Source organism: Sphingomonas sp. Leaf34, assembly GCF_001421805.1.
In the GTDB taxonomy this organism is placed as follows: Bacteria; Pseudomonadota; Alphaproteobacteria; order Sphingomonadales; family Sphingomonadaceae; genus Sphingomonas.
On record NZ_LMLC01000004.1, the window covers coordinates 1 to 230,686 of the forward strand.

Annotated in this window: 201 protein-coding genes and 5 tRNA genes (1 of these 206 cut by a window edge); 109 read left to right on the forward strand and 97 right to left on the reverse strand. The window is 66.4% G+C overall.

Translation table 11 applies throughout. The features are described from left to right. The first annotated feature begins 21 nt into the window (after positions 1–21). A tRNA-Met gene (locus ASF00_RS11515) sits at positions 22–98 on the forward strand. Positions 99–209: 111 nt separating this feature from the next. Here ASF00_RS11515 and ASF00_RS11520 read toward each other — a convergent pair. The 9 genes from ASF00_RS11520 to ASF00_RS11560 form a co-directional block, all read right to left on the reverse strand. Beyond that, positions 210–1,337 (reverse strand): LuxR C-terminal-related transcriptional regulator, encoded by a 1,128-nt coding sequence (locus tag ASF00_RS11520; RefSeq protein WP_082463401.1) that lies wholly within the window; start codon positions 1,335–1,337, stop codon positions 210–212. Positions 1,338–2,240: 903 nt separating this feature from the next. Beyond that, positions 2,241–3,374 carry an acyltransferase family protein gene (locus tag ASF00_RS11525; protein WP_055878943.1) on the reverse strand — a complete coding sequence of 378 codons (1,134 nt, stop codon included), beginning with the start codon at positions 3,372–3,374 and terminating at the stop codon, positions 2,241–2,243. Then, on the reverse strand, positions 3,371–5,647 hold the full coding sequence (locus tag ASF00_RS11530; RefSeq protein WP_082463402.1) for an alpha-N-acetylglucosaminidase: 2,277 nt from the start codon (positions 5,645–5,647) through the stop codon (positions 3,371–3,373). The genes ASF00_RS11525 and ASF00_RS11530 overlap by 4 nt, the downstream gene beginning before the upstream one ends. Positions 5,648–5,680: 33 nt before the next feature. Further along, complete coding sequence (locus ASF00_RS11535) at positions 5,681–8,443, reverse strand: TonB-dependent receptor (protein WP_055878946.1); 2,763 nt, start codon at positions 8,441–8,443, stop codon at positions 5,681–5,683. Positions 8,444–9,232: 789 nt separating this feature from the next. Beyond that, positions 9,233–12,124 (reverse strand): beta-galactosidase GalA, encoded by a 2,892-nt coding sequence (gene galA, locus ASF00_RS11540; protein ID WP_055878950.1) that lies wholly within the window; start codon positions 12,122–12,124, stop codon positions 9,233–9,235. A 307-nt stretch (positions 12,125–12,431) separates the two neighbouring features. Further along, positions 12,432–15,230 (reverse strand): TonB-dependent receptor, encoded by a 2,799-nt coding sequence (locus ASF00_RS11545; protein WP_162233583.1) that lies wholly within the window; start codon positions 15,228–15,230, stop codon positions 12,432–12,434. A 78-nt stretch (positions 15,231–15,308) separates the two neighbouring features. Continuing rightward, positions 15,309–18,104, reverse strand: a complete 2,796-nt coding sequence (locus ASF00_RS11550) for a cellulosome protein (protein ID WP_200910534.1) — start codon at positions 18,102–18,104, stop codon at positions 15,309–15,311. A gap of 41 nt (positions 18,105–18,145) precedes the next feature. Continuing rightward, positions 18,146–19,528, reverse strand: coding sequence for an MFS transporter (locus ASF00_RS11555; RefSeq protein WP_235525782.1), 1,383 nt, complete (start codon positions 19,526–19,528; stop codon positions 18,146–18,148). A 78-nt stretch (positions 19,529–19,606) separates the two neighbouring features. Beyond that, a complete protein-coding gene (locus ASF00_RS11560; RefSeq protein WP_055878961.1) occupies positions 19,607–21,658 on the reverse strand; it encodes a glycoside hydrolase family 31 protein in 2,052 nt (683 codons plus the stop codon). 141 nt (positions 21,659–21,799) lie between these two features. On the opposite strand from ASF00_RS11560, the gene ASF00_RS11565 reads away from it, so the two are divergent. After that, positions 21,800–22,831, forward strand: a complete 1,032-nt coding sequence (locus ASF00_RS11565) for a LacI family DNA-binding transcriptional regulator (protein ID WP_055878964.1) — start codon at positions 21,800–21,802, stop codon at positions 22,829–22,831. Positions 22,832–23,012: 181 nt separating this feature from the next. Here the strand turns inward: ASF00_RS11565 and dcd are convergent, their stop codons facing one another. Next, on the reverse strand, positions 23,013–23,567 hold the full coding sequence (dcd, locus tag ASF00_RS11570; RefSeq protein ID WP_055878967.1) for a dCTP deaminase: 555 nt from the start codon (positions 23,565–23,567) through the stop codon (positions 23,013–23,015). Between the two features lie 244 nt (positions 23,568–23,811). Here dcd and ASF00_RS18540 point away from each other — a divergent pair, with 244 nt between their 5' ends. Then, positions 23,812–23,976, forward strand: coding sequence for a hypothetical protein (locus tag ASF00_RS18540; RefSeq protein WP_156348325.1), 165 nt, complete (start codon positions 23,812–23,814; stop codon positions 23,974–23,976). A gap of 12 nt (positions 23,977–23,988) precedes the next feature. Here ASF00_RS18540 and cdd read toward each other — a convergent pair whose 3' ends face one another. The 3 genes from cdd to ASF00_RS11585 are packed head-to-tail and all read right to left on the reverse strand — an operon-like array spanning position 23,989 to position 25,602. After that, complete coding sequence (cdd, locus tag ASF00_RS11575; protein WP_055878971.1) at positions 23,989–24,438, reverse strand: cytidine deaminase; 450 nt, start codon at positions 24,436–24,438, stop codon at positions 23,989–23,991. Next, the gene (locus tag ASF00_RS11580) at positions 24,435–25,112 is read right to left on the reverse strand and encodes a glycoside hydrolase family 25 protein (RefSeq protein ID WP_055878974.1); all 678 of its coding nucleotides are present in this window, start codon (positions 25,110–25,112) and stop codon (positions 24,435–24,437) included. Before ASF00_RS11580 ends, cdd begins: the two co-directional genes overlap by 4 nt. A 7-nt stretch (positions 25,113–25,119) precedes the next feature. After that, entirely contained in the window at positions 25,120–25,602 is a 483-nt protein-coding gene (locus tag ASF00_RS11585; protein ID WP_055878978.1) for a UPF0262 family protein, read from the reverse strand. Positions 25,603–25,701: 99 nt separating this feature from the next. On the opposite strand from ASF00_RS11585, the gene ASF00_RS11590 reads away from it, so the two are divergent. Then, a complete protein-coding gene (locus ASF00_RS11590) occupies positions 25,702–27,192 on the forward strand; it encodes a replicative DNA helicase (protein WP_055878981.1) in 1,491 nt (496 codons plus the stop codon). 165 nt (positions 27,193–27,357) lie between these two features. Here ASF00_RS11590 and ASF00_RS11595 read toward each other — a convergent pair whose 3' ends face one another. The 7 genes from ASF00_RS11595 to ASF00_RS11625 form a co-directional block, all read right to left on the reverse strand. Next, complete coding sequence (locus ASF00_RS11595; RefSeq protein WP_055878985.1) at positions 27,358–28,110, reverse strand: phosphoadenylyl-sulfate reductase; 753 nt, start codon at positions 28,108–28,110, stop codon at positions 27,358–27,360. Beyond that, positions 28,103–28,543 carry a DUF934 domain-containing protein gene (locus ASF00_RS11600; RefSeq protein ID WP_055878986.1) on the reverse strand — a complete coding sequence of 147 codons (441 nt, stop codon included), beginning with the start codon at positions 28,541–28,543 and terminating at the stop codon, positions 28,103–28,105. The genes ASF00_RS11595 and ASF00_RS11600 overlap by 8 nt, the downstream gene beginning before the upstream one ends. Further along, on the reverse strand, positions 28,536–30,167 hold the full coding sequence (locus ASF00_RS11605; RefSeq protein ID WP_055878989.1) for a nitrite/sulfite reductase: 1,632 nt from the start codon (positions 30,165–30,167) through the stop codon (positions 28,536–28,538). The genes ASF00_RS11600 and ASF00_RS11605 overlap by 8 nt, the downstream gene beginning before the upstream one ends. A gap of 1 nt (position 30,168) precedes the next feature. Next, entirely contained in the window at positions 30,169–30,465 is a 297-nt protein-coding gene (locus ASF00_RS11610) for a DUF2849 domain-containing protein (RefSeq protein ID WP_055878990.1), read from the reverse strand. Next, positions 30,462–31,250: a uroporphyrinogen-III C-methyltransferase gene (gene cobA / locus ASF00_RS11615; protein WP_055878993.1), complete on the reverse strand. Its 789-nt coding sequence runs from the start codon at positions 31,248–31,250 to the stop codon at positions 30,462–30,464. The genes ASF00_RS11610 and cobA overlap by 4 nt, the downstream gene beginning before the upstream one ends. Positions 31,251–31,497: 247 nt before the next feature. Beyond that, on the reverse strand, positions 31,498–32,910 hold the full coding sequence (astD, locus tag ASF00_RS11620) for a succinylglutamate-semialdehyde dehydrogenase (RefSeq protein WP_055878996.1): 1,413 nt from the start codon (positions 32,908–32,910) through the stop codon (positions 31,498–31,500). A gap of 35 nt (positions 32,911–32,945) precedes the next feature. Further along, positions 32,946–34,322 (reverse strand): protein adenylyltransferase SelO family protein, encoded by a 1,377-nt coding sequence (locus ASF00_RS11625; RefSeq protein WP_055878999.1) that lies wholly within the window; start codon positions 34,320–34,322, stop codon positions 32,946–32,948. Between the two features lie 37 nt (positions 34,323–34,359). On the opposite strand from ASF00_RS11625, the gene ASF00_RS11630 reads away from it, so the two are divergent. From ASF00_RS11630 to ASF00_RS11640, 3 genes are all read left to right on the forward strand, one after another. Continuing rightward, a complete protein-coding gene (locus ASF00_RS11630; RefSeq protein WP_055880404.1) occupies positions 34,360–35,241 on the forward strand; it encodes an alpha/beta fold hydrolase in 882 nt (293 codons plus the stop codon). A 44-nt stretch (positions 35,242–35,285) separates the two neighbouring features. After that, positions 35,286–36,044, forward strand: coding sequence for an SDR family oxidoreductase (locus ASF00_RS11635; RefSeq protein WP_055879002.1), 759 nt, complete (start codon positions 35,286–35,288; stop codon positions 36,042–36,044). Between the two features lie 131 nt (positions 36,045–36,175). Further along, entirely contained in the window at positions 36,176–37,282 is a 1,107-nt protein-coding gene (locus tag ASF00_RS11640) for a glycosidase (protein WP_055879005.1), read from the forward strand. A 30-nt stretch (positions 37,283–37,312) separates the two neighbouring features. On the opposite strand, the gene ASF00_RS11645 is transcribed toward ASF00_RS11640, so the two are convergent. Beyond that, the gene (locus ASF00_RS11645; protein ID WP_156348326.1) at positions 37,313–38,215 is read right to left on the reverse strand and encodes a hypothetical protein; all 903 of its coding nucleotides are present in this window, start codon (positions 38,213–38,215) and stop codon (positions 37,313–37,315) included. A 200-nt stretch (positions 38,216–38,415) separates the two neighbouring features. Between ASF00_RS11645 and ASF00_RS11650 the strand changes: the two genes are divergently transcribed. The 4 genes from ASF00_RS11650 (at position 38,416) to ASF00_RS11665 (ending at position 42,164) form a co-directional block, all read left to right on the forward strand. Next, complete coding sequence (locus ASF00_RS11650) at positions 38,416–39,552, forward strand: glycosyltransferase (RefSeq protein ID WP_055879011.1); 1,137 nt, start codon at positions 38,416–38,418, stop codon at positions 39,550–39,552. Between the two features lie 68 nt (positions 39,553–39,620). Further along, positions 39,621–41,024 carry an NAD(P)H-dependent flavin oxidoreductase gene (locus ASF00_RS11655; protein ID WP_055879014.1) on the forward strand — a complete coding sequence of 468 codons (1,404 nt, stop codon included), beginning with the start codon at positions 39,621–39,623 and terminating at the stop codon, positions 41,022–41,024. Between the two features lie 92 nt (positions 41,025–41,116). Continuing rightward, the gene (locus ASF00_RS11660) at positions 41,117–41,755 is read left to right on the forward strand and encodes a LysE family translocator (RefSeq protein WP_055879017.1); all 639 of its coding nucleotides are present in this window, start codon (positions 41,117–41,119) and stop codon (positions 41,753–41,755) included. Between the two features lie 115 nt (positions 41,756–41,870). Continuing rightward, the gene (locus ASF00_RS11665; RefSeq protein ID WP_156348327.1) at positions 41,871–42,164 is read left to right on the forward strand and encodes a hypothetical protein; all 294 of its coding nucleotides are present in this window, start codon (positions 41,871–41,873) and stop codon (positions 42,162–42,164) included. An 81-nt stretch (positions 42,165–42,245) separates the two neighbouring features. Here the strand turns inward: ASF00_RS11665 and ASF00_RS11670 are convergent, their stop codons facing one another. After that, entirely contained in the window at positions 42,246–42,437 is a 192-nt protein-coding gene (locus ASF00_RS11670; protein ID WP_055879018.1) for a hypothetical protein, read from the reverse strand. A gap of 80 nt (positions 42,438–42,517) precedes the next feature. Beyond that, the gene (locus ASF00_RS11675) at positions 42,518–43,516 is read right to left on the reverse strand and encodes a 2-hydroxyacid dehydrogenase (RefSeq protein ID WP_055879021.1); all 999 of its coding nucleotides are present in this window, start codon (positions 43,514–43,516) and stop codon (positions 42,518–42,520) included. Between the two features lie 110 nt (positions 43,517–43,626). Here ASF00_RS11675 and ASF00_RS11680 point away from each other — a divergent pair, with 110 nt between their 5' ends. Next, the gene (locus tag ASF00_RS11680) at positions 43,627–44,121 is read left to right on the forward strand and encodes an SH3 domain-containing protein (protein ID WP_235525784.1); all 495 of its coding nucleotides are present in this window, start codon (positions 43,627–43,629) and stop codon (positions 44,119–44,121) included. An 87-nt stretch (positions 44,122–44,208) separates the two neighbouring features. Here the strand turns inward: ASF00_RS11680 and ASF00_RS11685 are convergent, their stop codons facing one another. From ASF00_RS11685 to ASF00_RS11710, 6 genes are all read right to left on the reverse strand, one after another. Next, positions 44,209–45,684, reverse strand: coding sequence for a flavin-containing monooxygenase (locus ASF00_RS11685; RefSeq protein ID WP_055879027.1), 1,476 nt, complete (start codon positions 45,682–45,684; stop codon positions 44,209–44,211). A gap of 69 nt (positions 45,685–45,753) precedes the next feature. Continuing rightward, positions 45,754–49,986 (reverse strand): translocation/assembly module TamB domain-containing protein, encoded by a 4,233-nt coding sequence (locus ASF00_RS11690; protein ID WP_055879031.1) that lies wholly within the window; start codon positions 49,984–49,986, stop codon positions 45,754–45,756. Beyond that, positions 49,986–52,085 (reverse strand): autotransporter assembly complex protein TamA, encoded by a 2,100-nt coding sequence (locus tag ASF00_RS11695; protein ID WP_235525785.1) that lies wholly within the window; start codon positions 52,083–52,085, stop codon positions 49,986–49,988. The genes ASF00_RS11690 and ASF00_RS11695 overlap by 1 nt, the downstream gene beginning before the upstream one ends. A gap of 181 nt (positions 52,086–52,266) precedes the next feature. After that, entirely contained in the window at positions 52,267–52,686 is a 420-nt protein-coding gene (locus tag ASF00_RS11700; RefSeq protein ID WP_055879038.1) for a hypothetical protein, read from the reverse strand. After that, entirely contained in the window at positions 52,683–53,402 is a 720-nt protein-coding gene (locus ASF00_RS11705; RefSeq protein ID WP_055880411.1) for a prepilin peptidase, read from the reverse strand. The genes ASF00_RS11700 and ASF00_RS11705 overlap by 4 nt, the downstream gene beginning before the upstream one ends. Before the next feature lie 28 nt (positions 53,403–53,430). Then, entirely contained in the window at positions 53,431–53,682 is a 252-nt protein-coding gene (locus ASF00_RS11710; protein WP_055879041.1) for a hypothetical protein, read from the reverse strand. Positions 53,683–53,769: 87 nt separating this feature from the next. Here ASF00_RS11710 and ASF00_RS11715 point away from each other — a divergent pair, with 87 nt between their 5' ends. From ASF00_RS11715 to ASF00_RS11730, 4 genes are all read left to right on the forward strand, one after another. Continuing rightward, the gene (locus tag ASF00_RS11715) at positions 53,770–54,963 is read left to right on the forward strand and encodes an acetyl-CoA C-acyltransferase (protein ID WP_268795098.1); all 1,194 of its coding nucleotides are present in this window, start codon (positions 53,770–53,772) and stop codon (positions 54,961–54,963) included. A 642-nt stretch (positions 54,964–55,605) separates the two neighbouring features. After that, the gene (locus ASF00_RS11720; RefSeq protein ID WP_082463404.1) at positions 55,606–56,964 is read left to right on the forward strand and encodes an EAL domain-containing protein; all 1,359 of its coding nucleotides are present in this window, start codon (positions 55,606–55,608) and stop codon (positions 56,962–56,964) included. A 41-nt stretch (positions 56,965–57,005) separates the two neighbouring features. Beyond that, positions 57,006–59,444 (forward strand): sensor histidine kinase, encoded by a 2,439-nt coding sequence (locus tag ASF00_RS11725; RefSeq protein WP_162233584.1) that lies wholly within the window; start codon positions 57,006–57,008, stop codon positions 59,442–59,444. Between the two features lie 64 nt (positions 59,445–59,508). Then, the gene (locus tag ASF00_RS11730; protein WP_055880418.1) at positions 59,509–59,901 is read left to right on the forward strand and encodes a response regulator; all 393 of its coding nucleotides are present in this window, start codon (positions 59,509–59,511) and stop codon (positions 59,899–59,901) included. A gap of 26 nt (positions 59,902–59,927) precedes the next feature. Here the strand turns inward: ASF00_RS11730 and ASF00_RS11735 are convergent, their stop codons facing one another. Next, the gene (locus ASF00_RS11735) at positions 59,928–60,779 is read right to left on the reverse strand and encodes a class I SAM-dependent methyltransferase (RefSeq protein ID WP_055879046.1); all 852 of its coding nucleotides are present in this window, start codon (positions 60,777–60,779) and stop codon (positions 59,928–59,930) included. A gap of 72 nt (positions 60,780–60,851) precedes the next feature. Between ASF00_RS11735 and ASF00_RS11740 the strand changes: the two genes are divergently transcribed. The 4 genes from ASF00_RS11740 to ASF00_RS11755 are packed head-to-tail and all read left to right on the forward strand — an operon-like array spanning position 60,852 to position 63,119. Next, positions 60,852–61,577 carry a ComF family protein gene (locus tag ASF00_RS11740; RefSeq protein WP_055880421.1) on the forward strand — a complete coding sequence of 242 codons (726 nt, stop codon included), beginning with the start codon at positions 60,852–60,854 and terminating at the stop codon, positions 61,575–61,577. A 32-nt stretch (positions 61,578–61,609) separates the two neighbouring features. After that, positions 61,610–61,864 (forward strand): glutaredoxin 3, encoded by a 255-nt coding sequence (grxC, locus tag ASF00_RS11745; RefSeq protein ID WP_055879050.1) that lies wholly within the window; start codon positions 61,610–61,612, stop codon positions 61,862–61,864. Continuing rightward, on the forward strand, positions 61,864–62,691 hold the full coding sequence (locus tag ASF00_RS11750) for a carbon-nitrogen hydrolase family protein (RefSeq protein ID WP_055879053.1): 828 nt from the start codon (positions 61,864–61,866) through the stop codon (positions 62,689–62,691). The genes grxC and ASF00_RS11750 overlap by 1 nt, the downstream gene beginning before the upstream one ends. Further along, the gene (locus ASF00_RS11755; protein ID WP_055879056.1) at positions 62,688–63,119 is read left to right on the forward strand and encodes a DUF1178 family protein; all 432 of its coding nucleotides are present in this window, start codon (positions 62,688–62,690) and stop codon (positions 63,117–63,119) included. The genes ASF00_RS11750 and ASF00_RS11755 overlap by 4 nt, the downstream gene beginning before the upstream one ends. Before the next feature lie 46 nt (positions 63,120–63,165). Here the strand turns inward: ASF00_RS11755 and ASF00_RS11760 are convergent. The 3 genes from ASF00_RS11760 to ASF00_RS11770 form a co-directional block, all read right to left on the reverse strand. Further along, positions 63,166–63,242: transfer RNA gene (locus tag ASF00_RS11760), tRNA-Arg, on the reverse strand. Between the two features lie 164 nt (positions 63,243–63,406). Continuing rightward, a complete protein-coding gene (locus tag ASF00_RS11765) occupies positions 63,407–63,667 on the reverse strand; it encodes an SWIB/MDM2 domain-containing protein (RefSeq protein ID WP_031394799.1) in 261 nt (86 codons plus the stop codon). A gap of 47 nt (positions 63,668–63,714) precedes the next feature. Next, complete coding sequence (locus ASF00_RS11770; protein WP_055879060.1) at positions 63,715–63,918, reverse strand: DUF2945 domain-containing protein; 204 nt, start codon at positions 63,916–63,918, stop codon at positions 63,715–63,717. A gap of 119 nt (positions 63,919–64,037) precedes the next feature. On the opposite strand from ASF00_RS11770, the gene ASF00_RS11775 reads away from it, so the two are divergent. The 3 genes from ASF00_RS11775 to fghA are packed head-to-tail and all read left to right on the forward strand — an operon-like array spanning position 64,038 to position 66,382. After that, complete coding sequence (locus ASF00_RS11775) at positions 64,038–65,144, forward strand: S-(hydroxymethyl)glutathione dehydrogenase/class III alcohol dehydrogenase (RefSeq protein ID WP_055879063.1); 1,107 nt, start codon at positions 64,038–64,040, stop codon at positions 65,142–65,144. 9 nt (positions 65,145–65,153) lie between these two features. Further along, positions 65,154–65,537, forward strand: coding sequence for a VOC family protein (locus ASF00_RS11780; RefSeq protein WP_055879066.1), 384 nt, complete (start codon positions 65,154–65,156; stop codon positions 65,535–65,537). After that, positions 65,537–66,382 (forward strand): S-formylglutathione hydrolase, encoded by an 846-nt coding sequence (gene fghA / locus ASF00_RS11785; protein ID WP_055879069.1) that lies wholly within the window; start codon positions 65,537–65,539, stop codon positions 66,380–66,382. The genes ASF00_RS11780 and fghA overlap by 1 nt, the downstream gene beginning before the upstream one ends. Positions 66,383–66,686: 304 nt before the next feature. Here fghA and ASF00_RS11790 read toward each other — a convergent pair whose 3' ends face one another. Further along, the gene (locus ASF00_RS11790) at positions 66,687–69,677 is read right to left on the reverse strand and encodes a TonB-dependent receptor (RefSeq protein WP_055879075.1); all 2,991 of its coding nucleotides are present in this window, start codon (positions 69,675–69,677) and stop codon (positions 66,687–66,689) included. 203 nt (positions 69,678–69,880) lie between these two features. Here ASF00_RS11790 and folE point away from each other — a divergent pair, with 203 nt between their 5' ends. From folE to ASF00_RS11810, 4 genes are all read left to right on the forward strand, one after another. Further along, entirely contained in the window at positions 69,881–70,519 is a 639-nt protein-coding gene (gene folE / locus ASF00_RS11795) for a GTP cyclohydrolase I FolE (RefSeq protein WP_055880423.1), read from the forward strand. Further along, entirely contained in the window at positions 70,516–71,277 is a 762-nt protein-coding gene (locus ASF00_RS11800; protein ID WP_055879080.1) for an SDR family NAD(P)-dependent oxidoreductase, read from the forward strand. Before folE ends, ASF00_RS11800 begins: the two co-directional genes overlap by 4 nt. Next, a complete protein-coding gene (locus tag ASF00_RS11805; protein ID WP_055879083.1) occupies positions 71,270–71,626 on the forward strand; it encodes a dihydroneopterin aldolase in 357 nt (118 codons plus the stop codon). The genes ASF00_RS11800 and ASF00_RS11805 overlap by 8 nt, the downstream gene beginning before the upstream one ends. Positions 71,627–71,730: 104 nt before the next feature. Further along, entirely contained in the window at positions 71,731–72,408 is a 678-nt protein-coding gene (locus ASF00_RS11810; protein WP_055880426.1) for a type 1 glutamine amidotransferase domain-containing protein, read from the forward strand. 42 nt (positions 72,409–72,450) lie between these two features. Here ASF00_RS11810 and leuA read toward each other — a convergent pair whose 3' ends face one another. Further along, positions 72,451–74,109, reverse strand: a complete 1,659-nt coding sequence (gene leuA / locus ASF00_RS11815) for a 2-isopropylmalate synthase (protein ID WP_055879088.1) — start codon at positions 74,107–74,109, stop codon at positions 72,451–72,453. A gap of 262 nt (positions 74,110–74,371) precedes the next feature. Here leuA and ASF00_RS11820 point away from each other — a divergent pair, with 262 nt between their 5' ends. Then, on the forward strand, positions 74,372–74,704 hold the full coding sequence (locus tag ASF00_RS11820; RefSeq protein ID WP_055879092.1) for a hypothetical protein: 333 nt from the start codon (positions 74,372–74,374) through the stop codon (positions 74,702–74,704). Positions 74,705–74,716: 12 nt separating this feature from the next. Here the strand turns inward: ASF00_RS11820 and ASF00_RS11825 are convergent, their stop codons facing one another. From ASF00_RS11825 to ASF00_RS11845, 5 genes are all read right to left on the reverse strand, one after another. Beyond that, complete coding sequence (locus ASF00_RS11825) at positions 74,717–75,337, reverse strand: YceI family protein (RefSeq protein WP_055879095.1); 621 nt, start codon at positions 75,335–75,337, stop codon at positions 74,717–74,719. Positions 75,338–75,475: 138 nt separating this feature from the next. Then, positions 75,476–75,551: transfer RNA gene (locus ASF00_RS11830), tRNA-Thr, on the reverse strand. Between the two features lie 32 nt (positions 75,552–75,583). Further along, a complete protein-coding gene (locus ASF00_RS11835; protein WP_055879098.1) occupies positions 75,584–76,459 on the reverse strand; it encodes a hypothetical protein in 876 nt (291 codons plus the stop codon). Then, positions 76,443–76,784, reverse strand: a complete 342-nt coding sequence (locus ASF00_RS11840; RefSeq protein ID WP_055879101.1) for an MmcQ/YjbR family DNA-binding protein — start codon at positions 76,782–76,784, stop codon at positions 76,443–76,445. The genes ASF00_RS11835 and ASF00_RS11840 overlap by 17 nt, the downstream gene beginning before the upstream one ends. After that, positions 76,781–78,100, reverse strand: coding sequence for a replication-associated recombination protein A (locus ASF00_RS11845; protein ID WP_055879106.1), 1,320 nt, complete (start codon positions 78,098–78,100; stop codon positions 76,781–76,783). The genes ASF00_RS11840 and ASF00_RS11845 overlap by 4 nt, the downstream gene beginning before the upstream one ends. 250 nt (positions 78,101–78,350) lie before the next feature. On the opposite strand from ASF00_RS11845, the gene ASF00_RS11850 reads away from it, so the two are divergent. Then, positions 78,351–78,947: a PadR family transcriptional regulator gene (locus tag ASF00_RS11850; protein ID WP_055879110.1), complete on the forward strand. Its 597-nt coding sequence runs from the start codon at positions 78,351–78,353 to the stop codon at positions 78,945–78,947. Next, a complete protein-coding gene (locus ASF00_RS11855; protein ID WP_055879113.1) occupies positions 78,944–79,246 on the forward strand; it encodes a DUF2218 domain-containing protein in 303 nt (100 codons plus the stop codon). Before ASF00_RS11850 ends, ASF00_RS11855 begins: the two co-directional genes overlap by 4 nt. A 116-nt stretch (positions 79,247–79,362) precedes the next feature. Here the strand turns inward: ASF00_RS11855 and ASF00_RS11860 are convergent, their stop codons facing one another. Next, entirely contained in the window at positions 79,363–80,514 is a 1,152-nt protein-coding gene (locus tag ASF00_RS11860) for a glycosyltransferase family 4 protein (RefSeq protein ID WP_055880428.1), read from the reverse strand. A gap of 103 nt (positions 80,515–80,617) precedes the next feature. Here ASF00_RS11860 and radA point away from each other — a divergent pair, with 103 nt between their 5' ends. The 7 genes from radA to ASF00_RS11895 all read left to right on the forward strand — a co-directional run bounded on the left by radA (position 80,618) and on the right by ASF00_RS11895 (position 86,295). Beyond that, a complete protein-coding gene (gene radA / locus ASF00_RS11865) occupies positions 80,618–81,988 on the forward strand; it encodes a DNA repair protein RadA (RefSeq protein ID WP_055879116.1) in 1,371 nt (456 codons plus the stop codon). Between the two features lie 195 nt (positions 81,989–82,183). Beyond that, positions 82,184–82,504, forward strand: a complete 321-nt coding sequence (locus tag ASF00_RS11870; protein WP_055879119.1) for a hypothetical protein — start codon at positions 82,184–82,186, stop codon at positions 82,502–82,504. Positions 82,505–82,558: 54 nt separating this feature from the next. Beyond that, positions 82,559–83,122, forward strand: a complete 564-nt coding sequence (locus tag ASF00_RS11875; protein ID WP_055880431.1) for a YkgJ family cysteine cluster protein — start codon at positions 82,559–82,561, stop codon at positions 83,120–83,122. A 95-nt stretch (positions 83,123–83,217) separates the two neighbouring features. After that, positions 83,218–83,784, forward strand: coding sequence for a CvpA family protein (locus ASF00_RS11880; protein WP_055879123.1), 567 nt, complete (start codon positions 83,218–83,220; stop codon positions 83,782–83,784). Further along, positions 83,781–84,212 (forward strand): iron-sulfur cluster assembly scaffold protein, encoded by a 432-nt coding sequence (locus ASF00_RS11885; RefSeq protein WP_055879126.1) that lies wholly within the window; start codon positions 83,781–83,783, stop codon positions 84,210–84,212. The genes ASF00_RS11880 and ASF00_RS11885 overlap by 4 nt, the downstream gene beginning before the upstream one ends. After that, positions 84,212–85,972: a cation:proton antiporter domain-containing protein gene (locus tag ASF00_RS11890; RefSeq protein WP_055879129.1), complete on the forward strand. Its 1,761-nt coding sequence runs from the start codon at positions 84,212–84,214 to the stop codon at positions 85,970–85,972. Before ASF00_RS11885 ends, ASF00_RS11890 begins: the two co-directional genes overlap by 1 nt. Beyond that, entirely contained in the window at positions 85,969–86,295 is a 327-nt protein-coding gene (locus tag ASF00_RS11895) for a DUF423 domain-containing protein (protein WP_055879133.1), read from the forward strand. The genes ASF00_RS11890 and ASF00_RS11895 overlap by 4 nt, the downstream gene beginning before the upstream one ends. 15 nt (positions 86,296–86,310) lie before the next feature. On the opposite strand, the gene ASF00_RS11900 is transcribed toward ASF00_RS11895, so the two are convergent. Both ASF00_RS11900 and ASF00_RS11905 read right to left on the reverse strand, forming a co-directional pair. Next, entirely contained in the window at positions 86,311–87,222 is a 912-nt protein-coding gene (locus tag ASF00_RS11900; RefSeq protein ID WP_162233404.1) for a helix-turn-helix domain-containing protein, read from the reverse strand. Between the two features lie 92 nt (positions 87,223–87,314). Continuing rightward, positions 87,315–88,577, reverse strand: a complete 1,263-nt coding sequence (locus ASF00_RS11905) for an MFS transporter (protein ID WP_268795099.1) — start codon at positions 88,575–88,577, stop codon at positions 87,315–87,317. A gap of 439 nt (positions 88,578–89,016) precedes the next feature. Between ASF00_RS11905 and ASF00_RS11910 the strand changes: the two genes are divergently transcribed. The 3 genes from ASF00_RS11910 (at position 89,017) to ASF00_RS11920 (ending at position 93,736) form a co-directional block, all read left to right on the forward strand. After that, positions 89,017–90,129, forward strand: coding sequence for a lactonase family protein (locus ASF00_RS11910; RefSeq protein WP_055879142.1), 1,113 nt, complete (start codon positions 89,017–89,019; stop codon positions 90,127–90,129). A gap of 114 nt (positions 90,130–90,243) precedes the next feature. Then, on the forward strand, positions 90,244–91,755 hold the full coding sequence (locus ASF00_RS11915) for an ATPase domain-containing protein (protein ID WP_055879144.1): 1,512 nt from the start codon (positions 90,244–90,246) through the stop codon (positions 91,753–91,755). Position 91,756: 1 nt separating this feature from the next. Next, positions 91,757–93,736, forward strand: a complete 1,980-nt coding sequence (locus ASF00_RS11920) for a hybrid sensor histidine kinase/response regulator (protein ID WP_055879147.1) — start codon at positions 91,757–91,759, stop codon at positions 93,734–93,736. A gap of 3 nt (positions 93,737–93,739) precedes the next feature. Here the strand turns inward: ASF00_RS11920 and ASF00_RS11925 are convergent, their stop codons facing one another. From ASF00_RS11925 to ASF00_RS11950, 6 genes are read right to left on the reverse strand one after another with little or no spacing between them, the layout of a single operon-like run. Then, a complete protein-coding gene (locus tag ASF00_RS11925) occupies positions 93,740–95,146 on the reverse strand; it encodes a coniferyl aldehyde dehydrogenase (protein ID WP_443024415.1) in 1,407 nt (468 codons plus the stop codon). Positions 95,147–95,165: 19 nt separating this feature from the next. Beyond that, complete coding sequence (locus ASF00_RS11930) at positions 95,166–96,134, reverse strand: NADPH:quinone oxidoreductase family protein (protein ID WP_055879155.1); 969 nt, start codon at positions 96,132–96,134, stop codon at positions 95,166–95,168. After that, positions 96,131–97,336: an acyl-CoA dehydrogenase family protein gene (locus ASF00_RS11935; protein ID WP_055879159.1), complete on the reverse strand. Its 1,206-nt coding sequence runs from the start codon at positions 97,334–97,336 to the stop codon at positions 96,131–96,133. The genes ASF00_RS11930 and ASF00_RS11935 overlap by 4 nt, the downstream gene beginning before the upstream one ends. 12 nt (positions 97,337–97,348) lie before the next feature. Next, positions 97,349–98,446, reverse strand: a complete 1,098-nt coding sequence (locus ASF00_RS11940; RefSeq protein ID WP_055879164.1) for an acyl-CoA dehydrogenase family protein — start codon at positions 98,444–98,446, stop codon at positions 97,349–97,351. Beyond that, on the reverse strand, positions 98,443–99,981 hold the full coding sequence (locus ASF00_RS11945; RefSeq protein ID WP_055879168.1) for an acyl-CoA synthetase: 1,539 nt from the start codon (positions 99,979–99,981) through the stop codon (positions 98,443–98,445). Before ASF00_RS11945 ends, ASF00_RS11940 begins: the two co-directional genes overlap by 4 nt. Then, positions 99,981–101,234: an acetyl-CoA C-acetyltransferase gene (locus ASF00_RS11950; protein WP_055879170.1), complete on the reverse strand. Its 1,254-nt coding sequence runs from the start codon at positions 101,232–101,234 to the stop codon at positions 99,981–99,983. Before ASF00_RS11950 ends, ASF00_RS11945 begins: the two co-directional genes overlap by 1 nt. A gap of 101 nt (positions 101,235–101,335) precedes the next feature. Here ASF00_RS11950 and ASF00_RS11955 point away from each other — a divergent pair, with 101 nt between their 5' ends. Next, positions 101,336–101,908 carry a TetR/AcrR family transcriptional regulator gene (locus ASF00_RS11955; protein ID WP_162233403.1) on the forward strand — a complete coding sequence of 191 codons (573 nt, stop codon included), beginning with the start codon at positions 101,336–101,338 and terminating at the stop codon, positions 101,906–101,908. A gap of 57 nt (positions 101,909–101,965) precedes the next feature. Further along, the gene (locus ASF00_RS11960) at positions 101,966–103,585 is read left to right on the forward strand and encodes a choline dehydrogenase (protein WP_055879176.1); all 1,620 of its coding nucleotides are present in this window, start codon (positions 101,966–101,968) and stop codon (positions 103,583–103,585) included. A gap of 289 nt (positions 103,586–103,874) precedes the next feature. Here the strand turns inward: ASF00_RS11960 and ASF00_RS11965 are convergent, their stop codons facing one another. Beyond that, on the reverse strand, positions 103,875–104,654 hold the full coding sequence (locus ASF00_RS11965) for an SDR family NAD(P)-dependent oxidoreductase (protein WP_055879179.1): 780 nt from the start codon (positions 104,652–104,654) through the stop codon (positions 103,875–103,877). A 104-nt stretch (positions 104,655–104,758) separates the two neighbouring features. On the opposite strand from ASF00_RS11965, the gene ASF00_RS11970 reads away from it, so the two are divergent. The 4 genes from ASF00_RS11970 to ASF00_RS11985 are packed head-to-tail and all read left to right on the forward strand — an operon-like array spanning position 104,759 to position 110,707. Beyond that, complete coding sequence (locus ASF00_RS11970) at positions 104,759–106,129, forward strand: cytochrome P450 (RefSeq protein WP_055879183.1); 1,371 nt, start codon at positions 104,759–104,761, stop codon at positions 106,127–106,129. A 42-nt stretch (positions 106,130–106,171) separates the two neighbouring features. After that, positions 106,172–108,241 carry an alpha/beta hydrolase family protein gene (locus tag ASF00_RS11975; RefSeq protein WP_055879186.1) on the forward strand — a complete coding sequence of 690 codons (2,070 nt, stop codon included), beginning with the start codon at positions 106,172–106,174 and terminating at the stop codon, positions 108,239–108,241. Then, positions 108,238–110,346, forward strand: a complete 2,109-nt coding sequence (locus ASF00_RS11980; protein ID WP_200910536.1) for a S9 family peptidase — start codon at positions 108,238–108,240, stop codon at positions 110,344–110,346. The genes ASF00_RS11975 and ASF00_RS11980 overlap by 4 nt, the downstream gene beginning before the upstream one ends. 46 nt (positions 110,347–110,392) lie before the next feature. Beyond that, positions 110,393–110,707 carry a hypothetical protein gene (locus ASF00_RS11985; RefSeq protein ID WP_055879189.1) on the forward strand — a complete coding sequence of 105 codons (315 nt, stop codon included), beginning with the start codon at positions 110,393–110,395 and terminating at the stop codon, positions 110,705–110,707. 145 nt (positions 110,708–110,852) lie between these two features. Here ASF00_RS11985 and ASF00_RS11990 read toward each other — a convergent pair whose 3' ends face one another. From ASF00_RS11990 to ASF00_RS12000, 3 genes are read right to left on the reverse strand one after another with little or no spacing between them, the layout of a single operon-like run. Then, complete coding sequence (locus ASF00_RS11990; RefSeq protein ID WP_055879192.1) at positions 110,853–111,800, reverse strand: aldo/keto reductase; 948 nt, start codon at positions 111,798–111,800, stop codon at positions 110,853–110,855. Beyond that, positions 111,797–112,117, reverse strand: a complete 321-nt coding sequence (locus ASF00_RS19040) for a hypothetical protein (RefSeq protein WP_235525788.1) — start codon at positions 112,115–112,117, stop codon at positions 111,797–111,799. The genes ASF00_RS11990 and ASF00_RS19040 overlap by 4 nt, the downstream gene beginning before the upstream one ends. Positions 112,118–112,124: 7 nt before the next feature. Continuing rightward, complete coding sequence (locus ASF00_RS12000) at positions 112,125–112,496, reverse strand: hypothetical protein (protein ID WP_055879195.1); 372 nt, start codon at positions 112,494–112,496, stop codon at positions 112,125–112,127. A gap of 207 nt (positions 112,497–112,703) precedes the next feature. On the opposite strand from ASF00_RS12000, the gene ASF00_RS12005 reads away from it, so the two are divergent. The 5 genes from ASF00_RS12005 (at position 112,704) to ASF00_RS12025 (ending at position 120,391) form a co-directional block, all read left to right on the forward strand. Further along, positions 112,704–113,657 (forward strand): ArsR/SmtB family transcription factor, encoded by a 954-nt coding sequence (locus ASF00_RS12005; RefSeq protein WP_055879198.1) that lies wholly within the window; start codon positions 112,704–112,706, stop codon positions 113,655–113,657. After that, positions 113,654–114,598: a methylenetetrahydrofolate reductase gene (gene metF / locus ASF00_RS12010; RefSeq protein WP_055879202.1), complete on the forward strand. Its 945-nt coding sequence runs from the start codon at positions 113,654–113,656 to the stop codon at positions 114,596–114,598. Before ASF00_RS12005 ends, metF begins: the two co-directional genes overlap by 4 nt. A gap of 64 nt (positions 114,599–114,662) precedes the next feature. After that, positions 114,663–115,721, forward strand: coding sequence for a homocysteine S-methyltransferase family protein (locus ASF00_RS12015; RefSeq protein WP_055879207.1), 1,059 nt, complete (start codon positions 114,663–114,665; stop codon positions 115,719–115,721). A gap of 116 nt (positions 115,722–115,837) precedes the next feature. After that, complete coding sequence (gene metH, locus ASF00_RS12020) at positions 115,838–118,546, forward strand: methionine synthase (protein WP_055879210.1); 2,709 nt, start codon at positions 115,838–115,840, stop codon at positions 118,544–118,546. Positions 118,547–118,615: 69 nt separating this feature from the next. Next, the gene (locus tag ASF00_RS12025) at positions 118,616–120,391 is read left to right on the forward strand and encodes an SLC13 family permease (RefSeq protein ID WP_055879213.1); all 1,776 of its coding nucleotides are present in this window, start codon (positions 118,616–118,618) and stop codon (positions 120,389–120,391) included. Between the two features lie 145 nt (positions 120,392–120,536). Here the strand turns inward: ASF00_RS12025 and ASF00_RS12030 are convergent, their stop codons facing one another. After that, on the reverse strand, positions 120,537–121,997 hold the full coding sequence (locus ASF00_RS12030) for an aldehyde dehydrogenase family protein (RefSeq protein WP_055879215.1): 1,461 nt from the start codon (positions 121,995–121,997) through the stop codon (positions 120,537–120,539). A gap of 106 nt (positions 121,998–122,103) precedes the next feature. Between ASF00_RS12030 and ASF00_RS12035 the strand changes: the two genes are divergently transcribed. The 5 genes from ASF00_RS12035 to ASF00_RS12055 all read left to right on the forward strand — a co-directional run bounded on the left by ASF00_RS12035 (position 122,104) and on the right by ASF00_RS12055 (position 127,079). After that, positions 122,104–123,078, forward strand: a complete 975-nt coding sequence (locus ASF00_RS12035; protein WP_055879219.1) for a quinone oxidoreductase family protein — start codon at positions 122,104–122,106, stop codon at positions 123,076–123,078. A 90-nt stretch (positions 123,079–123,168) separates the two neighbouring features. Then, entirely contained in the window at positions 123,169–123,489 is a 321-nt protein-coding gene (locus tag ASF00_RS12040; RefSeq protein ID WP_055879222.1) for a hypothetical protein, read from the forward strand. Further along, positions 123,486–125,015: a methyl-accepting chemotaxis protein gene (locus ASF00_RS12045; protein ID WP_055879225.1), complete on the forward strand. Its 1,530-nt coding sequence runs from the start codon at positions 123,486–123,488 to the stop codon at positions 125,013–125,015. Before ASF00_RS12040 ends, ASF00_RS12045 begins: the two co-directional genes overlap by 4 nt. A 64-nt stretch (positions 125,016–125,079) precedes the next feature. After that, entirely contained in the window at positions 125,080–125,760 is a 681-nt protein-coding gene (locus ASF00_RS12050; RefSeq protein ID WP_200910178.1) for a response regulator transcription factor, read from the forward strand. Beyond that, positions 125,760–127,079, forward strand: coding sequence for a sensor histidine kinase (locus ASF00_RS12055; RefSeq protein WP_055879228.1), 1,320 nt, complete (start codon positions 125,760–125,762; stop codon positions 127,077–127,079). The genes ASF00_RS12050 and ASF00_RS12055 overlap by 1 nt, the downstream gene beginning before the upstream one ends. A gap of 80 nt (positions 127,080–127,159) precedes the next feature. Here the strand turns inward: ASF00_RS12055 and ASF00_RS12060 are convergent, their stop codons facing one another. Together ASF00_RS12060 and ASF00_RS12065 are read right to left on the reverse strand one after the other, a co-directional pair. Then, entirely contained in the window at positions 127,160–129,703 is a 2,544-nt protein-coding gene (locus ASF00_RS12060; protein WP_055879232.1) for a TonB-dependent receptor, read from the reverse strand. 137 nt (positions 129,704–129,840) lie between these two features. Next, entirely contained in the window at positions 129,841–131,700 is a 1,860-nt protein-coding gene (locus ASF00_RS12065; RefSeq protein WP_235525789.1) for a diguanylate cyclase, read from the reverse strand. 125 nt (positions 131,701–131,825) lie between these two features. Between ASF00_RS12065 and ASF00_RS12070 the strand changes: the two genes are divergently transcribed. Beyond that, entirely contained in the window at positions 131,826–132,497 is a 672-nt protein-coding gene (locus ASF00_RS12070; protein WP_156348330.1) for a hypothetical protein, read from the forward strand. Positions 132,498–132,522: 25 nt separating this feature from the next. Here ASF00_RS12070 and ASF00_RS12075 read toward each other — a convergent pair whose 3' ends face one another. Beyond that, positions 132,523–133,311 (reverse strand): PAS domain-containing protein, encoded by a 789-nt coding sequence (locus ASF00_RS12075; protein ID WP_055879240.1) that lies wholly within the window; start codon positions 133,309–133,311, stop codon positions 132,523–132,525. Positions 133,312–133,689: 378 nt separating this feature from the next. Here ASF00_RS12075 and ASF00_RS12080 point away from each other — a divergent pair, with 378 nt between their 5' ends. From ASF00_RS12080 to ASF00_RS12090, 3 genes are read left to right on the forward strand one after another with little or no spacing between them, the layout of a single operon-like run. Next, positions 133,690–134,142: a TadE/TadG family type IV pilus assembly protein gene (locus tag ASF00_RS12080; protein WP_055879243.1), complete on the forward strand. Its 453-nt coding sequence runs from the start codon at positions 133,690–133,692 to the stop codon at positions 134,140–134,142. A gap of 13 nt (positions 134,143–134,155) precedes the next feature. Next, entirely contained in the window at positions 134,156–135,835 is a 1,680-nt protein-coding gene (locus tag ASF00_RS12085; protein ID WP_055879247.1) for a pilus assembly protein TadG-related protein, read from the forward strand. Positions 135,836–135,864: 29 nt separating this feature from the next. Continuing rightward, positions 135,865–136,209 (forward strand): PilZ domain-containing protein, encoded by a 345-nt coding sequence (locus ASF00_RS12090; protein ID WP_056476902.1) that lies wholly within the window; start codon positions 135,865–135,867, stop codon positions 136,207–136,209. Positions 136,210–136,222: 13 nt separating this feature from the next. Here the strand turns inward: ASF00_RS12090 and ASF00_RS12095 are convergent. Continuing rightward, positions 136,223–136,296, reverse strand: a tRNA-Gly gene (locus tag ASF00_RS12095). Between the two features lie 138 nt (positions 136,297–136,434). On the opposite strand from ASF00_RS12095, the gene ASF00_RS12100 reads away from it, so the two are divergent. The 3 genes from ASF00_RS12100 to ASF00_RS12110 are packed head-to-tail and all read left to right on the forward strand — an operon-like array spanning position 136,435 to position 137,821. Further along, positions 136,435–136,968 (forward strand): TspO/MBR family protein, encoded by a 534-nt coding sequence (locus tag ASF00_RS12100; RefSeq protein ID WP_055879254.1) that lies wholly within the window; start codon positions 136,435–136,437, stop codon positions 136,966–136,968. Continuing rightward, complete coding sequence (locus ASF00_RS12105) at positions 136,965–137,330, forward strand: thiol-disulfide oxidoreductase DCC family protein (protein WP_055879256.1); 366 nt, start codon at positions 136,965–136,967, stop codon at positions 137,328–137,330. Before ASF00_RS12100 ends, ASF00_RS12105 begins: the two co-directional genes overlap by 4 nt. A 2-nt stretch (positions 137,331–137,332) precedes the next feature. Then, on the forward strand, positions 137,333–137,821 hold the full coding sequence (locus ASF00_RS12110) for a DUF427 domain-containing protein (protein WP_443024416.1): 489 nt from the start codon (positions 137,333–137,335) through the stop codon (positions 137,819–137,821). 3 nt (positions 137,822–137,824) lie between these two features. Here ASF00_RS12110 and ASF00_RS12115 read toward each other — a convergent pair whose 3' ends face one another. The 3 genes from ASF00_RS12115 to ASF00_RS12125 form a co-directional block, all read right to left on the reverse strand. Beyond that, positions 137,825–138,682, reverse strand: coding sequence for an NAD(P)-dependent oxidoreductase (locus tag ASF00_RS12115; RefSeq protein WP_055879261.1), 858 nt, complete (start codon positions 138,680–138,682; stop codon positions 137,825–137,827). Between the two features lie 57 nt (positions 138,683–138,739). After that, the gene (locus ASF00_RS12120) at positions 138,740–140,158 is read right to left on the reverse strand and encodes a sensor histidine kinase (RefSeq protein WP_235525791.1); all 1,419 of its coding nucleotides are present in this window, start codon (positions 140,156–140,158) and stop codon (positions 138,740–138,742) included. 184 nt (positions 140,159–140,342) lie between these two features. After that, on the reverse strand, positions 140,343–141,008 hold the full coding sequence (locus tag ASF00_RS12125) for a response regulator transcription factor (protein WP_055879268.1): 666 nt from the start codon (positions 141,006–141,008) through the stop codon (positions 140,343–140,345). 112 nt (positions 141,009–141,120) lie between these two features. Between ASF00_RS12125 and ASF00_RS12130 the strand changes: the two genes are divergently transcribed. Next, entirely contained in the window at positions 141,121–141,768 is a 648-nt protein-coding gene (locus ASF00_RS12130) for a hypothetical protein (protein ID WP_055879272.1), read from the forward strand. A gap of 140 nt (positions 141,769–141,908) precedes the next feature. On the opposite strand, the gene ASF00_RS12135 is transcribed toward ASF00_RS12130, so the two are convergent. The 4 genes from ASF00_RS12135 to ASF00_RS12150 form a co-directional block, all read right to left on the reverse strand. Then, complete coding sequence (locus ASF00_RS12135; protein WP_055879275.1) at positions 141,909–142,133, reverse strand: hypothetical protein; 225 nt, start codon at positions 142,131–142,133, stop codon at positions 141,909–141,911. Continuing rightward, a complete protein-coding gene (locus tag ASF00_RS12140) occupies positions 142,130–143,263 on the reverse strand; it encodes a PepSY-associated TM helix domain-containing protein (protein WP_055879280.1) in 1,134 nt (377 codons plus the stop codon). The genes ASF00_RS12135 and ASF00_RS12140 overlap by 4 nt, the downstream gene beginning before the upstream one ends. A gap of 249 nt (positions 143,264–143,512) precedes the next feature. Next, positions 143,513–145,147: an OFA family MFS transporter gene (locus tag ASF00_RS12145; RefSeq protein WP_055879282.1), complete on the reverse strand. Its 1,635-nt coding sequence runs from the start codon at positions 145,145–145,147 to the stop codon at positions 143,513–143,515. A gap of 44 nt (positions 145,148–145,191) precedes the next feature. Then, the gene (locus tag ASF00_RS12150) at positions 145,192–145,866 is read right to left on the reverse strand and encodes a fumarylacetoacetate hydrolase family protein (RefSeq protein ID WP_055879285.1); all 675 of its coding nucleotides are present in this window, start codon (positions 145,864–145,866) and stop codon (positions 145,192–145,194) included. Positions 145,867–145,973: 107 nt separating this feature from the next. On the opposite strand from ASF00_RS12150, the gene ASF00_RS12155 reads away from it, so the two are divergent. Both ASF00_RS12155 and ASF00_RS12160 read left to right on the forward strand, forming a co-directional pair. After that, a complete protein-coding gene (locus tag ASF00_RS12155; protein WP_156348331.1) occupies positions 145,974–147,068 on the forward strand; it encodes a catalase family protein in 1,095 nt (364 codons plus the stop codon). After that, positions 147,061–147,855 carry a metallophosphoesterase family protein gene (locus tag ASF00_RS12160; protein ID WP_235525793.1) on the forward strand — a complete coding sequence of 265 codons (795 nt, stop codon included), beginning with the start codon at positions 147,061–147,063 and terminating at the stop codon, positions 147,853–147,855. The genes ASF00_RS12155 and ASF00_RS12160 overlap by 8 nt, the downstream gene beginning before the upstream one ends. Positions 147,856–147,867: 12 nt before the next feature. On the opposite strand, the gene ASF00_RS12165 is transcribed toward ASF00_RS12160, so the two are convergent. From ASF00_RS12165 to rpoB, 4 genes are all read right to left on the reverse strand, one after another. Continuing rightward, positions 147,868–148,656, reverse strand: a complete 789-nt coding sequence (locus ASF00_RS12165) for a hypothetical protein (RefSeq protein ID WP_055879288.1) — start codon at positions 148,654–148,656, stop codon at positions 147,868–147,870. Positions 148,657–148,746: 90 nt separating this feature from the next. Further along, a complete protein-coding gene (locus ASF00_RS12170) occupies positions 148,747–150,030 on the reverse strand; it encodes a glycosyltransferase (protein WP_055879291.1) in 1,284 nt (427 codons plus the stop codon). Positions 150,031–150,237: 207 nt separating this feature from the next. Further along, positions 150,238–154,524, reverse strand: coding sequence for a DNA-directed RNA polymerase subunit beta' (gene rpoC, locus ASF00_RS12175; RefSeq protein ID WP_055879295.1), 4,287 nt, complete (start codon positions 154,522–154,524; stop codon positions 150,238–150,240). Positions 154,525–154,655: 131 nt separating this feature from the next. Continuing rightward, positions 154,656–158,837 carry a DNA-directed RNA polymerase subunit beta gene (gene rpoB / locus ASF00_RS12180; RefSeq protein ID WP_055879298.1) on the reverse strand — a complete coding sequence of 1,394 codons (4,182 nt, stop codon included), beginning with the start codon at positions 158,835–158,837 and terminating at the stop codon, positions 154,656–154,658. Between the two features lie 403 nt (positions 158,838–159,240). Here rpoB and ASF00_RS12185 point away from each other — a divergent pair, with 403 nt between their 5' ends. Next, on the forward strand, positions 159,241–159,726 hold the full coding sequence (locus ASF00_RS12185; RefSeq protein ID WP_156356965.1) for a hypothetical protein: 486 nt from the start codon (positions 159,241–159,243) through the stop codon (positions 159,724–159,726). An 18-nt stretch (positions 159,727–159,744) separates the two neighbouring features. On the opposite strand, the gene ASF00_RS12190 is transcribed toward ASF00_RS12185, so the two are convergent. Continuing rightward, positions 159,745–160,494: a M15 family metallopeptidase gene (locus tag ASF00_RS12190; RefSeq protein ID WP_055879305.1), complete on the reverse strand. Its 750-nt coding sequence runs from the start codon at positions 160,492–160,494 to the stop codon at positions 159,745–159,747. Positions 160,495–160,542: 48 nt separating this feature from the next. Between ASF00_RS12190 and ASF00_RS12195 the strand changes: the two genes are divergently transcribed. The 4 genes from ASF00_RS12195 to ASF00_RS12210 all read left to right on the forward strand — a co-directional run bounded on the left by ASF00_RS12195 (position 160,543) and on the right by ASF00_RS12210 (position 163,601). Further along, a complete protein-coding gene (locus ASF00_RS12195) occupies positions 160,543–161,262 on the forward strand; it encodes an RluA family pseudouridine synthase (RefSeq protein ID WP_055879308.1) in 720 nt (239 codons plus the stop codon). A gap of 21 nt (positions 161,263–161,283) precedes the next feature. Then, entirely contained in the window at positions 161,284–161,709 is a 426-nt protein-coding gene (gene arfB, locus ASF00_RS12200; RefSeq protein WP_055879311.1) for an alternative ribosome rescue aminoacyl-tRNA hydrolase ArfB, read from the forward strand. A gap of 167 nt (positions 161,710–161,876) precedes the next feature. Then, on the forward strand, positions 161,877–162,362 hold the full coding sequence (locus ASF00_RS12205) for a GAF domain-containing protein (protein ID WP_055879313.1): 486 nt from the start codon (positions 161,877–161,879) through the stop codon (positions 162,360–162,362). Positions 162,363–162,473: 111 nt separating this feature from the next. Further along, the gene (locus tag ASF00_RS12210; RefSeq protein ID WP_055879316.1) at positions 162,474–163,601 is read left to right on the forward strand and encodes an RcnB family protein; all 1,128 of its coding nucleotides are present in this window, start codon (positions 162,474–162,476) and stop codon (positions 163,599–163,601) included. 618 nt (positions 163,602–164,219) lie between these two features. Here ASF00_RS12210 and ASF00_RS12215 read toward each other — a convergent pair. Both ASF00_RS12215 and ASF00_RS12220 read right to left on the reverse strand, forming a co-directional pair. Further along, complete coding sequence (locus ASF00_RS12215; protein ID WP_055879319.1) at positions 164,220–165,395, reverse strand: M24 family metallopeptidase; 1,176 nt, start codon at positions 165,393–165,395, stop codon at positions 164,220–164,222. After that, positions 165,392–166,639, reverse strand: a complete 1,248-nt coding sequence (locus ASF00_RS12220) for an NAD(P)/FAD-dependent oxidoreductase (protein WP_055879322.1) — start codon at positions 166,637–166,639, stop codon at positions 165,392–165,394. Before ASF00_RS12220 ends, ASF00_RS12215 begins: the two co-directional genes overlap by 4 nt. A 74-nt stretch (positions 166,640–166,713) precedes the next feature. Here ASF00_RS12220 and ASF00_RS12225 point away from each other — a divergent pair, with 74 nt between their 5' ends. The 3 genes from ASF00_RS12225 to ASF00_RS12235 are packed head-to-tail and all read left to right on the forward strand — an operon-like array spanning position 166,714 to position 169,317. Continuing rightward, a complete protein-coding gene (locus ASF00_RS12225) occupies positions 166,714–167,616 on the forward strand; it encodes a dihydrodipicolinate synthase family protein (RefSeq protein ID WP_055879325.1) in 903 nt (300 codons plus the stop codon). After that, a complete protein-coding gene (locus ASF00_RS12230; protein ID WP_055879328.1) occupies positions 167,616–168,614 on the forward strand; it encodes a 4-hydroxyproline epimerase in 999 nt (332 codons plus the stop codon). The genes ASF00_RS12225 and ASF00_RS12230 overlap by 1 nt, the downstream gene beginning before the upstream one ends. Positions 168,615–168,663: 49 nt before the next feature. Next, positions 168,664–169,317, forward strand: coding sequence for a GntR family transcriptional regulator (locus tag ASF00_RS12235; protein WP_055879331.1), 654 nt, complete (start codon positions 168,664–168,666; stop codon positions 169,315–169,317). 239 nt (positions 169,318–169,556) lie between these two features. Here ASF00_RS12235 and ASF00_RS18045 read toward each other — a convergent pair whose 3' ends face one another. The 3 genes from ASF00_RS18045 to ASF00_RS12245 are packed head-to-tail and all read right to left on the reverse strand — an operon-like array spanning position 169,557 to position 171,369. Then, positions 169,557–169,697: a DUF2256 domain-containing protein gene (locus tag ASF00_RS18045; protein ID WP_082444318.1), complete on the reverse strand. Its 141-nt coding sequence runs from the start codon at positions 169,695–169,697 to the stop codon at positions 169,557–169,559. Then, on the reverse strand, positions 169,697–170,797 hold the full coding sequence (gene aroB, locus ASF00_RS12240) for a 3-dehydroquinate synthase (protein ID WP_055879334.1): 1,101 nt from the start codon (positions 170,795–170,797) through the stop codon (positions 169,697–169,699). Before aroB ends, ASF00_RS18045 begins: the two co-directional genes overlap by 1 nt. Then, positions 170,794–171,369: a shikimate kinase gene (locus ASF00_RS12245; RefSeq protein WP_082463410.1), complete on the reverse strand. Its 576-nt coding sequence runs from the start codon at positions 171,367–171,369 to the stop codon at positions 170,794–170,796. The genes aroB and ASF00_RS12245 overlap by 4 nt, the downstream gene beginning before the upstream one ends. Before the next feature lie 79 nt (positions 171,370–171,448). On the opposite strand from ASF00_RS12245, the gene ASF00_RS19175 reads away from it, so the two are divergent. From ASF00_RS19175 to ASF00_RS12260, 4 genes are read left to right on the forward strand one after another with little or no spacing between them, the layout of a single operon-like run. After that, positions 171,449–171,583, forward strand: a complete 135-nt coding sequence (locus ASF00_RS19175; protein ID WP_267904487.1) for a hypothetical protein — start codon at positions 171,449–171,451, stop codon at positions 171,581–171,583. Further along, the gene (locus ASF00_RS12250; RefSeq protein ID WP_055879337.1) at positions 171,567–173,420 is read left to right on the forward strand and encodes a hypothetical protein; all 1,854 of its coding nucleotides are present in this window, start codon (positions 171,567–171,569) and stop codon (positions 173,418–173,420) included. The genes ASF00_RS19175 and ASF00_RS12250 overlap by 17 nt, the downstream gene beginning before the upstream one ends. 19 nt (positions 173,421–173,439) lie before the next feature. Next, complete coding sequence (locus ASF00_RS12255) at positions 173,440–174,339, forward strand: tyrosine-type recombinase/integrase (RefSeq protein ID WP_443024407.1); 900 nt, start codon at positions 173,440–173,442, stop codon at positions 174,337–174,339. A 31-nt stretch (positions 174,340–174,370) separates the two neighbouring features. After that, positions 174,371–175,318, forward strand: coding sequence for an acetyl-CoA carboxylase carboxyltransferase subunit alpha (locus tag ASF00_RS12260; protein ID WP_055879340.1), 948 nt, complete (start codon positions 174,371–174,373; stop codon positions 175,316–175,318). Positions 175,319–175,440: 122 nt separating this feature from the next. Here the strand turns inward: ASF00_RS12260 and ASF00_RS12265 are convergent, their stop codons facing one another. Continuing rightward, positions 175,441–175,614 (reverse strand): Flp family type IVb pilin, encoded by a 174-nt coding sequence (locus ASF00_RS12265; RefSeq protein WP_055879343.1) that lies wholly within the window; start codon positions 175,612–175,614, stop codon positions 175,441–175,443. A gap of 148 nt (positions 175,615–175,762) precedes the next feature. After that, positions 175,763–175,966 (reverse strand): Flp family type IVb pilin, encoded by a 204-nt coding sequence (locus tag ASF00_RS12270; RefSeq protein ID WP_055880452.1) that lies wholly within the window; start codon positions 175,964–175,966, stop codon positions 175,763–175,765. Positions 175,967–175,998: 32 nt separating this feature from the next. On the opposite strand from ASF00_RS12270, the gene ASF00_RS12275 reads away from it, so the two are divergent. Continuing rightward, positions 175,999–176,427, forward strand: coding sequence for a (deoxy)nucleoside triphosphate pyrophosphohydrolase (locus tag ASF00_RS12275; RefSeq protein WP_055879345.1), 429 nt, complete (start codon positions 175,999–176,001; stop codon positions 176,425–176,427). A 1,179-nt stretch (positions 176,428–177,606) separates the two neighbouring features. Here ASF00_RS12275 and ASF00_RS12280 read toward each other — a convergent pair. Then, positions 177,607–177,680: transfer RNA gene (locus ASF00_RS12280), tRNA-Cys, on the reverse strand. Positions 177,681–178,088: 408 nt separating this feature from the next. On the opposite strand from ASF00_RS12280, the gene ASF00_RS12285 reads away from it, so the two are divergent. The 6 genes from ASF00_RS12285 to ASF00_RS12310 all read left to right on the forward strand — a co-directional run bounded on the left by ASF00_RS12285 (position 178,089) and on the right by ASF00_RS12310 (position 187,542). Beyond that, entirely contained in the window at positions 178,089–178,769 is a 681-nt protein-coding gene (locus ASF00_RS12285) for a protein-L-isoaspartate O-methyltransferase family protein (protein WP_055879348.1), read from the forward strand. Positions 178,770–178,774: 5 nt separating this feature from the next. Continuing rightward, positions 178,775–180,307 (forward strand): TolC family outer membrane protein, encoded by a 1,533-nt coding sequence (locus tag ASF00_RS12290; RefSeq protein ID WP_055879351.1) that lies wholly within the window; start codon positions 178,775–178,777, stop codon positions 180,305–180,307. Positions 180,308–180,343: 36 nt separating this feature from the next. Next, positions 180,344–180,940 carry a DUF2497 domain-containing protein gene (locus tag ASF00_RS12295; RefSeq protein ID WP_082463454.1) on the forward strand — a complete coding sequence of 199 codons (597 nt, stop codon included), beginning with the start codon at positions 180,344–180,346 and terminating at the stop codon, positions 180,938–180,940. A gap of 53 nt (positions 180,941–180,993) precedes the next feature. Further along, positions 180,994–182,619, forward strand: a complete 1,626-nt coding sequence (locus ASF00_RS12300) for a histidine kinase famiy protein (protein WP_082463412.1) — start codon at positions 180,994–180,996, stop codon at positions 182,617–182,619. Between the two features lie 39 nt (positions 182,620–182,658). Then, positions 182,659–185,610, forward strand: a complete 2,952-nt coding sequence (locus ASF00_RS12305; protein ID WP_055879353.1) for a valine--tRNA ligase — start codon at positions 182,659–182,661, stop codon at positions 185,608–185,610. Positions 185,611–186,039: 429 nt separating this feature from the next. Continuing rightward, the gene (locus ASF00_RS12310; RefSeq protein WP_200910537.1) at positions 186,040–187,542 is read left to right on the forward strand and encodes an MATE family efflux transporter; all 1,503 of its coding nucleotides are present in this window, start codon (positions 186,040–186,042) and stop codon (positions 187,540–187,542) included. 149 nt (positions 187,543–187,691) lie between these two features. Here the strand turns inward: ASF00_RS12310 and ASF00_RS12315 are convergent, their stop codons facing one another. The 4 genes from ASF00_RS12315 to ASF00_RS12330 all read right to left on the reverse strand — a co-directional run bounded on the left by ASF00_RS12315 (position 187,692) and on the right by ASF00_RS12330 (position 191,676). Beyond that, positions 187,692–188,456: an NYN domain-containing protein gene (locus tag ASF00_RS12315; protein WP_055879356.1), complete on the reverse strand. Its 765-nt coding sequence runs from the start codon at positions 188,454–188,456 to the stop codon at positions 187,692–187,694. A gap of 10 nt (positions 188,457–188,466) precedes the next feature. Further along, positions 188,467–188,847: a DoxX family protein gene (locus ASF00_RS12320; RefSeq protein WP_055879359.1), complete on the reverse strand. Its 381-nt coding sequence runs from the start codon at positions 188,845–188,847 to the stop codon at positions 188,467–188,469. Between the two features lie 224 nt (positions 188,848–189,071). Then, positions 189,072–189,548, reverse strand: a complete 477-nt coding sequence (gene greB, locus ASF00_RS12325) for a transcription elongation factor GreB (protein WP_055880463.1) — start codon at positions 189,546–189,548, stop codon at positions 189,072–189,074. A 118-nt stretch (positions 189,549–189,666) separates the two neighbouring features. Further along, positions 189,667–191,676: a lytic transglycosylase domain-containing protein gene (locus ASF00_RS12330; RefSeq protein WP_055879362.1), complete on the reverse strand. Its 2,010-nt coding sequence runs from the start codon at positions 191,674–191,676 to the stop codon at positions 189,667–189,669. Between the two features lie 112 nt (positions 191,677–191,788). On the opposite strand from ASF00_RS12330, the gene dapA reads away from it, so the two are divergent. After that, positions 191,789–192,673 carry a 4-hydroxy-tetrahydrodipicolinate synthase gene (gene dapA / locus ASF00_RS12335; RefSeq protein WP_055879365.1) on the forward strand — a complete coding sequence of 295 codons (885 nt, stop codon included), beginning with the start codon at positions 191,789–191,791 and terminating at the stop codon, positions 192,671–192,673. A 9-nt stretch (positions 192,674–192,682) separates the two neighbouring features. Here the strand turns inward: dapA and ASF00_RS12340 are convergent, their stop codons facing one another. After that, the gene (locus tag ASF00_RS12340) at positions 192,683–193,333 is read right to left on the reverse strand and encodes a hypothetical protein (protein WP_055879368.1); all 651 of its coding nucleotides are present in this window, start codon (positions 193,331–193,333) and stop codon (positions 192,683–192,685) included. A 147-nt stretch (positions 193,334–193,480) separates the two neighbouring features. Between ASF00_RS12340 and smpB the strand changes: the two genes are divergently transcribed. The 11 genes from smpB (at position 193,481) to ASF00_RS12395 (ending at position 207,304) form a co-directional block, all read left to right on the forward strand. Next, entirely contained in the window at positions 193,481–193,963 is a 483-nt protein-coding gene (gene smpB, locus ASF00_RS12345; RefSeq protein WP_055879372.1) for an SsrA-binding protein SmpB, read from the forward strand. A gap of 3 nt (positions 193,964–193,966) precedes the next feature. Further along, the gene (locus tag ASF00_RS12350) at positions 193,967–194,536 is read left to right on the forward strand and encodes a DUF2062 domain-containing protein (protein ID WP_235525794.1); all 570 of its coding nucleotides are present in this window, start codon (positions 193,967–193,969) and stop codon (positions 194,534–194,536) included. 84 nt (positions 194,537–194,620) lie between these two features. Further along, a complete protein-coding gene (locus tag ASF00_RS12355; protein WP_055879376.1) occupies positions 194,621–196,696 on the forward strand; it encodes a M13 family metallopeptidase in 2,076 nt (691 codons plus the stop codon). Between the two features lie 178 nt (positions 196,697–196,874). Next, positions 196,875–198,926 carry a M13 family metallopeptidase gene (locus ASF00_RS12360; protein WP_055879379.1) on the forward strand — a complete coding sequence of 684 codons (2,052 nt, stop codon included), beginning with the start codon at positions 196,875–196,877 and terminating at the stop codon, positions 198,924–198,926. Positions 198,927–199,193: 267 nt separating this feature from the next. Then, positions 199,194–201,596 (forward strand): hybrid sensor histidine kinase/response regulator, encoded by a 2,403-nt coding sequence (locus ASF00_RS12365; protein ID WP_055879382.1) that lies wholly within the window; start codon positions 199,194–199,196, stop codon positions 201,594–201,596. A gap of 21 nt (positions 201,597–201,617) precedes the next feature. Then, positions 201,618–201,968, forward strand: coding sequence for a response regulator (locus ASF00_RS12370; RefSeq protein ID WP_055879385.1), 351 nt, complete (start codon positions 201,618–201,620; stop codon positions 201,966–201,968). A gap of 194 nt (positions 201,969–202,162) precedes the next feature. Then, entirely contained in the window at positions 202,163–202,396 is a 234-nt protein-coding gene (locus ASF00_RS12375) for a hypothetical protein (RefSeq protein ID WP_055879388.1), read from the forward strand. Between the two features lie 82 nt (positions 202,397–202,478). Beyond that, positions 202,479–204,200: a dihydroxy-acid dehydratase gene (gene ilvD / locus ASF00_RS12380; protein ID WP_055879391.1), complete on the forward strand. Its 1,722-nt coding sequence runs from the start codon at positions 202,479–202,481 to the stop codon at positions 204,198–204,200. Beyond that, the gene (locus tag ASF00_RS12385; protein ID WP_055879393.1) at positions 204,181–204,585 is read left to right on the forward strand and encodes a hypothetical protein; all 405 of its coding nucleotides are present in this window, start codon (positions 204,181–204,183) and stop codon (positions 204,583–204,585) included. The genes ilvD and ASF00_RS12385 overlap by 20 nt, the downstream gene beginning before the upstream one ends. After that, positions 204,582–206,090, forward strand: a complete 1,509-nt coding sequence (locus tag ASF00_RS12390; RefSeq protein WP_055879396.1) for a bifunctional ADP-dependent NAD(P)H-hydrate dehydratase/NAD(P)H-hydrate epimerase — start codon at positions 204,582–204,584, stop codon at positions 206,088–206,090. The genes ASF00_RS12385 and ASF00_RS12390 overlap by 4 nt, the downstream gene beginning before the upstream one ends. Then, positions 206,087–207,304: a class I SAM-dependent RNA methyltransferase gene (locus ASF00_RS12395; protein WP_055880469.1), complete on the forward strand. Its 1,218-nt coding sequence runs from the start codon at positions 206,087–206,089 to the stop codon at positions 207,302–207,304. Before ASF00_RS12390 ends, ASF00_RS12395 begins: the two co-directional genes overlap by 4 nt. A gap of 55 nt (positions 207,305–207,359) precedes the next feature. Here ASF00_RS12395 and truA read toward each other — a convergent pair whose 3' ends face one another. Both truA and fmt read right to left on the reverse strand, forming a co-directional pair. Then, complete coding sequence (truA, locus tag ASF00_RS12400; RefSeq protein ID WP_055879399.1) at positions 207,360–208,118, reverse strand: tRNA pseudouridine(38-40) synthase TruA; 759 nt, start codon at positions 208,116–208,118, stop codon at positions 207,360–207,362. Then, positions 208,115–209,041 (reverse strand): methionyl-tRNA formyltransferase, encoded by a 927-nt coding sequence (gene fmt / locus ASF00_RS12405; protein ID WP_055879404.1) that lies wholly within the window; start codon positions 209,039–209,041, stop codon positions 208,115–208,117. The genes truA and fmt overlap by 4 nt, the downstream gene beginning before the upstream one ends. 53 nt (positions 209,042–209,094) lie before the next feature. Here fmt and recR point away from each other — a divergent pair, with 53 nt between their 5' ends. The 3 genes from recR (at position 209,095) to rmuC (ending at position 212,195) form a co-directional block, all read left to right on the forward strand. After that, on the forward strand, positions 209,095–209,691 hold the full coding sequence (recR, locus tag ASF00_RS12410) for a recombination mediator RecR (protein WP_055879407.1): 597 nt from the start codon (positions 209,095–209,097) through the stop codon (positions 209,689–209,691). 58 nt (positions 209,692–209,749) lie between these two features. Further along, entirely contained in the window at positions 209,750–210,274 is a 525-nt protein-coding gene (def, locus tag ASF00_RS12415; RefSeq protein WP_055879411.1) for a peptide deformylase, read from the forward strand. A gap of 469 nt (positions 210,275–210,743) precedes the next feature. Next, positions 210,744–212,195 carry a DNA recombination protein RmuC gene (rmuC, locus tag ASF00_RS12420; protein ID WP_055879415.1) on the forward strand — a complete coding sequence of 484 codons (1,452 nt, stop codon included), beginning with the start codon at positions 210,744–210,746 and terminating at the stop codon, positions 212,193–212,195. Positions 212,196–212,593: 398 nt separating this feature from the next. Here the strand turns inward: rmuC and rplI are convergent, their stop codons facing one another. The 4 genes from rplI to ASF00_RS12440 form a co-directional block, all read right to left on the reverse strand. Continuing rightward, entirely contained in the window at positions 212,594–213,190 is a 597-nt protein-coding gene (gene rplI, locus ASF00_RS12425; RefSeq protein ID WP_055879418.1) for a 50S ribosomal protein L9, read from the reverse strand. A gap of 11 nt (positions 213,191–213,201) precedes the next feature. Continuing rightward, positions 213,202–213,426, reverse strand: coding sequence for a 30S ribosomal protein S18 (rpsR, locus tag ASF00_RS12430; protein ID WP_031393978.1), 225 nt, complete (start codon positions 213,424–213,426; stop codon positions 213,202–213,204). Positions 213,427–213,428: 2 nt separating this feature from the next. Continuing rightward, complete coding sequence (gene rpsF / locus ASF00_RS12435; protein WP_055879421.1) at positions 213,429–213,863, reverse strand: 30S ribosomal protein S6; 435 nt, start codon at positions 213,861–213,863, stop codon at positions 213,429–213,431. A gap of 154 nt (positions 213,864–214,017) precedes the next feature. Continuing rightward, the gene (locus ASF00_RS12440; protein ID WP_055879429.1) at positions 214,018–214,377 is read right to left on the reverse strand and encodes an RcnB family protein; all 360 of its coding nucleotides are present in this window, start codon (positions 214,375–214,377) and stop codon (positions 214,018–214,020) included. Positions 214,378–214,571: 194 nt separating this feature from the next. Between ASF00_RS12440 and fabD the strand changes: the two genes are divergently transcribed. The 6 genes from fabD to mltG all read left to right on the forward strand — a co-directional run bounded on the left by fabD (position 214,572) and on the right by mltG (position 219,512). Then, on the forward strand, positions 214,572–215,531 hold the full coding sequence (gene fabD / locus ASF00_RS12445) for an ACP S-malonyltransferase (protein WP_055879433.1): 960 nt from the start codon (positions 214,572–214,574) through the stop codon (positions 215,529–215,531). A 33-nt stretch (positions 215,532–215,564) separates the two neighbouring features. Beyond that, positions 215,565–215,987 carry a GxxExxY protein gene (locus ASF00_RS12450; RefSeq protein WP_055879436.1) on the forward strand — a complete coding sequence of 141 codons (423 nt, stop codon included), beginning with the start codon at positions 215,565–215,567 and terminating at the stop codon, positions 215,985–215,987. A gap of 14 nt (positions 215,988–216,001) precedes the next feature. Continuing rightward, entirely contained in the window at positions 216,002–216,739 is a 738-nt protein-coding gene (gene fabG, locus ASF00_RS12455) for a 3-oxoacyl-[acyl-carrier-protein] reductase (protein WP_055879439.1), read from the forward strand. Positions 216,740–216,816: 77 nt separating this feature from the next. After that, positions 216,817–217,053: an acyl carrier protein gene (locus ASF00_RS12460; protein WP_031393971.1), complete on the forward strand. Its 237-nt coding sequence runs from the start codon at positions 216,817–216,819 to the stop codon at positions 217,051–217,053. A gap of 121 nt (positions 217,054–217,174) precedes the next feature. Beyond that, positions 217,175–218,437: a beta-ketoacyl-ACP synthase II gene (gene fabF / locus ASF00_RS12465; RefSeq protein WP_055879441.1), complete on the forward strand. Its 1,263-nt coding sequence runs from the start codon at positions 217,175–217,177 to the stop codon at positions 218,435–218,437. A 106-nt stretch (positions 218,438–218,543) separates the two neighbouring features. Further along, complete coding sequence (gene mltG, locus ASF00_RS12470; RefSeq protein ID WP_055879444.1) at positions 218,544–219,512, forward strand: endolytic transglycosylase MltG; 969 nt, start codon at positions 218,544–218,546, stop codon at positions 219,510–219,512. Positions 219,513–219,672: 160 nt separating this feature from the next. Here the strand turns inward: mltG and eda are convergent, their stop codons facing one another. From eda to ASF00_RS12510, 8 genes are all read right to left on the reverse strand, one after another. Next, a complete protein-coding gene (eda, locus tag ASF00_RS12475; RefSeq protein ID WP_055879448.1) occupies positions 219,673–220,281 on the reverse strand; it encodes a bifunctional 4-hydroxy-2-oxoglutarate aldolase/2-dehydro-3-deoxy-phosphogluconate aldolase in 609 nt (202 codons plus the stop codon). Next, positions 220,278–221,246: a glucokinase gene (gene glk / locus ASF00_RS12480; protein WP_055879451.1), complete on the reverse strand. Its 969-nt coding sequence runs from the start codon at positions 221,244–221,246 to the stop codon at positions 220,278–220,280. Before glk ends, eda begins: the two co-directional genes overlap by 4 nt. A 146-nt stretch (positions 221,247–221,392) precedes the next feature. Beyond that, entirely contained in the window at positions 221,393–223,207 is a 1,815-nt protein-coding gene (gene edd / locus ASF00_RS12485) for a phosphogluconate dehydratase (protein ID WP_055879455.1), read from the reverse strand. Between the two features lies 1 nt (position 223,208). Further along, the gene (pgl, locus tag ASF00_RS12490) at positions 223,209–223,913 is read right to left on the reverse strand and encodes a 6-phosphogluconolactonase (protein WP_055879459.1); all 705 of its coding nucleotides are present in this window, start codon (positions 223,911–223,913) and stop codon (positions 223,209–223,211) included. Between the two features lie 120 nt (positions 223,914–224,033). Then, on the reverse strand, positions 224,034–225,497 hold the full coding sequence (gene zwf / locus ASF00_RS12495) for a glucose-6-phosphate dehydrogenase (protein WP_055879464.1): 1,464 nt from the start codon (positions 225,495–225,497) through the stop codon (positions 224,034–224,036). Between the two features lie 36 nt (positions 225,498–225,533). Further along, positions 225,534–226,457: an N-acetyl-gamma-glutamyl-phosphate reductase gene (gene argC, locus ASF00_RS12500; protein ID WP_055879467.1), complete on the reverse strand. Its 924-nt coding sequence runs from the start codon at positions 226,455–226,457 to the stop codon at positions 225,534–225,536. Further along, positions 226,454–226,876: an SH3 domain-containing protein gene (locus ASF00_RS19045; protein ID WP_235525795.1), complete on the reverse strand. Its 423-nt coding sequence runs from the start codon at positions 226,874–226,876 to the stop codon at positions 226,454–226,456. The genes argC and ASF00_RS19045 overlap by 4 nt, the downstream gene beginning before the upstream one ends. After that, a complete protein-coding gene (locus ASF00_RS12510; protein WP_443024409.1) occupies positions 226,800–227,159 on the reverse strand; it encodes a MarR family transcriptional regulator in 360 nt (119 codons plus the stop codon). Before ASF00_RS12510 ends, ASF00_RS19045 begins: the two co-directional genes overlap by 77 nt. Before the next feature lie 208 nt (positions 227,160–227,367). Between ASF00_RS12510 and secG the strand changes: the two genes are divergently transcribed. The 3 genes from secG to ASF00_RS12525 form a co-directional block, all read left to right on the forward strand. Next, the gene (gene secG, locus ASF00_RS12515) at positions 227,368–227,763 is read left to right on the forward strand and encodes a preprotein translocase subunit SecG (RefSeq protein WP_055879468.1); all 396 of its coding nucleotides are present in this window, start codon (positions 227,368–227,370) and stop codon (positions 227,761–227,763) included. An 85-nt stretch (positions 227,764–227,848) separates the two neighbouring features. Then, a complete protein-coding gene (locus tag ASF00_RS12520; RefSeq protein ID WP_055879471.1) occupies positions 227,849–229,483 on the forward strand; it encodes a CTP synthase in 1,635 nt (544 codons plus the stop codon). A 257-nt stretch (positions 229,484–229,740) separates the two neighbouring features. Then, positions 229,741–230,686: the beginning of a TonB-dependent receptor gene (locus tag ASF00_RS12525; protein ID WP_055879475.1), read on the forward strand. Its footprint extends 1,514 nt past the window's final position; only the first 946 of its 2,460 coding nucleotides appear in the window; it begins with the start codon at positions 229,741–229,743; the stop codon falls past the right edge of the window.

The following is a 230,686-nucleotide window of genomic DNA, read 5'->3' on the forward strand; positions in this document are numbered from 1 at the left end:
ACGTCCGCACATACGGACCGTCGCGGGGTGGAGCAGCCCGGTAGCTCGTCAGGCTCATAACCTGAAGGTCACAGGTTCAAATCCTGTCCCCGCAACCACTATACCAAATAGCCCCAGTCCAGCCGGACAGGGGCTTTTTTGCGTTCTGAACCCCCACTGCGTTCGACAACTGCAGTATCCGGTCCAGGTCGCAAACTACCGCAACGGGTCTAGCTCTCAGCCGATCCCATGTCAGACGCCAACACCAGTGCTGTGCGATCCGCGCCACGATCAAACCCCCGTGCGCGGCCCCATGCGGCAGCCGCCACTCTCCGATTGACGCCGATCTTGCTGTAAACACGAGCAACGTGATTACGCACGGTATTGCCGCTGACATTCAGCGTGCGGGCCATCGTCTTGTCGTCCATGCCCTCGCAGATCAATGTCAGCACTTCGCGCTCTCGGGGCGAGAGATCGTTCAACCCCGATGGAACGGTGCCACGCGATGGTCCGGTTCGAAGTGTCAGATTGTCCAATATCGCATGGCTAAGCCACCTGGATTCGCAAACCGCAGCCTGAATCGCCGCCGCCAGATTACGCTCGTCTAACCGTCGTTGGGTGACGTCCTGAAACGTCCAGAGGGCATAGCTGTCATCGGCGACCATGACGTTGGCCTGTGAGACATGGCATTCGAGCCGCTGTCCACACTTGGCGCGGACGAAGCCGGATGCAATCCCCGAGGGCCAGATCTCGGTATCGTCGAGCGAACGACCAGCGAGCTCGCTGGGCGAATACCCAATCAGAGCGCAGAAACTCTCGTTTGCCATGCTCACTACGTTGGTGGCAGCATCGACTATGATCATGCACGCCGACGAAGTCGCGAACGCCGCTTCGACGCTCGTTCGATATTGGTCATGGCATCGTTCCGTCTCATGCCACGCCGCGACATCGGTAAGCGTGAACAGCATGCAGGGTTGTCCGGCGACGGTTACGGGCTGGCCTGTCACGATCACGCGCCGGCTGGTCCCGTCGGGCATCGCGATCTTGGCCTGGGTCTGCGGTATCGCTTGTGCGCCGATGAGTGCGCGCTTTACGAGGTCATAGTTTTCTACGCCCTCGAGAATGTTGCGCTCGTACATCGATCGGCGCAGCCAATCGCCGTCAGAGCTGTCCGTGAACGCAAGAAATGCCTGATTGACCATGATGTAGCGAAGGTCGCGCAGTCTGCAGACGATCGCCGGGGCGGGGTTTGACTCGATGGAGCAGTCGTATCGCGCATAACGATCGGGCGTATTCCAAACGGTGTCCGCCGGGGCGGGGTGGGGGCGTGTGAAAATATCCATGCACTCGTTCGTCATCGTCGTATCCTTCGTCCGGCGAAGATACGTCTCGGATTACGCAACTGCGAAGTGAATAGTATGTCATAATACGAATGTATCATTCTGATACTACCGAATTCGTATAGGAAGCCGCACAATCTGGGTGATGATTGGCGATTTGGGCTACGAGTGGAGATGCATAAGATCGTTCGGGTATTGCGCGTAATTGTAAGCCAAAACGGTTTTATTGGCTTTTCTGCGGGCCATTAAATAAATTAGCCGGGGAATTATTAGAATATAGTTCTGATAGGACGGCCTCCTGATAGTCTACTGGCAAGGCAGTGCAAGCGTCGGCGATTATCAGGTCGATTGGGCCAATGGCTAGGTCGATGTCCACACGAACGCCAGGTTGAACGACACCGACAGCGAAGCCGACGCTATCACGAAGATGCGTGGCGGTCCGCGGATGAGGCGGTCGATGATACGTCCCGACGCGATCACTCCGCCGCCCAGGCCGATCACGATCGCGACCGCGTGCTAATCACCATCCGAGGTAGCGTCAGCTTGCTTTCGCGGATCGGGCCCATCGCCACGATTTCACCGAGGCCAGTAGGTCGCGCGCTGCGGCGCGCCGCTGCCAGACGCGGCGAGCGTCTTCGCGCACGAGGGCCTCGCCCCGCTGGTTATGCCCGCGCGCCGGCGCCGGGATGGCGATGAGGCCTCGCGTGGTGAACGTGCCGCGCCGGCCCCCGCGGCCGCGATCGATGCTCTGTCCTGTGCGTTCCAGCGCGCGCCCTTCCCGGACTGGGTGTCGTATGTCACGCCGGAGCCTCGTCATCGCGCGTCATTTAACGGCGGTTGGGCGTGAAGGGCGTCGCGCTGGTTGCTCAGAGGTGGCACGGAGGCCGCCGTCCAGCGCTGGAGCCCGCACAAATCGCCGCGTCATGCCTTGAGGATCAGACCCTTGCGGTCCATCCACCAGCCGACCGCCCAGCACAGCATCGTGTAGGCGAGTGCACAGAGCAGCGATCCGAACGCGCCGGGTGCGATGCGCTGAAAGATCTCGATACCGACCCAGCCGTACAGCCCGCCATCTTCACCGACGGGGATCAGGTTGATCGCGGTCACGAACAGCTCGGAGAACAGATAGACGGCGAGCGGATTGCGACCGAGGATCGTGAAGAAACGCGTGCCGCGCTTCACCCCGGCGATCTCGACCAGCGCGATGATCCCCGCCAGCACGATGCAGTCGATGCCGATCGTCAGCAGCACGTAGGAGCTGGTCCAGAGCTTCTTGGCGAGCGGGAACCACGGCGACCAGGCCAGCCCGGCAAGGACGAACGCGACCCCGTACAGCGCCATCATGCGCACCGTCCGCGTCAGACTGGCACCGCGCTGCACCGCCAGCCCAACGAGATAGCCCGCCAGCACGTTGACGATCGCGGGGAGCGTCCCGAGCAGCCCTTCGGGATCGAAGCCGCCATCCTTCTTGTACAGATGCCCAGGGCCCAGCAGCCACAGGTCGAGCTGCGTGCCGATCGTGCCGAACTTGTCGTACGCCATACCCGGCGCGGACAGGACCAGCAGGATCGCCCAATAGCCGAACAGCAGCACGATGCCGGCAATCACGATCGCGCGCACGTCGAGCCAGCGCACCAGCAGCCCCGCGGCGACATAGCATAAGGCGAGGCGCTGCAGGACGCCGGGCACGCGGGTCAGCGCGAACGGGATCGGCGCCAAGCCGTCGTCGGTGCGCATGACAAACGGGAACCAGTACATCAGGAACCCGAGCGCGAAGATGATCGCGCCACGTTTGAACAGTCGGGTGAGATACGGCGCGGTGTCGATCCGGGTGCGCGTGGCGAAGCTCATCGCGTTGCCCATCGCGAACAGGAAGCTCGGGAAGATCGCGTCGGCGAGCGTGAAGCCCAACCATTTTGCATGGACGAGCGTGGCGTAGGCGGGGGCGCCCGGCCCGGCGGTGTTGACCAGGATCATCAGGAAGACGGTCAGTCCGCGAAATACGTCGAGCGCGGTGAAGCGGCGTGGGTTGGCGGGAGCGAGTGTGTCGGTCATGGCTGTCCTGCGTCGTCGAGCAACTGGCGCACGCCTGCGATCGGATCGGCAGGGCGGTGGCGCGACCAGGTGCGGCCGTCCTTCAGCCAAGCCTGCTCCCATGCGGTAATCTTTGCGGCGGTCGCGGTGGTATCGAGCGGCTGATGCGACAGCGCGGCGGCGCGCTGCGCGGCGAGGAAGAGTTGCCAGCGCGGCAGATAATAGCCGGCGTAGAGCCCCTGCCACGCGCGCGAGGCGTAATCGGAAAGGTGACCCGCGCCGCCCCAGACGGTGACGATCGCTTTGGCCTGCTCCTCGAACGCATCCTTCTCCGCGGGCGTGTCGCCATACGCGCGGGCATCCGCGATCCAGCTGCCGAGCGTTTCCTGCTGGTTGCCGATCAGCGCGTCTATCTGCTGCGCGAGGCGTGCTGCGGTGGCGGCATCGCGGTCGCCGGTGGGGATATGGCCGGCGGCGTAGGCGGCAACCGCGCTGCGCAGCTTCGCGTCGAGCCGCAGGGTTGCGTATTGGCGCGTGAAATCGACGAGGTCATAGGTCAGCAGCGGCGCGGGCTGGCGTGGGGCCGCCGCCAGTATCCCGCCGATACCGTTACGCAGTGCCGCTTCGTCGCCGGGGGACGCCGGATAATCCGCGGCGATCAGCGCGGGGCGTTTGAACAGCAGATGCGCGCCCGCCATCTCGCGCCACCAGCGCGGCGTCCAGTAGCGCGTGGCATAGGTGCCGGAAATCACCTTGCCCCAGCCGGCGACGAGCGCGGGCGACGCCGCGCCGTAACGCGCGCGCACATAGTCGGCGATCCAGTTCGTCACCGGGCGCTTCGCATCCTCCCCCCAGGCCAGATCATAGGCATAGGCATAGACGACCGAGTTGCTGTGCAACCCTTCCGGGAACATGCCGAAGCCGGTCAGGTTGCCTCGCGTCGGGCTGGTCGGCAGGCTTGCGAGATCGCGGCGGTAGAAGTCCAGGTCGCCATAGACCGGGTTGCTGCCGCCGTAATTGTGGACATAGCCATAGACCCAGCTCTTGCCGTCGAACGCGCCGCTGGTCTTCCAGATACCGGGGTACCGATCGTTGCCGATGTCGAGCACCAGCATGCGCTGGTTCGGCACGCGGCTGAGAAACGCGCGGATCGCGTCGGGCGTCCAGAATGCCTTGTCCGCGCCGAACAGCCAGCCCTGCATCACCCAGGTCGCGTTCGGCGCGGCGGCGGTGACGGACTGGAACAGCTTCTCGCCATAGGCAGCCAACCGCGCGTCGCGCACCGCGACGGGTAGCGCGGCGGCACGCGTCGCGGCGGTGTTGGCGATCCCGTCGCCATAGTGCGCAGCGCTCGCATCGCTGCCGTCCTCGGCGATCGGCGGCACCATTTCGTTGAAGGCGTCGGCCAGGTAATAGTCGCCGGCGCCGTAGGTCTGCGTGTACAGTTGCGTGAAGCGCCGTGCGAGGACCGCGAACAGCGGATCGGACGGATCGAGCCAGTAGGTGCCGGGGAACCCCTCCCACGCGCGCATCCGGTAGATCCGCGCCTTGGGATGCCGGTCGGCGAACGCCTTTGGCAAATAGCCCGAGAACGCCGGCAGGATCGGCTTCATGCCGAGCGCGCGCATCCGGCCGAGGATGCGGCGTTGCAGCTGATGCTTCTTCTCGATCCACCCCGCCGACAGCGGCGCGCGGTAGCCCGCGATGTTGCCCATCCGCTGCCACGGCAGGAACGGTGCGGCGGACAGGCCGCTGGCGATGGCGGCATCATTGAGTCCCTGATCGCGCCACAAGGCGCGCCAGACATATTCCTGCCCCTCCATCGCGAGCGGCGTGTCGATGCCGCGTGCCGCCATCCAGTCGATCTCGTCCGACCAGCGACCCCAAGCCCACCACGGCGTGGTGTATCCGAACGTGCAGGTGTTGAGGTAGGTGCGCAGCGCGAAGGCGGAGGCGACCGGCCCGGTGTCGCCGGTGGGAAGACCGGTGAGCGGTGCGATGCGGCGCCCCTCCCAGCTCAGCGACACGCGGCCTTGCTGCTGGAGATACTGCGTCGCGCCGTGCACGAGCGCGATCGCGGAGGACCCCTCGACCGCCATGCGCCCGTTGCGGACGCGCACCCGGTAATAGGGCTTGGCGGCGGGGCGGATCGTCAGCGCGATGCCGGGGGCGGCGATACCGAGCCGGCTGAGTGCGGCGCGCGCCGGATCGGTGTCGCGCGGCTGCCCCTGAGCGGCGCCGGCCGCCGTCAGCAGCAAGAGACCCTGGATGGCGAGGATGGCTGGTCTCTTCACGGCTGGCGGCGCCTCGTTTCGTTGCGGGTTAGATCAGAACCGTGCGGTCGCGGACAGATAGAATGTCCGGCCGGTACGGCTGGCGAGCTGGAACGTGTCCGCGTTGGTCTGATACGCGTCTTCGTGCGTGTTGTTCAGATTGATGATGCCGCCGGTGAAGCTCAGGAACGTGGTCGGGGTGAAGCCCAGCGCCAGATCCATCTGCGTGCGCGGGCGCACCGTGTGGATCTGGCCGCCATCGACGAAGAAGCTGGTCGACGCATCCTGCTTGTACGCACTGCGATGGTTCACCGAGAGACGGACGCTGAACATCTCGTTTTCCCAGTAGGGCGTCACGTTCCAGGTGAGCTTCGAAAGGTCGCGCAGGTTGAAACCCGTCCCGAGCGCGGGGGAGTCGGCGTCGACCACGGTGACGTTGCCGGTCGCACCAAAGCCCTTCAGCGGCAGGAATTCGTCGAAGCTCTCCGAGGCGGCGAATTCGACGCCCTTGACGTGGATGACGCTGTTGTCGTTCAGCTTGCGGCTGAAATTATAGTCGGTCGCGCCATCCGCAGACGCGCAACCGCCGACCTGGCCGTTCAGCGTCACGCCGTTGAACGACGTCGGGCAGTAGAATTGCGTGAACGTTCCGTTCTTCACCGCCTTGTAGAAGCCGGCGATGCTGATCGAATTGCCGCGGCCGTGATAAAATTCGAGGCTGAGGTCGGCCTGATTTGCGGTCAGCGGCTTCAGGCGCGATTCGCCGTTCGACACGGACACGCTCGGACGGATCCCGGTGTTGTCGGTGAAAAAGGTGTCGGCCATCTGGGTCTGGCTGTTGAGCAGCGGACGCACCAGCACCTTGGCAACCGCGAGACGTGCCACGAGCCGGTTGGTCAGATCGAGCGCGAAGGACGCGCTCGGCAGGACGTTGCCATAATCCTGAAGCACGTTCTGCGTGCGGAGCAGTGGGGAGCCGCTGTCGGTACCCGCGGTGACGTTGGACGTGACGTTCTGGTGGGTGTGTTCGTAGCGGACGCCGACGTTGCCGCGGATCGACTTGCCGAACAGCATCGAGTCGAGATTGGCCATCGCATAGACGGCGGGAATGTAGCGGTCGACTTGATAGCTGTTCGCCCAGTCGCGGACGTCTGGAACGGTGATACCCTGCCCCGCGAGGATCGACTGCCACAGCGGTGCATTGGTCTCGAGGAACGAGGTGGGGATACCGATCTTGCCGTCCAGGAAGTTCGTGACGCGAATGCCGGTCGTGCTGAGGTTCGGGATGACCGCATATTCAGGATACAGATCCGGCCGCGTCACGTCGGCGTCGCGGTCATGGCGAAAGGCGTCGGTCTGGAAGCTCTCGTGGTGATATTTCACGCCGAACACGAAGGACTTGACGCCGAACGACCCGATATCCTTGGTGACGTCGAACTGGCCCGATACGTCCTTGGCCATCTGAATGTGCGTGGCACCATCGACGAACGCGAAATAGGTGCGGTTTGCCGGGTTGAACAGCGTGCCGTCCCATACGCCGGGGTCGGTCGTGAATTTGACGTTGTTCGGGTTGGAGATGTCGAGGCTACCGCCCGCGGCCACGTTTGCGCCGTCGATCGAGGCGAATTCGCGCAGATCAGCATCGCCTCTGGTGTAGTGCGCGACGGCGTGGACGTTCCACGTTTCGCCCGGCTGCCAGTTGACCGTGCCGGTATAGGCCTGCGTCTTGAGGTCGCGCGTTTCGGGCTGGTCGTTATTGCCGACGCCGAAGTTGCTGATGGTGATCTTGTCGGCAACGCCGTTCGCGGTGCTGACGACCGTGATCTTGCTGGGGTTCGTGGAATCCGTGGGGTTCCAGCGGCCGAATACCAGCTGTTGCGTATCGTAACGCGTGTCGTCCTTCGAATATTCGCCCTGCAGGAGCACTTCGACGTTCGATCGCGGCTTCCACTGGATCGCGCCGCTGGCCATCAGCTGCTTGCTGTCGCGATCGATGCGGCGCAGGCGGAAATTGCCGGGCACATAGTTGGTCGGATCGACGACGCCGGGATTGTACCAGTTTTTGACAAAGGCATAATCGCCGCGATCCGTCAGCTCTTGGTAGCTGACGTTCGCCATCACGCCCAGCGTACCGTCGAAGAAGCTGTCGATATAGGCGCCGCTGACCTTCGGCGTGATCTTCTTGCTGCGATATTCCGAATTATAGCCCTTCACACCGACGATGAAGCGCGGCCCCTTGTAGCCGAGCGGCTTCACCGTATCGATGTTGACCGTGCCGGACAGGCCGCCCGTGTCCATGTCGGCGGTCGGCGATTTCACGACCTGGATCGCGCTGGCGAGATCCGTCTGGATGATGTCGTAGCGGAAGCCGTCCTTGAAATCGGCGCTGGCGAAGGTCTGGCCGTTGATCGTCGTGCGGGCATATTGCGCGCCGAGCCCGCGAATACTGATCGTCGACCCGCGACCATTGATGTTCGACATCTGCACACCGGCGATGCGCTGGATTGCTTCGGTGACGTTCTGCGCCGGGAACTTGCCGATATCCTCGGCGGTGATGCCGTCGGAGATGCGGATATCGTTGCGCTTCGCCTGGGCGGCCGAGGCGAGGCTCCGACGAAAGCCGGTCACGGTGATCTCTGCGGTGTCGCGACCATCGCTCTGGCCACCGGTCGCGGACGGCGTGGTCGGTGTCGGATCGCCAACGGGTGCGGTCTGTGCGCCGGCGGGCGTGATAAAGGCGAGGGCTGCGAAGCAACTCGTCGCGAGCAGGCAAACTTTGGCAGAACCCTGTTCAAACGTGCGCTTACGGTACGTCATGAAAACCCCCTTAAAAAAAGCGATTAAGCGTGGCGCACGGGATTATTTGTCCGTTGTCGCTGCCGAAAACCCTGCGTTTGTAACGGGAGTGTCACGGATGTTGAAGGCCACTGTCAAGCGGCAAGAGAGACATAATCATAACATAGTGCGATAAGATGTTATTGATTGGTACGGTCTAGTAAAAAAGCGTGACTGATCAATCGGATGCTCTTCACAGGGCGATTTCTGACGATGAACGGATCGTCATAATAGGACAAAGATCGAAGCGTGATAGACCCTGCCATCGACAGCATCGCACCGAATCGTGGCGTGCCGGCTATCGGCGAGATCCACTGTGATCGTGACGATCGGCGCTTGCTGATGGGTAGGGGGCGCGCGCAATCAAGCGTTAGCAGTCACGCGGCCAACGCCGCAGGACATACATATTAGATACCAGTGATACTATCAACGAGACCTCCCTTATTGGGTGTTTGCCCAAAGGCTCATTTGAAGCAGCGGGCGTGTGGCCGCGGATGCTGTATTCCACCCCGGGTCGGTACCGGCAGGGGAGATTCCGGCGATCATGGCAGTGATAGGCCAGCGAACGCCAACATGGTGCCGGTGAATGTACTGGCGGGTCCGATATGTCAGCGTGTCATTCCGCAAGCGCGCAAAAATTAGTCAGACCCGCATGCACTGGCGACTGGATCTCTTCGCTGCGGGACTGCGGCGCGGCGCGTGTTGACGCATCCGCACCGTCTTGGAGGGTGACGCGCCGCGCCGGATCACACTGCGCAGATTCCGTGCGGCTCACCAGACCGCGACGCCGCGACTGAGACCGGTCGCCTCGCCGGCATCGGCCTGGAGCAGCAGCGTGACTACGCGCTCCTGCTCGCCGGCCGGCAGGGTGGCGACCATCGTCGCCTCTGCCGGATCGCTCTTCGTGGCGAGGTGCTGGCCGTCGACCCATAGTTCGGCGCGACCGATCACGCCTGCGAAATGCAGCGTGCCACCGCGTGCCGTGACATGCCGGCGAGGCACGAAGCGCCCCTGGATCACCGTGTAGGCGCGCCCGGTCTGCGCCTCCTCGAGCCGGCCGGTGCGGACATAGCTCAAGCCGCGCCATTGTTGCGTCGGGTAGATCGTCCGCGCGTCGGGCGCCTGAGCAACGAACGGCGTGCGCCGCCATTCGCCGAGATGATGGACGGAGGGCGTCACCGCGACGGCGCGACTCTGCGCAGCGACCAGCGGAAATGCCACGCGGGCAGCGGGCAGCCCGGCGACGCGCGCGGTCAGGACCAGGTGCTTCGCGCCCGCCGCGGATCTTACCAGCACCTGCGCGAAACCGTTGAACAGCTTGCGGGCGTTGCCCTGCTCCGGCGCGTGATCGTTGGGATCGCCATTGCCGACGCCGATGATCTCGCCGCCCTCGACTGCGAAGGTGACGGTGTCGTTCGCGGTCGGCACGTGGACGCCGCGTCCATCGATCAGGTCGACGCTGATCGGCTGCACGTCGGCCCCGTCGCCCAGCATCATCGGGCGATCGGGCGTCAGCCGCAACGTGGCAGGCCGGCCTGCGGTCGTGACGCTGGCGCGGACGACTTCGCGGCCGGCGCGATACCCGATCGCTTCGAGCGTGCCCGGCGCGAACGGCACCTGCCATTCGAGCGTCTCGAACGGCTTGCACAGCTGGCGGCCGATCGGCTGCCCGTTGAGCGACAGCGCCACCGCCTCGACATTGGTCGGGACCATGACCTTGATCGGCTGGCCCTCGCGCCCGGCCCAGTTCCAGTGCGGGCCGATCGCGAGCACGGGCTCTGCGGTGATCCACTGCGCGCGCCGCAGATGATAGGCCATCTTGGCGAAGCCGCACAGGTCGAGGATCCCGAACGAGCTCGATGCCGCCGGCCATGGCAGCGGCGTCGGTTCGCCGTGATAGTCGAACCCGGTCCAGACGAAGGTTGCGGCGATGTACGGCCGGCTGCCGATCATCCGCCAGCTTTCGTGATGCGTCAGGCCCCATTCGGGCGCTTCGGTATCGTAGGAGGTCAGCACGTTGCGTGCGGTGTCGCTTGCCCATTCGCCGCGCGTCATCACCGCGCTGGTATCCTCGGTGCTGAGCAGCGGGCGGTCGGGGTGGCGCGTGTGGTAGCGATCATACCAGCCGTGCTTGTAGTTGAAGCCGACCACGTCGACCGCATCGGCGCCGTTGCGCGGCGTGAACATGCCGTCGTTCATCGCGGCGGTGACAGGGCGGGTATCGTCGAGCGCCTTTACGGCAGCAGCGAGACGGCGGACCATCTCATAGCCCTGTTCGCTGCCCTGCATCGGCTCTTCGTTCAGGACCGACCACAGGATGATGCTGGGCCGGTTGCGGTCGCGGCGCACCATCCATTCGAGGTGCGCCAGATACTCGGGGCTGGGATCGAAATGGCGGTTCTCCGCCATCACCAGCATGCCGAGCCGGTCGCATGCGTCGAGCATCCCGGCGTCGGCGGTACCGTGCGTGAAGCGGATCGCGTTAGCGCCGATCTGTTTTAGGCGGCGCACGCGCCACTCCATCAGCGCGATCGGCACCGCGACGCCGACGCCGGCATGGTCCTGATGGATGCAGACGCCCTTTATCTTGAGCGGCGCCCCGTTGAGGTGGAAACCGGTCGCCGGATCGAACGCGGCGGTGCGGAAACCGATTCCGGTCCGGCGGCTGTCGATCGTCTTGCCGCCCTGCACCAGCCGCGTGTGCAGCGTGTAGAGCGTCGGCGTGTCGGGGGACCACAGGCTGGGCAGGGCGACCGGCAGCAGCATCGTCGCGGTTGCGGTCGCGAGCGGCGCCGCGGTGGCGGCGGCGCTCGACTGCGCCACCGTGCGGCCGTTCGCGTCCTGCAGGACCGCTTCGAGCGTCGCCTGACCCTGCTCGGCGCCGGCATTGGCGAGCGTTACCGTGACCGGCACGTGCCAGCCGCCGCCCGTCTGCGCGCGCGGCGTGGCGTGCACGCCGTCGGTGGCGATGTGCAGCGCGGGTCGCACCGCCAGCCAGCAATCGCGGTAGAGGCCGGCGCCTTCATACCACCAGCCTTCCATGACATCGCCGTCGACGCGGATCGCGATGGTGTTGGGCTCGTCGCCAAAGCGGGCATAGGGCGTGAGATCGACGGTCTGCTGGACATACCCCGACAGGCTGTGCGCGACCGGCACGCCGTTGAACCAGACGGTGGCGTTGTTCGCCATGCCGCCGAGCTGCAGTTCGAGATACTGGCCGTGCCATGCCGTCGGCAGGACGACGTAGCGACGATACCAGCCAATGCCGCGACGGCGATAGCCGAATGCATCGTTCTGGTCGGATTCGACCGGGTGCGCGATCGCCCAGTCGTGCGGCAATTGCACGGCGCTCCAGTCCGAATCGTCATAGTCCAGACCGGCCGCGCCCTGCGCGTTGCCCGCCTTGGTCGCGGCATAGGTCTGATCGTTGCCGCGTACGGCGGGGGCGGGGATGTCGCCTTCATGGAACAGCCAGCCATGATTGAGCGCAATCAGGCTCGGGTCGGCGGCGGCGTGCGGCGGCGGCAGGTGGCCGAGCGGGATCGGCATGTCGGGCGAGGCGAGTGTGGTGACGTTCGGGCTACCGCGTTCTGCCAGCGCCGGTTTGGCCAGCGAGGCGGCAAGCGCCGATGACGAGACGACGAACGTGCGGCGGTCTAGCATCGGGCCTCCAGGAATACATCTGTAATGCCAAAACAATACATCAACGCATCGGCCGCTCAACCCCACATTTCGCGCGATATCTGAGCATAGCAAGGGGAGGGATTAGGCTTAAGACGGCCGTGTCAGATCTTTGCCCGGCTGAAAAACTTGGACAGTCTAAAAGGAACACGGGGACTGCTGACACTGGTCTCAATTCGGTATCTGAATCGTGCTGCCAGGCCAACCGTCCAATGACTTACAGGGGCCAGTAAACGGCGCGCATCGTATCGGGACCGGCGATGCGATGCGCGCTGTCGATGCCTTATCGTCAGTATTTCAGGCGTGCACCGATCGAGAAGATACGCGCCTCGTATCGGACGTCGCGCGGGTAGGCGGGCGCCTCGACATAGCTTTTGTAAGGCTGTTTCAGGAGGTTCGTCGCATCGATGGTGATCGTTGCGTTCGGCATGACGTCATAGCTGGCGGACAGGTCGAGACGGCCGACCGGTGCCGAATACGCCGTCGCGAACACACCGGGCGCGGTATAGGAATCGACGTTGGCGCTGCGGTGGTTGTACGCGAGCCGGACCGACGCTGGCCCAGCCTCGTATAGGCCAATGACGTTGTAGCTCCACTTCGAGACGCCCGGCAGCGATCCCGTCGTTCGGGTCAGCCCCGGAACCGGCGGGAGGCTCTGCGAGCCATCGATATAGGTGCCGTTCGCCTGAATACCGAACCCGCGCATAAAACCCGGCAGGAAGTCGAAGAAGGTGGTGAACGCGGCCTCGACCCCCTTGATCTGGCCCGAGCCTGCATTCTGCGGGCGATAGACGAGGATCGGGCCAAAGGTGGGATTGATCTCCTGTGTGCCAAAACTGCTGATGAAGCCGTCGATCTTGCGATAGAAGCCGGCGACCGACATCGATCCGGTGCGCGAGAAATAATATTCCAGCGACGCATCGTAATTGTCCGAGCGGATCGGCTGCAGGTTCGGATTGCCGCCGGAGCCGGTGTACGAGATGATCCCGCCGATCGTCCCCTGCTGGATCGTCAATGCCGGATTGATCTGGTTGAATCCCGGCCGGCTTAGTGCTTCGGTTCGTGTCGCGCGGAATTGCAGCTTGTCGGTCAGGTGGAACGTCAGGTTGATATTCGGCAGTATGTCGACATAGCGATTATTGGCCCGCACAGGAACGAACACCGTGCTCGGAACGCCGTTCGTCGAGACGTTTTGCGCCGAGGTGCCGTCGAGAATATTGTCGGTGATGACGATCCGCGTGCCGATCACGCCATCGACCTTGATCCCCAGCGCCTCGCCCGCAAACTTCAACTGCGTGTAGCCGGCGTAGGTGACTTCGTTTGCGGAAAAGGCGTTGACCGCGTTGTAGCCGGGTATGGCCGGCGCCCATGTCGCGATCGTGCCTGCGTCGGAGCCCGATCGCACCAGCCCACCCCGCACAAAGTCACGGATCCCCGTGATGTTGTCGAGCACGCCGTTGGCGGAGATGCTGTAATAGCTGCGGAATTTCTGCGTATCGGATCCGCGGAAGCCGGCGTCTATGACGCCGCCCGCATTGACCCCGGGCACCTGCGCGATCAGAATGCCGAGTTGCGGGAACGCGGCGTAGCGATCGCCCGACTGCGCGCTGGCATCGCGATTGGCGTAGCGCAGGCCGATCTGAAACTCCGGAAAGAGCTCCGACCCGGTGTCGAGCACCATGTTCCCCTGCCACTGGATCTGCTTGCCCGTGGCGCGGTTGCGCTGGTCGTAGAAGCCGCGGAAATTGTAGCTGGCGGGATCATTGAAATCGAGCCCGGTCGGCGTGAAGTCGACGCTGCCTTCGACGTTCAGTCCAACCTGAACCGCGATCGGCCGGACGAGTTGCGTATCGAACGAGTAATACACATTGTCGACGATCGATTTGGTGTAGGCGAGGTCGGTCGTGAACACCGCGTTGCCCGACGTATACTTGGCACCGATCGCGCCCTGATAGGTGTCGGTCTTCTCGACGCCGACCTGTTTCGACGGTCCGTTGACGATCCCGAGCTGCGCATTGAAGCTGGCAGGCGTCTTGCCGTCCGCCGTCAGGACGAGGTCGCGCAGCGTTGGTGATCCCGCCTGGATGGGAATGCCGAAGAAGTCGTCGCCGCGGGTATTGCGGTACGCTTGCCACAACCCGTCGACATAGACCTCCAGATTGTCGTTCGGTCGCCATTGCAGCGAGCCGTTGAGCGACGGGCGCTTGCGGATGCCACGGGCGTAGAACAGCCCGATGTCCTGCGGATACGTGAACTGCCGATTGACCGACGCCGGCAACACCTGCTGGTCGGGCAACAGATAGTCCTGGAAGCCCTGATAGCGGATCGAGTTGAGATACTGCGACTGGGTGTAGCTGAAGTTGAGCAATGCACCGATCTCGCCGATCCCGGTGTCCCAGCGATCCGATACGAGCACGCTGCCGATCGGATCATATTTGCGCGATTCGTCGTTATAGGTGCCACGGATTGCCCCCGCGAGTTCGAACCCCTTAAAATCGAACGGACGACGCAGCCCGATATTAACGAGCCCCGCGATCCCGCCCTCGATGTTCGTGGCCGTCGTGGCCTTGAACACTTCGACCTTGGACAGCGCTTGAGCGGGAAAATCCTGCAGGGCCACCGCGCGACCATCGGCGGTGAAGATATCGCGATTCTGGAGCGTCGTTTGTACGTTCGGCAGGCCACGGATCAGCACGCCGCTGGCCTCGTCGCGATAACGGCCGACCTGGACGCCGGTCACGCGTGCGAGCGCCTCGGAGGCGTTGTTGTCGGGAAACTTGCCAATATCCTCGGCAACGAGCGCATCGACGATCGCGACGTTGTCGCGTTTGAGAGTCTGCGCGCTCTGCAGGCTGGCGCGGATGCCGGTGACGACGATGTCCTCGCTGGATGCGTCCGCCGCGGTGCCGACTGTCCTTGTCGCATCATCCTGCGCGTCGGGGTCGGTCGTCGCAGCCGGGGCGTCCGTCGTCCCGGCGATGACGCTCTGCCCGGTCGACCCGGTCTGCGCCAAAGCTGCGGTGGTCCCGCCGGTTGCCGCCAGGACCAGCCCGGACGTGGTCACGAGTAGCGTCGAAAGAGTCCGCATCGTCATCCTCTCAAGTTTTATCGTTGGTGTCGATCGGGCGCGCGCGCGCCATCGTCAGCGTCAGCGTCAGCGTCAGCGTCAGCGTCGGCGTCGGCGTGAAGCTGCGTCGCGGTCGCTCAGCGGCGCGACCGTGATCCGGTCGATGTCGGGCGCGAAACGTGACCGCAGCAACACGCCCGGCCAGGTTTTCGACGCGTAGCTGCGTCCGTCGAAGTTCGGCTGCTCTTCGCCGGCAAAGCGCACGCTGTTGCGCCCTGCGTGGAGCGTGACGGGGACCGTCAGCGTCCACCAGTTGTTGCGATGGAAGCTGTTGGGAAACGTTACGGGTATCGGTGCGTCACCGTTCACCGAGATCAGCGCGCGGCGGGCGAGCGGATCGGGATTATAGTGCGTCGCCTGCGACTGTTCGTCGTTGGAATAGCGGATGGTGAGCGCATAGCGACCGGCCCGGCTGACGGTGACGTCGTCGAAGGTGAGGGTGTTGCCATTGCCCGGATCACCGCCGATCCCGGTCACCGCCCGCGCGCCGCTTGCGCGCGAGGCAGCGGCGATGCTGGCGGTTCCGGCAATGGTCGCGGCTTCAGCTTCGTGGCTGCTGGCGTTGCCAAGAGCCGGCGTGCCGACGCGGATACGGTCCAGCAGCGTCGCCGCCGAAGCCCCGGTCACCACGATCTTGTTGATGCCGCCCATCAGGAACGCCGTCGATCCGGGTGGCACTGGCGCGCCGTTGACCGTCACGGTGACCGCATGCGATCCCAGCGTGTCGATAGCGACCGGCGCAAGGCCCTCGCTGGCGGCATAGACCCAGAACGTCGCCCGCGCTCCGCGGGGTAACGCGACCACGCCGGGGCCCGATCGGGCGGCGGCGCCATAGGACGGGGTGGTCCCGGCAAGCGACGCGTATTCCGCTTCGTAGATCGCCTCTCCCGCCTTCGGATCGGGCAGCGTCAGCGTGATACGGTCCACCAGTGCGTTGCCGATCGTCCGGCGCTTGCCGTCGAGGCTGCGCGTGGCGAGCGTCACGACATGGCGCCCCTTGGTCAGCTTGACGGTCGTGTCGGCGTGATCCCAGACCGAGGGTTTGTAGCCGAGCGGCAGCAGCATCTCGCGTTCGCTTGCCGCGATGCCGTCGATACGGACGAAGACATTCGTTGCCCCCTGTTGCGCGACGGCAGCGTCCTTGTTGAAGCTGTTGGCGATAACCCGCAGGTCGTAGGTCCCGTCGCGCGGAACCTGGACGGGGAATGCCAGCCGGGTGTCGGTCCCGGTCGCCAGTCCCGCCACCGAATAGCCCCCCGAAGTATAGAAGCGGTCGACCGCTTTCGGCGATCCCTCGGGGCCCTTGATCGTCAGTCCGGTGCCTTGGCGCTCGGCCTTCTCCGCCTCGTAATCCTGCTGCCAGAGGATCGGGTCGCGTGTCGTGGCGCCGCCGCCTGCGGGTGACACGATCATCTCGTAGGCGGACTCCTCGCGGAGCGCCGGCAACGCGCCGCGACCGAAGGCGAGATCCAGCGTCCCGGCAACGATCGGCAGCGTCAGGTCCGCGATCGCGCGCGGTGGAGGCGCATCGCCGAGTTGACCGCTCCAGCCGATCTCGCGCACCAGGACGCGGACGTTCCTGCCGAACAGCGCCGCCGGGATGTTGGCGAGCGACACGGTGTTCGCCCCGCTGCCGCCCCCGAGGATCACGCGCGCCTGTTTCTTGGCCGGGTCGAGCGTTGCCACGCCTTGCAAGGTGTAGCTCTCGCCCGGCTGTGGCGGCGTCACGGCCAGCGTATGGCCGCTCATCCCGGCATACGCGTGCAGCAGCCACCACTGGCCATTGCCGCGATTGGCCTGCACCGCGGAATCGCTGAGATTGCCGTCGATGTTCCAATAGGCGATGTCGGCATCGACCTTCGCGTCCTCGATCGCAGCGATCCACTGGATCATCTGGCCCGGCACCGAGGTGTGATAATTATAGGCGTATTCGTTGATGTTGATCGGCAGATGTCGGCCATCGTGCCGCGTCCCGGCGAAGACCTGATCTTCCCATTTGCGATAGCGGGCAACGCTGGCGCGGACCGTGGCCGGGTCGCTGAGCTCGTGCCAGGTCATGACGTCGGGCACCGTGTCGACCGCGACCACGTGGCGCATGAAGCCGAGATTCTCGTCGTATAGCCGGCTGGTGTTCGGGCCGGCGATGCGCGCCCCCGGCAATGTCGCTCGGATCATCCGGACCGCCCGGTCCCAGGCGTCGAAGAATATCTTCGGGTTCTTTTGCCAGCCGATGCCGTCGCAGCTTTCCGGCCCGTCACCGAACATGTTTCCCTCGGGCTCGTTATACGGCACGAAGACGATGCGGGAGCGGTACTTGGCGGGCAGCGTCTTGGCCTGCTCGACCTGCGCACGCAGCTTCTCGATATAGCTTGCGACCGACGCGGCACAGCCACCGGTCTTCCACCGATACGGGAAGTGCCGGGTGATATCGGTCATGTAGATATAGGTGTCGCCGTTCGACGCATCCGCCAGCAGCCGCGCAACCTCGAGCGCATCCGCACCCGGGTGCTGGGGCCCGTCCTGTGCCTTGGTCGATACGGTCCGCAGGCCGATGCCCTCGATCAGATTGGGGAAGGGCAGGCGGGCATCGTAAAGACCGTACAGCGTACCCGACGCGCCGCCGTGATACGCGCCGGTGTCGCTCGACACGTCGATCGTCAGGCGGCGGGGTTGGGCCGGAATCGCGGCCGGCTTGCTAGTGTCTTGGCGGGGGGTCTCTTGCGCCACGGCGTCCTGGGCAGGGAAGGCGTAGCCGGCGAGCGTCGTCGCGGCGAGCATTGCCACGATCAGGGTGCTGCGACCGCGCCTGCGACTGAAACGATGCGTTGGGATCATGGCGATGCGCTTTCGATTGAGCGGGTGGGGGACGCGCGCGATCATGCCGGTCGTGCTGCGGTCATGGCGGCGATCGTCTCGCGGTTCAGGATCAGGCGGCTTGCGGTCAGCGCCAGCAGCAGGTGGAGGATGCCGGGCACGATCGTTGACAGCATGGTGATGCCCGAGAGCGACATCGGCGTCTGGTTGCCCGCTCCCGCGCGGTACGACACGGCGACGAGAACCGTGCTGATCAGGACGCCGGCCAGTGCCCAGGCCAGTTTCACGAAAAACTGGTTGAAGGCGAAGCTCATCCCCGACGAGCGCATGCCGGTCTTCCATTCACCATATTGGTCGGCGAGCTGGATCAGCGTGAAGTGCAGCGGCAGCGTGCAGCCCAGTACGATGCAGCACAGCGCCACCAGCACCAGCCACAGGTTTGGGAGGTCGCCCGGAACGAAGAACGCCGCGAAATGACCGGCGACGAGGATCAGGTTCACCCAGACATAGACGTCGCGGACCGCGAAGCGGCGCGTGAACAGCTGGACGACGATCGACCCGATGAATCCGCCGATCGTCGCCGTACCGAAGAACAGCGCCTGGTAGGTCGCGTCGCCGTTCAGGACATAGGTGATGAAATACAGCGCCGCGCCGCCCTTCGTATTGAAGATGCCGATCAGCAACAGGGTCATGACGAAGGTCAGTCGCAGCTGGCTGTTCTTCAGCGTGTTGGCGACCGCGGTGCGGAGCGGCACGTCATCGGACGCGGCGGCAACCGTCGTCCTTTCACGCACGAATACAAAGCATAGCAGGAACAGCACGACCGCGACGGCGCTGAGGATCGCGACGCCATCGCGGTAGCCGCGCGCGATATCCGCGCCACCGAGATAGCGCACCATGATCGGCAGGCCGACCGACACCGTGAACGACGCAACCGCCACCAGCGCGAACCGTACCGACTGGCAGGACACGCCTTCCTCCGCGCTGTCGGTCATGCGGGTGATGAGCGCGCAATAGGGGACGTTGTTCAGCGAATAGAACAGCGCGAGCAGGAAATACGTCGCCGCGGCGTAGGCGACCTTGCCGTCGTAGCCCAGATCGGGCGACTGGAAGGTCAGGAAGCAACTGATCCCGACCGGCAGCGCGGTCCACAAAAGATACGGACGAAACTTACCCCAGCGGGTCTGCGTGCGGTCGGCCATGATGCCGATCAACGGGTCGGAGATCGCATCGAAGATACGCAGCGAAACGAAGATGATCCCGACCACCGCCGGCGCCAGGCCGAAGACGTCGGTATAATAGAATGTCAGGAAATTCGCGATCAGACCGGTGATGATCGTGCCGCCGGCGTCGCCCAGACCATAACAGATCTTCTCGAAGAACGGCACGCGCGCGCCGCGCCGGGGATCGTCCGCGACAAGGCTGCCGTCCGCTGTCTGTATCACCGCTGTTCCGCTCATCATGCCCTCCGCTGGACCGCCGCTGTCATGCGCGCCGTATCCGGTTGCCGCCGTTCAATTCATTCAGTCGTCCGCGTCCTCCGCTAACGCCGCGATTACTGCGGCGTCGGCGCGAACGAACACCGGTATCCGGTCGAGCGCCGCGTCGCGTTCGATGGCGGTGCCGCCCTCCAGGCGATCGCCCGTCCACGGGTCGATCCAGCCGCCGGCGGGCAGGTACACCGTGCGCGCGGACGCGCCGGCGGCCAGGATCGGCGCGACGAGGATGTCGGGTCCGAACATATATTGGTCGTCGATCGTCCAGCAGTGCGGATCGGCCGGATATTGATAGAACATCGTCCGCATCAGCGGATCACCCTGTTCGTGCGCGACGCGCATCAGATCGCCGACATAGGGCCGCAGCCGCTCGCGCAGCGCCGCATACCGGCGCAGGATCGCGTAGACGTCGCCGCCGAAGCTCCACAATTCGTTGCCCGCCCCCGTGTCGCACTGCGCGATGCCGTCGCGGAACGGGACTTCGGGCGGGGTGATCGGATCGCGGTGCCCGTGCATGCGCAGGATGGGGGAAAAGACCGCCCATTGGAACCACCGCACCAGCAGCTCGTGGAAGGCGGGATCGTCGACATGGCCGCCGTGGAACCCGCCAATGTCGGTCGTCCACCACGGGATACCGGCCAGTCCCATGTTCAGCCCGGCGCTGAGCTGGTTGCGCATCGAATCGAACGAGCTCTGGATGTCGCCGGACCAGACCAGTGCCCCATAACGCTGGCTGCCGGCCCAGGCGCAGCGAACCAGGCTGACGATCTCGGTCTCGCCATCGGCTTTCAAGCCGTCATGGAATGCCTGCGTATAGTGCAGCGGATAGGCGTTGCCGACTTCGCGGACGTCACCCGCATGATAGCGATAGAGATCGAAATCATATGCGCTGTATTCCGGTTCGGCCTCGTCCAGCCAGAACAGCTTGACACCCAGATCCCGGTAATTGCGTTTCGCGACGTCCCAGATGAAGGCGCGGGCGCCGGGATGCGTGGCGTCGATGAAGCGTGTGTTGCCCAGAAAATCCTGGTGAATGTTGATGCCGCGGTTGGCGTTGACCAGATAGCCGCGCTCGGCCATCGTCGCATAATTGTCCGAGCGCGGATCGACGGTCGGCCAGACCGATACCATGAGCGCGACACCCATAGCCTCAAGTTCCGCAGTCATCGCGGCGGGGTCTGGCCATTCGCGCGGGTCGAACCGCCAATCCCCCTGCACCGGCCAATGAAAGAAGTCGGCGACGATCACCGACAGCGGAATGCCCCGTCGCGCATAGTCGCGCGCGACGTCGAGCAGTTCGTCTTGGGTCCGATAGCGCAGCTTGCACTGCCAGAGCCCGGTCGCGAACGCGGGCATCATCGGGACCGTGCCGGTGACGGACGCATAACTGCGTACGATATCCGCCGGGGTGTCGCCCGCGGTGATCCAATAGTCGATCGCGCGCGCGGCGTCCGACGTCCAGCGCATGCCGTTTGCGGCGAAACAGGCCTCACCGACCGCCGGGGAGTTCCACAGCAACCCATAGCCATGGCTCGATACGACGAACGGGACGCTGGCCTGCGAATTTCGTTGGGCGAGTTCGAGCGAGCATCCTGCAAGATCCAGATTGGGCTGCTGATACTGGCCCATGCCGAACAGCCGCTCGTCCTGTTTCGCTTCGAACCGAACGGTGATCTTGGACACCCCGCCGTGGAGCGGTTTGAACTCGCGGCCGGAAAGGGCGAGGGCGCTGATCTTGCGCGTTTCCGGTTCGCCGACGGTCCAGTATTGCGTGACGGTATCGCGCTGCCGCCATTTCTCCTCGAGCAGCAGCCGTCCTTGGCTGTTCAGGAAACGGACGCGCCCCTGCAGGTCGATTTCCGCCACGATGCCGCCATTGGCGATGCGGGCGATGTTGCCATCGCGCGTGACGTGCGCGCTGTGGCCCGGCGATGGCAGCAGCGCGCCCGGCGGTACGTCGCGTTCCGGATAGGGCGACGCCCGCAGCCGAAGTCCATCGTGGCCATGGGCCTCGATGCGCAGCCACTCGCCGTTATACGACCAGCAGACGGCGTCCGGTTGCAGTGTCAGCGTGTCCATTCGCGCGTCATCCTCGATCCTGTCGCCGTCTGTCGCGGCAATCCGTAAACGTTTTCCGTAAACGTTTACGGTAGATCACTTATGCGGCTCGCGCTGTCAACACGTACTTGCGTCCGGCGGATAGAATGGCGACGGAGTGGCATGGATATCCGCACGCTTGCCCATCATCTCGGCCTTTCGATCGGGACGGTGTCGCGCGCGCTGAACGGCAAGAAGGACGTCAACCCGGAGACGCGTCGCCGCGTCATCGAGGCCGCTACCGTCCATGGCTATACGGCCAACCAATCGGGTCGGTCGCTGCGGCGGGGACGGACCGGCTCGGTCGGTTTCATGCTGACCCTGGAACATGACAGCGCGGCGCATGGCGATCCGTTTTTCATGGCGCTGTTCGAGGGGGTCCAGGCGGGCCTTGCCGAGGAAGATGTCGACCTGATCGTGCTGCTGGCGCGGGAAGGCGAAGACCAGCTCGATTTCCTGCGCCGCAACGTGTCGCGCGGTATCGCCGACGCCTGGCTGTTGTCGGCGACGCAGCGCGAGGATCCCCGCATCCCGTTCCTGCTTGCCAAGAACATTCCGTTCGTCACCCTCGGGCGCAGCGCTTCGGGAGGCCCGCAGCCATGGATCGACCTGAATTTTGAGGATCTGGTGCAGACCGCGATCACCCGCTTTCTGGCGCAGGGCCACGACCGGATCGGGCTGGTCGCGCCGCCATCGACGGTCAACAACAGCTTCGTCGTGATCGACGCGTATCGCGAGACGTTGCGTGCCGCCGACATCGCCGTCGACGAGCGTCTGATCCAGCAAGGCGGCGGTGACGAGATCGCCGGAAGTCTCGCGGTCGAGGCGTTGATGTGCCTTGATGAACCGCCCTCCGCAATCCTCGTCATGGGAGAAACGGCGCCCGTCGGGGTGTACACCGGGCTTCGGAAATTGGGGCTGGTACCAGGTTCGGACATCTCGGTGATCGGCGCGCGTGCCAACCCATCGACGTCCGCCTTGCAGCCGGCATTGACGTGTTTTCGACTGGAACTGCGCGATCTCGGACTGGGGCTCGCGCGCGCGCTGCTGCCGAGGCTACGCGATGCCGCGGCGCCGCCGACCTCGGCGACCCACACGCTGTGGCCGTTGGTCCTGAGCGTCGGCAACAGCGAAGTCCGCCGGCAGATACCGTAGGGCATCCAGCGGTCGGCTGACGGTCTCATCCGCCCATGCGCGGTAGAGGCCGGCTGTGGCGGACCGCATCGCGCGTTGGAGATCGCGCTGTGGCGTGATGGCCCCAGCATAGGTCGCCGACCAAGACCGGTCGGCCAATGCGCCGCAGTGAAAGCTCCAGGTCCGACGTACCGGGATGCGGCTAGAGGCGCGGCAGCGTCACGCCGCGCTGGCCCATATATTTGCCTGCGCGGTCGGCATAGCTGACCTCGCACGGCTCATTGCCCTTGAGGAACAGGAACTGGCAGGCGCCCTCGTTCGCGTAGATCTTCGCGGGTAGGGGGGTCGTGTTGGAGAACTCCAGCGTCACATGGCCCTCCCATTCGGGCTCGAGCGGGGTCACATTGACGATGATCCCACAGCGCGCATAGGTCGACTTGCCCAGGCAGATGACGAGGACGTCGCGCGGCACGCGGAAATATTCCACCGTGCGGGCGAGCGCAAAGCTGTTGGGCGGGATGATGCATACGTCGGTCTTGCGATCAACGAAGCTGTTCGCCGCGAAATCCTTCGGGTCGACGATCGCGCTGTCGACGTTGGTGAAGATCTTGAACTCGTCGGCAACGCGCGCGTCGTACCCGTAGGACGACAGTCCGTAGGAAATGCAGCCGTCTCGGCGCTGCGCTTCATGGAACGGCTCGATCATCGCGTCGCCGAGCGCGCGCTCGCGGATCCAGCGGTCGGACATCACGGACATGGTAGCTCCTCTTCGGCGTGCGCTTTCGCGCGGATGATCCTGAACGGCAAGGGGGGCAGGCTCCGTATCGTGCAGTCGGGCACGAACGAACGCGCGATCGCGTTGCGTGGATGGCGTGCCGCCTGCACAGTTCTAAGCGCGCGATGCGGATGTAGGGATCGGGATGCGCTCGGCGTGCACGCCGCCGCGCCGCGTGCATCCCGGGCAGGCGACCGTCTGTAATCCGTGATTAGGCTTTGCGCCGATGCCGCCGCGGGATTCTGCGGCAACGCTGCTGACCGGCGCGGATCGCGCGCTGATCGACCTCGGCGAGGTGCTCGACGCCGGTCGGGAGCATCTTGACGGACTGGTTTGCGGCGTGGCGTATCATGCGATCCGCCGCCGGATACGGACGGAGAATGTCGCATGACAATATTTCGGGTCAGCCGATCCCGAGATCCGCCGGCCCGAAGGCATCGGGGAGCAGTTCCGACAAGGCATAGGTTCGGATCGCGTCGCCTTCCGCCGCGCCGCAGTAGACGGGAAGATCGCGCCCCCCCATTTGCGCGGCTTCGTTGATGACCTGGCGGCAGCGGCCGCAGGGGCTAACGGGCGAAGTCCCCGTCGCGCGGCCCTCGGCGTCCATCGCACCGCCGATCACGCCGATCGCGACGATGTCGCGGAGGCGACCCGCGGCGCTCGCCGTTGCGATCGCGACCGTCTCGGCGCAGAGCGACAGGCCGTAGCTGGCGTTCTCGACATTGGCGCCGGTGATGACGCTGCCGTCGTCGAGCAGCACGGCCGCGCCGACCGCGAACCGCGAATAGGGCGCATGCGCGTTGCGCGCGGCCTCGCGGGCTGCGGCGACGAGCCGCGTTGCGTGTTCACTCATGATGCCACCACGTCCCAATTCACCGGTCCCTCGATCCCGTCGATGCGGCGGAAATCGCTCGCGCGCCACATCCGCCACGGCCGGGCGGTGTAGTCGGGTTTGAGCACATTCTCCACCGCCCATAGCGGCCGCGGCACCGCGTCCGACAGGCTGTATTGCGTGTCGACCGCCTTGCTGATCCGCAGCATCACGGGCTGGCGGGTATGCGTCTCGACCATCGTCACGAACTGCGCGACGTCGGCGATCAGCGTGGCGCGGGTCGGGCGCGCGGTGCAGTCGTCGTGGAAGGCGATGTCGACCGCGGTCGGCAACGCATCAGAGGTGCGTGGCACGAAGGTGTTGAACGCATTGGCCTGTTCGTCCGCACGCTGGCACAGCGAATAGATATGCACCGCGCCGCGCCGGAGGCCGGCCTCGGGGAGGGCGGCCCAGTTCGCCTCGAACCCTGGATCGCGGCGATCGGTGCCCGACGTCGCGACGAGATAGGCGAAGTCGGCGCCGCGTGCGCGCACCGTGCCCCATTCGACGGGCCCGGGATTCTCGGCGAGGTCGATGCCCTGCAACGGATACTGCTTCACGTCGGGGTGCCAGCCGGTGGCGGCGGTCCAGCCGCAGATGCCGACAAAGCCGGTCGCGGCCAGCGCGGCCGCGAATTTCAAAAGTCCGTAAGCCATGGGTCTTCTAATTGCGGATGTGGAGGACGCAGATCAGCGTGAACAGCCGTCGCGCGGTGTCGAAATCGACCTCGATCTTGCCATCGAGGCGTTCCTTCAACAGCTCTGCGGCCTCGTTGTGGATGCCGCGGCGCGCCATGTCTACCGTCTCGATCTGCGCGGGGGTCGATTGCCGGATCGCCTGATAATAGCTGTCGCAGATCGCGAAGTAATCCTTGATCGGCCGGCGAAACCGCCCGAGCGCGAGCACCAGAGTCTCGAGATGCGTGTCGTCCTCGCGGTGGATATGGATGCCGAGGCGCCCTTCCTCCGACTGGAGCTTGATCTTGAAGGGGCCGGCATAGCCGTCGGGATAGGCGCGCTGCGGCGCGAAATGATTGCCCTCGATCAAGTCGAAGATCGCGATCCGGCGCTCCTGCTCGACGTCGGGCGAACGCCAGCCGAGACTGGTCTCGTCGAGCTCAACATCGATGATCCGCGGGTCGGCCATCCGGGTTCGATAGCGGGGCGCGTTCGGCCTGTCACTTATCCCCAGCATTCCGGCGCGAGCAGCTTGGACGAGGGCCCGTCCATCGCGTAGGTGCGGGGGATGGCAACTCTCGCATTCCCCGTACCCGCCGTGGCCGAGCCGCAGCAGCTTCCCCGCAACGTCGAAGCCGAGGCGGCGATGCTCGGCGCGATGATGATCGACAACCGGCTCGCCGACGATCTGGTCGACAAGCTCGAACCCGGGCATTTCTTCGAACCCGTCCACGGGCGAATCTTCGCGGCGATCAAGACGCTGCGCGGCAACGACATGCTGGTGACGCCGGTCACGTTGCGGCCGATGTTCGACGCGGACGAGGGCATGCGCGAGCTTGGCGGGCCGGCGTATCTCGCTGGGCTGACCGGCAGTGGCGCCGGGCTGATCGGTGCGCGCCAGTTCGCGCAACAGATTTATGACCTCGCGATGCTGCGCGCGCTCGTGTCGGTCGGGCGGACGCTCGTCGACCGCGCGATGGACACCTCCGAAGAGGTCAATCCGCGCGCGCAGATCGAGCTGGCCGAGGAGGAGCTGTTCAAGGTCGCGGCGGATGGCGGCTCGGAGAATACGGTGAAGTCGTTCGCGCAGGCGACGACCGCAGCGGTCAAGATGGCCGAGCGTGCGCTGAACTCCGGCGGCAACCTGTCGGGCGTCACGACGGGCATCGATTCGATCAACGCGAAGATCGGCGGCATGCATCACAGCGATCTGATGATCCTCGCCGGCCGTCCGGGGATGGGCAAGACGTCGCTCGCCACCAACATCGCGTTCAATGCCGCGCGGCGCTGGATGCGCGACATGGCGGATGGCATCGCGCCCAAGGACTCGGTAGGCGCGAAGGTCGCCTTCTTCTCGCTGGAAATGTCTGCGGATCAGCTGGCGACGCGTATTCTCGCCGAGCAGTCGCAGATCAGTTCCGAATCGCTCCGCATGGGTAAGATCAGCCGCACCGAATTCGCGCAGCTCGCGGCCGCGGCGGCCGAGCTGGAGAACCTGCCGCTGTTCATCGACGATACCGGCGGTCTGTCGATCGGCGCGCTGCACACGCGCGTCCGCCGGTTGCAGCGTCGCCACAACAACGAGATCGGGCTGGTGGTGGTCGACTATCTCCAGCTGCTGTCGGGTTCGGGCAAGAGCAAGGACGGCAACCGAGTCCAGGAAATCTCGGAGATTTCGCGTGGGCTCAAGACGCTGGCAAAGGATCTGAACGTGCCGGTGCTGGCGCTCTCGCAGCTGTCGCGTGCGGTGGAATCGCGCGAAGACAAGACGCCGATGCTGTCGGATCTTCGCGAATCGGGGTCGATCGAGCAGGACGCCGACATGGTCTGGTTTGTGTACCGCGAAGATTATTACGTCGCGTCGAAGGAGCCCAAGCGCCCGGCCGAAGGCGACAGCGCGAAGATCTTCGAGGATCACGCGTCCTGGGCGGCGGAAATGGAGCGGGTGTACGGCCTTGCCGAGCTGATCATCGCGAAACAGCGCCACGGCGCGACCGGCAAGGTGCGGATGAAGTTCGATCCGACGATCACGAAGTTCTCGGATCTGGCGGAATATTGAGGCTCTTAGGTCCCTCTCCCCGCCGGGGAGAGGGAAGGGGTCCGCGGCTTCTTGGCCGTGGGAAGGGTGAGGGGGAGTGAGGCTCGGGACGGTTGGTCACAATTCCCCCTCACCCTTCCGTCGCCTACGGCTCCTCCCTCCCCCCGGAGGGGAGAGGGACGTGGGTCAGATCATCGGGTCGTAATCGGTGGGGGCGTGGATGCCGCATTCGACCTTGTCGAAGCTGCGCCACCGGCCGGCGCGGGGATCTTCGCCAGGCGCCACCTTCGTCGTGCAGGGCGCGCAGCCGATCGAGAGATAGCCCTGCGCCTCCAGCGGATGCCGCGGCAGCTCATGCTCGGCGAAATAGGCGTCGAGCTTGGCCTTGTCCCAATCCGCCAGCGGGTTGATCTTCAGCCGACCCTCATCCTCCTCGAACCGCGGCAGCGCGGTGCGCGTGCCCGACTGGAACCCCTTGCGCCCCGAGATCCACGAATCGAACGGCGCGAGCGCGCGCCGCAGCGGCTCGACCTTGCGCAGGTCGCAGCAGCCGTCGGGATCGTAGGACCAACGAAGCCCGGTCTTGTCCTTGATCGCGAGCAACCGCGGATCGGGCCGGAACACGCGCAGGTCGGTAAAGCCTAGCTTCTCCGCCAGCTCGTCGCGGTACGCCAGCGTCTCGCCGAACATCTTCTGCGTGTTGGTGAAGACCACCGGCACATCGACATCGACCTGCGCGACCATGTGTAGCAGCACCGCCGATTCGGCGCCGAACGACGACACCGCCGCGATCCGCCCGCGCAACTCGCCCGCGAGCAGTTCGCGCAGCATGTCCTGCGCGGACACGCCCTCGAACCGCATTTGCATCGCCTGCGCGTCCGCGCGGGTGAAGGCGGGCGTGACGTCGATCATGTCGAGTATGCGGGCGGGTTCACCCATGGCGCAGCTTCCAGATCGGTACCGCGCCGTCCGCGGCCTTCTGATAGGGCGAATCATAGCGTTCGAGGCTGGCGCGCAGCACGTCGATGTCGATCGGCGCTTGCGGCGCGAAGCTGTCGAACCCGCAACGCCGCATCAGCGGGATCTGGTCGACCAGCACGTCGCCCTGCGCGCGCAATTCGCCGGTATAGCCCGCCTCGCGCAGAATACGCGCGGACGAATAGCCGCGGCCGTCGCGATAGCCGGGAAAGCTCACCTCGATCAGCGCCAGCTGGTCGATCTGCGGCAACAGGGCGCGTGCGTCATCGCCCGCCTCGAGCCGCACAGCGGCCGCGTTGCTCTGGCCGATGAACGAATCGAGCGTCACTGCAGGCTCGTCATGCGGCTCGTCGTCGCGGAAGCGCAGCAGCGTCTGGTCCGGATACTCAACCATAGATCGCCTCCTTGAACGTCTCGAAGCCGACGCGGCGGTAGGTTTCGAGGAACCGCTCGCCGGGATCGCGCACCTGGAGATAGCGGTCGGTGACGCGTTCGATCGCGTCGACCACGCCGTCCTCGGAGAAGCCGGGACCGGTGATCTTGGCGAGGCTCACATCCTCCGCGCCCGAACCGCCGAGCGAGAGCTGGTAATTCTCGGTGCCCTTCTTGTCGACGCCGAGGATGCCGATGTGCCCGGCATGATGATGCCCGCACGCGTTGATGCAGCCGCTGATCTTGAGCTTCAATTCGCCCAGATCGCGCTGGCGATCAAGGCTGCCGAAGCGCGTCGCGATCTTCTGCGCGAGCGGGATCGAGCGCGCATTGGCGAGGCTGCAATAATCGAGACCGGGGCAGGCGATGATGTCGCTGATCAGGTCGAGATTGGCCTCGGCCAGACCCGCCTCGTTGAGCGTCGACCACACCGCGTGCAGATCGGCCATGCGGACGTGCGGCAGGACGATGTTCTGCGCATGCGTGACGCGCAGCTCGTCGAAGCTGTAGCGCGTGCCGAGATCGGCCATCACGTCGATCTGGTCCGCCGACGCGTCGCCGGGGATGCCGCCGACGGGCTTCAGGCTGATGTTGACGATCGCATAGCCCGGCTGCTTGTGCGCCTTCACGTTCTGGTCGAGCCAGACCGCGAAGTCGGGATCGCTGCGATCGATCTCGGCGGATGCGTTTTCCTCGAACGCGGGCGCGCCGAAATGGCTCGTGATCCGCTCGAGCTCGGCGCGTGGCGGATCGAGGCCGAGGCCCTTCACCGCGGCGAATTCCTCCTCGACCTGACGACGATATTCGTCGGGGCCGATCTCGTGCAGCAGGATCTTGATCCGCGCCTTGTAGATGTTGTCGCGGCGACCGTAGCGATTGTAGACGCGCAGGCACGCCTCGAGATAGCTCATCAGGTCGTCGGCGGGGACGAAATCGCGGATCTCGTGGCTGATCATCGGCGTGCGGCCCATGCCGCCGCCGACATAGATCTTCGCGCCGAGTTCACCGTCGCGGACGTGCAGCCCGATGCCGATATCGTGCAGCCGCATCGCCGCGCGATCCTCGTCCGCCGCGATCACGCAGATCTTGAATTTCCGCGGCAGGTAGGTGAATTCGGGGTGGAAGGTGCTCCACTGACGGATCAGCTCGGCCCAGGGGCGCGGGTCGGCGACCTCGTCCGCAGCGGCGCCGGCGAACTGGTCCGAACTGATGTTGCGGATGCAGTTGCCCGACGTCTGGATGGCATGCATCTCGACCGTCGACAGCTCCTGGAGGATGTCCGGGGTCTGGTCGAGCTGGATCCAGTTGAACTGGATGTTCTGCCGCGTCGTGAAATGCCCATAGCCGCGATCGTACTTGCGCGCGATGTGACCGAGCATCCGCATCTGCCGGCCGTCGAGCGTGCCGTACGGCACCGCGACGCGCAGCATGTACGCGTGCAGCTGGAGATACAGGCCGTTCATCAGCCGCAACGGCTTGAACTGGTCCTCGGTCAGCTCGCCCGACAGGCGGCGGCGGACCTGATCGCGGAACTCGTCGACGCGCTGGTCGACGATCGCCTGGTCATATTCGTCATATTTATACATGTCAGATTACCCAGCTGCCGGCGTTAGGATCGGCGGGTTTGAGTGTCAGGTCAGGCCGCATCGTCGGGCCAAGTGCGCGGATACGGTCCTTGATGTGGGCGGGCCGGGGCCCGTCGTCGGTCTGCGTCGCCTCGATCAGATAGGGGACGTTGACGCGGCGCGCGCCTTCCTCCGCCTGGAGGATCGATTCGTCCGCGACGCCGACGTCGACCGCATCCTCGATATGGCGCGACCAGCCTTCGCCGGTCCACCAGATCACGTCGCCGGTGGGAAGGTCGTTTCCGGTCAACAGCTTCATGCGGCAGCCTCTGCAATGCGTGCCCAGCGGGCGAGTTTGTCTTGCGCGTCGGACAGTTCGACGACTTCGCCGACGACGATGATCGCGGGGCTCTTCACGGCTTCGCGCGTCACCATCGCGCCGAGATCGGCCAGCAAGGTGCGGATCGCGCGGCTGCCCGACAGCGTGCCGCGTTCGAGCACCGCGACGGGCATGTCGGGTGCCACACCATCGGCCATCAGCTTGTCGGCGATGTCGGTCGCGGTCGCGATGCCCATGTAGATTACCAGCGTGCGCCCCTGGCCGGCAAGCCCCGCCCAATTCTGCTCGGCAAGCCCCTTGCACTGGCCCGCGACGAAGCTCACCGCGCTCGAATGATCGCGGTGGGTAAGCGGCAGCATGGCCTCGGCAGCGCAACCGAGCGCAGCCGAGACGCCGGGGATCACCTCGACCGGCAGCCCCGCCGCGCGCACGGCTTCGACTTCCTCGCCGCCGCGGCCGAACACGAACGGATCGCCGCCCTTCAACCGGATCACGATCGCGCCGGTCTTCACATGCGCAATGATCAGCGCATTGATCGCCTCCTGCGGCAGCGTATGCCGCGCGCGCTGCTTGGCGACCGAGATGCGCTGTGCCCCCGGCGGTGCGATGTCGAGCACACGCGGATCGATCAGGCCGTCATGCACGACGACGTCGGCGGTCTTGAGCGCTTCGACCGCGCGAACGGTGAGCAGACCGGGATCGCCCGGCCCCGCCCCGACGAGGATGACGCGCCCGCGGGCGGTAGGGTCTAGGAGACTTGCCATGGTATCGGAGATGGGCGGCAACGCGCTGCGCTGCAACCGAATGATGCTTTGGGGGGGGGTAGGAGAGCTTTTGCCGACCGGTTCGATCGGCCTGTCCGGAGCAACGGGCCTAACGATCCTCCCCCGCCAGGGGGAGGTGGCGCGAAGCGACGGAGGGGGCGGACATGGAGCAGCGGTCATCGCTTACCTCCCCCTCCGTCTGGCAAGAGCCAGCCACCTCCCCCTGGCGGGGGAGGATCGGCGGCGGTCACCCGTCCGCCAGGCCGATGCCGATGCTGGCGCGCGCGCTTTCGGATTCGCTGCTGACGACCGGATAGGCGCAGTAGTCCGCCGCGTAATAGGCGCTCGGCCGGTGGTTGCCCGACCAGCCGATGCCGCCGAACGGCGCACCCGAGGAGGCGCCGTTGGTCGGCTTGTTCCAGTTGACGATGCCCGAGCGGATATTGGCCCAGAACCGGTCGTAGAGCGCGGGCGTCTGACTAATCAGCGAGGCGGACAAGCCGTAGCGCGTGGCGTTGGCCTCGGCGATCGCGGCGTCGAAATCGTCGACGCGCACGACCTGCAGGATCGGCCCGAACAGTTCGACATCGGGCCGGTCGGCGACATCGGTGACGTCGATCAGCGCGGGCTTGAGGAACGGCCGGGCCTCAACCGGGCGTTCGAGATGGCGGATCGGGCGTCCGCCGCGCATCAGCAGCGCAAGAAAGCTCTCGGTCAGCTGGTCGGCCACGTCATTGTCGATCACCGGGCCCATGAACGGCGCCGGGTTGGCGTGCGGTTCGCCGACGATGATCCGGCCGACCATCTTGTCGAGCGTCGCGATGAGCGGCTCGTATAATCTGGTATCGACGATCAGCCGTCGGGCGGCGGTGCAGCGCTGGCCTGCGGTGGTGAACGCCGACTGGATGATCAGGATCGCGGCGGTGTGGAGGTCGGGCGTGTCCCACACGACGATCGGGTTGTTGCCGCCCATCTCCAGCGCGAGGATCTTCTCGGGCTTGTCCGCGAACGCGCGGTTGAGCGCGAGGCCGGTATGCGCCGAGCCGGTGAACAGCAGGCCGTCGATATCGGGGTGGGCGGCGAGCGCCTTGCCTTCGTTCGGGCCGCCGATGACGAGCCGGATGCACTCTGCCGGCACGCCCGCGGCGCGGAAGCATTCGACCAGGAACGCGCCGACCGCGGGGGTCTTCTCGGATGGCTTGAAGACGACCGCGTTTCCGGCGATGAGTGCTGGCACGATGTGGCCGTTGGGCAGATGCGCGGGAAAATTATAGGGCCCGAGAACGGCCAGCACGCCGTGCGGCTTGTGGCGAACGGCGATGCGCGAGCCCATCGTCGCCTCGAGCCGTCGCTGTGCGGTGCGATCGGCATAGGCGCTGACCGAGATGTCGACCTTGGCGATGACGGTCTCGACTTCGCCGCGGGCTTCCCAGATCGGCTTGCCCGTCTCGCGCGCGATCAGATCGGTAAACGCGTCGTTGCGCTGGCGGACGATGTTGGCGAAGCGCCGCATCGTCTCGATCCGGAAGGCGAGCGGCTTGGACGCCCAGCTCGACCATCCGGCCCGCGCGCAGGCCACTTCAGCATCGACGTCGCCGATCGGATGGCGCCAGAGAATCGCGCCGGTTGCCGGTTCGTAAGAGATGATCTCGTCGGACATGCGCTGCTCTTGCCTCAAATCAGACGTGATTCCAATTATTCGGCGAGCGCTTCGCCCATGGCGCGGATCGCGGCGACTTTTGCGTTCAACAGCGTCCAGTCGTCGCGCTCGGCGATCGGGGCCCAGATCGCCTCGACCTCGTCGATAAGCATGCTGCACGGTTCGCCCGACCAATAGGCGTGCGATCGATCCTTGCGCGGTTCATAGGACGCCAGCGCCGTGCGGACGTCGGCCCAGGGTTCTCCATAGGTCTCGGGCAGGTCGCCGCCGAACGCGTCGAAGAAGAAGCGGTCGATGCCGACGCCCGAGGTGCGCAGCGCGCGTTCCGTGGCCTGTACGAGGTCGCGGTCGGTGTCTGGGTCGCGCGGGCGGACGCCGAGCCGCCAGAGGATCGCCTGCGTGACTTCGGGTTGGTAGCGCGGGCCGAACTGGTCGAGCGCGGTCACCAAGGGCTCGCTCTCGGCGATCTGGCGGAGCGCGATCGCGAGCTGCATCACGTCCCAGTGGATCGCCTCGGGCTGACGGCCGAATGCATAAAGCCCCTGATGATCGAAATAGGCCGCGGTGAAGGCGGGATCCCAGGTCGGGGCGAAGCGCCACGGGCCGTAATCGAAGCTCTCGCCGGTGACATTGATGTTGTCCGAATTGAGCACGCCGTGGACGAATCCCGCCGCCATGTAGCGTGCGGCGAGACGCGCGGTGCGGCCTACGACGAGGTCGAGCAGGCGTACGGGGTCGTCGCTATCCTCGTCGTACAGGTTGCGCAGCGTGTAGCCGACGAGCGTGCGCAGGCCGGCCTCGTCGCGCTCATAGGCGAGGCGCTGGAAACTGCCGATGCGGACATGGCTGTGATTGAGGCGGACGAGCACCGCGGAGCGCGTCGGACTGGGTTCGTCGCCGCGCTGTAGCTCTTCGCCTGTCTCGATCAGCGACAGCGTGCGCGAGGTCGGCACGTTGAGCGCTTCGAGCATCTCGGTCGCGAGAATCTCGCGCACGCCGCCCTTCAGCGTCAGGCGACCATCGCCGAACCGGCTCCACGGCGTCTGCCCCGATCCCTTGGTGCCGAGATCCATCAGCCGGTCGCGATCGTCGCGCATCTGCGCAAAGGTGAAGCCGCGCCCGTCGCCGATCTCGGGATTGTACTGGCGGAACTGATGGCCGTGATAGCGCAGCGCGAGCGGCTGCGGGAGCGTGCGGGGCAACGGCACGAACCGGCCAAAATGGCTGGTCCACGCCTCGTCGCCCAAGGCTTCGAGCCCGATCTGCCGGGCGGCGCGATCGTTGCGGAAGCGGAGCCGCGTCTCGGGAAAGTCGGCGGGGACGACCGGATCGAAAAACCCCTCTCCCAGCGTCATAAGGCGAGTCTCCGGGCGATAGCGGGCGGAGCGGAAGGCTTGCGGGTCGATGGGCATGCGGCGATATGGTGGCCGCTACCCGAAGGACGCAACCATGGCCGCTTACGAAAACCTCTATTGGTGGTCCAATGACGGGCTGAGATTGCACGCGCGGGACTATCCGGGTGGCGAACAAGGCCAGCCGCCGATCCTGTGCATGGCCGGGCTGACGCGGAACGCGCGCGATTTCGATGCGCTGGCGGCGCGGCTGGCGGGGCGGTGGCGGCTGATCGCGGTCGATTTCCGCGGCCGCGGCGAAAGCGCCTATGCGAAGGATCCGATGTCCTATGTCCCGCTGACCTATGTCCAGGACGTCGAGGCGCTGCTGACCGAGCAGAGGGTGGATCGCTATGTTGCGTTCGGCACGTCGCTCGGCGGGATCGTCGCGATGCTGATGGCGGGGCCGTCGCGCGGGCGGATGGTGGCGGCGCTGCTCAACGATGTCGGGCCGGAGGTCGACGCGCAGGGCCTGTCGCGGATCCGGGGGTATGTCGGCAAGGCGAGCGTCTTCCCGACCTGGATGCACGCCGCACGCTGCGTCGCGGAGAATAACGGCGACGTCTATCCCGACTGGCAGATCGAGGACTGGCTGGCGATGGCCAAGCGTCTGTACCGGCTGAACAGTTCGGGGCGGATCGTGCTCGATTACGACCTGAAGATCGCCGAGCCGTTCCGCGTGCCGGGCAACGAAGCGGGGCCGGACATGTGGCAGGCGCTCGCGTCGCTGCGGGACGTACCGACGCTGATCGTGCGCGGCGGGCGATCGGACCTGTTGTCGGCGGCGACGGCGGAGCGGATGGTGGCATCGCTCGACCGGGCGGAACTGGTGACGGTGCCGGGCGTCGGCCATGCCCCCATGCTGACCGAGACGATCGTGCAGGCTCCGATCGACCGGTTGCTGGTGCGCACGCTTGAGGGGGCGCCGCTCCGCGCCTAAGCCCGCCGGATGCGACGCACTCCGCTGATGCACCGGGATATTTAATGACCGACCAAGCCGATCTTCATACCAATGCCCGTCCCCTGAAGGGTCGCCGGGCGATCATCACCGGGGGGACGACCGGGATCGGGCGGGCGATCGCGGTGATGCTCGCGGGGCAGGGGGTCAGCGTCTATATCTGCGGCCACGATGTGGGCCATCTGGAGGACGCGCTGGCGCAGATCCGGGCGGTCGGCACGGGCGACGGCATGGTCACCGAACTGGGCGACCCCGACAAGGTGCGCGCCTTCTTCGATGCGGGCGAGGCCTATCTTGGCGGGTTCGACATCACCGTGATCAATGCGGCGGTGGCCGCGGGCGGGCTGACGCAGATGGACGAGGACGCGCTGCGGTATGCGATCGCGGTCAATTTCACCGCCTATCTGCTCAGCGCACACCACGCCGCGCACCGGATGACGCCGATCGGCGACATGGTCCTGATCGGCTCGCTCAGCGCGCACATCCTCGGGCCGAGCTCGACCGTCTATGCCGGCATCAAGTCGGGCATCGCCGGCTTTTCGGAGGCGTTGCGACGCGAGCTGGGGCCCAAGGGCATCCGCGTGTCGCTGGTCGAGCCGGGCAAGGTCGGCTCGAACATGCAATATCCGGACGTGCCCGACGAGAAGCAGCGCGCGATGATCGCGGCGGAGCAGATGCTGCGCGGCGAGGATATCGCCGCGGGCGTCGAGTTCCTGCTGACGCAGCCGACCCGGAGTGTGATCCAGCAGATCGTCATCGTCCCGCGGGCGTTGGAGGGGGAATAACGCCTTCGTTCACCCCCTCCCGTTCGTGCTGAGCGAAGTCGAAGCACCATCGTTTGGGGCACACCCTTCGACTTCGCTCAGGGCGAACGGACGGGGCGGGACGTGCTGGCAAGATACATTAGGAGAATAGCATGTTCGATCAGCTCGTCTTCACCCCCGCGGACATCGACCTCTCGCGCTCGCCGCTGGCGGGCAAGGTCGGTGCCGAGACCTATGTGCTTGGCGCGTTCAATCCGGGGATGACGCGGCTGGCGAACGGCAACCTGCTGCTCATGGTGCGCGTGGCCGAGGCGCTGCGCGAGCCGATCAAGGGCGGCAAGGTCCACGCGATCCGCTGGCAGGATGGCGCGTATCTGCGCGATGCATGGCCGTTGCAGATGGTCGACACCAAGGATCCGCGCAAATTCCTCATCCCCGGCGGCGGCTGGAAGGTGATGGCGCTGACCTCGCTGTCATGGCTGCTGCCGGTCGAACTCGACGCGGAAGGCCGCTCGGTGGTCGCGGTGCATTACGAGAAGGCGATCGCGCCGCGCGCCTCGTACCAGTGCTACGGCGTCGAGGATGCGCGTATCTCGAAGGTCGGCGACCGCTATTTGATGACGACCTGTTCGGTCAGCCCGGAGCGGCATTCGACGACGCTGTATTCGTCCGCCGATGCGCTCGACTGGCAGCTCGAGGGGATCGTGCTCGATCACCAGAACAAGGACATGCTGATCTTCGAGGGGCTGATCGACGGGCAATATTGGGCGCAGACGCGGCCGCTCGGCGACTTGTATTTCGCCTATCCGCCGGGCAGCGAATGGCGCGCGGGACCGTCGATCAACCTGTCGCGCTCGCCCGATGCGCTGCACTGGAAGCCGCATGACAAGCCCGGCATCCGGCCGCACGCCGCCACCGTCTCGACCGCGCGGATGGGCGGCGGTGCGCCGCCGATCCTGACCGATCGCGGCTGGCTGACCTTGTGGCACGGCGTCGAGCCGTCGGGCGTGGTGGGAATCTACCGCACCTATTGGTCGATCCTCGACAGGCAAGATCCGTCGATCACCGTCGCGACGGAGCACGCGCCGCTGCTCGAGCCGAACCCCGCGCTGACCGAACCGCTGAAGGACAGCCTTTATCTCGACAATGTCGTCTTCACGACCGGCATCGCCGACGCGGGCGATTTCTATGTCGTGGCAAGCGGCGAGGCGGACCTGGCCTGCCGGATCACGCATATCACGAAGGACGTGTTTACTTGAAACGCAGACCGCACGCCCAAGCCACGTCGGTCAAGGGGTCGGCTTTTTCATCATGAGCTTGATCCACTCCGTGATTTTTTCCGGCGGGATCAGCGCGTTGGCCGATACTCGGGCAAACAGCTGTCCGTTATTGAGGTAAAAGCTCGCGTCGGAGATCGACGGCTTCATGACGAGGAATTCTTCGGGTATTGTCTTGATGAGATCGTTCGGCGCGATGGCCTTGCTCATTGCCTTCCGCGCCTCCTCGTTCACGTCGATGTTCGCAATGCTCAAAATCCCTTTGGTAACGAAGACATATTGTCCCGTGAGCGAGACATTGGGCGTGCCCATGACAATCCCGAGCGACGTGTCGTTGATCCGTCGAAAATAGACCGGCAGCGTTGCGTTGAAAGATTGCGAAGCGGCGCGGGTCTTGAACGGATCTCCTGGGGAGGTTTCAATGACAGGAAGCTTCGTGCAGATGCCCAAAACGCATTTCATTTTCCAACTCAGCTTGGTCTTCGGAACCGGATTTTCGAAACAGCTCCAGACCTCCACTCTGCCTGCGATTGCCATCGTCGCGTGATCGTTTTCGGCGCGTAATTCGCGAGCTGGCAAACTGGCGACGAGATTGTTCGGTTTATAGCTCGCGCAATTGTCGCTCGGCAACGGTATCGCCCCAAGGATTGACGGAAATTTCTGCTGCAAATCGGACAGATCTATCTCCATGCGCGATGCGAGATGAAGCCCATCGGACTGTCCGAGCACCTGGAAGTAGTTGTTCGCCACGATCCTGACAGGCGTGCCGTTGACGTCCTGAAGGAGCTCGACGGGGCCAACCACGAACTCGTTGGCAGGTGTCGCCGGCGCGGTCGCGTCTCGCGCCGGCTGTTGGGCAGCGACAGGGCCCGCAACGCACCACAAAGCCCAGGCCAACAATATGAAACGAGGCATGATCCCCCCTTATCGCTCCGAGAAAGACCGGGCTTCATCGCCGAGCGCAGTTCATCGGAACGCGATCGTGAGCCTATCATTGCGGGAGCGTTAGCGTGTTTGGACCTGCTCCGAATCGGAGCAATGGCTGGCGATGGACATGCTGTTGGGTGATAAATCTTGATCATGACGAACGCGGCACAGGCGGTTAATGAGGCGACATGGCCGCACCCGTGAACATCCTGCATCTCCACTCCTCGTTCAGCCTGGGCGGCAAGGAGGCGCGGGCGGTCCGGTTGATGAATGCGTTCGGCGACCGGGCGAAACACACGATCGTCTCGGGCGTGCCCGATGCGCTGGATGCGCGCGATTCGATCGCCAAGGGCATCCGCTACGAGATCGCGCAAAACCCGCCGCCGCTGACCGGCAAGCCCTCGGTCAAGCGCTACGAGGCGATCGCGCAGTACATGCGCCGGTTCGACCTCGTGCTCACCTATAATTGGGGCGCGATCGACGGGGCGATGGCGCGCCGCGCGTTCAGCAAGGGGGCGCCGCCGCTCGTCCATCATGAGGACGGGTTCAACGCGGACGAGGCGGGCGGGCTCAAGATCGAGCGCAACATCTATCGGCGGCTCGCGCTGGGCGCCGCGCATGCGCTGGCGGTGCCGTCGGAGGCGCTCGAGGCCATCGCGCTGCACACCTGGAAGCAGCCGCGCGCGCGCGTCCACCGGATCATCAACGGGATCGGCACCGCCTATTACGCGCAGAAGCCCGAGCCCAAGGCGATCCCCGGCTTCGTGCCGAACGCCAAGGAGGTCGTGATCGGTGCGCTGGCGGGCCTGCGCGAGGTCAAGGACCTCACCGCGCTGGTGCGTGCGGTGGGTGGCGTCTCGGGGCGGGTGCGGTTGGTGATCGTCGGCGAGGGGCCCGAACGCGCCAACATCCTGCAGGCGGCGGCGGCGATGGGGATGGCGGACAAGCTGGTGGTGCCCGGATTCCTCGATCGGCCCTATCGCTATATCGGCCATTTCGACATGCTCGCGGTGTCGTCGCGCAGCGAGCAGTTTCCGATCTCGGTGGTCGAGGCGATGGCCGCGGGCCTGCCGATCGCGAGCTATCCGGTCGGCGACATAAAGCGGATGGTTTCGCCCGAGAATCTGCCGTTCGTGACCGATATCGCCAACGAGGTGCGGCTGCGCGACGCGCTGCAGGCGCTGGTGGCGGATCCGGCGCTGCGCGCCTCGGTCGGGCTTGCGAACCAAGCCAAGGCATGCGCGGAATTCGACGAAGCAACGATGATCGCGCGCTATCGCAGCCTGTATGAGAGCGCACTCGGACGAGCCGGGGCGCTGACCTAGGTCTTAATTTGCTCGCGCCCTGCGTCCTTGCGATATAGGGGGCCGTATTTTCCGGGAGAGGTGACGTCGTGTTCAAGGGCCTGAAGCCTATCGTCTATAACGGTCGGGAAGTCTGGCCTCTGGTTGAGGGCGGCAAGGGTGTCGCTGCGACCAACCACGCGTCGGCCGGCGCCTGGGCTGCGGCCGGCGGCATCGGCACGGTGTCGGCGGTCAACGCCGACAGCTATGATCCCGAAGGCAAGATCATCCCGCAGGTCTATGCTGCGCTCACGCGGCGCGACCGGCACGAGGAACTCGTCCAGTACGCGATCGAGGGCGCGGTCCAGCAGGTCGAGCGCGCGTACGAGATCGCCGACGGCAAGGGCGCGATCAACATCAACGTGCTGTGGGAAATGGGCGGCGCGCAGCGAATCCTGCACGGTGTGCTGGAACGCACGCGCGGCAAGGTGGCCGGCGTCACCTGCGGCGCGGGCATGCCCTACAAGCTGAGCGAGATCACCGCGTCCTACGGCGTCAGCTATTTGCCGATCGTCAGTTCGGGCCGGGCGTTCCGCGCGCTGTGGAAGCGCGCCTATTCGAAGGCGGCCGAGTGGCTGGCCGCGGTGGTGTACGAGGATCCGTGGCTCGCGGGCGGGCATAACGGTCTGTCGAACGCCGAGGACCCCTTGAAGCCGCAAGATCCCTATCCGCGCGTCAAGGAACTGCGCGACGTGATGCGCGAAGGCGGCATCAGCGACGACGTGCCGATCGTGATGGCGGGCGGCGTCTGGTATCTGCGCGACTGGAACGACTGGATCGACAATCCCGAGCTCGGCACGATCGCGTTCCAGTTCGGCACGCGGCCCTTGCTGACTCGCGAAAGCCCGATCCCCGCGGACTGGAAGAACGCGCTGACGCAGATCGAGGAAGGCGACGTGCTGCTGCACAAATTCTCGCCGACCGGCTTCTATTCGTCCGCGGTGCGCAACCCGTTCCTGCGCAGCCTCGAGGCGCGCTCGGAACGCCAGATCGCCTTCTCGACGCAGGAGGCGGGCGACCATATCTTCCAGCTCGACGTGGGCGTGAAGGGCAAGAATTTCTGGGTCACGCGCAACGACCTGCTGCGCGCGCGCCAGTGGTTCGGCGAGGGCTTTACCGATGCGCTCAAGACGCCCGACAACACGTTGGTGTTCGTCAGCCCGAACGAGAAGGGCATGATCCGCAAGGACCAGGCCGATTGCATGGGCTGCCTGTCGCAATGCTCGTTCTCAAGCTGGGCGGATACCGAGACCAACTCGACCGGACGTCTGGCGGACCCGCGCAGCTTCTGCATCCAGAAGACGCTGCAGGACATCGCGCATGGCGGCGATATCGACCAGAACCTGATGTTCGCCGGCCATGCGGCGTATAACTTCAAGAAGGATCCGTTCTATTCGAACGGGTTCGTGCCTAGCGTCGGACAGCTCGTGGACCGGATCCTCACGGGCGACTGACGCGGCGGACAAGGTGACCCCGGCGCCCGCCGGGGTCGCCGCGTCAGTTTCGCGGTCTGCGCGATCACGCGTTCGAGGGGCCGGGGGCAAGGATGACTTTACACGCCTGGTGGCTGTTCCTGGGTGCGGTGTTCCTGCTATGTGGGACGCCGGGGCCCAACATGCTGCACGTCATGACGCGCAGCATCACGTTCGGCGCGCGACGCAGCATTGCCGCGATGGCTGGCTGCCTGACCGCGCTGGTGCTCGTGCTGGCGGCGTCGGCGGCGGGCGTGTCGGCGTTGCTCGCGGCCTGGCCGCGCGTGTTCGACGCGTTGCGCTATGCGGGTGTCGCCTATCTGATCTTCCTCGGGATCAAGGCCTGGCGGGGGGCGGGATCGCCGATCGACGTGGGGGACGATACGTCGCCGGTCACGCGCATGCCGGCCGCGTCGGCGGCGCGGCTGTATCGCGGCGGGTTCGTCATCGGGGTCAGCAACCCCAAGCTGTTGCTGTTCGCGGCGGCGTTTCTCCCGCAATTCGTCGATCGGGCCGCACCGCAGGGACCGCAGTTCGCAATCCTAGTCGCCACTTTCGCCGTGGTCGAAAGCTTCTGGTACGGCGTGTATGCGGCGGGTGGGCGGACGCTCGCGCGGTATCTGACTCGCCCGGCGATGCGGCGTGCGTTCGATCGGCTGACGGGGGCGATCTTCGTCGGTTTCGGCCTCGCGTTGTTGCGGGTGCGAACGTAACGCGCCGGCTGCCATTGCCGATCGCGGCGATAGCGCGCATACCCGGCGCATCGCGGCGCTTCATACGGGCAGGCTGTGACTGAGAGATGCTTTGCGCTCCCGCTCCGAGCCGGGAATGCCGCATGACGATTTCTTCTTCCATCATGACCTCGGGACGCATTTCGTGACGACCGAGGTGGATACGGTCGTACCGATCTCACGTGCGGTGAACGTCAGCGTCGAACAACCGCAGGTCGTGGCGATGTGCAAGAAGCATAATGCGATCATCAGCGCGATCGAGAGCCTGCCGTCAGGGGGCACACGTGTCGTGCTGATGAACAGCGCCGACGCCGCCAGGATCATCAAGGCGTTCGGGTCGAAGGTGCTGACGGGGAACGTCGCACGGACGCACTGGATGCGGGCAGTGTGAGACGGCCGGGACAATTCTTCCCCTTGCGGGGGAGGATAGACCCCGGGCGCGTTCGACACGCTGCCCGGGGTCTGGGTCAGGTCAGTCGGCCACGGTGCCGACAACGGCTCCCCCTGCGCCGCCAACGGCTGCGCCCTTCTCGACACTGCCGCCCGTTGCGGCAGCGACACCTGCGCCACCCGCTGCGCCGATGCCTGCGCCCTTGAGTGTCGAACATGCACTCATCGAGACGGCGGACGCGAGCAGCAGGGCGGAAACGGCAAACTTCTTCATCTTGGATACTCCTGTCTTTCCGGGGGTATCCAACAAATGCTGCATCGCGGTAACGGTTCCGACATCGTGCTGCGGATCGCTCAGATCCAGCCGTCGAGTACCTGATCCGGCGGGCGATGGCCGTCCGCCCACATGCGGATGTTCTGGATGACCCGCTCGCCCGACGCCATCCGGCCTTCGAGCGTGGCGGAACCCATGTGCGGCAGCATCACGACGTTGGGGAGCGCGAGCAGGCGCGGGTCGATCGCCGGTTCATGTGCCCATACGTCGAGCCCGGCGCCCGCGAGTTGGCCGGCCTCCAGCGCCTCGACCAGCGCCGCCTCGTCGACGATCCCGCCGCGCGCCGCGTTGATGAGATAGACGTGCGGCCGCATCAGCGCGATCCGGCGCGCGTCGATCAGGTTGCGGCTGTCGGGATTGAGCGGGGTGTGGATCGTCACGATGTCGACCGCGGCGAGCATTGCGTCGAGCGAGTCGTGGAACGTCGCGGCCAGCTGTGCCTCGCGCACCGCGGGAAGCCGCTGGCGGTTATGGTAATGGATGGTGAGCCCGAACGCGCGCGCCCGGAGCGCGACCGCCTGGCCGATCCGTCCCATCCCGACGATTCCGAGCGCCTTGCCGCCGATCCGGTGGCCGAGCATGCCGCCCGGGCTCCAGCCCTTCCACTGGCCCGAGCGCACCAGCTTCTCGCCCTCCGCGAGCCGCCGCGGGACCGAGAGGATCAGCGCCATCGTCATGTCCGCGGTGTCTTCGGTGAGGACGCCCGGCGTGTTGGTGACGATGATCCCGCGCGCCCGTGCCGCCTTCAGGTCGATATGGTTCACGCCCGCGCCGTAGTTGGCGATCAGCTTGAGCCGGTTGCCCGCGCCCGCGATCAGCTCTGCGTCGATGTCGTCGGTGACGGTGGGGACGAGCACGTCGCAGTCGGCCATCGCGGCCGCGAGATCTGCCCGGCTGAGCTTCGCGTCGGCGCGGTTGTTGCGCGTATCGAACAGCGCCTCCATCCGGTCCATCAGCGTATCCGCGAGCTCGCGCGTGACGACGACCTTCGGGTTCGTACAGCGGCGTGTGTCGGTCATGATGACGGCTTGGCGAAGGCCCGTGCGGTCGTCAACATCGAGACTCCAACTTCGGTTGAGGAAAGCGATTCATCGCGATAGGACGGCGGCTCGCCAGTTAGGACATGACCATGCGCATTCTCGCCGCAACGCTTTCCGCCGTTGTCTTCACCGCGCTGGTGTCCGAGCCGGCGGCTGCCGCCGACGCGACGAAGCGGGCCGTCCCCTATTACGCCTCTATTACGGCGTCGCGCGCGCGGATGCGTACGGGGCCGGCGCGGACCTATCCGGCGAGCTGGCTGTATCAGCGACAGGACCTGCCGATCAAGGTCGTCGCGATCTTCAAGGAATGGCGCAAGGTCGCCGATCCCGACGGGACCGAGGGCTGGATGCAGGCCAATCTACTGAGCGGCACGCGCACCGCGATCGTCCGTCGGGCCACCCCGGTCGAACTGCGCGACAAGCCCGCCACGTCGGGCCGCGTGCTGTACCGCGCGGCGCCCGGCGTGGTCGGGCGGCTGGCGCAGTGCGGCAATGGCTGGTGCCGGTTCGACGTGAAGGGGCAGGCGGGCTTTGTCGACATCGGCGCGCTGTGGGGCGTCGAGGCGGGCGAGACGCTGCCCTGACCGCCTAGGCGGGCCGTCGTACCCTGCTCGCCTAGGCTGGCAATCGCACCGCTGCTCGCTTAGGCGGGCAATCGCACCCCTGCTCGCTTAGGCGGGCAATCGCACCTTCGCCGGGGCCGGGTTCGAGAAGCGCATCGCGTCGTCGACCGAGCCGAACTTCAACGCCATCAGGTCCAGCGCGTAATTCTGGTTGAGCTTCCACGGCTTGCGTTCGCCCTGCGCGGGGAGCGCGGCGGCGGCGCGCTGGACATAGCCCGACGAGAAATCGAGGAACGCCTCGCTCTTCATCGTCGGATCGTCGTTGTGCGGGGTCGCCTGGCGAAGCCCGCGCTTCGTCATCGTGTTGAGCAGGCGGCAGACATAGACCGCGGTCAGGTCCGCCTTCAGCGTCCATGACGCGTTGGTGTAGCCGAAGGTCGAGGACAGGTTCGGGATGCCGTCGAACATCATCCCCTTATATTGGAGCCGCCCGGCGAGCTCGATCGGTTGCCCGTCGAGGCTGAACGCGACGCCGCTCATCAATTGCAGTTCGAGCCCGGTGGCGGTGACGATGACGTCGGCGGGCAGGTCGTTGCCTGAATCGAGGTGGATGCCGTTGGGCGTGATCCGCGCGATCGTGTCGGTGACGATCGAGGCCTTGCCCGCGTTGATCGCGGTGAACAGGTCGCCGTCGGGCACGAGGCAGACGCGCTGGTCCCACGGATTGTAGCGCGGCGTGAAATGCGTCGCGACGTCATAGTCTGGGCCGAGATGATCGCGGACCATGCCGATCATCCGCTCCTTCACCTTGGCGGGGCGTTTGCGCGCGAGGCGGAAGAAGAACATCCCCATCAGCACGTTCTTCCACCGCGTGATGCCATACGCCGCCTTGGCCGGCAGCTTGCCGCGCAGCCAGTTCGCCACGCCATCCTCGCCGGGGCGCGCGACGATGTAGGTGGGCGAGCGCTGGAGCATCGTTACGTGCTCCGCGGTCTGCGCCATCGTCGGCACCAAGGTCACCGCGGTCGCGCCGCTGCCGATCACGACGACTCGCTTGCCGCTGTAATCGAGATCCTCGGGCCAGAATTGCGGGTGGACGATCTGCCCGGCGAAGCTCTCCGCCCCCTCGAACTCGGGCGAATAGGCCTTGGCGTAATTATAATAGCCCGCGCACATCGACAGGAAATTGCAGGTGAGCGTCACCGGCGCGCCATCGGGGCCCGTCGCCTCGACCGTCCACCGCGCATCCTCGGTCGACCACGCCGCCGACTTGACGTGATGGCCATAGCGGATCTTGCGGTCGATCCCGTATTCCCGGGCAGTTTCCTCCACATAGGAACGGATCGAGGGGCCGTCGGCGATCGACTTGGCCGCGGTCCAGGGGTGGAAGGCGAAGCCCAGCGTGTGCATGTCCGAGTCGGAGCGGATGCCGGGGTAGCGGAACAGGTCCCACGTCCCGCCCATCGCCGCGCGCCTCTCGAGGATCATGTAGCTGCGGTCGGGACAGCGGGTCTGGAGATGGTAGCCCGTCCCGATCCCGGAAATCCCGGCGCCCACAACGATCACGTCGACATGCTCGGTCATGCTGCATCCTCTCGCCCCGGCGTTACGCCTTAGGTTTCATAACCGAACCTATCCTGTTGTGATCTTTACTCAATAGTCCTTCGTATATTTGACGCTGGCGCTTTGCCCGCCGCTCGATCCCGCCGCCGATAACAGGCTGAGCGCCTTGGTCAGCGCGATCTCGAGCTGGGTCGACGTATAGCCCTTCGCGTCGGTCACGATCTCCACATAGATGTTCTTCGTGATGTACTTGCCCGCCGCGAGGCTGGTGCCACGCCCGGTCGCCTCGTCGGCGCCGAGGACGCGGAGGCGATCGAACCCGGTTGCCGAGCGCAGCTTGCCGAGCGGGTTGAGACCACCGCCGCCCGACCCGCGCAGCGAGTTCAGCGCGGAGGCAAGCTGGATCGCCTCGGTCGCCGACAAATTGGCCGGACTCGAGCCGAACAACAGGCGGCTGAGCACCTCGTCCTGCGGCAGCGTCGGTGTCGAGGTGAACGCGATCTGCGGACGCTGGCCAGTGCCCGTAACGTTGATCGTCACGGTGATGTCGCTGGTCGTCGTGCTCGCCACGATGTTGATGTCCGGATCGGTCAGCGCACCGCCGCGGAAGCGGATCTGGCCCTTGGTGACCTCGAACCGCTTGCCCGAGAAGGAATAGGTACCGCGCACGATATCCATCCCGCCGGTGATGATCGGCGCGGCGGACGTGCCGCCGATCCGCATGTCCATCTCCCATTCGGATTCGAGCCCCATGCCCGACACGAATAGCTGGTTCGGCGCGCGCACGCGCAGGTCGAGCTTGAACTTGCCGACCGCAGGCACCTGCGACCGGTCGGTCGAGAGCGGCGTGCGGATGTCGCTCTTGCGGCGGACACCGGTCAGTTCGGGCACTTCGGCCTGGCCTTGGCGGATGATCTGGTAGCGCGCCTCGGGGATCTGGAGATCGCCCTGGATGAGGCCGCCGTCACGCCCGTTGGTCAGGTGGATCGTGCCCGTCGTGGTGGCGCTGATCGCATCGCTCTTGGCGAGCTGCGCGTTGTTCAGCGTCGCGCGGAGATCGATCGGGAAGCCGCTGTCGGCCGCGAACCCGATCGAGCCCTGCGCCTGCACCGTGCCGTCGCCGGCCTTCGCGCTGAGCTGGGTCAGTTGCAGGTCGGTGTTCGAGAACCGGCCGGCGATCCGCATCTGCGACAGGCGCGTGCCATAGGTCTCGTTGTCGTAGGTCAGATTGTCGGCACGGACGACGCCGTTGAGCTGCGGTGCCTGCAGACGCCCGGAGAAATCGGCGGCAACCGCGATCGGTCCCGACAATTGCTGGTTCGGGATCGCGGCGAAGCTGAACAGCACCGCGGACGGGCCGTTATAGCGGATCCCGCCCGACAGCGGCGCGGCCATCAGGCGCGTGCTCCACGAGCCGGTGCCCGCGGGCAGCGGGCGCAGGTTCGCGACCATCCGGCCGATCACCGACGTACCACGACGGACCAGCGCACGGCCGGTGCCGCCTTCGCCGCCGAGCGTGCCTGCGAACACGATGTCGACGGGATCGGAGACCGCGGCGAGGCCCGAGCGGGTGAAGTTGGTGACGGTCATGCGCGCGTCGGCGTTGGGCAACGCGGCCGAATTCGCCTGCGTGAAGTCGAGGCTGCCGGTGGCCTTGCCGCCGATCCCCAGATTGGGGACCAGCGCGGACAGCGTCGACAGGTCGAGGCGATCGAGCCGGACCTGCGCGGTCGTGCCGCGGCCGTAGGTGCCCGCGAGACGCGCCGAGCCGCCGCCTGCACCACCGAAGTCGATCCGGGTCGGCGACAGGCGGTATTCGCCCTTCACTGCCTGGATGCGCGCCGGGTTGACGGTGCGGAAGTCGATGCCGTTGGCCTGGCCCTGCGCCGCGATGAGGTAATTGTTCGGGCTGAGCTTGGCGTTGACCGCGAGACGGAAGGGGACACCGTTCGAGCCGGTCAACAGCGCCTGCGCGGTGCCGTTGCCGCCGACATAGTTCACCTTGGCGCGGCCTGCGGACAGGACGATCGCGCCATAGCGCATGTCCGCGACCTGCGCGTCGGCGACGATCTGCGGCGTCGGCGTCAGGACCGCGGTCGCATTGATGATCGCGCGGCCGATCGTGAAATCGACCATTCCTGGGATCCGGGCGCCATTGGCACGCGCGGCGACGTCGGCGCGCTGATAGCCGCGCTGGTTGGCGAGACGGACGTTGCCCGACAGGCCCTGGCCCGCGAACTGGAGCGCGCCCGCGAACGGACCTGCGGCGGTCTGGACGATCCGCCCGCTGCCGACGATCCCGGCGAACACCACGCGGCGCACGTCGACCGCGAGCTGCGTGCCCGGCGTGACGAGCACGTCGGCGGTGAACGGGCCGTAATTGGTACCGCCGCTCGCGGTGACGGCATAGGCACCGCCGCGACCGACGATACGCGCGTTGAGGTTCACGAGCCCGACGCCGACGCCCGGCCGCGGTGCGCGCAGCACGACGACGGGGGCGGTCGCGCTGCCCGTCACGCGTGCGGACAGCGGGCCGTAGACGGTGGAATACGCATCAGCGTTGACCAGCACCGCGCCGGTCGCCGGATCGAACCGGCCTTCGCCGCGCGTGACGCGGAATTGGGGCGCGTTCATCCGCAGGTTGCGGAAGGTGACGATGCCTTCGGGGCTGTAGCCGATGTCCGACCGGACGATCGCGTTGCCGCCGAGGAAGCTGCGCGCGCTTTCGTTGAAGATCTGCGCGGTCTGCGCGACGACCCGGCCGGTGATCCCAAAGCCGCCGTTCGGCCCCGGCACCAGCTTGGCGTCGGTCGTCAGGTTGACGATGCCGATCCCGTCGACGCGGTAATTGTTGATCCGCCCCTTGAGTGCGCCGGTGTAGCGCCCGGTTGCCATGTTCGCGACGACGACCGCGGTCGCGTCGATCTTGTCCGAGCGGATCTTGAGATTGTCGGACAGGACGTTGACGCCCGAAATCGCGAAGTCGCCGTCGATCGCGACGTTGGTGGCGAGGCCACCGACCGCCGCGTTCAGCCCGGTCACGCGACGTGCGCGCGCCTTGACCGGCACCAGAATGCGGTCCGAGTTCACCCGGGCGAGACCCTCGGCATAGAGATTCTCGACGCCCATGTCGCCGAACGCGATCGTCGCGGCGCGGACCTTGTAGTCGACCGTCGGCGTCGCGAACGCACCGTCGAGAACGACGCGCGCCGTGACGTCACGACCGCGCAGGTTGGGGAAGATCGCGCCGGGGGTGAGCAGCTTGGCGTTCACCGCGAAATTGCCGAACCGGCTGTTGGCGAGATCGATCAGGCCGCCGGCGTCGACCGCGAGCGCGTCCGACTTCAGCGTCATCCGCGTGTCGGCCTTGCGATCGTTGAGCGTCGTGTCGATCGCGACGTCGAGCTGTGGCGCGGTCAGCCGCTCGACCGGTCCCTCGAGATACAGGCCGGGACGCGTCGAACCGCGGACTTCGATATGGCCGTTCTTCGCGGTGAGCGCGAGATTGGCAAGCTGTCCGCCGCCGAGCGTTGCGACCGCACGGCCCTGCCATGCAGCCCAGCTGCCGCGGCCATCGACGGTCGCGGTCAGCGGTGCCTTGAACGATCCCATCGTCGCGACCACCCCGCCGACCGGTGCGGTCAGCTTCACGTTCACGTCGAACTTGTTCCGGTCGGGCACCGCGTCGAGCTTGAGCACGAGGCGGTCGCCGCCGGCGATCCCGGGACCGGTGAGCGCGGCGGCGTTGGTGGTGAGCTGCGCGCGGCGGTCGGCGATATGCACCGCGCCGTCGATCTTCACGATGTGCGTCTGGCCCGTCACGGGCTTGGCAATCACGAAGCGGTCGATCACCAGACGGTTCACGTCGATATCGAGATCGGGGAGCAGCGGCGCGTTCGGATCGGTCGGCGTCGCGTTGAGCACCGGGCGGCGCTGCAACGTGACGAGCGGAGTCGTCAGCGAGCGCACGTCGACATGGTTCTTGGCGAAGGCGAACGGGCGCCAGTCGACCGCGAGCTTCGGGCTGGTCAGGAACACGCCCTTGGGATCCGAGACGCGGACGTCGCTCAGGGTCATCGCGCCGTAGATCGAGCCGTCGATCCGGCCGACCTTGATGTTCAGCCCCGAGGCGGTGGTGTAGCCGCCGATCTGGTCCGCGACGAGCCGCCGGCCGGGATCGGTGTTGATGCCGAACAGGACGATCAGGACGAGCGCGACCAGGCCGAGGACCAGGATAGCCAGCCATTTCAGGACACGCTGCCACAACGGGCGACGCTCGACAGTGACGGTCTGCTCGACCGCAGGGGTGCCGTTTTCGGCCATTAGAATGCCTGCCCGATCGAGATGTAGAGCGCGATCTTGCCGTCGCCCTTGCGTGGGTTCAGCGGCGTCGCGACATCGAAGCGCATCGGGCCGAAGCTGGTATAGAAGCGCCCGCCGATACCCGCGCCATAGCGCAGGGACGACAGGTTCGGTGTGCTGCTCTCATAGCTGTTACCCGCATCGATGAACGGCACGATGCCGAAATCGCCGAACCGGTAGCGCGCTTCGAGCGCGAATTCGTTGAGCGACCGCCCGCCGACCGGGTTGCCGTTGGGGTCGAACGGCCCGAGCCGCTGATAGCCGTATCCGCGCACCGATCCGCCGCCGCCGCCGTAATAGCGCCGCGACGGTGCCAGGTCGTCGCGGTCGACTCCCTGGATCGAGCCGGCCTTGGCGCGCCCGGCGATGACGATGCTGCTGGAGACGGGATAGTAGAACGTCCCCTCGATCATCGTCCGGATGTACGGCTTTACCGACCCCTGCACCGATGTTTCGGGGCTGAGGTTCAGCGTCAGGCGATAGCCCTTGGTCGGATTGAGCAGGCTGTCCGAGCGATCGAACCGTACCTGGCCCGGCAGTGCGACGATGCCGTAGGTCCGGCGAACGTCCTTGCCTTGCGTGAAGTCGTAGACGCTTTCGTTCGTGCCGACGAGTTCGCCGCCGTAATAATAGGTGAGCGGCTTCTGCCAAATCGGCGTCGAATCGTAGCTCCAGCGAACGCCGACGCTGGTCGTGAACGCGTCATAGGCGTCGTAATTCGAATGGTTCGCGCCCGCGGTCAGGCTGAACGTGCGGTCGCGGCGGCCAGCGTTGGCGCGGCGGAACGTGCCCGACAGCCCCTGTTCCTGCGTGCCGGCGATCACCGATCCGATCAGCGCGCCCTCGTAGGGGAACAAGTTGCGGTGCTGCCACGTGCCCTCGGCGCGGAACCCCTGGCCGGTCGAATAGCCGACATTGCCGCCGAGCGAGCGGGGCTTGCCCGCGCTCTGGCGGACCAGCAGGTCGACCTGCTCGGTACCGTCGGGGTTGACCGTGCCGGTGCGGACCGGCTCGACCGATACGGTCGAGAATTGCGACGTCGCGACCAGCGCGTCGCGCAGGTCGTCGGTCATCCGGTTGTCGTAGAGTCCGCCCGACTTGAACCGCGGGAAGAGGCCGAGATGCTCCAGGTTGAACACCGGATCGCCTTCGGTGCGAAGCTGACCGAACGACGCGCGGGGCCCCGTATCGACCGGCAGCGTGTATGCCCCCGTCGGAGTCTGGTCGTCGAGCAGGATGTCGCGCTCGCCGACCTTGACGAAGGGATAGCCCTGTTGTGGCAGCGTCAGGCTGACATTCGCCTCCGCACCCTGGATCCGCGCGGCCTCGATCGGATCGCCGACCTTGAGCGGCAATTGCTGGCGGACCAGATCGGGGGGCGTCGTCGCGTTCGCCTGCACGGTGATCGACGACAGCGAATAGAGCCGCCCGGGCTGCGCGCTGACGGTCGCCTTGAGCCGCGCGGGCTTGATCTTGTCGGCGTCGGGGATCGTCTCGATGGTCGAGATCGCGGTGGCGTCATAATAGCCGAGCGACTTCAGCAAGCGCACCGCCAGCGCCTCGTCCTCACGGCCGCGCGCTGCGACCTGCGTGGCGTTCGCCGCCTTGCCCTTGCCCTCGGCAAGCGCGGACAGCGCCTTGTATTCGGCCTCAAGCCCGGAGCCTGCCGTGTCGAGCCCCTTGGTCGCGGTCTCGTACCGGATCTCGGGCGCGTCCTTGTCCTTGATGTCCGCCGCGGTCTGGAGCGGGGTCGTGTCGAAGCTCGACAGCGGGATCAGCGATTGCGCGAGTTGTGGGTCGGCGGGGCCGGTCGGTGGCAGGACGTCGCCCGACACCGTGGTTGCAGACGTCGTCGCGGTCGCGGGGGTTGCGACGACGGGGGGGGCTGCGGACATCGGTTCGAGCGGCGCGTTCAGGTCGCTGCTCAGCGGCGGCAGTGCGCTGTCGAACTCGGCGTCGGGGACGATCGGCGCGTCGGACCGCGGATCGGCCGATTGCGGTTGATCGCTGGGCTTCGGCGCATCCGGACCCTTTGCAGGGGCGGTGCCGGGCTTTGCCAATTGCGCGGAACAAACGCCCGCGAAACCCGTATTAGCCGCTACCAACGCAAGAGCGAGCCAATGATGGCGGCTGTTCGAAGCTGTCACACGATTCCCTTTTAAAGGCAGCGATCGTGTACGATTCACCCCCATCTTCGTCCACGTAACGCACGGAGGACGGCTTGGTTTCACGAAAATTGAGTCAGACGCAGCCGACCAGGCCACCGACCGGCATGACGACGGTGTCGCGTCCCGGGCGATCGATCCGTAACGTCGCGGACGTCACGGTCGCGCCTGCCGAGATATCCGCGCGCACCGAAACCGCCATGTCGAGCGTCGCGGTGACGTCGCCGCCGCGATATTGGGTGACGCCGCCGAAGCCGAAACCGATGGCGGGCGATTGCGTAGCCATCGCGTAGTCGGTGGTCTTGCCGTCGATCGCCAGACGGATCTGCGCGGGGTCGGCGGTGGCCATCGCGACGAGCTGGCGCGCGGCGTCCATGCTCCACAGATAGGCAGCGCACCCCTTTGCGGGGAGCTGCTGCTTGCCGATCGCGCCGAGCGGGCCGGGACCTGGATTGGCCGCAGCCTGTAGCGCGAGGAGAAGGGCGAGCGATATCATGGCGTCAGGCCTATCATGAAGAGCCATGCGGGATAAGCCGCCAATGCCAGCAACGCGCCGAACGGAAGCGCGGTGTCCGCCGCCATGCTGCGTCCCTTGAGGTGTGCCGCGAGCACGACGCCGAGCCCGATCATGCTGGCGATCAGCAGGACCGCTGGCAACATCGCCCAACCGAGCCACAGCCCGATCGCTCCGAACAGCTTGGGATCGCCGCCGCCCATCCCGTCGCGCCCGCGCAGACGCCGATAGCCGAACGCGACGAGCCACAGCGTGCCGAACCCGGCGATGCCGCCGATCGCCCGCGCGACGATCGGTGGATCGATCCCGACCGCCCCGCTCAGAACGCCGGTGCCGGCGAGCAGGAGGGTCAGCCGGTCGGGCAGCCAGAACGCGACGAGATCGAGGCTCGCCAGCGCCAGCAACAGCCAGCCGAACACCGCGCCGGCCACGCCGACCAGCCCGGGCGCGACGAGTCCCGCGGCCACGCCGATCGCGACTCCGGCCAGCTCGATCCGCCAGTGCACCGGGCTGATGGCGCCGCCGCAGCCGCGGCACCGTCCGCGAAGGACAAGCGCACTCAGCAGCGGCACAAGTTCGATCGCGCGGAGCGTCCGCCCGCAGCCATCGCACGCCGAACGGCCGGCCATCACCGATCGCCCGTCCGACCAGCGCGTCACCAGCGCAGCGACGAAGCTGCCGAGGATCGCGCCGAGCATGCCCAGCAGTAGCGGCCAGATTGGGGTCTCATACACCCGTCTTGCGCACCAGATAGCGATACACGCCGAGGAGGTTGATTCCGAACAACACGATATTCTGCGTGCCGAGCGCCCAGTCGCCGGTCAAGGCCGCACCGCTCAGCCAGGCGATCGACGAGCCGACGAACAGCACGAACCCCCACCCGGTCACGCGGCGCCCGAAATCGAGCGATACCATGAACGCGGCGATCACCCCCGACGCTGCGGCACACCATTTGAGCGTCGTGATGAGTGTTTCCATGCCGGCGGGTCTAGGCGCATCCCGCGCCGCTTTGTATTGCCGCGGATCAACCCCAGATATGGGGCATAAGATTAAGTGGAGAGCAAAGTGGTCGTCGATCGAGATCCTGTCGTCATCCTGTCCTACGCGCGTACGCCGATGGGATCGTTCCAGGGGGCGCTCGCGGGCGCGACCGCGACGCAGCTTGGCGCCGATGCGGTCCGCGGTGCGGTCGGTCGGTCGGGCGTGTCGGCGGCGGGCATCGAGCGGATCTACATGGGCTGCGTGCTGCCCGCCGGGCTCGGCCAGGCGCCCGCGCGGCAGGCGGCGATCAACGCCGGGCTCGGCGACCATGTCGAGGCGACGACGGTCAACAAGATGTGCGGATCGGGGATGCAGGCCGCGATCCTGGCGGCCGATGCGCTGGCGGCGGGGTCGGTCGACCTGCTCGTCGCGGGCGGCATGGAGAGCATGACCAACGCGCCGTATCTGTCGAAGAGCCACCGCGGCGGCGCGCGGATCGGCCATGACCGGATGTATGATCACATGTATCTCGACGGGCTCGAGGATGCGTACGAACCCGGCAAGCTGATGGGCAATTTCGCCGAGGATACCGCGCACGAGTATCAATTCACGCGCGCGCAGATGGATGATTACGCGATCGAATCGCTGCACCGGGCTCAGCGCGCGCAGACATCGGGCGCATTCGATCGCGAGATCGTCCCGGTGGAGATTGCCGGCCGCAAGGGGATAACGACGGTCGCGCTCGACGAACAGCCGGCGAAGGGCGACGTCGCCAAGATCCCGACGCTCAAGCCTGCCTTTTCGAAGGACGGCACGATCACTGCCGCCAATGCGTCGTCGATCTCCGACGGCGCGGCCGCGCTGGTGATGACGCGCGCGAGCGTCGCCGAGCGGCTGGGCATCACGCCGATCGCGCGGGTCGTGGCGCACGCCGCGCATGCCCATGCGCCGGCACTGTTCACGACCGCGCCGGTGTTCGCGATGCGAAAGGCGATGGAGAAGGCTGGCTGGTCCGCGGCGGATGTCGATCTGTTCGAGGTCAACGAGGCGTTTGCGGTGGTTGCGATGATCGCGATGCGTGACCTTGGCCTGCCGCACGACAAGGTGAACATCCACGGCGGGGCGTGCGCGCTGGGCCATCCGATCGGTGCGAGCGGCGCGCGGATCCTCGCGACGCTGCTGTCGGCATTGGAGACGACCGGCCAGACGCGCGGGCTGGCCTCGCTGTGCATCGGCGGTGGCGAGGCGACCGCGATGGCGGTGGAGCTGATGCGCTAAGCGTTACCCTCATCTGACAGAGGGCAGGGGTCTGACATCGTGTGGACCCCGCCTGAAATCCGTCTCGCGCACTGAGCGAGTGAGGCGTATTTCTTGTGCATTGCGGTTCGGCTACCGGTGAGACGCTACTCGAGATTGACGCGACCGACGCATCCGGGCGCCACGCGTGCCGCGCACTCCGATTTTACATTGAAACCGTCAAAAAACGCCTGATCAGCGCCTAGACTGGCTGCGCCATGAGCGTTGGGCTCGGCGACACGCGCTCCAGAATCAACATTACAATGACGTTACAGAATTGCCGCAGTGCCGAGCGCCAACTGTTGGGAACTGCGCGCCATTATCGATTCCCTAGTGAGCGAATCGAAGTGTCGGCCCGACCAACATGCCCGCCCGTTGGTGGCCAAGCAGTGTCGATCGAGCCGACGTCGTCATTCACCAGGGGCGAATGGGCGTGTAGATCAACGCGAGGATCAGCTTCAGCATGTTTATGCTCCCTTATTGACACCCTAGCGGGTGCAAGGTCGGCATAGTGTATAACAAAACGTTAAACAATAATTTTTGTAAATTGTTAACCATGTTCTGCAACGAGTCGTCGCCGCTGTACTTAAGACTATGTTTATGCGTTGCAGATATCCCGGACCCATGAGAGAGTTCTCGCACTCGCACAGCAGCCGCAGCGTCTCCCAGGTTGCTGCCAAACCAGCCGTTTCCGCCGTCCAGGCCGATCTGGTCCGGGTCGGCCCACATCTGCGGTGCGCGATCGGTTGGCAGTTCCTGATCCTCGCGGAGATCGAAAATTTTAGTGTCCTGCGGCGGCATCTGGGTCGGTGTCGCGCGGACATGCTGATCATCGATGTCGCGGCGCGCGTCAGTGCCGTGCTGCCCGATGCACGGGTCATCGTCGCCGGGCGAGACGTGGTCGAGATCGCCTTCGAAAGCGAGGCGCGGCTGGCGCTCGACGTTGCGATCACTGCGCTGGAAGCGGCGTTCGATCTGCCGTTCGATATCGATGGCGAGTGGCACGGGATCCACGTCCAGTTCGGCGCTGCCGCGGCGGGAGCGATCGGCGAGCGCGACGAAGTGCATCTGATCGAGGAAGCCGAGCGCGCGCTGATCGATGCTCGGAGCGAACGTGTCGCGGTCGCGCGTGACGTCGTCCTCGGCGCAGCATCGGTCGATCGCGCGCAACTGGCGCGCGACTTGACGATCGCGATCGAGACCGAGGAGTTGTTCCTTCAATACCAGCCGAAGGTCCATCTCCGGCGGCAGGAGATTACCAGCGTCGAGGCGCTGGTCCGTTGGAAGCATGGGACGCGCGGTCTGGTCCTGCCCAGCGATTTCATCCCGATCGCGGAGGAATCGCGCGATATCGTCGCGCTGACCCTATGGACGATCGAGCGATCGATTCGCGACCAGAAGACTCTTCTCGAGCATGGTCATGACCTGAGGATCTTCATCAATATCGCCGGGGTCTTGCTTGCCGACACGCGGTTCGTTCGGAAAGTCTGCGCGCTGGTGCAGACGAGTGGCGCGCGTCTGGGGTTCGAAATTACCGAGACGTCGGTGATCCGTGATCCGGAAAGCGCGATCGCGAACCTGAATGTCTTCGCGGACATCGGCATCGTCATTGCGATCGACGATTATGGTGCCGGCCTGTCCTCGCTCGCCTATCTGAAGCAGTTGCCCGCGCGTGAACTGAAGATCGACAAGCTGTTCGTCACGCAACTCACGAGCTCGAACCGCGACCCGCTCATCGTGCGCTCGACGATCGATCTGGCGCATGCGCTCGAGATGGAGGTGGTTGCCGAAGGCGTCGAGACGCAGGCGGCGATGGCCTTGTTGTCGGTGATGGGGTGCGACATGATCCAGGGCTTCCTGATCAGCCGGCCGATCAACCTCGATGCACTGATCCACTTCTTGGCGGACGAGAAGCACCTTGCGATCGCAGCCGATGTCCGGGCGCCGTTCAACCGGCTTGCGACGGTATGGAAACGCGGTTGATCTACGCGGTCGCGCGCATGCGCGTGGTGATCGCTTGTGCCATGCTCATCGGACTTGGCTGGGCCCAGTCATGCCCAGCCCAGCGTCCCGTGGCGCCGACCATCAGCGGGTTCGATCAGACGATTGGCGATGCCAAGGCGACGATGCTGATCGACCCCGTTTCGGCGCGTGCCAAGGCGGTCGGCGCAGAGCAGGTGGCAAGGTCGATCGCTGATCCCGCGGTGCGGGGGATATCGATCGCCACGGCGCAATGGTTACAGGGCGAGGCGTATGTGCGCACCGGCAATCCCCAAAAGGCCAGCGTCCTGATCGGCACCGCGCTGCGTGCGGTGGTAATGCTTGCGCCACACTCGAAACTGCACGCCGACATCTTGTTGTCGCGCGGAGGGGCAGATAGCGGTCAGGGCCGCGCCGGCGCAGCATTGGCCGATTATCAATCAGCATTCATCCGATATCGCCGGATCGGCGACCGCCGCGGACAGGCGATGGCGCTGATCTTCATAGCGTGGTTGTATACAGAGGCGATGGATCAAACCACCGCGTTGAAATATTATGATCAGGCAATCGATATATATGGTACCGAGCCAAGTCTTTCGATATCGATCCATAACAATCGGGCAACCGCGTTCAGCGAGTTGAAAAACTACAAGCAGGCGCTCGTCGAGTTCAACACGGCGTTGCTGCTGGCGAAAAGCCTCAAAAGCGCGCCTTTGATGGCGCAGGTCTACGCCAATATCGCGCTGCTGCAGCTACTGGCTGGGAATCTGTCCGACGCTGACCGCGCCATCCAGGCTGGCATGTGGCTGACCGCCGACCGTGAAACATCGGGGTCGAAGGCCGGGATCATCGCAATATCGGCACAGTTGGCGTTGCAGCGAGGGCAGGTATCGCGCGCTGTAGCGCTGATCACGACCGCACTGGCCGAACTCGGGCCGAAGGGCACGAGCATCTCGCAGCGGGACATCCACCAGACCGCCTATGATGTCTTTCGTGCCGCGAACGATCCGAAATCCGCGCTGGTGCATCTTCAGGCGCTGAAGCGGATCGATGACGATGCGACCAAGCTGGCGACGAGCACCAAGACGGCGCTGATGGCGGCGCGGTTCAATTTCGCGAACCAGGAATTGAAGATCAGCCAACTCAAGGCCGACGAACTGCGGCGCAGTATCGCGTTCGAGCGGGCACGCGCACTGACCCAGCGCTATGTCTTCCTCGGGGTCGCCGGCGCGGTCGCGATCGTCATCGCGTTGCTCGGGATCGGGCTGGTCACGATCCGCCGCAGCCGCGATCAGGTGCGCGCGGCCAACGACGACCTCGCCCTCACCAACAGCGCGCTCGGCAAGGCGCTGGCGGCGAAGACCGAATTCCTGGCGACCACCAGTCATGAGATCCGTACGCCGCTCAACGGCATCCTCGGCATGACCCAGGTGATGCTGGCCGATACGCACCTCGCGCCGCTGCTGCGCGACCGGGTCGGCGTCGTCCATGGTGCGGGGCTGACGATGCGCGCGCTGGTCGACGACATTCTCGACGTAGCAAAGATGGAAACCGGCAATCTGACGATCGAGGCGGTTCCGTTCGATCTCTGCGCGACGGTGAGGGATGCGACCCGGTTGTGGGAGGAGCAGGCACGCGACAAGGGGCTGACGTTCGGCGTCGATCTGACCGGCTGCCCCGCGATGATCGTCGGCGACGCGGCGCGGATCCGCCAGATCGTGTTCAACCTGCTGGCCAACGCACTGAAGTTCACCAAGCAGGGCCGGGTCACGCTCGCGATCGACGTCGGCGATGACGAACGGCTTCGGGTCGCGGTGACCGATTCCGGAATCGGCATCGCCGCCGACAAGTTCGAACAGATCTTCGAATCCTTCGCGCAGGCGGATGCCGGCACGACGCGTCAATTCGGCGGGACCGGGCTGGGGTTGGCGATCTGCCGCAATCTGGCGCGGGCAATGGGCGGCGATGTCACCGTTGCCAGCGTCGAAGGACAGGGGGCGACCTTCACGCTTACTCTGCCGTTCGTCCGCGCCACGCCGCTCATCGTCACCGCACATCCGCCAGGCACGGCGAGCGCGATCACGCTGGTTGTCGATCGCAATCCGATCACGCGGAGCATGTTCAAAGCCTTGCTAGCGCCACATGCCGGCACGGTCGCGTTTGCCGGCTCGGTCGACGAGGCAATCCTGTTGCTGCGTGAGGGCAACGTCGCGCAGGTCCTGATCGACGACGCGACGATCCGTGTCGACGGGGATGCGCATGCCGGCCTAGTCCGCATCGTCGACGCGGCGGGGATCGCCCGTACCGAAACGACCCTGTTGTGGCCGGTAGCGGCAGTGCAGGAACGCGACGAATTGCTCGCCACCGGCATCACCCGCGTGGTGGCGAAACCGGTCAGTGGCGCAGCGCTGATCCAGGCGATCTACGGCGAACCGATGCCGCGAAACGCGCCGCATCCCGTCCTTGTGTCGGACGCGGCATAGCGCGTAGGTGTAGGATCATGTCGGCAGCATTTCTCGCATATGTCCCTCTATCGATGGGGCGGTGGTGAAGGTCCTCTTTATCGAGGACGATCGGATGAATCGACGCGTCGTCAAGGATATGCTCGACGTCGCCGGCGTCACGATGATCGAGGCTGAAAGCGCCGAGCGGGGTCTGGGCATCATCGAGGAGCAGGACTTCGCGATGATCCTGGTCGATCTGCGGATGCCCGGCATGGACGGCGTGACCGCGATCGAACATATCCGCGCGCGCCGCGATGCGAAGGGACGCGTGCCGATCATCGTCGTTACCGCGGATATCGCCCCCGATCTGCGCGAACGCTGCCTGGCCGCAGGCGCCGACGACGTCATCTTCAAGCCGGTGGCGATGGATGCGCTGTTCGACGCGATGGGCCGTATCCTCGCCCGCGATGCCGCGGGCGAAGGGATGATCGGCTAGGCTGGTCTGGCGTTGACCAAGCGGTCCTACCGCTTGAGCGCGTCGGTCAGCGAGGCGGTTGCGCTGCCGCGGCGCGCCGGCTTGGGCTGCGACGGATCGGGCGACCAGCCGGTCAGGAACACGATCTGGAATTTCTCGTGCGTGCGCCCGCGATCGTCAGCGGCATCCGCGAATGCTGCCAGCGTTCGCCCGAAGACCGCGCGCGTCATCGACTGGCGTTGCTTGAGCGCATTGGTCGCCGCCATCCCGCGCAGATCGCCGAGCAGTCGACCAAGGTCACGGTAGCCGACATCGAGCGTCTCGACGTCGGCGACCGGCAGCGCAAATCCTGCCCGCATCAACAGGTCGCCGGCGGAGCGGACGTCGATCTGCGGATGGAGCCGCGCGGCGGGCCGGTCGGCTTCGGCAACGCGGAGCGCGGCACGGAGCGCGGGCAGGCTGCCTGCGCCGACGAACGCGCCGAGGAACAGTCCGTCGGGCCGCAGCACGCGCCGGATCAGCGACAACGCACCCGGTAGATCGTCGACCTGATCGAGCACGCCGGCACTCACCACCAGATCGAAACTGCCGTCGGCGAACGGCAGCCGGTCCTCGTCGGCCTGCACACCACCAGCGGCGGCGGAAAAGGCAAATCCCGAATCGCAACGGGCGACGCGCGCGCCGGCCGGGGCCGGGAAGGCCGCGTCGAAACAGCCGAGATCGAGGACGTCGGTAAACGACCGCGTCACCGCGTCGAGCCGCTCGGCAATCCCGTCGAGCATCGTCCCGCGCAGAAAATCATGCTCGCGATACAGCGGCGCGGCGCGATCACGGCGGCAGCGGCGCGCCCCGCGGTCGAAAATTTCCGGGGCGAAGATTTCGGGGGCTTGGTCGGACACCCGACGCTTGTGCCGCGCAGCGTCCTCCCCGACAAGTGTCACCTCACCCGCAGCGGCGAAAAGAGGTCCGATGTGAGACTCCCTACCGCACTCCGTCACGCCGTCGACTTCGCGCTGCCGGCGCGCTGTGCAGGCTGCGGCATGCCGGTCGCCGAGGATCACAGGTTTTGTGCGACATGCTGGAGCAGCCTGCGGTTTCTCGGGCCACCATGGTGTGAGGGATGCAATGTGCCGTTCGCGTTTGATCGCGGCGAGGGCGCGCGGTGTGCGGCCTGTCTACGCGATCCGCCGCGGCATGCGGGCGTTCGTGCCGCGGTCGCCTACGGTCCGGTCGCGCGCGGACTGGCGCTGCGCCTCAAATATGGTGGGCGGATCGCTTTTGCCGAGACGATGGCGCTGCGGATGCGCCGCTTGCTCCCGCTGGCGACCGACCTGCTGGTACCCGTGCCGTTGCATCGCTGGCGGATCTGGTCGCGCGGGTTCAACCAGGCGGCGCTGATCGGCGACGCGCTCGCCAAGCTATCGGGTACGCCGCACGACCGAACGGTCCTGATACGACGGCGCCAGACGGCCGTGTTGCGCGGTCTCGGCGGGCGCGAGCGCGCACAAGCGGTCGCCGGCGCCTTTGCGATCGCCGCGCCCAGCCGGATTGCGGGCAAGGCGGTCGTGCTCGTCGACGACGTCTATACCAGTGGGGCGACGGCCGAAGCGTGCACGCGAGCCCTGATGCGCGCAGGCGCCCGATCTGTAACAATTTTGTGTTGGGCCCGTGTGCTGTCCGAAACCCGCGACGATTGACAATCGGGGGGTGAGACCACACCTCCGGAGGCATGGCTAAAGTCGAAATCTACATCAAGCAATTCTGCCCCTATTGCTCGCGGGCATTGAAACTCCTTGCCAGCAAGGGGGTCGAACCGGAGACGTTCGACGTCACCATGGGCGGCCCGAAAAAGGCCGAGATGGTCGACCGGTCGGGTGGCCGCATGACGATGCCACAGGTCTTTATCGACGATCGGCATATCGGCGGATCCGACGATCTGGCGGCGCTCGACGCAAAGGGCGGTCTCGACCCCTTGCTCGGCTGATGCCGAGGATCGCGCTCCTCCAGATGACGAGCGGGATTGATCCTGCCGCCAATGCGCAGACCATCGTCGAAGCGATCCACGCCGCACGCGACGGCGGTGCGGAGATGGTCTTTACGCCAGAGATGGCAGGATTGATCGATCGCGACCGCACGCGTGGCGCCGCGTCGATCGTCCTCGAGGACGACGATCCAGTGCTGGCCGCAGTCTGCAGCGCGGCGGCGAAGACCGGACTATGGGTGCATCTTGGTTCGCTCGCGGTGCGCCGTTCCGACGGGAAGTTCGCCAATCGGGGCTTCGTGATCGACGGAACGGGGGCAATTCGCGCGCGCTACGACAAGCTGCATCTGTTCGATGTGGACCTACCGACCGGCGAAAGCTGGCGTGAATCCGCGGCGTATGTCGCTGGCGATACGGCAAGTGTGGTCGATACCCCCGTCGGCAGGCTGGGTGCCTCGATCTGCTATGATCTGCGCTTTGCCGATCTGTACCGCGCGCTGAGCGATGCGGGCGCGACGCTCCTCTCGGTGCCGGCGGCGTTCACGCGGCCGACCGGCGCCGCACACTGGCACATCCTGTTGCGTGCGCGTGCGATCGAGGCCGGCGCTTATGTCGTCGCGGCGGCACAGACCGGCGTCCATGCCGACGGTCGCGCGACCTATGGCCATTCGCTGGTGATCGATCCCTGGGGCGAGGTGGTCCTTGACATGGGCGAGCCGGCCGGGCTGGCATTCGCAGAGATCGACCCGGCGCGCGTCGCGGCGGTCCGGTCGCGTATGCCGGTACTCCAGCATCGCCGCGCGATCCCACCCGTTACGATCGTCCGATGATCGTCTTCGACCTTAAATGCGGCGGCGGTCATGTGTTCGAGGCACGGTTCGCGTCGAGCGGCGCCTATGAGGATCAGCGCCGGGCGGGGCAGGTTCGATGCCCAGTGTGCGACGATTGCGAAATCGGCAAGGCGGTGATGGCGCCCGCCATTGCCGGCAAGGGCAACCGCAAGCCCGATGCACCGACGCCGGATGCGATCAAGTCGCTGATGACCGAACTTGCGCATCAGCAGGCCGAGGCGTTGAAAGTGTCCGAGTGGGTCGGCACCGCATTCGCCGATCGCGCCCGTGCGATGCATCTCGGCGAGGAGCGACATGCCACCATTCACGGCCAGACCAGTCTTGCGGAGGCCAAGGCGCTGGTCGCAGAGGGCGTACCCGTCGCACCGCTCCTGATGCCCATGACACCGCCCGAAAAGCTGAACTGAGATATCGCACCGTAGCGCGAGGCATCCGCGACTGCGCGGTAGAAGCTGGTGCCCCCGGCGAGATTTGAACACGCGGCCTACGGTTTAGGAAACCGTCGCTCTATCCGGCTGAGCTACGGGGGCATCGGGTCGCGCAATACCGCGGTCGTTGACGACGATCAAGCGCGCGGCGTTCGCGCAGACGTCCGGCCGGATATGATCTGCTCAACAGGGCCGGATGGACCTAGTATCAAGGGCGGCGGGTATCGCGTGAATCCCCGCCGCCGCTTGTCGTGCAGTGCTAGCTGTTAGGCCTTGACGTGCTGCGAGATGTACTTGTTCATCTCGAACATCGTGCACTTGTCACGCCCGAAGACCTTCTTCAGCTTCTCGTCCGCGAGGATCTCGCGCTTGTTCTCAGGGTTCTGGAGGTTGTGCGCCTTGATGTAGACCCACACCTTGCTGATCACTTCGCTGCGCGGCAGCTTGTCGTTGCCGACGATCTCGCCGAGCTCGGGAGAGGGCTGAACGGGGGCGTGGATGCCGCCGGTCTTGGGAGCTGTAGCCATAAGCATTCCTTCCTGTTGCGCGCGTGCGTTTGGCACTGCGCGCGTGGTCACGCCTTGGTGAGCGCGTCCGCCTTGTGCGCTGCCTTGCCGCCCTTGTCACTCTTTACGATGAACTGCGGGTCCTCCTTGGAGGCCCTGACGGTGTGGCCCTTGATCTTCGTGTCGCTGGTCTGTTTCTTTTCGACGGTGCCGTGCGCCTCGCCGCCGTGCGATTTCCAGGTGACCTCGTCGCCCTTCTTTGGATCCTTCATCGTCGCATCTCCTTGATTTGCAACGATCAAGCGCCGGAAGGCGGGTTTGGTTGCATGTCGCGCGGGTTGCAGACGGGCGGCCCGCGAGGCATCAGGGCGGCAATCAAGGAGACCGACCGATGAAGACCCGCGCCGCCGTAGCGTTCGAGGCAAAAAAACCGCTCGAGATCGTCGAACTCGACCTCGAGGGACCGAAATCCGGCGAAGTGCTCGTCGAAATCATGGCGACGGGCATCTGCCACACCGACGCGTACACGCTCGACGGGCTTGATTCGGAAGGGTTGTTTCCGAGCGTGCTGGGTCATGAAGGCGCCGGCATCGTTCGCGAGATCGGCGCGGGCGTGACCAGCGTCGCGGTCGGCGATCACGTGATCCCGCTCTACACGCCCGAATGCCGCCAGTGTAAGTCGTGCCTTAGCGGCAAGACCAACCTGTGCACCGCGATCCGCGCGACGCAGGGCAAGGGGCTGATGCCCGACGGGACGACGCGGTTCAGCTACAAGGGCCAGCCGATCTTCCATTACATGGGCTGCTCGACCTTCTCGAACTTCACCGTATTGCCCGAGATCGCGGTCGCCAAGATCCGTGAGGACGCGCCGTTCGACACCAGCTGCTATATCGGGTGCGGCGTGACGACGGGGGTTGGCGCGGTCGTGCACACCGCCAAGGTCCAGCCGGGCGACACCGTCGTCGTGTTCGGGCTCGGCGGGATCGGGCTGAACGTGATCCAGGGCGCCAAGCTCGCAGGCGCCGGCATGATCGTCGGCGTCGACATCAACCCCGACCGCGAGGAATGGGGCCGTCGCTTCGGCATGACGCATTTCGCCAACCCCAAGGATGTGGGCGACATCGTGCCGCATATCGTCGCGCTCACCGACGGCGGCGCGGACTTCACCTTCGATGCGACCGGCAACACCACCGTGATGCGCCAGGCGCTCGAGGCGTGCCACCGCGGCTGGGGCACGTCGATCGTGATCGGCGTGGCCGAGGCGGGCAAGGAAATCTCGACACGGCCGTTCCAGCTCGTCACCGGGCGCAACTGGCGCGGGACCGCGTTCGGCGGCGCGCGCGGGCGGACCGATACGCCCAAGATCGTCGACTGGTACATGAACGGCATGATCGAGATCGACCCGATGATCACGCACCGGCTGACGCTCGACGAGATCAACAAGGGCTTCGACCTGATGCACGCCGGCGAGAGCATCCGCTCCGTCGTGATCTACTGAGGAGCGGCCATGTTCACGCACATCATGCTCGGCGCCGACGATATCGCGGCATCGAAGGCGTTCTACGACGCGGCGCTGGGCGCGCTGGGCGTGCCCGAGGGCGTCGTCGATGACTGGGGCCGGGTGGTCTACGCGCATGCCGGTGGCCGCTTCCTGCTGACCAAGCCGATCGACGGGCAGCCGGCCAGCCACGGCAATGGCAGCACGATGGGGTTCGCCGCGGCCTCGACCGATGCGGCGGATGCGTGGCACGCGGCCGGCCTCGCGCATGGCGGCACGGCCTGCGAGGATCCGCCGGGCGTGCGCGATGCGACCGGCGGGCGGAAACTGTATCTGGCGTATCTGCGCGATCCGTCGGGCAACAAGATCTGCGCGCTGCACCGGGTCGCGTGATGGAGACTGTCTCCACCAGCAAGGCCTATGGCGGCACCCAGGGCGTGTACCGCCACGCCTCGACCGCGACCGGCACCGACATGAGCTTCGCCGTCTACGTCCCGCCGCATGACGAGGGCGCGCGGTTGCCGGTGCTGTGGTTCCTGTCTGGGCTGACGTGCACGCATGCCAACGTCATGGACAAGGGCGAGTATCGCCGCGCCTGCGCCGAGCTCGGCGTGATCCTGGTCGCGCCCGATACCTCGCCGCGCGGCGACGACGTGCCCGACGACGACGCGTATGATTTCGGCAAGGGTGCGGGCTTCTACGTCGATGCGACGCAGGAGCCCTGGGCGGCCAATTTTCGGATGCGGTCCTATGTCGAGGACGAACTGCCTGCGCTGATCGCGGCGCAGTTTCCGATGGCGGATATGAGCCGGCAGGGGATCATGGGGCATTCGATGGGCGGGCACGGCGCGCTGACGATCGCGCTGCGCAATCCGGATCGGTTCAGGAGCGTCTCGGCGTTCGCGCCGATCGTGGCGCCGTTGCAGTGCGCCTGGGGCGAGAAGGCGCTTGGCGGGTATCTCGGGCCCGATCGGATGGCGTGGCGATCGTACGACGCGTGTGCGCTGATCGCGGATGGAGCGCGGGTGGCGGAGATCCTCGTCGATCAGGGCGATGCGGATGGGTTCCTTGCCGAGCAGCTGAAGCCGGAATTGCTCGCGGAGGCGTGCGCGGCGGGGATCGGGCTGACGCTTCGAATGCAGCCGGGGTATGATCACAGCTACAACTTCATCTCGACGTTCATGGGCGAGCATGTCGCCTGGCATGCCGAGCGGCTGGCGTACCGTCGGGTCGGGTAAGGAGCTTGGGGTAGCCGTTGGCTTGTTTACGGTTACCCCCCCTTCCGTCATCCTGCCGAACGTCAGGACCCAGGGTTACGGACGTGACGCTGCTTGGCACTGGGTCCTGACTTTCGTCAGGATGACGAAGGGGGCGGCTGCCGCGTAAATCCTCCCCCGCCGGGGGGAGGTGGCTGGCGCTTGCCGAACGGAGGGGGAGGGCAGGGAAACCTGCGTTGCGTGTCCTCCCCCTCCGTCGCTTCGCGCCACCTCCCCCTGGCGGGGGAGGATCGTTAGCGGGGCAGCATGCATACTTTGCGCAACCTCAGAACTTGAACCCCGCCGCTACGCCATACCGTCGCGGTTCGATCGTGAAGATGTTGGTGAACAGCCCGGCCGACTGATCGGTGACATATTGCCCGGTGATCGCGTTGTTGTTGGCCAGGTTCTGCACGAAGCCGCGGACGTAGAACCGGTCTTCGCGCGCGTTGAGCTGGACCTGCATGTTGACCACCGCATAGCCCGGGATGCGGTCGACGGTGGTGTTGAAGATGCTGGCCGCGAACCCGCCGGTGTAGTTGAGATCCGCGCGCGGGACGAGGTTCATGCCGTTGGCAAAGTCGATCGTGTACTGCGCGCCGACCGACCATTTGTACGTCGGCGCCTGCGGCAGACGGTTGCCGCGGATGTTGGTCGTCACGCCGTCGAGCACCGATACGCCGCTCGCCGCCGCATTCGCGCCCAGTGCCGAGCAGATACCGAATGCGCCGGTCGCCGCGACCGTCGGGATTGCGGTGGGGCCGCGTAGGCCGACCGCGCGATTGACCACCGTGACATAGCCGTTCGACAGCGCGGCATTGCCCGCCGCGTTGGGCACGACGACGCAGTTTGATGCGTTGGTGATGTCCTTGATGATCACCGCGTCGGCCCGCCCGCCCGACACGTCGCGCGGATTGACCAGGAACTTGTCGCTCGACACCTTCGAATGCAAATAGCTCGCATTCATGTTGACGACGAACGCTGGGATCGGGCTCATGATCGCCTCGGCCTCCACGCCATAGATATCGGCGTTGACGTTGTCGTTGACCGAGGTGCGCGCGACGATCCGGCTCAGCTGCAGGTTCTTGTACTGGTAATAGAAGCCGGTGAGGTTCAGCCTGAACTGGCCGCCGCCAAAGGTGTTTTTCGAGCCGATCTCGTATGCGTTGACCTGTTCCGGCTCGAACGTGCTGCTGACGTTGAACAGCGGCAGCAGCGGCGGGTTGATCCCGCCCGACTTATACCCGCGCGAATAGGAAGCGTAGAGCAGGTTGTTCTCGGTGATCCGGTAGTCGAGCACCGCGCGCCCGGTAAGCCGCGAGAAGCTGACCTGCGCATTGGCGAATTCCTGCCGGCCGGGTAGATTGGGGTCGAAATCGACCGTGCCATAGTTCAGCCCCTGCTCGATGCCCGTCGCGCCGATCGGAGTCAGCACATTGAGCGCGAGGTTGCGCGCCTGGTCGGTCTTCTTGTCGCGATTGTAGCGCAGGCCGACAGTTAGCTTGAGCGCGTCGGTGAACTTGAAATAGGTCTCGCCGAAGATGCCGTAGGATTTTAGGCGGAACTCGGTGTCGCTGTTGCGATAGAAGGGCGTCGCCAGGAAATAGCCGTTGCCCGCGGGCAGCCCGAGCCCCGCCGCGTTCGCCGAGCCGAGGATACCCGAGGCGTAATCGAGCCCGAACGCGTTGACGAAATAATCGGTGTTGGTGGATTTGCTGTCGACATAGATGCCGCCGAGCAGGAAGTTGAACATTCCGTCGAAATTGCTGTCGAGATGCGCCTCGGCCGAATATTGGCGATTCTTCTGGCGCGAGCGGTCGAAGTCGAGGCTCTGCGGATAACAGCCGATCGAATTGCCGCCATAGATGCCGACATTGTTCGGATCGGCTGCCGACTGGCATGCACCCCCGGCCGGGCCGTTGGGGATCAGCGTCTGCCGCACGCCGTTGAGGAAGGCGAACGGCGATCCGGTGCGCGCCAGCGCGTTAAGCGTGGCGAGCCCGGCGTTGTTGGTCAGCGAGTTTTCGACCGCGAGGTTGTAGTCGGTGCCGCTGTCGACGACGTTGCGCGTATAGCCGCCGGTGAAGTTCAGGCTGACGGGGCCAAAATCATGGAAGATCTTCGCGGTATATTGTTCCTCCTTGGCGAAATAGGTCGGGCTATAGTCGAGCGATACGGTGCGGACATCACGCGGATTGACGACGCCGGCATAGCTGTCCTGCCCGTACAGGCTCTGCAGACCGAACCGCGCCAGCGCGGGGTTGTTGACCGCGAAGAACTCGTTCGAGCTGAGTACCGCGGCAAGCGTCGAATTGCCGTTCGCGGTTTCGTTGGCGAGCCGGTCGGGCAGGCACCCGAGCACGCCCGTCGGGTCACGGTGGCACAGCTGTTTCTGCAGTCGCGAGCGATCGTCCTTCTCGCGGAAATAATAGCCGATCAGGTCGATCCGCGTGGCACTGGTCGGCTCCCACGACAGCGTGCCGCGAACCGAATAGAGATCGCGCCCGTCGATCTTGCGACCGTCATAGAGGTTCTTGGTATAGCCGTCGCGGTTGAGATAGGTTCCGGCCACGCGGATGCCGAGCGTGTCGGTGAAGGGCAGGTTGAACATCGCCTTCACGCGCTTCGAGTCGTAGTTGCCGTATTCGAACTCGGCGGCGGAATGGATCGCGGACAGATCGGGCTTGGCGGAGATGAAGTTGACCACGCCCGAGGTCGCATTACGGCCGAACAAAGTACCCTGCGGTCCGCGCAGGACCTCGATCCGCTCGAGATCGAAGAACTCGCTCTCGAACAGGCGGGTCGTGACCAGCGGCATGTCGTTGACGTGGATCGCGGTCGCCGTGTCGCAAGTCGCGCCGGTGCACAGATCGCCGATCCCGCGGATCGTGAAGCTCGACGTGGTGAAGTTGGTCTTGGTGAAGGTGACGTTGGGCAGCGTTTGCTGGAGCGCGCTCGGGTTGACGATCTGCTGCTTGGCGATGTTGTCCGCGGTAAAGGCACTCACAGCAATCGGAACGTCCTGCAAACGCTGCGATTGGCGTTGCGCGGTAATCACGATATCCTGCGATGCGTAGGCGCTCGATGACGTGTCTGCCGGAGCGGTCTGCGTCGACGTCGTTTGCGTCGACGTCGTTGGCGTTGACGGGGCTTCCTGCCCCGGACCGTTGGTGGGTGCGGTATTTTCAGCGGACGTTGTGGTCGCGGTCTGCGCCATTGCCGGCGCAATCGACAGGAGTATCATCGCCGATGCGGCGAGCAATTCGAACTTTGCCATTGCAGTCCTCTCCCCGATCGTGCCGGTCTATGCCGATTCACGATTTCGTTTTTCAGGTATGGCGAAGTAACGACCAAAAAAATTAGCCGTCAACGCTTTTTCTTCCCCGGAAAACCGGGATTTACTGCGCGTGGCCGAAATGAAACAGTTGCAAAAAAGGACCCATATTCCGATGTTTGGGTATGCTGACAAAGGGTGTTGCGATGCGGGATGAACTGGGCGAGCCCAAGGGGCGGTCGGTTGCGGAGGATGTGCTGGGTCCGGATGGCAAGGTGATTGTGCCCGATGACGTAGCGTCGGCGATCCGCACCCTGATCCGCTGGGCTGGCGACGATCCGACGCGCGAGGGGCTGCTCGATACGCCGCGTCGTGTTGCACGTGCGTGGAAGGAATATTGCGCGGGCTATGGCGATGATCCGGCCAAGCACCTCGAACGCGTGTTCGAGGAAGTGGGCGGTTATGACGAGATCGTGCTGCTCAAGGACATCCCGTTCCAGTCGCACTGCGAGCATCACATGGCGCCGATCATCGGCAAGGCGCATATCGCGTACCTGCCGCGCAACCATGTCGTCGGCATTTCGAAGCTCGCGCGCGTGCTGCACGGCTTCGCGCGGCGGTTGCAGGTGCAGGAGCGGCTGACCGCGGAGGTGGCCGATTGCATCTGGGACAACCTCAAGCCGCAAGGTGTCGCGGTGGTGATCGAGGCGAGCCATGCCTGCATGACCGCGCGCGGCGTGCGGACGCCGGGGGTGACGATGGTCACCAGCCGGATGATGGGGGTGTTCCGCGACGACGAGCGCAGCCGCAAGGAAGTGCTGTCGTTGATGGGCGCGCGCGCATGAGCCGAACCGTCCTGGTGACGGGCGGTGCGAAGCGGCTGGGCGCGGCGATCGTCTGGCGGCTGGCGGCGGACGGGCATGCGGTGGTCGTCCACCAGGGGCACTCGCCCGCGGAGGCGGCGGCACTGGTCGACGAGATCGCCGCGACGGGCGGGCGGGCAGCGGCGGTCGGGGGGGATCTGAGCGATCTCGGCGCGATCGGCAAACTGTTTTCGGCCGCGCGGGCCGCAATCGGCGGGCCGATCGACGGGCTAGTGAACTGCGCCTCGCGGTTCGAGTTCGACCGGCCGCCGGGCGTCGATCCGGTGCTGTTCGCCGAGCTTGGCGCGATCAATTGCGGGGCGCCGGTGTTGCTGGCCTCCGCGCTGGCATCGCAGGACGATGTGACGGACGGTGCCGTCGTCAACGTGCTCGACCAGAAGGTGGCCAATCTCAACCCGGACTTCTTCTCCTATAGCTGCGGAAAGATCGCGCTCGAGGGGGCAACGACGATGCTCGCGCAGGCGCTGGGCCCGCGGGTCGTGGTGAACGCGGTGTCGCCCGGTTTGACGCTGCCGAGCGGCGACCAGAGCGAAGAAGAGTTTGCGGCGGTCGCGAGCGACAATCTGCTCAAGCGGCCGGTCGGCGCGGAGGCGGTCGCGGACGCGGTCGCGTGGTTGCTCACTGCGCAGGGCCTGACGGGGCAGAACCTGTTCGTCGATTGCGGGCAGCGTTTTCTGGCGCGCGATGGCGACGTTATGTTCGAGGGGCGCAATGGCTGAGTTCACGACGATCCTCGATGGGCTCGAGGTCATGATGCGGCTCGGGATCCACCCGCACGAGGTGGCGCCGCAACGCGTGGTCGTCTCGGTCGAGATGACGGTCGTGTATCCCGGGCCGCTCGGCGAGGATGCGATCGGCGAGGTGCTCGATTATGATTTCGTCCGCGCGGGGATTCTGGCGATGGCGGCGGAGCGCCCGTTCGCGTTGCAAGAGACGCTGTGCGAGGCCATCGCCGCGCTTTGTCTGAGTGACGAGCGGGTGAGGCGGGTCGAGGTCGAGACGATGAAGACCGACGTCTACCCCGACGCCGCGATCGGGTGCCGGATCGTCCGGGACCGCGCGATCTAGTGGAGGCGATAGTTTCACGACCGGGCGCGTTTGCTTCCCGGGATCGGCGCCGATCCTGGAGCCGGTTCGTTCCCTCCCCATAACCCCCAATCCGGAGACTTATGGTGAACATTCTCGTCGTCCTCACCTCGCATGCCGATCTCGGCGATACCGGCCGCAAGACCGGCTTCTGGCTCGAGGAACTTGCCGCGCCCTATTACGTGTTCAAGGATGCTGGCGCGTCCATCACGCTCGCCTCGCCGGCGGGGGGGCAGCCGCCGCTCGATCCGAGCAGCGCGAAGCCCGACGCGCAGACCGACGCGACCCGCCGGTTCGAGGCGGATGCAGAGGCCAGTGCGGCGCTCGCCGATACGCGGAAACTGTCCGAGATGAAGATCGCCGATTTCGACGCGGTGTTCTATCCGGGTGGACACGGCCCGCTTTGGGATCTCGCCAACGACACGACATCGATCGCGCTGATCGAGACGACCATCGCCGCGGGCAAGCCCGTCGCGCTGGTCTGTCATGCGCCTGGCGTGCTGCGCGACGTGAAGGCCGCCGATGGCTCGCCGCTCGTCAAGGGGAAGGCGGTCACCGGCTTCACCAATGGCGAAGAGGCGGCGGTCGGGCTCAGCGATATCGTGCCGTTCCTCGTCGAGGACATGCTCTCGCAGCAAGGTGGCGATTATTCGAAGACCGCCGACTGGGGTGTGCATGTCGTCGAGGACGGCTTGCTGATCACCGGGCAGAACCCGGCCTCGTCGGAAAAGGCAGCACAGACGCTACTGGCGAAGCTCGCCTGAGAGAACGGCCACCGGCTTGACCGGTGGCCGCCTTTAGAGTGGTCAAGCGCGGTTGGCGGCGCTGAGGACGGCGCGGACCGAGGCGGTCGCGATGTCGGTGTCCATGCCGACGCCGAACACCGTCTTGCCCGCCGCGGTCCGGCATTCGACATAGGCGGCGGCCTGCGCATCCGCGCCGTGGCCGATAGCGTGCTCGTTATAGTCGACGACGTCGAGCGTCGGGCCGGTCGACTCCGCAATCGCTGCGATCACGCCCGAGATCAGCCCGTTGCCGCGGCCTGAGATCGACCGCTCCTCGCCATCGATCGCGACGCGGCCGATGAAAACGCGTTGGCCCGCCGTGCCGCTTTCCTCATAGTCGCGCAGTTCGACGCGGTCGTCCGCCTGCGGCATGTAGGTCCGCTCAAACAGGCTCCAGATATCTGCGGCGTTCAATTCACGGCTGGTCTCGTCGGCATAGGCCTGGACGTGGCGGCTGAAATCGGCCTGGAGACGCTTGGGGAGCTTGAGCCCCTTGTCCTGCTCGATCACCCATGCGACGCCGCCCTTGCCCGACTGCGAATTGACGCGGATCACTGCCTCGTAGCTGCGGCCGAGATCGGCGGGGTCGATCGGCAGATAGGGGACTTCCCACAGCGTGTCGTTCTTTGCCTCCTGCGCGGCAAATCCCTTCTTGATCGCGTCCTGATGCGACCCCGAAAACGCGGTGAAGACGAGGTCGCCCGCGTAGGGCATGCGCGGGTGGACGGGAATATTGGTGCAGTAATTGACCGTGTTCACGACGCCGTCAATGTCCGACAGGTCGAGCTTCGGATCGACGCCTTGCGTGTACATGTTGAGCGCGACGGTCACGAGATCGCAATTGCCGGTGCGCTCGCCATTACCGAGCAGGCAGCCCTCGACCCGGTCCGCGCCCGCCATCATGCCGAGCTCGGCCGCGGCGACGCCGGTGCCGCGGTCGTTGTGCGTGTGCAGCGAGATCGCCACCGAGTCACGGTTGCGGATGTGGCGGCCGAACCATTCGATCTGGTCGGCATAGATGTTCGGTGTCGCGCACTCGACGGTGGCGGGCAGGTTGAAGATGATCGGATTGTCGGGCGTCGGCATCAAGACGTCCATCACCGCCTCGCAGACCTCGAGGCTGAAATCGAGCTCGGCGGTCGAGAAGGTCTCTGGGCTGTATTCGAACTGCCAGCGAACATTGGGCTGTTTTGCGGCCTCGTCGCGCAGCACCTTGGCGCCGTCGATCGCGATCTGCTTCACCTGTGCGCGGTCCATCCCGAACACGATCTTGCGCCATGCCGGGCTGACCGCGTTGTAGAGGTGGACGATCGCGGTCTTCGCGCCGACGAGGCTGGCGAAACTCGTCTCGATGAGGTCGCGGCGCGACTGGGTCAGCACCTGGATCGCGACGTCGTCGGGAATGCGGCCGGTCTTCACCAGGCCGGAAATGAAGTCGAACTCGGTGGCGCCGGCGCTCGGGAAGCCGACCTCGATCTCCTTCAGCCCGACCTTGCAGAGCAGGTCGAAGAAGCGGGTCTTCTTCTCGGCATCCATCGGGTCGATCAGCGCCTGGTTGCCGTCGCGCAGATCGGTCGACAGCCAGCGCGGTGGCTTGACGATCGTCTTCGACGGCCATTGGCGGTCGGGCAGGTCTATTTGCGGGAAGGGTCGGTACTTGGTCGATGGGTCGCGCAGCATGGCTCGTGTCTCTCGTGATCGGGAGCGTTCGGGTCAGCCCTTAGGCGCGAGGCGCGGGGGCTGGCCACCACGCAAACGATCGGCGCGCCTAAGGGCGCGTAAGTCGAAGCAGCGAAAGGCGAAGGACCAGCGTCATTGCGCTCACGCTATCGCCGACCGGCGCCGATTGTCCAGTCAAAATGGATTAGCCTGGAGCGTACGCCGGATCCTATGGCTGATAGCCTGTCAGTGGCCACGTGATCGGCCGGTTTGGAGAAAAGCCATGACCAAGACGATCTACAGCATCGGATGTGTCCACGTCGAAACCGGAAAGAGCCTCCCGCCAACACTGACGATCACCGCCGATGGCATCGTCGAAAGCGGCGGGTGGACGAACCCGACCTTGTCGAAACATATCTATATCACGCCCCCCGAAGATGGTGTGCAGGGATATGATTTCGTCGCCGATGAGCCCGACGGCATGGTGATCCAAGTCCTCACACCGGTGAAGACGACCTATACCGATCGTCAGGAGGACTGGGTGACCGCGGTCGCGATCCATTCCGCTACGAACACGGTCACGGTCACCCTGGCGGTATCCGTGACCGTGCCCTAGCGACAGGCGCGATCAGTTGGCCGCGAACGCAGCGTTGATCGTCAGGTCCACCTTGTCCGACACGACGGGGGCATAGGCACCGAGGTTGAAGTCGCTGCGCTTGATCGAGGTCGTCGCACGGAAGCCGAAGTTGAGCTTCTTGTTCATCGGGTTCGCGCCCGCGCCGACGAAGGTCGCCTGCAGCACGACCGGCTTGGTGACGCCCTTGAGCGTGAGGTCGCCAGTGATCGTCGCCTTGTCGCCGGTTGCGACGACCTTGGTCGAGACGAACTTCGCGGTCGGGTAGGTCGCGGCGTCGAAGAAGTCCTTCGACTTCAGATGGCCCGCGAACGGCGCCGCGGTGACCGAGAGCTGGTCGATCGCGAAGTCGACCGCGACCTTGGTCGCGTTGGGTTTGGCGGGATCGATCGTGATGCTGCCACCCGATGCGCCGAACTGCCCTTCGAGCATCGAGAAGCCCATATGGTTCACCTGCCACGTGACCTGCGTGTGGTTCGGATCGACCGCGTAAGTGCCGGCGGCGACTCGTGCCTTGACGGGGGCGCCGGGAACGCCAGCGGTCTGCGCGAGCACGCTTTGCGTGATGAGCGGGGCGGCGGTCAGGGCAAGGACGGTGGCAAGGGCGAGGCGCATGGAAAGTCTCCTGTTGATCGCGCGATGCTGGCCGAGGGGAGGATCCGCGTCAAACGACGTTATGCCAACGCTGTGTTTCGAAATGGCGTCGTCGGTGCGTGAGCCGCAGGCGCGCGCCTGTCGCATAACGGCCTGAGGTGGTGCCGGTTGCAGGAATCGAACCCGCGACATCCAGTTTACAAAACTGGCGCTCTACCAACTGAGCTAAACCGGCCCGGTGCGCGTCAGGCGTAATCGCCCCATGCTTCAAGACACGCCGAAGGTCCAGCCCTCGGTTTGTGCGATATGCGGTGTCATCGCGGTCGGGCTCCACAATTCGGGGCGATAGGCGTTGCTGCGTAGCCATGCGGCGGTCAGGATCGCGTCGGTGGCGTGATCGTCGTAGCGGGCAAGAGGAACATGCGGCGCGCTGCCGAGTGCCGCCAGCGCTGTATCGAGCGACGCGCCGTCGCGGATCTTGCTGAGCCCCTTGCGCATACCGGCGGCGCGCGCCGCGATCGTGGTGTATATCTCGACGATTGTCGGGCCGTGCGGCGGGAGCGGGTCGAACGGCCAGACGGGTATGCGATCGGCGAGGCGGTGCAGCACGCGCATTCCGGTCAGACTCGATTTGCCGACCTGCGCCGCGCCGACGAGGTTCAGGTTGCTGGTCGGGCTCAACCCTTGGCGTCGCTGTGCCTCCTCGGTCACGCGGAGCCGGCCGCGGCCGTCAAAGAATTCGCCCTTGCGACCACCGTGGCGCCGCAGATGCCGTGCGACCTCGTCGTGATCGACGAAGCTGCTTGCGCCGAGGTGCGGATCGTCGGCACAGATCCGCTCGACGAGCGCCCAGAGCGATCGCGCATCCGCCGGGCTGTCCGACCAGCCGGGGAAGAACGCACCGCGATCAACGAAGGGGAGCGATGGCCCGAGATCGAGCCCGACCAGCGTATCCCGCGGCATCGTGTCCGCGAGCCAGTCGCGCGCGGCGGCGCGCGACCACCCGCCCTCGACCGTGATCAGCGTCGGCGCTGCGGATCCCTGCGTGCAGATCGCGACGGCAATCCCCGACTGGCGAGGACCCACCGCGCCAGACCAGTCGATCGCGGCGAAATGGCCGAAGCGGTCAGGGGCGATCGCCATAAGCCTTGCGCTGCCTAGTCGATGCCTGATCCCACCATGCACGGGCGATCACGCAGGCGACCCGCGTTGTATCGCTCGCACCATACCGAACCAGCAATCCGGGCCATGTCTCGTAATGCGGTGTTTGCCAGAAAATGTCGGGATTGGTCGCGATCAAGACGGCCTTTTCCTCGTGCGGGCTGCGGACGTGGAAGCTGCCGTCGACGTGCCCGGCGCTGACGAACATTTTGCCGCGCGTCTTGATCGCGGGCTGGCCGTAGGAGGTCGATGGTTCGGTATCGGGGAGCGACAGCGCGTAGCTGGCGACGGCCTCCCAATCGTTCATGATCGTTTCGTCGCGCGCAAGCCGTCCCAATACGCCAGGCGTTCCGACAGGCGCTTCTCGAAGCCGCGTTCGGTCGGCGTATAGAATGTCTGCGGTCCCATCTCGTCAGGCCAGTAATCCGAGCCCGAGAACGCATCCTCCGCATCATGGTCGTACGCGTAGCCCTTGCCGTACCCGATATCGCGCATGAGCTTGGTCGGGGCGTTGCGGATCGCCGCGGGGGGCATCAGCGAACCGGTTTCGCGCGCCGATTTCCACGCCGCCTTCTGCGCCTTGTAGACTGCGTTCGATTTGGGCGCGGTGGCGAGGTAGACGCAGGCCTGCGCGATCGCGAGCTCGCCCTCGGGGCTGCCGAGAAAGTCGTAGGTGTCCTTGGCGGCGATGCACTGGACCAGCGCCTGCGGGTCGGCGAGACCGATATCCTCGACCGCGGCACGGGTCAGGCGACGGAGCAGGAACAGCGGCTCCTCGCCGGCGGTGAGCATCCGCGCCAGATAATAAAGGGCAGCCTGCGGGTCTGAGCCACGGATCGATTTGTGGAGCGCGGAGATGAGGTTGTAATGCCCCTCGCGATCCTTGTCGTACACCGCGACGCGGCGTTGCAGGAAATTCGACAGCCCGGCGGGATCGAGCGGTTCAGGCAGGTCTACCGAGAACAACGTCTCCGCCTGATTGAGCAGGAAGCGGCCATCGCCATCGGCGCTGGCGATCAGGGCGTCCATGGCGGGCGGGGTCAGGGGAAGGGGGCGCTCCATCTCCGCTTCTGCGCGCTCGAGAAGTTGTTCCAGCGCGCCACGGCCGAGCCGTTCGAGGATTAGCACCTGCGCCCGGCTGAGCAACGCGGCATTGAGTTCGAACGAGGGGTTCTCGGTCGTGGCGCCGACCAGCGTTACCGTGCCGTCCTCCACATACGGCAGGAAGCCGTCCTGCTGCGCGCGGTTGAAGCGGTGGATCTCGTCCACGAACAACAAGGTACGTTTGCCGATCTTGGCATGCTCTCGCGCCTCGGCGAAGGATTTCTTGAGATCCGCGACGCCGGAGAACACCGCCGAGATCGCGACGAACCGCAGGTCGACGGCGTCCGCGAGCAACCGCGCGATCGTCGTCTTGCCGGTGCCGGGCGGGCCCCACAGGATGATCGACGACAGTCGTCCCGCCGACACCATCCGGCCGATCGCGCCTTCGGCACCGGTGATGTGATCCTGCCCGACCACTTGGGCGAGCGTGCGCGGGCGCAGGCGATCGGCGAGCGGCGCGTTCTCGGGATGCAGTTCGGTAGGAGCGGCGGGTTCGAAGCCCGCAAAGAGGTCGGCCATGAGCGGAAGATAGGGGCGTGGGGCTGGTTTGCCCATCCAGCACCGCTTGTCAGACGCACGCCGTCCGCGCGGAGGTGGGGATCGATACCGGCTGGTGGCCCTGCGTGGTCGCGCTGTCCAAGGGGCTGGGGTCCTGCCTCCCAGGAGTGACGGACGAGAAACGCAGAACTTTCTCAAGCCTCCCCTTGAACCAGGAAAAGTTCGAGATATATCTTACCTCACAATCTAAGATATATCGGAGAACAGTCAAATGCGGTTTGGTATGGGATATGGAGCATGGACGGGTGGTCCGCGAGCCGGCGACCACGGCCACGGTCATGGCCCTCGCGATCACGGCGACGAGCATATGACGTGGAAGCGCGGCGGCGGTCCGCGCGGTCGGGGTCGGCGACTGTTCGACGGCGGCGAGATGAAGCTTGTCCTGCTCAAGCTGATCGCTGACTCACCGCGTCATGGCTACGACCTGATCCGCGAAGTTGAGGGACTGTCTGGCGGCGCCTATGCGCCTAGTCCGGGGGTCGTATACCCGACGCTGAGCACGCTCGACGACATGGGTCTTATCGAGGAGCAGAAATCGGAAGGCGCGAAGAAGCGCTTTGCGGTGACCGCAGAGGGGCAGGCGATCCTGACGGAAAACATGGCCGTCGTGGATGGCCTGTTCGCGCGGCTCGCAGCCGTGGGTGCGGAGTCGGAGCGGACCGATGGCGCGCCGATCCGGCGGGCGATGGGCAATCTGCGCCAGGTGCTCCAGCACAGGCTGATGCGCGAGGACGTCAACGAGGACACGCTGCACGAGGTCGCGGCATTGCTCGACGAGGCGGCGCAGAAGATCGAGCGCTTGAAGTGAGCGCCGCGCCAAAGGTCTCGGTCGCGCGGGTAGCGACCCATTCGGCCAGCAAGTACCTCCAGCAGTTGGCCAAGCATTGGAGTCACAAGATGGAGGTCAGCTTTTCCGAGGAGGAGGGCCGCATCGCCTTTCCGAACGGCGCGCTGCTGGAGATGCGTGCGGACAGCGGAACGCTCGACGTCGCGCTGACCGTGCCGGAAGGCGAGGACGTCGAGCGGATGCGCGGGGTCGTGTCGAGCCACCTCGACCGGTTCGCCTTTCGCGAGGCGTCGCTGACGTTCGATTGGTCGACTGTCTGAGAGCGTCTCGTCGCGACTTCGTCATCCGACGAAAGCCGGGACCCGGCGTTACGGGCGCCGGCGTCCGTCGCGCCGTCATGCTGGACCGAGCCATGGAGGACGACGCGCAGCCCGTACTAGCTGCCCCGCCGTGCCATCACCTCGAGATATGTGTCCAGCACCGTCTGGTTGATCGTGTCCCAAAGATACCCGGCGGCCTTGTCGTGTCCGGCCCAACCCATCGTCTCGCGTAGGCCTGGCTCCGATACGATCCGCCCGATCGCATCCGCATAACCCGAGATATCCGTGGGCGGCACCAGGAACCCCGTCACGCCGTCATCGATCAACCCGACCGCGCCCGACGCGCGCGCAGCTACGACGGGAACACCCGCTGCCATCGCTTCGAGCGTCACATTGCCGAACGTCTCGGTCACGCTCGGGTTGAAGAACACGTCCATCGACGCGACCGCACGGCCGAGATCGTCACCCGACTGGAACCCCGCGAACACCGCCTCCGGCACGCGCTCGGCGAACCAGTCGCGCGCCGGACCCTCGCCGATCACCAGCACCTTGTGCGGCACGCCGCGCTGCTCCAGCGACCGGATCACGTCGGCGAAGACGTCGAGCCCCTTTTCCTTTACCAACCGCCCGAGAAACCCGACCGCGACCTCGCCGTCGGCGATGCCGCGCGCGCGCCGCCACGCCAGGTCACGACGCGTCGGCGTGAAGCGATCGTGGTTCACGCCGCGAGACCAGATCGCGGTCGGCGTCGTCACGCCCCAATCGCGGACGATCTCGGCCATGCCGCGCCCCGGCACCAGCACTTCGTCGACGCGGTTGTAGAAGCGCGTCAGGATCTTCACCATGACGGGCTCGAAGAACGCCATCTTGTAATAGCGGAAATACGTCTCGAACCGGGTGTGCAGCGACGCGACTGTCGCGATGCCGCCGCGGCGACCATAGCTGATCGCGCGATGGCCGAGGAAATCGGGTGCCGAGACATGGATGATGTTCGGCGCGAACGCCTCGAGATCACGGCGGATCGCCGCGGGCAGCCCGCGCGCCATCTTGTATTCGCCACGTCCTGCGGGAAGCGGTAGCGACGGCACCGCGACCAGATCACCCGTCGGCGGAAACGCCGGCTTGGCGTTGGTCGGGGAATAGACACGCACTGTCACGCCCTTCGACAACAGATGGCCGACGAGCAAATTCAACGCCTGGTTCGCGCCGTCGCGAACGTAATTATAGTTGCCGCTGAACAGGGCGATGCGCAGGTCGGTGGCGTGCATCATCGCGCGGATAACGCCGTGCGCGGTCAAGCGCCACTAAATCCGCAACTTGCCGCGCGCGCCGCCCATTGATGTTCCCGTATCGTTCTCGTACATCGGTTGCATGGCGAAACCCCAGAAGCGTTACGTGTGTCAGGCCTGCGGATCGGTGTCGCACCGCTGGGCGGGGCAATGCGCCGATTGCAACGAATGGAACACGTTGGTCGAGGAGGCGAACACCGCTGCCACGCCGTTCCATTCCAAGCACAATCTTCAGACCGGCGGCCGCGCGATCCAGCTCGTCGGGCTCGATGCCGAGATCAAGCTGCCCGACCGGATGGCGACCGGGATCGCCGAACTCGACCGCGCGCTGGGCGGCGGTTTCGTCGAGGGGTCGGCGACGCTGATCGGCGGCGATCCCGGCATCGGCAAGTCGACGCTGCTGTTGCAGGCGGCGGCCAAGATGGCGCTGGCGGGGCAGTCGGTCGCGTATGTGTCGGGCGAAGAGGCGGCCGACCAGGTCCGTCTGCGCGCGCGACGGCTCGGGCTCGGCAATGCACCGGTACAGCTGGCGGCGGCGACGTCGACGCGTGACATCCTGACGACGTTGCAGACGCGGCCGCCCGCCATGCTCGTGATCGATTCGATCCAGACGATGCACTCCGATCTGATCGAGGGGGCGCCGGGCACCGTCAGCCAGGTCCGTGCGTCTGCGCAGGAGCTGATCCGGTTCGCCAAGGAGCGTGGGACGGCGGTGGTGCTGGTCGGGCATGTGACGAAGGACGGCTCAATCGCAGGGCCCCGCGTGTTGGAGCACATGGTCGACACGGTGCTGTCATTCGAAGGCGAGCGTAGCCACCAATACCGCATCCTGCGCGCGATCAAGAACCGCTTTGGCGGGACCGACGAGATCGGTGTCTTTTCGATGCAGACCGAGGGGTTGGCGGAGGTCGGCAATCCGTCGTCGCTGTTCCTGACGCACCGCGACGACGCTATGACCGGCGCGACGGTGTTCCCGGCGCTCGAGGGGACAAGGCCGGTGCTCGTTGAGATCCAGGCGCTTACCGTGCGGCTGGCATCGGGGGCGACGCCGCGGCGTGCAGTCGTCGGCTGGGATTCAGGCCGTCTCGCGATGATCCTCGCGGTGCTGGAAGCGCGCTGCGGTCTGAGTTTCTCCAACGCCGAGGTCTATCTCAACATCGCCGGCGGCTACCGCGTGCAGGATCCGGCGGCAGACCTCGCAGTGGCGGCCGCGCTCATATCGGCGATGTCGGAACGCCCGGTCCCGGTCGACGCGGTGGCGTTCGGCGAGGTCGCGCTGTCGGGTGAGATCCGCCCGGTCGCGCATGGTCCGTTGCGGCTGAAGGAGGCGAGCAAGCTCGGCTTCGAGCGCGCGCTTGTACCGGCTTCGATGACGGGCGAGAAAAGTGGGATGAACCTCTCGGGCTTCAAGACGCTTGCAGCGTTCGTCGATCACATGATGGGGCGGGGATAGGCGCCGTTCCAAGGCGACGTACCGCGCCATCGCGAAATGGTCGTTCCCATACCCGGAAACGGACTGCTCCGTGACGTTCTCCGGTCGAACACGCGTCGATCGAACCGTGCACAACGGCATCGTGGCGTGCACGTCCGGCCAAGCGTCGCGCGCCCAATGCATGGTCTCTCGCGCCAGCTATGCTATGGCGCCGGCATGGCGAACACGCGAAGCAATACCGGTACCGTCGAGGTCGACGGTACCAGATACGACTGGCACCTGCAGCGCGAGCCGCAGTGTACGGATACCGATGGTTGGAAGGGCATGACGATCTCGCTGTTGCAGGACGATGCCAAACGCGAAGCCCTACTCGAGTTCCCCGCGCCCAAGCGGCTCTTGAAAGGGTTGCCGCGCGGGCGGCTGCAGATCGACGATGCGACGATCTCGCGCGGCGTACGAGCTGCATTGCTCGCGGGATGGGAGCCGATGTCGCGCGGCAAGCCGATGGTCTTCACGGTGGACGCCGAGGGCAATTGAGCCGTGGATCGGCGTGAGACCGCGACACCGACCCCGGCAGAGGCGCGGCGTCTGCTGAGACAGACCGATCCCGATCTTGAAACGGCGCTGCTGGGGCCGCTCGTGGCCGATCGCGCGTGTGGCGATTGCACCGCGTGCTGCACCGAATTGACGGTGGACACACCAGAGTTCGCCAAGCCCGCGGGAACGCCGTGCATCCACCTCTGTGATCGGGGGTGCGGTATCCACGCGGTCCGCCCGCGCATCTGCCGGACGTGGTTTTGCGCGTGGCGAAGGATTGCGCGCCTTCCGGACGACGCCCGACCCGATCGGTCCGGCTTGCTCGTGTCGCTAAATTTCGTCAGCGCACCGCAGAATTGCCTCGAAGCCGTCTCGATCCATGTTCGCATGCTCGCCGGCAGCGACGCGATCGCGAATGGCATGGCGGCGGCCGTATTGGACAGCGTGTGCGACCAGCTGGTCCCGGTCTGGTTCAGCGACGGGGCGCAGAAAATGCTGATGCATCCCGACAACGACGTCGCCCGCTTCGTTCTGTCGGGAGAGACGCCGCCCGCGTCCTTGCAAGACGAGGTCGCGGCGTGGCGCGAACGCTACGCCGCGTTCGGTTCGCGCCGATAGGGTCTGGTGTGCGCGGTCGGCGGAACGCCGGGTCTGCGGGGGTAGCGTGCAGCGCACACTAGCGGTTCGCGCCGCGCGTCCCTATTCCAGAGGCCATGAACCTTACCGCCCTAGACATCGTCGTCCTGCTCGCCGTCGCCGGCTCCGCGGTGCTAGGGTTGATCCGCGGGTTCGTCACCGAAGTGCTGTCGATGTTCGCGTGGGTGGCGATGGTCGCGATGCTGAAGCTGTTCCACATCCCGCTCGCCGCCGCGCTGTCGCCGATGATCGGCACGGTCGGTGGCGCCGCGGTGCTCGCGTTCGCGATCATCACCGGCGTGACTTATATCGGCGGGCGGCTTGTCGCGAAGGCGATCGGCGCGCGAACGCGGACGTCGATCCTCGGCCCCGTCGACCGCGCGCTCGGCTTCGGGTTCGGTGCGCTCAAAGGCCTGATTCTCGCCAGCCTTGTCTTCCTGCTCGCGACGCTCGTCATCGATACGATGAGCGGCGGCCCTTCGCGGCGGCCCGAATGGATGACGCGGTCGCGCACCTATCCGCTGCTCAACGCAACCAGCGCGGGGATCGCCGATTTCGTCGACCGCCGCCGCCGCGGTCAGCCGGTCTTCGGCGCACGGAAGCCGCCCTCTCACTCCGACAACGCAAGCGAACCCAAGTCATGAGCGCGCCACTCTACAATGCCGAGATCCTTCGCCTTGCCGCGACGATCCCGCATCACGAACGCCTTCCCGAGCCTATGGCGACCGTCGAAAAACGCTCGCCGATCTGTGGTAGTCGCGTGACGATCGACGTAACGGTCGACGGCGAAGGCAAAGTCAGCGCGGTCGGTCTGTTGGTTCGCGCCTGCGCACTGGGGCAGGCGTCGTCCTCCCTGCTCGCCGCCAATATTCTCGGGCGCACGCCGGCCGAACTCGCCGCCGCGCGCGACGCGGTGACGGCATGGCTTGCGCGCGAGGGCGATGCGCCCGGTTGGCCGGGTATGGATATCTTCAGCCCCGCGCTCGACTATACCGCGCGCCACGCTTCGATCCGGCTCGCGTTCGAAGCCGCGGCCGAGGCTGCCGACACCGCTGTAAAGGCGAAGGTCTGATGGCCGAGGCTTCGCCGTCGCTGCTGCGGGACGGCGTCGTGCTGCTCGGGTTCGGGCTGATGTTCGTGCTGTTGTTCCGGCGGCTTGGGCTCGGCGCGACGCTGGGCTATCTGGTTGCGGGCGCGGTCGTCGGACCGCATGTGCTCGGGCTGGTCGGCGATGCGGAATCGAAGCTTGGGTTCGCCGAACTCGGTATCACGTTGCTGCTGTTCATCGTCGGGCTCGAGCTCAATCCGACACGATTGTGGCGGATGAAGGAGGAAATCTTCGGGCTCGGCCTGTTGCAGGTGGCGATCTGTGGGCTTGCGATCACGGCGATCGTCTGGATCGGTGCAAAGTTCTCGCTGCCCGCGGCGCTCGCGCTCGGCCTCCCGCTCGCGCTGTCGTCGACCGCGCAGGTGTTGCCGATGCTCCGCTCGTCGGGCCGGATGCGCACCCCGTTCGGTGAGCGCGCGTTCTCGATCCTGCTGTTCCAGGACCTTTCGATCGTGCCGCTCATCACGATCGTTGCGGCGATGAGCCGGAACCCGGCCGATGCCAACGCGCCGCCGGGCTGGCTGCTCGCGGTCTATACCGTGCTGGCGGTGGTCGGACTGGTTATTGCCGGACGGTTCCTGTTGCGCCCGTTCTTCCGCCTGATCGGCAATCTCGGCGAGCGCGAGATGTTCGTGTTCGCGGGCCTGTTCACGGTCATCGCCAGCGCGGCGATCATGGAATGGCTCGGCCTGTCGACGGCGCTCGGCGCGTTCATCGCCGGCGTGATGCTCGCGGACAGCCCGTATCGGCATGAGCTTGAGGCCGATGTCGAGCCGTTCCGCTCGATCCTGCTCGGCCTGTTCTTCCTCGCCGTCGGCATGGTGCTGGATTTGAATGCGATCGCCGAGCGACCACTGTTCGTGCTGGCGATGGCGGCGGCGCTGATCGCGACCAAGACCAGCGTCATCATGCTGATCGGCATGGCGTTCAAGATGACGTGGCGACAGGCGTTCGCGCTCGGCCTGCTGCTCAGCCAGGGCGGCGAGTTCGGGTTCGTGCTGTTCGCGCAGGCGCAGGCCGGGCTGCTGATCGAGCCGCAGGCGGCGAGCCTGTTCGGTGCGATCATCACGCTGTCGATGGCGACCACGCCGTTCCTGATGGGGATCACGCGGCGCTTCCGGACCGAGCCCGTTGCCAAGGACCAGGAGCGCGATGGGCCAAAGACCGACGGCGCCAATGCGATCATCGTTGGCTATGGGCGGTTCGGCCAGACGGTCGGCCAGATGCTGCTTGCGCAGGACATCCCGGTGACGCTGATCGACACCGACATCGAGATGATCGACATCGCCGGCGAATTCGGCGCGAAGGTCTATTATGGCGACGGCACCCGGCTCGACCTGCTGCGCCAGGCAGGCGCGGCGGAAGCGGAGATCATCTGCTTCTGCATCGACGGCGACCAGCTCGAACCCGCGACGATCGAGGGTGTGCATGAGGCGTTCCCCGACGCCGCGATCTATGTCCGCGCCTATGATCGCCGCGCGCTGGTCAAGCTGAAGAACAGCTCGGCGAATGCGGTCGTCCGCGAAGTGCTCGAATCCGCGGTGAAGATGGCGCGGCTGGCGATGCGCGGGCTCGATATCGCGCCCGCCGACATCGACCGTGCCGAGGAGAAATACCGGTCGCGCGATAAGGAGCGATTGCAGCTTCAGATCGACTCGGGCGATATGCGCGCGGCGCGCGCCGAAACCGCCAGACGTTTTCCCTGGGGGACAGACGGCCAATGATCATCGCCATTCTTGCGGCGTTTTCCGGCGCGATCGCGGTCGCGGCGGGGGCGTTCGGCGCGCACGGCGCAAGCGGCGCCGCGGCCGAATGGCTCAAGACCGGCGCACAGTATCAGCTGGTGCACGTGGTCGCGGCGCTGGTCGCGATCCGGATGGAGGCGCGGGGGCCCGCATGGCTGTTCGTGGTCGGCGCTGCGATCTTTGCGCTGACGCTGTACGCGATGGCGTTGGGGGCGCCGCGCTGGTTCGGCGCGATTACGCCGATCGGCGGGGCGCTGTTGATCGCCGGCTGGTTGTGGCTGGCATGGAGCGCGCGCAGCTAATCCCGCGCGAGCCGCTCAGCGCAGTTCCTGTTGCCAGAGCCGGATCTGTTCGATCGGATCGACCTCTGCGACGGCGGTCGCGACCGCTGCACGATAGCCGCCGGGACGCAGGCCATAGCGCGCCAGGAACGCGCGGCTCGCATGGCTTTCGGTGAGAAACCCGGCATCGATCGCGATTTCCGCGAATGGCCGCTGTTCCGCCGGATTGGACAGCGCCCGCCGGATCTGTTCGAGCCGTCGCGTCTGGATGAAGGCGGCAAGCCCCTGGTGCGGCCGCAACAGACGGTAGAGCGTCGCACGCGACACGCCGCTTTCTGCGATCGCCGTTTCGGCATCGAAACCGGGGTCCCCCAGCCGACCGTCGACGAGTATGCGGAACTGGCCCAGCCGCCTGCCGTCGCGGCTTGCGTCGACGACCGGATCGCGCAGGCCATGCGACTCCAGCGCGACCTTGAGCAGCGTGCACAGCGCCGATGTCGCCCCGGGCAATGACGACGTCTTCATCGTCGGCAGGTTGGTCAGTAGCGACCGGACGAAATCGGCATAGAGCCGGCAATCGTCGGCATCGAGCACCAGGCCGTGGAATCCCGAGAGCGGCCCGATGGTCTCTTCGATCCGGTCCTGCGCGATTGCCAGCGTCGCGATGTGGGCGTCGCGCATCATGTTGCGCCCCGTGCGGGAGACATCCACCAGGATGATCTCGCCAGGCTTCAGGTCGCGTATGCCGTCGCCGAGATCGACCTGAAGCAAGCCGTCGATCAGCAACGTCACCGTCCAGTGCGTAAAGCCGTCACGGCCAGCGCGCAGTTCGCCGCGACCGTGACCGATGTCGTTGAGGTGCCGATCGTAGAGCAATGCCCGATCCAGTCGCCAGGCTTCGAACGTCGCGCGCGGGAATGGTCCGATCTGCGTGATGTCGGCGCCCATCGCGTACAGCGCCCTGTAGCGCTCGATGCGCGCGTCCGGGGGTATCGCCTCGCTGTCGAAACTGACTCGTTCTGGTGATTCCGTGCCTGACATCAGCGCAGGGCAAGCCGATAGCGGCGATCCACGCCGCCGACCGCGATCGCGCAGAGCCCGCATGCGATCGCGGCGGTGAGGAACAGGGCGACGCCGAGCGATGTGTCTTCGATCGCGCCGGCATGTGATGTCGCCAGCACGCCGGTCAGCAAGGGCCCAACGCCGACGCCGATGAGCGTGACGAGTGCGAGGAACACGGCATTGACGGTGACACGATGAGATTGAGGAGTGAGCATCTGAACACCAAACAATCCAGCGAACGAGGCGATCCCTAGCGAGATATTGGCAATCGCGACGCCGGCGATCGCGCCTCCCAGTCCCGGTGCCCAGATTACTGCGGCGAGCGGCAGCAACGTCGCGGCGAGCCCAGCCAACACGATCACCGGGATGCGATCGTGCCACGCGGTGTACCGTGTCATCAGCCAGCCACCGGTGATCTGCCCGGCCGGTGCGGCAACCAGCGTGACCGCGCCGAGCAGCATCGCCGCATGCGCGGGGGTGAGTCCGCGATCGCGGACGAAGAGGCTCGGCAGCCACCCGCCTATCGCCTGGATCACCAGGACAGGCATGATCGCAACTGCAAAGAAGAGCGCGAGCGTGACCCAGTCGATTTGTACCGCCTCCGAGCAAGGCGGCATGTCGGAGATCGTCCCGGTCGCGCTTTCCGATCGGGGGGGGCGGAGTCCGACCCGCACGAGAAACGGCAGGGTGAGCAAATTCGGCAACGCGGTGATCGCGTACAGCCATCGCCAATCCGTGCTGCCGTTGCCCGATGCACCGTCACCGCCGCGTGCGACCATGGCAAGGACGGATAGCAGTGCACCGACCGTCAATAACGCAACGCTCCGCCCGATTGTCGATCCGCTGGTGAACAACGAGAGCGCGCGTGCGCGATCCTTTGGGCTCGTATCGTCGATGAGCCAGGAAATCGCGACCGGAACGAACATCGCCTGGCCCACGCCAAGCGCCGCGCGCGCCAGCGTCAATGCACCGATGCTGTGCGCCGTCCCGGTCGCGAGGCTTGCCGCGGTCCACAGGACGAGCCCGGCGACCAGCCACCAGAGCGACGCCCGCCGCCCGCGCAGTATCGCCGCCAGCGCAAGCGCAGTCACACCGTACGGGAGCGCGAAGGCGGTACCGATGATCCATCCGGCCTGCGCATCGCTCATCGCGATGTTCAGGCGCATCAACGGCAATGCGCCACCGATCATTGTTCGGTCGATGAATGCCAGACAATGGAGGACAGCAAGAACGACGATCACAGGCCTGATGACACTCGCCTCCAGGCGTACGAAAGTTCCAATATCCTAGTCGATGTGGCTTCGAAGGTTGCGATGGTCAACCGGTGGCACGAAGACACGTGGTCGCGTTGACGGGGAAATTCGCATCGTCCGGCAATTATAATTGGCATCACGCCGGCCGGATCGGGGGATCCCGCAGGGTGTGGGATAAGAGAAATCGACGAGGCTTGATCCGCAAACGATCTGTTGCGGAGAATAACGTCGGGTTTCGATCAATCTGAGGCGTGGCGGTGGCGAATGCGGGGGTAGTTCTGCCGCTGCCTTGGACACGTCCTCCTTCGACAGGGGGGCAGCGTGGTGCGCCGGGGCCTGCGAAAGCTGTTTCGTCGCAAAATGCCGTGATCCTTTCCTCTACCGGCGCCGTGCCGCATGAGGGGGCCGGATAGGTGAGGGAACGAGCATGAACGACGGAACGACGCGACGCGGAGTGCTGGGCGCGATGGGGGCGGTAGGCGCGACGCTCGCCCTGCCTGCTGCGGGCGCTGCGAGCCGTTCGGGCGTGCGTCTGGTCGCGGGTACGTACGCGCGCGAAGGCGGCAAGGGCATGTATCCGATCGCCTATGATGGATCGCGCTGGCGGGTCGGGACGCCGATCACCGGCATCGAAGATGCGTCGTTCGGGATCGGCGGTGGCCCCAGCGGTACATGCTATCTGGTCCGCGAACGGACGCAGGGCGATGTCGCTGTCTATGCCCCCGGCTTGGCTCAGCGTGGGGCGGTGTCGACGGGGGGCGCCGATCCCTGCCATCTCGCGCTCGATCGGGCGTCCGCCTGCCTGGTCGCGGCAAACTATTCGAGTGGCAGCATCGCATTCTACCGGCTCGATCCGCGTACCGGCCTGCCCGGCGCGCCGACGCTGTTCCGTCACAGCGGGAGCGGTCCCGACCACAGCCGGCAGGAGGCGCCGCATGCGCACTGGGTCGGGTTCAGTCCCGATCGACGCTGGCTCCATGCGGTCGATCTCGGGGCCGACGCGATCTTCGCCTATCGCTTCGATCCGCGCGCGCGAACGTTGCAGTCCCCGACAGTCGCTTGGCAGGCCCCCGCAGGTGCCGGTCCGCGCCATATCGTGCGGCATCCACGGCTGCCGATCGCCTATGTCGTCTGCGAACTCGCCAATGCGGTGATGGCGCTCGACGCGCGCGCAGACGGCGGTTTCGACACGCGTCACGCCGTCTCGACCTTGCCCGCCGGGCACACCGGCGCGTCGCAGGCTGCGCATATCGCGATCGATCGCGCCGGGCGGCGGCTCTACGTATCCAATCGCGGCGACGACAGCATCGCGGTCTTCGCGCTCGACGCTGCCGGCGCGCCGACCCTGCTCCAGCATGTTGCGACTGGCGGGCATTGGCCGCGGATGTTCCTGTTGCTCGACGCTGACCAGCGGCTGGTGGTCGGCAACGAGCGGTCGGGGACGCTGACGGTGTTCCGCGTCGCGACCGACGGTCGTCTGACCGCGACGGGCGAGGTGCTCGGGGTACCTGGAATCGTGTTCCTGGGGCAGTTCGGCTGACCGGGCACGTTCCCCGCGTGAGCCGCCCGTTTTGCGGTTTGTGTCGTAATATCCTATATTCGTCATAGCTTGGCACGCGACGCTGCAGATGCCGGCCTTGGGGAAGGATACCCGTTGCCACACGACGAACAGTTACCGGCGCTTGCCCGGACGGGCATCGCAGGGCTCGACGACATTCTCAACGGCGGGCTGACCCCCGACCGGATGTATCTGGTGGAGGGCACGCCGGGCACCGGCAAGACTACGTTGGGGCTGGGGTTCCTGCTCGCGGGTGCCGCGGTCGGCGAGGTCGGTTTGTATATCACCCTGGCCGAGACCGAGGTCGAATTGCGCGCCGTCGCGCGAACGCACGGCTGGTCGCTCGATCCGCTGACGTTGTTCGAGATGGTGCCCGCCGATGGTCTGGGCGAGGATCACGAGCAGACGTTGCTGCATCCGAGCGAAGTCGAACTCGGCGAGACGATTCGCGACGTGATGGCGAAAGTCGACGAGATCCACCCGGCGCGCGTCGTGATCGACAGTCTGTCCGAACTCCGCCTGCTCGCACAGAGCCCGGTGCGGTATCGCCGCCAGATTCTCGCGCTCAAGCATTTCTTCTCGACGCGTGCGTGCACCGTCCTGTTCCTCGATGACAAGAGCGGCAGCGGCGGCGACCTGCAACTCCATAGCATTGCGCACGGCGTGATCTCGCTCGAACAGACGCTGTCGGGGTTCGGCGCGCAACGCCGTCGGCTGCACGTCGTCAAGATGCGCGGTGTCCGCTACCGCGGTGGCTATCACGACTTCGAGATCGAGCGCGGGGGACTTTGCGTCTACCCGCGTCTGGTCGCGTCCGAACACGGCGAACCCTATTCGGATGAGGCGATGTCGACCGGGTCGAGCGAACTCGATGCGTTGCTGGGTGGCGGACTTATTCCCGGCACCGCGACGTTACTGACCGGGCCCGCGGGCGTCGGCAAGACCACGGCTTCGGTCCAGAGCATGATCGCCGCGCTCAAACGGGGCGACCGCGCTGCGTATTTCCTGTTCGACGAACGGCTGCCGACCTTGCTCAAGCGGAGCGCTGCGCTGGGCATGGATCTGGCGCCGTTCGTCGACAGCGGTCAGCTCGAACTGCGTGCGATCGATCCTGCCGAGATGTCGCCTGGCGAATTTTCGGGGGCGGTGCGTGCGGCCGTCGAGGTTCATCGTGCCAAGGTGGTCGTGATCGACAGCTTGAACGCGTATCTCCAGGCGATGCCGAACGAGCAGTTCCTTATTCTGCAGATGCACGAAATGCTGACCTATCTAGGCCAGAAGGGGATCGTCAGCCTGCTGATCCTCGGATTGCACGGCATCACCGGCGACATTCGTTCGGATGTCGACCTAAGCTATCTGTCCGATACGATCGTCCAGCTGCGGTATTTCGAGGCACAGGGGGAGGTCCGTCAGGCGATTTCCGTGATCAAGACCCGGACCGCACGGCACGAACGGACGATCCGGGAGTTTCAGATCGGTAGCAGCGGGCTTCACGTCGGCGAACCCCTGCGACATTTCCAGGGCGTATTGACCGGCGTCCCGACCTATTCCGGTGAAGGGGAGACGCTTATGGGAAGTCGGATCGGACTCGCGGACACGCAGCGCTAGCATGGAAAACCGCGTCCTCATCCTGGCACCGCGCGGACGGGACGCCGTGATCGCAGCGGATCTGCTCGCTCGCGACGGCATCGTCGCGACGATCTGCGATGATCAGGCGGCGTTGCTTGCGGCGCTTGACGATGCGGCGGGCGTGGTATTGCTGACCGAGGAAGCGCTGACGACCGGCGATCCCGCGCGGCTGGCGGAGTGGGTCGCGGCGCAACCGAAATGGGCGGACATCCCGTTCGTCGTACTTGCCAACGGGACCAAGACACCGCGGACGTTGCGCGCGACCGAGCGGCTGCGCGAGCTCGGCAACGTCGTGCTGCTCGAACGGCCGCTGCATGCCGAAGCGATGCTCGGCGCAATCCGTTCCGCGCTGACCGCGCGCGGCCGGCAATATGAACTGCGCGACGTCGCGGTGACGCTCGAGCGCGCGGTCGAGGATCGTACCGCCGAACTGCGATCGGCGCGCGAAAGTCTCGAGATCGCGCTCGAGGCGGCCGGGATGGGCAGCTGGGATATAGACCTGCTGACCGGAGAAGCGCGCCGGACGCAGCGGCATGACGAGATCTTCGGCTATCCGGCAGGCCTTGCCCATTGGAACGTCGACACCTTCCTCAAACATGTCGATCCCAAGCAGCGGTCCGCGGTGAAGCAGGCGTTCGACGATGCGTTGCGCTCGGGAACGCTCGATCTGGAATGCAGCATCGATGCGGCGGACGGGGTGCAGCGCTGGATCGTCGCCAAGGGCCGCGTGCGCTACGACGATGCCGGTAATGCGGTGCGGATGACCGGCGTGGTTTCCGACGTCACCGATCGCAAGGAAGCCGATGCGCAGCTCGCGCAGGCGCAGAAGATGGATGCGATCGGCCAGCTGACCGGTGGCGTCGCGCATGACTTCAACAATCTGCTGACCCCGATCGTCGGCAGCCTCGATCTGATGCGGCGGCGGCACAAGGACGACGAGCGGACGCAGCGGATGATCGGCGGCGCGCTCCAGGCGGCCGAACGCGCGGCGACGCTGACGCAGCGCCTGCTGGCGTTCGCGCGGCGGCAGGCGCTGCAGCCGCGCGCGGTCGATATCGGTGCGTTGATCGACGGGCTGGTCGACCTGATCCGCCGTTCGCTCGGGCCGTCGATCACCGTCGTGCTCGAAGTGCCGCGGCACCTGTCGTCGGCGCGCGTCGATCCCAACCAGCTCGAACTTGCGCTGCTCAATCTTGCGATCAACGCGCGCGATGCGATGCCGGGGGGCGGGCGGCTAACGCTGTCGGTCAGCGAAACCGTGGTCGACGACCGCAACACCGTGGGGCTTGCGGCGGGCAGCTATGTTCGGCTGACCTCGGCCGATACCGGGATCGGCATGGACCGCGCGACGCTCGCACGCGCGACCGAGCCGTTCTTCTCGACCAAGGGCGTCGGCAAGGGCACTGGGCTGGGCCTGTCGATGGTCCACGGGCTGGCCGCGCAGTCGGGCGGCACGCTTCGCCTGACGAGTGAGCCGGGGGCGGGGACCGCGGTCGAGCTCTGGCTTCCCGCGACCGCAGAAGCGCCTGTCGACACGGTCGAGACCGCATCGGAACCGGTCCAGGCGCGGCGCGGCGCGAAAGTGTTGCTGGTCGACGACGAGGATCTGGTACGCGCCGCGACCGCCGACATGCTGCGCGACATCGGTTATGTCGTGGTCGAGATGGCATCGGCGAGCCAGGCGCTGTCGGCGATCCGATCGGGCGTCGATGCCGATATCCTGGTCAGCGACTATCTGATGCCCGGCATGACCGGGGGGCAATTGATCAGCGAATTGCGATCGTCTGGCAACCGGATGCCGGCGTTGCTCGTCACCGGCTACGCGGCGGCGGGCGAGGACGTCCCCGACGACATCACCCGCCTCGCCAAGCCGTTCCGCCAGATCGATCTGGCCGCGCGCGTCGACGAACTGCTGCGGCAATCGCCCGCGGGCCGGCCGAAACTACGCGCGGTCGACTAGGCCTCAGCGCATCATCCGCGCGATCGTCTTCGCCGCGGCCGCGCCATAGGGCGGCTTGAGCCCGGCGAGCTTAGCGACGTCGAGCCGCGATTGCTTGAAGACCGCGCGTGCGTGGCTGAAGGTTCGGAAGCCGTCGATGCCGTGATAGGCGCCCATCCCCGACGGGCCGCTGCCGCCGAAGGGAAGGTCTTCCATCGAGACGTGGAAGACCACGTCGTCGAGCGTCACCCCGCCCGAGATCGTCCGATCGAGCACGCGGCGGCGTTCGCCCTCGTCGCTGCCGAAATAATACAGGCCGAGCGGCCGGTCGCGGCGGTTCACCTGTGCGATCGCGTCGTCGATCCCATCATAGCGACGGATCGGCAGGACGGGGCCGAAGATCTCCTCCTGCATCACGATCATGTCGTCGGTCGCGTCAAGGACGATGTGCAGCGGCATCTTCCGCGAGTTCGCGCTGGCGAAATCCTCGTTCGCCGGGTTCACCACCTCGACCGTCGCGCCCTTCGCACGCGCGTCTGCGATCCAGTCGGTGAGGCGCTGGTGGTGGCGATCGTTCACGACCGAGGTGTAGTCGGCATTGGCAAGCAACGTCGGATACATCGCGCTGGCCGCCGCCTTTATGCTGTCGACTACCTTCGCCTCGTCCGCCGCGGGGACGAGCATGTAATCGGGCGCGAGGCAGATCTGCCCGGCGTTCATCATCTTGCCGAGCGTTACGCGTTCGGTCGCGCGCGCGATATCCGCCGATGCGCCGAGGATGACGGGCGACTTGCCGCCGAGTTCGAGCGTGACGGGCGTCAGATTGTCGGCGGCGGCGTGGAGGATGTGGCGGCCGATCGCGGTCGCGCCGGTGAAGATGAGATGATCGAACGGCAGCGCGGAGAACGCCTTGCCGACGTCCGGCCCGCCCGAGACGATCGCGACTTCCTCCGGCGCGAAATAGCGGCCGACGATCTCTTCGAAAAGCGCGGCGGTGGTGGGCGTGTATTCGCTCGTCTTGGCCATCGCGCGATTGCCCGCGGCGAGCACGCCTGCGAGCGGCGCCATCAGCAGGTTCACGGGGAAATTCCACGGCGCGATGATGCCGACCACGCCCTTGGGCTGATATTCGACCCACGCCTTCGCGCCGAGCAGCCCGAGCGGGAACTGCACCGGTCGGCGGTCGCGCTGCATCCAGCGGTCGAGATGCTTGGCGGCGTGCGCGATCGGCGCGAGCGATGCGCCGATATCGGTCATCATCGTCTGTTCGCGACTGCGATGCCCGAAATCCTCCGACACCGCGTCGCAGAACCGCGCGGCATTGTCCTTCACCATCGCCGCCGCGCGCTTCAGCCGATCGAGGCGGACGGCGCGGGTGACGGGCATCTCGGCCATGAACGCGTCACGCTGGGCGGCGAGGATGGTGTGCATATCGGTCATTGGAGGTCCTTCAAGGCACGAGCACGATCTTGCCGACATGCGTGGCGGCGGCCATCGCGGCGAATGCGTCCCGCCATTCGGCAAGGCGGTATATGGCATGGACGCGGGGCCGAAGGCGACCTTCTCCCGCCATCGCCCATACCGAATCGAGGTTTTCCGCACCCAGCCGGGGAAAGCGGCGTGCATATTCCCCGGCACGGACGCCAATCATGGAGAAGCCCTTGATCAGCGCGATGTTGGTCGGCAGCGTCGCGATCCGGCCCGACGCGAAGCCGACGACCAGCAGTCTTCCCCCGAACGCGGTGCAGCGGGTCGATTCGTCGAAGACGTCGCCGCCGACGGGATCGACCACGATGTCCGCGCCCCCGCCGGTGAGATCACGTACCGCAGCGCGAAAGCCGGGTGCCGGCAGGGTCGCGGCGGGCGAATAGGCGTCCGCGACGATCTGCAACTTCTCCGGCGAGCGCGACGTGGCGATCACGCGCGCGCCGAGCGACTGCGCCAGATCGACCGCCGCGAGGCCGACCCCGCCCGTCGCGCCGTGAACCAGCACCCAGTCGTCGGTCGCCAGCGCGCCGAGCCGGACGAGCCCGACATAGGCGGTGAGGTAGGCGACGCCGATCGACGCGGCCTGCGCATAGTCGAGACGGGCGGGGATGGCACGTGCAGCGCTCGCATCGCAGGCTAGGATCTCCGCGAACGCGTCGAGGCGGGTTCCGCAAACGACCCGGTCGCCGGAGGCGAAGCCGCTTGTCGGATCCGCCTCGATCACCTCACCCGCGGCCTCCATCCCGGGCACGAACGGCAGCGGCGGTTTGAGCTGATACTCGCCTCGCGTCATCAGCAGATCGGGATAGTTGAGCGACGCCGCGCGCATCCGCACCAGCAACTGTCCGGGCGACCGCGTCGGCTCGGCGATGTCGTCGAGCGCCACCCCCGACAGGTCAGACGACAGCGCCGAGACGCGAACCGCTTTCACGCGCCGACCGGCAGATCCCGGAACGCCTGATCCTTGTCGACGCGGATTTCGCCGGGGAGGCCGAGGACGCGTTCGGCGATGATGTTCTTGAGGATCTCGTCGGTGCCGCCGGCGATGCGCAGGCCGGGCGCCCACATCGTCGCGGCGTGGAACGCGCCCTTCAGCGGGGTCAGCGCGGGGTCGGCGATGATGCCGTATTGATCGCCCGCCTCGACCGCGGTGTTGCCGATCGCCTGCAGCTGGTTGGCCGCGACGATCTTGCCGATCGAGCTTTCGGGGCCGGGCACCTGGCCCTTCGACAGAGCGGTGATCGTCCGCATCCGCGTGTTGCGCAGGCCCTCGGACTGGACCCACCAGTCGGCGAGCTGCTGGCGGAACGCGGCGTCCTTGAGCAGCGGGCCGTCCGCGCCGCTCGCCTGGGCGGCAAAGGCGAGGATGTCTTCGGGGCCGACGCCGCCGCCCGTTCCGATCGCCAGACGCTCGTTCATCAGCGTGAACAGCGCGACCTTCCAGCCGCCGTCGATCGGGCCCAGCCGCTGCGCGTCGGGGATGCGGACGCCGGTGAACCAGACCTCGTTGAAGTTCGAGCCGCCCGACATCTGGTGGATCGGCCGGATCTCGATTCCGGGTGCCTTCAGGTCGAGCCAGAACATCGTCAGGCCCTGATGCTTGGGTACGTCCGGGTTGGTGCGGACCAGGACGATCCCGTAATCGCTGTAATGCGCGCCCGAGGTCCACACCTTCTGGCCGTTGACCACCCAGTCGTCGCCGTCACGCACCGCGCGCGTGCGGATCGCAGCGACGTCGGAGCCGCCGGCGGGTTCGGAGAAGAGCTGCGACCAAATCTCGTCGCCGCGGACCGCGGGGCCGACGAACCGCGTCTTGGTCGCATCGTCGGCATAGGCCATCACGGTCGGCACGCACATGCCAAGCCCGATCGTGAAATAGCTGCCGTCGACCGCGTGGCGCGCCTCTTCCTGCCCGAAGATGACGCTCTCGATCGGCGTGCCGCCGCCGCCGCCCCATTCGCGCGGCCAGGTGATGCACGCATAGCCGCCCGCCGCTTTGCGCGCCTGCCAAGCCTTCGCCTTGGCCATGGCGTCGGGATAGTGGCCGGCATCATGCTCGGCGATATTTTCGCCGAGCCAGTGCCGCGCGGCGGCGCGATAGGTGGCTTCGTCGTCGCTGTCCTTGAAGTCCATGTGCTGCTCCGATCAGGCCGCGTTGCGCATTTCGAGTTGGCCGACGAGTCGTTCGCGCCAGGCCGCTGGGGCGCCCGCGACGAGCGCGAGCTGGCGCGAGCGGCGGTAATAGAGGTGGCAGTCGGACTCCCAAGTGAAGCCCATCCCGCCATGCGTCTGGATATTCTCCTTCGACGCGAACCAATAGGCGTCGGACGCAGCGACGCGCGCGGTCGCGGCGGCGAGCGGCAGTTCGGCGGCGCCTGCGTTCAGCGCCCAGGCACCGTAATAGGCGTTGGACCGCGCGATCTCGGTCTTCACATACATGTCGGCGAGCTTGTGCTTGATCGCCTGATAGCCGCCAATCTGTCGCCCGAACGCGTAGCGATCGAGCGCATAGCCCTTCGCCATTTCGAGACAGCGATCCGCGCCGCCGAGCTGTTCGAACGCGAGCAGCACCGCCGCGCGGTCGAACACCGCCTGCATCGCAGTGACGCCGTCGTCAGTGCCCAGCCGTTCGCAGGGGGCGTCGGTGAAGGTGAGGCGCGCGGCGCTGCGCGTCGGGTCGAGCGTTTCGAGGACTTCCGCTGTGACGCCCGCGCCTTTCTCGACGAGGTAGAGGCCGTCGCGCGCGACTACGACGATTATGTCGGCGACGTCGCCGTCGGTGACGGGGATCTTCTCGCCCGTGAGCGTACCGCCGGAAACGGTGGTGCGGATCGATCGCGCGGTGACGGGGCCTGCGCCTTCGGACGTCGCGAACGCGCCGATGACGTCGCCCGCCGCGATCCGGGGCAGCCACTTCACCTTCTGCGTGTCGCTGCCGTAGAGCATCAGCGCCTCGGCGACGAAATACACGGTCGAGGCGAACGGGATCGGCGCGCAGGCCCGACCGAGCTCCTCGGCGATCGCGCAGAGTTCGATATGGCCGAGCCCGAGCCCGCCAAATTCCTCGGGGATCGCCGCGCCGAGCCAGCCCTGTGCGCCGACCGCCTTCCACAATGCCGAGTCATAGGCGGTGCCGGGATCGTCGAGCACCGCGCGGACGCGGTCGCTGCCGCACTGCGCGGCGAGGAACTTGCGCGCCTCGTCCTTCAGGAATTTCTGGTCGTCGGAATAATCGAAGTTCATGCAGGGTCCTTCGCATGCGCCCAATATTCGTCGCGGAGCAGGCGCTTGTAGAGCTTGCCCGTCTCGTGCCGCGGCAACGCGTCGCGGAAGTCGATGCGGCGCGGCGCCTTGACGTGGCTGAGGTTGGCGCGCGCAAACGCGCTGAGTTCGGCGGCGAGCTGCTCGCGGTCTTCGGACGGATCGGCGGGACAGACGATCGCCACCACCTGTTCGCCCATCTCGTCGTCGGGCGCGCCGATCACTGCGACGTCGGCGACCTTGGGATGCGTGACGAGCAGATTCTCGATCTCAGCCGGATAGATGTTCACGCCGCCCGAGATGATCATGAAGCTCTTGCGGTCGGTGAGGTAGAGATAGCCCTCCTCGTCGAGCCAGCCGACATCGCCAAGCGTCGTCCAGCCCTGCGCGTTGGCGGCCTCCGCGGTCCTTTCGGGATCCTTGTGATATTCGAACGCGCCGCCGCCCGCGAAATACACGTCGCCTTCGGTGCGCGGCGGCAGCGCGGTGCCGTCCTCGTCGCAGATCATCGTCTGCGCGGTCAGGTTGCGGCCGACCGAGCCCTTGTGCGTCAGCCATTCCGCGCTGGAGATCGCGCAGAAGCCGTTGCCTTCGGTGCCCGCATAATATTCGCCGATGATCGGGCCCCACCAGTCGATCATCGCCTGCTTGACCGGGATCGGGCAGGGGGCCGCGGCGTGCCAGACCGCCTTCAGCGACGACACATCGCAGCGCGCGCGGACGTCGGGCGGGAGTTTGAGTAACCGGATGAAATGCGTCGGCACCCACTGCGCGTGCGTGACGTGGAATCGCTCGATCGCGGCGAGTGAAGCTTCGGGATCGAAATGCTCCATCACGACGACGGTGCCGCCGACCTGATGCACCGCCATCGACCAGCGCAGCGGCGCGGCATGATAGAGTGGCGCGGGCGAGAGATAGACCATCTCGGGGCTGAAGCCGTACAGGCCCTTGCCGAGCATCACGAGCGGCGAGACATTGGTCCCGAACGGCTCCTCGGACAACGCGTGCTTGACGCCCTTCGGCTTGCCCGTGGTGCCCGACGAATAGAGCAGGATGCCGCCGGGGGATGGATCGGCGATCGACGTCGCGGGCATCGCGTCGCGCGCGGACTCGTACGCGTCATAGCCGTCGATCGCACCGTCGACCATGTAGCGCCGGACGTCGGGCAGCAGGGCAACGAGCCCTGCCGCAACCCCGGCGCACCCCTTGCTCGCGACCAGCACGCGGCAATCGCCGTCGTCGATGATGTACGCAGCCTCGCCCGCGGTCAGCTTCGACGACAGGCACGTGCAATAGACGCCGGTGCGCTCGGCGGCCCACATAACCTCGAGATAGCGCGGCGAATTGTCCATCAGCACCGCGATGCCGTCGCCGCGTTTCAGCCCGAGCGACCGGAGCAGATGCGCGCCCTGGTTCGCGCGCGCGTCGAGGTCGCGATACGACACCGTCTCGCCCGTCGCCGCCATGATATAGGCGGGTTTGTCGGGCGTCGTCAGCGCATGCGCGACGGGGTGCATCAGACGCGCTCGATGATGATCGCCGGCGCCATCCCGCCGCCCGCGCACATCGTCACGAGCCCACGCTTCAGGTCGCGGCGTTCGAGTTCGTCGAGGATCGTCCCGATCAGGATCGCGCCGGTCGCGCCGATCGGATGGCCGAGCGCGATCGAGCCGCCATTGACGTTCACCTTGTCACGATCGAGCTTCAGGTCGCGGATGAACTTCTCGGCGACCACCGCGAACGCCTCGTTGATCTCCCACAGGTCGATATCGTCGACAGTCAGCCCGGCCTTCGCCAGCACTTTCCGCGCCGCAGGGACGGGAGCGTTGAGCATCAGCGTCGGGTCGTCGCCCATGTTCGCCATCGCGACGATCCGCGCGCGCGGTTTGAGGCCGTGCTTGGCGGCATAGTCGGCGCTGGCGAGCAGCACGGCGGCCGCGCCGTCGACCACACCGGAGGAATTGCCGGCATGATGAACGTGCGCGATTTCGAGATCGGGATAGCGGCGGTTGATCTGTTTACGGAAGGTCGTGCCCTTGTCGTCGAGCGGTATGTCGGCGATCCCCGCGAATGACGGACGCAGCGCGGCGAGGCCCTCGGCGGTTGTGTCGGGGCGGGGATATTCGTCCTTCTCCAGCACCAGCGCGCCGGTGGCGTCGGTGACGGGGACGAGGCTGCGATCGAACCGCCCTTCGGCGATCGCCACCGCGGCGCGACGCTGGCTCTCCAGCCCGAGCGCTTCGAGCGTTGCGCGGTCGATCCCCTCGATGCTCGCGATCGCATCGGCGCAGATGCCCTGGTTGGATTGCGGATGCGCCGCGTCGAGCCGCGCGTTGCCCGAGCCGATCCCGAGCGGCCGTTTGCCCGCCGCCATGTCATCCTGCATCATCGTCGTGGTCAGCGACATCATCTCGGTGCCACCGGCGATGACGAGGTCTTCCATCCCGCTCATGATCTGCGCCGCGGCGAAGTTCACCGCGGTGATCCCGCCGCCGCAGAACCGGTCGAGCGTCGTCCCGCTCGCCTTGACGTCATAGCCCGCGTCGAGCGCCGCCATCCGCCCCAGATCGCCGCTCTGTTCGCCGCGCTGAGTCGAGGTCGACCAGATGATGTCGTCGATGTCGCCGGTGTCGAGATGGTTGCGCTCGGCGATAGCCTTCAGGACGGTTGCCGCGAGATGCTGCGGGTGCATATGGGCCAGCGCGCCCTTGCCGGTCTTGCCGATCCCGCGCGGGGTACGGACGGCGTCGATGATCAGTGCCTCGGCCACATCGCTCTCCTGTTGCACCCGCCGGTCTGCTCCGATCGTAGTGCCTGTTGCCGGATTGCGTCCGGCTTCGTTACGACGTAACATTCGTTATGGGGATTGGCTTGTCAAGCACGGTATTGGTGGAAGAGATGGCGCCGCCGCGTGGCGATCTGGCGCCGCGCGACTGGCTGGAGATTGGGCTGTCGTCGCTCAAGACCGGCGGGCTGCGCGCGCTGAAACTGCGCAGCCTGGCGCTGGCGCTGGGTGCGTCGACCGGAAGCTTCTACCATCATTTCAAGGATTTCGACGGCTATCATGCGGCGCTCGCTGGGTATTTCGTCGAGGCGCATATCGATCCACTGGTGGCCACGCTTACCGCGTCGGACTTGCCGCCGGTCGAACGGATCCGCGCGTTCGCCGATCATGTCCGCGATCACGACATGGCGCACCTCGCGCTCGCGATGCGCGCCTGGGCGAGAAGCGACGCGCGCGCGGCGGCAGCGATCCGCGAGCATGACGACAAGGTGATGGCGTTTCTCGTCGAGCAGTTGACCGCGCACGGGTTCGATTCGGTCGAAGCCGGGGTTCGTGCCTATGCGCTGCTCGCGATCGGTCTCAGCGAAGTGCATCCGGACGAGGCGATCGACCGCGACGTGCTCCGCCGCGGGTTGCTAACGCTGCTATGCGAGCGCTAGCCTGATGCCAAACCGCGACTCCGTAAAAAAGTGGAGCGCGAACAGGAGGATGCGGGCATGCAGACGTATGACTATGTGATTATCGGCGCCGGTTCGGCCGGCTGCGTGCTCGCCGCGCGATTGACCGAAGACCCCCATGTGACGGTGCTGCTGCTCGAGGCGGGCGGGCGCAACGATGGCGTGCTGGTGCGGATGCCCGCGGGGGTCGGCGAACTTATCAAGAGCAAGAATGCGAGCAACTGGGGCTTTTCAACCGAACCCGAGCCGCATCTCGACAACCGCCGGCTGTGGTGGCCGCGCGGCAAGGGGTTGGGCGGCAGCTCGTCGATCAACGGCATGATCTACACGCGGGGTCATCCGCAGGATTATGACGAGTGGCGGCAGATGGGGTTGCCGGGCTGGTCGTTCGACGACGTGCTGCCCTATTTCAAGCGGCTCGAAGGGCATCATCGCGGGGATTGCGACCTGCACGGTGGCGGCGGGCCGCTGACGATCTCAAGCGGCGAGTCCGACAGCCCATTCTACGACGCGCTCGTCGAAGCGGGGCGGCAGGCGGGCTATCCCGTCACCGAGGATTTCAATGGCGCGAGCCAGGAGGGGTTCGGGCGCTACGATCTAACCGTTGCGGACGGTAAGCGGTGGAGCACGGCCGCGGCGTATCTGCGGCCGGTGTTGTCGCGGCGCAACCTAACCTGCGTGACGGGCGCGCGGACGACTCGGATACGGATCGACAAGGGACGCGCGGTCGGTGTCGACTACGTGCTCGACAAGGGCGGGCGGACGGAGAGCGTTACAGCTGCGCGCGAGGTGCTATTGTGTGCGGGCGCGGTGCAGTCGCCGCACATCCTCCAGCTGTCGGGGATCGGCGATCCCGACCGGCTGACCGCGGCGGGGATCGGTGTGGTCCACGCGCTGCCCGGTGTGGGCGAGAATCTGCAGGATCATCTCGACGTCGTGATGAACTGGACGTCGCGCGGGCTGCGCACCGGCTATGCGATCACCAAGGGTATCTCGATGCTCGGCGTGGGGCTCAACTACATGCTCCGCGGCAAGGGGGCAGGGCGGCAGCAATTCCTCGAGGCGGGCGCGTTCGTGTCGTCGCGCGAGGGGCTGTCGCGCCCCGACGTGCAGATTCACGCGGTGCTCGCGATCATGCAGGATCACGGCAAGGTCAAGGCGACCGCAGACGGCTTCACGCTGCATCTCTGCCAGTTGCGCCCTGAAAGCCGAGGGCGGATCGGTGTCGCCTCGGCGGATCCGTTCGCCGATCCGGTGATCGCCGCCAACTATCTGGCGACCGCGGAGGATCGCCGGGTGATGCGCGCCTGTATCGGCATCGGTCGCGATGTCGCACGGCAGGCGGCGCTCGATCCGTACCGTGTCGCAGAAGTGTCCCCAGGCGAGGACGTGCGGACCGACGACGAGATCGACGCCTGGGTGCGCCGGACCGCGGAGACGATCTACCACCCGGTGGGGACGTGCAAGATGGGGACGGCGGACGACGCGCTGGCAGTGGTCGATGCGACGTTAGCGGTGCGCGGGCTGCGAGGACTCCGGGTCGTGGATGCATCGGTGATGCCGACGCTGATCGGATCGAACACCAACGCGCCGACGATCATGATCGCCGAGAAGGCCGCGGACATGATACGCGGGCGGCACCTGGCTAGGGCGGCCTGAGGGCGCGGCCGCTTAACCACCGAGATGCCCCTCCCCGGCGGAGGCCGGGGCCCAGTTTGGGAACGTTGTTAACGAAGAACCGCGCTTCGTTTACGCCGACCTTTCCAACTGGGCTCCGGCCTTCGCCGGAGTGGTGGGGGCGCCGCGCGATGGGGACCTCCGCCAGCCCCTATTTCCCGTCATCCTGACGAAAGTCAGGATCCAGGATCACAAGCGACGGCGTTCGTGGCACTGGATCCTGACTTTCGTCAGGATGACGGTGGAACGAGGATGGGCGGCTCGGCCCGCTTTACCGCGGCGCCATCCGGATCGCGCCGTCCAGCCGCACGTCCTCGCCGTTGAAATACCCGCACTCGATCATCGTCAGCGCCAGCGCCGCGAACTCCTCCGGCCGCCCCAACCGCTTCGGAAACGGCACCGACGCCGCCAGCGCATCGCGCACCGGCTGCGGTGCTGCGGCCAACAACGGCGTGTCGAAGATCCCCGGCAGGATCGTGTTCACCCGGATCCCCTCGCTCATCAGGTCGCGCGCGATCGGCAAGGTCATGCCGACCACTCCCGCCTTCGACGCGGAATAGGCGGCTTGCCCCATCTGGCCATCCTCCGCCGCCGCACTCGCCGTATTGACGATCGCGCCGCGCTCGCCGTCCGTGCCGGGATCCAGCGTCAGCATCCCCGCCGCCGACTTGGCGATGCAGCGGAACGTGCCGACCAGGTTGATCTGGATGATCCGGTCGAACGCATCGAGTGGGAAATGCTTGATCGAGCCGTCCTGCTTCGATCGCCCTGCGGTCTTCGCGGCATTCCCAGTGCCCGCGCAATTGACGAGGATCCGCTCCTGCCCATGCGCCGCGCGTGCTGCCGCGAACCCCGCATCGACGCTGTCATCCGACGTCACGTCGACCTTGCAGAAGACGCCGCCAATCTCGTCGGCCAGCGCCTCGCCCTTGTCCACCTGGAGATCGAAGATCGCCACCTTCACGCCCTTGGCGGCCAGCGCGCGCGCGGTGGCGGCGCCCAGGCCCGACGCGCCGCCGGTCACGACGGCAGCACAATTTGCGAGGTCCATGCATCTCTCCTGTCAAAGCCCCAAGATCCGCGTCCCGGTTGCAGAACAATAGTTATGCTCGTATTCGAGGCTTGCCAAGCCGGCATGTCGCTGAGGATCCGACGATGAGCCACGCCATGTTGCAGAATGCCAGCCCGCACTGGCTCCCGCGCCAGCGTAAAGGCGCACTCGATCACATCCCGGGTGACGACGGCCTCCCGCTGTTCGGGAACACGTTCAAATTGCTGGCCGATCCGATCGGATTTCCGCGCAGCATGGTCGCGCGATTCGGGCCGGTCTATCGCAACACCGCGCTCGGCGGGACGGGGCTGATGCTGCTCGGGCCCGACGCGAACGAGCTGATCCTGTTCGATCGCGACAAAATATTTTCGTCCGAGCAGGGCTGGGGCCCGCTCCTCAACCTGCTGTTCCCGCGCGGGCTGATGCTGATGGATTTCGAGAAGCACCGCACCGACCGGAAAACGCTGTCGGTCGCGTTCAAGCCCGAGCCGATGCGGCATTATGCTACCGAACTCGATACCGGGATCGCGGCCGCGATCGGCGGCTGGGCCGGCCGCACGGTACGCTTCTACGACGTCGTAAAGAAACTCACGCTCGATCTCGCCGCGACCAGCTTCCTCGGCGTGCCGCTGGGGGCGGAGGCGGACCGGATCAACCAGGCGTTCGTCGACGAGGTGCAGGCGAGCGTCTCGCCGATCCGCAAACCCTGGCCGGGCACGCAGATGCGCAAGGGCGTGAAGGCGCGCGCCTATCTCGTCGACTTTTTCGAGCGCGAGATCCCCGCGCGACGCAGCGGCGACGGGCAGGATTTCTTCTCGCAATTCTGTCGTGCGACCGATGACGACGGCGCGCCGCTGACCGCACTCGCCATCGCCGATCACATGAACTTCCTGATGATGGCCGCGCACGACACGATCACCTCGTCCGCGACGAGCCTCGTCATGCTGCTCGCGCGCAACCCGGAGTGGCAGGAGCGGTTGCGCGCCGAGGTCGCCGCGCTGGATACGGCGCTACCGCTGACCGAGCAGCTCGATCGCCTCGTCCTTACCGAATATGCGTTCAAGGAATCGCTGCGGATGATGCCGCCGGTCCCGTCGATCCCGCGCCGCGCGCTCAAGCCGTTCCGCTTCGGCGGGTTCGATATCCCGGCGGGGACGAGCGTCGGCGTCGGCATCACCTATACGCACCACATGGCGGAATTCTGGCCCGATCCCGATCGGTTCGATCCGCTGCGCTTTACGCCCGAGGCGTCGAAGGGGCGGCACCGGTTCGCGTGGGTGCCGTTCGGCGGCGGCGCGCACATGTGCATCGGGCTGCACTTCGCGACGATGCAGATGCGGCTGCTGATCGCGCATCTGCTGACGCGCTACCGGATTGAGGCGGCGGCGGGGAGCGGCGATGCGTGGCAGGTCTTCCCGATTCCGCGCCCGAAGGACGGACTGCCGGTGACGTTCGTACCGCTTGCCACCACGTAATATTATGTCATCTTCGCGCGGTTCATTCGAAGGAGCCGCCCGTTGCGCTTGACCCTTGCCTTTCTCCTGCTAGCGGCGACGCCGGCGTTCGCGCAACACCAGCCGACCGCACCGCTATCCGAAGGTCCGACGCGCAGCTTAACCGGCAGCGACCTGTTTGGTCTGACGATCGCGGCGGACCCGCAGATCAGCCCGGACGGCAAGACGATCGTCTATGTCCGCCGCACCGGCGACGTGATGACCGACAAGATGCAGTCCTCGCTCTGGCTGATCGACGTCGCGAGCGGCCGGCAGACGCCGTTCGCCACCGACGGCAGCAGCCCGCGCTGGTCGCCCGATGGATCGCGCATCGCCTATGCCGCGCGCGATGGCGAGGGATCGCAGCTGTTCGTGCGCGGGATCCGTGCGGCGCAGAGCGCGCGGATCACGAGCTTCCCCGGCGATCCGCAGGCGCTCGCCTGGTCGCCCGAAGGGACAAGGCTCGCCTATATCGCGACGGTGGCGGGCGAGGGCACCAAGCTCGGCGCCGCCCCGCCCAAGCCCGAGGGTGCGAAATGGGCCGAACCGCTGACGATCATCGACCGCGTCAACTATCGCAACGACGGGCCGGGCTATGTGAAGCCGGGCTACGACCATCTGTTCGTGGTCGGCGCGGACGGGGGCGCGGCGCGGCAACTGACCTATGGCAAGTTCGACGATGGCGGCCCGCTGTCGTGGACGCCCGATGGCCGCAGCATCGTTTTCGCTGCGATCCGTGGGCCCGCGGCGGATCGCCAGGTGATGAATTCCGACGTGATCGCGGTCGATGCGGCGAGCGGCACGATGCGGACGCTGACGACGCGCGACGGCCCCGACGCCCAGCCTCGCGTCTCGCCCGACGGTGCGAAGATCGCGTGGCTCGGCTTCGACGACAAGCGCCGCAGCTATGAGAACACGCAACTCTACGTCGGCGACCGTGATGCGGCATCGCCGCGCTCGCTGACCGCCACGCTCGACCGCGGAATCGAGGACGCGGTGTGGGCCGCCGACGGCCGCAGCCTGTATGCGAGCTATGACGATCACGGCCAGCGCAAGGTCGCACGCATCGGCGTGGACGGTCGCGTCTCGCCGCTGGTCGACAACGTCGCGGGCGGCGGGCTCGACCGGCCCTATACCGGCGGCGACTTCTCCGTCTCGAAGGGCGGCACGATCGCCTATACCGGCGGCGACGCAAGCGCGCCCGCCGATGTCTGGGTGCTGGCGGGTGGCAAACCGCGCCGCCTGACGATGCTCAACGCGGTGCTGACCGGATCGAAGGCGCTCGCCTCGGTACGGAAGATCGCGGTGACTGCACCCGATGGCCGGCCGATCGACGCCTGGCTCGCCACCCCGCCGGGCCGTGTCGCAGGCCAGCGCATGCCGCTGATCCTCGAGATCCACGGCGGGCCGAACGCTGCCTATGGCCCCGGCTTCGCGACCGACATGCAGCTCTATGCCGCGGCCGGCTATGCGGTGCTGTGGACCAACCCGCGTGGATCGACCTCCTACGGCGCCGACTTCGCCAATCTGATCGACAAGACCTATCCCGCCGCCGATTATGACGACCTGATCGCCTCGGTCGACGCGGCGATCGCCGACGGCACCGCCGATCCGGACAATCTGTTCGTGACCGGCGGATCGGGCGGCGGGCTGCTGACCGCGTGGATCGTCGGCAAGACCGACCGGTTCAAGGCCGCTGCGACGCAGAAGCCGGTGATCAACTGGATCAGCGAGGCGCTGACGATGGACAACACGCTGTTCACCTCGCGCTACTGGTTCACCAAGCTGCCGTGGGAGGATCCGATGAGCTATTGGAACCGCTCGCCGCTCAGCATCGTCGGCAACGTCAAGACGCCGACGCTGGTGGTGGTCGGTGGCGACGATTACCGGACGCCGGTCAGCGAATCCGAGCAATATTACGCCGCGCTGCAGATCCGCGGCGTGCCGACCGCGCTGGTCAAGGTGCCGGGCGCGAGCCATGGTGGCCTCGCGGCACGCCCGTCGCAATCCGCGGCGAAGGCGTCGGCGATCATCGCCTGGTTCGATCGATACCGGAAGCCGGCAGCAGCACCGGCACAGGGGGCAGCACAATGACGATACGCTATATGATGCTGGCGGGGGTGGCGTTGGTGTCCACCGCCGCCGTCGCGCAGGTCCAGCCGCCGCGCGTCGCCAAGAAGCCGTTCCAGGTGACGTCGCCCAACGGCGCGCGCGAGGACGATTATTATTGGCTGCGCGACGACACGCGCAAGAACCCGGAGATGCTCGCCTATCTCGCCGCGGAGAACGCCTATACCGATGCGCAGCTCGCGTCGCTGAAACCGCTCGAGGCCAAGCTCTACGAAGACACCGTCGCGCATATCAAGCAGGACGACAGCTCGGTGCCGTACGCGAAGAACGGCTATTATTACGGTTCGCGGTTCCAGACGGGCGCGGATTATCCGCTCCTGGAACGCCGCAAGGGCAGCCGCACCGCACCCGCCGAAACGCTGTTCGACCAGCCGGCGATGGCCAAGGGCCACAGCTTCTTCGCGCTGAGCGACTGGGCGGTGAGCCCCGACAACCGCCGCGTCGCCTGGGCCGAGGATACGGTGGGTCGCCGCCAATATGTGCTGAAGGTCAAGGATCTCGCGACCGGCGCGCTCCTCGCCGACACCGTCTCGAACATCGAGCCCAATGTCGTCTGGGCGGACGACAACAAGACCATCCTGTACGTCGAGAAGGACCCGGTGACGCTGCGCGGTTACCGCGTGAAGGCGCATGTCCTCGGCACCCCCGTCACCAGCGATCGGTTGCTGTACGAGGAGAAGGACGACACCTATTCGATGGAGGTCTCGCGCACCGCCGACGACAGGTTCATCTGCATCGGTGTCGGCAGCACGGTGAGCGACGAGCAACGCTGCGCCCCCGCCGCTGCGCCGAGCCGCTTCACGATCGTCGCACCGCGGGCGCGCGAGTTCCGCTATGGCGCGGATCATATCGGCAATCGCTGGATCATCCGCACCAACCGGGCTGCGAAGAACTACAAGCTCGTCACCGTCGCCGATGCGGACCTGGCCAAGGGTACGGCGGCCTGGCGCGACCTGACGCCCGCCAGCGACACCGTCTTCATCGAAGGCTTCAAGCCGTTCGACGGCTTCGTCGCGATCGACCAGCGCGAAGGCGGCAACCGCATGATCCGCGTGCTGAACGACGCGGGCAAGTCGACCCCCGTGACGGCAGACGAACCCGCCTATCGGATGTCGCTCGACGTCAACGAGGAAACGTCGACGCCGTGGGTGCGCTACACCTATGGCTCGCTCGTGACCCCGACGACGACCTACGAGGTCAACGCGCAGACCGGCGAGCGGCGCGTGCTGAAGGTCGCTCCGGTGCCGGGCTATGATCCCGCGAAGTACGTCACCGAACGCGTCTGGGCACCCGCGCGCGACGGTACACGCGTGCCGGTCTCGCTGGTCTATGCCAAGGGTGTGAAGCGCGACGGCACCGCGCCGCTCTTCCAATATGCCTATGGCAGCTACGGCATTTCGAGCGATCCGGCCGTCGATCCGGGCCGGATCGGCCTGCTCGACCGCGGCGTCGTCTACGCGATCGCGCATATCCGCGGCGGGCAGGAGATGGGGCGCGGCTGGTATGACGACGGGCATCTGCTCAACAAGAAGAACAGCTTCACCGACTTCATCGACGTCACCCGCTATCTCGTTGCGCAGAAATACGCCGCCAAGGACCGGGTGGCCGCGATGGGCGGCAGCGCGGGCGGGCTGCTGATGGGCGGCATCGCGAACATGGCGCCCGCGGACTATAAGCTGATCATCGCGCAGGTGCCGTTCGTCGATGTCGTCACGACGATGCTCGACGCGTCGATCCCGCTGACGACGTTCGAGTACGACGAGTGGGGGAACCCCGCGCAGAAGGCGTCCTACGATTACATGCTGAGCTATTCGCCCTACGACAACGTCGAGGCGAAGGCGTATCCGGCGCTCTATGTCGGAACGGGGCTATGGGACAGCCAGGTGCAATATTACGAGCCGGCCAAATGGGTCGCCAAGCTGCGCGAGAGGAAGACCGATACGAACCCGCTGCTGTTCCGTGTCAACATGGAGGCGGGGCATGGCGGAAAGTCGGGCCGGTTCGAGCGGTATCGCCAGAATGCCGAGTGGCAGGCCTTCATGCTGCAACAGCTAGGGCTGGCGAAGTAGCGCACCGCGCGGTGGGCGAAGACTGAAACGATAAAGAGGTTCGCGAATGCTGGTTCGGATTTTCATGGGCGCGAATTGGGTCGGCGCCGATCGGCAGGAGGATTACGAATTCGACGCGCTGCCGGCGGTCGGCCACAAGCTCGCGATTGCGTCTGAGGATGACTGGGAGGTCGCGACGGTGCGCGACATCGTCCATCGGCTGACCGACCCGGAGACGGCGGCGGATATTGCGATTCTCGTATCGGTGCCGGTGCAGAGCGGAGAGGCCTCGGACGCGTTGCCGCTCGCCGGACTTGACGGCGTATCTGCCAAGCCATCGGGCGTATCGGTCCCCAAAACGACTGGCCCCTGGGGGGCGTAAACGAAGCGGAACGCCGACCAATTCACCCCCGCGGGGGGAGGTGTCATCGAAGATGACGGAGGGAGAGGACACGGAACGGGCGCGGGTCTTGCCGCCCCCTCCGTCGCCTCGCGTCACCTCCCGCTTACGGGGGAGGATCAAGCGATCAGACGCCGGCGTCGGTGAGGGTTCCCAGCTGATCCTCGGTCAGTTCGAGCGTCATCGCGGGGATCAGGTCTTCGATCTGCCTCACGCTGGTGGCGCTGGCGATCGGCGCAGTGACGCCGGGCTGCGCGATCAGCCATGCGAGCGCCACCTGCGCATGCGTGGCGCCGGTCGCCTCGACCACCGAGTCCATCGCGTCGAGCACGGCCTTGCCCTTGCCGTCGAGCAATTCGCCCATCCGCCCACCGCGGACGCTCTGACCGAGATCGTCCTTGGTGCGGTATTTGCCGGTCAGGAAGCCCGAGGCGAGGCCATAATAGGGCAGCACGCCGATATTTTCGGTGACGCAGTAATCCTGCAACTCGCCCTCGAACTTGGTCCGGCTGACCAGATTATATTCGGGCTGCAGCACGTGATAGCGCGGCAGGTCCGCCGCCTTGGCCGCGTCGACCGCGGACTTCAGGCGAGCGGCGTGGAAATTGGACGCGCCGATGACGCGCACCTTGCCGGCATCGACGAGCCTGCCGAACGCTTCGAGGACGTCCTCCTGCGCGACATCCTCATCGTCCTGATGCGCGTAATAGAGATCGATCCGATCGGTGCCGAGGCGCTTGAGCGAGGCTTCGGCTGCTGCGGCGATGCGCGCCGGCGCGAGCTTCTCGCCGCCGTCGCCGGGCAGCATGCCGACCTTGGTCGCGATCAGCACGTCGTCGCGCTTGCCGCTGGCCTTCAGCCATTCGCCGATCATGCTCTCGGATTCGCCGCCCTTGTGGCCGTCGACCCAGGCTGAATAGATGTCGGCGGTATCGATCATCGTGCCGCCGCCCGCGACGAATGCGTCGAGCACCGCAAAGCTGGCGGCGCGGTCAGCCGTCCACCCGAAGACGTTGCCACCGAGGACGAGGGGGGCGATCTTGAGATCGGTCGAACCGAGGCGGCGCAGCGTCATCGCGTCTGATCACTTTGATTTGAGGGTATGTCTGTATCGGGCGCCGTTTCGTCAGGAGCGGCGACGACCGCGTTGAGAGCGACGCTGTTCGCATCGAGCATCGCGGCCGCCTCGTTCAACTGATGCGCCTCGTCGGCGGTAACGGCCCCGGGTTCGCTGGCGGGCGAGCAGGCTGCCAGCGCCACGGGTAGAAGGACCGCCGCGCCCCATCCGTCATACCAGCGAACGCTGGTATCTTTCCGCGTGGGTCGAGGAGACCCGAACCAAGAGATCCCGGCGGTCGGCGGGATGACGAGGGGAGGCAGGCGGCGATCCATTCAGGGCTTAGTCCTTGATCGCATTGCCGGCGCGGGTCAGCGCGTTGCCCGTGGCATCGGCAGCGCGGTCGGCACCGTTGCTGATCGAGGCGCCTGCGCGGTCTGCACCGGCTTCGATACGGTCACCGGCGCGGTCGGCCTTCACGTCGAGATTGTCGGTGGCGTTGTCCAGGCGCGCACCGGCATTGTCGAGCGAACGCTCGGCCGAACCCAGCGCACGATCGCTGGCGGCGCTGACGTCGTCGACCGCGTTGGCGGTGGTCGCGCTGGCATCGGCGGCGATTGCGTTGGCGGCCTGTGCCGTCTGGTCCTGCGCGTTGTTGCTGCAGGCTGCGAGACCGGCCGTCAGGGCCAGCGCGGGGATCAGAAACTTCTTCATATAAACTACTCCCGTTGACGATCTGGCGTCCCTCCCTCGGGTATCCCCGGGGACGTGGCCCTATGTGGACCAGCAAATGCCGGGTCCATAGCGCAATCGAACGCGGATGAAGCCTTTCCGATCCGTCACGAACGGACGCGATGCGATAAGTCGCAGAGGCTTACGGCTGCGTTGACCTCATATAAAGAAATCTTTATATGACCTGGCATGACGATGGCGCTCGAAATCTTCCGTGCATTGGCGGACGCAACGCGGTTGCGGATCCTTGCACTGTTGCGGCGCATGGAGCTGTCGGTCGGCGAGCTCGCACAGGTGCTCGGGCAGAGCCAGCCGCGCGTCTCGCGGCATGTGAAGATCCTGTGCGACGCCGGGCTTGCCGAGCGGCGCAAGGAGGGCAGCTGGGTCTTCGTCGCGCTGGGCACGCCAAGCGCGGTCGAGCCGATCGCGGCGGCGCTCGATGCGTGGGCCAAGGCAGAGCCCGATCACTGGGCGGTCGCGGATGCGGCGCGGCTGGCGGCGGTGCGCGCGGACCGCGCGGCGAGTGCGGCGGCGTGGTTCGAGGGGCATGCCGACGAATGGGATGCGATCCGCTCGCTCCACGTCGCCGAAAGCGAGATCGAGGCGGCGATGGCAGCGGTGCTCGGCGCGGCGCCGATGGAGACGCTGATCGATATCGGCACCGGCACTGGTCGGATGCTCGAGCTGTTCGGCGGGCGTGCCAAGGTCGCGCTCGGGATCGATCGGAGCTCGGAGATGCTGCGGCTCGCGCGTGCCAAGCTGCACGACATGGCGCATGCCGAACTTCGCCAGGCAGACCTGTACGCGTTGCCGCTCGAAGATGCCGCGGCCGATGTCGCGATCTTGCACCATGTCCTGCATTTCGCACAGCAGCCCGGCGCCGCGGTCAGCGAGGCGGCGCGCGTGCTTGCGCCCGGCGGGCGGTTGCTGATCGCTGATTTTGCAAGCCACGACCGCGAGGAATTACGACTGCGCGACGCGCATACCCGGCTCGGGTTCGCGGACGAACAGATGGCGGCGTGGTTTGACGCGGCGGGCTTGCAGACGGCGCGCGTCGAGACGCTCGAGGGCGGCGAGTTGACGGTGAAATTATGGCTCGGTCGCAAGATCGGCGCGAGCCTGCGTGAGGTGAAGGCGGCATGACGAACATTTCGATTCCCCAATTGGCGGAAGCGCGACGCGCACTCGAGGAACCGTTGTTCGCAGATCTGGCGGGCGACGTCGGCATCAGCTTCGAATTCTTCCCGCCCAAGACCGAGAAGATGGACACGCAGCTCTGGGAGGCGATCCGCACGCTGGAGCCGCTCGCGCCCGATTTCGTGTCGGTCACCTACGGTGCGGGCGGATCGACGCGCGAGCGGACGCACGCCACCGTCGCGCGGATCCAGCGCGAGACGTCGATGAACGCGGCGGCGCATCTTACTTGCGTCGAAGCGACCAAGGCCGAAATCGACCAGGTCGCCGAGGAATATTGGGCGGCGGGCGTGCGCCATATCGTCGCGTTGCGCGGCGACATGCCGACGCTCGGCCAGCCGTACCAGGCGCATCCGGGCGGGTATGAGAATGCGGCGGCGCTGGTCGCGGGGTTGCGCAAGCTGCACCCGTTCGAAATCTCGGTCGCGGCCTATCCCGAATGCCATCCGGAATCGGGTGATCCCAATGCGGATATCGACAATCTGAAGCGCAAGCTCGATGCGGGCGCGAGCCGTGCGATCACGCAGTTCTTCTTCTCGCCGGAAGCCTATTTCCGGTTTCGCGACCGGGTTGCCGCGGCGGGGATCACCGCGCAGATCCTGCCGGGCATCCTGCCGGTGTCGAACGTCGCGCAGACGCGCAAGTTCGCGGGGCTTTGCGGCGCGGAGATCCCGGCCTGGATGGACCGGCTGTTCGAAGGGCTCGACGATCATCCCGCCGCGCGACAGCTCGTCGCGGCGACGATCGCGGCCGAGATGTGCCGGCGGCTTTATGCGGGCGGCGTGAAGGATTTCCACTTCTACACGCTCAACCGCGCCGAACTCGCCTATGCTATCTGTCATATGCTCGGCGTGCGCGCGAAGAGCGATGTGACGGTGGCTGCGGCGTAACTCCCCTTCCGCTTGCGGGAGGGGTTGGGGGCCCTCCCGCAAGCGGGAGGGGAGGAGACTGACGATGACACCACGTGAACGTTTCAACGCGGAAGCCGCCAAGCGCATCCTGATCACCGACGGCGCGTTCGGGACCGAGATCCAGAACTGGAAGCTCGACGAGGCCGCCTATGCGGGCGACCTGAATCTCAGCCACGACCAGAAGGGCAACAACGACATCCTGGCGATCACCAAGCCGGAAGTGCCCGAGACGATCACGCGCGAATATCTGGAGGCGGGGTCGGACATTGTGTCGACCAACACGTTCAGCGCGAACGTCATTTCACAGGCGGATTACGGCGCCGAGCATCTGGTCCGCGCGATCAACGTCGAAAGCGCGAAGATCGCCCGCCGGCTCGCGACAGAATATGAAGCGAAGGACGGACGGCCGCGCTTCGTGGCGGGCGCGATCGGGCCGACCAACAAGACGCTGTCGCTGTCGCCCGACGTCAACGATCCGGGCTATCGCGAGATCGACTTCGATTATCTGAAGGGCGTTTACCGCGAGCAGATCGACGCGCTGCTCGAAGGCGGCGAGGGGGTGGGCGTCGACTTCATCCTGATCGAGACCGTGTTCGATACGCTCAACGCCAAGGCCGGGATCATGGCCGCGATCGAGGCGGGCGACGACCTCGGGCGCGACGTGCCGATCATGCTGTCGATGACGTTGACCGATCTGTCGGGCCGCAACCTGTCGGGGCACACGGTCGAGGCGTTCTGGCACGCGGTGCGGCATGCGCGGCCGGTGACGATCGGGCTGAACTGCTCGTTCGGCGCGGAGCAGCTGCGGCCGCATGTGAAGACGCTGTCGGGGATCGCCGACACGCTGATCATGATCTACCCGAATGCGGGGCTGCCCAACGAACTCGGTGAGTATGACGAGATGCCCGCGACGACCGCTGGGCTGGTCGGCGAGTGGGCGGTGGCCAAGCAGGTCAACGTTCTCGGCGGGTGCTGCGGGTCGACGCCGGCGCATATCAAGGCGATGGCCGACGGCGTGCGCGGGCTGGAACCGCGCGCGGTCGCGAGCCCGGAGGTGCGGACCAAACTCGCCGGCCTCGAACCGTTCACGATGGCGGCATAGTTCCCCTTCCGCTTGCGGGAGGGGTTAGGGGAGGGGCTGGCCCAACCCGACCAACTCGCTTGCGGCACGTCCCTCCCCCGACCCCTCCCGCAAGCGGGAGGGGAGGAAAGCAGATCATGACCACTTCCTCCTCCACCAGTTTCGTCAACATCGGCGAGCGCACCAACGTCACCGGTTCGGCGCGGTTCAAGAAGCTGATCATGGCGGGCGATTACCCCGCCGCGGTCGAGGTCGCGCGCCAGCAGGTCGAGAGCGGCGCGCAGGTGCTCGACGTCAACATGGACGAGGGGTTGCTCGACGCGCACCACGCGATGACGACGTTCCTCAAGCTGATCGCCGCGGAACCCGACATCGCGCGCATCCCGTTCATGGTCGACAGCTCGAAATGGAGCGTGATCGAGGCGGGGCTGAAGTGCGTCAGCGGCAAGCCGATCGTCAACTCGATCAGCATGAAGGAGGGCGAGGAGCAGTTCCTTGCCCAAGCCAAGAAGTGCATGGCCTACGGCGCCGCGGTGGTGGTGATGGCGTTCGACGAGGTCGGGCAGGCCGACACCAAGGACCGGAAGGTCGAGATCTGCGAGCGCGCGTACAAGCTTCTCGTCGGGATCGGCTTTCCCCCTGAGGACATCATCTTCGATCCCAACGTCTTCGCGGTCGCGACGGGGATCGAGGAGCACGACAATTACGGCGTCGACTTCATCGAGGCGTGCCGCGAGATCAAGGCGCGCTGCCCGCACGTCCATATCTCGGGCGGATTGTCGAACTTCAGCTTCTCGTTCCGCGGCAACGAGCCCGTGCGTCGCGCGATGCACAGCGTGTTCCTGTATTATGCGATCCCCGCGGGCATGGACATGGCGATCGTCAACGCCGGCCAGCTCGACATCTACGACGATATCGACCCCGAACTGCGCAAGGCGGTCGAGGACGTCGTGCTCAACACCGATCCCGAGGCGGGTGAGCGGCTCGTCCAGCTCGCCGAACGCTATCGCGGCACCGACGTGATCGCGGAGAAGGCGGCAGCCGAATGGCGCTCGCTGTCGGTCAACAAGCGGCTCGAATATGCGCTGGTCAAGGGCATCGACCTGCATGTCGTCGAGGATACCGAGGAAGCGCGCCTGATCATCGCCAATGACGGCGGACGGCCGATCGAGGTGATCGAAGGCCCTTTGATGGACGGGATGAACGTCGTTGGCGACCTGTTCGGATCGGGCAAGATGTTCCTGCCGCAGGTGGTGAAGTCGGCGCGCGTGATGAAGAAGGCGGTCGCGCACCTGCTGCCATATATCGAGGCGATGAAGGAGCCCGGCGCGCGCGGCAAGGGCAAGATCATCATGGCGACCGTCAAGGGCGACGTGCACGATATCGGCAAGAACATCGTCGGCGTGGTGCTGCAGTGCAACGGCTTCGACGTGGTCGATCTGGGCGTGATGGTGCCATGGTCGAAGATCCTCGAGGCCGCGAACGAGAACGACGCCGACATGATCGGGCTGTCGGGCCTCATCACGCCGAGCCTCGACGAGATGGTGACGGTCGCCGAGGAGATGAAGCGCGCGGGCATGACGATGCCGCTGCTGATCGGCGGCGCGACGACGTCGAAGGTCCATACCGCGCTCAGGATCGCGCCCGCTTATGACGGGCCCGTGGTGCATGTGCTCGACGCGAGCCGCGCGGTGGGCGTGGCGTCGACCTTGGTCAGCGACACGATCCGCGACGACTTCGTGACCAAGACCGCGGACGAATATGAGGCGGTACGGATCTCGCGCGCGAACAAGGGGCAGAGCGAGCTGATCCCGATCGAGACGGCGCGCGAGCGCAAGTTCGTCGCGGACTTTTCGCTGAAGCCGGGCGCGCCCGCGAAGCCCGGTGTGCACGTCTTCGCGGATTGGGACCTGTCTGATCTGCGCGACTATATCGACTGGACGCCGTTCTTCCGTGCGTGGGAGCTGGCGGGCAATTTCCCCGCGATCCTGACCGACGAGGTCGTCGGCGAGAGCGCGTCGTCGCTATATGCGGACGCGCAGGCGATGCTTGATACGATCGTCGCGGAGAAGTGGCTGACGCCGCGTGGTGTTGCGGGGCTCTGGCCGGCGCGGCGCGAGGGGGATGATGTGGTGGTCACTGCTCCTTCTCCCCTGCGGGGAGAGGGCTGGGGTGAGGGGCAGCCAAGCAATGCTGCGCCCGGAACAGCCCCTCACCCCGACCCTCTCCCCGCAGGGGAGAGGGAGCAGAAGGAGGTGCGCCTCCCGATGCTGCGCCAGCAGATCGCCAAGCGCGAGGGCCGCGCGAACATGTGCCTTGCCGATTTCGTCGACACGCAGGACGATTGGTTCGGCGGGTTCGCGGTCGGCATCCACGGGATCGACGACCATATCGCGCGCTTCAAGGCCGGGCATGACGACTATAACGACATCCTGCTGAAGGCGCTCGCCGACCGGTTCGCCGAAGCCTTTGCCGAGCGGCTGCACAAGCATGTCCGCCAGGAACTCTGGGGCTATGCGCCGGAGGAACAGCTCACCAACGACGCGCTGATCAAGGAACAGTATCGCGGCATCCGCCCGGCGCCGGGCTATCCCGCATGCCCCGATCACAGTCTCAAGCCGATCCTGTTCGACCTGCTCGACGCCGAGACCGCGACCGGGCTCGAACTCACCGAGAGCTTTGCGATGTTCCCGACCGCCGCCGTATCGGGCTTCTATTTCGGCCACCCGCAGGCCGAATATTTCGGCGTCGCGCGCGTCGGCCGCGACCAGCTCGAGGATTATGCGGCACGGCGTGGCGCGGACCTCAAGACCGCCGAGCGCTGGCTTCGTCCTAACCTCGACTAAGGTCCGGGCTCGCGCGCGGAACAACCGCCGCGAGCCCGCGCTTACTAGGGGTCGACACGCGGAGACCCGATGACCCTACCCCAGTATCTCTCGATCGCCACGCTGATCGGCATGATGGCGCTCTTCATCTGGGGCCGGTTTCGCTACGACGTCACCGCGATCCTCGCGCTGCTCGCGAGCATCGCGCTTGGCATCGTCAGCCCGAAGGACGCGTTCAAGGGCTTCTCCGACGATATCGTCATCATCGTCGGTTCGGCGCTGGTGATCTCGGCGGCGGTCCAGCGGTCGGGCATCATCGAAGTCGCGCTCGCCAAGTTCGCCAAGCGCGTGACGCGAGTCCGCTCGCAGTTGTTGCTGCTGACCGCGTCGGTCGGGTTCGCCTCCGCGCTGGTCAAGAACATCGGCGCGCTCGCGATGCTGATGCCCGCCGCGTTCCAGATGGCGAAGAAGAACGACACGTCGCCCTCGGTCTTCCTGATGCCGATGGCGTCCGCATCGCTGCTCGGCGGGCTGATCACGCTGGTCGGCACGTCGCCCAACATCATCGTGAGCCGCGTGCGCGAACAGATGACCGGACACCCGTTCGGGATGTTCGATTACGCCCCGGTCGGGCTCGGGCTGACACTGATGGGGCTGATCTACCTTCGCTTCGCCTACCGGCTGTTGCCACGCGATCGGCGGGCGGCACCGACGATGGGCGAGGCACTCGATATCAAGGGCTATGTTACCGAGGCGATGATCTCAGAAGGCTCGCCCGCAGTCGACGAGACGGTCGACGCGTTCCTCGACCGTCACGATCGCGAGGTGACAATCACGCGCATCCTGCGCGCCGGGATGCGCAGCGCGCCCCACGACCACACGCATCTGCGCGCGGGCGACACACTGATCCTTGGCGGTGACCCCGATGCGCTCGAACGCGTCATCGCGCGCGACCGTCTGAAACTCGAAGGCGAGGATCGCGAAAAGGCCGACGAGGACGACGACGACGAGGTCGGCGTGATCGAGGCAGTGATCGGGCTCGGCTCGGCGCTAGCCGGCAAGACCGCGGCGCGGCTCGCGTTGCAGGCGCGCTATGGCGTCAATCTGATCGCGATCTCGCGGCAGGGCGAGCATCTGTCGCGGCGCCTCGCCAATACCGAATTGCGCGCGGGCGACGTGCTGGTGTTGCAGGGCCCGCTCGAGCAGCTGCCGGGCAAGCTGCGTGATCTCGGATGCCTGCCGCTCGCGCAGCGCGAGTTGCGGCTTGGCGTGTCGAAGCGGAGCTGGTTGCCGATCGCCATCCTTGCGGTGGCGATGAGTGCGACCGCGCTGGGGTTCGTGCCGGTGGCGGTCGCGTTCTTTGCGGCGGCGGGGCTGATCATGGCGACCGGCGTGCTGCCCGTGCGCGAGGCGTATGATCATGTCGAATGGCCCATCCTGATCATGCTCGGTGCGCTGATCCCGGTCAGTGATTCGCTGCGCACGACCGGCGCGTCGGAGGTCATCGCGACCTGGCTGTCGTCGACCGCGGCGACCTTGCCGCCCTGGGGGGCGGTCGCGTTGATCCTGGCGGCGGCGATGGCGGTGACGCCGTTCCTCAACAACGCGGCAACCGTGCTGGTGATGGCGCCGATCGCCGCGACGTTTGCCGGCGATCTCGGGTTCCGGCCCGAAGCGTTCCTGATGGCGACCGCGGTCGGGGCAGGGTGCGATTTCCTGACCCCGATCGGCCACCAGTGCAACACGCTGGTGATGGGGCCGGGGGGGTATAAGTTCAGCGATTACGCAAGACTGGGCGCACCGCTGTCGTTGCTGGTTCTGCTGGTGGGGACACCGCTGATCGTCGCGGTGTGGCCGGTGCACTGACGACCCAACGATCCTCCCCCGCAAGGGGGAGGTGGCTGGCCCTTGCCAGACGGAGGGGGAGGAAAGCAAAACGCCTGCTCCGTATCCTCCCCCTCCGTCGCCTTCGGCGCCACCTCCCCCTGGCGGGGGGAGGATTGAGAGGGGATTACGCGCCTGCCTCAGCCGGCTTGCCCTCGCGCACGTCGCCCGGCAGGCCGGTGATCGTCTTCACTTCCATGAAGTCGGTCAGGCCATAGCGGCCGTTCTCGCGGCCGTTGCCCGACTGTTTGTACCCGCCGAACGGGGCGCCGATGTCGGGGCTCCACGAATTGATCGTCACCAGCCCCGCGCGCAACCGGCCTGCGACCTTCGCCGCCGCCGCTGGGTCGCCGGAGATCGTCGCCGACAGCCCGTATTCGGTGGCGTTGGCGATGCGAATACCTTCGTCCTGGTCGGCATAGGCGGTAATCGTAGCCACCGGCCCGAACGTCTCTTCCTGCGCGATCCGCATGTCGGGGCGCACGTCGGTGAACAGCGTCGGCTGGATGTAATAGCCCGCATTGCGCCCGTCCGGACGACCCACGCCGCCCGTCACCAGCGTCGCGCCTTCGTCGATCGCGGACTGGATCAGCCCCTGGATCTTGTCGAACTGCGCCTTGTTGACGACCGGGCCGATATGCTGGCCCATCTCGGCGGGATCGCCGACCTTGGTCTGCTCCATCATCGACTTCACGATCGCGGTCGCCTCCGCGACCTGGCTCGCATGGACGAGCAGGCGCGTCGGCGCGATGCAGCTCTGCCCCGAATTGGCGAGCACGCCGGCCACCGTCGGCGGCAGCACCGCCGCCAGATCGGACCCCTCGAGCACGAGGTTCGCCGCCTTGCCGCCGAGTTCCTGATGCACGCGCTTGACCGTCGGTGCGGCCGCCAGCGCGACCGCGATGCCCGCGCGCGTCGATCCGGTGAAGCTCACCATGTCGACGTCGCGGTGCGCGCACAGCGCCGCGCCGACCCCCGGACCGTCGCCGTTGACGAGGTTGAACACCCCCGCGGGCACGCCCGCCGCGTCCATGATCTCCGCGAGGATCACCGCGCACGACGGCGCCTCCTCGGAGGGCTTCAGGATCATCGTGTCGCCCGCGGCCAGCGCCGGGGCGACCTTCGCGCAGATCTGGTTGAGCGGCCAGTTCCACGGCGTGATCATCGCGACAACGCCGAGCGGCTCGTGCACGACGGTCGCCTTGCCGATGACTTCCGAGAATTCGAACGCCGCCAGCGCCTTGGCGGTCGCCGAGAAATGCGCGAGTCCCGTGGGTGCCTGCGCCATCGACGCGAGCGCCATCGGTGCGCCCATCTCCTGCGACATCGCCTTCGCCAGATCGGGCATCCGCGCCTTGTACTCGGTCACGATTCGGCCGAGCACATCGAGGCGTTCCTGCACGCTCGTCTGGCTCCAGCTCTCGAACGCCGCGCGCGCCGCAGCAACCGCCTTGTCGACGTCGGCGGCGGTGCCAAGCGTGATTTCGGTGCACGGCTGCTCGGTCGACGGGTCGATCACCTGATAGACGGTGCCGCCCTCGCTCTCGACCCACGCGCCATCGATATATTGCTTTAAATAGCTTTTCATCGTGCCTCTCCGCATCTTGTCTTGCCAAGGAATGGGCTCGCCGGAGATCGGTTGCAACCCGAAACGCGTCAGGTAGGTTGCCGCCGAAATTCATCAGGAGTCGGGCATGGCGAGAGTGGCATTCATCGAGCAGACCGGCGGCCCGGAGGTCATCCAGTGGCGCGACGTACAGCTGCCGCTGCCGGGCAAGGGCGAGGTCTGGATGCGCAACACCGCGGTCGGGCTGAACTATATCGACACCTATCACCGCAGCGGTGTCTACCCGGTCGACCTGCCATCGGGACTCGGCAGCGAGGCCGCGGGCGTGGTGATGGCGGTCGGCGAGGGCGTCACCGGGTTCGCGCCCGGCGACCGGGTCGGCACGTTCGGCCCGTCGCGCGGCGCCTATGCGACCGAGCGCAACGTGCCCGCGACCCAGCTGTTCAAGTTGCCCGACACGCTCGACGACCGCACCGCTGCGGCAATCCTGCTCAAGGGCACCACCGCCGAGTTCCTGGTCGAGCGCTGCGCCAAGGTGCAGGCGGGCCAGACCGTGCTCGTTCATGCGGCGGCAGGCGGAGTCGGCCACATCCTGGTCGGCTGGCTGAAGGCGATCGGCGCGACCGTCATCGCCAGCGTCGGCAGCGAGGACAAGGCGGCGCGCACGGGCAAGGCCGGCGCCGATCACGTCATCAACCACAAGTCCGAAGACATCTCCGCGCGCGTCCGCGAGATCACCGACGGAAAGGGTGTGCCGATCGTGCTGGACGGCGTGGGCGGCGCGACCTGGGACGCCTCCCTCGACAGCACGGCCAGGCGTGGTCTGATCGTCAGCTACGGGAATGCGGGCGGCGTGGTCGACCGAGTCAATATCGGCGTTCTCGCGCGCAAAGGCTCGCTGTTCGTCACGCGGCCGACGCTGTTCGATTATTATGTCACGTCGGAGGAAAGGCAGGCCGGTATCGCACGCCTGTTCGCGATGCTCGACAGCGGCGCGATCACCCCCGAAATCGGTCAGACTTTCGCGCTGGAGGATGCGGCCGACGCGCACCGTGCGGTCGAGAGTGGTGAGACGTGGGGGAGCACGCTGCTGCTGCCCTGAACCGCTGTGATCGATTGACTGATTGAGCGACCGCGAAACGGTGACCTATACATTAACTACCGCCTAACGCATTGTATGTACGTCGAACCTATGGTTCGTTCTTACAATTTCGCAGCGGCGATGTGTATTGTCGCGCAGGGTATCGCGGTCTGCATCGGGTCTGCGGTGCTGATCGCTTGGCCGCCGCGGCACGGCGAATATCTGCTCGTGCCGGTCGGCGCGAATGCGGTCGCAAACTTGCTGCCCATGGCTTTCGCCGGCCATGCCTTGTTGATTGGCGCGGGACCGTTGCCGCACAGTTACGTGGTCAGGGGCGATCGTGCGCAATTGGCCGGGGTCATGATGGCGCACGGCGTCGTGATGGTTGCGGCATCGGCCGTAGCCTGCGGCGAGACGGCGGTGGCGGCATGAACCCGACCGACCTCGAGGTTTTTCGTACCCGCGGAATCGCCATCGTCGCGATCACCGGTTGGGTCTGCACGCTTTGGCTCGGTCTGATGGGGCTGTGGCTCGATGCGGACGGGCTCGTCCCGGTGCTGGTCGTCGCGGTGCTCGTCAATCTCGCGCCCACGCTGATGGCGATGCGGCGGCGTCACGATCCGGTGGCGCGGCTGGTGTCGGGCACACCGGCCGCGGTGTATCCCGCGCTCGGCGTCTATCTGTTGCAAGGACATGCCTGGCAGATGGACGCGCACATGTATTTCTTCGTCGCGCTCGCCGCGCTGGTGGTGCTGTGCGACTGGCGGCCGGTCGCACTCGCCGCTGGCCTGATCGCGATCCATCATCTGGTGCTGGAGATGGCGGCGCCGGGTTGGGTATTCACGGGGTCTGGCAATATCGGCCGAGTCGTCATCCATGCCGCCGCCGTCGGACTGCAACTCGCGGTACTAGGCTACGTTACCGCCCGGTTGCGCAGCCTGATGATCCGCCAGGAAACGGCGCGCTGCGAGAGCGAGGCGCTGGCGAGCGAAGCGATCGACAGCCGCAACCGGATGGAGCAGGCGATCACCGCGATGCGGGCTGCCGAGGCGCGCGAAGGCCGCGAGCGCCAGCATCGGCTGGAGATCGAACGCGAACTGGCCGCGCGTCGCGCTGCCGAGATGATGGCGCTGGCAGAGGCGTTCCAGGCGTCGGTCGCGGATATCGTCGACACGGTCGGCTCGGCCTCCACCCGGCTTGATGGATCGGCGCGCGCGTTGAACGAACTCGCGCAGGTGGCTACCCGCCAGACCGAAGCGAGCGCCGCCGCCGCGACGCAGTCGTCGGAGAGCGCGGGGCGGTTGTCGGCGCAGATCCACGCGCTGACCCGGTCGGTGACGTCGATCGCGACCGTCGCCGAGCAGCAGGTCCAGCTCGGTACGGAGGCGCGGACGGCATCGACGCTCAGCCACGCGGCGATGCTCGCGCTGGTGGAACGGACGCAGACGATCGGCAGCTTCGCCAATTCGATCCAGCAGATCGCCGCCAAGACCAACCTGCTCGCGCTGAACGCGACGATCGAGGCGGCGCGCGCGGGCGACGCCGGCAATGGGTTCAAGGTGGTGGCGAGCGAGGTCAAACAGCTTGCCGGACAGGCGACCGGTGCCTCGAGCGAGATCCGCGCGCTGGCCGGGTCGGCGGAGCAGGGGGCGGGGGTCGCCAACGATGCGCTCGGCCGGATCGCGACGACGATCGGCCACCTTGCAACCGCCGCCGACACCATTCAGGCAGAGGTGCGGCATCATCACCAGACCGCTGCCTCGATCGAGCGCACCGCGGACAGCACCGCGGCGGGGATCGACAGCATGGCCGACGAGATGCTCGGCGTCGCGCGGGTCGCCGGCGAGACGGCGGGGCTGTCGGACATGGTCGCCCGCGCTGCGACTAGTCTGCTGGATACGGCCCGCCAGCTCCGCGCCGCGACCGATCGCTTCGTGGCGCAACTCAAGGCGGCGTAGCGCGGACCGGTTTGCGCGACGCCGAAACCGCGGTAGGGCGGGGGCCCCTTTCGGCGAGACGACGATGAGCCTGAACCTGTTGCTGGTCGAGGACGATGCGATGTTCGCGCAGGCGATGGCGGAGGAGCTGCGCGGGCTCGATCACCGTGTCACGGTCGCCATCGATGGCCGCGAGGCACTGGCGGCGGTCGACAGCGCACCGTTCGATGCAGTGGTGCTCGACCGGATGCTGCCAAAGATCGACGGCATGTCGGTGCTGACGCGGCTTCGCGATGGCAACATGACGGTGCCGGTGATCATGCTCACCGCGCTTGGCCGGTCGGTCGAGAAGGTCGAGGGTCTTGAGGCGGGCGCCGACGATTACGTCGTCAAGCCGGTCGCCGCCGCCGAACTCAGCGCGCGGCTGGCGGCGATCGTCCGCGGACGTGGCTGGACCGGGAGCAGCGCCGACACGATCCGTGCCAGTGACATCGTCGTTAGCCCGACCCGTTTCCGTGCCTGGCGCGACGGCACCGCGATCGACCTCGGCAAGCTGGAGTTCAAGCTGCTCGCGGAATTCGTCGCCAATGCCGATACGGTGATGACGCGCGCGATGCTTGTCGAGCGCGTCTGGGGCTACGATTTTGCGCCGACCACCAACATCGTCGATGTCTATGTCCGCCACCTGCGCGTCAAGTTGACGGCGGCGGGGGGCGAGGACCCGATCGTGACGGTGCGCGGCGTCGGTTACATGTTGCGCGGCTGATGCGGTTCCGGTCGCTTCGGACGCTGACCGGGGCGTTCCTGTTGGCGTTCCTCGTCGCGACGCTGGGCACGGGGTTTGCTATCTACGCGGTAACGTTGCGGACAATCGAGCGGCTGGTCGACCGGCGCCTGGAGAATGTAAACGACAGCGTGGCGGGTATTCCCGGGGATCGCCGCGCTGCTGATATCTTCCGCCGCGTCGATGCCGCGACGCACGAGCGCGACACCGGCGATATCGGATTCGTGTTGCTCGACGCGGAGGGGCACAGGCTGGGTGGCAACATTGGCCTGTCGCGGCCGTTGCCAATGGGGTTCTCCACGCTCGCCGGCGATCGGTTGATCCCCGGCCTGTCCGCGGGCCGCGCTTTGGTGCGCGACGTCGGCGGCGGCATGACGCTGACCACGATCGCCGAAACCGAGCCGTTCGACGACTATAACGGCGCGCGCGTCCGCATCTATCTGATCGGGTTCGGGTCGATCCTGTTCGTCGTGCTTGGTGGGCTGATCGTCTTCGTCGTGACGATCGGCCGGCGGATCGGTGAGACCCGCCACACGGTCGAGGCGATCATCGACGGCGACATGACGCGGCGCGTGCCGGTCGACCGATCGGGGGGCGAGTTCGCGCAACAGGCGATGGCGTTCAACCGGATGCTCGACCGGATTTCGGATCTGATGGCAAGCATCAGCAACGTCTCCAACGACATTGCGCACGACCTGCGCACGCCGCTCGCTCGGTTGCGGAGCCAACTCGCGCTGTCATTGCGCCGCGCGGAGTCGCCGGTGCAGCGCGACGATCTCGAAGCCGCCATCGCGATGAGCGACGACCTTCTTGCGATGTTCGCGGCGATGCTGCGGATCGCCGAGATCGAGGGCGGCGATCGTCGCGCGGGGTTCGCGCGGCTCGATCTGGCGGCGCTGGCGGACGAGATCGGCGTGATGATGCAGCCGGTCGTAGCCGATAGCGGACGGATGCTGGCTCTTGCAACGGCGTCACCGCTGCCGATCGTCGGCGACGGGCAGTTGCTCGGTCAGCTGATCGTCAATCTGATCGAGAATACGGTGCGTCATACGCCGGTTGGTACGCGGATTTGTATCGCGGTCACCGACACGCTCACCATAACCGACGATGGCCCCGGTATCCCGGCCGACCAACGCGCGCTGGCAATGCGGCGGTTCGGGCGTCTCGACACCAGTCGTCACGATGGCGGCCATGGGCTTGGCCTGCCGCTGGTCGAGGCGATCGTTCGCCTGCACCGCGGCACGATCGCGTTGGAAGACGCGGCGCCCGGACTGCGCGTCGTCATCGCTGTGCCTGCCTGAAAAGCGAGGCCCCCTTTTGACGACGACACCCGGACACGCTCGACGCCTGCCCGGGTTGGTCGGTCAAAGGGCGGTGTCGATCAGAACTTGACCGACGCCTCCACGCCGTAGGTCCGCGGCGCGTTGAAATTGCCGTAATCGCCGAGGATGTTGTTGATGCTGCCCGACGCCGTGTTCGTGGTCGGCGAGCCCGGCAGGCTGTTCGATGGATCCCGACGGAATACATACTGCTTGTTGAACAGGTTGCGCGTCCAGGCCGAGATCGTCAGCGCATTGTTGTTACCGACGATGATGTTCGCCAGCGCGATGCGTGCGTTGGCGATGAACGCGGCATCGTTCTTGGTCGCATATTGATCGAAGGTCTGCGTCGCCTGCGAGTAGTTGCCGTCGACGTGGAACTTCAGATCCAGCGCGCCGATCGGCGTCGTGTAGTCGATCGAGCCATTGGCCGCATTGCGCGGGGTGAACACGATGTAGAAGTTCTGATACACGCCGGTCGACGTGATCAGCACCGGCGGGATCTTGGTGTAGGTATAGGCATAGCCCGCGGTCAGCGTCAGGCCATCGACCGGCTGGACCGTCAGGTCGGCTTCGATCCCGCGGATCTTGGTGATCCCCGGTGCATTGATCGTGACCAGATTGTTGAAGCTGCCGGTCGAGGTCGTCTGGATCGAGCTGATGTCGATCTGGCTGTTCTTGCGGTCCATGATGTAGCCGGCAAGGTTCAGGCGCGCGCGGTGGTTCCAGAAATCGGTCTTGGCGCCGATCTCGTACGATTTCACATCCTCCGGGTTGAACGTCTGGTAGTTCGACGTGCGCGAGCTTGCCCCACCGGCGCGGTAGCCGGTCGCGTATTTGGCATAGAGATGCAGCGTGTCGGTAGCGTCATAGGCCAGTGTGGCCATCGGATTGAAGCGATCCCAGCTGGCATCGAGCGGCTTGTAGCCCGCGGCGGTCAACTGTGCCGTGGTCGCGGTGTCGTAGTTCAGGTTGCGCGAATAATGCAGCACGCCCTGCTTCTCGTCGTGCGTGTAGCGGCCGCCTGCGGTCAGATGAATGCGATCGGTCGCGTTCCACGTGACCTGGCCATAGCCGGCATAGCTCTTGGAATGCACTTCTGACGCGCGATCGATCGAGCGGCACCCGGGTTGCGAACCGAACCCGCCCGAACCGGTGCAGGGATCGAGGATCGTCACGCCGGTGATCGCGGTGCCCGCAGTGGTTGCGGTCGCATTCGTGGTGAATGCGTTCGAGTTCGGGGTGGCGGCGTCGTCGCTGATATGCTCGTTGAAGTAATAGAGCCCGGCGACGTAATCGAGCTGGCCTACGCTGCCGACAGCCTGGAATTCCTGGCTGAACTGGTTCTGCCTTAGGTCGGCGAGGCTGTACCGGCTGAAATTGCAGCCGGTGCCGGTGCAGTTGGCGGCCACGACCGGCACGCGGTGCGCGCCGCCGCTATTGTCCCACTGCGTCGAGGTGACGCCGCGCCATGCGGTGATCGACCGGAGTTCGATCTCGGGGGCGACGTTCCAGTGGATGTTCGACGTATAGCCGTGCGTCTTGTCGATGCTCGGCTGCTGCGGCACGCCGATATCGGCGACCTTCATCCGGCTGGTGCCGTTGACGACGACCTGGCTGGGCACCGGCTTCACCGTGCCGGTCAGCGTGGCATAGTTGGTGCCGGGTAGCGTGCACGCGGCCGCTGCCGCCTGGCTGCCGGCGACGCACCCATTGGGGTTCGCGTTGAGCAGCTGGCTGTAGAACGGGCTGTTTGCGTCATAGCCATTGTCGTAGCTGAAATCGGCGGTCATGCCTTCGACGGGCTTGATCCGTGCGGTCGCCTTGAAGCCGCGGCGATCGTAGTAATTCCAGCCGGTCTGGCCGGCGAGCGGGTTCCGGGTGGTCGCGCCCTGATATTGGACGACTCCGTCGAGCTTCAGCGACACGCCATAGGTCTCGGGAAGATCGAGCCGGAACGCGCCGTTATAGCCGCCGTAATTGGCGATGCCGCCGGTTGCGCTGCCGCCCCATTTGCCGGTCGGCGCCTTGGTGACGATGCTCAGCGCGCCGCCTTCGGTGTTGCGGCCGAACAGCGTGCCTTGCGGCCCCTTGAGCACTTCGATCCGCTCGACGTCGAACAGCGCGGCATTCAGCCCGTGCTGGCGACCAAGATAGACGCCGTCGATATAGATGCCGACGCCCTGCTCGCGCGCGGGCTGGTTGGCGTCGAGCGGAACGATGCCGCGAATACCGACGGTCAGCGCGGACTGGCGCGCCTCGAACGTCGCGACACGCAACGATGGCACCGCGCCGTCGGCGAGATCGTACAGGCTCTGGACGTGGCGGTCCTGCAGGTTCTGCGCCGTCATCACGCTGATTGCGATCGGCGTCTTCTGCAGGTTGGTCTCGCGCTTGGTCGCGGTGACGACGACGTCGCCGAGACCGGACTGGTCGGGTTCGGCGGCAGGCGTGACCGCATTGGCGGGCTCCGGTGCGACCGTCGAATCCTTCGCGGCGGTCGGCTCGGCGGTCGGTGCGGGGGCAGCGAACGCTGGCGACGCGCTAGCGATCGTCAGGGCGGCGCCGGCCAGCAGCCGCAAGCGCAGGCTTGCTGAATTCAACATCGAAAAGTTCCCTTTTAGGCAGTGTTTGCCTTGAAGGGCGCGATAGGCTGCGGTCGTGGCACGTCCGTTACGGATATAAGAATCGGGTGTCCGACGGTTTTAATGCTCGTTTAATGGTTGCGGCGCGGCCGATCCGGTTATTCGGCCGCGATCGACAGCGCCGGCACCTCGTCGGCGATCATCACTTGATCGCGGCCGGCGCGCTTGGCGCGATACAGCGCGTTGTCGGCGCGCTGGATCAGCGTCGATCCATCGCGATCCATCTCGGGATACCACATTGCGATTCCGAACGACATTCGGATCGCGCCGAGCGCGCGGTCGCCGTGGCGTACCGATGTCTCGGCGATGGCGATCCGCAGTCGCTCGACGCGTCCAAGCAGCACGGGCAACATCGCGCCGGGCGCGATGATCGTGAACTCCTCGCCCCCATAGCGGCACACGACGTCGCCATCGCGGAAATGGCGCGTCATTTCGGTCGCTACCGCGCGCAGGACGATATCGCCGGCATCATGTCCGAATTCGTCGTTGAATCGCTTGAAATGATCGACGTCGCACATGACCAGCCCGAGCGGTGTCCCCGCGGGTGCGGCCCGCGCGATCTCGATCGCCAGCGCCTCTTCCATATAACGGCGATTGAACAACGCGGTCAGCGGATCGCGGATGGTCTGTTCGCGCAGCCCCCGCTGCAGCTGGTGGTTGAGCAACGCGGAGGCGATGTTCTCGGTCAATACCGCCAGCCGAAAGCGGCTCTCCGCCTCGACCACGCCCTCCAGATACAACAGCCCGATCACCTCGCCCCCCGCCAGCAACGGTTCGCAGTGATACACCGCGCCCGGATCGCCGACATGCGCGCAGATCACGTCGGTGCCTGGTTCGACGATGTAATGCCCCTGGCCACGTCGTAATCCCCAGCATTGCTCGGGCGGGAACGCCTCCCGCGCGCGGCTTAGATCGCCCCAGCTCGCCAGCCGGATCAACAGGTTGCGCGAATGATTATGCGCATAGAGCGCGCCGGGTACCGATGGCAGCACGCGGGGCACGAAGCACGCGATCACCGCGGCGAGCTCGGCATCGGTCCGCGCGGTCTGCATCCGGTGCGACATCCCGCCGAGCAGTTCGATCATCTCGCTGCGCGCCTGCAACGTATCAGCGTTGCAGCGCAATTCGGCATTGGCGCGCTGGAGGTCCGCGTCGCTGGCCGCTTGCAGCGATCCGGCTGCCGCAAGCCGGTCTGCCATCGCGTTATATGCCTCGGCGAGCGCGCGGAACTCCGCGGTGCCGATCGCATCGGTGACGCGCGCGTCGCGGTCCCCCTCGCCAAAAGCACGCATCGATCGCAGCATCGATCGGATCGGCCGTCGCACGCCGCGGATGATCAGCACGACTGCAACCGCGAACAGCGCGATGATCGTCGGGCCGCCGACGAGCGGCAGATGCCGGTTCCAGGCGGATTGTTGTTCCGCCGCATATAACCGCACCGCCAGCAGGTCGCGTTCCTCGTCCCGCAACTGGCCGGCGCGCCGGGCGACCTCGTCCATCAGATTGCGGCCATGCCCGTTCGCGACGATCGCGATCGCCTCCGCGAAATGCCCGCTTTGCCCGAGCGCCAGCGGCATCCGCAGCGAGGCAATCTTCTGCGCGACGATCCGCTGCAACGCGACGGCGCGGTCATGCTGCTCGGGATTGTCGCGCGTCAACGCCGCAAGCGCGACGGTGTCGTTTGTCGCCTCGATCGTGCGATAGTCGAAATTGCGTGCGTAGCTACGGTCGTGGGTCAGCAGGAAGCCACGCTGGCCCGATTCCGCTTCGCGCAGGTCGGCCATCGTCTCGTCGATCTTGTGGATCAGCTGTTCAGTTCGACTGACCCAGTCGAGCGAGGCTTTCATCCGGACGCTCGCATCGACCAGCAGCAGCGCCAGTGCGAGCATGGCGAGCGACACGCAGGCGCCGAGCCAGCCGATGCGGGCGGATAGCGAAGACAGAGAAAACGCTGACATGCCAGAGCGATGCACGCAAACCGGTAAAGATTTGGCTTCCGGATACGCATCTCGCTGCACGGGCAGTTCGAGGGATATTAACGGCGGCACGGCAGTCTTGCTGCGGTCGGAGCGAGGGACAAACGATGAGCGCCAGATCGGATCACGCGGACGCGTATGACGCCCCTGGCAGGCTCGTGATGAGCGTCGCTGCGGTCGAACTGATCGGAGGGGCGATCCTCATGACGATCCTGCCCCGGTGGAGCGTGGTGCTGTCGTTCGTCTGGCTGGCGATCCTGCTCGGGACGATCATCGCCTCGTGTGCAGTCGCGATGCCGCGACCTGTGCGGATCGTGGTGATCGCTGGCTTGACGGCTATGTTCGTGCTGACCGGCGCGCGGCTCGATTGGCTTGGAACGCTCGCGACCGATGCCGACGCGCATCAGGCGCGCGCCGATGGCGTGGTACCGATCGTCACGCGGACGTTTCATGGACCCGTTGCGGGCGCGCTTTCGGGGCCAGCCGTCGCGCCCGGGGAGGGCCAGGACAGCTGGAGGGCGGATATCGATGCGCTGCTGTCAGGCCTGTCGAGCGCGCAGGGGGGCCGGGTGATCGTCCGTACGCTGACCGTCGACCGCACGGTCGAGCCCAACCGCGTGGCTATCGACTGGTCGATCGCGACCGGCGATGCGAATAAATCCTGCGGCTCGATCACCATCGCCGCCACCGATCGGCAGGTCGCGCTCGATCAGGTCGGTATCACGCTGCGGATGGCCGTCGAGCGAACGCGCGCTTCGGGCACGCCGCTATGCTATTGAGCGCCGCGGCTCCATCGCCGGCCGATCAGGACGCGCCTGTCGTGATCAGCACCATCGCGCCACCGATCGCGAACCCTTCGGCGACCGGCGCGAGTGACATCGTCACGCGTCGCTGGTCACCGCTATTCGTCAGGATCATGCTGTCGAACGCCACCGTGGGGGCCGCACCAGACAGCACTGTCTCGACCGCGTCGCGCGCTTCGGCCCGCGCCGAGAGCGCGAGCAGGTCGACCATCCGTGCCTGCAGGATGCGCTCGCGGGGCAGACCGAGAAAGTCCGCCGTGCGATCGTCGATACTCGTGACCGTCCCGCGGACGCTGATCCGCATCACCAGAACGCCGCGATGGGCCGCGCGGGCCTGCTCCAACGCGCGCTGGTCGGCCAGCCAGCGGTCCTCCTGCGCCTCGTGATAGCGGTGCAGCGTCAGCGCGATACCGTCGACCCAGGGTGAGGCGTGCCCCCGGACGCGTTGCGCGTCACCGGTGGCCATGGGGAGGGGCAAAGGCAGGTCGAACCACGCGTCCTCCCCCGTTTCCAGGACCCGGCGCAGCTCGACCAGAGCGATACCGATGCCGATCCGATCGAGTAGCATATCAATCGCTGCGCCGCGGATCGTCTCGATCGATTGGCCGATCAGCAGTGCGGCGGCGGTCGACGTCTCGCGGACGTGCAAGCTGTCGTCGAGGATCAGGAAGCCACCCGGCACGCGCTCGATCAGTGCCGCGAATTCAGCCTCGCGACAGCCGGTGGGCGCGTCGGGCAGGGGCGGTGCAGTCGTCTTCTGGTCCGCCTTGCACCATGCGTCGAATGCCATGAGGACGTAGCGTGGTCGTCCGCGATTGGTGACCACAACCGGGGCATGCGACGCCCGATCCTGCCATAATCCGAAGTTCCGGACGATCTCAGCCGAACTTACCGTTGCGGTTCTATCCAAGATGCGTCCTGTCTCGCACGGGGCGTGCGCTTGAATACCGCGCACGACCTTTTCAGTGCGGCAGTAGATGGCGATCCACTTTAGCTTATCGATATCTGTCTCTTATCAATAATATACCCAAACTGGTATATGAATCCAAGTCAATATAGCCAATCAAAATGGTTCTTTCGACACCCATACTGGTTATATGCAAATTACGATGCAACGCGACAACGCCACCTAACCCAGCGTTTACGCTACGGTCCGCAATGTCAGGTGATGATACGTCGATCTCTCCCTGCGCGACGCCATATCGACCATACCGGGTTTCGATCGCTGCTGTCTGATCGCCGCGGTGTTGCGCTGATCGAGATGGCGATAACCTTGCCGGTGCTGTTGACACTGTTGTTCGGGATCATGGCCTATGGCCAATGGTTCTTCGTGTCGCACACCGTTCAGCAAACCGCTAACGATGCCGCGCGCGCCGCCATTTCCGGGCTGACCAAAAACGAGCGCTATGCGACCGCGCTGAAGACCGTGAACGTCAATTTCGTGCGCGGCGGGATGCTCGATGCGTCGAAGCTGACGGTCGTCGTCGAGGATGACGGGACGATGATCGTCGTGCGGCTGTCCTACGATGCAGCGCAGGATCCGGTGCTGTCGACCGGGCTGGTGCCGGTGCCGAGTACGACGATACGACGCAGCGCCGCGGTATTGTTGGGTGGCGTCTGAGGTGACGGGGGCGATGACGCACCGCATTCTCGGCTCGACGCGACGGCTCGTCCGCGATGGTCGCGGCTATGTGACGATCCTCACGGCGGGGGCGATGACGATGCTGATGGGCGCCGCCGCGCTCGGCGTCGATGTCGGATCGCTTTACGTCGCCAAGCGCCAGTTGCAAGGCGTCGCCGATGCCGCCGCGCTGGCCGCGGCCGCAACCAGCGCCGATCCCTTGGTGGCGGCCCGCGGTGCGGTGAGGGTCAACGCAGTTCCCGGCACCTCGGTCGCCAGTCTCGTCCGCGGCCGCTACACGCGCGATCCGAGCCTCGACGCGGGCGCGCGGTTCATACCCGATGCCGCCGGTGGCGTGGCGGGGGGGGCGAGCACGGCCAATGCGTCGCAGGTCGTGGTGGCGCAGACCGTGCCGTTGTTTTTCGGCCGATTGATCACCGGGCGACCGACCATGCGGGTGACCGCAACGGCGCTGGCAGCGCGGATCGACATGGCGGCGTTCTCGCTCGGCACGCGGCTGGCGGCATTGCAGGGCGGGCTTCCCAACGCGCTGCTGTCGGGGCTGGCAGGGACAAACCTCAATGTGTCGGTAATGGATTATACTGCACTCGCCGGCGCCGATGTCGACGCGCTCGCCTTTGCCAGTGCGTTGCGGACAACGCTCGATCTTGACGCCGCAACCTTCGGGGAGACTCTCAACACCACCACGACTCTGCCCAAAGCGGTCGAGGCGCTGGCGGCAGCGACCACCGACCAGACCGCGGCGTCGGCATTGCGCGCGATCGCTCTGAAGCTACCGCCGACCAGTATCCAGCTATCGAAGCTGATCGATCTCGGCCCACTGGCGGGGCAGCGCGCGGTGGATCCTGCAAACGTGTTCGAATTCGACAGCTATGCCGGGCTGCGCGAGATCCTCCAGCTCGCCAACGGTCAGCGCACAATCGCGCTCGGAACGGGGGTATCGGTACCGGGGCTTGTCTCGACGCAGCTGAGCCTGGCGAGCGGCCAGCGGACCGTGCAATCGCCGTGGCTCGCGGTCGCCAAGGACAATGCGGTCGTCGTCCGGACCGCGCAAACGCGGCTTTACGTCGACACGCAGATCGGCGGGCTGGCGACGTTCGGGCTGGCGTCGCTGCGCTTGCCGATCTTCGTCGAACTGGCCTCGGCCAGCGCGTCGCTCAGCCGGATCGCGTGCACGCGCAGCCCAGCGACGGGCACGGTGTCGCTCGATGTCACGCCGAGCGTCGGCAACGTCACCATCGCCGATGTCGCGACCGCGCGGCTGAACGACTTCACGACGCCGATCACAACACAGCGCGCGACGATTGCACATGCGCTGCTCGTCGACGTCTCGGGCTATGCCGACGTAAAGCTCGGGGGGGTCGCGGCGCAGCCGCTGACCTTCTCTGCCGACGACATCGCGCAGAACCGCGTCCGTTCGGTCTCGACCAACGATCTCGCGCAGGGACTGGCCTCGTCGCTGATCCGATCGATGGACCTCCGTATCGGCGTGCTCGGGCTTGGGCTCAATGTGTCGGCGATCACCGCCGCGGTCGGCAGCGCGCTGTCGGTCGCCGCGCCCGCGCTCGACGGTCTGCTCGATCAGGTTACCGGGCTGTTGGGGGTGCGCGTCGGGCAGGCGGATGTCCAGGTCAACGGCCTGCGCTGTGGTCGCGCCGTACTGGTCGCCTGATCCTTTCCTCGCTTTTCTTTCTTTCAACGATGGACTGTTCCGTGCGCCAGCTTGCCAAGATCCCCACCGACCGCCGTTCGCTCAATCGCTATCCGGTGGCGATGCGCGTGACGCTCAGAGAGGGGCGCGCCTGCGTCTTCGACGTGACGATCCACGATCTGTCATGCCATGGCTGTCGCGTCGCGCTCGGCTATCAGGCCGCGCCAGGGCAGGACGTCGTCGTCCGCTTCGCCGGACTGCAACCGGTCCGCGCGACGATCATGTGGGCGGCCGGCGGCGAGGCCGGCGTCAGGTTCGCGCAGCCCTTCCACTATGCTGTGCTGCGACACCTGATCACGACGACCGGCGGCCCGAGCGCGAGCGAGATGGACTAGGACAATATGAGGTTGGAGCGGGTGAAGGGAATCGAACCCTCGTCACTTGCTTGGGAAGCAAAAGCTCTACCATTGAGCTACACCCGCAGACGCGCCGCTGTTCGCGGCGGTTGGGCGTCCGTACCCGGCACGATCGCGAAGTTCAAGCGTCAAGCGCAGGCGGAACGTCTGCGGTCGTGCAACGCTGTAGCCTTGCGGGCATGGCGCTCGACAAGGACGCACGGCATGACGATCGCTACCCCTTCCCGAGACGGCCTGTCGCGACCCCTCGCGGTGCTGGTCGTGGCCGGCGTGCTTGGGGCCAGCGCGGTGCTCGGGCGCCGCAATGCGCCCGATCCTTCGCACCCCAGGACGCGGCGCTGGTACAAGCGGCTCGACAAGCCCGGATTCACGCCGCCCGACGCGGTGTTCGGTGCGGTCTGGCCCGTGCTCGAGACAGGGCTGGCAGTTGGCGGCTATCGGCTGATGCGCGCGCCGCAATCGCAGCGACGTGATGCAGCGGTCGGCTTGTGGTTGCTCAACAGCGCGATGGTCGGTGGCTGGACCGAATTGTTCTTTCGTAAACGTGCACTGGAGACAAGCGCGGTCGCGGCAGGCGCAATGGTCGTCACCGGCGCGGCGTATGTCGCCACAGCCGCCAAGATCGATCGCCCGGCGGCGGGGCTGGGGGTACCGTTCGTGGCCTGGCTTGGCTTCGCGACGCTGCTCGCGACCCGGATCAGCCAGCGCAATGCCGAGTCGACCGAGACGCGACGATGAGCCGGGTTACGGTGTGGCATGATGGCGACTGTCCGCTATGCCGGCGCGAGATCGCGATAATGCGGCGGCTTGATCGGCGCGGTGCGATCGAGTTTATCGACGCAACCGAGGGCGACGCATCCTGTCCGATCGACCGCGGTGAACTCCTCGCGCGATTTCACGCACGCGAGGAGGGGCATTTGCTATCCGGTGCTGCGGCATTCGCGGCGATGTGGCGGGCGATCCCGATCCTGCGCCCGTTGGGCCTCGCCGCGCGGCAGCCACGCGTGCTGAGCCTGCTCGAGCGTGTCTATACCGGCTTCCTGCGCGTCCGGCCGAGATTGCAACGCGCGGTGCGACGGCGCGAGGCGGTGAAGCCGTGACGGTGGCGCGCGACGCTGTATCGCCCGGTCAGACCAGCGTCTGGGACTTTCCGCGTCCCGCGATCGCCGAGCGATGCCCGCGACACATCCGCATCGTCCATCGTGGCCAGATCGTCGCGAACACGTGCGCGAGCGTGCGAACGCTCGAAACCAGTCATCCGCCAAGCTATTACATCCCGCCCGACGACGTCGCGATGGTACTGTTGCGGCGTTCGACGCATCGCTCGTTCTGCGAATGGAAGGGCGACGCGGTCTATTACGATCTCGTGCTCGATGGCGAGACGATTCGGGACGTCGCCTGGAGCTATCCCGCGCCGACCCGCGTATTTGCCGCGTTGCGCGACCATCTCGCCTTCTACGCGGCCCCGTTCGATACGTGCACCGTCGACGACGAGAGGGTCGTGCCACAGCCAGGGGGCTTTTATGGTGGCTGGATCACCGCGGATCTTGCCGGGCCGTTCAAGGGCGTACCCGGCAGCCGCTATTGGTAGACCTTATTCGAGTCCGGCGGCGCGGCGCACCGCGAGCCCAGCGCCGGCCCAATCGACGTCTTCGCCCTCCAGCGCGATCGCAGTGCGCAAATGGTCGCGAACGATCCCGAGCAGCGGCATCGGCGTGCGAGAGCGGCCTGCGGCGGCGTCGACGAGGTTCATGTCCTTCAGCCCGAGCGGCGCGGCGAACCCGGCAGGCTTGAACGCATCGGCCACCAGCATGTCGCCATAGGTCTTGTAGACCGGCGCCGAGAACAACGTCCCGGTCAGCACCTCGAGGAGAGTCGCACGATCGACGCCGCCCTTTTCCGACAGCGTCATGGCCTCGGCCATCGCCTCGACCGCGGCCATGATCATGAAATTGCCGCTGAGCTTGACCAGATTGGCCGCCGATGGCGTGGTGCCGACGCGAAAGACGCGCTGGCCGATCGCCTCGAACAGCGGTTCGCATCGATCGATGAGATCGTCCGCGCCCGCCGCGACGATGAACAGCGTGCCGGCTTCGGCGGCGGGCGGGCGACCGAATACGGGGGCCGAGATGTAGCGGTCGGCGTCGCGCGCGAGGCGGTCGGCGAGCGCGACGCCGATCGTGCTGTGCGAAACGTGCAGCGCGGGCGCGGTCAGGATCCCGTCGTCTCCGTAGACCACGGCGTCGAGCGCGGTGTCGTCGGCCAGCATCGTCATCACCACGTCGCCCTGGGCCGCGGCGGCGGGCGTCTCGGCGAGCTGCGCGCCGGCCGCAACCAGCGCCGCCGCCTTGTCGGGCGAGCGGTTCCACACCATCACCTCGTGCCCTGCCTTGACGAGGTTGGTGGCCATCGCGCTGCCCATCTGGCCGAGACCGATGAATCCGACTTTCATGCTCTATCCTTCAGAATGTCTGTAGCGGGCCAACGCACGCTGGGGCGGATCGCTGCGTCAGGCGCGCAGCGGCAGGCTGAGACGGGCGAGCAGTCCGCCGGTCGGCGATCGGCCCAATGCGAGGCTGCCGCCGTTCAGCTCGGCAAGTTCGCGCGTGATCGACAGGCCAAAGCCGTGGCCATCGCCGCGTTCGTCGAGGCGGCGGCCGGGCAGCATCGCTTCCGCCATCGCGGTGTCGTCGAGGCCATCGCCATCGTCGGCGATTTCCAGCGTCGCCATGCCATCGGTCGCCCTGGCCTCGATCGTCAGCGCCGACCGCGCATGCCGCCAGCCATTGTCGAGTAGGTTGCCGATCATCTCGTCGAGATCCTGCGCGTCGATCGCGACTGCAAGATCGGCGGGGATGTCGCGTTCGATCGCAATCGGCCGCTCGGCATGGATCCGCCGCAACACCGCGAGCAGGTCGTCGACCGCCGGCGCGATCGGCGTCCGAGCCCGCGCGCCGCCGGTCGCATCGGCGCGCGCGCGGCCGAGATGATGGCGGACCCGGCGGTCGATCTGCTCGACCATGTCGCGCACGTCGTCGTCGGCGCCGGTCTCCGCCAGCTTGAGCGACAATGCGGCGAGCGGCGTCTTGAGGCCGTGCGCAAGGTTGGCGACATGCTGGCGGGCGTGCGCGAGCCCCGCGGCGTTCTGGTCGATCAGCGCGTTCAACTCGGTCACGAGCGGCTGCAGTTCGCCCGGCTGATCGTCGGGGATGTGCCGCTCGGTGCCGGCACGGACCGCGGCGAGCGCGGTCCGGAGGTCGCGTAACGGACGCAGCCCGAACCGGAGTTGCAGGATCGTCGCCGCCGCAAGCCCTGCGCCGAGCAAGGCAAGCGAACCGAGCAACGGGATCATCGCCTCGCGTAACGGCTCCTCGACGATCCGGCGCGGGCCGATCGCGGTGATCGTGACGGGACCGCGCGGAGTCGGCACATCGAGCGTGCGCGAATGGAGCCGGTCGCCGCTGCGATCGCGCGTGTCGCCGGCGCGAAGTTGATGCGCGTCGGGACCACCGGGGCCGGGACGATCCCGGACATCCTGCGGCGGGGCGGGCGGCAGGGGTAGCGGCACTGTGACGGGGGCGGGGGCGGCGGGCGCGGGCGGGGTAGCGGGCTGGGGCAGGGGAGCAGCCGTGCCGCTGTCGACACGACCGGCAGGGCCGTCGATATGCCAGGACCAGTCCGATCCGGCGACGCCGAACTCGGGCATGTCGATCGCGCGCGTCCGGTCGAGCGTCCCATCAGGGCGCACCGCCCGCGCGAGCACCGCGACCTGCGCATCGAGCCGCTCGTCGAGGCCCCGCGTGACGAACCGTTCGAGGACATGACCAATCGTCACGCCCGCGAAAAGCAACGCCAGCCCGGTCGACAGCGCGGCGATGACGAGCATCCGCCCGAAAAGTGACCGCGGGACGAGGCGCATCCGGGGCATTACCATCCGCCCGCCAGGCTTGCTGGTCCACCCTGCAAACGCGCCCCCGGCGCAGGCAGGGCACAGATTGGAGAAGGTTCGGCGGCGCGGATCGGTCCTGAGTCCCGAACGGTCCTCGACTGGGTCAACGCCGTCGCGGGGGTGGTGGCAACAAGGTCGCCATTTATCTGTCGCGCGATGTGCGTCACGGCTCGCCCGCCGTCAGCCGATAGCCGCGGCCGCGCACCGTTTCGATCATCTGCGCGCCGATCTTGCGGCGCAACCGGCCGATGATGACCTCGATCGAGTTCGAATCGACATCTGCATCGCCCTCGTACACGCGCTCGATCAGGTCGGCGCGTTCGATCACGACCTCGCGGCGAAGCATCAGCGCGGACAGCACGCGCCATTCGAATGCGGTCAACTTGAGCGGCAGGCCGTCGAGTTCGAACGTCCCGAGTTGCGCGTCGAAGACCAGCGGTCCACACGCGACGCGCGCCGCGGCATGACCGGCGGCGCGGCGGACCAGCGCGCGCAACCGCATCACGACCTCCTCGACGCGGAACGGCTTGACCACATAATCGTCCGCGCCCGCCTTGAAGCCCTCGACCTTCTCCGACCAGCCGTCGCGTGCGGTCAGGATCAGCACCGGCAGGTCGCGTCCCGCCGCCCGCCAGTCGCGCAGCACGGACAGCCCGTCACGCTTGGGCAGGCCCAGATCGACCACGGCGGCATCGTAGAGTTCGGTCGCGCCGAGATGACCGCCATCCTCGCCGTTGCGGGCCACGTCGACCGCGAAATGCTCGGCGCGCAACGCCCGCGCCAGCCCGTCTGCGATCGTCGCATCGTCTTCGATCAATAATACCCGCATGCCTGTGTCCCTATGCCCGATGCCTCAACGGAATCTGAACGGCTTGGTTCAGCGGGCGTCGGCAGCGTGCGCCTAAAGAGTGATTCGTCAACCAATGAGAGGAACGACGCAAATGACCGAACATTCCCACATCGCGCCCGGCAAGCGCTTCAATCTGCGCCGCAATCGTCTGGCGCTCGCCGCCGCCGGTCTGCTGGTGGTCGGTGGAGCGGCTGGTGCCGTCACCGTCGCGGCAACGCGCCCCAGCGTGACGATGGCGCCCGCCACCCCGGTCGCGATCCGCTCGCTCCAGTCGGATGGGATCGTCACGATCCGCGGTACCGTGGCCGAGCAATACGGCAACAAGTTCGTGATGGCCGACCGCACCGGTCGTGCGCTAGTCGATCTCGGCCGGGGCGGAGAGGGTAGCAATCTGGTCGCGACCGGTCAGCCGGTGACGATCCAGGGCCGCTTCGAGGATGGCTTCGTCCACGCCTCGTTCCTGGTTGCACCGGGGGGCAAGGTTACCGCGCTCGGCCCGGTCGGTGGCCCGCCGCATGGTCCGCATGGCCCCGGGCCCGAAGGTCCCGGTCGCGATGGTCCGGGCGGTCCCGGCGGCGCGGGTGCTCCGCCGCCGCCGCCGCCGCCAGCGGGCGTCGCACCGCCCCCGCCAGCGGGCATGGCACCGCCGCCAGTGGCTCCAGGTGCAGCCCGCGCGCCAGTCGGGGCGCTCCCCGCACCGGCCGCGGCACCTGCCCCGCAGGTCGCGCCAGCAAACTGAAGAAAGTGGAGCCGGGTAACACCGGCTCCATTGTTCTGCCAGCGTGCCAATAGCCTCTTCGGCACGCTGGACGTGGTTACGCTGCTAAAGCTTTTCCCCCGGCAGGGGAGGTAGCTGAGGGGGCAAGTATGGGAACCGCCTTAGCGGGCGATGGACGCCAGTCTTGGCGCTTCGGTTCGGCGCTGTTTTGCGGCCGGCACACGGACCCAGTAGCGGCCGGTCACGATCAACGGCAGCGCAAGCAGGCATCCGGCGCCGGCATCCCACATGCCGTCGCCGATCAGCCCCACGCCGAGCCCCGCCACCGTCGAAACCCCAAGCAGCGCCGGCAGTGCAAAGATCTGGCGGTTGGTCTTGTGGCTCATGCGATCTCTCCTGCCATCACGACTTCGCGGACCCGCTGCTCGCTCGGACCGCCCCGGCGACGCAGCCACAGATACAGCCCACTGCCGAGCACCACGATCGTCAGCACGTCGAACACCGCCCAGATGATCTTCATCACCAGCCCGCCATAATCGCCGAAGTGGAGCGGCTGCGCGAGCAGGAGTGCCTGCATGTACCACGGCATCGGCGTCACCGCGTCGAGCCGTCCGGTCGCGGCATCGACGAACCCCGGCAGCAGGAGCTTCGACGTCATCGGCGTCGTGCCCTTCATGAACACCGCATAATGATGCTTGCTGCTGAAGACGACGCCGGGAAAGGCGATGAACTGCGGCTCCATGTCGGGCGCCTTGCGCCGCACCGCATCGAGCGCCGCCTGCACCGAGGCACGCTCCACCCCAAGCGGCGTGCGCGTCTCGCTGGCGGTGATCGCCGCGAGGCCGTTCGCCTTCCAGATGGCGGTGATCGGCACGACAAAGGTGTTGATCGTCCCCGTCACGCCGACGACGCTCGCCCAGACGAGCGTGACGATGCCGAGCAGATTGTGCCGATCGAGCCAGCCGAGACGCTTGCTGCGCCCGCGCCGCAGCGTGCCGAAGTCGAGCTTGGCCATGAACGGCGCATAGAGAACGACGCCCGAGACGATCGCCGCGAAGAACAGCAGGCCCATCACGCCCAGGAATATCTCCGCCCAGAAGCCGAGCAGCATGTCGGTGTGGAGCTTGAGGATGAACGCCATCACGCCGGGGACATAGGGCGGCATGGTCGCGCCGGTGCGCGCATCGAAGGCAAGGAAGTGCATCGCCGCGGGGGCGGCATCGGCCGTCGCGCCGGTTGTCACATAGACGATGGGTCGTTCGTCGTCGAAGCTGATATAAAGCGGGATATTGCCCGGCGCGGTCGCGGCGGCACGCTTCAGGATCGCGTCGAGCGAGAGCGACGGCGTGCCCGCGGGCAGCGCCGCCATTGGCGCGGGCGGGTTGAGCCAGCCATCGATCTCGTCTTGGAAGATCAGCGGCAGCCCGGTGACGCACAGCATCAGCAAGAACGCGGTACAGATCAGGCTCGTCCATTTGTGGACGAGGTACCAGGTCTTGATCGTGCCGCGGGTCATGCGCGCGATACGCCGTCATGGAACGATAGGGGCTGGCAAATGCTCACCGGCACACAAGTACAGAGTTGATAACGATGTGCAATAGCGATGTGAGTCAGAGAGCCCTCTTCCAATCCTCCCCCGCGAGGGGGAGGTGGCTGGCGTCAGCCAGACGGAGGGGGAGGTAAGGGTGACCGCCGTTTCCGGTCCGCCCCCTCCGACACCTTGGGTGCCACCTCCCCCATCCGGTGGAGGGATGCAGTATGTGCCCTACTTGAGCAGGATCAGTGCCTTCGACAGCGTCATGTAGATCCCCCAGAGGATCGGCAACCCGACCGCGAGCCATGCGAAGACGACGATAGGCGAGGTGCTGGTCTCCGCCGCCACGGTGCCGCCAGCAACCGTCTCGACCGCCCGTGGCGCATTATCCGCGGGCATGTGGAACTTCGCGTCGACCGGCCGGACGAACAGGTTCGCGACGAACCCGGCGACCAGCATCGCCGCCAGCACCCAGAAGATCGGCGGGTAGATAACGCCGCGCGGCACGTCCGCGGCGATCGCCCGGTCGCGCATGTTCGCGACGAGCAGCGGCCCGACCACGCCCGCGGTCGACCAGGCGGTTAGCAACCGGCCATGGATCGCGCCGACATATTTCGTCCCGAACAGGTCAGCCAGATAGGCCGGCACGGTCGCGAACCCGCCGCCGTACATCGACGCGAGGATACAGAAGACGAGGATGAACAGCCCGAGCGTCGTGCCCGCAAGCGCGGGTGCGGCAAGTCCGTAGAGCAGCGCGCCTGCGACGAGGATGGTCGCGAACAGCGGCTTGCGTCCGATCCGGTCGGACAGCCACGCCCAGAAGAACCGGCCGCCGATGTTGAACAGGCTGATCGCGCCGACAAAGCCTGCGCCGACCGCCGCCGCCGCCTTTTTCTGATCCTCGTCGAATGCGGTGAACAGCACGCCGGGCGCGTCAATCAGCCGACCGCCAAACAGCTCCTGCAACATCGGCGATGCGATGCCGATGATCCCGATCGAGGCGGAGACGTTGAAGAACAGCACCAGCCACACCAGCCAGAACTGCGGCGTGCGGTGCGCGTCCGACAGCGCGACGTTGAAGCGGCTGATCGATGCCTTGGCGCTGGTGGGCGCGGTCCAGCCTGCAGGCGCCCAGCCCTCGGCGGGCACGCGGTAGCCGATCGCGCCGGCCATCATGAACACGAAATACACCGCCGCGAGCACCAGGAACGTCTGCCACACGCCGACGCCGGTCGGGCTGGCGAAGTGCTTCATCAGCAGATCGGCGAGCGGTCCGCCGATCATTGCGCCGCCGCCAAAGCCCATGATCGCCATTCCGGTCGCCATGCCGCGCCGGTCGGGAAACCATTTGATCAGCGTCGAGACGGGCGAGATGTAGCCGAGCCCAAGCCCGATCCCGCCGATCACGCCCGATCCGATCCAGATCAGCCACAACTGATGCATCGCCACGCCGATCGCCGCGATGCCCATGCCGCCGCACCAGCAGAAGGCGGCGACGACGCCGGCCTTGCGCGGCCCCGCGCGTTCCAGCCAGCCGCCCCAGATCGCGGCGGCGGCGCCGAGCACCACGAAGAACAGCGTGTACGTCCAGACGAGATCGCTCACGCGCCAGTCGCAGTTGGTCGTGGTCAGGGCGCCGAGCAGCGAGAGGTTGGGGCAGGCGACGGGGTCGGTGATCCCGATCGCGCGCGACAGCGGCAGCCAGAAGACGCTGAAGCCGTACGCCATGCCGATGCACAGATGGATCGCGAGTGCACAGGGCGGCACCAGCCACCGGTTGAACCCCGGTGCGGCAACGGTGCGCGCGCGGCTGAGAAAGCCGTGTCCGCCCGCGCTGCCGACCCCCGTGTCGATCGTATCCGTCATCCAACCCCCCGATTATATTTGGTTATCTTCGGGAGCGTGGCCGATCAGGCGGCTAATGTCACCCGCAGCGTTTCGAAACCGTCTATCGTCGCGCTGACGCTTTGCCCCGGGCGGATCGGGCCGACGCCCGCCGGGGTGCCGGTGAAGATCAGGTCACCCGGCGCCAGCTCGACGAAGGTAGACAGCGTCGCGATGATCTCCGGCACGCTCCAGATCATCATCGACAGGTCGCCCGACTGGCGGGTCTCGCCGTCGATCGCGAGCGCGATGCCGCCGCTGGCTGCGGGCATGCCCGGCGTGATCGCGCCGATCGGGGCGGAGCGATCGAAGCCCTTCGCCATGTCCCATGGCCGGCCGATCGCCTTGGCCGCCGCCTGCAGATCGCGCCGCGTCAGGTCGATGCCGACTGCGGCGCCGAAGATCGTCGCGGCGGCATCAGGCACCGCGATATCCTTGCCGCCTGCGCCCAGTGCGATCACCAGTTCGACCTCGTGATGCAGGTCCTGCGTCTGCGGCGGGAAGGGGAGCGTGCTGCCATTCGCAACGACGGCGTCGGCGGGCTTGGAGAAGAAGAACGGCTCCTGCCGGTCGGGATCGGAGCCCATCTCGCGCGCGTGATCGGCATAGTTCTGGCCGACGCAGAAAATCCGGCGAACGGGAAAGCGGTCGGACGTACCGGCGATGGCGACGCTCGGCGCGGTGATCGTGGGAATGTGCATGATGGCTCCTTTGGCGGCCTACATCACGTGTCCGGGCATGGTTTGCAACGCACGCGGAACGTCCTTCGGCACGATGGGTTGGGCCTGTCTACGCAGTGGAGATATCGATGCCCAGCACCCAGCCCGTCCGGTTCGACCCGTCGGTCGAGACGATCGCTCCCGACGAAGCGGAGACGTTGCAGGGGCTTAAGGCGTCGTTCCAGGAGATATTGGAGACCACGTCGCAGGATTATGGCCACGCCGTCCGCGCGGTCCATGCCAAGGCGCACGGCATCGCGCGCGGGTCGATCACGATATCCGAGGGCCTTCCGCCGCTCCTCGCGCAGGGGGCCTTCGCTAAGCCTGGACGTCACGAGGCGGTGATCCGCATCTCGACCAATGCGGGCGACATCCTCGACGACAGCGTCAGCCTGCCGCGCGGTCTGGCGCTCAAGATTCTCGACGTCGCGGGGGATCGGTTGCCCGGGTCGGAAGGCGACACGACGCAGGACTTCATCATGGTCAATGCGCCGGCCTTTTCCGCGAGCGATCCCAAGGCGTTCGGCAAGAATCTCAAGCTGCTGACCAAGACGACGGATCGGTTCGAGGGCGTGAAGAAGGCGATGTCGGCAACGTTCCGCGTCGTCGAATCCGCGCTGGAAGCGGTCGGGACGCAGTCCGCGACATTGCAGACGCTCGGCGGGGCCAAGCCCGTGCATCCGCTCGGCGAGACCTATTATTCGCAGACCGCATTCCGCTACGGCGACGCGATCGCGAAATTCGCGCTGGTTCCGGTCTCACCCGAGCTGGTCGCGCTGACCGGCACCCTCGTCGATATCACCGCGCGCCCGGACGCACTGCGCGAGGTCGTTCGCGATGCACTGGCCGCGCATGGCGGGACATGGGAGCTGCGTGTCCAGATCAACACCGATCTCGAGGCCATGCCGATCGAGGACGCATCGGTGGTGTGGGACGAGGCGATCAGCCCGTTTACGACGATCGCAAAGCTGGAGATCCCGGCGCAGGCGTCGTGGGAACAGGGCCGCAGCGACCGCACCGACGATGCGCTGGTCTACAGCGTGTGGAACGGAATCGCGGCGCACCAGCCGCTCGGCGGGATCAATCGTGTCCGCAAGGAAACCTATCGGCTCTCGTCCGAGTTTCGCGGCCAGTTCAACGGATGCCCGGTGCACCAGCCAGTGAAGTTGTCCGACCTTGCGTGACGTTGCAGGCAAGGAGGGCTCGTCGTTGAAGCTGTTCCACGTGAGCGACGTGCATTTCGGTGCCGAGGATCCGGCAGCGATCGCCTGGTTTTCCGAGCGGGTCGCAGACGAGAAGCCCGACGCGGTCATCATGACCGGCGACCTGACGATGCGCGCCACCAAGGACGAGTTCCAGCGCGGCGGCGACTGGCTGCGTTCGCTTGGCGTGCCGGTGACGCTGGAGGTCGGCAACCACGACATCCCCTATTACTGGGATCCGTTCCGGCGGTTCTTCGCGCCCTATCAGCGCTATGCGGCGGTCGAGCAGATGATCGAGCAGCCGCTTGAGCTCCCTGGCGTCACGGTCGTGCCCCTGAAGACGACCGCACGTGCGCAGTGGCGCTGGAACTGGTCGAAGGGACGGGTCAGTTCAGGGTCGCTGAAGCGCGCGCTGGCGATGATCCAGGACGTACCGAAGGGCAATCTGATCTTCATCGGCGCACATCATCCGCTGATCGAGGGCGGGACGACCGGCACTGCCAAAACGCGCAACGGCGACGAGGCGCTGACCGCGCTGGCGGAGGCCGGTGCGCATGCGGTGCTGTCGGGGCACGTCCATGATCCGTTCGACGTGCCGGTCGAGCGCGAGGGGCAGACGATCCGGATGATCGGCGCGGGAACGCTTTCAAAACGGACTCGCGGCAGTCCGCCGGCGTTCAACGAGATCAGGGTCGATGGCGGACGTTTCGAGACACTGGCGCGGACGTTGTCGGACGAAGCCAAATACTCGATCACGAGTGGAGTATGACGAGCGTCGCGCCTAGTCCGGCGCCTTCCCGGAATTGAACTCGATATCGATCTCGACCCAGCCGCCGAGGATCTGCTTGCCGCCGACGCGCGGCGGGCGGACCCGAAACTGCCACGCGGCCTGGCGCATCGCGCGCGCAAGGCCCGAACCGACCGGCGACTCGCTGAGTGCGCGGCAATTCTCGACCTGGTAATTCTCGATCATCCGGCACGCGATCCGGGCCCAGCTGTTCGGCGGCGGCGGGCTCTTCAGATAGCCGTTGAGCTCGGCATCGGTCGGGCGGCGATACCATTCGACCTTGTACAGCCGCTCGCCACCCGGGCCTTCGCCGGGACCATAGGTCGAACCGCTGTCCTTGCCCTTGCCTGACCCGCTGCCGCCGTCGCCGCCGGCAAGCTGGTCGTTGGGGTGCGACGGCATCTTCGAGATATCGGCAGCGTCGAACATTTCCATCCCGCCGAGCATCTTGATCGGCAGCGGGGGTGGCGCCTTCGGGGGGGCAGGGGGGGCCTGCGCGGCTTCGACGCGGGGGGCAGTGCGTTGCGGCGACCCCCCGCTGGCGCGCTTCTGCTTGGTCGGCGACGGCGTGCGCTTTTCCGGCGTCGGCGTGGGCTGGTCCGGCGCGATCTGGAACGTGACCGGATCGCGCCGCTCCGCCGGCTTGACGACCGACGGAGGCGCCAGCCGCAGCAATAGGAGGATGATCAGGACATGCGCGATCACGGTCAGCACGAACGCGGCGCCGCGCCGTCGCGTAGAACCGCGCGTCTCGCTCGACGAAGGATGGTACGCCGACCGCATCGGCAGTCCGCCTAGACCTGCAACGCGTCAACGGCAACGTCCGGAGCCGACGATCTTTTTGCGCTATTCACCAGCGCAGCGGCTGCCGGGTCAGCCGCGCGCGATCAGCAGCGTTGCGATCCGCGCCGCGGCGGCGTCCGCGCCGTTTTCCCGCGAAACCTCCGCGCCGATCCGCGCTGCCTCCGACCTCATGTCCGGGGTCAGGATGGCCGCGACCGCAGCCCGCGCGCGCGCCGTCGTGAACCGGCGCGACGACAGCGTTCGACCGACGCCCATTCTCTCGATTCGGCGCCCATTGTCGTGCTGGTCACCCATGTGCGGCACGACGAGCTGTGGTTTGCCCGCGCGCAGTGCCTGGCCGGTCGAGCCCGCGCCGCCGTGATGGATGATCGCGCATGCTCGCGGAAACAGCAGCGAGTGCGGCGCATAGCGGCAGACATGAACCTGCTCGGTCGATACCGCGTGCGCGTCGGTGCCGGTGAGCAGGACCGCGCGCAGGCCGAGCGCTCGGGCCGCCGCTGCTGCGGTCGTGTAGAAATCGCCTGGCGCAAAGGTGGCGAACGATCCCAGCGTAAACACCAGGGGCGCCGGTCCATCGGCGAGGAAGGCATCGAGCGCTGGATCGAGCATTTCGGGCGCGCCGGTATCGCTGTCGAACACGGCAAAGCCGGTGACGTAAGTCGTGGCGGGAAGATCGGGCTGTGGTGGCGCGATACGCGGCGAATAGCAGCAGAGCGTCAGCGCGGTTGCAGCGGGAGTCTCCAGCAGAAGGGCCTGGGTGGATGGCGGCAATCCGTGCGCGGCGCGAACCGCGTTCACGGGTCGCGCGTGACGGTGACGCAGGACGCCGCGCATGACGCGGTACACCGCCCTGTTCCAGGCTCTACCGATCGGGCCAGTCGGGACGTGGGCCATCATCCGGAAATCGGGTGTGCTGGGCGGAGAGTACGCGGAGAAGGTCGCCATCGGCTGAAGCAGCACGTTGACGAGCGGCACGCCTCGCCGCTCCGCGACGATCGGCGCGGCGAACACGAACAGCGATGCGACCAGCGCGACGGCGCCGTCCATCGCCTCGTCCAGCGCGGTCGTACTCCCGGCGAGCCACGGCATCAGTATCCGGTCCATCAGATAGGTCTGATCCGCCATGATCCGCCGCGCCGCCTGGTCGGGCGGCAGGCCAAGCGTCTCGGCCAGCGTATCGAACCCGCCGACGATCGCGACGCCGGTCAATCCCGCCAATTCGACCTTCGCGACGTGATCCGCGGGCACGGCCAGCACGACCGCGAACCCGCGTGCCTTGAGTGCGAGACCGATGGCGATGAAGGGATGCAGGTCGCCGAGCAAGCCGATCGTGGCGAGGACGATCTTCCGCATCGGCGCTTTGGTCCTTTTCGGCCGCGTGAACAGGGGCCGTCATCAGCAGCCTAGAGGCGGTCGGTACTACCCATTCATTGCGGGAACATTTCAGTCACACGGCCACCAGCCTGGGTCTGGCCGGTCGCCCAAACGAAAAAGGCCGCCGCCCGGTGTCCCGGACGGCGGCCTTTTTTCAGTCGGCGTCGAGGTGTCCGACGAAACCGATTACTCGGCTTCGTTCAGATACTCGCCGGCATCCGCATCGGTGCCGGTGCCCGACGTCACGACCTTGGCGAGCGGGTCTTCACCTACGCCACCCTCGTCGCGCGGCGAGCGCGCGAGTTCGGCGGCATGCTCGTCCGCCGCCGACATCGGTGCGACGATCGAGGCTTCGGCCATCTTGCGCTGGGCGACGCGCATCGACGCATCGCGGCTGTTCGCCACGACCCGCAGGCGGTTGAGGCCTGCGCCGGTGCCTGCCGGGATGAGCCGGCCGACGATGACGTTTTCCTTCAGGCCCATCAGCATGTCCTGCTTACCCTGGACAGCCGCTTCGGTGAGGACGCGCGTGGTCTCCTGGAACGATGCCGCCGAGATGAAGCTGCGGGTCTGCAGCGACGCCTTGGTGATACCGAGCAGAATCGGCTTGCCCTGTGCGCGGGCCTGCTTCTTCTCCAGCTTCTCGTTGGTCGCGTCCATTTCCTCGCGATCGACCTGCTCGCCCTTGAGCAGCGTGGTGTCGCCGCCGTCGGTGATCTCGACCTTCTGCAGCATCTGACGAACGATCGTCTCGATGTGCTTGTCGTTGATCTTCACGCCCTGGAGTCGATAGACCTCCTGGATTTCCGACACGAGATACTCGGCGAGAGGCTCGATACCCATCGTCTCGAGGATGTCGTGCGGATCGGGCGAGCCGCCGATCAGGTTGTCGCCGCGCTTGACGTAATCGCCTTCCTGGACGTCGATGACCTTCGACTTCGGCACCAGATACTCGACGACGTCGCCGCCATCCTCGGGCTGGATGCCGATCTTGCGCTTCGCCTTGTAATCCTTGCCGAACACGACGCGGCCCGAGATCTTGGCGATGATCGCCGAGTCCTTGGGAATACGCGCCTCGAACAGCTCGGCGACGCGCGGCAGACCACCGGTGATGTCGCGCGTCTTGGCGCTCTCGCGGCTGACGCGGGCCACGACGTCGCCGCCGAACACCTGTGCGCCATCCTCGACCGACAGGGTCGCACCGATCGCCAGCATGTAGCGGCCGGTCTCGCCCGACGTCTCGTCGAGCAGGGTCATGCGCGGACGCAGATCCTCCTTCGACTTGGTCGCCGCACGATATTCGATCACGACGCGCTGGGCGATGCCCGTGGCTTCATCGGTCTGCTCGGTGAGCGTCTTGCCCTCGATCAGGTCGACATACTTGATCGTGCCCGGGTTCTCCGTGATCACCGGCATGGTGAACGGATCCCACTCGGCCATCCGGTCGCCGCGCGACACGATGTGGCCATCGTCGAACAGCACATATGCGCCGTACGGGATACGATCGACCGAGAGCTCACGGCCGTCCATGTCGACGATCGCGATTTCGCCCGAGCGGCTGAGCACCACGCGACGGCCACGCTGGTCGACGATGATACGCAGATCGCGGAACTGCACCGTACCGTCGGCATGCGCCTCGAGGTTCGACGTCTCGTTGAGCTGCGCTGCACCACCGATGTGGAACGTACGCATCGTCAGCTGCGTGCCGGGTTCACCGATCGACTGCGCGGCGATGACGCCGACAGCTTCACCGATGTTCACCGGCGTACCGCGGGCGAGATCGCGCCCGTAGCACTTGCCGCAGACACCGATCTTGGACTCGCAGACCAGCGGGCTGCGGATCTTGCACGACTGCGTACCGAGGCCCTCGATCGTCGTGATCATCGGCTCGTCGAGCAGCGTGCCCGACGGGATGATGACCTTGCCGGTCTTCGGATCGACGATGTCCTCCGCGGTCGTACGACCGAGGATGCGCTCGCCGAGCGATGCAATGGTGGAACCACCCTGAAGAATGGCCTTCATCTCCAGAGCGCGGGTCGTGCCGCAATCGGGTTCGATGATGACGCAATCCTGCGACACGTCGACCAGACGACGCGTGAGGTACCCCGAGTTCGCCGTCTTCAACGCCGTATCCGCGAGGCCCTTGCGAGCGCCGTGGGTCGAGTTGAAGTATTCAAGGACGGTCAGGCCTTCCTTGAAGTTCGAGATGATCGGCGTCTCGATGATTTCGCCCGACGGCTTGGCCATCAGGCCGCGCATACCGGCGAGCTGCTTGATCTGCGCCTGCGAACCGCGGGCACCAGAGTGGGCCATCATGTAGATCGAGTTGATCGGCTTTTCACGGCCGGTGTCCTCGTCGATCTTCACCGAGCGGATCTCGTCCATCATGGCGTTCGCGACCTGATCGCCGCAACGGCTCCAGGCGTCGATCACCTTGTTGTACTTCTCCTGCTGCGTGATCAGACCGTCCTGATACTGCTGCTCGAAGTCCTTCACGAGCGCCTTGGTGTCGTCGACCAGACCAACCTTGGCGTCCGGAATGATCATGTCGTCCTTGCCGAACGAGATGCCGGCGCGGAACGCGTGGCGGAAGCCGAGCGACATGATCGCGTCGGCGAACAGCACGGTCTCCTTCTGGCCGGTGTGACGATAGACCTCGTCGATCACGTCGCCCACGTCCTTCTTGGTAAGCAGGCGGTTGACGGTGTCGAACGGCACCTTGTGGCTATGCGGCAGGCACTCGCCCAGCAGCATGCGGCCCGGGGTCGTCTCGTACCGCTTGAGGTACTGCTTGCCCTTCTCGTCGGTCTGCGGAACGCGGCTGATGACCTTGGTGTGCAGCGTGACAGCCTGAGCGTTCAGCGCCTGATGCACTTCGGCCATGTCGCCGAGCAGCATCCCCTGGCCCGGCTCGTTCTCCTTCATCATCGACAGATAATAGAGACCGAGGACCATGTCCTGCGACGGGACGATGATCGGCTTGCCGTTGGCGGGCGACAGGATGTTGTTCGTCGACATCATCAGGACGCGCGCTTCGAGCTGGGCCTCGAGGCTCAGCGGGACGTGCACGGCCATCTGGTCGCCGTCGAAATCGGCGTTGAACGCGGAGCAGACCAGCGGGTGAAGCTGGATCGCCTTGCCCTCGATCAGTACCGGCTCGAACGCCTGGATGCCAAGACGGTGAAGCGTCGGCGCACGGTTGAGCATGACCGGATGCTCGCGGATCACCTCGTCCAGGATATCCCAGACTTCCTTGCGCTCCTTCTCGACCCACTTCTTCGCCTGCTTCAGGGTCATCGACAGACCCTTCGCATCGAGACGCGCGTAGATGAACGGCTTGAACAGTTCGAGCGCCATCTTCTTCGGCAGGCCGCACTGGTGCAGCTTCAACTCAGGACCGGTTACGATGACCGAACGACCCGAGTAGTCGACGCGCTTGCCCAGAAGATTCTGGCGGAAGCGGCCCTGCTTGCCCTTGAGCATGTCGGACAGCGACTTGAGCGGACGCTTGTTGGCGCCCGTGATCGTGCGACCGCGGCGACCATTGTCGAACAATGCGTCGACGGCCTCCTGCAGCATGCGCTTCTCGTTGCGGACGATGATGTCCGGCGCGCGGAGCTCCATCAAACGCTTCAAACGATTATTGCGGTTGATCACGCGGCGATACAGATCGTTCAGATCCGACGTCGCGAAACGACCACCGTCCAGCGGCACCAGCGGGCGCAGCTCGGGCGGGATGACCGGCACGACCTCGAGGATCATCCACTCGGGGCGATTGCCCGAATCGATGAAGCTCTCGACGACCTTCAAGCGCTTGATGATCTTCTTGGGCTTCAGCTCGGACTTGGTGACCGCGAGCTCTTCGAGCAGCGTGGTACGCTCACCCTCGAGATCAAGCGACTCGAGCATGATGCGGACCGCTTCGGCACCGATACCGGCCGAGAACGCGTCCTCGCCATACTGGTCCTGCGCGTCGAGGAGTTCGTCCTCGGTCATCAGCTGGTACTTTTCGAGCGGGGTCAGGCCTGGCTCGATCACGATGTACGCCTCGAAGTACAGCACGCGCTCGAGCTGCTTCAACTGCATGTCGAGCAGCAGGCCGATGCGCGACGGCAGCGACTTCAGGAACCAGATGTGCGCGACGGGAGCCGCGAGCTCGATATGGCCCATCCGCTCGCGGCGGACCTTCGAGACGGTAACCTCGACGCCGCACTTCTCGCAGACGATGCCCTTGTACTTCATGCGCTTGTACTTGCCGCACAGGCACTCGTAATCCTTGATCGGACCGAAGATGCGCGCGCAGAACAGGCCGTCACGCTCGGGCTTGAACGTGCGGTAGTTGATGGTCTCGGGCTTCTTGATCTCGCCGAACGACCACGAACGGATCTTGTCCGGGGACGCGATGCCGATCTGGATCTGGTCGAACGTCTCGGTCTTGGCGACCGGATTGGCGAAGGGGGTCATCTCGTTCATTTTATTCTCCATTCCCCTTCCGCGTCGCGGGAGGGGCTAGGGGAGGGGATGTCGTAGCCTCTCGGGGTGGCGCCTGTGGTCAGGCCCTCCCCCGACCCCTCCCGCAAGGCGGGAGGGGAGGAAGTAGAGGCTTACTCCGCCGCGATCTGGATGCCGTCGCTGTCGAAGCCGGGCTCCGACTGCTTCAGGTCCACATTCAGGCCGAGCGAGCGCATTTCCTTGACGAGCACGTTGAAGCTCTCCGGGATGCCGGCCTCGAACGTGTCGTCGCCCTTGACGATCGCCTCGTAGACCTTGGTGCGGCCGACCACGTCGTCCGACTTCACCGTCAGCATTTCCTGCAAGGTGTACGCCGCGCCGTAGGCCTGGAGGGCCCAGACCTCCATCTCGCCGAAGCGCTGGCCACCGAACTGCGCCTTACCACCCAGCGGCTGCTGCGTGACCAACGAGTACGGCCCGATCGAGCGTGCGTGGATCTTGTCGTCGACCAGATGGTGGAGCTTAAGCATGTAGATATACCCAACCGTCACCTTGCGATCGAACTTGTCGCCGGTCCGTCCGTCGAACAGGTCCGACTGACCCGACGGATCGAGACCCGCCAGTTCCAGCATCGCCGACACATCCGCCTCGCGCGCGCCGTCGAACACCGGCGTCGCCATCGGCACGCCGCCCTTCAGGTTCTTGGCCAGCTCGACGATCTCGTCACCCGAACGGGCGTCGATCTCGGCGTGATACTGCTCGCCGTAAACGGTCTTGAGGCGATCGCGGACCGCTTCCGGCATCGCGCCGGCCTTGGCCTCGGGATTCTCCTCGCGCCACGTCTCGAGCGCCGCAGTGATCGACTGACCCAGACCGCGTGCGGCCCAGCCCAGATGCGTCTCGAAGATCTGCCCGACGTTCATGCGGCTCGGCACGCCCAGCGGGTTGAGCACGATATCGACCGGCGTGCCGTCGGCGAGGAACGGCATGTCCTCCGCCGGCAGGATGCGGCTAATGACGCCCTTGTTCCCGTGACGGCCGGCCATCTTGTCGCCCGGCTGCAGCTTGCGCTTCACCGCGACGAACACCTTGACCATCTTCAGCACGCCCGGCGACAGCTCGTCACCACGCTCCAGCTTCTCGCGACGATCGTGGAACTTGTCCGTGATCAGCTTGGCCGCATCGTCATACTGGATCTTGACCGCTTCCAGATCGCTCTGGATCTTGTCGTCGGCGACCGCGAACTTCCACCACTCGTGGCGGTCGACGCTGTCGAGCAGATCCATGTCGATCACGACGCCCTTCTTGACGCCCTTGGGCGCCGAGGTGGCCGTCTGGTCGAGCAGCATCTCGCGGAGACGCGACCAGGTCGCACGGTTCAGGATCGAACGCTCGTCGTCCGAATCCTTCTTCAAGCGCTCGATCTCCTCGCGCTCGATCGCCATCGCGCGCTCGTCCTTGTCGATGCCGTGACGGTTGAAGACACGAACGTCGACGACCGTACCCGACACGCCCGGCGGCAGGCGAAGCGACGTATCGCGCACGTCGCTGGCCTTCTCACCGAAGATCGCACGGAGAAGCTTCTCCTCCGGCGTCATCGGCGATTCACCCTTCGGCGTGATCTTGCCCGCGAGGATATCGCCTGGCTCGACCTCTGCACCGATGTAGACGATGCCCGCTTCGTCGAGGTTGCGCAGCGCTTCCTCGCCGACGTTCGGGATGTCGCGCGTGATGTCCTCAGGCCCGAGCTTCGTGTCGCGAGCCATCACCTCGAACTCGTCGATATGGATCGACGTGAACACGTCGTCCTTCACGATCCGCTCGCTGATGAGGATCGAATCCTCGTAGTTGTAGCCGTTCCACGGCATGAACGCGACGAGGCTGTTGCGACCCAGCGCCAGTTCGCCGAACTCGGTCGACGGACCGTCGGCGAGCACGTCGCCGGCACGGACCACGTCGCCCACCTTCACCAACGGACGCTGGTTGATGCAGGTCGACTGGTTCGAGCGCTGGAACTTCATCAGCGTGTAGATGTCGACGCCCGACTTGCCGGCATCGATCTCGCCGGTGGCCCGGATCACGATACGCGCCGCGTCGACCTGGTCGACGATGCCCGCACGCTTGGCCGAGATCGCAGCACCCGAATCGCGTGCCACGGTCTCTTCCATGCCGGTGCCGACGAACGGCGCCTCGGCCTGGACGAGCGGCACGGCCTGACGCTGCATGTTCGAGCCCATCAGCGCGCGGTTGGCGTCATCGTTTTCCAGGAACGGAATGAGCGATGCGGCGACCGAAACGAGCTGCTTGGGGCTGACGTCCATCAGCGTGATGTTGTCGGGCAGCGCCATCAGGAATTCGCCCGCCTGACGCGACGACACGAGCTCCTCGACGAAGCCGTTCGACGAATCGAGCTCGGCGTTGGCCTGCGCGATCGTGTGCTTGGCCTCTTCCATCGCCGACAGGTACACGACGTCGTCGGTCACCTTGTGGTCGACGACCTTGCGGTACGGAGTCTCGATGAAGCCGTACTTGTTGACGCGCGAGAACGACGCCAGCGAGTTGATCAGACCAATGTTCGGGCCTTCCGGCGTCTCGATCGGGCAGATGCGGCCATAGTGCGTCGGGTGAACGTCGCGGACTTCGAAGCCGGCGCGCTCGCGCGTCAGACCACCTGGTCCAAGTGCCGACACGCGACGCTTGTGGGTGACTTCGGACAGCGGGTTGGTCTGATCCATGAACTGCGACAGCTGCGACGAGCCGAAGAATTCGCGGACCGCGGCAACCGCAGGCTTCGCGTTGATCAGGTCGTTCGGCATGACGGTCGAGACGTCGACCGACGACATGCGCTCCTTCACGGCGCGCTCCATGCGGAGCAGGCCGACACGGTACTGGTTCTCGAGCAGCTCGCCGACCGAGCGGACACGACGGTTACCGAGGTTGTCGATATCGTCGATCTCGCCCTTGCCGTCCTTGAGGTTCACGAGCGTCTTGATGACCTCGAGAATGTCCTCGGTACGCAGCGTCGTGACCGTGTCCTCGACGTCGAGGTCGAGACGCATGTTCAGCTTCACGCGGCCGACGGCCGACAGGTCGTAGCGATCCGGATCGAAGAACAGACCCGAGAACAGCGCCTCGGCGGTCTCCAGCGTCGGCGGCTCACCAGGACGCATCACGCGATAGATATCGCTGAGGGCCTGCTCGCGCTCTTCGGCCTTGTCGACCTTGAGCGTGTTACGGATCCACGGACCCGTCGCGACGTGATCGATGTCGAGCAGGTCGAGACGCTCGATGCCTGCCTGGTCGAGCAGTTCAAGGTTCTCGGCCGAAACCTCGTCACCGGCTTCGATGTAGATGCGGCCGGTCGACTCGTCGATCAGATCGTAGGCCGAATAGCGGCCGAAGATTTCCTCGGTCGGGATCAGCAGGTCGGTGAGGCCGTCCTTGAACGCCTTGTTCGCAGCGCGCGGGCTGATCTTCTGGCCGTTCGGGAACACGACTTCGCCGGTCTTCGCATCGACGATGTCGAACATCGGCTTCTGGCCGCGCCAGTTCTCGGCCTGGAACGGAACGATCCAGCCACCCTGGCCGCGGACGAACGTCACGCGGTTGTAGAAATAGTTGAGGATTTCTTCCGACGTCATGCCAAGCGCGTAGAGCAGCGCCGTCACGGGCAGCTTGCGCTTGCGATCGATGCGGACGTTGACGATGTCCTTGGCGTCGAATTCGAAATCGAGCCACGAACCACGATACGGAATGACGCGCGCGGCGAACAGATACTTGCCCGATGCGTGCGTCTTGCCGCGATCGTGATCGAACAGGACGCCCGGCGAACGGTGCATCTGGCTGACGATGACGCGCTCGGTGCCGTTGATGAAGAACGTGCCGTTCTCGGTCATGAGCGGCATGTCGCCCATGTACACGTCCTGCTCCTTGATATCGATGACCGACTTGGCCTCGGTATCGGGATCGACCTCGAACGCGGTCAGGCGCAGCGTGACGCGCATCGGCGCGGCATAGGTGATCCCGCGCTGGCGGCATTCCTCGACGTCGAACTTCGGCGGCTCAAGGACGTAATCGTCGAAATCGAGATAGGCGGTGCCCGCGAAATCCTGGATCGGGAACACGCTGCGCAGCGTCTTCTCGAGGCCGGAGACGTGGCCGATCGACTTGTCGGAGCGCAGGAACTGCTCATAGCTCTCGCGCTGGACTTCGATCAGGTTCGGCATCTGCACAACTTCGTGGATGTTCCCGAAAACCTTGCGGATACGGCGCTTTGCAGTGCCGTGTTCGCCACGCTGCTTGGCAGCGCCCTCATTGATCGCCTTGGATGCCATAGGTTTTGTTTCGCCCTATAAAAACTGACGGATCAGTCGTAATTTCGTGCTTGGGAACCCCCAAGCGAGACGCACGTTCACGCAAAAAGGCCGCGCGCATCAGGTGCGGCGGCTCTCAGCGTATGAAACCTCGGTATCCAATACGATCGACACGCTGCGCGACGGCATGTCATTTCCCGGATGCTGTGGTGAGCAGCGTATATAGGCGTGGCCGCGCGGCGTGTCAAAGGGCGGATGTCCGCCGACTCGTGTACCAGATAAATTCAGGTGCTTTTGGCGCGTCAATGACGCCGAAAAGACTATAGATTATGGGTGGCCTGCGCCGTTAGGCGCATCCGGGGTAGGGTGGCGATCGTATACGTAGAGGGATAGCGGCAGGGATGGCGGCAGGATGAGCGAAAAAGTGATACGGGAACGCGCGGCAGTCCAGGCCGCCTCGGACGAGGACCGCGCGAACTGGGCACGGCTGATCGACGATCACACGCAGATCGCCGCGCAATGCATCGAGATCGCCGAACTATCGCAAGGTCCGCGCGAGCAGAGCGGGCTGGCCTCGCGCAAGCTGATAGAACTCGCGATCGCCGTGGCGAAACATCTCGACGTCGAGGACGAGGTGATCGACCGCACGGTCATCGCCATGGAGCCCCGGTTTTCGCCTGACACCATCGCGATGATGGAGGAGGATCTCGAGATCCTCCGGTCGGACTGGAAGGTTTTTATCGGTCGATGGCTGCCGGTCATCTCGCAGAGCGAATGGGACAAGTTCGGCGTCCAGGCCAAGTCGATGCTCGATCGTCTCTCGGGCCAGGTGACGCTCGAGACCGAAATCCTCTACGACCATGCGTTGCGCGACGGCGTGGTCCGGGCCGGCGGCGCGGTGCTGCACTAGATCGAATCGGCGCGCGCGTCAGCGGCGTTTCTTCTTCGACGATGGTTGTGCCGGCGCGATCGGCAGCGGCACGGGTGGCGACGTCGTAAACCGCACGACGATCGGCAACACCGCGGGATTGGCCGGATATTGCCGCCGCGCGCGGGCAAACAGAAAACGCGCCTTGGCCGCGCCCGGCGTGCTCTCGCTGGTGCCGACCCAGCGCCAGTGCCAGGGCTCCCACTTGACGTTCTGCTTGTTGCCGCCGGGAAAGCTCTGTTCGAACCCGAACCGCGGTGCATTGGCCCTTAGCCAGCGCGCGGCCGGGGTGGCGGCCATACAGGCCTCCGCGTCCGGACACCCGTTGGCGGGGCGCACCGCGAAATCGAGCGCATAGCCGGTCGAGTGCTCGCTATAGCCTGGGGGGGCGACCGAGATCGCTCGGTCGGCCGCGCTGCTCGATTCGCCGCGGCAGAAGACGCCGCGCTGGCGCGCGATCGAACGCTGGCACGACAGCGCGCGAAGCTGACCCATCACCGCCGGATCGCCCTGCGCCGCGGCGAACAGTCGCAGCAGGTCGGGCAGGATGTCGGCGCGCACCACGCACGGATTGCCCACGGAATAGTCCGACGGCAGCGTGACGAGCTCGGTCTCGGGCGCGTCGCCGTAAGGCAGATGCCCGAAGGCGCGGCCGTCGGGCGCGATCGCCGCGCTCTGCCCCTCGCAGAGTTGCGCGTCCGCGATGGTCGGGGCGAAGAGGAGCGCGAGGGCCAGTGTGCGGTGCAACATCGACGCGGGCTCTGGCACGCAGGCGCTAATGATGGCAAGGGCGGCGCCATGCATGGTGAACGCGTACTCTTCCTCGACGGCGAGGCCCTGGTGATCGACAAGCCCGCAGGGCTGCCGGTCGATCCGCCCCGCGATGGCTCGTTGAGCCTCGAAAATCATCTCGAAAGCCTGAAGTTCGGCTTCCAGCGCTGGCCCAAGGCCGTCCACCGGCTCGACCGCGACACGAGCGGCTGTCTGCTCCTGTCGCGCAATCCCAAGGCGCATGCCCGCCTGCAGCAGGCGTTCGAGCAGGGCCTTGTGTCGAAGCGCTACGTCGCGCTGCTCGACGGCGTGGTCGAGGGCACGTCGGGCCTCATCGAGATGGCGTTGGGCAAGGTCAGCACCGCCGAGACCGGCTGGCGGATGGTCGAGGATCCCAACGGCAAGAAATCGCGCACCAAGTGGCGCGTCCTCGAGATCAAGGACGGCCGCTCGCTGGTCGAGTTCCTGCCCGAGACCGGCCGCACGCACCAGATCCGCGTCCACGCGGCCAGCGGCCTCGGCGCACCGGTGGTCGGCGACGGCGTGTACGGCAAGGCGGATGGCCTCGGCATGATGCTTCACGCGCAGCGGCTGATCGTGCCGCGCCCTGGCAAGCCCGACGTGCTCGCCGAAGCCCCCTTGCCGGAGCGGTTCGCCAAGGCCGGGTTCGCCGACGAGGTCGCGCCTGCGCCCGCGGCGGCTGCGGATGCGGCCGACATCGCGACGCCTGCACCCACTGACGATTGAGCGGCCTGAGGGAAGGGGCTGATGGTCGCGATCCCGATAACCCGGTCCATCGCGATCGATGACAGCGAACTGATCGAGAGCACGACTCGGTCGGGCGGTCCCGGTGGGCAGCACGTCAACACCACCGACAGCGCGGTGATCCTGCGGTTCGATGTCGGCCTGTCGCCGGGATTGCCGTTGGCGGTGAAGAACCGGATCGCGGTGCTCGCCGGATCGCGGCTCACGCGCGACGGCGTGCTGGTGCTGCGGAGCGAAGGATCGCGGTCGCAATTGCTCAACCGGCAGGAGGTCCGCGAGCGGCTCGTCGCGCTGATCAAGGAAGCCACGATCGTCCCCAAGGCGCGACGCGCGACCAAGCCGTCCAAGGCGGCAAGGGCACGCCGGGTCGATACCAAGAAGGTACGCAGTGGCGTGAAGGCGGGACGGGGCAAGGTCCGCGACGATTAAGCGACAAGGCAGTGCCTCAGCCTCCCCCGAAACTCGTCACCCCGGCGAAAGCTGGGGTATCCTTGAGGAATGCGACACGCGCGCCGACATGGAGACTCCAGCGTTCGCTGGGGTGACGGACATTTGAGCGTGCCGGCTTCAAGACGCCGCCGACCAAGGAAGAAGACATGTACCAGTTCGATATTGCCGCCGGCAGCAAGGCCGATCTCTACCGCGACCTGCTTGCCGCGCTCGACGCGCTGACCGCGGACGAGCGCGATCCGATCGCCAACATGGCCAACGCCGCCGCGCTGGTGTGGGAATATCTGCCCGACCTGAACTGGGCCGGCTTCTATCGGCTTGTCGAAGGCGAGCTCGTGCTCGGGCCGTTCCAGGGCAAGGTCGCGTGCATCCGCATCCCGGTCGGCAAGGGGGTCTGCGGTGCCGCTGCGGCAACACTGACGACGCAGCGGGTCGACGACGTGCATGCCTTCCCCGGCCATATCGCCTGCGACGCCGCGAGCCGCTCCGAGCTCGTGGTGCCGGTGTCGAAGGACGGCGTGCTGATCGCCGTGCTCGATCTCGACAGCCCCGAACCCGCGCGGTTCGATGCCGAGGATGCCGCCGGATGCGAAGCGCTGGCGGCCTTGCTCGGCGAGCGGCTGGCGATCTGATCCGTTTCGGGACGGTACGTCCGCTGGCGAGTCGCTCCCGGTTTTGGTAAGCAACCCGTTAAGACATCCGGCGTTTGCGCGGGATAGGGTGGCAGAACCTGGGAGACGGACATGCGGAGCCTTTTGATCGCAAGCGCAGGGCTTGCCATCGCCAGTGGCGGCACGGCGGAGGCGCAGCACCGCCCCGGCGCGAGCTACGGCGTTCCTGGTGTCGTGATGCAGGCGCCGATGGCCACGCCGCACCGCCCCGGTCCGATCGCAGCGCGTCCTCCCGTCGTGCAGTCGTCGTCACAGGTCGTCGGGCATCGGGCTCCACGCTGGGGCAGCAAGATCGGTGGGCGCTGGTGGGGCGGCGCGAACGCCCCCGGCGGTTGGGCCGCCTATCGCCGTCCGGACCGAGGTTGGACGGTGCCAGGCTATTGGAATGCCCCGCGCTTCTACGTCAATGATTGGTCGACTTATGGTCTGCCACGGCCGCCACAGGGATATTACTGGACGCGCTATTATGACGATGCGGTGCTCATCGACCCGCGAGGTTCGGTTTACGACACGGTAAGCGGCACCGATTGGGATCGCTATGATTCCGGGGGGTTCACCGCCGCCGTGCCGCAGGACTACGCCCAGACTGAAACAGTCTATGCCGACCCGGCCTATGCCGACCCGATCTATACCGACCCGGTCGATCGCCGGTACACCGCGCCCTATCAGGATCGCGCACCGCGCCGCGATACGGGTCTTGGCGGCGCAGCGGTCGGCGCGGTTGCAGGCGGTGTCGCGGGCAACCTGATCGCGGGGCGCGGCAATCGGCTGGGCGGTACGCTGATCGGGGCGGGAGTCGGTGCGGCGGCCGGCTATGCGATCGATAAGGGCGAAGACCGCAGCCGCGAGGTACCACCACCCCGCCGCGAATATGGCGCGCGCTATGCGCCCCCCCCACCGGTCTACGCCCCGGCCTATGCGACCGACCCGGCGCCGCCGGTGTCGTATGGCGCAGGTTATCCGCAACCACGCTACGCGGCGGCCGGACGGGGTGGAACATGGGTTTCGCCGGACGGACTGACGACGGTGACCACGACGAACGGCAGCGTCTATGCAACGGGCGCGTCCACGGTGGTGGTCCAGTCCGCGCCGATGGTGACGACAACGACCACGACGGACTATTACGATACCGTTTCGTACGCACCGCGGAAAGCCTGGCACAAGCGCGTCCGTGCGCGCCCGCGCTGCAATTGCCGGTGATCGCCGCTGCTCGCCCTTGAGCCGGCCCGCGAGACCTAACTCCAGTGCACGGTTCGATGGGCGTGCGGAATTTGCGTCTCGATCTGGCGGCGGCCGTCCCGGCATCGCTCTGGTCGACACCTACGCCCTGCCGTCGCGGCCATTCTGGTGACGGGGCGAGCCGAAGCCGCACGAGAGCGCGCCGGGCCGCGCGGTCCAGATGCCGCTCGCCGCGTGTTCCGACGCGATAGGTCTCCGTCTGTCGATGGCGAGGGTTGGGCGCTCCGTTGCGAGACGCGCGGCGCGGCGGGTGGTCGATACCGCCATAAATGGCAACGGCTGGACCCGATCGCAGGCGCAGGCCCCGGTCGCGCCGAAGTTCACCGTCCGCGCGTCTCACGACGCGATGCTGGCGATGAAAACGGTTTCCGTCCCGGTGATCGAGGCGCGCACCGACGCGCCGATCGCAGCAGGCGGGAGGCCCATTCCGACGAGCCGTGACGGGGCCGCAAGCGATCCGCCGGCGCCAGGGGGGCAGAAGGTGACGGAGGGGGCGAACACGCGCCCTGCGGTTCGCTTACCGCCCCCCCGTCCGGCAAGCGCGTGCCACCTTCCCCTCACGGGGGAGGATTTTGGGGATCAACCGAACGGGCGGTTGATCGCAGGTTGCGGTTCGGTGAACCAGGCCGCGCCGGTATCGGTGACGTGGAAATGATCTTCGAGCCGGATGCCGAAGCGGTCGGGCACGACGATCATCGGCTCGTTCGAGAAGCACATGCCGGGCGCCAGTGGCGTGCGGTCGCCGCGGACCAGATAGGCGGGTTCGTGGATAGACAGGCCGATGCCGTGGCCCGTGCGATGCGGGAGTCCCGGGAGGCGGTAATCGGGCCCGAGCCCGGCCTTTTCGAGCACGACGCGGGCGGCGGCGTCGATCGCTTCGCAGGGGACGCCGGGCCGTACTGCATCGAACGCCGCGGCCTGCGCCTCGTGTTCGATATCCCAGATCGCGCGCGCCTCGTCGCCGACCTCGCCGAACGCATAGGTCCGCGTGATGTCCGAATGATAGCCCTCCACTTGGCAGCCGGTGTCGATCAGCACGAGCTGGTCCTCCTCGAGCCGCTGGTCGCCGGGCAGGCCGTGCGGGAACGCGGTCGCTTGGCCGAACTGGACCGCGCAGAAATACGAGCCCGACGACCCGATTGCGCGGTGCGCGTCGTCGATGAAGCGGATCACGGCGCTGGCGGCGATGCCGGGGTGGAGGATGCGCGCGGCGCGGCGCTGGACGTCGAGCGTCATCGCCTTGGCCTGGCGCAGCACGGCGAGCTCGGCGGGGCTCTTGATCATCCGGCAGGCGTCGATCACCGCCGCACCGTGGGCGACGTCGAGCCGGGTGGCGGCCAGCGCGCTTGCCATGCCGTAGGGGAGCTGCGGGTCGAGCAGCAGCCGGCCCGCGACCGCGTCGGCCACCAGCGCGTAGGGGCTCTCATCCTCTTCCCAGAGCCGCAGATCGGCCGCGATCTCGACCGCGGCCTCGAGCGACCCCTGTTCGAAGCGCGGGCAGATCAGGATCGGCTGGCCCTTCACGGGCAGCAGCAGCGCGACGAGGCGCTCAGTCGCGCCCCACGGGATGCCCGCGAAATAGCGCAGGCTCGCCCCGGCGCCGATCAGCAGCGCGTCGGCACCCGCCGCCTCGGTCAGCGCGCGCGCCTTGTCCAACCGCGCGGTGCGCTCGGCCACTGCGATCCGCGGCGCAGGCGTCGCCCAGGGGACGATCGTCGCGAGTTCGCCCGCTATCGAGGATCCGCCGATGGTCATGCACGAGGTCCTTTTCTAGCGAAGCGGTCGAGGTCGAACGGCGCGAGCGGCACCGCCGGGGTATCCCCCGCCAGCATCGCCGCGACGAGCATCGCGGTCACCGGCGCAAGCGTGAGCCCGAGATGGTGATGCCCGAACGCATAAGCGAGGTTGGCGTGGCGCGTCGACCGGCCGATCGCGGGGAGATAGTCGGGCAGCGTCGGCCTTGCTCCCATCCAGCGGTCGAACGGTCCTTCGATCGGCAGGCCGAGCGATCGGACGTGATGCTCCAGCCGGTCCCATTTGCGCGGATCGGGCGCGCCGTCGGGATCGCCGAATTCGACGAAACTCGCCGCCTGCACGCACCCGGCATAGCGCGTGACGATCATCGAGCGATCCTCGAACACGACCGGCGGCAGGTCGGCAGGCCAGCCATCGGCGCGGGCGCGGATGTGATAGCCGCGCTCGGCGATCATCGGGACGCGGTAGCCGAGCGGTTCGAGCAGCGCGCGCGACCGGACGCCTGCGGTCACCAATACCCGATCGAAGGCGTGTCCGACGACGGCGATCCGACCGGCGTCTTGCGTCAATCGCGCCGCCTCGCGGACGATCCGGCCGCCGCGTGCCGCGACCGCGGCTTCGAGTGCCATGGCGAGCGTGCGGAGATCGGCAATCTGGCCGCTGCCGATGAAGCGGATCGCGCCGCCGACCGGATCGGCGAGGAAACCGAGCCGGTGCAGCAGGTCGGGGCCGGCGTCCGCGATCCGCGCCGTCCCGATCGCGGTGCGCGCCCAGCGGTCGCGGCCGGCGCGCGCGCTGACGGGCGTGTCCCAGACGACGATATGGCCGGTCTGGCGGAGCAGATCGGGGGTGCCGAGCATGCCGACCAGATCGCGCCACGCGGGCATCGCGCCGGCGAGCAGCGGCGTCAGCGCGGCCGTCCCCGCGGCGAATTTTGCCGGTGTCGAGGCAGCGACCATCCGCGCGGCGAACGGCAGCCAGTACGCCGCCATTGACGGCGGCAGCGCCAGCGCCCCCCCCGCGCCGAACAGCCGCTTGGGCACCGAGCATATTGCGGCCGGGGAAGCGAGCGGCTCTACCTGCTCGACCGCGATGTGTCCGGCATTGCCCCAGGATGCGGCATTGTAATCGGTGCCGCGTTCGAACACACTTACGCTATACCCGCGATCGAGCAGCGCGATGGCGCAGCACAGTCCGACCACGCCGCCGCCCACTATGGCAATTTCCGGACCGATCGTTTGCAATCCGTTTCTCCCATTGCTTCACGCCGACGATTTCGTATACGATATATAGCGAAACGATGGAAGGTCGATACCGAATGTCTGTCGAATGGAGGGGCGTGTTTCCGGCCGTGACGACGCAGATCCGCGAGGACATGCGCGTTGATCTCGCCGACACGCAGCGCGTCGTCGACGACCTGATCCGCGACGGCGTGAACGGGGTGATCGCGCTCGGCACGGTCGGCGAGAATAACTCGTTCGACTATGATGAAAAGGTCTCGGTGCTGACCGCGATCGTCGAGGCGGTCGCGGGGCGCGTCCCCGTCATCACCGGCGTCTCCGAATATGATACGCGCCGCGCGGTGCGCTATGCGCAGGCGGCGGAGAAGGCTGGCGCGGACGGTCTGATGCTGTTGCCGCCGATGGTCTATGTGCCCAAGCCGCATGAGCTGGTGGCGCATTTCAAGGGGGTCGCGGAGCAGGTCGGCCTGCCGATCATGCTCTACAACAATCCGCCCGCCTATCGCACGCTGATCGACAACGACGTGCTGGCGGCACTGGTCGACGTCGCGAACATCGTCGCCGTCAAGGAATCGGCGCCCGACACGCGGCGTTTCACCGACGTGAAGACCGCGTTCGGCGACCGCTACGTGCTGTTCGCGGGGCTCGACGACGTCGCGCTCGAGGGGTTGTATCTGGGCGCGCAGGGGTGGGTCTCGGGGCTTACCAACGCATTCCCGCGCGAGTCGGTCGCGCTCGTCGACGCGTTCGTGCGCGGCGATCATGCCAAGGCGATGGAGATTTATCGCTGGTTCATGCCGCTACTCCACCTCGATGCCGAGCATGATCTGGTCCAGTCGATCAAGCTGGCCGAGCAGGTCATGGGTCGTGGGTCCGAACGCGTCCTGCCGCCGCGTTATCCGCTGATCGGCGCCCGCCGTGCCGAGGTGATCGCGATGGTCGAGCACGCAGCGGCGACGCGCCCGACGCTCTCGAACTGATGCGCCACACCTTTTTCTGCATCGATGGTCACACCGCAGGCAATCCGGTCCGCCTCGTCGCGGGCGGGGCGCCGTTGCTGAAAGGTGCGTCGATGTCGGAGCGGCGGCAGGATTTCCTGAACCGGTTCGACTGGATCCGCACCGGGCTCTGCTTCGAACCGCGCGGGCACGACATGATGTCGGGCGGGTTCCTCTACCCGCCGACGCGCGACGATACCGATATCGGGATCCTGTTCATCGAGACGAGCGGGTGCCTGCCGATGTGCGGCCACGGCACGATCGGCATGGTGACGTTCGGGCTCGAGCACGGGCTGATCCAGCCCGCCGTGCCGGGCCGGTTGCGGATCGAGGTACCCGCGGGCGTGATCGACGTCGCCTATGAGACCGAGGGCGCGAAGGTGACGGCGGTCCGCATCACCAACGTTCCCGCCTATGTCGCCGCGCGCGATATCCGCGTGGACGTCGCGGGGATCGGGCCGCTCAGCATCGACGTCGCCTATGGCGGCAATTACTACGCGATCGTCGAGCCGCAGGGGCGGTACACCGGGCTCGACGACCTCGGCGCAGCGGAGATCATCGCGCTTAGCGGCCGCGTCCGCGCGGCGGTGCGCGCGCAGTTCGAGCCTGTCCACCCGCTCGACCCGACGATCCGCGGCGTCAGCCACGTGCTGTGGGGCGATGTCGCGCAAAGTGACGGTGCCGACGGCCGCAACGCAGTCTTCTACGGCGACAAGGCGATCGACCGTAGCCCGTGCGGCACCGGCACGTCGGCGCGGCTCGCGCATCTGGTCGACCAGGGCCGCTTGTCGGTCGGCGACCGGTTCGTCCATGAAAGCTATATCGGCAGCCGGTTCATCGGCCGCGTCGAGGCTGAAACCGCGCTGGGCGATACGCCCGCGATCATCCCGTCGATCGAGGGATCGGCGATCGCGACCGGGTTCAACACCATCTGGATCGATCGCGACGATCGTTTCTGGAACGGTTTCCAAGTTTCATGACATTTCGGCTATGCTGGACCGATATTCCCGTTTTCGGAGCCGTCCCGCCATGAGCATCGTCGTCCGCACCCTGTCCGAGCAGGTGTTCGAGATCGTCCGCGAACAGATCGTCACGGGCAAGCTCGTGGGACATGCCGCGATCCGCCAGGACGCGCTGGCGACCGAACTCGGCGTCAGCAAGATCCCGCTGCGCGAGGCTTTGGCGCGACTCGAGCAGGAGGGCCTGCTGACCAGCCACGCGAACCGCGGCTATTCGGTCCAGCCGATGTCCGCGGACGAGGCCGACGACATCTTTGCATTGCGGCTGGCGATCGAGCCGCAGGCCGCCGCCTACGCCGCGACCGTCGCCAACGACGAGGATCGCGCGACCGCGATCCTCGCCTTCGAGGAACTCGACAACGCCGCGAGCGAGCGCCTCGCCGAGGTCGCGATCCGCAACCGCGTGTTCCACACCGCGCTGGTCCGGCCGGGCCGGCGCCTGCTGACGACGCAGATGGTCGAGCGGCTGGCGATCCTCGCCGAGCGCTACGTCGTCGCGCATCTGCGGCCGGCGGGGCGCGAGAGTCGCGCGCATCTGGAGCATCGCCAGCTGCTCGACGCGTGGCTCGCGCGCGACGACGATCGCATGCTGACGCTGCTCACCAGCCATATTCAATCGACGCTGACCGATCTGCGCATGCAGTTCGATACGGGCCGAGACTAGGATCACCATCGGGGAGGGGCATGTCCGGGCCGCGTAAACCGTCCGGATCGTCTGTGCATGGCCGCGACCCCAGCCGCACCACGACGCTGACCTGGACGCAGCTGATCGCGCCGCCCTGGTCGATGCGCGCGGCCGCTCCATGGTCTGGAACCCCGCCGGGCTGGCGCTCTGCTGCGGCTATGGCCGGCGCTAGAGCGACGTCGGCAACCCGGTGCTCCGCGTCGCGCGATCCGTGCGCGTCACCGTTTCTTGCGGCACGCGTCCGAGCAATAGATCACGCTGTCCCAGTCGCGCGCCCATTTCTTGCGCCACGTAAACGGGCGCTCGCATGCCGGGCACACCTTGGTCGGCAGGTTCTGCTTGGCGACACCGTTGGGCATCAGCGGGCCTGCGCGTCGAGGAACGCCGCGACATCGGTGAGGTCGACGGTCTTGTCGAGATAGGTCCCGCCGATCCCGCGCGCGAGCAGGAACGGCAGCGTCCCCGCCGCCATCTTCTTGTCGTGCCGCATATGATCGACGAGCCGCGCCCCGCTCGCGCCGACCCCCGCGGCTGCCAGCCCATCGGGCAGCCCCGCATCGCGCCAATGTGCCGCAACGCGCTGCGCGTCTGCTTCCGAACACAGACCCTGCGCCGCCGAAAAACCGAACGCCAGCGAACAGCCCGCCGCCACGCCCTCACCATGGATCAGCGCCTGCGAGAACCCGGTCTCCGCCTCGAGCGCATGGCCGAACGTGTGGCCGAGGTTGAGCAGGGCCCGCGTCCCATTGGTCTCGTGCTCGTCCGCCGCGACGATCTGCGCCTTGGCCGACACGCTGTGCGCGATCGCATATTCGCGCAAACCCAAATCGCCCGCGAGCAACGCCGCGCCATTGGCCTCGCACCATTCGAAGAAGGCGAGATCGTCGATCAGCCCGTATTTCACGACCTCGGCATAGCCCGCGCGCAACTCGCGGATCGGCAGCGTCTCGAGCACCTTCGGGTCGATCAGCACCATCGCCGGCTGATGGAACGCGCCGATCAGGTTCTTGCCCGCGCGCGTGTTGATCGCCGTCTTGCCGCCGACCGAGCTGTCCACCTGCGCGAGCAGGCTCGTCGGGATCTGCACGAACTGGCACCCGCGCTTGAGGATCGCGCAGGCGAACCCGACGAGATCGCCGATCACGCCGCCGCCCAGCGCGACGACATGATCGCCACGCTCGATCCCGAGTTCGAGCAGCCGGTCGCACAGCATCTCGAGCGTCGCCCAGCTCTTGCTGCCCTCGCCGGGCGCCAGCACGATCGCCTCGGAGCCGAGCCCCGCCGCAGCCAGCGAAGCCTGGAGCGTCGCCTGATGCGTTGCCAGATTCGCATCGGTGACGATCGCGACGCGCCGGCCCTTTGCCAGCGGCGCCACGAATTCGCTCGCGCGGCCAAGGATGCCCGCTTCGATATGGATCGGGTAGGTCCGGGCGCCCAGTTCGACGGTAATGGTCTTCATCGGCCTAACGCTCTCAGGATTGCAGCGACGGTCGCTTCGTGCGGCGTCTTGTTGCTGACGATATGGATGTGCGCCTGCGCGTAGATCGGGTTGCGGACGCGCGCCAGTTCGGCGAGCACCTTGCCCGGATCGCGGTTGCGCAGCAGCGGGCGGGTATCGCGCCGCCCGACGCGCTCGACGAGAATGTCGGGATGCGCGCTGAGCCACACCGATGTCGCGTCGCGCAGGATCAGCGCGCGCGTGTCGTCGTTGATGAACGCGCCGCCGCCCGTGGCGATGATCTTGGGCGTGCCGTCGATCAGCCTCGCGATCACGCGGCGTTCGCCGTCGCGGAAATACGCCTCGCCATATTTGGCGAAGATCTCGGCGACGGTCATCCCCGACGCCGCCTCGATCTCGTGATCGGCATCGACGAACGGCAGGTTCATGCGCAGCGCGAGGCGGCGGCCGACGGTGGTCTTGCCGACGCCCATCAGCCCGACGAGCACGATCGGGCGATCGATCGGGGCAGCGCGGCGACTGCCGGCAGGGCCGCTTGGAGGCCCACCTGAAGGGTTGTGGCTTTGCAACATCGTGAGCCGCGCTATACAGCGGCACCGCGCAAGGGCAAAAGCTCTTGGCGCCTGTTTGTCCACTACAAGGTTACGTCGCATGTCCCGTTTCATCGTCTCGGTCGTCGTCGTTCTTGTGGTCGTGGTCGGCGGCCTGTTCCTGCTGGCCGGCCGCGCGACCGAGCGTCCGCAGAGCCGCGTCGAGAAGGCCGTGACGCTTGCGAACCTCTCTTAAGGCGACACTGGCGGCGGCGGTTGCCGCCGGGGCACTCGTCGCGCTGGCACCGGCGATCGGACAGGATCGCCCCGAATCGATCCTGCCGCCGGGGTTTGGCGATCCGACCCCGACGCCCGCGCCGCGGCCCGCGCCGCCTGCGGGCACGTCCGCGCGGCCGTCCGGCACGCCGCAGCCGACCGCGCCGCAGCCGACCGCATCCCAGCCGGCGCCCGCCGCGTCGTCGTCCGGCGCGATGATCCAGCCGCTGCCACCGACGACGCCGACCGGCATCGCCCCGGTCGTGCCCGCCACGACGCCCGCGCCGGTCGACCCTGCGGTGCTCGCGCAGTACGAGATGCCCGAATCGGCGCGGCGCTCGCTGACGACAGTCGGGCCGGTGGCCGCGCGTGAGGGTGGGCTGGAGACCGACGCGTTCGGTGATGCCGACGGTCGCTATGTCGAGACGCTGATGCGCCGGCTGACCGCGCCGCTGCCGTCGCGCTGGATGTCGATCCTGCTGCGCCGCGCGCTGGTTTCGCGCGTCGATACGCCCGCGCGCATCAACGGTGCGGACTTCGCGGCGGAGCGCGCCTGGCTGTTGCTGCGGATGGGCGAATCGGTCGCCGCGCGCGCGGTCACGCAGAGCGTCGACACCGACAACTACACGCCCAAGCTGTATCAGGTCGCGATGAACACGGCGCTGGCGACGGGCGATCCCGCGGGCTTCTGCCCGCTGGTCCCCGGCGCGATGCGTCTTGGCCCGGCACGCGGCTGGACGATGGCGCAGGCGATGTGCGCGGGCCTCTCGGGCAACCCAGCGCAGGCGACCCCGCTGATCGCGACCGCCAAGCGCCGCAACGTCGCGAGCGGTGTCGACATGCTGCTCGCGCAGAAAGTCGTAGGGGCCGGCGCGCAAGGCCGTCAGGCGGTCACGATCGAATGGGACGGCGTCGACCAGCTGACCGCGTGGCGGTTCGGGCTGGCGATGGCGACCGGCGTCGCGGTGCCCGACGCGCTCTATGCCAGCGCAGGGCCGCAGGTGCGCTACTGGCAGGCGCTGTCCCCGTCGGTGCCGCTGGCGGCCCGGCTCGCGCCCGCCGAATCGGCGGCGGGGCAGGGGGTGCTCTCCAGCGCCGCACTAGTCGATCTCTATGCCGCCGCCGCGACCGACGACGATACGCAGGGCGTCGCGTCGGCGGCGGCGGATGATCTGCGAACCGCCTATGCCGATCGCAATCCCGAGACGCGGCTGACGGCCCTGCGCGCGCTCTGGGGCGGTGCGAAGGCGCGGCCGGCCTATGCGCGGCTGGTCTTGACCGCACGCGCGGCGGCACGGATGAACCCGGCGCTGGCCAAGGCCGAGGCGGATCATCTGGTCGCGTCGATGCTGTCCGCCGGGCTCGACCGCACCGCCGCGCGCTGGCTCGGCAGCGTCCCCGCGGGCGGCGACGCCTGGGCGATGATCATGCTGAGCGATCCCGACGCGTATCGCCGGCTCAGCTATGCCGACCTTGCCTCCTATTCGGGCGGCGAAGGTGATTCCGCGCTCAAGCAGCGCATGCTGTTTGCGGGGCTTGCCGGGATGGGGCGGCTCAATACGGGCGATATCGAGCGCGCCGCGCAGTCGCTGGGCGTACGGATCGGTGCCGACAATGCGTGGACGCGCGCGCTCGATCGTGCCGCGCGCTCCGGTCAGTCGGGCACGGTCGTGGTCCTTGCGGCGATTGGCATGCAGGCGGCCGGGTGGAAGGATATCCCGCCCGAGGCGCTGTACCGGATCGTCGGCGCACTGCGCGCCGTCGGGCTCGACGGCGAGGCACGGATGATCGCCGCCGAGGCGATCGCACGGGCGTGATCCACGCCGCCGCTCGATCGTGACCCACGCTACCGACCGTGCGCTGATCGACCGGTTCCTGGAGATGATGGCGGCGGAGGCGGGGGCGGCGGCGAACACGCTCGCCGCCTATCGCAGCGACCTGATGCTGGCGTCGCAGGCGCTCGAAGGCGGCTTGGTCGACGCGGACGCCGCCGCGCTCGCGACCGTGTCGGGCGGGTGGTCCGCGCTGTCGCGTGCGACCGTCGGCCGAAAGTCCGCCTCGCTCCGCCGCTTCTTCGCGTTCCTTGCCGAGGAGGGCCACCGCGCCGACGACCCCGGCAAGGCGCTGCCAAGGCCGGGCCCCGCCCGCGCGCTCCCCAAGGTGCTGAGCCACGCCGATATCGATCGCTTGTTCGCCGCGATCGCCGAGCGTGCCGCGCGCGACCCGCTCGACCCCAACGACCTGCGGCTCTCCGCGCTGTTCGAACTCCTCTACGGCTCGGGGCTGCGCGCGACCGAGCTCGTCAGCCTGCCGCGCAACGCGGTCCATCCCGATCGCCCGTTCCTGATCCTGCGCGGCAAGGGCGGACGCGAGCGGATGGTGCCGATCTCCGACCGTGCGCGCGCCGCGGTGGCGCTCTGGCGCATGCATGTCGCCGCGGACCGTCTCTGGCTGTTCCCCTCGGGCAAGGGCCATCTCTCGCGCATCCGCCTGTACCAGATCGTCAAGGCGCTCGCCGCCGAGGCGGGGATCCCGCCCGACAGGATCAGCCCGCACGTCCTGCGCCATGCGTTCGCAACGCATCTGCTTGCGGGGGGCGCGGATCTGCGCGCGCTGCAATCGATGCTCGGCCACGCCGATATCGCCACCACCGAGATCTACACCCACGTCGATTCGAGCCGGCTGGTCGAGTTGGTCAACACGCGTCACCCGCTGGCGGACATGTCGCCGCGTTGACGCGGACGGCGCCGCACCGTAACCGCCGCGGATGCCAAGCTTCCTCGACTTCGAGAAACCGATCGCCGAGCTCCAGGGCCGGATTGACGAACTCCGCGACACCGCTGCCGAAGGCAGCGTCGACCTGGCCGCGGATATCGCGCGTCTCCAGGCCAAATCCGACAAGCTGCTGAAGGATACCTTCGCGCGGCTGACGCCGTGGCAGAAGGCGCAGGTCGCGCGCCATCCCGAGCGTCCGCACTTCAAGGACTATGTCGCCGCGCTGTTCGACGAGTTCGTGCCGCTCGCCGGCGACCGCGCGTTCGGCGACGACCAGGCGATTCTGGGCGGCTTCGCGACGTTCCGCGGGCGCAAGGTCATGGTGCTTGGCCATGAGAAGGGTGACGATACCGCGAGCCGCCTCCGCCACAATTTCGGCATGGGCAAGCCCGAGGGCTATCGCAAGGCGATCCGCCTCGTCGAACTCGCCAACCGATTCGGCCTGCCGATCGTGACCCTGGTCGACACCTCGGGCGCGTTCCCCGGTATCCAGGCCGAAGAGCGCGGCCAGGCCGAGGCGATCGCGCGGTCGACCGAGGCCTGCCTCAACGCGGGCGTCCCGATCGTCGCGGCGATCGTCGGCGAGGGCGGCTCGGGCGGCGCGGTCGCGCTCGCCGCGGGGAACCGCGTGCTGATGTTCGAACACGCGATCTATTCGGTGATCAGCCCCGAAGGCTGCGCCTCGATCCTGTGGCGCACGGCCGACAAGGCTCCCGAGGCTGCCGAAGCGATGCGGATCACCGCGCAGGACCTGAAAGCGTTCGGCGTCATCGACGATATCGTCGCCGAACCGCTCGGCGGCGCGCACCGCGACCGAGCGACGGCGATCGAGTCGCTCGGCGACGGGCTGGCGGCGGCGCTCGCCGACCTCGCCACGGTCGCGCCTGCCGATCTGCGCAAGGATCGCCAGGCCAAGTTCCTGAAGATGGGCCGGCTCTAACCGCGCATCGACCCGCGTCGCAACACACGAAAAGGGCGGCGGAACCGGAGTTCCGCCGCCCTTTTCGTCGCACATCGTGCAGGCGGGAAATTCGTCGCCGAATTGCCCGCCTGCGTCGTTGATTACGTGGTCGAGGTGTTGAGCTTGGTCGAGACGTTGTTGAACGTCTTGTTCAGGCTGTTGCCCAGGCCCTGCATCGCGGCGATCGCAGCGACGGCGATCAGCGCGGCGATCAGGCCGTACTCGATGGCGGTTGCGCCCTTGGAATTCTTGAAAAACTTGCGGATCGTCTTCATTCCGGTCTCCATCGTTGGATTGCTTCAGTGTCACCCGGCTGGACCGGACGGGCCGGATCAGCATCATGACCAATAGGTTCGGTGAGTTGAGAAAGGTTTAAGGCTCTAATTTTTCTGGTTAGAGCGGCCGAAGCCGCGCGGTGCCGCCTCAGCGCGCGGTCGAGACCTTGGCGTCGACCCGTCCCCACATGCCGGTGGTGGAGTTGGCGAGTGCGGTCAGCCCGACGACCATGGCGATCACGATCAGCGCGAGGATCAGGCCATATTCGATCGCGGTCGCGCCGCGTGTGGTACGCAACGCGCGCAGGAGCGTTCGACCGACGATTGCGGTCATGGAGGCGACAGGCTTCATGACCATCATCATAGCCTGAAGGGACTTAAGGAATGACCAACGACATACCTGATCGGGCTGCGCACCTGCTCTTGCCAGTGGTCGCAGCCGCGCTGGTCGATCTGGAGGGGCGGGTGCTTCTCCAGCAGCGGCCGCCGGGCAGGTCCTTGGCAGGGCTGTGGGAATTTCCCGGCGGCAAGGTCGAACCCGGCGAGACGCCCGAGGCCGCGCTGATCCGCGAACTCGAGGAGGAACTCGCGATCGTCGTGCCGCAGGCGTGCCTGGCGCCCGCCGCCTTCGCCAGCGCGGGGCTCGGCGATCGCCACCTGCTGCTGCTGCTCTACATCACGCGGAAATGGACCGGCGTGCCGCGTGCGCTCGAGGCGACCGCGTTGCGCTGGGTCCGTCCCGCGGAGATGCACGCGTTGCCGATGCCACCCGCGGATCGACCGCTGATCGGCTTGCTCGATGCGTTGATCTGACCGGCGCGGGGCGCTTTGCCCGGCGTCGGTGTCGCGGGTCGACCGGTGCTCCGAAACGGGACGGTCCAGCGCCAGCAGCGTCCCATACTCCGCCTTCAAAAAATGACACTTGATCTGGTTGTGATGATGCCGCAAGGCGGGTCTACCAGCGTACGTCCCCAAGACCGTACGTCGGTGTTGGACCGCGGCTCGCGCGAGTTATTCCCTTTTCTCGAGCGAGCCGCATCCGGCCACGCGCGCGCCCTTGCGCGCCGCTCGATGCAGCCGAACCGAAACGGCGCCGAATCCGATCATAGGATCCACGACGGACCGCAGTGGCGTACGCCGCGGTTGACGGGGACGTCTGACCGGATATCGATGAATGTCCATGACAGGATTGCCCGGACGGTGGGGGTCAGGTGTGGCCGAGCGCGAGCCCGTCTGTCCGAACCCGCTGCTCGGCCGATGATCCAGCGCAACCGGGCCCGTCATCGTGCCTCCCCGCCGGGATAGACCGACAACGGGGTGCCAGCGCGGACCTGCTAGCGTGGACGGCGGCTAGCTTCCAACGCTGCGGCGCCATCGACGGTCATCGCGCTCCACTCGGCCTTGGTGTGACAGACCCGTTTCGGAAAGCGCGAGCCCGTGGGCGTTTCGGATCGGCAGATCGGTTTCTCGGTCTGCGGACGCTGACCATCGGCGGCGGCTGCAGCAGGAGGGGCGGGGGGGGACTGGTGCGCAGCCGCGGCGGACGCCAGGAAGAGGACGCCTGCCACGGGCAGAGCCTTGAACTTGCGCATCGCCGTTTTCTCCGTTCGTATGGGTGGCCAACCTATTTGATCGACACCCGGAGGCAAGCGCATAATCGCCCCGACCGTCCCGCGATCGGCGCGACACCATGCGGACCCTGCCGTGAAACGCGGGGGGCTGGGTGAGGCGATGATCCGGCACGTGGCCGCGCTTCAACACGGCAACACCCCGTAAAGTCGCGCTCGGATCATACCGGCCGGACCATACCGGCGAGGCCGAAAGAGCCTGCTGAACGCGGACAATCGATCGATCGCAGATGGCCGGCGATGCGGCTAGGACGATTGCGGGGTGGGAAAGGGCGCGCTCGCGGCGCCGTCCATGGACCATCGACGATCGGCTGATCGGCGATCGTGCCCAATCGCTTGGAAAGGCTCGATAGAATATCAACGCTGGAGGCCCGACCGGGAATCGAACCCGGGTGCGAGGATTTGCAGTCCTCTACGTCACCACTCCGCCATCGGGCCCCGATGCGGACGGCGCCAATGCTTGGTTTTGCCAGCGCGGTCAACCGCGACGTGCGGCGGGCGATAAAATATCGCGTCTTCGCCGGTCTCGGACGCTTATGCGAGGGCGGGCAACGCCTTTGCGATGGTTCGATGCCGAAATGCGTGGCATTTTCAGCGACGTTGCCGGCTTTCGCTGCTAAAGAGCACCGCAGAGGTAGTGCCGTGGTCTTCCGCATGCGCCCTCGACGTCCCGCCCGCGACATCTTCGGTGTCACACGGGCGGGCGGGGCGTCTACACCCCAGATTCGGCCGATCTCGACCCGTGCGCGCATATCTCCCGCTTGGCGCAATCGCCGGGCCGCGATACATGTCGGCGCGACAACTAGTGTATTGCGCAGCTAAAACAGTTGTGCGACAGGATGGGTTATGACGACGATGAGCCTCGATACCGCGACCGCTGCTTCGGCCTACGACACCATGCGGCATGCGATGGTCGCGAGCCAGCTCCGCACCAACGCGGTCAACGACCAGCGGGTGGTTGCGGCGATGGCGCGGGTGCCGCGCGAGCAGTTCCTGCCCGACAACGTCCGCTCTATCGCCTATCGCGACACCGCGATCGCATTGGGTGGAGGACGATACGCCAATCTGCCGATGGCGACCGGCCGGTTGCTGACCGAAGCGTATCTGACCGCTACCGACCGCGTGTTGCTGATCGGTGCCGCGACCGGCTACACCGCCGCGGTGCTCAGCGAGATCGTCGGATCGGTGGTCGCGGTCGAGAGCGACCCGGCGCTCCTGGCGATCGCGCGCGCCGCGCTGGCCGGGGTCGGCAACGTCGAACTCGTCGAGGCGCCGATGCACGAGGGTCATGCCAACGGCGCCCCCTATGACGTGCTGATCGTCGATGGCGCGATCGAGGCGATGCCCGATATGCTCGTCGCCCAGCTGCGTTCGGGAGGCCGAGTCGCGTCGGGCATCGCCGAGCGCGGGGTCACGCGGCTGGCGTCGGGACGCAAGACCGATGGCGGGTTCGCGCTCGCGGCCTTTGTCGATGTCGAATGTGTCGCGCTCCCCGGGTTCGACATCCCCAAACCCTTCAGGTTCTGAGCCTTATGATCACGCGCACCGCTCGTTTCCGCTGCTTGCTTACAAGTGTTGCGCTGATCTATAACGCTGCACCAGTGGGTGCGGACACGCTGCGCGAGGCGCTGGTCAAGGCGTACACCACCAACCCGATCCTCACCGGCCAGCGCGCGACGTTGCGCGCGACTGACGAGAATGTCCCGATCGCGCGCGCCTCGGGTCTGCCCTCGGCCAACGTGACGGGCGATTATACCGAATTCGTCGTGACCGCGGCGAACAGCTTCATCGCCCTGCCGCGCCAGGCGGTGGCGCGCGCCAACGTCTCGGTGCCGCTCTATCAGGGCGGCCAGGTTCGCAATTCGGTCGCCGCGGCCAAGACCCGGGTCGAGGCGGGCCGCGCGACGCTGCGCGGGACCGAGGCGGATTTGTTCACCAACGTCGTCGCCGCCTATATGGACGTGATCCGCGACGAGGCGATCGTCGGCCTGAACACGCAGAATGTCCGCGTGCTCGACGTCAATCTGCAGGCGAGCCGCGACCGGTTCCAGGTCGGCGATCTGACCCGCACCGACGTCGCCCAGTCGGAGGCGCGCCTCGCGCTCGCGCGGGCGCAGCTACAGTCGGCCGAGGCGCAGCTGATCTCGAGCCGGGAAAACTATATCCGCTATGTCGGCACGCCCGCCGGCACGCTTGAAACGCCCCCGACGCTCCCGCATCTTCCCGACAGCCCGGCCTCGGCGGTGACCGTCGCGATCGACAATAATCCGGTGCTGATCGCCGCAGCCAAGGAGCGCGATGCGACTCGCTACGATGTCGGGGTCGCCCGCGCGAGTCGCCTGCCGCAGATCAGCGCGACCGGTTCGGCCAGCTATACCAACTATCTCGGATCGGCCTCGACCACCAACGGCAGCGTCAATACCTTCCCCAACGCCAACAAGACCGTCCAGGGGGGCCTCTCCCTGACGCTGCCGCTGTTCCAGGGCGGTCGCCCCGCCGCGCAGGTCCGCCAGGCCGAAGCGTTTCAGAGCCGCGCGATCGAGAACGTCACCGCGACCGAACGCAACGTGATCTCGCAAGCGCGCTCCGCGTTCGCCGTCTGGCAGTCGTCGGAGCAGGTGATCCAGTCGTCCGAAACCGCGGTCAATGCCAACAAGCTGAGCCTTGAGGGTGTCCGCGCCGAGAACAGCGTGGGCACGCGCACGATCCTCGACATCCTCAATGCCGAGCAGGAACTGCTCAACAGCCAGGTGACGCTCGTTACCGCGCGGCGCGATGCGTATGTCGCCGGTTTCGCGTTGCTCGCGGCGATGGGGCAGGCCGAGGCGCGCGACCTGGGGCTCGATGGCGGCGTGCTCTACGATCCGGTCGCCAATTATCGGCGTGTCCGCCACAAGATCTGGGATTTCGGTGGCGATGGCGAGCCGGTGCCGGTCGCCACGCGGACCGCCCAATCGCCCGCGCAGGATGCGCATGTCCAGCCGCAACGCGATCCGTTGCTCGATACGCCGGTTGACAGGAACCCCGCCTTAACCACAGGTAAGGACGCGCCGAGCCGCCAATAGGGGTGTTGCGCGGCTACGGGGTTTGGGATGGTCCGGATGGGGGACGTGAACGGCGAGCCGTCGATGGAGGAAATTCTCTCGTCGATCAAACGCATCATCGCCGAGGAGGGTGATACGCCCGGCCGGTCGCGCCGTCCCGCGCGGACGAACGCGGCGCCGGCCGATCGCGACTCGGCCTATCACGAGCCCGTATATCGTGACGCCGCCTATCTCGACGACGAGATCGACGACGAAGAAATTCTCGAATTGAGCGATCCGATGCCGATGGTCGACCGTACGCCCCGCACGCCGAAGTCCCCGGTCCTGACCTCGGTCGATGCCACGCCCGAACCGCGCCCGGCAGCGACCAAGCCGCAGCCCCACTCGCACTCGCAGCACCCGCCGCAACCTGCGCCGGAGCCCATAGCCGAATCGATCGTCTCGCGGGAAACCGCCGCGGCAACGCGCGCGCCGCTCGAGGCGTTGACCCGGATGATGGTCAAGCCCGACACCAACAGTGACGGCACGCTCGAAGGGCTCGTACGCGAGATGCTGCGGCCGATGCTGCGCGAGTGGATCGATGCGAACCTGCCAAACATGGTCGAGGACATGGTCGCCCGCGAGATCGCCAAGATTATGAACCAGCAGCCTTAATTCCCGCGCACCCCGCGCGGAACCAGCACGGTTCCGCCGGGGTTACGCTTAGCATGTCTGATCCGTGCGCGCAGGAACCAGTGGCCGGGATGGATCCGGCGGAAGCCCCCACACAAGGCGGGGAATGGCGCGGCTCTAACGAAGCCATCGTTCCGGCGAAGGCGGGCAGCGATATCTTCTTCGCCGCGGTGAAGACGACGCGGATGCCGATGGTCGTCACCGACCCGCATCGGCCCGACAACCCGATCATCTTCTGCAACGAGGCATTCTCGTTCATGACGGGCTATTCGCAGGATGAGATCCTCGGCTATAACTGCCGTTTCCTGCAAGGCCCCGAAACCGACCAGGCCGCGATCGACGAGGTTCGCGCCGCGATCGCCAAGCGCGAGGAAGTCGCGGTCGAGGTCCTCAACTATCGCAAGAACGGCTCGACCTTCTGGAACGCGCTGTTCGTGTCGCCGGTGTTCGGCGACGATGGCGAACTCCGCTATTTCTTCGCCAGCCAGCTCGATATTTCCCGTCGCCGTGAGGCCGAAGAAGCGCTGCACGAGGCGCAGCGCATGGAAGCGGTCGGCAAGCTGACCGGCGGGATCGCGCATGATTTCAACAATCTGTTGCAGGTCATCCAGGGCTATGCCGATATCCTCGACGCCCGGATCGGCCCCGACGACCGGTCGGCGCGACGCGCGGTCGATGCCATCTCCACCTCCGCGGCGCGCGCGGCGACTCTGACGCAGCAATTGCTCGCGTTTGCGCGCAAGCAGGAACTGCGCGATCGGCTGATGAACCTGAACCAGCTGATCGGCGATTTCCGGCCGATCCTCGAACGCAGCGTCGGCGCCGGGATCACGCTGAAACGCGACCTCGCATCCGATCTGTGGAATTGCCGCGTCGACCCCGTCCAGACCGAGATGGCGCTGCTCAACATCATCGCCAACGCGCGCGATGCGACCGGCGGTGCGGGCACCGTGACGATCACCACGCGCAACGCGGTGCTGCCCGAGGACGCCAGCGTCGCCAAGCTCGAACCCGGCGAATATGTCGTCGCCACGGTGCGCGACGACGGCCCCGGAATCGATCCGACGGTCGCCGAGAAGATTTTCGAACCCTTTTACACGACCAAGGAGATGGGGAAGGGCGCCGGGCTCGGCCTCGCCATGGTCTATGGCTTCATGCGCCAGTCGGGCGGGATCGCCGCCGTCCGGAATATCGAGGGCGGCGGCGCGGAATTCGCGCTGTATTTCCCCCGCGCCAGCGGCGCGGTCGAGCGCAAGCCCGCAGGCCCGGTCGCGCCCCGCGCGGGCGGTGCCGAACGCGTGCTGATGGTCGAGGACCAGATCGAGGTCGGCGAACTCGGCAAGACCATCCTCGAGGATCTCGGCTACGAAGTCGTGCTGGTCGACAGCGCGCGCGCCGCGCTTGACACGCTGCACGGTGATTCGGATTTCCGGCTGTTGTTCACCGACATACTGATGCCCGGCGGGATGAACGGCGTCGCGCTCGCGCAGGCGGTGCGGCGCGACTATCCGCACACCGCGGTGCTGCTGACCACCGGGTTCGCGGACGAGGCGATCGACGCGGGCAGCCGCTCGTTCGAGCTGATCCGCAAGCCCTATCGCCGCAACGAGCTCAACGAGCGGATCCGCGCGGTGCTCGATAAGCCGGGCGCGCGGACGTGACGCTGGCCTAGCCCGGACACGCTCGCTAAGGCTTCCGCCATGAGCGAGCTTCCCAAAACCTTCGACCCCGCCTCCATCGAATCGCGCTGGTATGCGCATTGGGAGGCCAGCGGCCAGTTCCGCCCCGACCGCCCGAACGCGGAGCCGTGGACGATCGTCAACCCGCCGCCCAACGTCACGGGCAGCCTGCATATCGGCCACGCGCTCGACAACACGCTGCAGGACATCCTGACGCGCCACGCGCGCCTGAAGGGCAAGGACGCGTTGTGGGTGGTGGGCACCGATCACGCCGGGATCGCGACGCAGATGGTCGTCGAGCGCCAAATGGGCGCGATGTCCCCGCCGCAGAAGCGCACCGACCACTCGCGTGAGGACTTTATCGCCAAGGTCTGGGCGTGGAAGGAAGAGAGCGGCGGCGAGATCACGCAGCAGCTGCGCCGGCTCGGTTGCTCGATGGACTGGGCGAACGAACGCTTCACGATGGACGAGGGCTTTTCGAAGGCCGTCCTCAAAGTGTTCGTCGACCTGCACAAGCAGGGGCTGCTCTACCGCGACAAGCGCCTCGTGAACTGGGACCCGGGCCTCGGCACCGCGATCAGCGACCTCGAGGTCGAGACGCGCGAGATCAAGGGCAGCTTCTGGCACCTGCGCTATCCGCTCGAAGACGGCTCGGGTTTCATCGAGGTCGCGACCACGCGGCCCGAGACGATGCTCGCCGACATGGCGGTGGCGGTGAACGCGTCCGATGAGCGCTACACCGCGCTGATCGGCAAGCAGGTGAAGCTGCCGATTACCGGCCGGCTGATCCCGATCATCGCCGACGACCATGCCGATCCCGAGTTGGGATCGGGCGCGGTGAAGATCACGCCGGGGCACGACTTCAACGATTTTGAGGTCGGCAAGCGGGCAGGGATGGCCGCAGGCACGATGCTCAACATGCTCGATGCGAAGGCGCGTGTCGTGCAGGTGTCCGACGGGCTGATCCCCGCCGAGATGCTCGGGCTGACGACGGCGGAGGCGCGCAAGGCGGTTGTCGCGCAGCTGAAGGCCGAGGGCTTCCTGATCGCGCATGTCGACAAGGAGGGCGTCGAGCACGACGCCGAGCCGCGCACTATCCAGACGCCGTACGGCGATCGCTCGGGCGTGGTGATCGAGCCGTGGCTGACCGACCAATGGTATGTCGACGCCAAGACGCTCGCGCAGCCCGCGATCGAGGCGGTGCGCGTCGGCGCGATCGATATCGTGCCAAAGACTTGGGAGAAGACGTTCTTCAACTGGATGGAGAACATCCAGCCCTGGTGCGTGTCGCGCCAGCTGTGGTGGGGGCACCAGATCCCGGCCTGGTTCGGGCCGGCGCAGGATGAACATGGTCTAGTTAGTCATATTGACCATGATGTGGACGCTGACGGGCTTCTCATTGAAACTATTACTGGTCAGAATAATTCCTTTGTAGCCCAAACAGAGGAAGAGGCGATTGCCGCGGCGCAGGCCGTCTACGGTGACCAATACAGAATCGTAGTTGATGATGGTCCCCCGCGGGCGACGAACGACACAGTCTATATTGTCCGTGATTCCGACGTGCTCGATACTTGGTTCTCCTCCGCACTCTGGCCCTTCGCCACGCTCGGCTGGGACGGGTCCCAACCCCCGTTCGCCCTGAGCGAAGTCGAAGGGCAGGCCAAGGGCGACACCGCTTCTGGCGGTGCTTCGACTTCGCTCAGCACGAACGGAAATGCGGGGCATCCTGCACCCGAATCCCGGGGGCATCCCGCGTCGCAACTCGGCGGCCGTTATCCCAACGACGTGCTGATTTCCGGCTTCGACATCCTGTTCTTCTGGAACGCGCGGATGATGATGCAGGGGCTGCACTTCATGAAGGACGTGCCGTTCCGCACGCTCTACCTGCACGGCCTCGTCCGCGCGGCGGACGGTGCGAAGATGTCCAAGTCGAAGGGCAATGTCGTCAACCCGCTCGGGCTGATCGACCAGTATGGCGCCGATGCGCTGCGCTTCTTCATGGCGGCGATGGAGAGCCAGGGCCGCGACATCAAGATGGATGAGAAGCGGGTCGAGGGCTATCGCAACTTCGCGACCAAGCTGTGGAACGCCGCCCGCTTCGCGCAGGCCAACGGCATCGTCGCGAGCACCACGCTCGAGGCGCCGCGCGCGGAGCTCGCGGTCAACAAGTGGATCATCGCCGAGACGATCGCGACCGTGCAGACGGTCGACCTGGCGCTCGCCGACTATCGCTTCGACGGCGCCGCCAACGCGATCTACCAGTTTGCGTGGAGCCGGTTCTGCGACTGGTATCTCGAACTCATCAAGCCGCAGATGGTCGGCGACGAGCGCGGCCAGATCGACGACGAATCGAAGGCGGTCGCGGGGTGGGTGCTCGACCAGATCCTGGTGTTGCTCCACCCGTTCATGCCGTTCATCACCGAAGAGCTTTGGCACGCGATGGGCCCCCGCGATCACGACCTGATCGTCGCGCAATGGCCGATGGCGGATGCGCGCTCGATGGATCCCGAGGCGAGCAAGGAGGTCGACTGGCTGATCCGGCTGGTTCAGGAGATCCGTACCGCGCGCAACGAACTGAACGTGCCGCCGGGGGCGCGTCTGCCGCTGCACGTCCGTGACGCCAACGCGGCGACCTTGGCGCGGCTCGAACGCCAAGCGCCCGCGCTCGCGCGTCTCGCGCGCGTCACGCATGCCGAGGGCGAAGCCACCGGCGGCGCGGCGCAGGTCGTGGTCGACGAGGCGACCTTCGTCCTGCCGCTCGAAGGCGTCATCGACCTCGACTCCGAACGCGCCCGCCTGACCAAGGCGATCGCCGCGGCGGAGAAGGAGCGCGACGCGCTGTCCGGCCGTCTCGGCAACGCAAGCTTCGTCGAGCGCGCCAAGCCCGAAGCGGTCGAGAAGGCCAAGGCCGACCACGCCGACAAGGCCGCCGAAGCCGCGCGGCTGCAGGCGGCTCTGGGAAGGCTGGGGTAATCGCCGTCTGATCCTCCCCCGCCAGGGAGAGGTGGCAGGCGCCAGCCTGACGGAGGGGGCGGTAGGCGATACCCTTGGTTGCGTGTCCTCCCCCTCCGTCGCCTACGGCGCCACCTCCCCCTGGCGGGGGAGGATTGCAGCACGCGATAGCGATACGTTGCAGCTATCGCCTTCACCCCAGCGTTCGCCGGGGCGACGGCCGTTGGGACGCTCGACTGGCAAGGGTAAGTCGCCGCCGCCTTGTTCCCCCGCGAAGGCGGGAGCCCAGTCTGGGGCCCCGCCTTCGCGGGGAAACATGGAGCGCTACGGCCTGAGCGGGACCTGCCGACTTGTTCCCGCGTTCATTCCGCGGCTAGGCAGGAAAGCCTGTACGGGCGTCCACCCGTCTGCCGGAGAATACCGGACAATCCGGCCTGACGGAGTGACTGTGTGAGCGACCTGCCATCCAACGTCGAGACAAGCGCTCACGCGAACCCCAACTCCCAAACCCGCCCCGGCGGCAAGCCCGGCCAGCGCGATCTCACCACCGGCCATATCGGCCGCACGCTGCTCGCCTTCGCGCTCCCGACGCTGGGCTCGAACATCCTGCAATCGCTCAACGGCTCGATCAACGCGATCTGGGTCGGGCGCTATCTCGGCGAGGGCGCGCTGGCCGCGACCTCGAACGCGAACATCATCATGTTCCTGACGTTCGGCGCGGTGTTCGGGTTCGGGATGGCGGCGACGATCCTCGTCGGCCAGAGCTTCGGCCGGCACGACATCGACGGCGCGCGCCGCGCATTCGGCTCGGCGGTGGGGCTGGTGCTCTGCGGGGCGATCGTCATCGCCGCGCTCGGCTGGGTGTTCGCGCCCGAGATCCTGCAGCTGCTCGCGACGCCCGGCGACGCGATGCCGCTCGCGCTCGCCTATCTGCGCGTGATCTTTCTCGGGCTGCCCGCGTCGATGATGATGGTGCTGCTGATGATGGGGCTGCGCGGTACGGGCGATTCGATGACGCCGCTCTGGTTCATGCTGCTCAGCGCGATCCTCGACAGCGGGTTCAACCCGCTGCTGATCGCCGGGATCGGGCCGTTCCCGCAGATGGGGATCGCCGGATCGGCGATGGCGACGCTGATCGCCAGCCATGTCTCGCTGCTCGGGCTGGTGCTCTATATCTACCGGCGCGACCTGCCGCTGCGGCTGCGCGGGCCTGAGCTGCGCTACCTGATCCCCGAGCGTGCGCTGACCGGCACGATCGTGCGCAAGGGCCTGCCGATGGGCGCGCAGATGCTCGTCATGTCGACCGCGGGGCTCGCGATGGTCGGGCTGGTCAACCGGCTCGGCGTCGATACCGCCGCGGCCTATGCGGTGTCGCAGCAGCTCTGGACCTATATCCAGATGCCAGCGCTGGCGATCGGCGCGGCGGTCAGCTCGATGGCGGCGCAGAATATCGGCGCAGGGCGGTGGGACCGGGTCGGCGACATCACCAAATACGGCCTGCTCTTCAACATCGCGCTGACCGGCGCGATGGTCGGCGTGGTGATCCTGTTCGACCGGCCGGTGATGACGCTGTTCATCGGCGGCGACAGCCCGGCCTTGCCGATCGCGCGGCATATCCAGCTGATCGCGAGCTGGAACTTCATCCTGTTCGGCATGACGATGGTACTGTTCTCGACGGTGCGCGCGAACGGCGCGGTGATCGCGCCGCTGATCGCGCTGATCGTCGCGCTGTATCCGGTGCGGATCGGCTTTGCGCTGCTGGCCAAGCCGTGGCTTGGGGCGGATGCGCTTTGGTGGAGCTTCCCGCTGGGATCGGCGGCGACGCTGGCGATCGCGATCGGGTACTACCGCTACGGCAATTGGCGGAAGGGTGCGCTGGTCGTGCCCGAGGATTGCGAGGAGGGCGCCCACGCGATGACCGAGCCGGGCGGCCGGCTGCAGCCTACGGGGTGAAGCGCCCGACCTCACCTACCACCCCGGCAGAGGCCGGGGCCCAATTGGGAAGGTCGCAGTAACGAAGCGCCGCCCTTCGTCATCGACGTCCCCCAATTGGGCCCCGGCCTCCGCCGGGGTGGGGCAGTTGGTCTCGGCGTGCCGAGTGCCTACCGAAGCCGCTTCACGAACGACCGGCCACCTTCGCGGCGCTCATGCTGGAAGTTCGGGATCGTCTCGATCAGGTCGGACAGCCGGTTGAACCCGTAATTGCGCGCATCGAAGCTCGAGCGGTTGCCCGCCAGCTGGCCGAGTTCGGCGACGCTCGCATAGCCCTTCTCGTCGCGCTTCACCGCGTTGTACGCGTCGATCAGCAGCTTGATGACCTGTTCGTCGATCGGTTGCGCGGTCTTGGGGCGGGGGGCCGGGGCAGGGGCCGCCGCCTTTTCGCCCGCGACCGGCGCCGGCACAGGGGCGGGCATCGGCTGCGACGTCTCGTTGAGCGCGCCCACGTCGATGAACCGCGTGCAGGCCTGGCGGAAACCCTCGGGCGTGCGGCTGGTGCCGAAGCCATAGACGGGGATGCCGTCCTGGCGGATGCGCGTTGCCAGCGGCATGAAATCGCTGTCCGACGACATGATCCCGAACCCGTCGATCCGCCCGCGGAACAGCAGGTCCATCGCGTCGATCGTCATCTTCATGTCGGTCGCGTTCTTGCCCTTGGTCAGGTCGAACTGCTGCTGCGGCTCGATGCCGTGCTTGATCGATATGTCGCTCCACGCCTTCAGCGCGGGCTTGGACCAGTTGCCATAGACCCGCCGGACGTTGACCGTGCCGAGCTCGGCAAGGACGGTCAGCACCGGGTCGAGCGTGGCGGCGGACGCGTTGTCCGCGTCGATCAGGAGGGCGACGTTGCGCGTTGTGGTATCGATCATGCGCGGAGGATTAGCGTTGCCCACGCCCCGCGTCCACGCTCCACGCGCCGCCGCCCGCCGCGGCAAGGTACAGGAACACGAAGCAGTACAGCACCGCCGCCTCGCCGCCATTGGCGATCGGGAAGGGGCCCTGCGGCGCATGGTCCAGGAAATACGCGATCGCGGACATCCCCGACAGCACGAACGCCACCGGACGCGTGAACAGCCCGACGATCAGCAGCCCCCCGCCCACGACTTCCAGCACGCCTGCGACGTAGAGCAACGGGGTCATCGGATATGGGAAGGGCGGCAGGCCGAATAATTTGGAAACGCCGTGGCTGAAGAACACGAGCGCGACGACGATCCGCATCACGCTGAGCAGGCGGGCGGACCAGGTGGCGGGTATCGGCATAGGAATCCTCGCTGTCGTTGCGGCTCCGAAATGTCCCACGCGGCAGGCCCGGTTAACTTACGTAAATCGAAACGGATCGTTGACGGGGCGAGGGTGTCTATATCCTCCCCCGTCAGGGGGAGGTGGCTGGCTCTTGCCAGACGGAGGGGGCGGTAAGCGAAACGTCGGTTCCGTATCCGCCCCTCCGTCACCTTCGGTGCCACCTCCTCCTTGCGGGGGAGGAGTCAGGGATAGGCGATCGCCATCACCTCATATTCGCGCTCGCCGGCGGGCAGGTCGACGCGCCGCACGTCGCCGATCGCAGCCCCGCGCAAGGCGCGCGCGAACGGCGAGTTCCAGCCGATCCGCCCGTTGCTCGCGTCGGTTTCGTCGTCGCCGACCAGCGTCAGGATCCGCTCGACGTCGTCCTCGTCCGCGACCGTCACGCACGCCCCGAACCACACGCGCGAGCGATCCTCCTGCGCGGCGGGATCGACGACCTTGGCCGCCTTCATCCGCTTCGACAGCCAGCCGAGCCGGCGGTCGATCTCGCGCAGCCGCTTGCGGCCGTAGATGTAGTCGCCGTTCTCGGACCGATCGCCATTGCCTGCGGCCCAAGAGATCACCTCGACGAGCTTGGGCCGCTCGCCGACGAGGAGGTGTTCATATTCCTCGCGCAGCACGGTGTAGCCGGCGGGGGTAATGTAGTTCGGGCGATCCATGTGCTTTCGTATCACGTTCTGCGCGACCGTCATCCTGACGAAAGTCAGGATCCAGAGCCACCAAGGACCACCGCCCGTTACCCTGGATCCTGAATTCCGTCAGGATGACGCAAGGGCCTCAGCCCGGCCGGTTCTTCCCCAGATACCAGGAGAGCCGCGCAGCCCCCCGGCTCTTGGCGCGCGCGGGGTTCATCAGGTCGTACACCACCGCGTTTTCCAGCACGCGCTGCACATAATTGCGCGTCTCCTGGTACGGGATCGCCTCGACCCAATCGACCATGTCGATCGCCCCCGTGCGCGGATCGCCGTTCGCGCGGAGCCATTTGTTCACGTTGCCGCCGCCCGCATTATACGCCGCCACCGCAAGCGGATAGCTGCCGTAATTGGCATAGACTCGCTGGAAATAGCTCGACCCCAGCATGATCGACATGTTCGGATCGGTCGTCAGCGCCGCCTGATTATATGCCAGCCCGATCTTGCCCGACTGCTCGCGCGCGGTGGCAGGCATCAGCTGCATCAGCCCGCGCGCGCCGGCATGGCTGACCGCGGCGCGATCGAACTGACTTTCCTGCCGCGAGATCGCGTGGATGATCGTCCAGTTGTCCTCATATCCCGCAGGCACGGCGACGATCGGGAAACCGACCGCGGAATAATCGCTGAGGCCGTTCGCCAGCGCGCTCCGCCCGACCATCACGCCGAGATCGGGGCGGTTGATGCTCTTCGACAGCTCGGCGGCTAGCAGATGATCCGTATCGGTCGTCGCGTCGGCGGCGATCTGGCGGATGAACGCGGTCTGGTCCTGCCAGTCGCTGATCTGGCCGAGGAACTTCACCGCGCGCACAACCTCGCGCCGGTCGAACGCGGCGCGTGTCGCCGGATCGATCGCGACCGACGCCACCGATGGCGGTGCGACCAGCGCGCGCCCGGTCCGCTCGTTCGCGAGCTGTCCGTAATATTGATCGCGGTAACCCGCCGCCTGACCGTAGAACGCCGCCGCCTGTGGCGCGAGCCCCGCTGCCTCGGCTGCACGCCCCGCCCAGTAATAGCCCTTCGACCGGACCTGCGGCGAGCGCGAGCCGCGCGCATAACGGTCGAACAACGTCATCGCGTCCGCCGGGCGCCCGAGCTGCTTCATCGCGACGCGTCCGCCGAGCCAGGCGAGATTGGTATATTCGTCGCGCTCGGCATAGGATTTGGTCGAGACGTCGACGCCGTAAGGATAGGCGTCGTCGATCTGCCGCGCGATGTCATAGGCGACCTGATACTGGCTGTCGTTCGCCGCGCCGGTCGCGTTGGTGACGAGCACCTCATACCATTCCGCCGGATTGCCCGGCCGCGTCGTCAGCGCCCGCGGTCGCGCCAGCCACGCGCGCGCCGACGGGCTCGCGCCCGAATTGCGCAACCACTGCGCCCGGTCCGCGACATAGCCCGCGTCGCTGGCATACAGGCCTTGCGTCGACGCCGAGATATCCGACGCGTTCGGCGCATTCGTCCGGAATGCGAGCCGCGCCGCGAAGACCGGCCGCCGCGCCGCGCTCGTCCACACCAGGTGCCGCTGTGCCGCGCCGGTCTGGCCCGCCCACAACAGCGCATCCATCCGCGCGTCCTGGTCGTCGGGCGTCAGCGCGCCCGGGAAGCCCGACAGTACCATCGCCTCGTCGGTCGGCGTCAGCCCGCTGCTGCGCCATGCGGTCCGCACCGCGGCATAGGCCTGATCGCGCGCGCCCGTCGCCTGCAGAGCCCGCGCATAAGCGACGCCGCCCGACGCGGTTTGCGGCGGATAGCGGCGGAAGAACGCAGCGACGCTGGCGGGCGACCCGGTGGCGGCCTTGCGCTCCGCCGCACGGCGGTTCGCGGCCTCGTTGGGCCAGCCGGGATGCGCCATCAGGAAGCCCGCATAGCTGTCGAACGGCAACGCGTCGGTCTGCTGCAGCGCGCGCCATTGCGCGATCGTCGACGCGATCGCACCGTCGCTCATCATGGGGGGGGCCATCGGCTGCGCATTGGGCCCCATATTGGCCAGCTGCGTACTGTAGCGATCCAGCGTCTGCTGTCCGCCTCCGGACGCGGCGACCGTCCCCGCCACGACTGCAAGAAGAAGGCTCGTTTTCAACATCGATGCTACCATGTGGACAGCATACGCCTCGAACCCGTATCTGTCCTGAACGAAATCCGGATTCCACCCGGTATTTGGCGCAACAGGCCAGACTTTTCTTCTCGCAGGGACGCAAGGCTACTCCATGTTTTCAGGATCGATTCCGGCACTCATCACGCCGTTCGCCGCCGATGGCAGCTTCGACGAACCCGCCTATCGCGACTTCATCGAATGGCAGATCGCGGAGGGCTCGTCGGGCCTCGTCGCGTGCGGCACCACCGGCGAAGCGGCGACCTTGTCGTATGACGAGCATTTCCACGTCGTCCGCGTCTGCGTCGACCAGGCGAAGGGCCGCGTCCCCGTAATCGCCGGCGCGGGTTCGAACGACACGCGCGTCGCCTCGGCCAACCTGCGCGCCGCCAAGGACGCCGGCGCCGACGCCGCGCTGATGGTCCCGCCTTATTATAATCGCCCGGGGCAGGAGGGCATCTTCCGGCACTTCGAGGCGCTTGCCGCGACGACCCCGCTGCCGATCATCCTCTACAACGTGCCCGCACGCACCGTGACCGACATCCAGCCCGCAACACTGGCGCGGATCGTCACGGCGTTCCCCGAGGTGTTCGTCGGCGTGAAGGATGCCAGCGGCGTGCTCGCGCGCGTGTCGCAGCACCGCGCGGCGTGCGGTCCCGATTTTTGCCAGCTGTCGGGCAATGACGACCTGGCGCTCGCGTTCAACGTCATGGGCGGCACCGGCTGCATCTCGGTGACGGCCAACGTCGCGCCAAAGCTATGCGCCGAGTTCCAGGCGGCATGCCAGTCGGGCGATTTCGTCACCGCGCTGGCGTATCAGGACACGCTCTATCCGCTCCACGAAGCGCTCTTCACCGACGCCTCGCCGGGCCCGGTGAAATACGCGATGACGAAGGTCCGCGCCGGTTTCCCCGAAACGCTGCGCCTGCCGATGACGCCGGCCGGCGAAGCCGCGCGCGCTGCGGTCGATACGGCGCTCGCGCATGCGCGATTGATCTAGCGCGAACCGTCACAGCTCGAGATTGACCGCCTTCGCTGCGGCGTGGTTGCCATCGAACGCGAACCCGGCGTTGGGCCCGTCGCGCTCGACCCAGTGCAGAAACAGGTGCGCCGACCATGCATTGGGGTTGGGCGTGATCCGGCCATGCCGGCGATGGACGCCTTGATACAGGACGCCGTCGCCGGGCTCCATGCTGAGCGAGGCGAACCCGGCCGCCCCGAAATCGTCCTCGACCACGGGTTTGGGTACGGCGATGTGGTCGGTACCAATCTCGAGGTTCCACGGCACGCCGTCGCTGTAATCCAGCGTCAGCGACAGGCTGTGCTCGCACGACGGCCTGTCGCTATGGACGCGGCAGATATCGCCTTCCTGGTAGATCCGGAAATAGCTGTACGCCGGCAGCAGGTCGCGACCGATCGCGGTCGCGACGAACGGCGTCAGCCCCCACAGGAACGCCAGCATCGGCGGATAGTGAAAGCCGTAGACCTCGATCGCATCGCGGCGCAGCAAAGCTGATCCGGTTTTCTGCGCCGTCAACGGCGTGCCTTTCGCGTCCATGTCGGACATGAGTTGACGGAGGAAGGCGTTGGCGACCGATGTGGCGATCAGTCGCGGAGCGGCGGCATAGCCGTCCCGATCATAGCGTTCGATGACGTTCATGCGATCAGCTAACCCAACCGGAAGAGAGCGGCAATCATGCGCTGGATAACAGCGCCGGGCGAAATACGAGCGGCGATGCCACGATGCCGACGAATAACGCCGCCACCGCTTCCCCTAAGCCCTCCGACCTCCTACATCGCGCGTCCCATGGCACGTCCCAAACCCCCCACCTTCGAGAAGACCAAGATCGTCGCCGAAAACCGGCGCGCGCGGTATGATTATTATATCGAGCAGGTGTTCGAGGCGGGCATCGCGCTGACCGGCACCGAGGTGAAGGCGCTGCGCGGCGGCGAGGGCTCGATCGCCGAGGCCTATGCCGAGGTGAAGGGCAAGAACGTCGTCCTGGTCAATTCGAACATCCCCGAGTTCAGCCACGGCAACCGCTTCAACCACGAGCCCAAGCGGCCGCGCAAGCTGCTGCTGCACGAACGCGAGATCAACAAGATGTTCGGCGCGGTCGCGCGCCAGGGCATGACGCTCGTACCGCTGATGATCTACTTCAATTCCAAGGGCCGCGCGAAGATCGAACTGGCGCTCGCCAAGGGCAAGCAGAACCACGACAAGCGCGATTCGGTGAAGGAACAGGACTGGAAGCGCGAGCAGGGCCGGATCATGCGGGATCGCGGATAACCTGTGTCGAAGGCGCCGGGCAGCATTTTTGGGCGTCTCGCGGCGTGGTCGCATCGCAATCTGCCGACGCGCGAATCGATGGAGAAGAACCGTCTTCTCCGCCCCGTCGCCCACCGCGTGCTCGCGCCCGAACTCTGGCGGTTCACGCGCCGATCGGTCCCGCGTGGCGTCGCGCTCGGGATGGTCGCGGGCATCCTGATCCCGGTCGCGCAGACGCCCGTCGCGGCGATCTTCGCGCTCCCGTTCCGCGCCAACGTCCCGACCGCGGCGCTGACCACCTTCATCACCAACCCGCTGACCACGCCGCCGCTATGGATCGCGGCCTATTGGATCGGCTCGTCTATGCTGCGGCTCGACGAGCATGTCCCTGGCCAGCCCGTCGCCGAGGCCGCCGCACGGACCGAATGGATCCCGTGGCTGATGCAGGCGGGGCCCGCCACCGCGCTGGGCCTGCTGGTCATCACGATCGTCTGCTCGGTCGGCGGCTATGCGCTCAGCGCGCTGGGCTGGCGGCTGTGGATCGCGCGCAAATGGCGGAACCGGCACGATAATCGCAGTGGCAACGTTTCGTAACATTTGACACCGGTTGGAATTGACGGACCGTCTTATCGGCGTAGAACACAGCGTATTCAGACGATCTTTTCTCCGAGGTTCTTGATGCGCAAGTCGATTGTTACCGTGATCCTGCTCGCGTCCGCCGCATCGGCGATCGCGCAAACCGGCCCGTCGCCGGCGCCTTCGCCGACGCTGGCCAAGGCCGCGAAGGGCCCGGTCGCACCGAAAGACGCGAACAAGCCGCAGATCGGTGATTTCGGTTTCGACATGGCCGGTCGCGACACGAGCGTGACTCCGGGCACCGACTTTTTCGATTACGCGAACGGCGGCTGGGTGAAGACGACGCCGATCCCCGCCGATCGCTCGTCCTACGGTATGTTCCACGTCCTCCAGGACCTGTCGCTCGAGCGCACGCGCACGATCCTCGACGGCGCCGCCAGGACGCCCGGCGACAAGGTCGGCGAGTTCTACACCAGCTTCATGGACGAGGCGGCGGTCAACGCGAAGGGCGTGACACCGGTCAAGCCGATGCTTGCCGCGCTGAAGGCGACCAAGGACAAGACCGCGCTCGTCACCGAGATCGCCAAGCTTCAGCGGCAGGGCGTCGGCGGCCTCGTCGGCGTCGGCGTGCAGCAGGACGACAAGGACCCGACCACCTATGTCGTCGGTCTCGGCCAGAGCGGTCTCGGTCTGCCCGATCGCGATTATTACCTGAAGGACGACGCGAAGCTCGCGACCATCCGCACGGCCTATCAGGCGTATCTCACGCGGATGCTGACGCTGGCGGGCGAGCCCAATGCCGCCGCGCGCGCCGGTGCGGTCTTCGCGATGGAGAAGGGCCTCGCCACCGCGCACTGGACGCGGATCGAGAGCCGCGACGCGGACAAGACCTACAACAAATGGACCGCCGCCGACTTCGCCACGAAGGCGCCAGGCTTCCCCTGGACGCAGTACATGACCGCGATGGGCGTCGCGGGCCGTCCGTTCTACCTCGTCGCACAGCCGACCGCGTTCACCGGTGAGGCCAAGGTGTTCGCCGACACGCCGATCAATGTCCTGCAGGACTATGCGATGCTCAAGGTGCTGCGCGCCTACGCGCCATATCTGTCGAGCGATTTCGACAAGACCAACTTCGCCTTCTACGGCACCACACTGTCGGGCACGCCCGAGCAGCAGGTCCGCTGGAAGCGCGGGGTCTCGACCGTGTCGGGCGCAATGGGCGAGGCGATCGGCCAGCAGTACGTCGCCAAATATTTCCCGCCCGCGTCGAAGGCGGCGGCGGATGATCTCGTCAAGAACGTGATCGCGGCGATGGGCGAGCGTCTCAAGAACCTCGAATGGATGGCGCCCGAGACCAAGACCAAGGCGCTCGCCAAGCTGGCCGCGTTCACGCCGAAGATCGGCTATCCCGACAAGTGGCGCGACTATTCGGCGCTCCAGATCCAGCGTGGCGATCTCGTCGGCAACGTCGCGCGCGCCAATGCTTTCGAATATGATCGCGATCTCAAGAAGCTGGGCCAGCCGATCGATCGGGCCGAGTGGTTCATGACGCCGATGACGATCAACGCCTACGCCAACCCGACGATGAACGAGGTCGTCTTCCCCGCCGCGATCCTCCAGCCGCCCTTCTTCGATCCGAAGGCGGACCCCGCGGTCAATTACGGCGGCATCGGCGCGGTGATCGGTCACGAGATCAGCCATCACTTCGACGATCAGGGCCGCAAATACGATCTTAACGGCAAGCTCACCGACTGGTGGACGCCGCAGGACGTCGCGCGTTTCAAGGTGTTCACCGACGCGCTCGTCAAGCAGTATGACGCGTATGAGCCGCTGCCCGGCCAGCACATCCAGGGCGGCCTGACGCTCGGCGAGAACATCGCCGATCTGGCGGGCCTGACGGTCGCGTACGATGCGTATCACAAGTCGCTGGGCGGCAAGCCGGCGCCGATCATCGACGGCACGACCGGCGACCAGCGCTTCTATTATGGCTGGGCGGGCGTGTGGCGCACCAAGTTCCGCGACGCCGCGCTCCAGCAGGCGCTGCTCTCGGATCCGCATTCGCCGGGCCATCAGCGCGTGCTGACCGTCCGCAACCTCGATCCCTGGTACGCCGCGTTCGGCGCCAAGCCCGGCGAGGCCAGCTACCTCGCCCCCGCCAACCGCATCCGCATCTGGTAACAAGACCTCGCCGCATACCCCGATCACGCACCTCACCCCGGCGAAGGCCGGGGCCCAGTTGGGGGACAGCCGTAACAGCGGACTGCCCCTCGTTACCGAGACCTTCCCAACTGGACCCCGGCCTTCGCCGGGGAGGTCGTGGTGGTGGTATGTGCCAACGAAATTCTAGGAGAACCCCATGAAGTCCTTCCTCGTCGCCGGCCTACTGGCCGCAACCGCCATCACCGGCGTCACCGCCGCCATTTCGCAAACCACCGAGCCCACGCCGCCCGCCGCCGCTCCAGCCCCGACCGGCGCGCAATATGGAACGTTCGGCTTCGACGAGAAGGGCATGGACAAGACCGTCCAGCCCGGCGACGACTTCTACACTTTCGCCAACGGCAACTGGTCGAAGGCCAACCCGATCCCCGCCGACAAGTCGAACTACGGCTCGTTCAACCTCCTGTCCGACCTGTCCGAGACGCGCACCCGCGGGATCCTCGACACCGCCGCGAAGGACAAGAGCTCGAAGATCGGCCGCGCCTATGCGACGTTCCTCGACACCGGCACGATCGAGGCCAAGGGCCTCGCCCCGATCCGTCCCTGGCTCAAGAAGATCGCCGCGCTCACCGACCGCGCCGGCTACCCGGCCCTGCTCGCCGAGGCAGGCCGCGCCGGCATCGGCGGCCCGTTCGGCGGCGGCGTCGGGCAGGACGACAAGCTGCCCGAGCAATATGCGCTCTCGCTCGGCCAGTCCGGGCTAGGCCTCCCCGACCGCGACTATTACCTCAGCACCGACGCGAAGCTGGTCGAGGCGCGCACCGCCTACCGCGCGCACATCGCCAAGATGCTGACGCTCGCAGGCGAACCCAATGCCGAGGCGCGCGCCACCGCGTTGCTGGCGTTCGAAACCGAGATCGCCAAGGTCAGCTGGACCCGCGTCGACAGCCGCGACGCCACCAAGACCTATAACAAGATGACCGTCGCAGAGCTCGCCAAGCGCGCCCCCGGCTTCGACTTCGCGGGCTATTTCAAGGGCATCGGCACGCCCGTCGCGACCGTCATCGTCGCGCAGCCCTCGGCGATCACCGGCATCGCCAAGCTCGTCTCGACTGCGCCGCTCGGCGTGCTCAAGGATCAGCTGATGCTCCGCTCGCTCGACGGCTATGCGGACGTGCTGCCCAAGGCGTTCGACGCCGAGCAGTTCGCCTTCTACGGCACCGTCCTCGGCGGCACGCCCGAGCAGGAGGCACGCTGGAAGCGCGGCGTCCAGTTCACCTCCGGCGCGCTCGATGACGAGGTCAGCAAGCTCTACGTCGCACAATATTTCCCGCCCGAGACGAAGGCCGCGGCCGACAAGCTTGTCAAGAACGTGCTGGCCGCGATGGGCCGCCGGATCGACAAGCTCGAATGGATGGCGCCCGAGACGAAGGTCAAGGCACACGCCAAGCTCGCCGCGTTCACGCCCAAGATCGGCTATCCCAGCCAGTGGAAGGATTTCTCTGGCCTGGAGATCACGAGCGGCGACGCGTTCGGCAACGAATGGCGCGCCAACGAATGGCAGCATCAGGACAATATCGCCAAGCTCGGCAAGCCCTTGCAGCGCTGGGAATGGGGCATGACGCCGATGACGGTGAACGCCTATGCCAATTTCGGCATGGTCGAGATCGTCTTCCCCGCCGCGATCCTGCAGCCGCCGTTCTTCGATCCGAAGGCGGACGATGCGGTCAATTACGGCGGCATCGGCGCGGTGATCGGTCACGAGTTGAGCCATCATTTCGACGATCAGGGCTCGAAATACGATGCCAAGGGCCAGCTCACCGACTGGTGGACGCCCAAGGACATCGCCGGCTTCCAGGCGCTCACCGGCAAGCTCGGCGCGCAATATGATGCCTACGAGCCGCTGCCCGGCATGCACGTGAAGGGCCAGCTGACGATGGGCGAGAACATCGCCGATCTCGCCGGCCTTACCGTCGCCTACGACGCCTACCACACCGCGCTCGGCGGCAAGGCGGCGCCCGTGCTCGACGGCTTTACCGGCGACCAGCGCTTCTATCTCGGGTGGGCGCAGGTCTGGCGTCGCAACTACCGCGAAGCCAATCTTCGCAACCGCTTGCTGACCGACCCGCACTCGCCGTCGCAGCAGCGCGCCTGGGTCGTGCGCAACCTCGACCCCTGGTATGCCGCGTACAAGCCGACCCCGGGGCAGAAGCTCTACCTGACGCCCGAGCAGCGCGTCCGGATCTGGTAAACGGTACGCCTCTGGTTCCCCGGCGAAGGCCGGGGAACGCGGGGGCAGGTATCGTCGCATCCACCCCGGCGAAGGCCGGGGCCCAATTGGGGAACGTCGCGAACGACGGGTGCGCTCGGTTACAACGACCTCGCCAATTGAGCCCCGGCCTTCGCCGGGGTGGTGCCGTTCCGCGGGACGAGCCACGGGGTGCCATCGCGAAAGCCGCCCCCGGCAATCACGCATCGCGCTTGACGCCCAGCCCCGGTTGAGCGGAAGACCGTCCCGATGGCATCGATCGCTTTACCCACCCCCGTCCGCAACGCAGCGTTGGTCGCTGCCGTCTCGGGCATCGCTGCCGCCGCTATCGTGCTGCTGCTGGTCGGCAGCTGGATCGTCGCCGCCGGTTTCTTCGCCGCCGCCATTATCGTCATCGGCGCGCTGATCGCCTGGCGCCTCCTCAATCCGGTCACGAAGGACGCGTCGCGCCCGGTCGACTGGGACCTCACCCGGACGGTCGCCGAAGCCGGCACCGACGCGCTCGCGATCACCGACCGCGCCGGCCGCCTCGTCTGCGCGAACGACGCGTATGAGGCGCTGTTCGCAGGTTTCCCAACACCCCCCGGCCTCCCGCTCGACGACGCGGGCACCGCAGCGCTCGCGGCTGCCGGCCGTGCCGCCTGGCGCGACGGCAGCGCGCAGGTCGACCGGCTCGCCGCGCGCGACATCGCCCTGTCCGCACAGATCGCGCGGGCCGGCGACGATGCGGACATGCTCGTCTGGCGCTTCGTCACCGCGCAGGACCACGATCTCGCGGAAACGCTCGCCGCTCTGCTCACGGGCCCGACCGGCGACCGGCTCGGCGGCAGCGGCATCATGGCCGCACTGCTCTCGCCCGACGGCCGGGTCCGCACCGCCAACCGCGTGCTCAGGGCGCGCGCGTGCGGTGACGAATATGACGCGATCGAAGGCCGCGACTTCGCGCGCTTCCTCATCACCGACAGCCGGGGCCTCGTCCGCTTCGAACGCGAAGGCCTCGAGGGCACGCCGCTGCGCGTCCTCCAGATCCCGTTCCTCGACGGCGACGACGCGCCCGTGCTGGTCGCATTGCTCGACGACGAGGAGGACGCGCCCGCGCTCGGCGCCAGTGCCTCGGCGCATGTCCGCAGCCTGGTCAGCATGATGCCGTTCGGCATGGCGCTGGTTGATCGCGACGGCCGATTCCTTCAGATGAACGATTCGTTCCTGCGTGCGGCGGGCGTCAATGCGGTCGCGCCGCCGCTCTATCCCGGCGATCTCGTCGTCCGCGAGGACAAGGCCGCCGTCGCCGACGCGATCCGCAAATTCGCCGGCGGCGCGACGCACTCGACCGACATGGCCGTCCGTCTCAAGGATCATCCCGACGAGCCGGTCGCACTCACCATCGCGGGCGCGCGCGGCCTCGGCGATGCGGCGGTGCTGCTCAGCCTCAAGGACAATAGCGAGGAAAGCCGCCTCAAGCGCGAAGTCGCCCAGGCCACCAAGATGCAGGCGGTCGGCCAGCTCGCCGGCGGCGTCGCGCATGATTTCAACAACATCCTGACCGCGATCATCGGGCATTGCGACCTGATGCTGATGCGCCATTCGCCCGGCGACAGCGACTATGACGACATCCAGCAGGTCCGCACCAACTCCAACCGCGCCGCCAGCCTGACGCGCCAGCTGCTCGCCTTCTCGCGCCAGCAGACGCTGCGCCCGCAAATCCTGCAGCTCCCCGACGTCGTCTCCGAAGTCTCGAACCTGCTCAAACGGCTGATGGGCGAGACCGTCCGCCTCGACATGACCCACGGCCGCAATCTCGGCCCGGTCCGCGCCGATCCCGGCCAGCTCGAACAGGTCGTCGTCAACCTCGCGGTCAACGCGCGCGACGCGATCGTCTCGGCGAATGCGCGCGGCGGCGGCGTGCTCACCATCACCACGCGCGCGGTGCCCGCGTCCGAAGTGCGCGAGATGGCGTCGGATATCCTGCCCGTCGCCGATTATACCGCGCTGATCGTGCAGGACACCGGCACCGGCATCCCCCCCGACGTGCTGCCCAAGATCTTCGAACCCTTCTTCACCACCAAGGAATTCGGCAAGGGCACCGGCCTCGGCCTCTCGACCGTCTACGGCATCGTCAAACAGTCCGGCGGTTACATCTTCGCCGAGAGCAAGCCGGGGCAGGGCGCGACCTTCTCGATGTACCTGCCGGTGCACTCCGCGCCTGCTGCCACGCGCCCGGCGGTTCTCAAGCCGACGCCCAAGCCCGTCGACCTCTGGGGCACCGGCACAATCCTGCTGGTCGAGGACGAGGACATGGTCCGCGCCGTCGCCGAACGCGCGCTGGTGCGGCAGGGCTACACCGTGCTCACCGCCGAAAATGGCGAAGTCGCGCTCGAGGTGCTCGCAAAGCACGGCCGTCCCGACCTGCTGATCAGCGACGTCGTCATGCCGCAGATGGATGGCCCGACGATGGTGCGGCATGCGCGCGAGAGCTATCCCGACCTGCCGATCCTGTTCATGTCGGGCTATGCCGAGGAGCAATTGCGCCGCTCGATCGATCTCGACAACGTCGCATTCCTGCCCAAGCCCTTCTCGGTCCAGGAACTCGCCGAAGCGGCACGAGACGTGCTCGCGACGCGCCGACACGAACAAGATGTTGGCAAGTCGTAACAATCCCGACTATGGCAGGGGATGACCGTTTCCCAGCAGATCCTCATCGTCGAGGACGAACCGTTGATCGCCATGATGCTTGAGGATTTCCTGGAGGTGCTCGACAAGGGCGTCGCCGGGTCCGTCGACACCGTCGCGGACGCGCTCAAGCGGATCGAGGAAGGCGGCGTCGACGGCGCGATCCTCGACGTGAACCTGCGCGGCGGCGAAAAGAGCACCGCGGTTGCCGAGGCACTCGCAGCCAAGGGCGTCCCCTTCGTGTTCGCCACCGGCGGCGGGGACGACGGCGTCGCCCCCGAATTCCGCGACCGCCCGCGGCTGCAAAAGCCCTTCACGATGGACGGCGTGGCAAAGGCGCTCGAGGCGCTCTGATCGCCACGGCTGGAGCGGTACGAACCCTATCGTCATCCTGACGAAAGTCGGGATCAAGATCCAAAAGACGTCGTCAGCGGTAACTCTGTCCACTGACGTTCTTCAGGATACCCGGCGCTGACGGGCAGGGCGCGCTTGCACAAATCGGCCCCGAACGGCACGATCCGTTTCATGCCTCCACCCCACCTCAACTGATGCGCGTGACGGGCGCACGACCGATCACGCTCCTGTGCGTAGTGTCGGCATTGAGTGTCGGCTACGGTTTGGGCGGCATGGGCGTCGCCGTCGCGGTCGGCATCCTGTCGCTTCCCGCGCTTGCCTGGGCTTACGACAACGCAAGCGGGACGTTTCTGGTGCTCGCGACGGTCCTCGTGCTCACGGTCGGTATCATGGTCCTCCTGATCGCACTCATGGCGTTGACGCGGTAAATCGCAGCCCCCCGGTAAATCGCAGGTTCGGTGTCGCAACTCTCTTGCGCAAATACCCCCTCCCGCGACATAGGCGTTCGCCATGACCCGCCCATTCGATAAATCACGCCTGCCGAGCCGCCACGTCTCCGTCGGTCCCGAACGCGCCCCGCACCGCAGCTATTACTATGCGATGGGCCTCGACGAGGAGCAGATCGCGCGCCCGTTCGTCGCGCTTGCGTCCGCCGGCAACAACTCCGCACCCTGCAACACGACGCTCGACGCGCAGGCCGATGCCGCGCAGGCCGGCGTCATCCAGGGCGGCGGCATGCCGCGCCGGTTCAACACGATCACCGTGACCGACGGCATCGCGATGGGCCATCAGGGGATGAAGGCCAGCCTCGTCAGCCGCGAAGTCATCGCCGATTCGGTCGAGCTCTCGGTCCGCGGCCATTGCTACGACGCGCTCGTCGGCTTTGCCGGCTGCGACAAGTCGCTGCCGGGCATGATGATGGCGATGCTCCGGCTCAATATCCCCTCCGTCTTTGTCTATGGCGGCTCGATCCTGCCCGGCCGCTATCAGGAGCGCGACGTCACCGTTGTCGACGTGTTCGAGATCGTCGGCAAATATGCGGCGGGCGCCTGCCCGCTGTCCGAGGTCCACGCGCTCGAGAAGGTCGCATGCCCCGGCCACGGCGCCTGCGGTGGCCAGTACACCGCCAACACGATGGCTTGCGTTGCCGAGGCGATCGGTTTGTCGATCCCGAACAGCAATATGGTGCCTGCACCCTACACGACTCGCGAACAGATCGCGGTCGCGGCCGGCGCGCAGGTCATGGAGTGCCTTGCCGACAACATCCGCCCGCGCGACATCTGCACGCGGGAGGCATTCATCAACGCCGCACGCGTCGTCGCCGCGACCGGTGGCTCGACCAACGCCGCGCTGCATTTGCCCGCAATGGCGTCCGAAGCCGGCATCGAGTTCGACCTGTTCGACGTCGCCGAAATTTTCAAGACGACGCCCTACATCGCCGATCTCAAGCCCGGCGGGAAATATGTCGCCAAGGACATGTACGAGGCCGGCGGTGTCTACATGCTGATGAAGACCATGCTCGCGGGCGGCTTCCTCGACGGCAACTGCCTGACGGTGACGGGCAAGACGCTCGGCGAGAACATCGACCAGGTGACGTGGAACCCCGACCAGAAGGTCATCTACGACATCAACACCCCGCTGACTCCCACCGGCGGCGTTGTCGGCCTGCGCGGCAGTCTCGCCCCCGACGGCGCGATCGTGAAGGTTGCGGGCATGCATCGTCTCCAGTTCAGTGGCCCGGCACGCGTGTTCGATTGCGAGGAGGACACGTTCGCGGCGGTCGAGAACCGCGAGATCAACGAAGGCGAGGTCATCGTCATCCGCTACGAAGGACCCAAGGGCGGCCCCGGCATGCGGGAGATGCTGTCGACCACCGCCGCGCTCTACGGCCTCGGCATGGGTGAGAGCGTCGCGCTGATCACCGACGGCCGTTTCTCCGGTGGCACGCGCGGCTTCTGCATCGGCCATGTCGGCCCCGAAGCCGCGGACGGTGGCCCGATCGCGCTGGTCGAGAATGGCGACATCATCCATATCGACGCCGAGGCGGGCACGATCGATCTCGACGTCCCCGAGGATGTCATGGCGGCCCGCCGCGCCGCCTGGGTACCGCGCACCAACGATTACGGGTCGGGTGCACTCTGGCGCTATGCGAAGACCGTCGGCCCCGCGTACAAGGGCGCGGTCACGCATCCAGGAGCCGCAGCCGAAACCCATGTCTACGCGGATATCTAAGCCGGTACGGCTCGCGGTGCTGCTTTCGCTCCCGCTCGCGGCGTGCGGGCAGGAGCAGCCGACCGGTACGCAAGCCGGAACGCAGCAGCGCAGCGAAACCGCGAGCGACAGCCGTATCGCGTGCGCGCGGGGCGACGCGCCGTTTGCGTCGATCTGCACGGTCGAGCAGGCGCAGGGCAAGGACGGGCTGATCCTGACGATCCGCCACCCCGATGGCGCGTTCCGGCGGCTGCTCGTCACGCAGGACGGGCGCGGGGTGATTGCGGCAGACGGCGCCGAGGCCGCGACGGTCACGATCACCGCGGCCAACAAGATCGAGGTCGCCTTGGGCGGCGAGCGCTATCGCCTGCCGGCTACGGTCAAGGGTGCGAACAAGCCCTCATGATCGCGATCGAGGGCGAGTCGATCCTGACCGCCGCCGAAATGCGCGCGGCGGAAGAGGTGGTGATCGCGACCGGCGTCTCGGTCGAAACGCTGATGGAGCGCGCCGGCACCGCGATCGCGCACGCGGTCCGCCGCCTGTCGGAGGCGAACGAAATCCTGATCCTGTGCGGCCCCGGCAACAATGGCGGCGACGGTTATGTCGCCGCGCGCGTGCTGGCCGAGATGGGGGCGATGGTCCGCGTCGCGGCGCTGTCGGAACCCAAGACGGATGCGGCGAGGGCGGCGCGGGCTGCGTGGCGCGGCCCGGTCGAACGGCTCGGGGAGGCCGAGCCTGCACCGGTCCTTGTCGACGCCCTGTTCGGAACCGGCCTGACCCGCCCACTCGATGCGACCGAGGCCCCGAGCCGAGCTTCCAACCCGGATTGTTCCCCCGCGGACGCGGGGGCGCAGCTAAGTTTCAACGGCGCACCTGACGGCCTATCCTGTTCCCCCGCGTCCGCGGGGGAACAGCCTGTTGTTGAATGCCTCCGTCTTCTCGCCACCGCCGCGCAACTGACTATCGCCGTCGACCTCCCCAGCGGGCTCGCCACCGACTCCGGCCGCGTTCTCAGCACACCCCCCGTCTTCACGCTCACGCTGGCCCTCTGCGCGGTGAAGCCCGCGCATCTCCTCCAGCCCGCTGCGCGCTACTGCGGCCAGATCCGCCTGCTCGACATCGGCGTCACCGCGACCAGCCAGGCCGAAGTCCTGCCCACCCCAATCCTCCCGACTCCCGGCCCCGACTCGCACAAATACACCCGCGGCATGGTCGCCATCATTGCCGGCACCATGTCCGGCGCCGCCGACCTCGCAGCCCTCGCCGCGATGCGCGCGGGCGCGGGCTACGTCACGCTGGTCGGCGATAGCCAAGGGCCGCCCCACGCGCTCGTCCGCACACCGTTCTCAACCGACGCCCTCGCCAACGACCGCATCGGCGCGCTCGTCATCGGCCCCGGCCTCGGCCGCGACGACACCGGCAGGACCCGCCTCGACGCCGCGCTGAGCGCGGGTCATCCGCTCATTATCGACGGCGACGCGCTCCGCCTGATCGACCCCGACCGGATCAAGGCGCTTAACGTCCCCGTCATCCTCACCCCGCACGCAGGCGAGTTCGACGCGCTCTTCGGCAAGTCCGATGCCGACAAGATCACCCGCGCCCGCGACGCCGCCACCCGTGCGAACGCAGTCGTCGTCTTCAAGGGCGCCGACACCGTAATCGCCGCGCCCGACGGCCGCGTCCGCATCGCGCAGGGCGCCAGCGACTGGCTCTCGACCGCGGGCACCGGCGACGTGCTCGCCGGAGCGATCGGCGCCATGTTAGCGATGGGGCTCGCCGCAGGGCTCGATCCGCTCGATGCCGCCGGCGCCGGCGTGTGGCTCCACGGTGACGCCGCCCGCCGATTGGGCGCAGCATTTATCGCCGACGACTTGGCGGACGCGCTGCGGTGCGCCAGAGCGGCGCTATGACTTCTGAATCCACTATCGACACCATCATCCGCGTCGCGGCGCGCGGCGACGGGATCACCGCCGACGGCCGCCACGCGCCGCTATCGGCCCCCGGCGACACGCTCGCCGCTGACGGCACCGTCACCCCCGGACCGCATCACCAGACGCCGCCCTGCGTCCATTTTCCGACCTGCGGCGGCTGCCAGCTTCAGCATCTCGACGACCAGAGCTATGCCGCGTTCGTCACCGACCGGATCGCCTCCGCGCTCGACGGGCAGGACCTGTCGTCCCCGATCCGCACCCCGCACATCTCGCCCGTCCGCAGCCGCCGCCGCGCGACGCTCCATGCCGACGGCAAGGGCGGCAAGATCACGCTCGGCTTCACCGCCGAGAAGGCGCACACGATCGTCGACATCAAGGAATGCTGGATCCTCGATCCGCGCCTGTTCGCGCTCGTCCAGCCGCTCCGCCAGCTGCTGAGGCGCCTGAACTTCCGCCGCCGCGCCGATATCCACCTGACGCTCGCCGACCAGGGCGCGGACATCCTGATCACCGGGTTCGCCCCCGAAGGCCTCGCGGCCGCCGAAGCGCTCACCAAATTCTGTGAAGACCACAAAATCGCGCGCGTCGCGTTCGACGACGGTCTCGGCCCCGAGACGCGCTGGGAGCCTGACGCGGTCACGATCACACTCGGCGGCGTCCCCGTGCCGCTGCCCCCCGCCTCGTTCCTGCAGGCGACGCCCGATGGCGAGGCCGCGCTGACCGCCGCAGTGCTCGAGGCGATCGGCAAGGCCACCACGGTGGCCGACCTGTTCGCCGGGCTCGGCACCTTCACGATGGCGATCCCCGCCAAGGTCTACGCCGCCGAAGGTGCGCGCGACGCACTCGCCTCGCTGAAGGCCGCCGCGCACAGCACCCAGCGCCCGGTCTACCCAGAGCACCGCGATCTGTATCGCCGCCCGCTGACGGTGGCCGAACTCGATCGCTTCGACGCGGTCGTGATCGATCCACCCCGCTCGGGCGCGCGCGAGCAGGCGACCGCGCTGGCGGACTGCAAGACGCCGGTGATCGCCTACGTCTCGTGCAATCCGGCCACCTTCGCGCGCGATGCGAAGGAGCTGTGCGACGCGGGCTGGCGGATCGACTGGGTCCAGCCGGTCGGCCAGTTCCGCTGGTCGACGCATGTCGAGCTGGCCGCCAAGTTCACGCGACCCGTACCCCAATCGTCATCCTGACGAAAGTCAGGACCCAGAGCCCCGAACGCTGCGCGGCGTAACTCTGGGTCCCGGATCAAGTCCGGGATGACGGGGGCGGGTAAACGGCACTCACGAAGAACAACCCGTCGGGCGGTGCATTCAGCCCCAGCATCGCCCGATCCTTCGCCGCCAGCGCCCTGGCCACGTCGCCGACCGCCCAGCGGCCCATCCCGACCAACGCCAGGCACCCGACCATCGACCGCACCTGATGATGCAGGAACGACCGCGCCGCCGCGTAGATAAACAGCCGCTCGCCCTCGCGCACGATATCGAGCCGGTCGAGCGTCCGCACCGGACTGTCCGCCTGGCAATGCGCCGACCGAAACGTCGTGAAGTCATGCCGCCCGACGAGCGCCTGCGCCGCCGCCGCCATCGCCTCCGCATCCAAAGGCTGCGGCACCTGCCACGCCAACCCCGCCTCGAAACTCAGCGGCGCCCGCCGGTTGACGATCCGGTACTCGTAGGACCGCCCGACGCACGAAAACCGCGCATGCCAATCGTCGTCGACCACCTCGCACGCCAGCACCGAAACCGGCGCCGGCTTAACCAGCGCATTCAGCCCCTCCATCAACCGAAACGCCGCGAGTGGCTTCTCGATATCGACATGCGCGCGCATCGCCATCCCGTGCACCCCCGCATCGGTCCGCCCCGCCGCCTGCACCGCGGCGGTCTCGCCGGTCATCTTGAGTACCGCCGCCTCGAGTGCGGCCTGCACGCTCGGCCCGTGCTTCTGCCGCTGCCAGCCCATGAACGGCCGGCCATCGAATTCCACCGTCAACGCAAACCGCGTCAAAGCTGCGTCCCCGAGGGAATCGCAAACCCGCGCAGCAGTTCGGTGGCCGAGGTGACGCCGCGCCCGGCCCGCTGCACCAAGGTCGGCCGGATCGCGCCGTCGCCACATCCGATCGTGAGCTCGGCGTTGACCGTAAGCCCTTCGCACCCCAGGAAACTGAACGGCAACACGTCCGCCGCCAGCACCTTCACCCGCTCGCCGGCATGCTCGAACCAGGCCCCCGGCGCCGGGTTCATCGCCCGCACCAACCGCTCGACCTCGGTCGCCGACCGCTCGAAATCGATCCGCGCCTCGGCCTTCTCGATCTTGGCGGCGTAGGTCACGCCGTCGTCAGGCTGCGGTCGGGCAGGGTAGGCGTCGAGATCGCCCAACACCTCGACCATCAGCCGCGCGCCCATCGCCGACAGCTCGGCGGTGAGGTCGCCCGCGGTCTTCCCCGCAACGTCGGTCCGCCCCTCGAGCCGCACCGCCCCGGTATCCAGCCCGGCCTCCATCTGCATGATCCCGACGCCGGTTTCCGCATCGCCCGCAAGGATCGCGCGCTGCACCGGCGCCGCCCCCCGCCACCGCGGCAGCAGCGAGCCGTGCACGTTCAGGCACCCGAACCGCGGCGCATCGAGCACCGCGCGCGGCAGGATCAGGCCATACGCCGCGACCACCGCGACATCCGCCCCCAAAGCCGCAAACGCTTCCCGCGCGGCCAGCCCCTCGGGCAGCGACGCCTTGAACGACACCGGTGTCCGCACTTCGATCCCCAGCGCCTCCGCCCGCATCTGCACCGGCGAGGGCACCAGCTCGCGCCCGCGCCGCCCGCCCGGTCGCGCCGGCTGGCAATAGGCCGCCACCACGTCATGCCCCGCCGCGACGAGGGCTTCCAGCACCGGCACGGCGAAGTCCGGCGTTCCCATGAAGATGATCCGCATGACGCCTCTCGAACACGCTGGCGGGGAGCCGCGCAACCCCCTATCTGTTCCCGATGGCATCCCCCGAGATCGAGGCGCTGACGCAGGCGCTGGCCCGGCTCCCCGGCCTCGGCCCCCGGTCCGCACGTCGCGCCGTGCTGCATCTGCTCAAGAAGCGCGACGCCGCGCTGGGCCCGTTGCGCGAGGCGCTGACCGCGGTCGACGAGCGGCTGGAGAACTGCACCACCTGCGGCAACGTCGATACCACCAACCCCTGCGCGATCTGCGCCGACCCGCGCCGCGACCAGCGGTCTTTGTGCGTGGTCGAGGAGGTCGCCGATCTCTGGGCGCTCGATCGCTCGCGGCTGTTCCCCGGCCGCTTCCACGTGCTGGGCGGTCGGCTGTCCGCGCTCGAGGGCATCCGCCCCGAGGACCTCAGCATCGACGGCCTCGTCCGCCGGATCGAGGCGGGCGGGATCGACGAGGTCGTGCTCGCGATGAACGCCACGCTCGAGGGGCAGACGACCGCGCACTACATCGCCGAGCGGATCGAACGCTTCCCGGTCCGCGTCACGCAACTGGCGCACGGGCTGCCCGTCGGCGGCGAGCTCGATTATCTCGACGAGGGCACGCTCGCGCAGGCGTTGCGCGCGCGCCGGCCGATGGCCTGATTTCCGCGGGTTGCGCCAAGTGCTTGACGGCCCCCCGCGCTGTACTTAGCTGCGCATCATGACCGTAATGACCGTTCTCGAAGTCCCCGATCCCCGCCTGCGCCTCGTCGCCGAGCCGGTGGACACGGTCGACGACTCCATCCGCACGCTCGTCGCCGACATGATCGAGACGATGTACGACTTCAACGGCATCGGCCTGGCCGCGACCCAGGTCGGCGTGCAGAAGCGTGTCCTCGTCATCGACCTTCAGGAAGAGAAGGACGAGGAGGACAAGTCGATCAAGGCGCCCAAGGCGTATATCAACGCCGAGATCCTGTCGGTCAGCGACGAGATGTCGACGTATAACGAAGGCTGCCTCTCGATCCCCGAGCAATATGCCGAGGTCGCCCGCCCGTCGCGCTGCGTCGTCAAGTGGCTCGACGAGACCGGCGCGGCGTTCGAGGAAGAGCTCGACGGCCTGCTCTCGACCTGCATGCAGCACGAGATCGACCATCTCGACGGCGTGCTGTTCATCGACCACATCAGCCGCCTCAAACGCGACATGGTGCTGAAGAAGCTGGCGAAGGCACGCAAGCTGGGGTGAGGGGTGGGTTTGCGCGCGCGGGAGTGACCGCGTGGGTATAAGCCCGCGGGTGTAAGCGTCTTATGGGCGCGTCCGCCCACCCAACACCCAACCACCCCGGCGAAGGCCGGGGCCCAAGTGGGGGACGGTGCTGACAGAGCGCAGTCTTCCGTTACCACGACCTCTCCAATTGGGCCCCGGCCTCCGCCGGGGTGGTACCCATATATTGTGGTAGGCAACGCTCCCATCTAGTTCTCCCGCGAAGGCGGGAGCTCAGGACCACAAACGCCACCGCGTGCGACCCAGCCTACCGCCCCGCGCGAGAGCAAAATATTCAGGCTGTCCTACCCCGCGCGTTCGACGTATGTTCCGCGCATGACGTCTCTATCCGCATCCCAAACCCGCTCGCTGGCGCGCGCATCGTCCCCTCGAAACATGCTGCACCTGCGTCTGCACTTTGTGAACTTCACTCTGGTTTCGGCCGCACAAAATGGCTGAGTTCGCCATCATCGCCGTCCTCGCGCTCGCCGCGGGCGTCCTCCTCGGCTGGCTGCTGGCCTCGCGCCGCGCTTCGGCCCTCGCCAGCGACCTCGCCGTAGCGCGGACCAAGGTCGCCGACGCCGACCTCATCCGCACCGCACGCGACGCGGTCGAGCGCGAGCGCAACGCTGCGATGCAGGATCTCGCCACGCTGCGCGCGCAGAACGCGGAGCGCGCCACCGACACCGATCGCCTCCGCCTCGACCTCGCGACGATCCGCACCGATCGCGACGCCGCGCGCACCGAGATCGCGACGCTCAAGGCGCAGGGCGAGGCGTTCGAGGCGCGCCTGCTCGAACTGCGCGATGCGAAGGACGTCATGGCCGCGCAGTTCGGCGACGTCGCCAACAAGCTGCTGAGCGATGCGCAGAAGACGTTCCTCGACCGCGCCGACGCACGCTTCCGCCAGTCGGAGGAATCCGCCGGGCTGAACCTCAAGTCGATGCTCCAGCCGGTCAGCGATCGCCTGCAACGCTATGAAGAGGGCGTCGCCAAGGTCGAGGCCGAGCGCCGCGACGCGTTTGGCGACCTGAAGGGCCAGATCGAACAGATGCGGCTCGGCCAGGAAAAGGTGTCGACCGAGGCGGCCAAGCTCGTCAATTCCTTGCGCAACGCCCCCAAGTCGCGCGGCCGCTGGGGCGAGCAGCAGCTCAAGAACGTCCTCGAAACCTGCGGCCTCAGCGAACACACCGACTTCCAGACCGAGGTCAGCGTCGCAGTGGGCGATGACGGCGCCAGATTGCGCCCGGACGCGATCATCCGCGTCCCCGGTGGCCGCGCACTGGTCATCGACGCGAAGGTGTCGCTCAACGCCTATCAGGACGCGTTCGGCGCGGTCGACGATGCCGAGCGGCTGATCGGCCTTGCGGCGCATGCGGCGTCGATGCGTGCGCACGTCAACGGCCTCGGCAACAAGGCCTATTGGAGCCAGTTCGCCGACACGCCGGACTATGTGATCATGTTCGTCCCCGGCGAGCATTTCCTATCGGCGGCGCTCGAGCATGATCCGACGCTGTGGGATTTCGCCTTCGAAAAGCGCGTCCTGCTGGCGACGCCGACCAACCTGATCGCGATCGCTCGCACGGTCGCGGCGGTATGGCGGCAGGAGAAGCTCGCCAACGAAGCGCGCAAGATCGGCGAGCTCGGCAAGGAGATGCACGATCGCCTCGCCAAGGTCGCGGACGACTTGCGCAAGGTCGGCGTCGGTCTCAACAGCGCGGTGAAGAACTTCAACGGCTTCACCAATTCCTTCAACGGCCGCCTGATGGTCACTGGCCGCAAGTTTCGCGACCTGAACATCGAAACAGGCGCACGCGACCTGGAAGACGTGTCGTCGGTCGACGCACTGGCGTTAGGTGAGGGACCCGCGCTGATCGAGAAGCCCGAGAGTATTGAGCGCTGATACGGTTATAGAAAACCACCCCGGCGAAGGCCGGGGCCCAATTGGGGACGGTGCCAACTGAGCGCAGGACGTCGTTACATCTGCCATTCCAATTGGGCCCCGGCCTTTGCCGGGGCCGTGGTAGCGAGCGTATATGGTTCCGCAGAAACCGATCGGTACAAAATTCGTTCACCTCCCGGAAACCTTTCCCCAGACCGCGCATTATCCCGGCAACACCCCTCAGAGTGACCCGGCCATGAAGCACCTCGTCCCCATTTTCTGCGCGCTCATTCCCTTCGCAGCGGTCATTGGCGCCTGCGTGACCTGCCCCTGATCCGCATCTCGACTACGCAAAGAAAAAGGCCCGCCCGGATCGCTCCGGGCGGGCCTTTTCGTAGCGGCCAGATAAGGCGAGGGGGTTAGCCCTGCGCCTCGTCCTCCTGGTCGCGCGGGGCTTCGGCGGTGGCGCCGGGCTCTGCGTTCGGATCGTAATCCTCGACGAAGCCAGCCTCGTCACGCTCGAACATCGACGACATAACGTCGACGCCCGAAGCCTGCATCTCCGCCTCTTCCGGCGAGCGGGCGACGTTGACCTTGACGGCCACCGAAACCTCGGGGTGGAGTGCAACCTTGACGGTGTACACGCCGATCGCCTTGATCGGCTTGTCGAGCACGATCGCCGACTTGGCGACCTTGTGACCATCGGCCACCAGCGCATCGACCAGATCGCGAACCGCGACCGAACCGTAGAGCTGACCGGTGTTCGACGCCTGACGGATCAGGGTGATGGTCGTGTCGTTGAAGGTCTTCGCTTCGGTCTCGGCATCGCTGCGACGCGATGCGTTGTCCGATTCGATCCGCGCACGGTTCGATTCGAACACCTTGCGGTTGGCTTCGTTCGAACGAAGCGCCTTCTTGTTCGGGAGAAGGAAGTTACGGGCGTAGCCGTCCTTTACCTTCACCACGTCGCCGATGGCGCCGAGCTTTTCGACGCGCTCAAGCAGAATGACGTCCATGTGGGCGCTCCTTACTTAACGATGTAGGGCAGCAGGCCCAGATGACGCGCACGCTTGATGGCCTGGGCCAGTTCGCGCTGCTTCTTTGCGGCCACCGAAGTGATACGCGACGGGACGATCTTGCCACGCTCGGACACGAAGCCCTGCAGCAACCGGACGTCCTTATAGTCAATCCGGGGAGCGTCTTTGGCGGAGAACGGGCAGCTCTTGCGGCGGCGGAAGAATGGACGTGCCATGATTATTCAGCTCCCTCTTCGCGGTCACGACGGGGACCACGGTCCGGACGATCGCCGCGGTCAGGACGGCCTTCACGGCCACCTTCGCGGTCGCCACGACGCTCACGGTCGCGGTCCGACTTGCGCATCATCACGGTCGGGCCCTCTTCGAGGGTGTCGACCTTGACCGTCATGTAACGGATGATGTCTTCGTTGATCTGCGTCTGGCGCTCCAGCTCTGCGATCACGCTGCCCGGGGCATCGATCTCGAGCATCACATAGTGCGCCTTGCGGTTCTTGGCGATCTTGTACGCCAGCGAACGCAAGCCCCAGTTCTCGGTCTTTACGACCCGACCTTCGTTGTCGTTCACGATCTTGGTGGCGATTTCCGCCAGAGCGTCCACCTGCGCTTGTGCCAGATCCTGGCGCGCAAGGAACACGTGCTCGTAAAGAGCCATGTCTTGTCCTTCGTCTTGGCCGATCGCTGATACACGCCCCATGCGTGCACCCCTCCGGCTGTCGTCTAGAATGCAAACAGGGGCGAGAGACGCGAATCTCCCACCCCGGTTGCAATGGCCTTTACCCGATTATCGGGGAAAGGCAAGGTGGGCGTTACCGGCGAAATGCGCCGCCACGAACCTGCACCACGTTGCCGCGGCCGTTGATCAGGATCGCATCATTGCCCGAGCGGACCCACTGGCTGCCACGCGGCGGGGCGGCGAGGCGATAGTTGCGGTACGTCGTGATCACGCGATAGTTCTGCGCATAGCGGCGATCGAAGCGCTGGCCGGCGCGCCAGTTGCGCTGCTGCGGTGCGCGGACGACCGTCTTCTTGGTGACGACGGTACGGCCGTTGTTGTTCTGACGCACGGTAGTCACTTCGCGGCGCTGCTGCGCTTCGGCCGGAGCAGCAGCGAGCAGCGGGCTGGCGACGAGGGTGGCGGCAAGCGCGCTGAGAATGAACTTCTTCATGATAATCTCCCGTTGAAACACGGCGCCGTTGCTGCGGCGTCCTCCATAATCTGGGGGGCTGTTGTCGCAGGCGCTTGTCGCAAGGGCGGCGAAATGGTCGCAGTTTGTCGCAAACCCGGCGGGTTCGTTCAGGTTCGCGCGGTTGCAACTCGGCCCACACCTTTCTAGTCCGCCCGCTTCAAAGAGGAGAGGTCATGCGCGCGTTCATCTTCCCCGGCCAGGGGAGCCAGTCGGTCGGCATGGGCAAGGCACTCGCCGACGCCAGCAGCATCGCCCGTGACGTCTTCGCCGAAGTCGACGAGGCGCTCGGCCAGCATCTGTTCCGGATGATGAGCGAGGGGCCCGCGGACGACCTGCTCCTCACCGAAAATGCGCAGCCCGCGATCATGGCGAACGCGATCGCCACGTTGCGCGTCGCCGAGAAGGAGGGCGGCATCCGCCTCGCCGACAAGGCCGATTATGTCGCAGGCCATAGCCTTGGCGAATATACCGCCTTGTGTGCCGCGGGCGCGCTCGACCTGTCGACCACCGCGCGGCTGCTCAAGCTGCGTGGCCGCGCGATGCAGGCGGCGGTGCCGGTCGGCGAGGGGGCGATGGCGGCGTTGCTCGGCGCGGATCTGGAGAAGGCGCAGTTGATCGCGGGCGCTGCGGTCGATTCGATCCTTGCCGAGGGCGGGCCCGAGCTCGTGTGCACGGTCGCCAACGACAATGATCCGTCGCAGGTGGTCATCTCAGGCCACCGCCTCGCCATCGAGAAGGCGATCACGCTCGCCAAGGACCTGGGCGCCAAGCGTGCCGTCCTGCTCCCCGTCTCCGCGCCGTTCCACTGCCCACTGATGCAGCCCGCCGCCAACGCGATGGAGGCGGCTTTGCTCGAGGCAGACCTGCGCGCGCCGCTGGTGCCGGTGTTTCCCAATGTCGACGCGGTGGCGGTCGCAGAGCCGGGCGCGATCCGGCACCTGCTGGTGCAGCAGGTGACGGGCATGGTCCGCTGGCGCGAATCGGTGCTGGCGATGCACGCGGCGGGTGTCGGGCAGTTCGTCGAATTCGGTGGCAAGGTGCTCGGCCCGATGGTCAAGCGCATCGCGCCCGACGCCGAGACGCTCAGCGTCATCACGATGGACGACATCGAGGCGTTGGTTAAGGTGCTTTAGATTTCGCGCAGAGGCGCAGAGGACGCAGAACTTATGAAAGATATCGATGCGGTCAGTGGCGACGTTCTCGATGTCGCTCTGCGCCTGCACCGGGATCTGGGGCCGGGGCTTCTCGAAAGCGTCTACGAAGCCGTTCTCGCCGGTCGGTTGTTGGCGATGGGCTACAGCGTTGCGCGGCAACGGGCGATCGATATCGAGTTCGAAGGCTTGCGCTTTGAGGCGGCTTTCCGGCTCGATCTGCTGGTTGACGACCGATTGGTCGTCGAAATCAAATCGGTCGAGCGCCTTCTGCCCGTCCACGCGAAGCAACTGCTGACCTATCTCAGATTGACCAAACAGCCCGTCGGCTTGCTCATCAACTTTGGGGGCGACACCCTGAAAGAGGGCGTTCGCCGTCTCGTCAACAACTACCGCCCCTCTGCGTCCTCCGCGCCTCTGCGCGAACAAATTTCTTGAATCTGGAGATAAAAATGTTCGACCTCACAGGTATGACCGCGCTGGTTACCGGCGCTTCGGGCGGGATCGGGTCCGAGATCGCCAAGGCGCTCGCAGCCCAAGGCGCGCGGTTGGCCGTATCCGGGTCCAACGCCGACAAGCTGGAGGCGTTTCGCGCCGGCGTCGGTGGCGATCATGTGGCGCTGCCGTGCAACCTGTCCGATGGTGCCGCGGTCGATGCGCTCGTGCCGCAGGCGGTCGCGGCGCTTGGGAAGATCGACATCCTCGTCAACAATGCCGGCGTCACGCGCGACAATCTCGCGATGCGGATGAAGGACGAGGAGTGGGACAGCGTCATCCGCGTCAACCTCGAAGCCGCGTTCCGCCTCATGCGCGCCGCCGCCAAGCCGATGATGAAGGCGCGCTTCGGCCGCATGATCTCGGTCACCTCCATCGTCGGCGTAACGGGCAATCCGGGGCAGGCGAACTATGCAGCGTCGAAGGCGGGGCTGATCGGCATGTCGAAGTCGATGGCGCAGGAACTCGCCAGCCGCGGGATCACCGTCAATTGTGTGGCACCCGGTTTCATCACCTCGCCGATGACCGACGCGCTGCCCGAGGCGCAGAAGACCGCGCTGACGACGAAGATTCCGGCTGGTCGCCTCGGCGAAGGCGCAGACATCGGCGCCGCCGTCGTGTATCTCGCAAGCCGCGAAGCCGGCTACGTCACGGGACAAACCGTGCACGTGAACGGCGGGATGGCGATGATCTGAACTTGCGCGCTGAACTGCCGCGTTCTAGGTGCGTTCAGGAAATACCGAAAACCCCCAGATTTGAAGAGGGAACTACCATGAGCGAGACCGCTGACCGCGTGAAGAAAATCGTCGTCGAGCATCTCGGCGTCGAAGCCGACAAGGTGACCGAGGACGCGAGCTTCATCGACGACCTGGGCGCAGACAGCCTCGACATCGTCGAACTCGTCATGGCGTTCGAGGAAGAATTCGGTGTCGAAATCCCCGATGACGCCGCCGAGAAGATCGCGACCGTCAAGGATGCGATCACGTACATCGACGAGCACAAGGCCTGATCAGGGTCTAAGGTCCATTACATTGGACCTGCCCCGATGGGTATGATTTGAACGGCTCCCCGTCCTTGGGCAAAGAGGGCGGGGAGCCGTTTCGTTTTGCGAGCAGACGGAGTTTGAAGCCATGCGGCGTGTCGTCGTAACCGGGCTAGGCCTGGTCACCCCCCTGGGGGCGGATGTTGAAACGGCCTGGGCGAATATCCTCGCCGGCAAGTCGGGCGCGGGCCCGATCACGCGCTTCGACGCGTCGGATCAGGTGTGCCGCATCGCCTGCGAGGTGAAGCCGGCCGACCATGAGTATGGCTTCGATCCCGGCAAGCGCGTCGATCACAAGGTCCAGCGCCAGGTCGATCCGTTCATCATCTATGGCATCGACGCCGCAGGGCAGGCCCTGGAAGACGCCGGGCTGACCGAAATGACGCTGGAAGAGAGCTGGCGTGCCGGCGTCTCGATCGGCTCTGGCATCGGCGGCCTGCCGGGTATCGAGAGCGAATCGATCGTTCTGCACACCAAGGGCCCGCGCCGCGTGTCGCCGCACTTCGTGCACGGTCGACTGATCAACCTGATTTCTGGTCAGGTCTCGATCAAATACGGTCTGCGCGGTCCGAATCATGCGGTCGTCACCGCCTGCTCGACCGGCGCGCATGCGATCGGCGACGCCGCGCGGATGATCGCGATGGACGACGCCGACGTGATGCTCGCGGGCGGCGCAGAGGGCACCGTCTGCCCGCTCGGCATCGCCGGGTTCGCGCAGGCACGCGCGCTGTCGACCAACTTCAACGATTCGCCCGAAAAGGCCTCGCGTCCGTACGACAAGGACCGCGACGGCTTCGTGATGGGCGAGGGCGCCGGCGTGCTGGTGCTCGAGGAATATGAACACGCGAAGGCACGCGGTGCGAAGATGTATGCCGAGGTGATCGGCTATGGTCTGTCGGGCGACGCGTATCACGTCACCGCGCCGCACCCGGAAGGCGATGGCGCGTTCCGATCGATGCAGATGGCGATCAAGAAGTCGGGTCTGAAGCTCGAGGACATCGATTACATCAACGCGCACGGCACCTCGACGCCTCTGGGTGACGAGCTCGAGCTCGGCGCGGTGCGTCGTCTGTTCGGCGACGCGATCGCGGGCCTGTCGATGTCGTCGACCAAGTCGGCGATCGGGCATCTGCTCGGCGGCGCCGGTGCGGTCGAGAGCATCTTCTGCATCCTCGCGCTGCGCGACCAGATCGTCCCGCCGACGCTGAATCTCGACAATCCGAGCGACAGCTGCGTGGGCGTCGACCTCGTCCCGCACGTCGCCAAGAAGCGTGAAGTCCGCGCAGTGCTGAACAACTCGTTCGGCTTCGGCGGTACCAATGCCTCGTTGGTGATGACGAAGGTTCAGTAAGGCTTGTCCCCCCGCGAAGGGCCGCCCATCGAAGTAATACTTCGATGGGGCTCAAGGCGGGGGCCCAGACTGGGTCCCCGCCTTCGCGGGGATCCAAGGAGTACCAATGCGCAAGGTCGGCTGTTTCGGATTGATCGTCGGCCTAGCGGCGGTAGTAGCGCTGTTCCTGGTCGTCCAAGGCTGGGGCGGCGCCGGCCCGGCCCCTCGCACGCTGACCGTGCAGATCGGCGAAGGCAGCACGCTGGCCGGTGCCGCCACCGAACTCGAAAAGGCCGGCGCGATACCCTCGGCCCGCCGCTTCCGCCTGTACGCACGCGTGTTCGGCTCGGGCGATCCGATCAAGGCGGGCGAATACCGCATCGCACCGCACGCGAGCCAGTCGGACATCCTCGAGCTGATGCAGGGCGGCAAGGTCGTCCAGCGACTGGTGGCGGTTCCCGAGGGCTATCCCTCGGTCCTCGTCCACGACGCGCTGATGAAGGCGTACGGCCTCACCGGCAACGTGCCCGTCCCCGCGGAGGGTTCGATCCTTCCCGACAGCTATGCGTTCCAAGCGGGCGACACGCGCGCGTCGGTCGTCACGCGCATGCAGGCGGCGATGAAGACCTATCTCGCCAAGGCATGGGCTGCGCGCAAACCTGGTATCGCGGTGACGACTCCCGAACAGGCGATCATCCTCGCCTCGATCGTCGAGAAGGAAACCGGCAAGCCGTCCGAGCGCCGCACCGTCGCTGCGGTCTACGGCAATCGCCTTCGTAACGGCATGCCGCTCCAGGCCGACCCCACAGTGATCTACCCGATCACCAAGGGGCGTCCGCTTGGGCGCCGCATCCTGCGATCGGAACTGCACGCCAAGAACGGCTACAACACATACGCCGAAGCCGGCCTGCCGGTCGGCCCGATCGCCAATCCCGGCCGCGCATCGATCGACGCGGTGCTCGACCCGGCGCAGACCCAGGCACTGTACTTCGTGGCGGACGGCACCGGCGGCCACGTCTTCGCGAACACGCTGGCCGAACACAACGCCAACGTGAAGAAATGGTACGCCATCCGCAAAGCCCGCGGCGAGATGTAATCCTACCCGGAACGGGGAGGGGGACCATCCGCAGGATGGTGGAGGGGGGCTCACCGCGCGCGTACCAGCAGAGGCGAATAAGGCAGGCGCTACGCTTTGGGCGCTCCCCCTCCACCCCGCCGCTGCGCGTCGCGGTCCCCCTCCCCGCGCCGGGGAGGAGTTACGCCCGCAACGCGTTGGCCGCGCGGGCCTTTGTTTCGATCTCCGCCATCGTGCCGCCGGTTACCCAGCTACCACCAACGCAGAGCACAGGCTTGAACGCGAGCCACTCGGGTGCGCTTGCTTCGGTGATTCCCCCGGTCGGGCAGAAGCTGCACTGGTAGAACGGCGCGGCGAGCGCCTTCAAAGCCTTCAACCCGCCATTGGCCTCGGCGGGGAAGAACTTGAAGTGCGTGAGCCCCAGGTCGAGCCCGGTCATAATGTCGGCGGCGTTGGCGATGCCCGGCAGGAACGGAATGCCGCTCTCGATGATCGGCGTCGCGAGCCGTTCGGTGAGGCCCGGCGAGACGATGAACTCGGCGCCCGCATCGCGGACCTGTGCGAACTGCTGCGTGTTGACGACGGTACCGGCGCCGACGATCGCGCCCGGCACCTTCTTCATCTCGGCGATCGCTTCGAGCGCGGCACCCGTGCGCAGCGTCACTTCGAGCACGCGCAGGCCACCCGCGACGAGCGCCTCGGCGAGCGGCCGCGCAAGCGCTGCGTCCTCGATCACCAGCACCGGGATGACGGCGCTGGTCTGCATGATATCTGCGATAGTGACGGTCATTGCGTGTGTTCCTGTGCGAAGGCCGCCGCGGCGCCGAACAGGCCGGGCTGGGGATGGGTGATGAGCTTGACCGGCATCGCTGCCATCATGCCTTGGAAGCGGCCCTTGGCGACGAAGCGCTGGTCGAAGCCCGAGCGGATCAGGCGATCCTTGATCCGGAAGCCCAGGCCGCCTGCGATCACGACGGCCTTTGCACCCTGCGCAAGCGCGAGATCGCCCGCCACCGCGCCTAGCGCGAGGCAGAAGCGGTCGAGCGCTGCCAGCGCGATCGAATCGGTGCCGTCGATCGCCTCGGTCCAGATCGTCTTGTCGTCATGGCTGGGGACCGCACGGCCCTCCAGCGCGGCAAGCGTTTCGTAGATCGCGACGATGCCCGGCCCCGCGACGACCCGCTCGGCCGACACGCGCGTGAACGTTTTCCGCAGGCGCTTGAGCAATGCGTCCTCGATCCCGTCGAGCGGGGCGAAGTCCATATGCCCGCCCTCGGTCTCGAGCACCTGATAGCCAGTCTTGTGGCGCAGAAGCTGTGCGACGCCGAGCCCGGTGCCGGGTCCGCAGATCGTCGTGATGCCCTCGGACGGCAACGGCGTGTCGGGGCCGCAGAGGTGGATGAAGTCGCTGCTCGGCACCTGCGCGACCGCATGGCCCACTGCCCCGAAATCGTTGACGACGACCCACTGGTCTGCCTTCAGCCGCTCGGTGATCAACGACTTGCGGATGATCCACGGGTTGTTGGTGAGGCGGATGACGTCGTTCGCGACCGGTGATGCGACCGCGATCGCCAAGGCGCGGGGGAGGGGGCGGCCCAAGCCCGCCTCGAACGCCTGGTAGGCGGTCTGCAGCGACGCGTGGTCAGCGGTCTTCATCGTCGCCGGCTCGCCAAGCGCGACGACGCGGCCATTCTCGACCTCGGCGATCGCGAATCGCGCGTGCGTCCCACCGATATCTGCCGCTACGATTTCCATGTCATCCTCCGTCTATTATTATGATCCCCCGTCATCCCAGCGAAAGCTGGAATCTCAAGCCGCATGGTCCGTCCCCGTGGTGGGAGATCCCAGCTTTCGCTGAGATGACGGCGTTGGGGCTGCGGCGAGGGTGTGTGTGTGACGCTCTAAAGCCCGGCGCCTGCCAGCATCGCCGATGCGCCCTTTTCGGCTTCGTCGGCGAGGCCACGGAACATGCCGAACAGTTCACGGCCCATGCCGCTGACCGGTGGCGGCGTCGCGACCATCTTGCGCGTCGCCCAGACGTCCGCGTCGACCAGCGCCTCCAGCGTGCCGTTGACCGCATCGACGCGGATCATGTCGCCGTCGCGGATCAGGCCGATCGCGCCGTCGAGCAGCGCCTCGGGCGAGCAATGGATCGCGCACGGCACCTTGCCGCTCGCGCCCGACATGCGGCCATCGGTGACGAGCGCCACCTTGAACCCGCGATTCTGCAGCACGCCCAGCGGCGGGGTCAGCTTGTGCAGCTCGGGCATGCCGTTCGCGCGCGGCCCCTGGAATCGGACGACGACGACGACGTCCTTCTCCAGCTCACCGCGCTTGAACGCTTCGATCACGTCGAGCTGGTCGTCGAACACCATCGCCGGTGCCTCGACGATCCAGCGCTCGCGCTCGACCGCGGACACCTTGATGCACGCACGGCCGATATTACCCGCGAGGATGCGCATGCCCCCATCGGGGGAGAAGGGCGCGGTGGCGGGGCGCAGGATCGTCTCGTCACCGCTGTCGGGCGTATCGCGCCAGCCGAGCGTACCATCCTCGACGACCGCGGTCTTTGCATAGGCCGACAGATCCTGCCCGCCGATCGTCATGATGTCGCCGTGCAGCAGGCCTTCGCTCAACAGCTCGCGGATCACATAGGGCATACCGCCCGCCGCCTCGAACGCGTTCACGTCGGCCGAACCATTGGGATAGACGCGCGCGATCAGTGGGACGGCGCAGGAGAGGCGATCGAAATCCTCCCAGTCGATGATGATCCCGGCCGCACGCGCGATCGCGGGGACGTGGAGCAGATGGTTGGTCGACCCGCCGGTCGCGAGCAGGCCGACCGCCGCATTCACGATCGCCTTCTCGTCGACGCAGTGGCCGAGCGGCCGGTAATCGTCGCCGCGCGCACCGATTTTGGCGAGCCGGTGGACCGCTGCGCGGGTAAGTTCCTGGCGAAGCTTCGTGCCCGGATTGACGAACGCCGCGCCCGGCATGTGGAGGCCCATGACCTCCATCATCATCTGGTTGGTGTTGGCGGTGCCGTAGAAGGTGCAGGTGCCCTTCGAATGATAGGCGCCGATCTCGGCCTCGAGCAGTTCCTCGCGGCCGACCAGACCCTCGGCGAACTTCTCGCGCACCGCGGCCTTCGCCTTGTTGGGCAGGCCGGTCGGCATCGGGCCGCCGGGGATCAGCACCATCGGCAGATGGCCGAAGCGCAATGCGCCCATCAGCAGCCCGGGGACGATCTTGTCGCAGATGCCGAGCAGCGCCGCGCCCTCGAACGTACCATGGCTGAGCGCGATCGCAGTGCTCAGCGCGATTGTGTCGCGGCTGAACAGCGACAGCTCCATGCCCGGATACCCTTGCGTTACGCCGTCGCACATTGCCGGCACGCCGCCCGCGACCTGCGCGGTGGCACCCGCTTCTCGCGCCCAGACCTTCATCAGCTCGGGGTAGCGGTAATAGACCGCGTGCGCCGACAGCATGTCGTTATACGCCGTCACGATGCCGATGTTCATGCCGCCATCGGCCTTCATCGCGTCGCGGTCCTCCTCGGTCCCGGCATAGGCGTGCGCGAGGTTCGCGCAGCCTAGACCCGGACGCCGGACCTGCGCCGCCGCCTCGCGCTCGATCAGCGCGAGATAGGCGGCGCGGCTGTCGCGCGAGCGGTCGATGATCCGGTCGGTGACTGCGGCGACGACGGCGTTCAGCATCTCAAGCGGCCCAGTGGACGTCGACGGGCAGCTCGACTTCGGCGAGTACGCGGCCGATCGGATAGCGCGAGGACGGCCCCTGTTCGATCGCCTGTTCCAGCACCTTCTTCTTTTCGTCGCCGGTGATCATGATCATCAGCGCCTTCGACGAAGCGATCGCCGCTGCCGAGAGCGTGACGCGCGCCAGCCCTGCCTCCGGCGGCAGCGGATCGGGCATCACGCCGAGTGCGCGGCGTTCCTTGGGACCGCTCAGCGCCTCGTCATAATCGGGGCCGGGGAAGATCGACGCGGTATGGCCGTCGGTGCCCATGCCGAGCAGGCAGAAGTCGAGCGGCCAGTGCAGGTCCTGCATCAGCGCATCCGCCGAACGGCCCGCCGCCTTGTAATCCGACATCGCCTCGGGGACGATCGGCTTCACGCGCGCGCCCTTGGGAAGAAAGATCTTCGCCAGTGCGGTGACGTTCGACAGCGGATCGCCGAGCTTCACGATACGCTCGTCGCCGGGGATGATCGTGACCTTCTTCCAGTCGAGTTTCGCCTGGGCCAGCTTTTCGTACGCGGCCATTGGCGTCTTGCCGCCCGCCAGCGCGATCACTGCCGAGCCGCGCGCGTCGAGCGCGCTCTCGATGACGAACTGGATGTCACCCGCGACGGCGTTGGCGAGCTCGTCCGCGTCGTCGTAATCCCACCATTCGATCTCGGTCATTCGATCTTTCCTTAAAATCTTTCCGTTCGTCCTGAGCGAAGTCGAAGGACATTGCCACAAGCGGGCGGCCCTTCGACTTCGCTCAGGGCGAACGGACGCGGGGGATAATTCCCCTGAAACTCAGTCGTCCTGCCAGGTCACCCCGTCGCGCTCGGTGAGCGCGATCGCGGCGGAGGGCCCCCAGCTGCCCGATGCATAGCTTTTGGGCTTCATCGCGTTCGCCTTCCACCCCTCGCGGATCGCATCGATCCAGGTCCACTGCGCCTCGACCTCGTCGCGGCGCACGAACAGCGTCTGGTCGCCCTCGATCAGGTCGAGCAGCAGACGCTCATACGCGATCCGGCGCCGCGAGCCGGCGAACTCGGCATCCATGCTCAGGTTCAACGGCACCTCGCGCAGGCGGACGCCCTCGCGATCGAGCCCCGGCTCCTTCGCCATCACCAGCAGCTGGATATATTCCTCCGGTTGCAGGCGGATGATCAGCATGTTGGGCTGCAACAGCCCGCCACGGCCGGCGAACATCGAATGCGGCACAGCCTTGAACTGGATCGCGATCTCGCTGCGTCGCGTCGCCATGCGCTTGCCGGTACGCAGGTAGAACGGCACGCCCTGCCAGCGCCAGTTGTCGACATGCGCCTTGATCGCGACGAACGTCTCAGTGTTCGACGGCTTGCCGAGTTCGTCGGAGTAGCTCTTGACGATCTTCCCTTTCACCGCGCCGTCGGCATATTGGCCGGTGACCGTGACGTGCGGCGCTTCCTCGGGCTTGATCATCCGCAACGAGCGGAAGACCTTGGACTTTTCGTCGCGGACATCGGTGCCTTCGAACCGGGCAGGCGGCTCCATCGCGATCAGCGCGAGCAGCTGGAGCATGTGATTGGCGACCATGTCGCGCAGCGCACCCGCGGTCTCGTAATAGCCGGCGCGTTCTTCGAGCCCCACCGTTTCGGAGATCGTGATCTGGACGTTGTCGATCCCCTGCGCATTCCAGACGGGCTCGAAAAACGAGTTGCCGAACCGCAGCGCGAGGATGTTCTGGACGGTTTCCTTGCCAAGATAATGATCGATCCGGTAGGTCCGCTCCTCGGGGAAAGCCTTTGCCACCGCATCGTTGATCTCGCGGCTGGTCTCGAGATCATAGCCGAGCGGCTTTTCGAGGCCGACCCGGACGGTTTCACCGGCGAGGCCGACCTTGTGCAGCCCCTCGATCGCCGATTCGAACAGCGACGGCGCGGTCGACAGATAGATGGCCAGACCACCCGAGATGTCGCCGATTTTGTCCGCGAGCGGCTGGAAGCTGGCCGGATCGGACAGGTCGGTCGGCTGGTAATGAATCCGGTCGAGGAACGATCCGATCGCGGCCTCGTCCTTGCGATCATCCGACAGGAACTCGTCGAGCGCCTTCTTGGCGAATGCCCGATACTGCGTGTCGTCATAGTCGTGACGCGCCGCGCCCGTGATCGTCAGTTCATGGGGCAGCAAACCGTCGGCGTGCAGGCCATAGAGCGACGGCAGCAGCATGCGCTGCGCGAGATCGCCGGTCGCGCCGAACAGGAGCAGCTTGGCTACGGGATTACGGTGCATGAAAGCTCCTGGAACTCGCCGGGTGGGACGCCGGTCTTAGAAAACAAGGCCGGCCACGGGATCGACCCCGGCCATGATGTTGAGGTTCTGGACCGCCGCGCCGCCGGCGCCCTTGCCCAGATTGTCGAGCGTGGCGACCAGCCGTGCATGGCCGACGGCATCGTTGCCGCAAACCCGCAGCGTCAGGCGGTCGGTGCCGGCATTTTCCTCGATATCGATCGCGCTGATATCGCCAGCCTCGACCGAAACGAGCGTCGAACGGTCGAACGCAGCGCGCAAGACGTCCTCGATCGCCGCCAGACTCGGGCGGCCGGGTAGCGCGTGGAGGTGCAGCGGCACCTCGACGACCATGCCGCGATAGGCGTTGGCTACCGCCGGCGCGAAGATCGGCGCGTGCACGAGGCCGGCATGCTGAGTCATCTCGGCAATATGCTTGTGCGCGAGCCCCAGCGCATAGGCGCGGAACGCCGTCGTCGTCCCGCCCGCTTCGAATTGGGCGATCATCGCCTTGCCACCGCCAGAATAGCCCGACGTCGCGTTGACGCTTAGCGGCAGGTCGGCGGGAAGGAGCTTGGCCGCAACGAGGGGCGCGACGAGCGCGAGGAAGCCGGTCGGATAGCAGCCGGGATTAGCGACGCGCATCGCGGTCGCGACCATCTCGGCCTGGCCCGGTAGTTCGGGAAAGCCGTACGTCCAGCCCGCCGCGACACGGTGTGCGCTGGAGGCGTCGATCACGCGGGTGCGGGGATTGTCGATCAGCGCAACCGCTTCGCGTGCGGCGTCGTCGGGCAGGCAGAGGATGACGAAATCGGCATCGTTCAGCGCCTCTCGCCGAGCGGCAGGGTCCTTGCGCCGGTCTTCGGCGAGCAGCGCGATCGAAATATCATCGCGCCCTGCAAGCCGTTCGCGGATTTCGAGACCGGTGGTGCCGACCGCGCCATCAATGAAGACGCTGGTCATGCGGAGGCTTCCGGCGCCAGCTCAAGCGCTGCGGCCCCGACATAGCCAACAAGGCCGCTCGGTCGTGCGACGCCCCAAGCGGAAACGCCAGCAATTTCCAGCACTTCGAAACTGTCGCCGGGATTGAGGTCGACCATCGTATCGCTCGCTTCATCGCGTCCGCTGCGCAACAAAGTTGCGCGCGTAACGGGCCGTATCATCGGGACGGCATAGTGTGGAGCGAATACGTATTCGGCAAGGCGAATGTCGGCGATATCGCGGCGAATGGCATGCGTGCGCGGGTCGAGGTTCACCGAACGGCCGGTCAGCGCGAAGCTGGCCCGAGCCTTGTCGTCGAACGGCTCAAGCGTGAGCGGCGGTGTGGCCGTTTGCGCCAGCGGGGGCGGGGCCGTCGCCGATGAATTGCCCGAACTCTTCAAGAAAATCTGCCCCTTCGGTCGTGCGCGCGACAAAGATGTTGCGCTTGTCGCTGTCGTCGCGTTGCCGGCGCAGATAGCCGAGCGCACCCAATCTGTTCAAGGCGCGCGTGACCACCGGTTTCGATACGTTCAGCGCACGGGCCAGGCCGCGTACCGTATGCGGGCCCGGTTTGAGGTATACGAGTAGAAGCAGCGCCATCTGGCGATTGGTCAGATCGGGTTCACCCGAACGGACATAATCCACCAGAGCGGTCATCCAGGTCGATAAGGTATTGGCTGCCATTGATGCCACAGCGTTGATCCGCCATCTGAATTTATATGCACGATACCCAGTCATGAGCGTCATTACGGGGTCACAACGCCCGCCCGCACGGCTTGTTTCCGTAGTTTTGCATGCAGCGTGCGATATGCCGTGCCACCGTTCCGGTTGATCGAAGCCGCGCGGTCGCCTATGTGCCCGCCTTCGCAAAAGTTCCGGGGTCTTCCGCGCAATGTTCGCCTTTCTGCTTGTCATCCACGCGATCATCGCGGCCGCCCTCGTCACGGTGATCCTCATGCAGCGGTCGGAAGGCGGCGGTCTGGGTATGGGCGGCAGTCCGTCGGGGCTGATGTCGGCCCGCGGTGCGGCTGATTTCCTGACCCGCGCGACGGGCGTTCTGGGGACGATGTTCGTGCTGTTCTCGATCCTGCTCGCGGTTCTCGCGGCGAATCACCGGACCACGACGATCGACACCTCGCTCGCGCGGACCCCGGCGGCCGCGACGGCCGTTCCGACCGCGCAGCCCAAGGGTGATGCGGCACCGTTTGCCGGTGGCGCTGAAAACGCCGGCGCTCCGGCGGCGGCAACGGCCCCTGCCGACAACGGCGCGGTCCCACTCGCCCGATAAATACTCCATTCGCCGATAATTAGCCCCTGCGTGAACCGCGGGGCTCTTGTCGTTCGTCCCCAACACACGCTACGAGACTCTTCCCATGGCTCGGTACATTTTCATCACCGGGGGCGTGGTTTCGTCGCTCGGTAAAGGTCTCATGGCGGCATCGCTTGCCGCTCTCCTCCAGGCACGCGGCTACAGCGTCAGGATCCGGAAGTTCGATCCGTATCTGAACGTCGATCCCGGCACGATGTCGCCCTATCAGCACGGCGAGGTCTACGTCACCGACGACGGCGCCGAGACCGATCTCGATCTCGGCCATTACGAGCGCTTCACCGGCGTTCCGTCGCGTCAGTCGGACAACGTCACCTCGGGGCGCATCTATCAGCAGATCATCGCCCGCGAGCGGCGCGGCGACTATCTTGGCGCGACCGTGCAGGTCATCCCGCACGTCACCGACGCGATCAAGGCGTTCGCACGGGCGGAGACCGACGATCTCGATTTCGTCCTGTGCGAGATCGGCGGCACCGTCGGCGATATCGAATCACTTCCGTTCATCGAGGCGATTCGTCAGCTGAAGAACGAGGAAGGTCGCGGCAAGGCGATCAGCATCCACGTGACCTTGGTGCCGTACATTGCGGCCGCGGGCGAACTGAAGACCAAGCCGACTCAGCATTCGGTCCGCGAACTCGCAGCGCTGGGTGTCCAGCCGGACGTTCTCGTCTGCCGCTGCGAGCATCCGCTGCCGCCGTCGGAGCGCGCCAAGATCGCGCTGTTCTGCAACGTGCCCGCCAGCGCGGTCATCCCCGCGCTCGACGCGAAGAGCATCTACGCGGTGCCACTCCAGTATCACGGCGAAGGCCTCGACATCGAAGTCCTCCGCGCGTTCGGGATCGAACCCGCCGATGCGCCCGATCTGTCGCGCTGGACCGAGATCATGGACCGGCTAACCAACCCGCAAGGCGAAGTCACGATCGGCGTGGTCGGCAAATATGTCGGGCTCCAGGACGCGTACAAGTCGCTCAACGAGGCGCTGGTCCACGGCGGCATCGCCAACCGCGTCAAGGTCAACGTCCGCTGGATCGACGCCGAATTGTTCGAGAACGCCGAAAGCGACATCGCCGGGCAGCTGGAGCCGTGCGACGCGATCCTCGTTCCCGGCGCGTTCGGCGAGCGTGGCGCAGAGGGCAAGATCGCCTCGGTCAAGTTCGCGCGCGAGCGGAAAATTCCGTATTTCGGAATCTGCTTCGGCATGCAGATGGCGTGCGTCGAGGGCGCGCGCGGTCTTGGCGGCGTTCCCGCTGCCTCGTCGACCGAGTTCGGCCCGACGGACGAGCCGGTGGTCGGTATGATCACCGAATGGATGGGGCGCGAAGGCCTCGAAACGCGCGCGGCCGAGGGCGACATGGGCGGCACGATGCGGCTGGGCGCGTATGACGCCAAGCTCGACGGCAACAGCGTGGTCGCGTCGATCTATGGCGGGACCGATATTTCGGAGCGTCATCGTCACCGCTACGAAGTGAACACCGGCTACAAGGAAGCGCTCGAGCAGGGCGGCCTCGTCTTTTCCGGCATGTCGCCCGACGGCACACTGCCCGAGATCGTCGAGCGTCCCGATCATCCGTGGTTCGTCGGCGTCCAGTTCCACCCGGAGCTGAAGTCTAAGCCGTTCGATCCGCACCCGCTGTTCGCCAGCTTCATCGAAGCCGCGGTCAAGCAGAGCCGCCTGGTCTAAAACGGCCTTTCCCGGCGGGAGAGGCGGCGTGGGCGATTGCTCGCGATCGTCATTCCCGCGGGGGCGGGGACCCCTAAATAGCTGACCTTTGTGTCTCTGGATCCCCGCCTCCCTGGGGATGACTGGCTCCCGACAAAGGCAGCCGACGTTCGAGTCGACAGCGGCGAAGTCCGGCTTTCCAAGACCAAAGACACAACCACATTGAATCCCCCCTGAATTACTGGACATTATGCACCAGGGTTCAGGGGAAATACTCGATGTCGTTTACGCTCGCTCTGCTGTTGGCCGGTCAGGCCGCCACCGTTCCATCGTCCTCCACTCCGCCTACTGCGCCGCAAGCCCCGGTCGATGAGCAGGCGCGCGGGCGGCTCGGCAACCAGCAGCAGGGCGGCGGGGGGGACATCGTCGTCACCGCCCGCCGTCGTGCCGAGACCATTCAGACGGTCCCGATCGCAATGTCGGTGATCGGCGGCACCGCGCTCGCCGAGACCGGCGCGTATAACGTCAGCCGGCTGACGCAGCTCCAGCCGACGCTGCAATTCTACTCGACCAACCCGCGCAACTCTGCTGCCAACATACGCGGTCTCGGCGCGCCGTTCGGCCTGACCAACGACGGGATCGAGCAAGGCGTCGGCATTTATGTCGATCAGGTCTATTACAGCCGGATCGCATCGGCGACGTTCGATTTCACCGACACCGAGCGGATCGAAGTTCTGCGCGGACCACAGGGTACGCTCTACGGCAAGAACACGACCGCCGGCGCCATCAACATCTACACGCGCAAACCCAGCTTCACGCCCGAGGCGCGGATCGAACTCACGACCGGCAATTATCAGTTCATCCAGGCAAAGGCATCGGTGTCGGGCCCGCTGGTCCCCGACAAGCTCGCAATCCGGCTGTCGGCGGCGATTACCGAGCGCGATGGCACGATCCACAACGTCGCGACGGGTAAAAACCTCAACGCGCAGGACAATAAGAGCGTGCGTGGACAGCTCTACTGGAAACCGACCGACACGCTCGATCTGGCCCTGTCAGGCGATTACGGCCAGCAGAATCCAAATTGCTGCGTGCAATATTACGCACGCACCGGCGCCACCCAGCGGCCGCTCACGCGGCAATATGCCGCACTCGCCGCTGCGCAAGGCTATGTCGTGCCATCGACGAATGCATTCGATCGGATCACTGATGTCGACACGCCGCTGC

Bases quoted from the DNA above. Each gene is read 5' to 3' on its own strand.
- ASF00_RS11520 (WP_082463401.1), bottom strand. From the start codon at position 1,337: ATGACGAACGAGTGCATGGATATTTTCACACGCCCCCACCCCGCCCCG.
- ASF00_RS11525 (WP_055878943.1), bottom strand. From the start codon at position 3,374: ATGACCGACACACTCGCTCCCGCCAACCCACGCCGCTTCACCGCGCTC.
- ASF00_RS11535 (WP_055878946.1), bottom strand. From the start codon at position 8,443: ATGACGTACCGTAAGCGCACGTTTGAACAGGGTTCTGCCAAAGTTTGC.
- galA (WP_055878950.1), bottom strand. From the start codon at position 12,124: ATGCTAGACCGCCGCACGTTCGTCGTCTCGTCATCGGCGCTTGCCGCC.
- ASF00_RS11545 (WP_162233583.1), bottom strand. From the start codon at position 15,230: ATGCGGACTCTTTCGACGCTACTCGTGACCACGTCCGGGCTGGTCCTG.
- ASF00_RS11550 (WP_200910534.1), bottom strand. From the start codon at position 18,104: ATGATCCCAACGCATCGTTTCAGTCGCAGGCGCGGTCGCAGCACCCTG.
- ASF00_RS11560 (WP_055878961.1), bottom strand. From the start codon at position 21,658: ATGGACACGCTGACACTGCAACCGGACGCCGTCTGCTGGTCGTATAAC.
- ASF00_RS11565 (WP_055878964.1), top strand. From the start codon at position 21,800: ATGGATATCCGCACGCTTGCCCATCATCTCGGCCTTTCGATCGGGACG.
- dcd (WP_055878967.1), bottom strand. From the start codon at position 23,567: ATGTCCGTGATGTCCGACCGCTGGATCCGCGAGCGCGCGCTCGGCGAC.
- ASF00_RS18540 (WP_156348325.1), top strand. From the start codon at position 23,812: ATGCCGCCGCGGGATTCTGCGGCAACGCTGCTGACCGGCGCGGATCGC.
- cdd (WP_055878971.1), bottom strand. From the start codon at position 24,438: ATGAGTGAACACGCAACGCGGCTCGTCGCCGCAGCCCGCGAGGCCGCG.
- ASF00_RS11580 (WP_055878974.1), bottom strand. From the start codon at position 25,112: ATGGCTTACGGACTTTTGAAATTCGCGGCCGCGCTGGCCGCGACCGGC.
- ASF00_RS11585 (WP_055878978.1), bottom strand. From the start codon at position 25,602: ATGGCCGACCCGCGGATCATCGATGTTGAGCTCGACGAGACCAGTCTC.
- ASF00_RS11590 (WP_055878981.1), top strand. From the start codon at position 25,702: ATGGCAACTCTCGCATTCCCCGTACCCGCCGTGGCCGAGCCGCAGCAG.
- ASF00_RS11595 (WP_055878985.1), bottom strand. From the start codon at position 28,110: ATGGGTGAACCCGCCCGCATACTCGACATGATCGACGTCACGCCCGCC.
- ASF00_RS11600 (WP_055878986.1), bottom strand. From the start codon at position 28,543: ATGGTTGAGTATCCGGACCAGACGCTGCTGCGCTTCCGCGACGACGAG.
- ASF00_RS11605 (WP_055878989.1), bottom strand. From the start codon at position 30,167: ATGTATAAATATGACGAATATGACCAGGCGATCGTCGACCAGCGCGTC.
- ASF00_RS11610 (WP_055878990.1), bottom strand. From the start codon at position 30,465: ATGAAGCTGTTGACCGGAAACGACCTTCCCACCGGCGACGTGATCTGG.
- cobA (WP_055878993.1), bottom strand. From the start codon at position 31,250: ATGGCAAGTCTCCTAGACCCTACCGCCCGCGGGCGCGTCATCCTCGTC.
- astD (WP_055878996.1), bottom strand. From the start codon at position 32,910: ATGTCCGACGAGATCATCTCTTACGAACCGGCAACCGGCGCGATTCTC.
- ASF00_RS11625 (WP_055878999.1), bottom strand. From the start codon at position 34,322: ATGCCCATCGACCCGCAAGCCTTCCGCTCCGCCCGCTATCGCCCGGAG.
- ASF00_RS11630 (WP_055880404.1), top strand. From the start codon at position 34,360: ATGGCCGCTTACGAAAACCTCTATTGGTGGTCCAATGACGGGCTGAGA.
- ASF00_RS11635 (WP_055879002.1), top strand. From the start codon at position 35,286: ATGACCGACCAAGCCGATCTTCATACCAATGCCCGTCCCCTGAAGGGT.
- ASF00_RS11640 (WP_055879005.1), top strand. From the start codon at position 36,176: ATGTTCGATCAGCTCGTCTTCACCCCCGCGGACATCGACCTCTCGCGC.
- ASF00_RS11645 (WP_156348326.1), bottom strand. From the start codon at position 38,215: ATGCCTCGTTTCATATTGTTGGCCTGGGCTTTGTGGTGCGTTGCGGGC.
- ASF00_RS11650 (WP_055879011.1), top strand. From the start codon at position 38,416: ATGGCCGCACCCGTGAACATCCTGCATCTCCACTCCTCGTTCAGCCTG.
- ASF00_RS11660 (WP_055879017.1), top strand. From the start codon at position 41,117: ATGACTTTACACGCCTGGTGGCTGTTCCTGGGTGCGGTGTTCCTGCTA.
- ASF00_RS11665 (WP_156348327.1), top strand. From the start codon at position 41,871: ATGCCGCATGACGATTTCTTCTTCCATCATGACCTCGGGACGCATTTC.
- ASF00_RS11670 (WP_055879018.1), bottom strand. From the start codon at position 42,437: ATGAAGAAGTTTGCCGTTTCCGCCCTGCTGCTCGCGTCCGCCGTCTCG.
- ASF00_RS11675 (WP_055879021.1), bottom strand. From the start codon at position 43,516: ATGACCGACACACGCCGCTGTACGAACCCGAAGGTCGTCGTCACGCGC.
- ASF00_RS11680 (WP_235525784.1), top strand. From the start codon at position 43,627: ATGCGCATTCTCGCCGCAACGCTTTCCGCCGTTGTCTTCACCGCGCTG.
- ASF00_RS11685 (WP_055879027.1), bottom strand. From the start codon at position 45,684: ATGACCGAGCATGTCGACGTGATCGTTGTGGGCGCCGGGATTTCCGGG.
- ASF00_RS11690 (WP_055879031.1), bottom strand. From the start codon at position 49,986: ATGGCCGAAAACGGCACCCCTGCGGTCGAGCAGACCGTCACTGTCGAG.
- ASF00_RS11700 (WP_055879038.1), bottom strand. From the start codon at position 52,686: ATGATATCGCTCGCCCTTCTCCTCGCGCTACAGGCTGCGGCCAATCCA.
- ASF00_RS11705 (WP_055880411.1), bottom strand. From the start codon at position 53,402: ATGCTCGGCGCGATCCTCGGCAGCTTCGTCGCTGCGCTGGTGACGCGC.
- ASF00_RS11710 (WP_055879041.1), bottom strand. From the start codon at position 53,682: ATGGAAACACTCATCACGACGCTCAAATGGTGTGCCGCAGCGTCGGGG.
- ASF00_RS11720 (WP_082463404.1), top strand. From the start codon at position 55,606: ATGAGAGAGTTCTCGCACTCGCACAGCAGCCGCAGCGTCTCCCAGGTT.
- ASF00_RS11725 (WP_162233584.1), top strand. From the start codon at position 57,006: ATGCTCATCGGACTTGGCTGGGCCCAGTCATGCCCAGCCCAGCGTCCC.
- grxC (WP_055879050.1), top strand. From the start codon at position 61,610: ATGGCTAAAGTCGAAATCTACATCAAGCAATTCTGCCCCTATTGCTCG.
- ASF00_RS11750 (WP_055879053.1), top strand. From the start codon at position 61,864: ATGCCGAGGATCGCGCTCCTCCAGATGACGAGCGGGATTGATCCTGCC.
- ASF00_RS11755 (WP_055879056.1), top strand. From the start codon at position 62,688: ATGATCGTCTTCGACCTTAAATGCGGCGGCGGTCATGTGTTCGAGGCA.
- ASF00_RS11765 (WP_031394799.1), bottom strand. From the start codon at position 63,667: ATGGCTACAGCTCCCAAGACCGGCGGCATCCACGCCCCCGTTCAGCCC.
- ASF00_RS11770 (WP_055879060.1), bottom strand. From the start codon at position 63,918: ATGAAGGATCCAAAGAAGGGCGACGAGGTCACCTGGAAATCGCACGGC.
- ASF00_RS11775 (WP_055879063.1), top strand. From the start codon at position 64,038: ATGAAGACCCGCGCCGCCGTAGCGTTCGAGGCAAAAAAACCGCTCGAG.
- ASF00_RS11780 (WP_055879066.1), top strand. From the start codon at position 65,154: ATGTTCACGCACATCATGCTCGGCGCCGACGATATCGCGGCATCGAAG.
- fghA (WP_055879069.1), top strand. From the start codon at position 65,537: ATGGAGACTGTCTCCACCAGCAAGGCCTATGGCGGCACCCAGGGCGTG.
- ASF00_RS11790 (WP_055879075.1), bottom strand. From the start codon at position 69,677: ATGGCAAAGTTCGAATTGCTCGCCGCATCGGCGATGATACTCCTGTCG.
- folE (WP_055880423.1), top strand. From the start codon at position 69,881: ATGCGGGATGAACTGGGCGAGCCCAAGGGGCGGTCGGTTGCGGAGGAT.
- ASF00_RS11800 (WP_055879080.1), top strand. From the start codon at position 70,516: ATGAGCCGAACCGTCCTGGTGACGGGCGGTGCGAAGCGGCTGGGCGCG.
- ASF00_RS11805 (WP_055879083.1), top strand. From the start codon at position 71,270: ATGGCTGAGTTCACGACGATCCTCGATGGGCTCGAGGTCATGATGCGG.
- leuA (WP_055879088.1), bottom strand. From the start codon at position 74,109: ATGCTGCGCGACCCATCGACCAAGTACCGACCCTTCCCGCAAATAGAC.
- ASF00_RS11820 (WP_055879092.1), top strand. From the start codon at position 74,372: ATGACCAAGACGATCTACAGCATCGGATGTGTCCACGTCGAAACCGGA.
- ASF00_RS11825 (WP_055879095.1), bottom strand. From the start codon at position 75,337: ATGCGCCTCGCCCTTGCCACCGTCCTTGCCCTGACCGCCGCCCCGCTC.
- ASF00_RS11835 (WP_055879098.1), bottom strand. From the start codon at position 76,459: ATGGCGATCGCCCCTGACCGCTTCGGCCATTTCGCCGCGATCGACTGG.
- ASF00_RS11840 (WP_055879101.1), bottom strand. From the start codon at position 76,784: ATGAACGATTGGGAGGCCGTCGCCAGCTACGCGCTGTCGCTCCCCGAT.
- ASF00_RS11845 (WP_055879106.1), bottom strand. From the start codon at position 78,100: ATGGCCGACCTCTTTGCGGGCTTCGAACCCGCCGCTCCTACCGAACTG.
- ASF00_RS11850 (WP_055879110.1), top strand. From the start codon at position 78,351: ATGCGGTTTGGTATGGGATATGGAGCATGGACGGGTGGTCCGCGAGCC.
- ASF00_RS11860 (WP_055880428.1), bottom strand. From the start codon at position 80,514: ATGCACGCCACCGACCTGCGCATCGCCCTGTTCAGCGGCAACTATAAT.
- radA (WP_055879116.1), top strand. From the start codon at position 80,618: ATGGCGAAACCCCAGAAGCGTTACGTGTGTCAGGCCTGCGGATCGGTG.
- ASF00_RS11870 (WP_055879119.1), top strand. From the start codon at position 82,184: ATGGCGAACACGCGAAGCAATACCGGTACCGTCGAGGTCGACGGTACC.
- ASF00_RS11880 (WP_055879123.1), top strand. From the start codon at position 83,218: ATGAACCTTACCGCCCTAGACATCGTCGTCCTGCTCGCCGTCGCCGGC.
- ASF00_RS11885 (WP_055879126.1), top strand. From the start codon at position 83,781: ATGAGCGCGCCACTCTACAATGCCGAGATCCTTCGCCTTGCCGCGACG.
- ASF00_RS11890 (WP_055879129.1), top strand. From the start codon at position 84,212: ATGGCCGAGGCTTCGCCGTCGCTGCTGCGGGACGGCGTCGTGCTGCTC.
- ASF00_RS11895 (WP_055879133.1), top strand. From the start codon at position 85,969: ATGATCATCGCCATTCTTGCGGCGTTTTCCGGCGCGATCGCGGTCGCG.
- ASF00_RS11900 (WP_162233404.1), bottom strand. From the start codon at position 87,222: ATGGGCGCCGACATCACGCAGATCGGACCATTCCCGCGCGCGACGTTC.
- ASF00_RS11910 (WP_055879142.1), top strand. From the start codon at position 89,017: ATGAACGACGGAACGACGCGACGCGGAGTGCTGGGCGCGATGGGGGCG.
- ASF00_RS11920 (WP_055879147.1), top strand. From the start codon at position 91,757: ATGGAAAACCGCGTCCTCATCCTGGCACCGCGCGGACGGGACGCCGTG.
- ASF00_RS11925 (WP_443024415.1), bottom strand. From the start codon at position 95,146: ATGCACACCATCCTCGCCGCCCAGCGTGACGCGTTCATGGCCGAGATG.
- ASF00_RS11935 (WP_055879159.1), bottom strand. From the start codon at position 97,336: ATGGACTTCAAGGACAGCGACGACGAAGCCACCTATCGCGCCGCCGCG.
- ASF00_RS11940 (WP_055879164.1), bottom strand. From the start codon at position 98,446: ATGAACTTCGATTATTCCGACGACCAGAAATTCCTGAAGGACGAGGCG.
- ASF00_RS11945 (WP_055879168.1), bottom strand. From the start codon at position 99,981: ATGCACCCCGTCGCGCATGCGCTGACGACGCCCGACAAACCCGCCTAT.
- ASF00_RS11960 (WP_055879176.1), top strand. From the start codon at position 101,966: ATGCAGACGTATGACTATGTGATTATCGGCGCCGGTTCGGCCGGCTGC.
- ASF00_RS11965 (WP_055879179.1), bottom strand. From the start codon at position 104,654: ATGGACCTCGCAAATTGTGCTGCCGTCGTGACCGGCGGCGCGTCGGGC.
- ASF00_RS11970 (WP_055879183.1), top strand. From the start codon at position 104,759: ATGAGCCACGCCATGTTGCAGAATGCCAGCCCGCACTGGCTCCCGCGC.
- ASF00_RS11980 (WP_200910536.1), top strand. From the start codon at position 108,238: ATGACGATACGCTATATGATGCTGGCGGGGGTGGCGTTGGTGTCCACC.
- ASF00_RS11985 (WP_055879189.1), top strand. From the start codon at position 110,393: ATGCTGGTTCGGATTTTCATGGGCGCGAATTGGGTCGGCGCCGATCGG.
- ASF00_RS11990 (WP_055879192.1), bottom strand. From the start codon at position 111,800: ATGACGCTGCGCCGCCTCGGTTCGACCGATCTCAAGATCGCCCCCCTC.
- ASF00_RS19040 (WP_235525788.1), bottom strand. From the start codon at position 112,117: ATGGATCGCCGCCTGCCTCCCCTCGTCATCCCGCCGACCGCCGGGATC.
- ASF00_RS12000 (WP_055879195.1), bottom strand. From the start codon at position 112,496: ATGAAGAAGTTTCTGATCCCCGCGCTGGCCCTGACGGCCGGTCTCGCA.
- ASF00_RS12005 (WP_055879198.1), top strand. From the start codon at position 112,704: ATGACGATGGCGCTCGAAATCTTCCGTGCATTGGCGGACGCAACGCGG.
- metF (WP_055879202.1), top strand. From the start codon at position 113,654: ATGACGAACATTTCGATTCCCCAATTGGCGGAAGCGCGACGCGCACTC.
- ASF00_RS12015 (WP_055879207.1), top strand. From the start codon at position 114,663: ATGACACCACGTGAACGTTTCAACGCGGAAGCCGCCAAGCGCATCCTG.
- metH (WP_055879210.1), top strand. From the start codon at position 115,838: ATGACCACTTCCTCCTCCACCAGTTTCGTCAACATCGGCGAGCGCACC.
- ASF00_RS12025 (WP_055879213.1), top strand. From the start codon at position 118,616: ATGACCCTACCCCAGTATCTCTCGATCGCCACGCTGATCGGCATGATG.
- ASF00_RS12030 (WP_055879215.1), bottom strand. From the start codon at position 121,997: ATGAAAAGCTATTTAAAGCAATATATCGATGGCGCGTGGGTCGAGAGC.
- ASF00_RS12035 (WP_055879219.1), top strand. From the start codon at position 122,104: ATGGCGAGAGTGGCATTCATCGAGCAGACCGGCGGCCCGGAGGTCATC.
- ASF00_RS12040 (WP_055879222.1), top strand. From the start codon at position 123,169: ATGGTTCGTTCTTACAATTTCGCAGCGGCGATGTGTATTGTCGCGCAG.
- ASF00_RS12045 (WP_055879225.1), top strand. From the start codon at position 123,486: ATGAACCCGACCGACCTCGAGGTTTTTCGTACCCGCGGAATCGCCATC.
- ASF00_RS12050 (WP_200910178.1), top strand. From the start codon at position 125,080: ATGAGCCTGAACCTGTTGCTGGTCGAGGACGATGCGATGTTCGCGCAG.
- ASF00_RS12055 (WP_055879228.1), top strand. From the start codon at position 125,760: ATGCGGTTCCGGTCGCTTCGGACGCTGACCGGGGCGTTCCTGTTGGCG.
- ASF00_RS12060 (WP_055879232.1), bottom strand. From the start codon at position 129,703: ATGTTGAATTCAGCAAGCCTGCGCTTGCGGCTGCTGGCCGGCGCCGCC.
- ASF00_RS12065 (WP_235525789.1), bottom strand. From the start codon at position 131,700: ATGTCAGCGTTTTCTCTGTCTTCGCTATCCGCCCGCATCGGCTGGCTC.
- ASF00_RS12070 (WP_156348330.1), top strand. From the start codon at position 131,826: ATGAGCGCCAGATCGGATCACGCGGACGCGTATGACGCCCCTGGCAGG.
- ASF00_RS12075 (WP_055879240.1), bottom strand. From the start codon at position 133,311: ATGGCATTCGACGCATGGTGCAAGGCGGACCAGAAGACGACTGCACCG.
- ASF00_RS12080 (WP_055879243.1), top strand. From the start codon at position 133,690: ATGATACGTCGATCTCTCCCTGCGCGACGCCATATCGACCATACCGGG.
- ASF00_RS12085 (WP_055879247.1), top strand. From the start codon at position 134,156: ATGACGCACCGCATTCTCGGCTCGACGCGACGGCTCGTCCGCGATGGT.
- ASF00_RS12090 (WP_056476902.1), top strand. From the start codon at position 135,865: ATGGACTGTTCCGTGCGCCAGCTTGCCAAGATCCCCACCGACCGCCGT.
- ASF00_RS12100 (WP_055879254.1), top strand. From the start codon at position 136,435: ATGACGATCGCTACCCCTTCCCGAGACGGCCTGTCGCGACCCCTCGCG.
- ASF00_RS12105 (WP_055879256.1), top strand. From the start codon at position 136,965: ATGAGCCGGGTTACGGTGTGGCATGATGGCGACTGTCCGCTATGCCGG.
- ASF00_RS12115 (WP_055879261.1), bottom strand. From the start codon at position 138,682: ATGAAAGTCGGATTCATCGGTCTCGGCCAGATGGGCAGCGCGATGGCC.
- ASF00_RS12120 (WP_235525791.1), bottom strand. From the start codon at position 140,158: ATGCCCCGGATGCGCCTCGTCCCGCGGTCACTTTTCGGGCGGATGCTC.
- ASF00_RS12125 (WP_055879268.1), bottom strand. From the start codon at position 141,008: ATGCGGGTATTATTGATCGAAGACGATGCGACGATCGCAGACGGGCTG.
- ASF00_RS12130 (WP_055879272.1), top strand. From the start codon at position 141,121: ATGACCGAACATTCCCACATCGCGCCCGGCAAGCGCTTCAATCTGCGC.
- ASF00_RS12135 (WP_055879275.1), bottom strand. From the start codon at position 142,133: ATGAGCCACAAGACCAACCGCCAGATCTTTGCACTGCCGGCGCTGCTT.
- ASF00_RS12140 (WP_055879280.1), bottom strand. From the start codon at position 143,263: ATGACCCGCGGCACGATCAAGACCTGGTACCTCGTCCACAAATGGACG.
- ASF00_RS12145 (WP_055879282.1), bottom strand. From the start codon at position 145,147: ATGACGGATACGATCGACACGGGGGTCGGCAGCGCGGGCGGACACGGC.
- ASF00_RS12150 (WP_055879285.1), bottom strand. From the start codon at position 145,866: ATGCACATTCCCACGATCACCGCGCCGAGCGTCGCCATCGCCGGTACG.
- ASF00_RS12155 (WP_156348331.1), top strand. From the start codon at position 145,974: ATGCCCAGCACCCAGCCCGTCCGGTTCGACCCGTCGGTCGAGACGATC.
- ASF00_RS12165 (WP_055879288.1), bottom strand. From the start codon at position 148,656: ATGCGGTCGGCGTACCATCCTTCGTCGAGCGAGACGCGCGGTTCTACG.
- ASF00_RS12170 (WP_055879291.1), bottom strand. From the start codon at position 150,030: ATGCGGAAGATCGTCCTCGCCACGATCGGCTTGCTCGGCGACCTGCAT.
- rpoC (WP_055879295.1), bottom strand. From the start codon at position 154,524: ATGAACGAGATGACCCCCTTCGCCAATCCGGTCGCCAAGACCGAGACG.
- rpoB (WP_055879298.1), bottom strand. From the start codon at position 158,837: ATGGCATCCAAGGCGATCAATGAGGGCGCTGCCAAGCAGCGTGGCGAA.
- ASF00_RS12190 (WP_055879305.1), bottom strand. From the start codon at position 160,494: ATGTTGCACCGCACACTGGCCCTCGCGCTCCTCTTCGCCCCGACCATC.
- ASF00_RS12195 (WP_055879308.1), top strand. From the start codon at position 160,543: ATGCATGGTGAACGCGTACTCTTCCTCGACGGCGAGGCCCTGGTGATC.
- arfB (WP_055879311.1), top strand. From the start codon at position 161,284: ATGGTCGCGATCCCGATAACCCGGTCCATCGCGATCGATGACAGCGAA.
- ASF00_RS12205 (WP_055879313.1), top strand. From the start codon at position 161,877: ATGTACCAGTTCGATATTGCCGCCGGCAGCAAGGCCGATCTCTACCGC.
- ASF00_RS12210 (WP_055879316.1), top strand. From the start codon at position 162,474: ATGCGGAGCCTTTTGATCGCAAGCGCAGGGCTTGCCATCGCCAGTGGC.
- ASF00_RS12215 (WP_055879319.1), bottom strand. From the start codon at position 165,395: ATGACCATCGGCGGATCCTCGATAGCGGGCGAACTCGCGACGATCGTC.
- ASF00_RS12225 (WP_055879325.1), top strand. From the start codon at position 166,714: ATGTCTGTCGAATGGAGGGGCGTGTTTCCGGCCGTGACGACGCAGATC.
- ASF00_RS12230 (WP_055879328.1), top strand. From the start codon at position 167,616: ATGCGCCACACCTTTTTCTGCATCGATGGTCACACCGCAGGCAATCCG.
- ASF00_RS12235 (WP_055879331.1), top strand. From the start codon at position 168,664: ATGAGCATCGTCGTCCGCACCCTGTCCGAGCAGGTGTTCGAGATCGTC.
- ASF00_RS18045 (WP_082444318.1), bottom strand. From the start codon at position 169,697: ATGCCCAACGGTGTCGCCAAGCAGAACCTGCCGACCAAGGTGTGCCCG.
- aroB (WP_055879334.1), bottom strand. From the start codon at position 170,797: ATGAAGACCATTACCGTCGAACTGGGCGCCCGGACCTACCCGATCCAT.
- ASF00_RS12245 (WP_082463410.1), bottom strand. From the start codon at position 171,369: ATGTTGCAAAGCCACAACCCTTCAGGTGGGCCTCCAAGCGGCCCTGCC.
- ASF00_RS19175 (WP_267904487.1), top strand. From the start codon at position 171,449: ATGTCCCGTTTCATCGTCTCGGTCGTCGTCGTTCTTGTGGTCGTGGTC.
- ASF00_RS12260 (WP_055879340.1), top strand. From the start codon at position 174,371: ATGCCAAGCTTCCTCGACTTCGAGAAACCGATCGCCGAGCTCCAGGGC.
- ASF00_RS12265 (WP_055879343.1), bottom strand. From the start codon at position 175,614: ATGAAGACGATCCGCAAGTTTTTCAAGAATTCCAAGGGCGCAACCGCC.
- ASF00_RS12270 (WP_055880452.1), bottom strand. From the start codon at position 175,966: ATGAAGCCTGTCGCCTCCATGACCGCAATCGTCGGTCGAACGCTCCTG.
- ASF00_RS12275 (WP_055879345.1), top strand. From the start codon at position 175,999: ATGACCAACGACATACCTGATCGGGCTGCGCACCTGCTCTTGCCAGTG.
- ASF00_RS12285 (WP_055879348.1), top strand. From the start codon at position 178,089: ATGACGACGATGAGCCTCGATACCGCGACCGCTGCTTCGGCCTACGAC.
- ASF00_RS12290 (WP_055879351.1), top strand. From the start codon at position 178,775: ATGATCACGCGCACCGCTCGTTTCCGCTGCTTGCTTACAAGTGTTGCG.
- ASF00_RS12295 (WP_082463454.1), top strand. From the start codon at position 180,344: ATGGGGGACGTGAACGGCGAGCCGTCGATGGAGGAAATTCTCTCGTCG.
- ASF00_RS12300 (WP_082463412.1), top strand. From the start codon at position 180,994: ATGTCTGATCCGTGCGCGCAGGAACCAGTGGCCGGGATGGATCCGGCG.
- ASF00_RS12305 (WP_055879353.1), top strand. From the start codon at position 182,659: ATGAGCGAGCTTCCCAAAACCTTCGACCCCGCCTCCATCGAATCGCGC.
- ASF00_RS12315 (WP_055879356.1), bottom strand. From the start codon at position 188,456: ATGATCGATACCACAACGCGCAACGTCGCCCTCCTGATCGACGCGGAC.
- ASF00_RS12320 (WP_055879359.1), bottom strand. From the start codon at position 188,847: ATGCCGATACCCGCCACCTGGTCCGCCCGCCTGCTCAGCGTGATGCGG.
- greB (WP_055880463.1), bottom strand. From the start codon at position 189,548: ATGGATCGCCCGAACTACATTACCCCCGCCGGCTACACCGTGCTGCGC.
- ASF00_RS12330 (WP_055879362.1), bottom strand. From the start codon at position 191,676: ATGGTAGCATCGATGTTGAAAACGAGCCTTCTTCTTGCAGTCGTGGCG.
- dapA (WP_055879365.1), top strand. From the start codon at position 191,789: ATGTTTTCAGGATCGATTCCGGCACTCATCACGCCGTTCGCCGCCGAT.
- ASF00_RS12340 (WP_055879368.1), bottom strand. From the start codon at position 193,333: ATGAACGTCATCGAACGCTATGATCGGGACGGCTATGCCGCCGCTCCG.
- smpB (WP_055879372.1), top strand. From the start codon at position 193,481: ATGGCACGTCCCAAACCCCCCACCTTCGAGAAGACCAAGATCGTCGCC.
- ASF00_RS12355 (WP_055879376.1), top strand. From the start codon at position 194,621: ATGCGCAAGTCGATTGTTACCGTGATCCTGCTCGCGTCCGCCGCATCG.
- ASF00_RS12360 (WP_055879379.1), top strand. From the start codon at position 196,875: ATGAAGTCCTTCCTCGTCGCCGGCCTACTGGCCGCAACCGCCATCACC.
- ASF00_RS12365 (WP_055879382.1), top strand. From the start codon at position 199,194: ATGGCATCGATCGCTTTACCCACCCCCGTCCGCAACGCAGCGTTGGTC.
- ASF00_RS12370 (WP_055879385.1), top strand. From the start codon at position 201,618: ATGACCGTTTCCCAGCAGATCCTCATCGTCGAGGACGAACCGTTGATC.
- ASF00_RS12375 (WP_055879388.1), top strand. From the start codon at position 202,163: ATGCGCGTGACGGGCGCACGACCGATCACGCTCCTGTGCGTAGTGTCG.
- ilvD (WP_055879391.1), top strand. From the start codon at position 202,479: ATGACCCGCCCATTCGATAAATCACGCCTGCCGAGCCGCCACGTCTCC.
- ASF00_RS12385 (WP_055879393.1), top strand. From the start codon at position 204,181: ATGTCTACGCGGATATCTAAGCCGGTACGGCTCGCGGTGCTGCTTTCG.
- ASF00_RS12390 (WP_055879396.1), top strand. From the start codon at position 204,582: ATGATCGCGATCGAGGGCGAGTCGATCCTGACCGCCGCCGAAATGCGC.
- ASF00_RS12395 (WP_055880469.1), top strand. From the start codon at position 206,087: ATGACTTCTGAATCCACTATCGACACCATCATCCGCGTCGCGGCGCGC.
- fmt (WP_055879404.1), bottom strand. From the start codon at position 209,041: ATGCGGATCATCTTCATGGGAACGCCGGACTTCGCCGTGCCGGTGCTG.
- recR (WP_055879407.1), top strand. From the start codon at position 209,095: ATGGCATCCCCCGAGATCGAGGCGCTGACGCAGGCGCTGGCCCGGCTC.
- def (WP_055879411.1), top strand. From the start codon at position 209,750: ATGACCGTAATGACCGTTCTCGAAGTCCCCGATCCCCGCCTGCGCCTC.
- rmuC (WP_055879415.1), top strand. From the start codon at position 210,744: ATGGCTGAGTTCGCCATCATCGCCGTCCTCGCGCTCGCCGCGGGCGTC.
- rplI (WP_055879418.1), bottom strand. From the start codon at position 213,190: ATGGACGTCATTCTGCTTGAGCGCGTCGAAAAGCTCGGCGCCATCGGC.
- rpsR (WP_031393978.1), bottom strand. From the start codon at position 213,426: ATGGCACGTCCATTCTTCCGCCGCCGCAAGAGCTGCCCGTTCTCCGCC.
- rpsF (WP_055879421.1), bottom strand. From the start codon at position 213,863: ATGGCTCTTTACGAGCACGTGTTCCTTGCGCGCCAGGATCTGGCACAA.
- ASF00_RS12440 (WP_055879429.1), bottom strand. From the start codon at position 214,377: ATGAAGAAGTTCATTCTCAGCGCGCTTGCCGCCACCCTCGTCGCCAGC.
- fabD (WP_055879433.1), top strand. From the start codon at position 214,572: ATGCGCGCGTTCATCTTCCCCGGCCAGGGGAGCCAGTCGGTCGGCATG.
- ASF00_RS12450 (WP_055879436.1), top strand. From the start codon at position 215,565: ATGAAAGATATCGATGCGGTCAGTGGCGACGTTCTCGATGTCGCTCTG.
- fabG (WP_055879439.1), top strand. From the start codon at position 216,002: ATGTTCGACCTCACAGGTATGACCGCGCTGGTTACCGGCGCTTCGGGC.
- ASF00_RS12460 (WP_031393971.1), top strand. From the start codon at position 216,817: ATGAGCGAGACCGCTGACCGCGTGAAGAAAATCGTCGTCGAGCATCTC.
- fabF (WP_055879441.1), top strand. From the start codon at position 217,175: ATGCGGCGTGTCGTCGTAACCGGGCTAGGCCTGGTCACCCCCCTGGGG.
- mltG (WP_055879444.1), top strand. From the start codon at position 218,544: ATGCGCAAGGTCGGCTGTTTCGGATTGATCGTCGGCCTAGCGGCGGTA.
- eda (WP_055879448.1), bottom strand. From the start codon at position 220,281: ATGACCGTCACTATCGCAGATATCATGCAGACCAGCGCCGTCATCCCG.
- glk (WP_055879451.1), bottom strand. From the start codon at position 221,246: ATGGAAATCGTAGCGGCAGATATCGGTGGGACGCACGCGCGATTCGCG.
- edd (WP_055879455.1), bottom strand. From the start codon at position 223,207: ATGCTGAACGCCGTCGTCGCCGCAGTCACCGACCGGATCATCGACCGC.
- pgl (WP_055879459.1), bottom strand. From the start codon at position 223,913: ATGACCGAGATCGAATGGTGGGATTACGACGACGCGGACGAGCTCGCC.
- zwf (WP_055879464.1), bottom strand. From the start codon at position 225,497: ATGCACCGTAATCCCGTAGCCAAGCTGCTCCTGTTCGGCGCGACCGGC.
- argC (WP_055879467.1), bottom strand. From the start codon at position 226,457: ATGACCAGCGTCTTCATTGATGGCGCGGTCGGCACCACCGGTCTCGAA.
- ASF00_RS12510 (WP_443024409.1), bottom strand. From the start codon at position 227,159: ATGGCAGCCAATACCTTATCGACCTGGATGACCGCTCTGGTGGATTAT.
- secG (WP_055879468.1), top strand. From the start codon at position 227,368: ATGTTCGCCTTTCTGCTTGTCATCCACGCGATCATCGCGGCCGCCCTC.
- ASF00_RS12520 (WP_055879471.1), top strand. From the start codon at position 227,849: ATGGCTCGGTACATTTTCATCACCGGGGGCGTGGTTTCGTCGCTCGGT.